This is a genomic window from Bacillus sp. MM09(2025) (assembly GCF_050496725.1).
Taxonomy (GTDB): Bacteria; Bacillota; Bacilli; order Bacillales; family Bacillaceae; genus Bacillus; species Bacillus pumilus.
Window position 1 is genome coordinate 115,344 of record NZ_JBNWEN010000004.1, and the last position, 230,686, is coordinate 346,029.

Below are 230,686 nucleotides of genomic sequence, written 5' to 3' on the forward strand. Positions count from 1 at the left end.
CTGCTCCTCTGGCCGCTCGAGCATATCATCTATATTGATTTCGTCGCCGTCCTCTTCATCTTCATCTAAAATCTGTTCAGGCGATTCGATCATTTTTCTACTAAATTCGAGCAGCTTGTAAAAATGCTCTGCGCTTTCTGCTGGAAGATGGTTTTCCTCAAGTACCGCCTCAATTGTCTGCTTCACTTCTTCATATTCTTTCAGCTGAATCAAGATTGTCATATACACTTGAAGCACGGTGAAGTAATGACCATATCCCTCATGTAGCATCTTTTCACACACACGCTTTGCATCCTGCAGCTCGCCCAGCTCCAGAAAACAAATCGCCATACCGAGATGAATATCGGATTCTTCATCGTCATCATAAGATTTTGCTTCTGAAAACAAGTGAAGCGCCTCTTGATACTGTTTATCTTTTAATGCTGCCATTCCTTTTTCAATCAGTCTTTCTTTCAGACCAGGAAACAAAATGACATTATCTTTCTTCTTGTCATGTTTCATGCTTACGTTCCTTTCGGGCGCATATTTTTTATCAGTTTACCAACGAAGGTTAGTAAACACAAGTAACGAGAGGTTTTCATGCAAAAAAGAAGCCGTCACACCTCGGGCGGACGGCTTCTTGTTGTTTACGCACGCAGCCAGCTGCTGCGCTTATCTTCAAATGCTTGAATGTCATCTTCTAGTAGTAAAGTTAATGAGATCTCATCATAGCCATTCAGGAGCATTTCTCTCCAGTGAGGATCCACATCAAAAGGAGTGATATTCCCTTCGTGATCTTCTATTTGCTGTTTTTCAAGATCAACCGTCATCTCATACCCTTTGTTCTCATATGACGCAGCGAATGTTTTCCACACATCATAATCAAGACGAATCGGAAGCATCCCATTTTTAAAGCAGTTTTGGTGAAAAATATCTGCGAATGATGGTGCGATGACAATTTTGAAACCATAATCATCAAGTGCCCAAGGGGCATGTTCCCTTGATGATCCGCAGCCAAAGTTTTCTCCTGCGATCAAAATGGATGCTCCTTCATAAATCGGCTGATTCAGTTCGAAATCAGGATTAGGGCTGCCATCGGCTAAGTACCGCCAGTCGAAAAAAGCAAACCGGCCATATCCTGTTCGTTCAATTCTTTTCAAAAATTGCTTCGGAATAATTTGATCTGTATCTACGTTGATACGGTTAAGCACAGCGGCTTTTCCTTTGTGTGTGACTAAAGGCTCCATCTATGACAACTCCTTACACGACTGTTTTCTCTTGATTAAACTTCCTGACATCGACAAACCGGCCATGTATTGCAGCCATTGCAGCCATTGCTGGGCTGACAAGATGCGTTCTCGCACCTTTTCCTTGACGCCCCTCAAAGTTACGGTTTGATGTAGATGCGCAGCGTTCTCCTTCTGGTACCACATCGTTATTCATGCTGAGACACATACTGCAGCCAGATTCTCTCCATTCAAATCCTGCTTCAAGGAAGATTTCATGAAGACCTTCTTCTTCTGCCTGCAATTTGACGCTTTGAGAGCCAGGCACGACAATCGCTCTGACATGATCAGCTACCTTTTGTCCTTCTATCATAGAAGCTGCTTGGCGTAAATCAGTCATTCTTGAGTTCGTACATGAGCCAATAAACACATGCTCAATCGTAATATCTTCAATACGCTGATGAGGATGAACACCCATGTATTCGTACGCACGAACCGCTTCCTTTTGGTCATCCTCTTGCGCAAAATCTTCAGGTCCTGGGATGGATGCATCTACAGGCAGCACCATTCCTGGGTTAATTCCCCATGTGACCATTGGTGAAATCTCATTCCCATCTAAAACAATCGTTTTATCATAGGTTGCACCCGGATCTGTTTTAAGTTCTTCCCATTCTTTAATCGCTGCTTCGAAGTCTTCTCCCTGCGGTGCATATTTGCGTCCGCGGCAATATTCAAAGGTGACTTCATCAGGTGCAATCAATCCTGCTCTTGCGCCTGCTTCAATCGACATATTACAAACGGTCATACGTTCATCCATCGTCATGTTTCTGAATACTTCCCCAGTGTATTCAATGACATAACCTGATCCAAACTTCACGCCATGCGCACCAATGACTGCTAAAATGACATCTTTGGCCGTTACCCCTTTTTGCAGCTTTCCGTCTACTCTAATTTCTAATGTTTTCGGACGCTGCTGCCAAAGTGTTTGTGTGGAAAGTACGTGTTCGACCTCACTTGTACCGATTCCAAAAGCAAGTGCGCCAAATGCGCCATGAGTGGATGTATGACTATCTCCGCAAACGATTGTTTTTCCCGGAAGTGTCAAACCAAGCTCTGGTCCAACGACATGGACAATTCCTTGGTCTACACTGTGTAGGTCAGCTAGGCGGACACCAAATTCAGCACAGTTACGCTCTAGAGCACTCACTTGTTTTTTAGCAATCTCATCTTTGATCACAAATCGATTCACAGTCGGGATGTTGTGATCCATCGTCGCAAACGTATTTTGAGGTCTTCTCACCTTGCGCCCTTTTTGTCTTAATCCTTCAAACGCTTGAGGCGATGTCACTTCATGCACCAAGTGCAGATCAATATATAAAAGGTCTGGTTTCCCCTCGCCGCTTTTGACAACGTGCTGATCCCATATTTTTTCGATGATTGTTCGAGGCATAACCCTTTTCCTCCCTCTACCTAATTCCACAAGATTCTATTTATATAATTGTTTTCACGTTCTGCTTAAGTGCGTCTACAACTGCGTGAGTGATGTCTTCAGTTGTTTGATACGTTCCCTCTTTTGCCGATAAATCCTTTGTTCTTTTGCCTGAGGCAAGAACAGTTTCTACAGCTTCTTCTATGGCAGCCGCTTCTTCTTCTAACGCAAAGGAAGTTCTAAGCAAGCTTGCTGCCGATAAAATAGTTGCCAGAGGGTTTGCGACGTTTTGCCCCGCAATATCGGGTGCTGATCCATGAATCGGTTCATATAAATGAAGGCCGGTGCTTGATAGACTAGCAGATGGCAGCATACCGAGTGATCCAGTAATCATTGAAGCCTCATCACTTAAAATGTCACCAAACATATTCTCTGTCACAATGACATCAAATTGTGCAGGCTTATAAATCAGCTGCATGGCGGCATTATCAACGAGCATATGCTCAAATTCAACGTCTGGATATTGAGAAGCCACTTCTTCTACCGCATCCCGCCATAGTTTACTAGAAGCCAGAACGTTCGCTTTATCCACAGACGTTACTTTTTTCCGTCTCGTTAACGCCATGTCGAATGCTTCTTTTACTACACGGACAATCTCTTCCTTTGTATAAAGAAGCGTATCAACCGCAGCTTCTTTTCCTTCTTCATCTGTATAGCGCTCACTTGGTTCACCAAAATAGAGACCGCCTGTTAATTCACGAACGATGACAAAATCGACTCCGTTAATGTGATCCTGTTTTAACGGTGACGCCCCGCTTAAGCTATCGAACACTTTGACAGGACGAATGTTAGCAAATAAGTCCAATTGTTTACGAATGGCGAGTAAGCCTTTTTCCGGACGAAGCTCTGGTGGGTTTTGATCCCATTTGGGTCCGCCGACTGCTCCTAATAAAATCGCATCAGCGCTCTTGCATACATCAACCGTTTCTTTTGGGAGCGGATTGTTTTTTTCATCTATTGCGATACCGCCAATGAGCGCCGTTTCGAATTCGAATTCGTGCCTAAATTGAGCCGCTGTCTCTTTGAGGACAGCGACAGCTGATGTCACAACTTCCGGTCCGATTTCATCGCCGGGCAAAAGTGCAATTTTCTTTTTCATGAGGACCTACCTCCTTTCCTATGAGATCGCGTGATGTTTCTCAATTTCAATGAGATTTGATTTAAAGATTAAATGCCTGTTTACTGCATTGACGTAGGCTTTCGCCGATGCTTCTAGCACATCTTGCGCTACACCGCGTCCTGCTGTTTCTTTTCCTTCTATTGAAACAGTGACATATACTTCGGCTAGTGCATCTCTGCCTTTTCCATTTGATTGAATACGGTAGTCTAGCAAATGAATTCTTTCCTCCATACAGCGCTCCAGCGTATTGTACACAGCTTCTACACTGCCTGCGCCTGTAGCTGCTTCTTGAATGACTTCTTGCGTTTCTTGGTTTTTCAGAGAAACTGTTGCTGTTGGCATTTGTTCTGTTCCATAATGCACTTGCAGACTTTCAAATTCGTAGCCAATTTTTCGGTCTGCTACTTTTTCTTCTAATATAATAGAAATCAAATCATCATCTGTGATTTCTTTTTTCTTCTCCGTCAAGTTCTTAAAGGTTTCGAAGAACTTATTGATTTCTTCTTCTGTTAGTTTAAATCCTAGTGTTTTCATGCGGTCTTTAAACGCATGTCTTCCGGAGTGTTTCCCGAGGACAAGTACATCTGTTGTCACGCCGACAAGCTCTGGAGAAATAATTTCATAGGTTGTTTTTTCTTTGAGGAAACCATCTTGGTGAATACCTGATTCATGTGCAAAAGCGTTGTTTCCAACGACTGCTTTATTACGCGGCACAATCATTCCTGAGTATTTGCTCACTACATCACTTGTACGCTTAATTTCATTCAATTGAATCGTTGATTCGACCTGATAGAAGTCTTTTCGAATGTGAAGAGCGACTGCAATTTCTTCTAAAGCGGCATTTCCAGCGCGCTCGCCAATTCCGTTGACAGCCGTTTCAATTTGATCTGCTCCATTTTCAATGGCTGCAAGTGAGTTTGCTACAGCCATCCCTAGATCATCGTGACAATGAGCGGACAAGTTGACACGGTCGATATTTGGAACGTGTTCCTTCATATATTTAAAGATATTACCGTATTCTTTTGGCGCTAGGTACCCAACTGTATCTGGCAAGTTAATGACACTTGCTCCAGCGTCAATGACCTTTTCTACAATTTCTGCCAAGAAAGCAAGATCTGTACGGCACGCATCTTCTGCTGACCATTGAACAACTGGAAAACGTTCTTTCGCATATTTCACCATGGAGACAGCTTGTTCTACGACTTCTTCACGTGTTTTCTTTAGTTTATGCTTCAGGTGAATGTCAGAAGTGGCAATAAAGACATGAAGCCTTGGCTCCACTCCATCTTTTAATGCTTCCCATGCAGCATCAATGTCACCTTTCACACATCGTGCAAGACCAGCAACAGAACAGTTTTTAATCGTTCTTGCTATTTCTTGTACGCCTAAGAAATCCCCTCGGGATGAAGCGGGAAAACCCGCTTCAATGATATTAACCCCAAGGCGCTCAAGCTGCTTTGCAATGATTAGCTTTTCTTGTGCATTTAAGTTCACTCCGGGTGATTGCTCTCCATCTCGAAGTGTTGTGTCAAAAAAATTAATTTTTCGCACCGACGCTCACCGCTTCCTTTTTCTTTCCTTGTTTGACGAAAGGCATCATTTCACGAAGCTTTCTTCCAACAACTTCAATTTGATGCTCATTTTCATTAGCATTGATCGCATTGAAACGTGGACGATTCACTTGGTTTTCAACAATCCATTCTTTTGCAAATGTTCCGTTTTGGATATCAGTCAAGACTGCTTTCATCGATTCTTTTACGTTTGCATCCACAACGCGTGGTCCTGATACGAAGTCTCCCCATTGTGCTGTATCAGAGATTGAATATCTCATGCCTTCTAATCCTTCTTCGTACATAAGGTCAACGATCAGTTTTAATTCATGCAGACACTCGAAGTATGCTAGCTCTGGCTGATAACCAGCTTCTGTTAATGTTTCAAATCCTGCTTTTACTAGTGAAGTAAGACCTCCGCAAAGGACTGCCTGCTCACCGAATAGATCCGTTTCCGTTTCTTCTTTAAATGTTGTCTCAAGAACGCCCGCTCTTGCTCCGCCGATTGCTTTTGCATAAGCAAGCGCTTTGTCTTTCGCTTGACCAGATACATCTTGATAGATAGCAAATAGTGCAGGTACACCAGCGCCTTGCTCATATGTTCTTCTCACAAGATGTCCTGGACCTTTTGGCGCTACAAGATACACATCTACGTCACTTGGAGGAACAATTTGATGGAAGTGAACGTTGAATCCGTGTGCGAAAACAAGTGAGTTGCCAGCTTCTAATTGATCTTTGATTTCTTCGTCATATACTTTCTTTTGCTGCTCATCTGGTAGTAATACCATCACGACATCTGCTTGTGCTGCCGCTTCTTTTACTGTGAATACTTGATGGCCGTCTTCTTGTGCTTTTGTATAAGATCCGCCTTTTCTCACGCCGACGATGACATCTACGCCGCTTTCTTTTAAGTTCAATGCATGTGCATGACCTTGTGATCCATATCCAATGACGGCAACCTTTTGACCGTTTAATACGTTTTCTTGAATATCACCGTTATAATATACTTTTACCATTTGACTCTCTCCTTTTGTTTAGACAATTGAAATTGTTTTATTTTGTTGCGGCTTTTGCTGATTATCTCTCGCAAAGGCCGTGGTGCCAGTTCTGGCGACTTCTTTAATGCCGTATGGCTTAAGTAATTCAATGAGTGCTTCAATTTTTGAAGACTCACCTGTCACCTGAATGACGACACTCTCTCTGCTCACATCTACAATAGAAGCTCTAAACGGTTCAATGACCCCTGTGATCTCCATTCTAGATGCTGGTGCAGAAACGACTTTTATCAAAGCCAGCTCTCGCTGGACGATTGATTGGTTTGTAATGTCTGTTACTTTGAGAACATCAATTTGTTTGTTCAGCTGTTTTGTCAGCTGTTCGATGTCTTTCTCTTGGTCTACATGGACGACGAACGTGATGCGTGATACATCTTGAATCTCAGAATGGCCGACCGTAATGCTTTCAATGTTGTAGTGTCGTTTAGTAAAAAGGCCAGTGATTCGGTTCAGTACGCCTGATCGATTTAATACAGTCAACACAATAATTCTTTTCAAGGTTTCACCCCCACCATCTCATGAAGTCCTTTCCCCGGTGCTACCATCGGGAATACTTTTTCATCTCTCGCTACATTGACATCGATGAAAACAGGCTCTCTAGAGGTTAGCGCTTCTTCAAGCTTTTCTTTCGCCTCTTCGTCTGATGAGATTCTGATTCCTTTAATGCCATAAGCTTCAGATAATTTAACGAAGTCCGGCTGCTCTGAAAATTTAGAATATGAGTAGCGTTCTTCGTAGAAAATTTCTTGCCATTGTCTTACCATTCCAAGGCTGTGATTATTTAGAACAATCACTTTCACTGGAAGGTTCAGCTCACGGATAACGGCAAGTTCTTGCAGGGTCATTTGGAAACCTCCGTCTCCTAAAATCGCCACAACCGTTGCCTCTTGATCAGCTAACTGAGCGCCAATGGCTGCCGGTAAACCGAAGCCCATCGTCCCAAGGCCGCCAGATGTGACCCATTTATCTGCATTTTCAAATGGATAGAACTGTGCTGCCCACATTTGATGCTGTCCAACATCTGTTGCCACAATGGCTTCACCTTTTGTGAATTGATGAATGTATTCAATCAGCTTTTGAGGTTTAAAGCCCTCTACTTCGTTTTCAACGTACCAGAGTGGATATTCTTCCTTCCACTGATCTAGTTGGTTTTTCCACTCGTCTGACTCTCCTTGCTTCCCGTCTTGCTTAATCAGCTCTTCAAGGACTAGCTTACTGTCTCCAACAACCGGGATATGCGTATGAATGTTTTTGCCAATTTCTGCTGGGTCGATATCAATATGTGCTACTTTTGCATGTTTCGCAAAGTGATTGAGATTGCCAGTTACCCTGTCATCGAATCTCGCACCGATTGAAATGAGCAAGTCACATTGATGTAGAGCCATGTTCGCCGCATATGTGCCATGCATACCAGCCATTCCTAGGAAAAGAGGATGCTTTGCTGGGAAGCCGCCAAGTCCTAGCAATGTATGAGCGACTGGGATTTGCTGCTGCTCTACATACTGCCTTAATTCTTCAGATGCTTTGCCATGAAGAACGCCAGCTCCTGCTAGAATGACTGGTTTCTTCGCTCTGCTGACAGCTTCTACTAATTTGCGAATCTGCAAATAGTTCGGCTCCACTTTTGGCTGATAACCAGGTAAATCAATTGGCTGATCGTATTCAAACGTTCCTTCAATGCCTGCCACATCTTTTGGAATATCAATCAAGACTGGACCAGGTCTTCCTGTCGTTGCAATGTGGAACGCTTCTTTAATGACGCCCGGTAATTCCTCTGGATTTCTCACCTGATAGCTGTGCTTTGTGATAGGCATTGTGATGCCGAGCACGTCTGCTTCCTGGAAAGCGTCTGATCCAATGACTGAGGTTGCCACCTGTCCTGTGAAGACAACAAGAGGAAGTGAATCAATCATTGCATCTGCAATTCCTGTGACTAGGTTTGTCGCTCCTGGTCCTGATGTTGCAATGACAACACCAGGTTTACCAGATACTCTAGCGTATCCTTCCGCTGCATGAATCGCTCCCTGTTCATGTCTTGGCAGGACATGGAATAACCCAGAATCATAAATTTTATCGTAGATCGGTAAAACCGCTCCGCCTGGATATCCGAAAATGACTTCTACTTTTTCTCTTTTAAGTGCTTCAATTAGCATGAGTGCACCGTTCATCGTTTGTGATGCTTTAGATGTTTCCGTCTCCACTTGTACATTTGTCCCCATTTGATTTCCTCCTCTTTGTCTTGCTTCAGTCAAGTCTTTTCACCCTTTTCTATTCAAGATTGAGATTTTAGACCATATAAAAAAGCCTTCTCACCCCACAATGACACTACTTTTCACTAGGTCAAAGGGGCGAAAAAGCTTTGTTTTTCGCGGTACCACCCTTGTTCACGGCAAATTCAGCTGCCGTCTCATGGACATCTTTCATCCATTTTGGTAACGAGTGAGCAATGTCACTCGGTCTGCCCTACTATCATTTCAAGCAGACACTCAGAGGTGAGTTCACTTTAGAAAGTAACACCGGTTTCCAGCTACCACCGGCTCTCTGTAGATACTGACTCTAAAGCTACTAGTCCTCTTCAACGTTTATCGATATCTATTTAGCTTGCGTGAATGTTTTCATCTGTAAAAACGACTTTTTCTCCTTCTTCAACCACTCGCTTGCGGAATTGTTCAAGAAGTTTGTTAGTGTGAATCCCAGGCTTCCCTTCACCTATTGTACGGCCGTCAACCTTTACAACGGCGATCACTTCAGCTGCAGTTCCTGTTAGAAAGACTTCTTCTGCTGTATACACATCGTGCCTTGTGAATGGTTCTTCTTTCACTTCATAGCCTAAGTCCTCTGCAATCTCCATGATAGCATTTCTTGTGATGCCTTCAAGAGCGCCGATATAACCTGGCGGTGTATAGAGCTTACCTTTTTTATAAATAAACACATTGTCTGCAGAACCTTCTGCCACGTACCCTTGATCGTTCAGCATTAGCGCTTCACTCACACCGGCCATATGGGCTTCGATTCGGACAAGGATGTTATTCAAATAATTTAATGATTTCACTTTTGGACTTAGTACATCGGGACGATTTCGTCTCGTCGGTACCGTCACAATATCAATACCTGTTTCATATAGGTGCTTTGGAAAGATGGCCAGCGGCTCTACAATGATCACTGTGTTGGCTCTCCCGCAGTTGTTTGGATCTAAACCAAGATCACCAGCTCCTCTTGAGACAACAAGGCGGATATAGGCATCCTTCAGTCCGTTCCTTTCAACTGTATGAATCATTTTTTCCGTGAGTTCCTCAAGTGAATATGGAATGTTCAGCATAATCGATCTGGCGGAATCATACAGGCGGTCTAAATGTTCTTTCATTCGAAAGATATTTCCGTTATACACGCGTATCCCTTCGAACACACCGTCACCGTATAAGAAGCCATGATCATAAACTGAAATTTTCGCATCCTCTTTTTTCACGAGTTCATCGTTTAAAAAGATCCACTGTTCCTTTTGGTCTTCCATTTTCAGTGAGCACCCTCTCTTTCAAACAAAAAGTAGTTGAATTTTCAGACACTTTATAATGAAGTGTCTCACGCTTGCTCTTTCGTGTTTGTTTAGCTTTTGTTGAACCCATCTTACGCCGCTTTACATACAGTGTCAACAGCATTTTTAAAATTATTAGACAATTTAGACTAATCAAAATTAAATGTATACGCTTACACCTTTGCTAGACAAGGAATGAAAAAACTTAAAATTTTTTGTATTTTTTCTTCAATTTATTTACTTTACCTGAACACTTTTCATTTGAGAAACCGTTTGTCATATTTTTTCACATTGTTTTGAATAAATACTGGTAGATTCCAACGCTTTTGATTTTCTTTCGGTATGCCTTTCTAAAGCGTTTTCCTATGAATTTATGATAGAATGAGAGCATCTTATAGAAGGAGGGCAATACATGGCTAACATCAGAGGTTATATCGGAACGTATACAAAGGGAGACAGTAAAGGCATTTATACTTTTACATTAAATACGGACAAGCAACAGATTGAGAAAGTAGAAGTAGCTGCTGAACTTGAAAATCCTACATATTTAACCGTCTCAGATTCTCAAAAATTTGTGTATGCTGTGGTAAAAGAAGGATCACAGGGCGGCGTGGCTGCTTATCAAATCGATGCAGAAACCGGCACACTTCGTTTCATCAACCAAGAACTTGCCGAAGGCGCTTCTCCTTGTCACGTCAGTGTGGACAGTCAAACAAAAACAGCTTTTACAGCAAACTATCATAAAGGAACAGCAGAGATGTATGAAATCGATGCTGAAAATGGCTCAGTGATCCGCACGCTGTCCCAGGCGCAGCATGAAGGTACTGGCCCTAACGAAGATCGTCAGGAAAAACCGCACACTCACTTTATGGGTCTGACACCAGATGAACAATTTGCAGTCGCTGTTGACCTTGGGACAGATGGCATTTATACGTATAAGAAAGAAAACGGCAAACTCGAGCTTGCTCATACATTTGAAACAAAACCAGGCACCGGTCCTCGTCATATCACATTCCATCCAACGAAACCTGTGGCATATGTGATGACAGAGCTAAGCTCAGAGGTGATTGTGCTTCGTTACTTTGAAGATGGTCATTTCGAAGAGATCCAAACGATTGCAACCATTCCAAGCGATTTTACAGAGAACAATCAAGGCAGTGCCATTCACGTCTCTTCAGACGGCCAATTTGTTTATGCAGGAAATCGCGGCCACGACAGCATTGCGATTTTTAAAGCAGACACTGGCGGCCAATTAAGCCTTGTCGAGATTGCTTCATCTGAAGGAAACTGGCCTAGAGACTTTGTGCTTGATCCAACTGAAGAATTCCTCGTTGGTTCAAACCAAGAATCTAGCAACCTAGTGTTATACAAACGCGACAAAGAAACAGGACGACTCACTGTGTTACAATCAGACATCTCAGTCCCTCATCCAGTTTGCGTGAAATTTTTAGGATAATGAAAAAAGCCTCCAACTGTGGAGGCTTTCATTATGCAGACGGCATCCCGCCATCTTCAAGTTTTTGATCAATCAGAGACGTATCGGTTTTTTCACCGAACCATTTTGACAGCCTGTCCTTCGCTTTTCCTTTCACATCATCATCAATGTAGACCGCTACTTGAATCAGAGCAAATGTGATCGCGCCTAAATCATCTGTATAGCCGACACCAATCAATGTATCGGGAATAAGGTCAATTGGAAGGATAAAGTATCCGAGCGCCCCAATAATAAGGGTTTTTGCTTTGACAGGTACTTCAGGTTTTTGCAATGTATAGTAAAGTAATAGCACAGCATACACAAGAGAAACACCAGCTTTTTGTGCCGTCTTTTTTAACTTTTCCCAAAAGGCATGATCATTAAAATGCTTTTTCGAACGCTTCAATAGTTCTTTTTTCTCAGAACGATTCATCATATCGCCTCCATCTACAGCATAGCCCTTTTCACTTTGTTATACAAGATATCTGCCAATTCGACAAACAAAAAGCAGCAGAAAGCTGCTGCATTCTACTGCTCTTTGTAAAACTTTTCGATTGCCTTATCGATGTACACCCATCCTTTATAAGACACATGAATCGTATCTTTAAAGAAATAAGGATCGTACTCATGCTTAGTCAAATTTGCAACTTCATACCCATTATCGCGAATTTGACGATTGATTTTCTCATAATACTCTGTGCGCCCCTCTTTTGGGAAACCAGTATAATCATACCATTTCCCGTTAACAGGAATCGTCACAAACAAAGGCTTCGCCCCTGCCTGTTTTAAAATATCCAGCATGATTTGAAAATCTTTGTACTCTGGTGATTCCGCATAAGAGTGATCTTCACGGGAATCCTTCATCTTTTTCATGATCGGTTTCAGCTTGCGGTCAAACAGTTTTTGATTAATATAAAACGGGTTGTCCCCTGCTCTTTTCGCACCAAAAACGCTCGCTTCTTTTTCAAGCTCAGTCCATGTTTTTCCTTTGACTGAAGGAGATGGTTGAAGCTTACGTTCATGCCCCGATCCAATGGTATAGTACATGTCTTTCTTTTGAAGCATGCCATAATACATTTTGGCAATAGGAGAAATCGCGCCATAAGCGAATTTGTTCCCAGAAAGCTCTGCTTTAAAAAGCTCTGTGATGACCATATCGTTCTTTACTGCTTTAAACGTCATGATTCTCTTGATCAGTTCTTTTTTCACAGCTGGATCAATTTCTTTATTATAAGCGAGATTCAGCGCTTGAAGCGCTGAATAGTTCGGTGCAAAGTGATTCTCGTCTGATCCCCACTTTACAAACCACTGCGGAGACACGATAAATACAAGCTTCTTCCCTTTTAATTCATCCATATGCGCTGCAAAGTTCATCGCATGAATTAATGATTGCGATCCACCTTTTCCAATAAGATAAGGTGTAAACCCTTGAGGATTCTCATGAAAGAAATTCGAAGGGTGATATGGATCAAAACGTGATAGTTCAGAAGATCCATAGATCGGCAAATAAGTTGGATCTTTTAGCATTTCATCTTGTAAATAAAGCCCTTGGAACATCCCCGTATCTAATTCTGTGGCTGACTTTTGTAATTTGTCTTTTGGGATCAGATGTGAGAGCCATGCATTTGGTACAAGAAGAACACCAATGAATAGAACAGCCGCTAAAATAAGCGGCCCAAAAAAACGCTTTTTCATTACTTCATCTCTGCCAGCTGCTCAGCAATGTGATTCGGTGTATCCCACACATCACGATCAAACTCTGTAATCGGAACAGTAATTCCAAGTTGACTTTCGATAGCCATAAGTAATTCTACTGTACCAAATGAATCTAAAAGACCTTCGTCAAAAATTGCAATCTCTGGATTTTCTTTTACAACGTCGTCCTGACAAACCTCTGCAATAATACCGTATACTTGATTTTTAAATTCCATAATTTTCTACTCCCTTAATCATTAATGATGAAATGGTTTTCCTGAAAAAATGTAAAATCCGAAACAAATCACATGGAATGTAATAATGATCGACACAACCATTGTGACCTTGTTATCCGGCCACCACTTGTGTTTTTTATTCCATTTCTCAAATAAATTGTAACCGGACATCACAACTGCGTGATATAGTCCGTAAATAATATATTGAAGTGCTAGACCATGCCAAGCACCCATCAATAGAAAGAGGACAAAGTACCCAATATTTGATACAGCCATACGGTTCTTGATCCACTTCTTTTTTGTCATAAAGAACACAAATCTCATAAACACGTAGTCTCTGAACCAGAAAGACAGGGACATGTGCCAGCGATTCCAGAAGTCTTTAATATTCCGGCTGATAAACGGTTTGTTAAAGTTTTCTGGTGATTTAATGCCCATGATATAACTCACACCAACAGCGAACGCTGTATAACCAGCAAAGTCAAAGAACAAATACATACTGTACGCATACATATACGTTAACTGTTGAACAAAGTGACTGCTGCTAATGTGATGAATATTCATCAGAATATACGTGTGAATTAAATAACCAATAATGAACTTATATAAGAAGCCGATAAAAATTTTATGAATACCCGCGTATAAAAGATCACTGTAGGCTTCCTTTTCAGGCGGCGTATCCATATCCTTTTCAAACCGGCGGTAACGATCAATCGGACCTGATGAAATCGTCGGGAAAAAGACAATGAAATAGACCAAACGATGAATCGGAATTTTCTTCTTAATCAAGCCGTCTCTTGTCTCGATAATTAACTGAACACCTTTAAATGTTAAGTACGAGATCCCTAAAAAGCTCAACCAGTTCATTGGCGGTGGTTGGTGCGGCTGATGAGTTAAAAAGAACGGTAAAACCTTTGATAGTACAAGCGGCAATATCGATGCAACCACTGCCATATAGAAGACAGACGCCCTGTTCGCTTTCAACCGGTACGAAAGGTACAACCTGATGATCAAGACTTGCCACACTGTAAATAAGAAGAGAAGCAGCGCGCCATGTGCATCCTTTGAGAAAATAAGCGCGAGCGCCACAACCGTTGCAAACATGTTGTAGCCCTGCATTCTTTTGCCGCGCAGACCAAGAATGATCGTCGGCAAAAGAAGAACACCAATTAGAATGAAGAAAAAGAATGAACTAAACGGAATCATAGAAGAACCTCTTTCGCGATTCTTTTACGGTCAACCTTCCCATTTGGCGTCATGTATAGCTGCTCAAGATAGACAAACTTTCTTGGAATCATGTACGCAGGCAGTGAATCCGCCATTTCTTTCTTAATTGCACTTGTCAGCTGATATTCTTTTTCAAAAGAATGCGCTGCTGGAACAATGGCTGCAATCAAGTACTCCACATGACCGTTTGGCTGGAATGGCACAATCACACAAGCATTGACATACGTTGTCTCGCTCACATGATATTCAATTTCTTCAAGCTCCATCCGGTATCCGTGCAGTTTAATTTGATAGTCCAGACGACCGTGGCACGTAATCAAACCATCCTGCGCCACACCTGCGTCACCTGTACGGTAAGCAGGGCGCCCTTCGTATTCAAAGAATACTTTCTCCGTTAAGGCTTGTTCACCTAAGTAGCCTCTCGTGACGCTTGGCCCCACGATGACAATTTCCCCTTTTTCACCATCAGGAAGGCTCTTGCCTTCTTCATCTAAAATGACGATATCTGTATCAGGCTTCGCATAGCCAACTGGTAAGGAATCGTGCTGATCAAGAATGGCCTGCGTGACTTCAATTGATGTAATCGCAACAGTTGCTTCAGTCGGACCATACGTATTAAAGACCTGCGCCTTTGGAAAACGCTCAAGGAGTGCACTTGCTACAGATACAGGAAGTGCCTCTCCGCAGAACAAGAAAACTTTCAACTCTGGTAAAAGCTCCCCTGTAAAGGAAGGATCCATTAAGCACATTTGCACAAAGGAAGGTGTTGATGTCCACACTTCAACGTCAGATTGACCAAGTGCTGCAAACATATCCTTCGGCTTATTCACAAGATCTTTCACTAAACAGTAAAGCGTGCCGCCTGATTGAAGCGCTGGATACAAATCCATCACTGATAAGTCAAAAGAAAACGGTGCTTGATTTAAGAACGTGCGCCCCTCACCAATTGGGAAATCTCTGCACATCCACTCTGTAAAGCTTTCTAAATTATTGGCTGTTACCTGAACGCCTTTCGGTTTTCCGGTACTGCCAGACGTATAAATGATGTAAAACACATCATCCTGTTGAACCCACTGCGATGATGGCGGTGCTTCTTTTTCAAGAGCTAAAAGCGATGCCGCACTTTTCACCTCAATGTGTTCTTCTACATCTAGTACATTCTGCTCATTTGCACAAATCAACAGACTGGCTTTTGAGCTTTCAATAATTGAGACGATACGCTCTGCAGGGATTGAAATATCGACCGGAATGTAAGGTCTACCTGATTTCACACTGCCTAAGAAAGAAATCAGCATCTCTGGCTCCATATGACCGTATACAATGACAGGTGCACTATCTGTTGCGACTGCATCGATCGCACCAGCCATTTGGTCTGATAGTTGCCAAAGCTCATCATATGTGATCGAAGCATGTTGAGAAACAAATGCTGGCTGTGTTGGTTTCGTTTGTTGGTATTCATGAATCGTGTGTAATAGTTTCATAGTTTAATCTCCAATTAAAAATCGTTGTAAATGAATGATCCCGTATTTGCTGTATGGAATCCGTAAATAAAGAACAATAATAGCAAAATAAGTAAGTAAAAGCTTGTATATCCTATCCATTTTACAGACTTATTTTCTGATAGCTTTTTGAATAGCATATTGATAACCTCTTTTCTTTTGACACTTATAGAGACGCATGGATCATCAAAAGAGTTTCATATCAAACCATAAAATTTTTAAGAAAATGCTAAAAAAATGTCGAACCTTAGAACGTCTCTTTTGCGCAAAGCTGTCTTATTGTAACAAAGATTTAATGTATTTGAAATGAAATTCGATCTTAAATTTGCCTTAAAATTGCTGAAAGCTGTCGAATAAACACAAAAGCCACCTAGTTTACCTAGATGGCTTTGATTTCAATTACTTCTTATATTTATTGACTTCGAACATGAGTATGTTTTTGAACACCACATAATCCTTCTTACTTTCAAAGGGACCTTTGTTGTTGTCATGCTCATCAATTTCATAAAACCCTGGTCCTTCTCCGGCATCACGCTTTTTGTACCAGGATGGAAAGGTCAAATTACTTCAGCAGTGTGTTGACCAATCCAGTATTTAGAGCTTTAACACTCACTACTTTTTTCCTATTCATTACATTTTTTTATATTGTTAAAATAAATATACTTATTTGAGAAGGGAGTGAACCTTTCTGGGCAAAATACTTGATGCAAAAGCACTAACAAGTGCCATGGATACAAGAGCAAAACACTACCTGGAACTCCGCGAACAAATGATCAATTTAAAAAAGACACTTCAAGGCATGGCAGATCTCGGTGATGATTTCACGGGAAAAGGTGCCGATAACATTAAAAGTTTCTACAAAGAGCTCGCCGGAAATGTGGACATGTTTATCAGCTTCATAGATAAACAAAAAGCGTTCCATGAAGGTGTTTCTGGGACACTTGATGATACAAACTTTGGCGGCGATACCTTTGTAGAAGAACACTTTTTAGACAACGCTGTACATATGGGAATCAAGAATGCCAAAAGCATTGTGAAGGATCAAAAAAAGGCACTTAAAACGATTTTTGAAGATATTGATGACCTCATATCTCTAGAAGTATTTGAGAGTAAAACCTTTGATGAAAAGATTGAAGATGCGGAAGATGAACGGAAAAAGACTGTTAAGGATTTAATTGAACTTGATCAAAATTTAAAAGATGAATATGCTTTGTCAGAAACGGAGCAGCAAGCTACAATGGCATTGTACGCTGAAATGATGAATGCGACAAATGACGGAAAAGCGATTTCGCCTATGAATTTTGACAAGAAAGAGTATCAAAATAGCGAAATCTACAAGGCAAAAAGCGATATTGAAAAGCAGACATCTGAATATCTCAAAATCAAAAAAGAACAAGAAGAAGCTAGAAAAGTCGCAAAGGAACAAGAAGCACTCGCCAACCGTCCTTGGTATGAAAAAGCACTCGATTATGGCGGGAATATCGTGAATGAACTGACTGGCGTGAATGATGCAAAACGCGCCGCAACGGGCGTTGACCCGATCACAGGCGAAGAACTTACCGCAGGACAGCGCGTCGCCGCAGGCGGCATGGCAGCAGCAGGTTACATCCCTATCGTCGGCTGGGCAGGACGCATATTCAAAGGCGGAAAGGCTGTCTATAAAACCACCCAAGCCACATCAGCCGCAGTTAGGGCAGTCGATATCTACAAGACATCACAAAAATCTTTTGACACCCTGAAAACATCTCAAAAAGGTTTATATGGACTCACTGCCACAAACGGCTTCAGCGAAGCAATTACAGGTAGAGACATGTTTGGGAATAAGGTCTCGAAAGAACAGCAGGAAGCGAGTATGAATGCGGCACTTGGCATGCTTTTGCCGTTTGGGGCGAAAGGGTTTCATGGGAAGAGAGGAATTAAAAATACCGGTAAATCTACAAAGAATACCACAACATTATGGGATATTAAAACTACAGCAGATAAAACAATAAAATACAAATTTAACGGTGATACAGTTACTGCTTACCGAGATCCAAAAACAGGTTTGTGGTGGGCTAAAGATACAACTGGTCATGGAAATTCCGCTTTTAAAGTATTCAAGGAAGCAAAAGGTGGAAAAGAACTTCATTGGGTTGCTGATAGTGATAAATATGGAAATTACATGATCAATAAACATAAAAGTTCAACCGGAACTGTCATCAAAATAAAATAACAAAAGGTGATTATACATGTCTTTAACAAAAACTGAAGCTGAAAAACTATTTAAGTTAGGATTTAAAAGGCCTGAGTATGCTGATGAAGTGTACCCACAAGATATTTACGAATACAAAGATGCCACTTGGGCGATTGGCGGAAGAATTGTTCCATCAACAACTCTATTATGTAAGGAAGAAGTATTTAAAGAAGGAATATGGATTCCGTCAATGACGGATTTATTTACTTGGTTAGAAGAGATGGATTGTGAATTTCACCTATCATATGATGGGTTAAGCTATAAGGTTGAGGTTTCTACTAGCGATGAGCAGAGATTCAAAGGAAAAGGCACCTCCGTTGAAATGAGTTTGTTTAAAGTTATTTACAAAATACTTCAAACATTTGGAGGTGCACCGGTACAAAAAAATTATGAAATTATTGAAGTAGATGTTATAGAGAAAGATGAACTTTAGGCTCTCATTAAGAAATATAAAAAACTTTTACAAAATCAGTGTGAGGAAATGTAGCCCCATATAGATAATATAGAAATAAAAGGATAAGATGAGCTTTCAGTAAATATTAGCTCATCTTTTTTCTATACAAATTTATTTTAAATATAAGATTTTACGAGTTGTGAACGTAAAAATAACGTTTACATTTAAAATTTGACTAAAAACAATACCCATATTGGTAAAATTGAAGGTGTAGAAGACCGTTATTATTTTGAAAGATGAAAGAAGAAACAATAAATAACTCAAACGAGGAGTATCCAAATGATTAGTGAAGAAAAATTTATGAACCCACAAGCGATGACTCAAATTTTCGGGGGGATCCCCCATTTTAAAAATGCAGAAATCATGAATGTTGATTTAAACAGAGATGGTCCTAACCTATTTATAAGACTAATGACAAAAGACTCCGTGAAGAATAAACCTAAACGTTGGGGGAATTTTGATGTTGTCTACGTTGAATTATCATTCATTGGTGTAACGGATTTAAAAATTAATCACTTAGGAAATAATAATATAATTGATCATTTTGAGATTAGCACAACAGAGAATGAAGGGTTATTAAAAATCAACTGTAAGAATCAAATGCAAATCGAAACCATATTTGATTGGGCGAGAGTTGAACAAATTTCTCCAGGGATTATTGGTTCTTAAAATCGTTTCGCAGATTATATAGATAACAACACAGTATTAGACCTATACGAAAGTGGCTTCTTTTCATTAATAGAAGCCACTTTCATAAAACATCTCATTTTACACTTCACTATATCTATGAATATACTGAATTTATGAACAATAAAAAGAACCCATTATTCCATGGGTTTCTCGTTCATTCCATAATAAAAAAATCTGTCACAAGGCAAGCTGGTTCTCCGTTTTCCCTCCAGCCCCAAAAGCTTGGGTACATCCCGTCACAGAAGCCTGTTGTAAACATGGCAATGTCCACCTTGTCATGAAAACGGGTGACGAGCCATTCCCGTGTGTGCTTGTAGTTTTGCTCAAGCGCTTCTGCAAACTCCACGTAAAGATAGAAATCATTGTCCTCTTTATATCGCTTATCCGCATACGCTTGAAGATATATAGCTCCTCCGCATCCATAACCATATCCTTTATATAAAGAAAGAGAGAAGTAATAGATCCTAAACAACATGACAAAGACTTCGGTATCTGTCCTTTGATATCACTTATAAGGTTACACATCTGCTATCGAAATCATTATCGAGCTTGAATAGGGTTTCACTACAACTCTTATTACTTTACCATGCGATAATGTGAGTCCTGTCAGAAATTTTTCCGAAAATGAGTGTGACTGACCGTGCTTAGCACCTTAAAATTTTAAACAGTAAAATCAATTAGAAGAAGCATCCAACTAATTTAGATGCCATTTCTCTACTTTATTTCACTTGTCTTGTAGCACTTCTTTTAACAATTCAATCGCATTTTCTTCACTTGGGTCGTTTGTTCCAAGCTCACCTCGAAATGCCTTTCCTAATATTGATTTTTCTAGTTCTTCATAGACCTCAAGAGTATCAGTTAAGCTTTTCTCGGCTACCTCAAATTTATTAAAAGCACTTTGTATTTTACGAACTATTTCATATTGTTCCTCTAATGATGGAACTGGCAACCATACGTTTTTGATATCGTTAAGTCTTAAGCCTGCTTTGGTAGCACCTCTTTGAAGTCTATCAAACTGTAGCCTTCCTCCGTTCCTAGATGATAAAAACCATGCAACATATTCAATACAATAGCCACTAGAAGGCCTTGCTAATGCAATGTGCTGATTAATATAAGCTTTCGGAAATTGTTTTGGAACTACAGCAATCCTACCAACATCTGCAGTTATAGATACTAAAATATCTCCTTCTTGTACAAGTGTTCTAGTACCTTCAGTACCTTCGGGTGGACTTACATTTTGCCGATTAGTCAAATCGATATCGATTGATTCATGGTTTAGATTACCTACTCTTAGAAACAAATCACCGTCATCACTATAATATTTAGCCCAACCTCTAGAACCACTGGTTATAAAAGAAAACAATTCATTAGATAATACCCATTTCCAAGTATCTGGTATACTTGCTTCAGGTACTAAGCTAGTAGCTTTTATACTCTTATTATTAGTTCCTACTGAGTTTAAAGGGTCAGACGATATTGGAATTTTTCTAATATTTTCCTCTCTCCATCTCCTCGTCAATTCCCCACGAAACGCTTTATCCAAAATAGCCGCTCGACGAAGTTCAAACGTTTCCTTCACTTCTTCAATCAACTGCTTTGCTTCTTCAATTTTACCTAAAAGTCGCTCAACTTTATTTGCAATCCTTTTTTGTTCGTTTAAAGGTGGAAAAGGAATTGCTAAATTTCCAAGGTTTTTACGAGTAATTCTTAAACGTGTTGTTCCCCTTGCTACTCCTTCAGCTTGTGTCCTAAAGAATATAGAATTAAACATGTAATTTAAATATTCCGTATCAAATATTTTTTCGTTAGGTCTTAAATAAGCAACATCGACCGCTGTGATTAGTTTTTGCTTTAAATCAGGAACGATACAACTTCTAGCTATAGGATGTGCCATTCTAGAAATTAAAATATCTCCAGGAAATATTTCTCTACAACGTAATTCTTCAAAAGTTTTCATAGAAATATATCTAGACGATTTATTTAAAAACTTTCCTTGCCCAATATCTGATAACTGAATTAATCTTACTTCTCCATTCGGGTCAATGTACTCACTAAGAATCCAATCCCCATCGCCAAAACTTTCTCTATCCTTTTTAGATGTGTCTAACTTAACCCACACCCAATTATTTGGAATTTCATAAGGTTGTTCTCCTTCTGATACTAACGCTTCTTCCAATAACTCATCAACAGTTTTTTTTCTCTTACTCACTTTTTCACCACCTCATCCTCTTCAACAGCACGCAACTCCTCAACCACTTCATTTAATAACCCCATAGCCTGCTGAAGTTTTGCAATTGCTTCTTCTGCTGATTCAATTGGATCTGGTAAGTTGTCATAGGATGATAATGATTCATCCGCAATCAAACCGATATCTAAACTATCCCCCTTTTTTGCAATGGCCTCTCTTGTGAATACTTTCCAACGTTCATCCTCTACGTTAGAGCGGTCTTCTGCTACATATGCTTTCATGAAGTTTGCAAAGTGTGCCATTGTTAACTGATTCCGTTTTCCGAATGACGTCATATTGGTGCGGAGATCATATACCCAAACATCCTTTGTATTATCTTGGTCTGTTGTGCCTCTTGTAAAGAATAAAACGTTTGTTTTCACACCTTGGGCATAGAAAATCCCCGTTGGTAAGCGTAAGATTGTATGCAGATTGCATTTATTCATTAAATCACGTCGAATCTGTGTACCAACCCCGCTTTCAAACAAAACATTATCAGGTAATACAACTGCTGCGCGTGCATGACCATCGTCTTTTAAAGCGTTATAAATTAACTGTAGAAAATTCAGCTGTTTATTGGAAGTTGCAAACGTCAGGTCATCACGGGAGACACTCTCTCCACCTTTTTTCGTCCCAAATGGTGGATTGGTTAAAATGACATCAAAGTTTTTCATCCACTTTCCATTACTAGATAACGAATCCCCTTGTTCCAGTCGCCCTTCGATATTATGAAGTAATGCATTCATTATAGCAAGACGATGAGTCCCTGTGACGAGTTCCATGCCAGTAAACGCTTCTTTCTTTTGGAAAACGCCCAGTTGTGGATCTAAATTATAATAGTTATCTGTCTTATTTTTTAAATACTGGTCTGCCGCAATCATAAAACCGAATGTACCAGCTGCAGGGTCATTACATCTTTCTCCAGGTTTAGGGTCAATCAGTTGTACCATTACATCAATTAATACACGCGGTGTAAAGTATTGACCAGCACCTGATTTTGTTTCGCTTGCGTTTTTTTCTAACAAGCCTTCATATAAATTACCTAAACCTTCTTCTTTTGCGTTGTACCAATCAAGGCCATCAATGGTCTTCAGAATTTTCTCTAGATTCTTTGGTTCTGTAATACTTGTAGCAGCATCCGTGTAAATCTGACGCAATTGAGCATTCTCGCTATTACCCAGCTTAATTAAAAGATGTTGATAAAATGTTTTGAGTTCTACCCCTTCTTTTTCTAGCAAATCATCCCATCTATATCCTTCGGGTATTACATTTTCTGTTTGCTGTTCTTTCATCATTTTTAAAAATAAAATATAAGTTAACTCCGTGACATATTGTTGATATGTAATACCGTCATCACGAAGCACATTGCATAAATTCCATAATTTTTGAACGATTTCTTGGTTATTCATCCTTTTTCCTCCTGAAAAGCTTCTAATCTATTAAATCAAATTTGATGATTTTTAGTTGAAAGCGAACCTTTTCATTATAACCCAAAAAAGTGCCTCAATGAAGAGGCACAGTCGTTAGCTGATATAAAGGTTCTCATTGATCGTATTCACAATTTGATCAATTTCATCACCGAACTCACGTTTCAGTAATTTGTAGCCACCAGACGTTCTAAAAGGTTCTTCCGAGAATGCCTCTTCTGCGGTAGGCGCAAGAACAGGCACTTGAAGTAATTGCTTTTCTATTCTCTCTAACCACTTCTTTTGCCTTGGCGTCCAATCATGCAGTGAATACACTTTGTGCATTGCCTGTTTAATACGTGCTTCATGGTCAATGAGTGCTTCACCTAATGCAGCTTGGCGAATAAAACTAATAATATCTGCTGCAATGTCCTCATTTTTTGTCTGTTTCCAAGCGGTTTGTAAATGAGATTGCTTAAAGCCTTTTGTTTCTAAAATCGTCATAAGTTCTCGCAAATCTTGTCTCGTTAGATCTTTTGGTCGTGTACAGATCAGATGCAAAGCGGGAATTTCATTGATATTTTCTTTGATAAATCGAACAAAACCATCCAGATAATCTTCTGGTCGCTTGTTCCCTTCACCATACCCACGAATGACGTCTGTTACTTCATCTTCCTTATCAGATATATAACGTTTTTCACTTGTTACTTGGTACGTTTCCATGTATTCAAATAGAATATTATGTTGTGTGGCTTCTTGCGGTGAGTATGTTTGAATTTCTTTCACCCATTCATCCACATGTTTTCCATTCGATAATTCTTCAAACTTCCCCATGCCTTCTTCGTCAAATCTTTGTTTGCGACGCTGGATTTTTGCTACTAATTGATCACGATAAAACGAAGCTTCCTCATCAGTCGTCGCATTAACAAGAGAATCATACAACTCACCAATACGAAAGTTTTGTTTCTTCACAACTGGTTTCATTTCTGTATAATGTTGCAACTTGTCATATATACCAACAGCATCGTAGATGTTAAAGTGTGTTTTCCCAATCTCTGGGCAAAGACGAGTCGCACGACCAAGCATTTGATCATAGAGAATACGAGACTGTATTCTTCTTAAAAACACCAAATTTGTGATCGGTGGCACGTCAATACCTGTTGTGAGTAAATCAACTGTAACAACGACATTAGGCAGTCGCTCATTTTTAAACCGTGTAATGGCATCTAATGGCTTGTAGATATATCCAGTAATTTTCATAATGGCATCATCTTCAATGTCATCACCACGTTCTTTAAATGCTTCTTTTAATAAGCGAACAACAAGATCTGCGTGTTGATCAGTAGCTGCAAAGATGAGCGTTTTTTCTTTACCTGCAGGGTCAATATAATCAACTAATTTATTTAAAACTGCACGGTTAAACGGTTCTGTAATGACTTTTTTATTAAACTGCTCCACTTCAAAGTGCACAGTATCTTCTAACTTTTCTAGTTGAATCTCCCCTTTATCAACATCATATACTTCTACTTCCTCATCTTTTTCAAAGGTGATGCCCACTTGTGAAAGTTCTGTTTTAAACAAATAAGGAGGCTCATGGTCCACTAGATATCCATCCAACACTGCTTCGCTATATGAATATTTGAAAATTGGCATACCGAAAATGTCTGTTGTATGTAGAGCAGGTGTTGCGGTAAGTCCTAAACATGCCGCATCAAAATAATCGATAACACGCCGATATTGACTAATATAATCATTCTGATCACGGAATTCTAATTCTTCCTCTGTCATTTCTCTATCGCTTGTGTAGCCTCGATGCGCCTCATCTACAATGATGAAATCATATTGCCCGACGCTTGGAAGCTTTTCGCTATCGTTATAAAAAAGTCTGCGAACCATTCCCTGCACAGTTGCAATCTGCACCTTCGTTTCAACTTCCGGTGTGAGATCGCCTAATGACTTCACATCATATATATCAGCAAACGAGTAACCTTCAATTTTCGTATCTTTCAGTGAATCCTCTGTTTGTTTACCGAGTGAATTACGATCGACAAGAAAAAGAATGCGGCGACACTTTTTAGACTTAATTAAGCGATACATAAGCGCAATAGCGGTACGAGTTTTCCCAGTTCCTGTAGCCATTGCAATAAGCATTCTTCTGTTTCCTTCTTTTAACGACTTTTCTGCAGCCAGAACCGCATTCTGCTGATAGTGACGCAATCCAAACTTAGTGATATCCTCTTCTTCTAGACGCTTATCCGCATCCTTATCATCTTGGCTAAGAAGCAGCTTTAAATCTTCAGGTGAATGCCATCCTTCAAGCGGACGTGCATGTTCAAATGGTTTGCGTGAATCCCAGAACCAAATACCCGATTCCTCTTGGAGCTGTCTTAAATAAGGGCGTCCGTTCGTTGCGTATATAAATGGAACTTTATAATCACCAGTTGTTGGTGTAATCTGTTCATCTTCTACTTGCACAGCATTTTTCGCATAAACTTTTGTTTGACTATCTAATGCCCCAGGAATTGTTTTCTTTTCTGCTTTTGCTTCAATGAAACCAACAAGCTTGAGTCCAATAAATAATGCATAATCAACCCAGCCGCCATCGACCTTCCACTCAGCAATGGCCATATGTTTGTTTTTCTCTGGTAGCGTCCTGTTTTTTTTATAGTTTAGTAAATTCGTGTCTACTTCCCATCCAGCAGCACGTAACTTCTGATCAATGATGATACGTGTTTCATCTTCAGTCAGTTGCTGCCTACGCATAAAGTTTTTGGACGCTTTTCTACGTTTCATTTTCTCATCTGCTTGCTCTAATTCAGCTTGATGGCGAATTGCCTCTAGTTCCTCTTCAAGCTGCCTCACTTTCACTTCATACTCTTGTTGAAGCTGTCGTGTATCTATAGCTGTTTGTTTTTTTGGCTCTATGTACTCTGGAGCTTGAAAATTCCAATCACCGTATACCTCCATAAACCAAGTCGACAAACGAAAAGCCAAATGCAATAAAGATTTTGCTTCTTCTGTTTTTTGATAACCTGCTTCATGCATAGCCACATTCCCTTTGCGGCGAAGCGTTTCAACGATATCTATTAATTCTGGTTCAAGTATTCCTTCTCGGCGTAATATATTGATGCGCTCTACTTGTTTTGTCCCATATGCTTCCTTAATATTTTCAGCGGCTAGAATAAATTTTGTTAATGTTTCGGCAAATAACCGTAGTTTCATTACTGTTGTATGTGGGTCATGATATACATTTTTCTCAGCTGTTTCTCCTAAATTGGAAAGTACTGCCCACTTCCCTTGAAAAAATGAAAAATTGCTATTCATCATTATCACCGTTTCCTAAAAGGTTTTATATGTTTATTATACTATATTTATACAAAAATTAGGTAGACTTAATCCACAACTGACAAAGTTAAGTTAATTGACGTTTGTTTAACAAATTTCATATCATTCTTTTTGTGCTTTTAATCTTTTTATCGGCAAGAACAATATTGTTTCGAATAGCCAGCAACATTTGCCGAGAGAAAAAACGATCTCTTATAGTAAGTCTTCAAAACTTTATCCACTTTCACTAGATCTCTCTACTAATACTCTATAATCAGAGAACAATAAAAACCCATGTTTTCATGGGTTTCTCATCAGTCCACTAATAAAAAGTCTGTCACAAGGCAAGCAGGTTCTCCGTTTTGATCTAGCCCCCAAAAGCTTGGGTACATTCCGTCACCGTAGCCTGTGGTAAACATGGCAATGTCCACCTTGTCATAAAAACGGGTGACGAGCCAATCCCATGTGTGCTTGTAGTTTTGCTCAAGCGCTTCTGCAAATTCCTCGTAAAGATAAAAATCATTGTCCTCTTTATATCGCTTATCCTCATAAGCTTGAAGATAAAGTGCTGCCTCCGCATCCATGAAACAGCCCATACCCGTATTTACACCGTAGCCGAAAAACTCGTCTTTTTTCAAATTTTTGAGTTCCTGCCCTGCTCTTGTGGCGAGCGCCCATTCTATCTTGCTCGTTTGTAAACTTGATCATTGCATAGGCTACGCGTTCGTCTCCGCTTTCTAACCGCTTGACCATAAGTAGAATAGGATATTTTCCCGGATGAACCTTCATAGAAAAAGGGTGATCCCCTTCTGAAACAAAAGGATCACAGGCAACTATACGACCGCTTGTGATCTCGATATTGCCTAACTGTTTTGAAAATAATCGATAACCTTCTGAGCTTCTTGTTGTCTCTCCAGTTTCACATAGTAGGTTTGTTGGGTTGATGTTATACAAATGATCATTCCTTTCATTATTTTTCTGGAGCGTTTGGGATTATGTACTTTTCTCTGTTATGTCTTTTATTCCTGTTTTATTTTCCCCATTTAATCCGTCAAAAGAAAATCAGTAACGAAACAAGTTTCATCTCCATTCTCAGCCCCCAAAATAACTTGGATAATCTTAAAACACGCCGTCCCACATCCATTTCCAGTATCAACTCCGTAGCCAGAGAACTGATCCCCCTGTAAATCACTTTCTATCTGCCATTTATCGTGCAAGCTCCCACTTCACACTATTTTGGCTAATAAACTTTATGATGCAGATGCAATACGTTCATCTTCATTTTCAAAACGGATAATATTTAAAGTACTGAATACTTTCATAGTTTAACGGTTTTATTAAACGGTTCTCTTTCTGATAAAATAAACGGATCACAAGCAACTAGTTTTTCAATAGGTAGCTCTATTTCTTCTATATAATTACAAGACATTTGCCCTTCACCCTGAATGGCTTCGTTTTCACCTTCATTAAAAATCAAGTTACTCGATTTGATTTTGTACGCCCTAGAATTCCTCCCAACTTGCTAGATATTCTCCTTCTACTATACACCTTGAATTTTTTAGTAGAAAGCTGCCATTTATCCCCGTCTGTTTGTAAAGGGATGCATACATATACTTAATGAAGCGTAAACATAATTAATGAATTATTATAAATTTGCTAATTATTACTTTATTTGTTAGATTATATTTAAAGAAAAATATTGAGAAATGGTGGTGTTTATCTTGAGAAAAGACATCATAAAAGTTATTTCTACATTAGGTATAGGTTCTATCTTAGTTATATTAGTCCCCCTTCTCTTTATTTATTTTTTTTAGTATTTGCCTAATCAGTCAATGCATTCATTCGGTTTTTATTAAAAAAGAAGCCTTCTTTTCAGAGGCTTCTTACTTTTTAATAAAACAGTATCTTAGACTAGTTGAAAACAAGAAATAACTCCACCAATATTAGCTCCACCTATCACAAAAACTCCACCTACACAAGATGCACATAACGGTACGATTCCAGTTCCACAAGCACCTATACAAGTAGCTGCAACAATCCTTGCTACAGTCAAATCTATTAACAACACACTAGCAAGACAAAGCGAAACTTCTCCCAAACCTTCTGGTTGCACTATATTATCATCAACATCAATACTTTTTGCTTTGTCTATTGCTTCTTGTACTTCACTATTACTTAAATATTCAATATCTGTTATTTTTTCATTTGTTATGACTCCATCAGTATACGTGGAAATTGCGACAGTATTCTTATTACTTTTGGTTATTAATGTTTCAGTATAAGTCAAAATTTCTCCGCTCTGACTAATTAGAGTTAAATTGCTTAATGGATTATAGTCATCTGATTTAATAGGTATTGTTATAACCGAATATACTTCATTTTCGGCTAAAACTTCACCAACAGTGGCTTCATCATAATTTAAATCAGCACTTAAAGCATTAGAAACTACTTTTTTGTTTTCTATAGCCTCTATTGATTCATCTTTCATCTCTTTAATTTTTTCAGGATCTTTTACGATACTCATCTTTTGTGCAGTTTGATTTAGTGATTTCAGATCATCGGATTGTTCTGCATTCGCCTGTATATTTGAACTAGACCAACCGAATACTAAAAGTGTTAAAGCTGCAATTACTGTAATAAATTTTTTCAAAATTTTCATCTTAACCACCTTTATTATTTTAACAATTTTGGTTATTTAAACCATAAATAAACATAACATATAATCAGAAAATTCGCATTGTATTTAACGTATTTAAAGTTTAATTTACTCATTTTATACTATTTGATGAAATAAGTGCGTTTCATTTTTCTTAGTCTTGGCATTTTTTTAAAGATGGAGAGTTTAAATGTAGGTAAATAGACATTCTAAATCACATGATATTTGTTTGCTTTGTTTAAACAGCTTTTCATTTTCTGAAATCACGTCAACTTCTTTATCTAGGTTTCTGACTATCACCTTTTCATACGTCCACGCTCAAACAACTGTTCAGTACTGTAAATATAATTTTTCAGCAAATAAAAAACGGGCAAGCGCATCAACATCTAAATTTGTCATAATTCCAATGTTTTTTAGCTCGTCCGCTACCTTTTGAATTCTCTTTTTAAATCTTTTGGTAAATAAGAAGGAGCTTTCACTTTGTCATCTGGCGCCTTTATTTCCTGCTCTCTTCTTTCTTCAATCTCTTTCTTGGTAAGGTTTTTCTTCCCTTTCACTAGCAACAAGTCAACTGGTTGTCTCGGCCTTGCCATCCCCCTTGATCCTATTTCCAATCCATTTTTTAAGGGCTGCTTCTTCAGTGGATGAGTGAAATTGATTCAAAAAACTCGTGGTGTAATAGCATATGTTGGCGGATCAAAAGGCAATAAATCTGAGAGTATCGACGTTTGGCTTGATAAAGGTGTGAAATATTCTATCTATGTAAATCATGCTCCTTCCAATGGATCAATTACTGGAGTCATAAAAGATCACTAAAATACTTTGTTAAACAATGAAAAAAACAAAAAAGCCAGAAACATTGTTTTATCAATGTTTCTGACTTTTAACAGTTTTAAGTAAATACGTCCCAGGAGAGATTCGAACTCCCGACCGACGCCTTAGAAGGGCGTTGCTCTATCCAGCTGAGCTACTGGGACATGTTGTTATGTAGTGTTTTTTTGGTGAGTACCTCACCGACAAGATTTATTATATTACTATTGTTCTTTAAAGTCAACGGTTTTTCGAAAGTTTTTTCATAAGGGGCAAATGCTGCACCCTTATGAAATACCTTCCAATGTGACAGTGTTTTCGAGGTCTTGTATGGCTTGACCTTCGTCTGTGAAAAACTGTACGTTCGCTTCGCTTCCATCTAGTGTCAGTATAGCATAGCTGCGCTCTTTACGCACTCTTGGTAGATGCACGCTGCCTGGGTTAATGAGCAGTTTTCCTCTTAGCAGCTCACTGCCTGGGATGTGCGAGTGGCCAAAGCAGATAATGTCTGCGCCTAGCTCTTCTGCACGGTAGTAGACTTGAAGCAAGGATTGTTTGATGCCATGCAGATGTCCGTGAGTGAGAAATAGTTTTCCGCCTCCATCAAGTGGGAGCAGGAGCTCTTCTTCAAAATCGCCCATAAAGTCACAATTTCCTTTGACGACTTTGTATCCTTCGAGTGCTGGGTGGTTCGTGTCGAGTTCTGAATCTCCGCAGTGAATCATCATGTCAACTTCAGCCGCATGCCGTTTGGCAATGGTTTGAAGTTCATCTGTGAGTCCATGACTGTCACTAATGATGAGTATCTTCATGGCTTCATTCCCCCTTATTCATTTGCGTCTAGCAGTGATGAAAGCTTTTGAAGCGCGACCGCTCGATGACTGATCTTGTTTTTCTCCTCAGGTGATAATTCAGCCATCGTCTGGTCTTTGTCTTTGACGATGAAAATTGGGTCATATCCGAAGCCGTTTTCGCCGATTGGTTCCTCTGCGATAAAGCCTTCTACTGATCCTTCTACCGTTTTTGTTTCTTTACCTGGTATGCTGACAGCTAGGGCACATCTAAATCTAGCTGTGCGGTCTTCTTTTTCAATGCCTTGCAGTTCGCTCAGCACTTTTTCCACATTCTCAGCATCGTTTTTATGTTCACCAGCGTATCTCGCTGAATAGACGCCAGGTTTTCCGCCTAGATAATCAATCGACAAACCGGAATCGTCTGCAATGACCATTTCACCCGCTTTGGCTTGAATCGCCTCGGCTTTGATAATGGCATTTTCTTCGAAGGTATGTCCTGTTTCTTCAATTTCTTCAGTAAAGCCGATATCTGCTAGTGTTTTGACCGTGAATCCTTTTGGCTCAAGAATGGCTTTGAATTCTTTCGCTTTGCCCGCATTGTGCGTTGCAATGATGGCTGTTTTCATCCTGATCAAACCCTTCTTTTTATTCGATGACTTCTCCTGTCACTGCTTTTTGCTTTTCAATTAATTCTTTAATGCCCTTTTCGGCTAAATCAAGCAGTCCGTTTAGCTGTTCTCTTGAGAATGTCGCTTCTTCGCCTGTCCCTTGAAGTTCAACAAAGCGTCCAGCGCCTGTCATGATGACATTCATATCTACTTCAGCTGAAGAATCTTCTTCATAATTTAAATCTAACAGAAGACCCTGCTGAGAATCAATTCCGACGGATATCGCCGCTAAATAATCAGTGATCGGGTTTTGTTTGATGACGCCTTCTGCTCGAAGCTTTTGAATCGCAAGCGTCATGGCAACAAAAGCACCTGTAATGGATGCTGTGCGTGTGCCGCCGTCTGCTTGAATGACATCACAGTCAATCCAAATCGTGCGTTCGCCAAGCTTTTCTAAGTCAACGACTGCACGGAGTGCTCGTCCAATTAATCGCTGAATTTCCATTGTACGTCCTGTCACTTTTCCTTTAGATGATTCTCTAATGGTTCTTTGAGCAGTTGCTCTTGGAAGCATGCTATATTCTGCTGTAATCCAGCCTTTTCCTTCTCCTCTTAAAAAAGGAGGTACGCGGTCTTCGATGGATGCGTTACAAATCACCTTCGTATTGCCCGCTGAGATTAAGACAGAGCCTTCTGGATGCGTAATGTAGCCTGCCTCTATTTCAATTTTTCTTAATTCGTCATAGTGTCTTTCATCTAATCTCATGATTTACCTCCGTTACAATATACATTCCGCGCGTAAGCCAGCGGGGTTCTCCTACTAACTTTGACAACCTCGGCTCGTTCTAATCGCTTGGAATAAAAAAGAGGCAGCGAATATGCATGCCTCTTTTTCTCCATTATATCAATGTGTGCCGTTAAAAACTACCTGTATTCACTTGTTCTGGCCTTGAAACCGGCTTTGTCAGCTCTGTTCCTTTTTCGTTCACAAGCTCAGCCTTGCCGTTTACCTTAACGGATACGCTTTTGACGTCAGGCAGCTCTGTTAATGTGAGCACAATGCTATCAAGAACTTTTTGTGAAATCACCTTTTTCTTTTCATCTGCGCTGCCGAAAATGGATTCGTTGAAATCAAGTGTCACATGTCCGTCTTTTACTTTCGGGATATCATTCAGCTTTACATCTTGATCAAAGTCTGTGAGCAAATGGCTTTTTTTGCTTGGGCCAGAGACGAGCTCATGAATGGCTGCTGTAATTTGATCATCCTCATCTTTTGGCGCCCTTTTGGTCACTGGAACATAGTACGTCTGTTCATCAGATTCAGCTAAGTAATACACCGTCACTGGCTTTGTCGATGTCATATCAGCGGCAGCCTCGTGCTGGATATTAATACCGTCCTCTCTGCTTAAATCATCTGAGATGGGCGTACCGTTCACAGGCATTTCTTTTAGTTCATGTCCATTCATTTTCAATTTGACTTTGGCGACGGAATCAAACTGCGTTAACGTCCAAGTGACCGATTGCAGGATGCGCTGTTCATCTTCTTTTTTATAGTTTTTGAATTCATTTGAAAAATCCACTACGGCCGTTCCGTCTTTAATGTCGACTGAGACGCTCGTGTCGGCCGGCAAAACAGCCCGGAATCCATTTGGCATAAGGTTAGAAATCGGTCCTCCGTCCACGAGGTATTCAAGGGTTTGTTTGGCACTTCCTTCATTTTTCGGCAGCGGAATGGATTGAGAGACGACATACCCGTTTTTATCAATTAAATATAATTCTCTCATGACTGTATCTGCCTTCTTCTCTTCTTTTCCTTCTTTGGCTGTTTGTTTATCTTCTTTATTATCTTTCACATATGTGACGTTTTGTGGCGGGTCAATCTCTGTTTTCGCTTGGTCTGTTTGAAACAATCCGCATCCTGACAAAAGCATGGCTGACGCGATACACGTCACAGCTGCTGTAGATCCTTTTTTCAGCATACTTCACCCTCCTCTAGTAGTTTGTACTACTATGTATACGAGCTCCCTCTGCGGATTAGACCCTTTTCATAAAAAAATAACCCACCTCAAGAAGAAGCGGGTTATTGCTGATAGACGTGTTCGAGTGAAACGGTTTCGACCTTCCCTGGCAGGTAGCCAAACCAGTCACGAGCGATGTTTTCAAAATTTTGCTGCTGCCCTGTTGTATAAAATGTATGAACAGGCGTTTCTTGAGACGTGTTTAACAGCCCTTTATAGGAAAGAATTGTACTCGCTTCCCTAGCGGTCTCATCCCCTGATGAAATGATGCTCACATCACTGCCCATAAAGCGCTGAATCGACTCTTTTAAAATCGGATAGTGCGTGCAGCCAAGAATAAGTGTATCGATTCCTGTTTCTTTCATCGGTTCAAGAGAATCTTTCACCACTTCATCTGCTGTTTGATCTAAAAATGTACCGCTTTCCACAAATGGGACAAGCAGCGGACATGCCAGACTTTGAACCGCTAGTCCTGCTTTTAGGGATAGCAGAGCTTCTTTGTATGCCTCGCTTTTAATCGTATTGGCCGTACCAATGACACCAATCTGCTGATTGTTTGTCACCTTGATGGCTGTGCGGGCACCGGGCTGAATCACGCCAATGACCGGAATATCAAGCGTTGCTTTGATTTCATCTAGTGCGATCGCCGTCGCTGTGTTACATGCGATGACGAGCATTTTAATATGATGATGTCTTAATAAGTAGTGTGCCATTTCCCAAGTATATTGAAGAACCTCTTCTTCTTTCCGAGGGCCATACGGGCACCGTTTTGTATCGCCTACGTAAATGATTTTTTCTTTTGGCAGTTGTCTCATGATTTCCTTTGCAACGGTTAAACCGCCGACGCCGGAATCAATGACGCCGATTGGTTGATCCAACAAAATCGCCTCATTTTCTTTTCATTTGCTGCTGTAGTTTCGTTAAGGATTGATTGAAAACGATGGCTTCTTCTTCTGAGAAAGCCCCTAGAAGTTCACTGACGTATTCTTGGCGTTTAACAATCACTTCTTGAATGATCCGCTCGCCTTCAGGCAATAAATGAATGCGAACCACGCGGCGGTCAGAAGGATCTTTTACTCGTTCGACAAGTTCACTTTTTTCCATTCGATCAATTAAGTCGGTGGTTGTACTGCAAGCCAAATACATCTTTTGTGATAGCTCACCTATTGTCATATCTCCGAATTCATAAAGCCACTGAAGCCCTACAAATTGAGGAGGTGTAATCGTATATTGATTCAGGATTTCTCTGCCTTTTTGCTTAATAATTGCCGCAATATGGCGCAATGATTTCTCAATCTCTGCTACATGGTCGAACTCATTCGTTTCCATTTCATTGATACCTCACTATAGCATCTCACTTTGATTAAAACGTACATTCCTATTTTCCTCGTTTTTCAGAGAAAATGCAAGAAGAGACTCATGGAAACCATATAGAAATAACCGGTTCCTCCCTGGTGTGGAAGGAAAACCGGCTGACTTTAGAGCTCTAGCTCACCCATACGCAGAAGCTCGACTACGGCCTGTGAACGACCTTTGACTCCTAGCTTTTGCATGGCATTCGAAATATGATTTCGAACAGTCTTTTCGCTAATAAAAAGCTCGCTTGCAATTTCTTTTGTTGTTTTATCTTGGACGAGCAATTCGAATACTTCTCTTTCTCTTTTGGTTAATAGCGGCTTGGATTGAAACTCTTTCTCCTTCAAGTATTGTAACCCTCCTTGCTAAGGTGAGAGCTCTAGTCTCTATAGAATGGGATTCTGTATAGTCGAGATATCATATGCCGGCTGCCCGAGGTAGGTGACGTTAAAATCGAGAATTCCCGCATATGAGCGTCCATTTTGTGCGCTTTTATCCGCACAAAAAAAGGACGAGTCTCCTACCCTAGACATCGTCCTTTTCATACACGTATTTAAAAGATAGAAATGGCACCTGTTAACAAAGCGATCAATGTTGTAAAAAGGGCAGTTAACACGGTCCATAGCAGGGCGTATCTTTGCAAATCGCCAATATCTTTGTTCAACATACTGACAAGAAGGAGCGTTGAAGCCACAAGAGGGCTCAGCAAGTGGACAGGCTGTCCGATAATAGAGGCACGCGCAATTTCCACTGGATTAATTCCGTAAGCAGCACCCGCTTCAGCCAAGATCGGAAGCACCCCGAAATAATACGCATCATTTGAAAGAACAAATGTAAATGGCATACTCGTTAAAGCGACAATGAGTGGAAAGAATGAGCTGTAGGAATCCGGAATCATGTAAATAACCAAATTAGCAATGGACTCCACCATTTTTGTTCCCGAAAAAATCCCTGTGAAAATTCCAGCTGCAAACACAAGGGTAATGACCGTTAATGCATTTCCTGCGTGCGATAAAATTCTCTCGCGCTGATCTTCAACCTTTGGATAGTTGATCATGAGCGCGATGACAAATCCAATTAAGAAGAGAACTGGAATCGGTACGATATCTAAAACAAGTGTCGCCATCACCGCAATTGTCAAAAAGAAGTTTACCCAAATGAGGTTTGGTCTTTTCATGTCTTCGACGCCATCTTCAATTGACGCTGCCAATTCAGGGGAGATCGAAACCTCTTCTTTGTACTGAATCTCTGCGATCCCAATTCGTTTCCGCTCTTTTTTCCCGAGCACATAGGCAGTAAAAAGGATGAATAGACCGCCAGCTACCATCGTTGGAATTAATGGAATAAAAAATTCAGCTGCATCCAAGCCAAGTGCAGCAATTGCACGAGTAGCAGGACCACCCCATGGGGTCATACCGCTCATAATGCCTAATGATAATAATGAAATCGTCCCTAAAATCAGCGGGTTCATCCCAATTCTTAAGAAAAGTGGCAGCAAAGCTGATACGGTAATCATGTACGTTGTCGTCCCATCCCCATCTAATGCAACAAGCATGGACAAAATCGCTACCCCAAACGCAATTTTGACAGGATCCCCTTTCACAATACGTAAAATGAGTTTAATCAGTGGATCAAACAGACCTGCATCCAGCATGACACCAAAGAATAAAATGGCAAATAATAATAAAGCAGCAGACGGTGCAACCGTTTTGAGTCCATCAAGCATCATATCCCCTAATCCACTGTAAAACCCACCGATCAATGCAAAAATGATCGGCACAACGGTTAATGCCACCACCGGATGCATACGTTTTGTCATAATAAGAAATGTAAAAGTTACGACCATTAAGAGTCCTAAAATAGCTAGCACTTTATATCCCTCCATCCTCTTCTTTGCGCAGTCAGCAAGCGCCCCTTTGCACTTGCGACCTAAATGTTAGCGCTTTCTATTTCAAGGATATAATAGCTCTTTTTATAATGAAAATATTGATTTTTTCGTATATTCTATAAATTTCTTTTATAATCAACCTTGCTGGCTTCTTAAAAACTCTATGAATGCTTTCACAACAGATAAATGAAGGGAGTCTGGCTGGTACATAAGCCATGTATCTCTTAAAACAGGCTGGCCATCTTTATACGAAAGACCTTTTACAAATAGCTCATCACTTGGTCTGAGGCAAATTTCCGGGACAATGGCGTAGCCTAAACCGTGCTTGACCATCTCTTTTGATGTATCCTGGCGGTCTGTCTCCATCGTCACAAGCGGAGGCATGGTAAACGTTTCCTGCCACCATCTGTTAATCAATCGTTTTAATGAACTATCTGTATGATAGTCAATGAGCGGAAGCTTTGGGAGGTCCTTTAGCTGGATTTCTGATTTTGAAATGATACAAAGCCGCTCTTTATCAAGCAAAAACCGCTCTCCATTCCAATCGTAATCTCCTCTTAAAATCCCTAAATGGACACTTGATGTGCCTAATAAATCCATGACTTTCGTGCTCCAGCCTGTATTCACCATGAATTGAACATGTGGATACTGCTTAGAAAATTCTCTTAAAATTTCCGGCAGCTTATACTGAGCAAAGTTACTTGAGACCCCTAACCGGATTGTCCCTTTGACCTTTTTTTGCATGTTGAGCATGCCATCTTTTGTTTGCTGAAGCTGTTTGAGCATGTCATTTGCATATGCAGCCAAGTACTCGCCTTCTGACGTAAATTCAATCCCTCGTTTTCTTTTAAAGAAAAGCTTCATATCAAACTCCTCTTCAAGCTGCTTCAACCGATAGCTTAAGGCAGGCTGAGAGACAAATAATTTTTCCGCCGCTTTTGTGATGTTCTTTTCTTCATAGAGCACCTTTAAAAACCGCCAGTCTTTCTCATCCATTGTGTGCCCTCCTTTTTCACTAGTTATAAAAAAAATTTATTGATTCCTCTTAAAATAATGTATTTAACTTATTTCTTATTATACTTTACCATTTTGATTAGATAAACAGTTCATTAAAAATTGAGGGTGAGAGCAATGAGAAAAGTTCCAATCACAATTATGCGAGGCGGTACAAGCAAAGGGGTATTCATTCAAGCAAACGATGCACCCTATGAACACGATGAGCTCGAGGCATTTCTTTTAGACATTATGGGCAGTCCTGACCGGCTGCAGGTCGATGGGATCGGCGGCGGTAATTCTTTAACAAGTAAAGTAGCCATTATTGATAAAGCCACACGTCCAGATGTGGATGTGAACTATACGTTTGCACAAGTCAGCATCAATGAGAGATATGTCGACTTTAAAGGGAACTGCGGGAATATCTCATCAGCGGTTGGACCATATGCCATCATTAAAGGACTTGTTCAAGCGGTTGAGCCCATTACGACTGTACGTATCCTCAATACCAACACCAATAAAGTCATTGTAGCAGAGGTTGAGGTTGAAAACGGCGAAGTGAAATTTGAGGGAGATGTAGAAATTCCAGGAGTAAAAGGGACAGGATCTCCCATCTATCTATCATTTGAAAAACCTGAAGGCGCTGTAACAGGTAAAACCTTTCCGACAGGGAACCGCATGGATACGATTCAGACAAAATTCGGGGAGATTCCGATCTCGATCGTTGACATCGCAAATCCCATTGCCTTTGTCCGAGCGAAGGATCTTCATTTAAAAGGAACCGAATTGCCTGAGGAATTTTCAGACGCATTACTGGATGATTTAGAAGAGATTCGTTCCATCGCTGCTGAAATGTGTCACTTTGCGCCAAAAGACATGGCAACATTACAGTCACCAGCCGTTCCGAAGCTTGCGATTATTAGCGAACCTGCTGATTATGTCGATACAAATGGAGTGATGAGACGAGCAGCCGATATGGACATCATCGTACGCATGCTATCAATGCAAAGACCACACCAAGCGCTTGCCATTACCGGATCTGTCTGTGTGTCAGCCAGCTGTTTTATGGAACAAACACTTCCTGCACAGCTTTATGATGGACAACATGATACGCTTCGAATCGGGCATCCTGCCGGAATTATGCAAACGGACATTGACGTGTCTCAAAACAGAGTCAAAGTCATTCGAACCGCAAGAGAAATTCTAGACGGGGTTGCCTTTACGAAACAAGATTATATTGTGCAGCCTCATATAAAAAGAGAAGCCTGAAGCAGACGAGAACATCGTCTGCTTTGATATTGTTGACAAAGGGCTAAAATGATGTTTATTTTAGTCCTTTGTCTCCTTTTCAGCATGATAGAAAACCTTTGAAGTCTAGTACCGGAGCGAATGAAACATTCGTGAGCACCGGCACGCAGACCTGACAACGAATGCGAGGGTTTGTCTACACGCTGAGAGCAGACGAGAAGACGTCTGCTTTTTTTAATGTTGAAGCGGGGCATCAATATCTCCCGCAGAATGAGCTTTGATCTGTCCTTTATCATCTTTTAGCTGAAGATGACCAAAGCGGTTAACACCGCTGCAAATGCCTTCTTTCCATGTTTGTTTTTCACGATCTAACGAAATGCGAAGCGGCTTGTTGAGTCGATATAACCGTTTGTTATAGAGGGCAGTGAGTGCTTCAAACCCTTCATTTTTCCAGCGTGTATGATATTTTTCAAAAGCCGTGGCAAGGTCCTTCACAAGCTGATCGGCTTTTACCTCTGTCAGTTCAGATAGGCAAATGGTTTTGTACGGGACATGCTCCGGCTTTGTTTCTACATTGATACCGACACCAATATAAATGGCGCTGCGGTCTGCTTCTATTAATGTACCGGATACCTTTGCTTCATTAATGAGAATATCATTCGGCCATTTGATCGCCAGCTGATCGTCCGCTCTCATGAGTGGTTTCAGCACATCATAGATTGCTAGTGCTGTCAGCGGAGCGATCGTTGATTGAGTGGAGAGTTCTTCTGGCGGCATGACTGTCATGGTTACCGCCACATTCCCTACAGGCGTTTCCCATGGCCTGCCGAGTCTGCCTCTTCCTGCTGTCTGCTGGCGTGCATAGACAGCAAATGAGGGTTTTTCTCCTTGCTGCATGAGCCTTTTCGCTTCATTATTTGTACTATCAATGGTGTCATATTGAAAAATCTTCATGTGTTCTCCTCTTGTTTCTTCTTGATATGATGCTTTTATTATAACAAAATGAAGTGTGCACGTTGATAAAACAGCATGCTACTCATTTCGCTGCGCCTGAAATGTCTTTTTTTCTTCTTCAGTAAATGGGACAGATGTGCCTGTATCTTTACTAATTTGCACCATCGTGACTGACCCTGTAAAGCATGGTTCCTGCTGCTCATTTTCTCCTAAGTAATGAAGAATGAGTGAGCTTGAGCCTACCTTTTCCGGCTTGACATACACACGAAGCCTCTCTCCAATCTCTACCTGCTTGATGTAATCACATTGCAGATTAGCGACGACTGTCATGGTCTCTCTCACACGTTTCATCCGTTTATCAACAATACCTGTTTTTTGAAAAAAGGCAATGCGCGCCTCTTCAAAATACACAAAAGGGGTGACATTGTTCATATGGCCAAACATATCCGTTTCTGAAAAACGAACAGTGGTTTCGACATAAAATCGAAAGGATGCTCTCCACTCTTCAAACGGTTCTTCAATATATGACGGCAATCTCACTTGATCATCTCCTTATTTGGAAACAAAACGCCTCTCCCGTATTGGAAGAGGCGTTTGTTTATATGTTGCATCCAGCCTCTTAAACACTCATCATGATTGGCAAAGAGGACTGAATGTGATGTTATTCTGCGTGATCGCTTCCGAAGAAGTTACGGAATGCTTGTAAAGTTGTATCTCGGTTAAGTGCAGCAATTGACGTTGTCAGCGGGATTCCTTTCGGACAAGACTGCACACAGTTTTGGGAGTTCCCGCAGTTCGCAAGACCACCGTCCCCCATAATTTCTTCTAGACGGTCAGACTTATTCATCGCACCTGTCGGATGTGCGTTAAATAAACGAACTTGCGAAAGCGGTGCAGGGCCCATAAAGGAAGACTTATCATTCACGTTTGGACAAGCTTCAAGGCAGACACCACATGTCATACATTTCGAAAGCTCGTATGCCCATTGACGTTTTTTCTCAGGCATTCTTGGTCCAGGACCAAGGTCATACGTGCCATCGATCGGCACCCATGCTTTCACTTTTTTCAATGAATTGAACATCCGGCTTCTATCAACCTGCAAGTCTCTCACAACCGGGAATGTCTTCATCGGCTGAAGACGAATCGGCTGGTCTAACTGATCAATAAGGGCTGTACATGACTGGCGCGGTTTTCCATTAATGACCATAGAACAAGCTCCGCACACCTCTTCAAGACAGTTCATATCCCAGTTGATCGCCGTTGTTTTTTCCCCTTGTTTATTGACCGGGTTCCGTCTAATTTCCATGAGTGCGGAAATGACGTTCATATTTGGGCGGTAAGGAATCTCAAATTCTTCATCATAAGGCTTTCCATCTGCTGTATCTTGACGTGTGATTATGAATTGAATCGTGTTTTTTTCACTCATCTTATTTCTCCACCTTTTTCTTCGAGTAATCTCGTTTACGAGGTGCAATTAACGATACATCGACGTCCTCATAGTGGAATGCAGGCTTTTGATTTTTTCCTTTGAACGTAGCCATTGTTGTTTTTAGGAACTCTTCATCGTTTCTCTCTGGGAAGTCCGGTTTGTAGTGTGCGCCTCGGCTTTCATTCCTGTTGTAAGCCCCGATCGTAATGACTCTTGCCAGTTGAAGCATGTTGTCAAGCTGACGTGTGAAGGCAGCGCCTTGGTTGCTCCATGAAGCTGTATCGTTGATGTTGATCTTTTTGTAGCGCTCCATTAGTTCTTCGATCTTCTGATCTGTTTTTAAGAGTTTGTCATTGTAACGAACGACTGTGACGTTATCCGTCATCCATTCTCCAAGCTCTTTATGAAGCACGTACGCATTTTCTGTTCCGTCCATGCTCAGGATGTTGTCCCATTTTTCCTGCTCTTTCTTCACGGCGCTGTCAAATGTTGCAGAAGATAGGTCTTCCGCAGACTTTTCAAGACCGCTAATGTACTTCACAGCATTCGGTCCAGCGACCATTCCGCCGTAAATGGCAGAAAGCAGTGAGTTTGCTCCAAGTCTGTTTCCGCCGTGCATAGAGTAATCACATTCTCCGGCAGCAAATAGACCTTTGATATTCGTCATTTGATCATAATCAACCCATAATCCGCCCATTGAGTAATGAACAGCAGGGAAAATTTTCATTGGAAGCTTACGCGGGTCATCACCCATGAATTTTTCATAGATTTCAATGATACCGCCAAGTTTAATATCAAGTTCTTTTGGATCTTTATGAGAAAGATCGAGATATACCATGTTCTCTCCGTTGATGCCAAGCTTTTGCTCGACACATACGTCGAAAATTTCACGTGTAGCGATATCACGCGGTACAAGGTTTCCGTATGCTGGATATTTTTCTTCTAGGAAGTACCAAGGCTTCCCGTCTTTATATGTCCAAACACGTCCGCCTTCACCACGAGCCGATTCACTCATGAGACGAAGCTTGTCATCTCCAGGGATCGCTGTTGGGTGAATTTGAATGAATTCTCCATTTGCGTAATGAGCCCCTTGCTGATAGACGATGGATGCAGCAGATCCAGTGTTAATCATGGAGTTCGTTGATTTTCCGAACACGATTCCAGGACCGCCTGTTGCCATGATCACTGCATCTGAACGGAAGGATTCAATTTCCATTGTCGTCAAGTTCTGCGCGACAATGCCTCGGCATACTTCCTCGTCATCTAACACAGCGCCAAGGAATTCCCAGCCTTCATATTTCGTGACAAGTCCTGCTACTTCATAGCGGCGAACCTGCTCATCAAGTGCATATAATAGCTGCTGACCTGTTGTAGCTCCAGCAAATGCTGTACGGTGGTGCTGTGTTCCCCCGAAGCGGCGGAAGTCCAATAATCCCTCTGGTGTTCTGTTAAACATTACACCCATCCGATCAAGTAAATGGATAATGGACGGCGCTGCTTCACACATTGCCTTTACTGGCGGCTGGTTGGCTAAGAAGTCTCCGCCATACACCGTGTCATCAAAATGTTCATAAGGTGAATCCCCTTCACCTTTTGTATTCACCGCTCCGTTGATTCCGCCCTGTGCACATACAGAATGCGAACGTTTTACAGGTACGATTGAAAATAGTTTAACAGCTGTTCCCGCTTCTGCTGCTTTAATAGTTGCCATGAGACCAGCTAAGCCGCCTCCGACAACGATGATGCTAGAATTACTCATTGTAGCCCCTCTCCCTCTTCTACTAATCTATTTCCTCTTAAACAAAAGCGAAAATTGCTCTTAGCCCTACATATGAAAGCGCTATAAATATACCTAATGTCACATATGTGGAGATTCTTTGTGAGCGTGGTGAAACAGTAATTCCCCAGCTGACAGCAAATGACCACAAGCCATTAGCAAAGTGGAAAATAGTAGATAAAACGCCGACAATATAGAAACCTAGCATAAATGGAGAGCTTAAAATATTCGCCATCATGTCATAGTTCACTTCAGCTCCAAGCTGAGCTTGAATTCGTGTTTCCCATACATGCCAAGTCACAAAAATCAATGTGATGATACCTGAAATCCTTTGCAGTCTGAACAACCAGTTTCTTAAGTAACTGAAGCGAGACGTGTTGTTTTGTGCCGTAAAGGCTATGTACACCCCATAAACAGCATGATAGATCAGTGGTAAGAAAATCACGAACAGCTCAAGTGCATATCTGAATGGAAGCTGTTCCATAAAGTGTGCAGCTTTGTTAAACGCCTCTGGTCCATTCGTCGCAAAGTGGTTCACCACTAAGTGCTGAATTAAAAATAGACCGACCGGAATGACGCCAAGCAAAGAATGCAATCTCCGATAAAAAAATTCTTTGTTCCCCGACATTACTTTACCCCCTAGTAAAAAGTGCAATTGCTGAAAATTGTCTTACCCCCGCTTCTTTCAATTGTAAGCACTTTATTCAAATTTATTGACAATTTCATTTTACTCCTATGTCAAAAAAGCGTCAAGAAACCGCGTACATAAATTAAAATTTTCCGAAATTTAAAAGTTTTAAATCAAAATTCGTTTTACTACAATAAGAATTTCTTAGACTTCAGGGAAAACTCTGTCATCATATGCTCACATAAGCTATAATAAATTGTTGAAAGAGGGGAGCCGTACAATGAATAAATTCGAATCTAACTTAGAACAGCTAAAAGAAATTGAAGTCAATGGATTTGCCTACGAGCTGATACGCGAAGTTCTGCTGCCTGATATTCTTGGTCAGGATCATTCATCTATGATGTATTTTGCGGGTAAGCTGCTTGCTCGTAAATTTCCTCAAGAGTCATGGGAGAAGATCCCCGAATTTTTCCATGATGCCGGATGGGGAACTCTCACGATGGTCCATTCGAAAAAACAGGAAATTGAGTTTGAGCTCGAAGGTCCACTTGTATCAAATCGACTCACCTATCAAAAGGAGCCATGCTTTCAGATGGAAGCAGGTTTTATTGCTGAACAAATCCAGCTTCTCAACGAGTACGTGGCTGAATCTTATGAACAAGTGAAAAAGCGTGCTGATAAAGTCATTTTAACCGTTAAATGGGATTTAAGAGACCCAAGCTAACTCTCTTTATGAAAGGCGCAGACTTCAGGTCACGCCTTTTTTTGTTTGCCTTCTTCTATCATAGCATACTTAGTGAATGGGTTTGCGGAGGTTTCGAATATAAAAAAGAGGTGCACTCTTTCATGAGATACACCTCCCGCCTTTTTAAGAATGCGCAGCTACCTTTGATAAATCAAACGCATCATGCAATGCTTCAACTGCTTTGACCATATCGTCTCGGCCAACCACTGTCGAGACTTTAATTTCAGACGTACTGACCATTTTCACTTGGATGTCTTTTTCTGCTAACACAGCGAACATTTCAGCGGCTACGCCTGGATTTGAAACCATACCAGATCCAACAATGGATACTTTGGCTAATTTGCTTTCTGTCTCGATCTGTTCGTAGCCGAGTGCTCCTTTATATTCTTCTAACACTTCAACTGTTTTAGACAAATCATCCGTTTTCACAGAGAAAGAGATCGACGTCTGATTGGTGCTTGTGACAGACTGAATGATGATATCGACATTGATATTTTGCTTCGCAAGTGTCGTAAAGATGGTCGACAATGTGGTAAGACCGCTTGAAAGACCGCACACCGTCACGCGTGTAATCTGATCCTCAAATGCAATGCCTCTGACGACTAAATTTTGTTCCATGGATGATTCCTCCTCAATTAACGTACCCGATTCATTTTCAATACTAGAACGGACTTCTAGCGGGACTTGATAATTTTTCGCAAATTCAACAGCTCTCGGATGCAAGACACCAGCTCCTAAATTAGCCAGCTCTAGCATCTCATCATATGAAATACCTGCAAGTTTCCGCGCGGCCGGTACATAACGCGGATCTGTCGTAAACACACCTGGTACATCTGTGTAAATATCACATTTATCCGCTTTTAGTGCAGCAGCAAGTGCCACAGCTGTTGTATCTGATCCACCGCGTCCAAGCGTTGTGATATGCAAATCATCTGCAATTCCTTGGAAGCCAGCCACAACAACCACTTTCCCAGCACTTAATTCCTCTTTTATTCTTGATTCATCAATATCGACGATTCTTGCGTTACCATGTACTTGCTCTGTTTTCATACCAGCCTGCCAGCCTGTAAAGGAAATGGCATCATAGCCTTTTGCTTGCAGCGCCATCGTTAATAAGGAAATGGTCACTTGCTCTCCAGTTGCGAGCAGCATATCCATTTCTCTTTTGCTCGGATGATCTGTGAGTTCTTTCGCTAGGTCTACTAGAACATCCGTTGATTTACCCATTGCCGACACAACCACAACCACATCATGTCCGGCCTCGCGTTCAGCGATGACCCTTTCTGCAGCATTGCGAATTTTTTCTGTCGATCCAACAGACGTTCCGCCAAATTTTTGTACAATTAGTCCCATGTCAACCACCCTTTTTCAAAAGATCACGTGTGAGAGAAGAGGCAAGAAGCGGCTTTGGAGACTGCCTGCTCACTGCAAATAAAAAAAGCAATGAGAGAACAGATCTCCCATTGCTTTATAATCATCATCAAACGATGCAAACAATGAGATAGCCCTCCAAGAAATAAATTCTTGACAGCCCTACATTTCTTCAATGTACAGCCAGCGAATAAAATGAGTGGATTTTATTCACTTCGGCGACGCTCCCCTTTCAGCCCTCTTCCTAGATCCCATCGATCTCTGAAGGCTTACTCTTGAAGTTCGCACCTCTATCTTCAACAAACAACACGTTCATTTATTAAATTTAGTCACAATCTTAACAGACTTTTGGAAAAAGTACAATCTATTTTTTTAAAGCTTCCATTAAAAGCTCGGCCGTTTGTTTTGGGATGCCAGCCTCCTGAAAATCTTCGATCGTGGCTTCTTTCATCTTTTTCACAGAGCCAAAATGTTTAAGAAGCTGTTTTTTACGCTTTTCTCCGATACCTGGCACATCGTCTAAAATAGATTGAAATGCATTTTTTCCTCGCAGCTGCCGGTGAAAGCTAATCGCGAACCGGTGCACTTCATCTTGAATGCGCTGCAATAAATAGAAGGCCTGGCTATTCCGCTCAAGTGCAACAATTTCCAGTGTATCGCCCATCATTAGATTCGACGTCCTGTGCTTTTCATCTTTTACTAGACCTGCTACTGGAACAGACAGATTCAATTCATTTTCAAGCACATCTATCGCTGCATTGATCTGTCCCTTTCCTCCGTCAATTAAAATCAAATCTGGCAGCGGAAGCTCATCCTTTAACACGCGGGTATATCGCCTTCTAATGACTTCACGCATCGATGCATAATCATCTGGACCTGTGACGGTTTTAATTTTGTATTTTCGGTATTCCTTTTTATACGGCTTCCCGTCCTGAAAGACGACCATAGCAGAAACCGGGTCTGCACCTTGAATATTCGAGTTATCAAATGCCTCAATCCGGTAAGGCATATAAATATTCAGCGCATCTCCAAGCTGCTTCACTGCACCAATGGACCGCTCTTCATCGCGCTCAATGAGCGAAAATTTTTCTTTTAAGGCGATTTTAGCATTTTGATGGGCAAGTAAGAGCAAATCCTTTTTCTTTCCTTTTTTCGGCTGATGAACGTTCGTCTCAAGCAATTGTTCAATCATCTCTTGATCTACGCTATCTGGCACCAAAATTTCCTTCGGCAGAAAGTGATTGTTCTTTTCATAAAATTGCCCCATAAACGTGAGAAACTCTTCCTCAGGGTCTTGATACATAGGAAACAGGCTGACATCGCGTTCAATCAATTTTCCTTGCCTGATGAAGAAGACTTGGACACACATCCAGCCCTTGTCATAGGCATATGCAAAAACATCTCGATCTGATAAATCGCTCATCGTCATTTTCTGCTTTTCCATCGTAGAGTCGATATATGCGATTTGATCTCTCAATTCTTTTGCGCGTTCGAACTCTAATTGTTCGGCGGCTTCTTCCATCTTTTCGGTAAGTTCCTTTTTGATTTGCTGATGTCCTCCGTTTAGAAACCTTATGATTTCGTCCACGAGCTGCTTATTCGTTTCTTCAGAAATGTCATACACACATGGCGCGAGACATTGTCCAAGATGATAATATAAACAGACGCGATCAGGGAGGGTGGCACATTTTCTGAGAGGATATAAACGGTCGAGCAGCTTTTTCGTTTCACGTGCTGCCTGTACGTTCGGGTATGGTCCGAAATATTTCCCTTTGTCCTTTTTCACATGACGGGTGACGATCAATTTAGGATGTCGTTCATTCGTAATTTTAATAAAAGGATACGTTTTGTCATCCTTGAGCATGACATTGTATTTTGGGTCGTATTTTTTGATTAAATTTAGCTCTAAAATGAGTGCCTCGATATTAGAAGAGGTGACAATGTATTCAAAGTCCTCAATTTCACTGACAAGACGCTGCGTTTTGGCGTCATGAGATCCAGTGAAATAAGAGCGTACTCTATTTTTTAAGACCTTTGCCTTCCCCACATAAATGACTGTATTTTGTCGATCTTTCATTAAATAGCAGCCTGGTTGATCTGGCAAGACCGATAGCTTTTCTTTGATCAGTTTGTTCATATTTTCATCCGTCCTTGTTTTCCTCTTTCACTCCTTCTAGTGTATCACGAACATTTGTTTTATACCATATTGAAAGAAAAGCGGCTCTCGTCTTTACGAGAACCGCTTCAGTGAGTATGCCGCTCGGGCATAGACAGGTTTATAGATGTTTGTTAACAAGCTCAGCAAGTGCTTCTTTTGGTTTGAAACCAACAGAAGTTTCTACCACTTCACCGTCTTTTAAAACAAGAAGTGTTGGGATACTCATCACGCCGTATTTACCAGCAGTTTCTTGGTTATCATCTACATCAATTTTTACAATTTTCATTTTATCGCCCATTTCTTGATCAAGTTCTTCAAGAACTGGAGCAATCATTTTACAAGGTCCGCACCATGGTGCCCAAAAGTCCGCAAGAACAACACCTTCTGCAGTTTCTTGTGAAAATGTTGCGTCAGTAGCTTTTACGATTGCCATTATTCATTCCTCCAATGTAAATTATGCTTTTTAGTATAGCATCTACCAATGTGACTTGCGAATGAAATGCTTACGAATCATTTTTTATGAAATGAATTAAAAAACAAACCGTATAATCGCACCAATGACAACAATTGCACCGATAATCATGAGAATCGTTCTAAGCATATAAATAACTCCCTTTCCGCTTCGTTTACAATGTATGATGCCCCAACATCCTCCTCATCAAACATCTAAATATGCGATCAAGCCAGATCGATCGTGATCATCACCACAGACATTGGCGGCAGATCTATGGTCAACTCACCGGGTTTTACAGCAAATTGCTGAAACTCTGCTGGCTGGACAGCATGAGGATCGTCAAATGTGTTGTGCGCATTCATGCGGTCCGCTGTCAGCACACGGCCCGTAACCTTCGTTTTTGCATCCAAACCTTCAATGGCAAGGGATACTTCGTTTTGTTCATGCGGATTCAGGTGACAGAAGCTAATATGCATCTTATCGGACGAACGCGAAGCTGACACACTAACCTGAGGTATTTTTTCACCGCTTCGTTCATAAGGTGTTGACACGAATTCCACTTCAAGTGCTTCCTCCTCTTGATGCACTTGAAACATGTGAAACACATGGTAAGTAGGCGTCAGAAGCATCTTTTCGTCTTTCGTTAACACCATTGCTTGCAGCACATTGACCGTCTGGGCAATATTCGCCATATGAATCCGCTGGCAATGACGATGAAAGATATGAAAATGAAGGGCACAAACAAGTGCGTCTCTTAGTGTGTTTTGCTGATACAAAAATCCTGGATTCGTACCTGGTTCTGGGTCATACCATGTTCCCCATTCATCAATGATCATCCCGATTCGCTTGTCTGGATCATAACGATCCATAATCTCTCCATGATCCACGACAAGCCGTTCCATCTCATAGGCTTTTTTCAATGTGATAAACCATTCATCTTCATCAAATTCAGTCGCTGACCCTTTCTTCTCCCACGTACCAGGTACGGTGTAGTAATGCAAACTGAGTCCATCCATCCAAGGTGCGGCCCGCTCCATTAATACTTTTGTCCAATTCACATCATTTGAATTGGCGCCGCATGCAATTTTGTATATGGTCTGACCTGCAAACTCTCTTACATACGTTTGATAACGTTTATATAGATCTGCATAGTATTCAGGCGTCATATTCCCGCCGCATCCCCAGCTTTCGTTGCCTACACCAACATAGGTCAGGTCCCAAGGTTCTTGTTTTCCATTTTGAATGCGCCAATCAGACATAGGTGTTCCCTTTGGAAATGTGATGTACTCGACCCAGTCTGCTAATTCTTGAACAGTCCCACTTCCCACATTTCCGCAAATATAAGGCTCACATTCAAGCAGCTCACACAATTTCATAAACTCATGCGTACCAAATGCATTGGATTCAACGGTACCACCCCAATGAGTGTTCACCATCGGCTTTCGTTCGCTCATATCTCCAACACCATTTGCCCAATGATACTCGTCTGCGAAGCAGCCGCCCGGCCACCTAAGCACAGGAATATGTAGTGCTTGAAGGGCTTTTAGCACATCGGTACGAATTCCCTCAATATGATCAATCTCAGAATCTTTTCCGACCCAAATCCCGTCATAAATCCCTCTTCCTAAATGCTCTTGAAAATGTCCATAGATGTGTTTAGAAATACGTCCGATCACGTCATTGACTTTTACTTTCCCCTTCACTTGTCAACCGCTCCTTTGTGTATTGATTACATACAAAAAAACCCAGAATACCTAGGCATTCTGAGTGTATGAGCGTTACGAGTGGATATTCATCTTTTTTAACTCTTCATTCAAAAGCGGTACCACTTCGAACAAATCACCGACGATTCCGTAATCGGCAATTTTGAAGATCTCGGCTTCTGGGTCTTTGTTAATCGCCACAATGACTTTACTGTTAGACATTCCGGCTAAATGCTGAATCGCCCCTGATATCCCGCATGCAATATAGAGATCAGGTGTGACGACCTTGCCTGTTTGCCCAATTTGCAGGGCATAATCACAGTAGTCTGCGTCACAGGCGCCACGCGAGGCACCGACTGCTGCGCCCAGCGTCTCAGCGAGTTCATTCAGCGGTTCAAACCCTTCCTTACTCTTGACCCCGCGTCCCCCGGCAACAATGACCTTTGCTTCAGATAAATCTACACCTTCTGACGTTTTTTTAATGACTTCCTTCACGATCGTTCGCAGGTTCTGAATATCGACAGAAACCGGGGTAATGTCTCCGCTTCGTGAGGCATCCCGCTCAAGAGGTGCCACGTTGTTTGGGCGTATTGTTGCCAAAAGCAGACGATCTGTTGAAATCACTTTTTCGAAGGCTTTTCCAGAGTAAATCGGTCTTGTGAAAACAAGATGTTCTCCGGTAACGCTTACATCAATTGCATCTGAAATTAGACCAGTTTGCAAGCGTGCAGCTATTTTCGGCGACAAGTCTTTTCCGATAGACGTATGTCCAAAGAGGACCGCATCTGGGTCAACCTGATCTAATATGGCTTGAAGTGCCTGCGTAAAACCATCTGACGTATAATATGAAAGGTGCGGATGCTCCACAATCATGACATGATCCGCTCCATAGTAAAGCAGTTCATTCGCTTGGTCTTTGACGTCATCCCCTATTAACACGCCAATGACTTCACCGCCATCTGCCACTTGATGAGCGGCAGCAATGGCTTCAAATGTCACATTTCTTAATTTACCGTCACGACTTTCTCCAAGTACAACAACTTTTTTACTCATCTTTCAAGTTCCCCCTTGTTCTCGTGATATCGTAAAGTGGATGTTTAGATGACCTTTGCTTCATTTCTTAGTAAATCTGTCAGTTCTTTGACTTGATCCTGAAGCTCACCGCTCAGCACCTTGCCACCCTCTTTTTTCTCCGGTAAGAAACGTTCAATTGTTTTGATTTTATATGGGACATCATCTTCATCGAGATCTAAATCATCAAGTTCCAACTCTTCTAAAGGCTTTTTCTTTGCCTTCATAATGCCAGGTAATGATGGATAGCGAGGCTCATTGAGACCTTGCTGCGCAGTGACGACAAGCGGAAGCTCAGCAGAAATGACTTCCACATCACCTTCTGCATCTCGTTCAATCGAAGCAGAGCCGCCGTCAATTTGAATACTTGTGATGGTTGTGACATATGAAAACCCAAGTAATTCAGCAAGACGCGGGGCAACCTGTCCAGAGCCCCCGTCAATTGCCACATTCCCTGCTAAGATCAAGGAAGCCTCTTTGTCTTTTAAATAATGGTAAAGAATCGTAGAAGCTGAATATTGATCCCACTCTTCTAAGTCGTCTTCCACATTTAATAAAACGGCTTGATCGCAGCCCATAGCAAGCGCTGTTCTCAGCTGCTTTTCCGCATCCTCACTGCCAACTGTCACAACGGTCACTTCTCCCCCGTGCTCGTCGCGAAGCTGAATCGCTTCTTCTATGGCGTACTCGTCATAAGGATTAATAATGAACTCTGCCCCATCTTCTTGAATTGCACCAGACTGAATGGAAATCTTCTCTTCCGTGTCAAACGTACGCTTCATCAAAACAAATATATTCATTCATTTCTCCCCCTTGTGTCGTTTGAATCCCTTATTCCCCTTTAAAATTCGGTTTACGTTTTTCAATAAAGGCTTGGATGCCTTCTTTGGCGTCATTCGATTGGAAAATTTCACCGAACTTTTTGGCTTCTAGCTTCATACCGCCATCATATGAATACAATTTTGTCGCATTCAATAAATCCAGCACATACTCGAGTGATTTTGGACTTTTCGTTGCAAATTTTGATGCAAGTGTTTTGGCTGCTTCGAGCGCCTCTTCCTCTGTTTCTGCCAGCTTTGACACAAGTCCACAGGCGAATGCTTCTTCACCTGTAATCGGTTCAGCTGTACCCATCATTTCCAGCGCTTTAGCAGAACCAACATAGCGCGGCAGGCGCTGCGTACCGCCGAACCCTGGAATGATACCTAGGTTTAGTTCAGGCAGTCCAAGCTTCGCATCTTTTGTTGCGATTCGGATATCACAAGACATAGCAAGCTCAAGACCCCCGCCTAATGCAGCTCCGTGAATTGAAGCAATGACCGGTTTTGGACATTGTTCAATCCGCTCAAAGACCTGCTGCCCTCTGTCTGCAAGGCTTGAATAGTCAGACTCTTCCTGTAACGTCGTAAATTCCTTAATATCAGCACCTGCTGAGAAAAATCTTCCTTCTCCGTGGATCACAATGGCTCTTACTTCTTCATTTTGTTCGAGCTGTTCAAACATGTCATTAAGCTCGGTGAGCAGCTGAGAAGATAAGGCGTTTGCTGGTGGATGCTGAATCGTGATAAGTGCTGTCTGCCTTTCATGATGTAAGCTGAGTATCTTTTCCATGTCAATCATCCTTTTTCAAAATGTCTTTAAGATTGATGTATTCCGTTTAAGAGTAGATCACGTACGTTTTCTGCGAGTGCAGGAAGATCATATTTTTGATCATTCATGACCCATGTTGTAGCGGTTTCATCAATCGTCCCAAATACCATTTGTCTCGCTAAGCGGACATCTAGATTTTGTCTAAATTCTCCTGTTTTCTTTCCTTCTGCTAAAATGGATTCGAGCATATTTAAATACCCTTTCAGCACCTCATTGATTTTTTGCCGCAGCTCAAGGTTTGACTGCCTGAGTTCAAGCTGTGTCACAAGAGCCAAATGATGATTTTGCGCAAGCATACGAAAATGCTCCTCAATGAGTAGTAGAAGCTTTTCTTTCGCCGACGGTTTCTTTTGAATATCTGTTTCCATCCGTTCGATGAATTGTCCCATTTTTTCTTTGAACAATGAGATCAAAATATCCTCTTTATTTTTGAAATAAAGATAAATGGTTCCGTCTGCTACCCCTGCTTGTTTCGCAATCTTTGACACTTGTGATTGGTGATAGCCATTCTCTGCAATCACCACAACTGCTGCATCAATAATTTGCATGTACTTCGGTCTTTTCTGCTTCAATGTGCTTCGTCCCTTTCTGGATTGAATGAGTATTCATTCATAACTTTATGTTAAAAAGAAACGGGCGATTTGTCAAGTAATCTTCTTCTTTCTTTTCCACCTTTAGCATAACAGACCAGACGGTCAACATTCAAATCATCCGGCCGGTAGACCGGATGATGCAGCCGTTATGTTTTCAGTTGATCGGCAGGCGTTTCAGATGATGAAGCGTGCTTTCTTTTCTCTTCTTCAATTAATACTCTGCGCAAAATCTTCCCGACGGCTGTTTTAGGCAGTGACTCTTTAAATTCATACACGCGCGGTACTTTAAATGAGGCAATTCTCGTCCTGACAAAGCGATCAAGTTCGTCCTCTGTTAAGTAGGCATTCTTTTTCGGTACAATAAATGCTTTCACTGTTTCTCCTCTGTACGGATCTGGAATACCTGCGACGACGACTTCTTGTACAAGCTCATGCTCATAAAGAGCTTCTTCGACTTCTCTTGGGTAAATATTATAGCCGCTCGCAATGATGACATCTTTTTTCCGGTCGACGATATAGAAAAAACCGTCCTCATCCATATACCCTATATCTCCGGTGAAAAACCAGCCATCTCGTAATACAGCCTCTGTCTCCTCTGGCTGATTCCAGTATCCTTTCATGATCTGAGGGCCTTTAACAATAATTTCTCCATGCTCATATGGTTCTTTTAGGCCTCCGGTTTCCTCGCAATAAATACCGGCATCTGTATTAGGCCAAGGACAGCCAATGCTGCCTGTTTTGTTCGCTCCCCATAAAAAGTTAGAATGAGTCACAGGTGAGGTTTCTGAAAGTCCATACCCCTCCACTAAGCGTCCTCCGGTTAATTTTTCAAAGCTTTGTTTGACTTCAAGAGGAAGTGCCGCTGAGCCGCTTAGACATGCAGTGATGGACGACAGGTCATACTTTTCAATGTTCGGATGATGCAGCAAGGCGATATACATGGTTGGTGCGCCTGGAAATAGCGTAGGCTTCTGTTTTTCAATGGTTTTGAGGGTATCAGCGACATCAAAGCGTGGAAGAAGAATCATTTGATGTCCTTCTTTGACAGCAAGATTTAAGACGGTCGTCATTCCGTAGACATGAAAAAACGGAATGATGCCGAGGATGCGTTCTTTCCCCCTGTTTGTTTTATACATCCAGGAAGCGCACATTTCAGTATTCGCTAAAATATTTTCATGTGTAAGCATGACCCCTTTTGGTAAACCGGTCGTTCCGCCTGTATATTGCAAAACAGCGATATCCTCTTTCGGATCAAAGGCAAGTGCGGGTATCTGCTGTTCACCTTCCGATTCTTTCATAATCTGCACGAAGTGATGAATGGTGTCATTTTTCTCGACTTGGATGACCATTTTATTTTTTCTTCTTTGCACAATAGGAAACAGTATGTTTTTCGGGAATGGTAAATAATCTTGTAGTTTGGTAACGATTAAGTGCTCCACACTTGTCAGCGCTTTCATTTTATAAGCCTTTGGATACAACAGATCAAGCGTGATCAGCACTTTGGCGCCGCTGTCTTCCATTTGGTATGCCAGTTCTTTCTCCGTATAAAGCGGGTTTGTTTGAACAACGATGCCGCCTGCTATTAAAACAGCATAATAAGAAATGACCGATTGAGGACAGTTCGGCAGCATGATCGCTACTCTGTCGCCTTTTTTCACGCCAATTTTCATCAGATGACTGGCTAGTTTCAATACGTCTTCTTGCAGCTGTTCATAGGTGATGTTCTTTCCTAGAAAATGAATGGCTGTATGCTCAGGTGCAGCCTCTGCGGAGCTGAATAAGTAAGATTGTAATGTTTCATTTGGGATGGTGAGTTCGTGGGGAATTTGATTCGGGTAATGCAGAAGCCAACGTTTATCTGACTGCATAAAAACCCTCCTTCCTGAACTTTCGTACTATTATATTATAGCAAACTTTTCCTTAGGGCAGTTTGCTTTTTTCTAATAGAGCTTGGTTCAATTGCACATGTTTACTTTTTCGCCGGTGTTTCGATAGAAGCTCTTTTTCCTTCATGATGCCACTGTTCATATAAACCGCCGATGGCACGAAATGATTCGTTCACTCTATCCACGATCTGTTGATGGATACTCGGATCATTCGGTAAATGCGTCTGGATGTTGTCGACTTGATGCTTTTTCATCATGTTGATGTAAACCGTGAGAAAAATGGTATCTTCTAAAATCCAGTAAATGACTTCATCTGCCACTTTTGTTCTTTTATGCAGCATTTGAATTCCTCGTTCATATTGAATGAGGATATAACCACTCGAATCGATTTGAATATAGGGACTCAAATCATCAAAAAATCCTGACGTTTGAAATGGACGTGCCATATACGGTTCGTATATGTCTCTTGGAAGGGATGTCATTTGAAGACAAGTATCAATGCGCTTGATCAGTTCGTCTTGTTGCAGAATGTGCTTCATGTCATTCGCCGCCTTTGATGAGATAAAAGCTGCCAAGGGATTCCCTGACAGCTTTCTAACGTTGTTTTTTTCATTTCACAGGAACAGATAAACGGCACCAATGACTGCAAAAGTGCAGGCAACTACGATTAATACTTTTGCTAGCTTTTCCATGTCGTCTCCTTAAATGCCGGCTGCGACTACGTAAGACAGCCCAACTGAAATGATGAGTGAAATAAACCCGACCGCTCTATTATCATTTTCAATCTCTTTGTCTACTTTAAAACGCGGTGTTAAAAATTCAAAAATGAAATAGCTGACAAGCAGCATCACAAAGCCGTATACGCCCCATCCAACCATTTGAAGAAGGGAATTGTGCTGTGCGATTGAATGCTGAAACACATTCGCAATCCCAAAGATCTTCCCGCCTGTTGCCATGGCAACAGCTAAGTTCCCCCGCTGGATCTCTTCCCAGTTCTTATAAGAAGTGACGAGTTCAAAAATGGTTAGAAATAAGACGAGACATAGGACGGCCACACTATAATAGGCGGCAATTTCCACAAGTTCATTTTCCCAAAAGGCTTTCATGCGTTTTCTCCTTTTTACTTTAATTCGACGATGGTGACGCCTGATCCTCCCTCACCTTGTTCGCCAAAACGAGCATTTTTCACACTTCGGTGCTGTTTCAATAATTCCTGAACCCCTTTTCTAAGGGCGCCAGTTCCTTTACCGTGAATAATAGACACGCGAGGATAACCAGCTAATACAGCATCATCTAAATATTTTTCGACTCTGCTTAAGGCATTTTCATAACGCTCGCCTCTTAAATCGAGTTCAAGCGAGACATGATAATCTTTCCCTTTGACTGCCGTGATGGCTTTTTCTTGCTTAAATTCAGGTGCTGATTTGATAAATTCCATGTCTTTTTCTTTTACCTTCATTTTTAGAATGCCCATTTGGACACTCCATTCTTTGTCGCCTGTTTGTTCAAGCAGTGTTCCTTTTTGTCCGAAGGTAAGCACTTTGACTTCGTCGCCTGACTTCAGCTGTCTTACTGCTTTTTTCGCTGGCTCTGGCTTCTTCTTCCTGTCAAACTCAGGAACAGCTTCTTCAAGACGCTTTCGCGCATCGATGAGTTCATGCTCTTTGAATGAGCGGTGTTCACTTTTTATCGAACGGAGCTCTTGAATGATATCTTCTGCTTCTTTTGATGCTTGATCAATTTTCTCTTTCGCTTTCTGTTCAGCTTCTTCAAGCAGTTTGTCTTTTTGCTCATTCCATTCAAGAATTTGTCTTTGCAATTCTTTATGAAGCTTTTCTGCTTCTTTTCTATAGACTTCTGTCTCATGCAGTTCTTCTTCTGCTTGTTTCTTGCTATCTTCTAATGAAGCAATCATTTGGTCTACTTCATTATGCTCTGCATGCATATCCGCTTTTGCCCGGTCTATGAGGTGATCTGGCAAACCAAGACGCTTTGAAATTTCAAATGCGTTACTTCGACCAGGCACACCGATGAGCAGGCGGTACGTTGGTGATAAGGTTTCGATATCAAACTCCACGCTTGCATTCGTGACGCCTTCCCGGTTATACCCATATGCCTTCAGCTCGGGGTAATGAGTCGTTGCAATGACACGTGCATTTGTTTGATGCACTTCATCTAATATGCTCATCGCTAGTGCCGCACCTTCAGCTGGGTCTGTTCCTGCCCCTAATTCATCAAATAAAACGAGAGAGTTAGAAGTCAAATGCTTTAAGATATCGACAATATTGACCATATGAGATGAGAACGTACTCAAGCTTTGTTCGATGGATTGTTCGTCTCCAATATCAGCAAAAACTTGGTCGAACACAGCCACTTCAGAGCCTTCTTCAACTGGAATATGGAGGCCCGCCTGTGTCATCAGCGTCAATAGACCCAGCGTTTTTAAGGTAACGGTCTTTCCCCCTGTATTTGGTCCAGTGATCACGATTGTTGAAAAATCTTTACCGAGCTCAATATCATTTGCGACAACTTGATCCCGAGGCAATAGAGGATGTCTTGCTCGTTTTAAATAGATTTCTCCTTGATCATTCACAGCAGGTTTTGTGGCTTTTTCTGCCTTTGCATATTTAGCTTTAGCAAAAATAAAATCTAGCGTTTGCAGCTCCTTTACATTGTGAAGCAGTTCCCCAATGTGCTCTGACACACTCTCTGTCAGCATTTGCAGGATCTTTTCAACCTCTTGCTTCTCTTTTAAACGGGTTTGCTGCAAGGTGTTATTTACATCCACGACCACTTGCGGCTCAATAAAAAGGGTTGCCCCTGATGAAGACTGGTCATGAACAATGCCGCCGTAATTCGAGCGGTACTCTTGTTTCACAGGAATAACAAACCGGTCATTACGAATGGTGACAATTGTGTCTGACAGCATTTTCGAAGCCGATTGTGAACGAATCATCGCTTCTAATTTATCACGGACCTTTGATTCTAGTGAGCGTAATTGAATGCGCAATGAACGAAGTGCTGGGGTTGCATGATCAAGTACTTCTCCATTATCACCAATACAGCTTTCGATTTCTTTTCTGATTTCAGGCAGTAATATGAGCGTCTCAGCATATGTATGAAGACGCGGTATGTCTACTCCATCATCATACATGGACGTGAGAAAGTGCTTCATATTTTTCACCGCATATAATAGTCCTGCGATTTCCATCAGCTCAGAAGGGCTTAATGTACTTCCGATTTCTGCCCGTTTCACTGCGCGTCTAATATCTGTTAACCCGCCAAATGGCGCTGATCCCTTTAATCGGATCACATCTTGCGCTTCTGCTACCTCTTCCAGCAAATGCTGAATGGTTTCTATATCCGTCAGAGGTGTTAAATCCTGCGCTCTTTCTTTTCCTAATGTGGATGCGGTATAGGACATCACTTTTTCTTTTACTTTATGAAATTCTAATGATGCTAACACTTTTTGTTGCAGCATGGTCCAGCCTCCTAACGACTACCTGTCACGCGTTAAAAACTTTTTGATCTCGTTTAGAGTAAAAGTATTCACGACATTTGCTTTTGGTGTCCAGCCCTTTCTTGCAGCTGTTACACCGACTTCCATATGTTCCAGCATGGCGATGTTGTGCGCATCTGTATTGATCATGATGTTCACACCCGCTTCATTTGCTTTGATTAAATGCTCTGTTTTCAAATCAAGTCTTGACGGATTGCTGTTGAGTTCAAGTGCAGTGCCTGTTTTCTTCGAAAGTTCTATGAGCTGATCTATATTTAAGGCATAGCCATCCCGTCTGCCGATCAAACGGCCTGTTGGATGTGCAATTAAATCGACATGCTGATTACGCAAGGCATTTTCAAGGCGTTCCATAATGACTTCTTCCGGCTGAGAGAAGCTAGAATGAATAGACGCAATGACAAAATCCATGTCTTTTAAAAAGTCATCATCATAATCTAACGATCCATCCGGAAGGATATCCATTTCGACCCCTTTGAAAATGTGAAAATGCTCGAATTCCTGATTAAGCTTATCAATTTCTTTTGCTTGCAGACGCAAACGTTCTTTTGTTAAGCCGTTTGCTACTTTTAAATATTGCGAGTGGTCTGTAATCGCCATGTATTCATAGCCTTTTGCGATACATGCTTCCGCCATTTCACGAATAGAGAAGGCTCCGTCACTCCATGTCGAGTGCATATGAAGGTCGCCTTTGATATCTTTCAGTTCTACAAACTGCATACTTTCTTTATACGTATCAATCTCTGCTCCGGTTTCACGAATTTCTGGAGGAATGAGCGGAAGTTGAAAATGTGCATAAAAAGCGCTTTCGTCTTCAAACGTTTTTACATCTCCAGTTTCAATCGTTTCCACACCATATTCGCTAATGCGCTCTCCGCGTTCCTTTGCAAGCTGACGCATTCGAATATTGTGATCTTTTGAGCCAGTGAAATGGTGCAGCGTAGTTGCGAATTGGTCTTCTGTCACAAGTCGGAAGTCGATACTGATCTCAAAATCAAGGGCAAGCACAACAGATACCTTCGTATCACCGCTTGCGATCACATCTTTCACATCATCAAGTGCAACGAGCTGCTCTCTGACTTGCTCAGGATTGTCTGTTGCAATGATATAATCTAAATCTTTGACGGTTTCGCGAGCACGTCTTAAGCTGCCAGCTCTTGAAAAACGGATGATACCTTTCATCTCTTCAAGCGCGTGATCAATCCGCTCTGCCACATCTAATGCAAATCCAATTGGCAGTCGTTCCGGCTGCTTTCCTGCTTCCTCAAGAGCTGCGAGAATCTTTTCTTCTGTTTTTTTGCCGAAGCCAGCAAGCGCTTGTACCTTTTCCGTTTCGCATGCTTCTTTTAGAGACTGTGCATCATGGACGCCAAGCTCTTGGTAAAGCTTAGCGATCTTCTTCCCGCCGAGTCCTGGCAATTTCAAAAGCGGGACAAGTCCTTCAGGCACTTCTTTTTTTAATTGTTCGAGTGTTTCTGATTGTCCTTTTTCGATATACTCAGTGATCACAGCAAAGGTTCCTTTTCCAATGCCGGGTAATGCTAATAGATCATCTATTTGAGAAAGGCTGCGGTCATCTTGTTCCAGTGCCGCTGCTGCTTTACGAAAGGCAGAAATCTTAAAAGGATTATCTCCTTTTAGCTCCATATATACTGCAATTGTTTCAAGAAGTTTGATAATATCTTTTTTATTCATCTCTCATCCTCCAGCCGCTTTGGCATCTTCCTTTATAAATATACAAACTTTTCCTTCATCCTACAACTTTCTGTCATGGAATGAGAAAAAACTTCTCCAAGAAAGGAGAAGTTTTTAAACTCCATACGTCGTCCATAAGTCTTTGATAAGACCGGACAGATAAGGGGTGTTGCTTACGATCGCATCTGCTAATATGGATTTACTCAACATCGTTTGCAGTGCATCGACTGGAAGTAATGCAGCGACAAACAAGAGAATAAATACAAATAGATAGGTTTCAAGAAATCCTAAAACACCGCCAAGCAGTTTGTTGACCTGCTTAATCACAGGTATACTTGCAATGGTTGTGAGCAATCCGCCAATGATGGCGAGCAGGATTTTGGTCAAGATAAACAGAATGATAAACGCAATGGTATTATAATAAGCTGTTTCTAGATTCCCACTAAAGAAAGCGAGCTGCGCTTGACCGCCGCTAAAATTAGGTGCTGGAATCCACGTAAGCTGTGGTGCAAGTGACTGATAAAACATGGAAGCCACTAAGATAGAAACAACAAAGCTGATCAATTTAATAAATTGAAGAATAAACCCGCGTTTTAGACCGACAAGCGTTCCCATAAGAAGCAAAAACAAAATGATGATATCGATCACGGTAATTTCATTCCTTTTCTCTAAGCTGATTCTCTAGTTTTTCGTATTGCTCTTTTAATTTCAAGTAGTCGTGGACGACATTGACTGCTGTCAGTACAGCTAATTTGTTTATATCAAGGTATGGGTTTTTTTCATTTATTTCTCTCATTTTATCATCAACAATTGAAGCAACGTGTCGCATATGCATCTTCGTTTCTTGACCGATGATCGTAAAGGACTGTCCGTAAATCTCAACTGTTGTTTTTGTTGTTTTCGTTTTACCGCCGTCAGACAACGTTTCTCCTCCATTCCACGAGAATCCTAGTCTCTATCATAACATGTTTAGACATTGAATGGAAAGACGAGCCCTTCCCTGTTATGGTACACTTTAGAAATCAATGATATCAAGGTAAAAAGGAGTTATCCACTGTGCCACAATCCGTCTTAAAAGCAACATCAGAAGACCTTAAAAAGATGAAAAGCGCGTATGCGCACCACTTAACTGATACGTTACCACCAGGCGCCCTTTTTCAAGCAAAGGTTCCTGGCTGTACGATTACAGCCTATCGATCTGGAAAAGTGCTGTTTCAAGGTCAAAAGGCAGAAGCTGAAGCCAGTCAATTCAGCCATTTACAAACTGCTGATCCGAAAAGTCCAAAAGCACCTGCTGTCACAAAATATAGTCCGCCGTCAGGGATTGCTTCTATGTCCGTCATCGGTTCAGATGAAGTAGGAACAGGTGATTATTTTGGACCGATAACGGTCTGTGCCGCCTATGTTGATTCAAGCAAGCTTGCTCTCATGAAAGAGCTTGGCGTAAAAGACTCAAAAGGCCTAAAAGACCCGCAAATTATCAACATTGCCAAAGATCTCATCAAAACCATTCCGTTCAGCCTTCTTGTACTCCGAAATGAAAAGTACAATGCGATGCAGGAAAAGGGCATGAGCCAAGGAAAAATGAAGGCGCTCCTTCACAACCAAGTCATCACCTCTGTGCTGGAGAAATTAGATGGGAAACAGCCTGAAGCTATTTTAATTGACCAATTTGCAGAACCGGGTATTTATTTCAAGCATCTTGCTGGAAAAAAAATTATTCGGGAACGGACGTACTTTAGCACAAAAGCAGAAGGTATTCATTTGTCAGTTGCTGCGGCTTCCATTATTGCAAGGTACGCTTTTTTAATTGAAATGGATAAGTTATCTAAAGCAGCAGGGTTTGACATTCCAAAAGGAGCCGGCCCTCATGTAGACAAGGCGGCTGCAAAGCTCATCAAGCTGCACGGCGAAGAGGCTTTACGTCAATTTACAAAACTGCATTTTGCCAACACACAAAAAGCAAAAAAATGGTTATAAAAAAGAGCTAGGCCCATATGGCCTTAGCTCTTTTTTCTTTAACCGCGCAAGACGGCTTGATACGTATCTTCTAATGCTTTCAATACTTTCGTATGAACTGCGGTGACTTCTTCCTCTGTCAAAGTTTGTTCCGGATTTAAATATTGGAGAGAGAATGCAACAGATTTCTTGCCTTCTTCCATGTGTTCACCTTCATACACGTCAAAGACGGATAGATCAGTCAGTAAATCCCCGCCTGCCTCATAGATGACACGCTCCAGCTGTCCGCTTGAGATATGCTGATCTACAACAAGTGCAATATCTCTTGTCACAGCAGGGAATCTCGGAATCGCTGTATATTTCATATCCTTCGATTCCGACGTCATCACATCTGTTAAATCAAACTCGAAGACATATGTTTCTTTTAAATCTAATTCCTTTTCAACGACTGGATGAAGTGCAGCAACAAACCCAATGACTTTTCCATTTAAATGAACATCTGCTGTCCGACCTGGGTGAAGACCTTCACGCTCTGCTTGAACATATGTGATTTGGTCTGATACACCAAGCTTTTCAAATAGACCTTCTGCAATTCCTTTCGCTACATAAAAATCGACAGCTTTTTTCTCGCCCTGCCAAAGATTTTTATACCATAAACCTGTCAGCGCACCAGCGACATGTTCTTTTTCCACCGGTTTTGCCCCTTCAGCTTCTGCTAAGAACACAGAACCCGTTTCATAAAAACCAAAGGAATCAGCTTGTCTTGCCAAGTTATATGCAACTGAATCAAGTAAGTTTGGCAGAAGACTTTGTCTGAGCACACTTCGTTCCTCACTCATTGGCAGGGAAAGTCTTGTTTTATAAGCTGGATTCAATGCAAAGGCAGTAGACTTATGCTGATTTGTCAATGAATACGTGATCGCTTGAGAAAGACCTGCGCCTTCTAAGAAACGTCTCACCTTTCTGCGTTTCACTTGATATGGCGTGAGACCGCCAACTGTACCAGCTGTCGCAGGTAGTGTAGATGGAATATTATCGTAGCCGTATAATCTCGCAACTTCTTCAATGAGATCTTCTTCAATCGTGATATCCATTCTGCGAGAAGGAACCGTTACGACAAGAACGTCATTTGATTCGCCTACTGTAAAGCCCAGTTTGTTGAAAATTTGAATCATATCTTCTTTTGAAATGCTCATGCCAAGCACCTTGTTCACACGCTCAGTAGATACGTGGATGACATTCATATTTATTTCAAGGTGGTTTTCCTCCACAGTCCCGCTTAGCACTTCACCACCAGCATAGATGCTGATCAATTGCGCCGCTCTTTCGGCTGCAGATTTCGTACGCTGCGGATCAAGTCCTTTTTCAAATCGTGTGCTTGATTCACTGCGAAGCCCTAAGTCTCTAGATGCTTGACGGACTGTTTGACCGTTGAAATATGCCGCTTCTAAAAGAATTGTTGTCGTTTCATCACGCACCTCTGATTCAAGACCGCCCATGACGCCTGCGACAGCGTGCGCTTTCGTTCCGTTAGTGATCACAAGATGCTTTGATGAAAGTGTACGCTCTTGCTCATCAAGTGTTTGAATGCTTTCGCTATCAGTCGCTTTACGTACGACCACTTGCTTTGAACCAAAGCGGTCATAATCAAAGGCATGAAGCGGTTGACCGTATTCAAGCAGTACAAAGTTCGTAATATCGACGACGTTGTTAATTGGGCGAATGCCTGCATTCATCAATCTTGTTTGAATCCAAAGCGGTGCTGGTCCAATCTTTACATTTTTAATGACCTTCGCTGCATAAAGTGGATTCGCTTCTTGATCTTCAATTTTCACCGAAATATAGTCTGCTGCTTTTTCTGAAGACGTGTCATGTGCTGTATCAGGAAGTTTGGTGTCTTTCCCTAAGATGGCTGCAACCTCATAGGCGACACCTAGCATATTCAGAGCATCCGCACGGTTTGGTGTTAAGCCAAGCTCAAGTACTGCATCGTCTAATTGAAGTGCCTGAAGGGCATCATCCCCGGGTTTGACGTCATTTGGGAAAACAAAAATACCTTCTGCATATTCCTTTGGTACGAGTTTGCTTTCGACACCTAATTCTTGCAGAGAACAAATCATGCCATGAGACTCTTCGCCGCGCAGCTTTGCTTTTTTAATTTTAAAGTTCCCAGGAAGAACTGCGCCAACCGTTGCGACAGCCACATATTGACCTTTATCCACATTCGGAGCCCCGCAAATAATTTGAACCGGTTCGTCTTCTCCGATATCGACGAGACATTTATTTAACTTGTCGGCATTCGGGTGCTGTTCTCGCTCCACGACGTGTCCAACGACAACTCCTTTAATGCCTTCGCCTTTATATTCAACGGCTTCCACTTCAATTCCGCTTCTTGTGATTTTCTCTGCTAATTCATCCGGCTGAATGCCTTCTAAATCGACATAGTCTTCTAACCATTTATATGAAACAAACATGTTGATTTCCTCCTCTTAGTCCTGCTTGAATTGCTTTGTGAATCTAATATCATTTGTGTAGAAATGGCGAATATCATCAATGCCGTATTTGAGCATTGCAATCCGTTCAACACCCATTCCAAAAGCAAAGCCTTGGTAAGTTTCTGGATCAAATCCGCTCATTTTCAGAACATTTGGATGAACCATCCCAGCTCCTAAAATTTCAATCCAGCCTGTTCCTTTACATACAGAACAGCCTTTTCCTCCGCATTTAAAGCAGGACACATCCACTTCGACAGATGGTTCTGTGAATGGGAAAAAGCTTGGACGCAGTCTAATTTCACGATCTTCACCAAACATTTTTCTTGCGACTGTCTCAAGCGTACCTTTTAGATCACTCATGCTAATATTGTGATCGACAACAAGCCCTTCAATCTGCATGAATTGATGTGAATGAGTCGCGTCATCGCTGTCTCGTCTATATACTTTCCCAGGGCAGATGATCTTCACAGGACCTTGTCCTTTATATTTTTCAAGTGTACGTGCTTGAACTGGTGACGTTTGTGTTCTGAGCAGTGTATCCTCGGTAATATAGAAGCTGTCCTGCATATCACGTGCCGGATGCTCCTTTGGAAGATTCAGCGCCTCAAAGTTATAATAATCCGTTTCTACCTCAGGACCTTCCTCAACGGTATAGCCCATGCCGATAAATAAATCTTCAATATCTTCGACAACAATCGTTAATGGATGTCTTGCCCCTATTTTGATTGGGCTTGCTGGCAATGTAACATCGATCGTTTGAGACGCAAGTTTCTTCTTCACTTCTTCTTTTTCCAGCTGCTCATTTTTTTCAGCAATGGCACCAGCAATCTGCTCTCTCACTTCGTTTGCGAGTGCGCCCATTTTTGGTCTTTCTTCTGCGGAGAGCTTGCCCATTCCGCGGAGTACTTCTGTGATCGGTCCCTTTTTCCCTAAATATTGAACACGAATGTCATTGACTTCTTTGAGCGAGCTAGCTGCTTCAACCTTCGCTATCGCTTCTAATTCAAGCTGTTTTAACGTTTCTTGCATGAGTGTAATCCTCCTTTTGATATACAAAACCGCCTGGATAAACGGCTGTTTGATCGTTTGAAGACAATAAAAAAACCCGTCCCCTCTAGAAAAGAAGGGACGAGTTGTGGTCGCGGTACCACCCTTGTTAAGCACAAATACATGTGCGAATAAGCTTCATTGACATAACGGAATCAAACGAATCCGGTTCACCTTTACGCAAAGCTTGCAGTCCCGGTGACAACTCCAGAGGTGAATTCCTGTTTCAGCATTCCTTAAATGCACTTTCAGTCTACGATGCATTCTCCCTATAAGGCTGCTCCTTGAAACAATCTTCCTCTATCATGGTTTTTAAAATATTAGTTTCATTATAGTGAAAATGAGCGCATGTTGCAACACTATCCACGCAAATGATAAACAAGTACAGCCGCTGCAACAGCCACATTTAATGATTCTGCCTGGCCATACATTGGCACATATAAATTGTGGTCTGTCATTTGCAGAATCTCTGGGTTTATACCCGCTCCTTCATTGCCAACAATCAATGCAAACGGACCTTCTGCCGTTACGCTTCTATACGCATTCGCATTGTTTAGCGCACTTCCGTATACAGGAATGCCTTGCTCCTTACATGCTGGTATGATCTGCTGAAGGCTTTGCTTTAAAATTGGCAGGTGGAAATGCGACCCTTGTGCGGAACGGAGCGTTTTTCCGTTATATGCATCAACTGTTCCATCGCCTAAGATCACAGCATCAAGACCAGCGGCATCTGCTGTCCGAATGAGTGTGCCTAAATTCCCTGGGTCCTGCACTGCATCTAACAGAAGAAGTCGTTCATACTTCTTTTCTTCAAATACAGGAACTGTACAAACTGCCGCGATGTGCTGAGGCGTTTCCGTTTCGGTCATGGCAGAAAAGGCTTCCTCGCTCAGTTCATAAAGCTCAATGTCAGGATCGATATGAGAAGGAAGCTTATCAGGCGATGTGACCATTAATTCTTTCACAACCCCGCTCTTCAATGCTTCTTCTACTAAGTGGATTCCCTCCACGAGAAACAGCCCCGTTTTCATTCGTTCTTTTTTTGTATGGAGCTTTTTCCACTGTTTAATGTTTGTGTTTTTTGCTGATTCTATATATTTCAAGCGACTTTAACTCCTTTAAATATCATGAATTTATTATATCTCATGCACACTACATAATAAACCTGTCTTTGAGACAGAATAGGGCTATTACCATCAAAAAAGGAGTGTGGGCAATGGATTTTAATTTAAGAGGCGCAGTCATTCAAAACATCACTGGCCATAATCAAGAGCAGCTTGAGCATACGATTTTAGATGCCATTCAAAGCGGTGAGGAAAAAATGCTGCCAGGTCTTGGCGTGTTGTTCGAAGTGCTATGGCAAGAAGCATCAGAAAACGAGAAAAACGAGATTCTTGAAACATTAGAGCAAGGCTTAAAGCCTCATCAGCAGCAATAAAAGAAGCCGGTTTGCTATCATAAGCAAACCGGCTTTTTCATTTAGCCAGTGATCGGTGTTTCCATCCGAAGCGCTGGATCACGCCAAATGTCGACCCACTTTTTAATTGCAAACACAATAATCACAAATCCTAAGATCAGCATAATGATCGACAGCACCGCATTCAGCACGCTGTAACCTGATGCCTCGGGATTAAGGTATACATTTGCTACCATCCAATAGCCCGCATAATTCACTGTCACATATAAGTAAGCAAGTGGAATTAAACAAGTCAGCATATATCGCCTTTTATCTGCAATTTTTAATACAACGGTTGCTCCGATAATGAGACCGACCGATGCCATTAATTGGTTTGATACCCCAAACAGCGCCCAAATCGACCCGATGTCTCCAGAGTAAAGCAAGTACCCCCACATAAAACAAGCAAGCGCACTTGCGAACACCGACCCAGGGACCCAGTCATTTCGTTTAAGCGGTTTATAAGCTTCACCAAAGAAGTCTTGAATTAAATAGCGTGCCACACGTGTCCCTGCATCAATAGCGGTTAAAATAAAGACGGCTTCAAACATAATGACGAATTGGAAGAAATAAGACGCCAAATGACCAAAGAACGGAATTCCCGTAAAGATATACGCCATTCCTACAGCTAATGTCACAGCTCCACCTGTTCTTCCTTCTAAATCAAGACCAATTTCCTTACTCAGCTGCGGAAGGTTCTCGACACTCATCCCAAGTGTTCTGAACACTTCTGGCGTACTGTTGATCGCAAAATAATCGCCTGGATGAAGAGCCGTAGCGGCAATTAACGCCATAATTCCAACTAGACATTCTACTAGCATTGCGCCAAACGCGACAGGCTTCATATCACTCCAGCGGTCAAGCATCTTAGGCGTTGTCCCAGATCCAACAAATGCGTGGAAACCAGATATGGCACCGCAAGCAATGGTAATTGAAATAAAAGGCCAGACAGGACCAGCTAAAACAGGACCTCCTCCATTCACAAACTCCGTAAAGGCTGGGAATTGAATCGTTGGATTGACGACAAAGATTCCAGCAATCAAGGCGATAAAAACACCTATTTTCATAAAGCTGCTTAAATAGTCCCTCGGTGCGAGCAGCAGCCATACCGGCAATGCCGCAGCAAAAAAAGCATAGATCGGCAGAGCAAGGGCAAGCGTTTTTGTATCAAGTGTTAAAAGCTCGCCAAGTGCCGTGCCTTGAATATTCGGCCCAAGGAATACACCAACCATCAGCAAAATAAATCCCGCAGTTGTGGCTAGTTTTAAATTGCCTGTCTTTTTATAATAAAGACCAACTCCCATCGCAATTGGAATCGTGATTCCGACTGCAAATGTCCCCCAAGGGTTACGTTCTAATGCATGAAGCACCACCATAGACAAACCTGCCATTGTGATCGTAATGATAAACAGCATCGCAAGCCCTGTACAAAATCCTGCGACAGGTCCTAGCTCTTCCTTCGCTACCTCTGATAACGATTTCCCCTTTTTTCGCATCGACGCAAATAAGACGACAAGATCATGTACAGCTCCGCCAATCACTGCGCCAATTAACAGCCAAAGGAGACCCGGTAAATACCCGAATTGTGCAGCTAAAATCGGCCCCACTAACGGACCGGCAGCTGCAATCGCAGCAAAGTGATGCCCAAATGTGACCCATTTATTAGTTGGTACATAATCTTTCCCGTCCTCTAATGTGTGAGCCGGTGTAGGATGATCGTCTGTCACCTTTAAGACCTTGACCATCATAAATGTGCCATAAAGACGATAGGCAATCGCTAAAATACACATAGATGCTATGACAATTGTAACCGCATTCATTTAACCATCCCCTTTGCACAAACAATTTGTTACAAATATAACATAAATTGATTGATTTTTCTTTCTTTTAAAACCAAGTTGACAAATGTGAATAATCTGTTTATTCTTGAGGTAGCTTCACCTACTTCCATAAACTCTCTTTTGACAGGGCATTCTTTAGGCTCTGTCCTTTTTATTGCTTTCATCTTACAAAAATAAAAGCCAGATCACATGTGCCTTATTCACTAGAATATTTTTTCTTCTTCTGTCAAAAACAGTTCTTTTGACGTAATGATAAAACAGCGTTCATTTCCTGGGAAATTCAAAAGAAATAAAAAAAGCCCTCCCCCTATACTGAGGAAAGGCATTCTTACTTAAGAACCGTACGTGATTTGTTCAACCGTTTTTTGATCAAGTCTTTTAATCACTTCTGTTAAAAGCTTCACTGCATTTTCATAATCATCTCGGTGAATCATCGCTGCATGGGTATGAATATATCTGCTTGGTATCCCGATCGATAGTGATGGCACACCATGACCAGTTAAATGGATTCCGCCAGCATCTGTCCCGCCGCCAGGCATGGAATCATATTGGTAAGGGATGTTCAATTCATCCGCTGTTTGGACAACAAAATCCCGAAGCCCTTTATGAGATACCATCGAAGCATCAAATACAACAATCGTTGGCCCTTTGCCAAGTTTGCTTGTTGCTTCTTTTTCAGTGATGCCCGGCGTGTCTCCTGCTACACCAACATCAATGGCAAACCCTATATCAGGCTGGATTGTAGCCGCTGCTGTTTTGGCCCCGCGCAGGCCAACTTCCTCTTGTACAGTTGCAACACTGTAAGCAATATTCTCATGCTGAGTATTGTGTAAGTTCTTCATGACATCAATCGCTACTGCACAGCCGATACGGTTGTCCCATGCTTTTGCAAGGAGCATTTTTTCATCATTCATCACTGTAAACTCAAAATAAGGGACGATTTGATCTCCAGGCAGAACGCCCCATTCCATTGCCTGTTCTTTGCTTGATGCACCGATATCAATAAACATATCTGTAATCTCAATCGATTTTTTTCGAGCTTCAGGTGACAAGACGTGGGGCGGCTTTGAGCCAATCACACCTGTAATGTCTCCCTTTTTCGTTACAATGGTCACACGCTGCGCGAGCATGACCTGTGACCACCATCCGCCGACAGTTTGGAAGCGAATGTAGCCTTTGTCATCAATTTTTGTCACCATGAATCCTACTTCATCTAAGTGACCAGCGAGCATAATTTTAGGTCCGTTTGCGTTTCCTTCCTTTTTAGCGATTAAGCTGCCAAGGCGGTCACTAGAGACTTCATCTGCATATGATTCTATGTATGTCTGCATGACTTTTTTGACATCACGTTCATTTCCTGGAATCCCTTTTGCATCCGTTAGGTCTTTCAGCATAGTTAATGTTTGATCTAGCTTTGTCATTCCATATATCCTCCTTTATCTTCATGGTGCATTCTTATTATACAAAACCTCTTTCGTTCAATACGATCTTTTTATGAATATTTTTTCGTTTTCCGAAATATTTTTTTAAAAAAAGTTGAAACCTTTTGCCCTTTTCATTCGTAGTACATCAGATAACAGTATTGGAGGTGCATCCTGTCATGTTTGTAATCCTCATTAGACTAGCTCTTGTTGCACTGCTTGTCTACATCTTCTACATGGCGGTAAAATTCTTCTCAAACCCGAGAAGAAAGCTGAAACAAGCACAATTAAAAGAAGGCTTTTATTTTATGGACGAACAGCAAAATGCACGTAAAAATTTTAATTTCGTCTATAAAGGTGTCTTGTTTGAAGGGGAAAAGCATGTTCCTTCTAAGGATCATCCTCTGTTTGTCCACTCCATTTACGTTTGGACGGAGTCACCTGAGAAGCTAAGTGAATTTACATTAGAAGACTTTGAAAAATTGGAGGAAAACATCATCGAACGTTATCCTCAAACAAAAATTGATTGGGATCAGCCCATTAAAAAAATCAAACAAAAAAAAGGAGCAGACACGCCGTCTTGATGGCGTCTGCTCCTTTTTCAGATGAACTTGATATATCCTAATATGATCAACTGCACCATGATTAACACTGGCATGCCAATTTGAAAGGCAGGATGTTTTGTTTTATGACGAAAATACTGCATCCCTAGATACGATCCAGCAGCCCCAAAAAGCACGGCAGCACTCCATAAGTGCGCCTCTGAAATTCTCCATTTATGCGCTTTTGCCCGGCGCTTGTCCTCTCCCATGAGAAAGAAACCATAGCCATTTACCAAAATCAGCAGCACAATCAACGCGATATTCATTCATTTCACCTCACATGATGAGCAAAAAAGATCATCCCTCAACGGAATGATCTTTCATATGACTTACTTGTCTAGTTGTGCTTTTGCAGCATCAGCAAGCTGATTGAATGCACTTAGGTCATTCACAGCAAGGTCAGCAAGCATTTTGCGGTTTACTTCGATACCAGAAAGCTTTAGGCCATGCATTAAACGGCTGTAAGAAAGACCGTTCATACGAGCTGCAGCATTGATACGAGTGATCCATAGTTTACGGAAGTCACGTTTTTTCTGACGACGGTCACGGAAAGCGTAGTTTCCAGATTTCATCACCTGTTGGTTTGCTACTTTATATAATCTATGTTTTGAACCGAAATAACCTTTTGCTAATTTAAGAACCTTTTTACGACGCTGACGCGACACAGTTCCGCCTTTTACTCTTGGCATTGTAATTCCCTCCTATGATTCCTATTCCAGATTACTTGATGTTTGCAAGTTGTTGTTTAATACGTTTGAAATCTCCAGCACTTACGATTGCGCTCTTACGCAATTTACGTTTTTGCTTTGTAGATTTGTTAGCGAACAAGTGACTTGTGTACGCATGAGAACGTTTAAGTTTACCAGAACCTGTTTTTTTGAAACGTTTAGCAGATCCGCGGTGAGTTTTCATTTTTGGCATTGGATGTTTCCTCCCTCTGTTACTTTACTTTTCGACTTTTGGTGCAAGCATGAGGAACATGCTACGTCCGTCCATCTTAGGTTTTGTTTCTACTGTTGCTACTTCAGCGCAAGCTTCAGAGAAACGGTCTAACACGCGCTGTCCAATTTCTTTATGCGTAATCGCACGGCCTTTAAAGCGGATAGAAGCTTTCACTTTATCGCCCTTTTCAAGGAATTTGATTGCATTGCGGAGCTTCGTGTTAAAATCATGTTCATCGATTGTCGGGCTCAACCGAACTTCTTTTAAGCTAATGATTTTTTGATTCTTACGTGCCTCTTTATCCTTCTTCTGCTGTTCGAATCGGAACTTACCGTAGTCCATGATTCGGCAAACAGGTGGTTTTGCATTTGCAGCAACTAACACAAGGTCAAGATTGGCTTTCGTAGCAATTTCCAGAGCTTCCTGGCGGGTTTTAATCCCCAGCTGATCGCCATTTTGTCCGATCAAACGAACTTCACGCGCACGAATACCTTCATTAACTAATTGATCTTTGCTAATAGTGAGCCACCTCCATGAGATTTTGAATTGAGTTCACAATTCATTTTGACCATTTCGTTGTATGTTTTACAGGCAAACAAAAAGTGTGGGCATATAAAACACCCACACTGCGAACATTTGCATGAAAAAATAAATGTACGGTCAACCTGTCAACTACAAACACGTGTCAATCAGGTGAGAAGCGGGTGCTTCTGCTTGTGATATCTATTCAATTCGTTAATTATTCTACACAATTTTCATTCGTCCGTCAAGTAACCGAACTCTTGAAACAACTTTTTCATCTTAGCATGATTAAACGAATAGGGCAAGGCTTTTTCAAAACAATGACGCCATCAAAGAATGAATTGCATAAAGATTGGGATGACAATGACGGTCACAACTCCTACGACCACAACGGCGATACTTGCCATGGCCGCCTCCACTTCACCCATCTCAATCCCAACAGAGACGCCAAGTGCATGTCCTGATGTACCGAGTGCAAGCCCTTTTGCCACTGGGTTTTTAATTCGAAACCATTTTAAGAAGAAAGCACCTAGTGCATACACGATGACTGCATTAAATATGACCGCAAAGGCTGTGATATCTGCAATTCCGCCAATATCCTTTGCAATCGGAAGAGCAATCGCAGTCGTCGCTGCCTGCGGGAGCATACTTTGCATTACCGCTGCATCAAGATGAATTCCTTTTGCTACGACATACACAATTGTAATGGAACAAAGTGATCCTACAAAAATAGCGGATAAAATCTGCCACCAATATTTTTTTAGCAATGCACGCTGCTTATAAAGCGGGATAGCGAAAGCAATGGTCGCGGGCTCTAAGAAAAACTTAATAATCTTGCCGCCCTCATTGTAATCTGCATAGGAAAAACCGCCAATTTTTAAAAATAAAATACCTAACACCATGGCCACAAAAAGTGGTGTAAATAAGAAGAAGCCTTTTGATTTTTTAAATAAGAATGTACCGATTCCAAAGGCGACTAATGAGACGACTATACCAAAATAAGGACTCATCGTACTTGTACCCATCCTGCATCTCTCCTTTAATGCGTACTTGAAGCTGGTTTATTAGAATGAGAAGGAGTCGATTTGCTCTCCTTTGTCTCTTTATGTTTCTGTGGTTTTTCTGATAATTGCAAGAGAAGCTGCGAGAATAGCCCTGTCGCTGCAAGTAACATAATCGTTGCAATGATGATGACACCAACGACTTGCACACCTACTTCTTGCATGACACCTAGTGATTGAATAACCGAGATACCAGAGGGAACAAATAGAAAGCTAATGAGCCCTGTCAATGATGTACCTAATTGCTCCACTTGCTCCAGTTTGACGATTTTCGTTGTCAGCAAAACAAATAATAGAACTAGACCAATCACAGATGCAGGCATCGGAATTGGTAAATACATTGAAATGAGATTAGAAACGAACATTACGGTTGCAAAGATAAATGCTTGAGATAGAAATCCATATACTTTAGTGGCACTCATGCCCCTTCACCTCTTTCTTCGACTGCCCTCAGTATAAGGCATGAAATAAATGAATGAAGCGTTTACAATCAAACTCGCCAGATTCAATGAATGAAATGCAGAAAACGAGTATTGAAATACAAATAAAAAAAGCCGTCCTATTCTAGCAGGAGCGACTTCTTTAGTTCCTTGGCGTAAGTACGGCTGACTGGAATAATCGACCCGTCTGTCATATGCAGATTATACGTCGAATTAAACCACGGCTGTACTTCTTTCATATGAGAGGTGTTCACGATATAGCTTCGATGAACCCTCATAAAGTAAGCCTCAGGGAGTTTCTTTTCAATGACCACAAGCGGTTCTGTGACCTCGTACATGTGATCCTTTGTTTTCACAACCTTTTTCCCCTCACTAAGCCCTACATACATGATCTCTTCTACTTGCAGAATGACAATTGAATCATCGACTGAGATGGCTAATTTTTGCTGATGGGGAATTTTCTCATCTGACAGCTGATGGTCTTTCGTCTCAACAGACTTCCACTTTTTAAACTTTTGGATCGTCTGCAATAGCCGTTCTTCATCAAATGGTTTTGTTAAATAATCAAGCGCACTGACCTCAAACGCCTTTAGCGCATATTGATCAAAGGCTGTGGCAAAAACAATCGCTGGCGGATCTGACATCCGGTTGAGTCTTTTGGCAATATCAAATCCATTTTCACCTGATAAATCAATGTCTAAAAAGAGCAAGTCCGGCTTATGATCCACCATCCGGTCAAAAGCAGATTCTATATTTTCTGCTTCCTCTATTTGAACATCCTCTTTCGTTCTGCGTAATAAGTATTTTAATTCGTCTCTTGCTAACACTTCATCATCTACGATTAATACGTTTATCAACGAAAATCATCCTTTTTTACATAGTCCATTGGAATGCGGAATGAGATGTCAGTGCCTTGGCCGCTATGAATAGATAGAGCGGCTTGTCTGCCAAAAATCCCTCTTAACCGCTGATCTAAATTGAAAAGAGCGGTACCTGTTCCTTCTTTGGATTCAACAGGTGCTTTTAATAGCTGAGCCATCTTGTCATTCTCGATTCCTTGTCCATTATCCGTCACTTTCATATTGACATGCCCATCTTTCATCACAGCGGATACGATGACTTCACAGCTCGTTTGATGTTTAGGAAAAGCGTGTCTCACTGCATTTTCAACAAGTACCTGAAGCACAAATGGCGGAATCATCACCTGCTCAAGCTCCTTTTCAATTTGAAAAGTCACGTGGTATTTATTTGGAAACCTTGCTTGTTCAAGTGACAAATATGCTTCTACATGCTGCATTTCTTTATGAAGTGGAATAAGCAGCTGGCGGGCGCCTTGCAAATTGGATCGAAAATAAATACTCAGCTGCAGCAGCAGTTTCCTAGCCATCTCTACGTTCGTTCTGCACAAGACAGAGATGGTATTAATGGCGTTAAATAAAAAGTGCGGATTCACTTGCGCTTGAAGCGCTTTGATCTCTGCATCTTTTAGCAGGCGGCTTTGGGTTTCTGCCTCTCCAAGCTCAAGCTGTGTGGAAAACAGCATCGCCAAGCCTTCTGCAAGCTCCTCCTCTACCCTGCTTAATCCGACCGGAGAATTAAAATACATTTTTAACGTTCCGATCGTTTGACCATTAGAGGTGAGGGGCAGCACAATCGCCGCTTGGAGCGGACAATGGGTGACTGAACAATTGATTTCGTCTTTCGAATGCGCCTTCATAATTTTGCCGCTCATCAATACTTGTTTCGACAGTCCTGTAATCAGGCTTTTCGATGGAATATGATGATCCGTCCCATCTCCAACATGCGCTAAAATCTTTTCTGTATCGGTTAAGGAGACCGCATCTGTTTCTGTTAATCGATGAATGATCTCCGCCACACTTTTACATGACTGTTCATTTAACCCTTGGCGGAAGAAAGGCAGCGTTTGATCGGCGATTGAAAATACACGGTGTGTCTGCATCGCCTTTGCCTGCTCTTCTTGCCGAATGACTGACTGTAAAATCGATAAAAAGATAAAGCTGCCAATTCCATTCACAAAAATCATCGGCAAAGCAATGATACTTACAAGCCCCCAAGCATCAGCAAATGGCTTTGCAAATAGAAGGATAATGATCATCTGCAAGGATTCCATTGCCACACCAAAAAGTGCGGCTTGGCGAGGTGTCACCATTCGATTCTTCCGCTTAAACCTGCTGCCGACATAGCCTGCAATCATACCGGCTAAAATCGAAGAAATCGCACAGCTGAGTGCCGTGCTTCCTCCTAATGAATAGCGATGAATCCCAGCTAAAAGCCCTGCGCCAATGCCAACAAATGGCCCTCCTATTAATCCGCCCATTTCGATCCCCATAATTCTCGTATTGGCAATCGAACTTGATGAGCCGAGATGATAAGAAAACTCATGATTCATGACCATCTGCTGTTGGATTTCAATTCCTGTGTAATTGCTGATAATACTAAAAGAAGCAAAAATAAAGACAAGGACTGCCTTTTTTCGAAACCCTTCATTATGAAGTAATAGATTGCGAAAACCCTTCACATGGGCAAGCACAAACCCTAAAATAACGATGATCCCAACACGCTCGATCATCATAATAATTAAATGAAGCAAACCTGCCACCTCAATTGATGTATGTATTATTTACTGTCTTTCTATTCTATCATGTGCGGTCAATGTTCAAATATCTCTCAAATCTTTTCTTTATTGCTCTCATCTTCTATTGTAAAATGAACTTGAGCCGTCACTTGCAATTGAAGGTAACACATACATAACAAGGGAGAAGATCATGAAAGCCGTATTTTTCGATTTAGATGATACTTTGCTTTGGGATGAAAAAAGCATTCACACCACTTTTCAGGAAACATGCCGCGAAGCGGAAAAGAAATATGGACTGAATCCAGAAACATTTGAACAGATTGTTCGTGAAGAAGCAAGAAAGCTGTATTCGTCCTATGAAACATATGATTATACTGTCATGATCGGAATTAATCCTTTCGAAGGACTGTGGTCCAATTTTAGTGAACCGATTAGCGAAGGCTTTCAAAAATTGAATGCCCTTGCTCCAGAGTACCGCAAGAACGCTTGGACCAATGGCTTAAAAGAAGCAGGAATTGACGATGAGGCATTTGGACAATATTTGGCTGATTTCTTTGCAGCCGAGCGGAGAAAACGCCCCTTTGTCTATGAAGAAACGTACCCTGTTTTAGACCGCCTGAAAGGCAGCTATGAATTGCTCCTTTTAACAAACGGAGATCCTAGTCTTCAAAAAGAAAAACTGGCCGGTGTTCCTGAGCTTGCACCTTATTTTAATGAAATTGTGATTTCAGGAGATTACGGGAAAGGCAAACCTGACCCTGGCATCTTTGAGCACTGCCTTCAGCTGTTAAATCTAACAAAAGACGATGTGATCATGGTTGGAGACAATCCAAAAACAGATATTCTTGGGGCATCTCGCGCTGGTATTCAAACCGTTTGGATCAATCGACATGGTAAAAAGAATGAAACAGATGTAACGCCAGATTATGAAATCAAAGACTTACATGAATTGTTTGATATATTAAAATAGAACAAATGAAAAAACACCCTTCTCCTGACGAGATTGGGTGTTTTTTGTGTGCTCAAACTACACAATTCCTGCTAGACTTTGCGCTTGCTTGTCTAAGCTGCGGGCTGCTTCTCCTATATTGATAAATTCCTCGTTTGCCTGCTTCACAAGATCACGATTTGTAAACACCGTTGTTTTGGCCCGGCTCGTTCCGTTGCTGACCTTCTCTACTTCCGCATGAATCGCCTTTACATATTGATCTACTTTGACGATCGCTTCTTTTGAATTAGTTGCAAGCTTTCGAATTTCTGCCGCCACTACACTAAAGCCATTTCCATAGGAACCTGCGTGGGCTGCTTCGATCGCCGCATTTAATGCAAGGAGCTGGGTTTGTGAAGAAATGCTGTTAATCGTTGTAGCGATGGAGCTGATGGACTCTACCTGCTCTGTTAATCCTTTTAGTAAGCTCATATTTTGATCTGTTTCGTTTGCTATATGATCAAAGGAGACATTGACTCTTTGACTATGCTGGATGCCCACTTCTGCTCGCTCCATTAATTTTGCAGACATCTCCTTTAAATCGTCTACGACCTGTTTCATCGTGTTTTCTCTCTCTGTTATGTCTGTTGCGACTTTCACAACACCCACTATGTTTCTCTCTTCATTACGGACAGGTGTATAGGTTGCTTCAAGCCATAAGCTGTCACCATTCTTCGTCATCCGCTGCACCTTTTCCTGAAAGACTTGCCCCTCTTTCAAACGCTTCCAAAACATTTGATAGCTTGCGTGCTCTGCAATATGACGAGGACAAAACTGTCTATGTTTTAAACCAATCATCTCTTGCTTTGAATATCCCATGGCTTTTGCAAAAATATCATTGACCCATAGGACTTCTCCTGTCACATCAAATTCAATCATCGCCAGTGAGTGTTCCAATGCACGAAGTACTGCTGATCGCTCCAATACTTGTGATGATAAAGTGTTTGTTGTTTGCATCATCGCTTTCATTCCCCCAATCTAACTCGAACCAATAGTACATACTTACCCATACTTTCGTACTATCTAAACGTATCATTCAAGGGACTGGATCACCAGTGGAGGATTTTTCCCAAGAAAAAGCCAGTGATCTAAAGAGAAAGATCACTGACTGCTTCGTTTGAAAAAGATTATTTTTTCGCTTCTGCCACTGCATGTTTCACAAAGGCTTCAAGATCCATCGTTTCTGAATCTTGCTCTCCGTATTTTCTAACATTGACAGCGCCATTTTCTGCTTCTTGATCTCCGACGACGAGCATGTACGGGATCTTTTGCATTTGCGATTCTCTAATTTTGTATCCGATTTTTTCATCACGGCTGTCAAGCTCTACACGAAGACCTTCAAGCTGCAAACGTTGTTGTACTTTTTTCGCATAGTCTAAATGGACAGACGGTGAAACCGGGATGACTTGGAATTGTACAGGTGCCAGCCAAGTTGGAAGGGCTCCTTTGTATTCTTCAATTAAGAAGGCTACAAAACGCTCCATTGTAGAAACAACACCTCTATGAATCACGACTGGACGATGGTGCTTGCCATCTTCTCCGATATATGTGAGATCAAAGCGCTCTGGAAGTAAGAAATCAAGCTGTACAGTAGACAATGTCTCTTCTTTTCCAAGAGCTGTCTTCACTTGAACGTCAAGCTTCGGACCATAAAATGCCGCTTCGCCTTCTGCCTCATAATAGTCATGACCAAGCTCGTCCATTGCATCCTTTAGCATCGATTGCGCTTTATTCCACATGGCATCATCGTCGAAATACTTCTCAGTATCTTCTGGATCACGGTAAGATAAGCGGAATGTGTAGTCATTCAAGCCAAAGTCTTGATACACTTCTTCAATTAGGCGAACTGTACGAATGAATTCGTCCTTGATTTGATCTGGACGAACAAAAATATGTGCATCGTTTAATGTCATACCTCGAACACGCTGAAGGCCGGATAAAGCACCTGACATTTCATAACGATGCATTGTACCAAGCTCTGCAATACGAATTGGCAATTCGCGATAGCTATGCGGCTCGTTTTTGTAAATCATCATATGGTGCGGACAGTTCATCGGACGAAGAACAAGATCTTCGTTGTCCATTTCCATCACAGGGAACATGTCTTCTTGATAATGCGCCCAGTGCCCTGATGTTTTATACAATTCAACATTTGCAAGAACTGGTGTATACACATGCTCATAACCAAGGCGTACTTCTTTATCAACAATGTAACGCTCAATAACGCGGCGGATCGTTGCGCCTTTTGGCAGCCAAAGCGGTAGACCTTGACCTACCTTTTGAGAGTTCGCAAACAGTTTCAGCTCTTTTCCTAGTTTACGATGATCACGTTCTTTCGCTTCTTCAAGCAGACGTAAATGCTCATTTAGATCATCTTTGCTGAAGAAAGCTGTACCGTAAATACGCTGAAGCATTTGATTGTTGCTGTCACCTCTCCAGTATGCACCTGCAAGGCTTAACAGCTTAAACTCTTTGATTTTCCCTGTTGATGGCAAGTGAATGCCGCGGCAGAGGTCAAAGAATTCACCCTGCTCATAAATCGTAACAGCTTCACCTTCTGGAATCGCCTCTAACAGCTCAAGCTTTAATTGATCACCAATCGCTTCAAAGCGTTTTTTCGCTTCTTCTCTTGATACTTCAATTCGCTCGATTGGCAGATTGCTGTTAATGATTTTTTTCATTTCTTTTTCAATCTTTGGTAAATCTTCCGGTGTGATGGCAACATCGATGTCCACATCGTAGTAGAAGCCATTTTCAATCACAGGACCTACGCCAAACTGAACGTGATGCTCTTTTCCATACAGACGTTTGATTGCCTGTGCTAGCAAATGAGCTGTGCTGTGGCGCATAATGTCGAGCGCTTCATCACTTTTATCTGTAATGATCTCAATTGTTCCACTTTCTAATAGCGGCGTACGCAGATCTATTTCTTTGCCGTTCAATTTACCGGCAAGCGCTTTTTTCTTTAGGCCTGGGCTAATTGATGCCGCGATGTCTTCTGTTGTAGCTGTTTTGTCAAACTCCTTGACTGCTCCATCTGGAAATGTAAGTTGAATTTGTTCTGACATCTCTGGTCACTCCTTTTTTTGGCAATATAAAAACCCCGCCCCCTGGAAAGGGACGAGGTTGAATAAAACGGAATCGTGGTTCCACCCTTTTTCCCGTATTTGCAGCTTACTTTTTCATAAGCAAACACGGCTTGTGGTTCGATAACGGGAATTCCCGTCAGCCATTACTAAAACGTTCACAGCTGATGTTCAAAGGTGGTAAAGCAAATGGTCCTCTGCTAGGAAGCTTTCAGCCGCGGCTTCCCTCTCTTTAAGCGGGTGTTCATTTGTTCATGTCCTTATCAATACGGTCTCTGTATGAAGTTACACCGTATTATAAAACGTTTTTTCGTGAAAATCAAGAAAGCTTTTCACTTTTCTGTTCCAAATGGTCATGGATAAATTGAACATTGTGTTCTTGAAATGAATGAGCCGGGAATACCTCGACCCTTTCTTGAAAAATATTTTGAATGGTCTGTACCATCGAGTGACCTGTATCATTTGTAAACAGATCAATCTTTTGGGGCGCTATGGATACGAGTGGTGCAATCAGCTGCGAATCAATATACATTGGATGCTCTCTTACAAACTGTCTGTCTATGTATTGTTTTTGATCACGCTCAGAAGCGTACCGAAATTCCCAAATCATCAGGCGATCCTGATGCACAACATGTACTTTTTCGAGCTTTGGTTCTTTTGCCATCACATAGTCTCGAAGCGATTGAATGAAGTTTTGATATTCTTGTTCCATTTTGTATTCTTCAATGGAGACTTCAACATAGTTCTTCAGCCTCCTGTCATACTCTGACAGTCTGAATGTCATAAATGAACCAATTGAAAAAATACCTTGCTGTAAAGAAATCGTCTCAAGCTCCTTTGTTAACAGGGCTTCTCTTGACGGTTCTTGATGAATGCCGGGAATATCATCTAAATCCCCATTCATGATGCTGTGGGCGATGGAAAGAATTTGGTGCTGCTCTTCAGGATCTTTAAATAAATACGTGTTTTCAAGAATGCTGCGCATGCGCTCATTTTCTTTGCATTCCAAAAAAAAGTGAACCAGTAATGGCCGCACAATAGGCTCAAGTCCTTCTTTTGATTCCTTCGCCTCTATGAGAAGCCGGTCTTTCCCTTGTTGAATTGACATGTGATGCCGACTGTCCAAGTGTTCAGCAAGATGTAAAAAAGCGGCGGTATCATATTCATCTTCAAAGATTATTTCAAGCATGTTTGTCCCCCCTAACGACATCTGTTACATATATATGGGGAGAACATAAAAAATAGACGCCTAAAATAAATCAGGCATCTTTCTTTTTAAAATAAGTGGAACTGAGATAAAGATCAGATAAATCAAACAAACGATTGCTAAGGCGGCATAATTGCCGCTGACAAAGCTTGATCCAAGGACATTTAATGCCACTGTACCCGGTATTAACCCTAAAAAGGTAGCTGCCGTAAATGCACGATAATTCGCACGTGAAGCTGCTGCCGCATAGCTGACAAAGTCAAAATGGATTGGGGCAATACGCAATAACAAAATGTAAAGAAAGCCATGCTCCTGAATGCGGGATGTCACCGCTCTCAGCTTCCGGCTGCTTGATTCTGTTTCCTTCTTTTTGGAACGAAAGGTTGTGGCAAGCAGGAAGGAGCCTGTTGCCCCGGCGGTAGCACCGACGAGAGCATAAATCGTCCCAAGAACACTTCCGAAGGCCAAACCCGCTGCCAGCGAAAAGACCGTAAGTGGGACGAGAACAAACGGGCGAAAAAGAGATAAGAAAAGAAAAACAAAGGGGGCCAGCAATCCAAATTGAAGCACCCAATTCTTCACATCTTTCGGTGCCAGCTGAAGATGCTGTTTGTTCAGCCACCAAAGTAAAACAGCGAGACCTGCAATCACGAGAAAAAGCAGCCATTTTCTTTTGTTCATTTCATTTGCTCCTCCTTCACGTGATAGACGCTTTTATAAATGACGGCGGTTTTCTCCTTCGAGCAAGACTGCCTCTGCTAAATAGAGAATCCGTTCCATTAAACGAGCGGCTTTGACCTCTTCTTTTTCCCCGCGCTGTGAGTACGTAAAGTGATGCTTCAGTTCACTTGGTGAGAAATTAGAAGAGAAGAAAGTCGGCAGCTGCTCTGCCATACGGTATTGTAAAATCGTTCCGAGCAGTTCATCACGAACCCAGCTTGTCATCGACTCTGCCCCAATATCATCAAGCATTAGAATAGGGGTGGATTTGACCATGTTCAATTTTGATTCTAATGTATGATCGGCTAACGAATTTTTTAACTCTCTCACAAATTCAGGCACGTACACAAGGAGAGATGGATATTCCTTCTCCGCTAACTGCTGCGCAATGGCTGCCAGAATATACGTTTTTCCTACTCCAAACTTCCCGTGTAAATATAAGCCCTTCCCTTTGCCCGTCTCATCATAGCTTTGCAGAAATTGTCCTACTTTTTGAATGACTTCCTGTCTTCCCACAACGTTCAGATCAGCAAACGTTGCTTGAAGAACATTTTGCGGAATGTACATGCTTTTCATGAGCTCTTGCTGTTTTTTCTGTCTATCGAGCCGCAGCTTGACTGGACAAGGGGAATATTCAATATCAATACTCTGACCTTTGATCACAAGCTTCGGGTGATAACCGTCTAAAATCGCATTGACGTTCTCTTCATCTAAGCAATATGAACAGCCCTTCGACTGCTGCACATATTCAAAAAGCCGGTTCAAGCTGCGATTGATCATGTCTTCGTGTATGTCTTCTTGGTGCTCCTGTAAAAAGGCTTTTACGTTTTCATCAGATAACACACTCTCTTTAATCTGATTGTATCTCACACGAAAATCTACGCGCCCTTTTAGCTGTTCAAATGAACGACCGATCGGTTTCATCCTCATCTCACCTCATCTTAATGTGCATTGTACTTTTTCATATTTTTAAACTGATCTAACAGTTTTTCTTTTTCTCGTTCGAGGTCTTCTGTCGATAGGCTGTCTGTTTGTTCTTTTGCCGGCTGTTCTTTCGTTTCAGTTTCTTTCATCCAGTCAGGAAGCTTCTCTTCACGGACGACTTTCCCTGATCCGTACGTGCTGCGCTGCTTTTTCTGCTGCGCCCACTCTGTCATTTGCCTGTTCTCTTCTTTGGCAATTTTCATGGCAGCCGCTACGGTTTTAATTTTCTTTCTCACCCAATGAGCGGCAATTTTTTGCATATATGTTTTCGACAGCTTCATATCTGTTTTTAGTAATGTATAGTAGATCAAAACGTTCATGACACCTGGCTCCAGCTGCTGCTCAAGCATAATATCTTCGACAATTCTTAAGTCGGCATATGTTGGCTCAATGCCGTCAGCCATATCTTTTAGCAGCTCCCTAGGCGAAATATGATCAAGCTTTTCAATCAATTTTGCATCTGGCGTATCTAATACCGGCGCTTTTGAAGCATCTTGACGCAAGTGTCTCGGCTGTTTTTGATCAATGAGTTTTGGCTGCTCGCCTCTGTATTCAATTTGGTACCAGTCTCTTGCTGCTTTTCTCAGTTCTTCTGTTGAGATCATTTGATCAGAACCGCAGGCGCCTGCTACAATATTTTGCATTTGAAGCGGGGTGATGCCGTATACAACCGCTAACTTCTTAATGGTTTCTTTCACCTGCTTAGTCAAAGCCTTTCTTGGAATCATCATATCAGACATGCCTGCTAACAATAGATCGAAATCAAAGGAATCGTCTGAGAGCGGAGCAGGCTGACTCGATCCAACGGTCACATATTCATAGCCTTGATCAAGTGATGACGCCTGATTGATTTCTTCTGTCATCCTGCGTTCACCTGGCTGCAATACGTGAAAGACTTCTTCAAACGACCGCGAGATGTTCCTTGCCTCTGCCGGAACACCAGGATATGAGAAATAATCACGAAGCTGCATATATTTCGCTTTCTCTACACGATGGTACAGCAGGACATTCAGCATACCATCTTGGAAAAACTCATCTGGTCTTAGCGGCGGTACAAGCTCATATGTAAACAGTCTGCCTTCTTCCGTTTCCTGTTCATATGTGCGCAGTAAACCAATCGCTTCAAGCTTTAAACGTTCCTCAAAAATATCATTCAAATTCGTTTGCAGCATGACCATGAGCTGCCGATGAGGTGCGGGTTTCCCCCACATACGATTTTGTTCCAGCTCTCCCCACAGCGTCATATATAAGCTGAAAGCGGACATGCCTATAAGCGGCTGATATAAAAGAGTGATGAGCTGTCTATCGATGTCACCGAGCAATGAAGCGCTTTTGACGACATACGGATCGACGGCTAGCACTTCCTTCCAATGCTCTGTCATATGCTGATCCTCCCCATGAATTGCAATTGTTTCTATTGTACACCCTTTTTACGTTTTACGCTTTACGCAGGAAAAAGAGCGTGAAGAATCTTCAGCTCTTTTTTAGCGTTCTTTCTTTAATAAATCTTTTAATTCATCAATAAAGACATTGATATCTTTAAACTGCCGGTAAACGGAGGCAAACCTGACGTAAGACACTTCATCAATTTTTGCCAGCTCGTCCATCACCATTTCACCTACAAGCTCACTTTTCACTTCTGACATACCTTGATTACGCAGTTCTTTTTCGATATTAAAGCAGACATCCTCAAGCTGCTTTAAAGCAACTGGACGCTTTTCACACGCTTTAATGAGTCCTCTCAGCATTTTTTCACGGCTGAACTCTTCACGAATTCCTTCTTTTTTCACCACAATCAGTGGTAATTCTTCTAATTTCTCAAACGTCGTAAAGCGATATTGGCAGCTTTCGCACTCTCTTCTACGACGGATGGATTTCCCTTCATCTACTGGTCTTGAATCAAGCACCCTTGTACCAAGGTGCTGACATGTGGGACATTTCATTTCATCAGCTCCGATCTATTCTTGGAAGTTGTTTGTCTAGTTCATCATAAAGGGAAAAAACCGTTTTCTCACTATAGCCAAAATCTGTTGGCAGTGCTGTTTCTGTTGTTACATTAAAATCGACAGCTGTTTCAAAAGGACGAATTGAAATGACAGTCGCTACGAGAAAGGCTTTTTTCGGCATTGTGATGTTGGCGCTGATTTCACCTCGTTCTGCTGAAACAGATGTCACTTGATAGGAAGCGTGCCCGGAAAGCATGGCTTCCAGCGCTTGAAAAACTTGCGCATTCGTCGATTTGTAGTAATGGCTTTTCAGTTCTGGTAGTGGATGCTCGTCAGATGTTTCTGTATGGTTTGACATGAATCGTTTGAACTTTTGTCCTAAAGTCATATACGTATCCCCTTTGCCATAATACCTCTTCTTTATTTTATAAAAAAAACCTTTGTTTTCCTAGAACAAAAGTATAGGCAAGTTGGGGAATGTTGGATTTTCTCTATCAAACAAATATAAAAAGGAGCATAACACAAAGGCATTTCAATGCTTTTGGCCAGCTCCCATTGCGATCTTTTTTTATGTTTACAGTGCTTTGGCTTGTGCCTGTTTCACTTGTACAGGTCCCATGCCTCGAGGAATTTCAATGTTTTCTCTTGTTTCAGCGCCTAATTCATCTCCGATATGATCTGCTGCGATATTCGGATCTAGGTCGCCGCAAGTATAAACATCTATGCTCGCATAACCATGTTCAGGAAAGCTGTGAATTGTCAGATGAGATTCAGAAATAATGACAACTCCACTTACTCCTTGAGGTGCAAATTTGTGAAAAGCAACCTCTCTTACTTCAGCTCCTGATTTCAAAGCTGCATTTACAAACGTTTTTTCAATAAAATCCATGTCGTTCAGTTTATCACAGTCGCATCCCCATAACTCGGAGATAACGTGACGTCCGATTGTTTCCATCATGGACCCCCCTTAAACAAGAATGAAAGAGTGAAGTTCTAAGCAGCCGGACCGGACATATACCACGGGGGAAAGTTAGTCCAAAGAGGTCCTAACCCTTTAAGTATACCCGAATGAGTCTGCGAACAAGAAGTTCACGAAAAATAGTATACTTTGTTTAGACCCATTTTGCAAGCTGTGTTTTCAATGGGATTTTCTCTCATTTCTTGAAAAGGGACGTTCGTCTTCTTCATTTCAAACAGCAGAAAGCTCTTTCATCTGCGACCCAACAAACTTCACAAGATCCACCACTCTGCATGAATAACCCCATTCATTGTCATACCATGCAAGAACTTTTACTTTTCTATCCCCCATCACCATCGTTGTCAGTCCATCTACGACAGCTGAATAAGGGTTCGTATTAAAGTCTGTAGAAACAAGCGGCTCATCCGTGTAATCTAAAATACCGGATAGAGAAGTTTTTGATGCATTTGAGAAGGCTGCATTGACTTCTTCTGCTGTGACATCTTTTTTCAAGTCAACGACAAGATCAACCATCGATACGTTGGAGACTGGCACGCGCAGTGCAAGTCCATGCAATTTCCCTTTCATGTGCGGCAACACTAAAGAAAGCGCTTTAGCGGCACCCGTCGTAGTTGGAATAATGGACTGGGCACATGCTCTTGCCCGGCGCAAATCCTTATGCGGGTTATCGATATTTTTTTGATCATTTGTATACGCATGAACCGTTGTCATTAAACCGTTGTCGATGCCGAATTCATCATCTAACAATTTGACAACTGGTGCTAAACAGTTTGTTGTACAAGATGCGTTTGAAATAACGACGTGCTTTTCAGGATCAAGATCATCCTCATTGACACCCATTACAATTGTAACGTCTTCATTTTTACCTGGAGCTGTAAGTACGACCTTTTTCGCTCCGGCATCTATATGGCCCATCGCTTGATCTTTTGAATTGAATTTTCCTGTTGCTTCTATGACGATATCAATCCCAAGCTCTCCCCACGGAAGCTGCTTTGGGTCTCTGTTATTGAGCAAAAGCACTCTTTTCCCATTTACAATCAGGGCGTCATCTTCTGCTGTCACATCGCATTCGTAACGTCCATGATTTGTGTCATATTTAATTAAATGTGCTAGCGTTTCGGCAGGATAGCTTGCGTTCACCGCTACAATTTGAATTTGATCATCAAGCATTGCTTTTCTGAAGACCATGCGTCCAATTCTGCCAAATCCATTGATCGCTGCTTTTACCTTCATGAACAGGTCACTCCTCTATTATGTGTTATACTCAATAAATTTATTTATGAAATTAGTATATCACATTAGAATGTAATTGCCAGTATATAAACGTATATTTTCTAAAAAGGGCTGTTCTTTTCAAAGGAAATCAGAATAAAGCATAAAAAAAGAAGAGTACGTGTATGTACTCTTACTTATCTGTATGTTCCCATTCATTTAATATGTTCTGTAATTGCTTTCTGATAAAAGCGAGATCTTGTGTATTTTCAATCACCCGGTCTGCTTTCTTACATTTTTCCTCAAGAGGGTGCTGAGAGTGAATCCGATTCAGTGCTTCTTCCGCACTAAGGTCGTTTCGATTCATGAGTCGTGATAGCTGTAATTCTGGTGTTGTATATACCACAATAATTCGATCGACAAGACTTTCCAGCTGACTCTCAAATAAAAGCGGGATATCCAGGACAACAAATGTTTCTTGGCTGTCGATTCCTTCATCACGCTGCCTGAGCATTTCCTTTCGCACTTCTGGATGAACGATTGCATTTAGTTGCTTTCTTTTCTCTTCATTAGAGAAGATAATGGCTCCCAGCTGCTGCCGGTCCAGCTCTCCATTTGGGAGGAGGACACCCTCACCAAAGGTTTGAACGATATGATGAAGGGCGGGTGTTCCTTTGGAGACCGCTTCTTTTGCAATCACATCTGCATCCACAACCCATATGCCCTGCTCTTTTATCATCTGCGAGACTGTGCTTTTTCCGCTAGCAATCCCGCCTGTTAATCCAATGACAAGCGTCAATTGATTTCCTCCTTTTACAGCTTCCAAACCCCAATTAATATGAGCAGAAGCCCTGGTAAACATGCAAGTTTATCGATCCAGCGCCAATTTGCCAAGTAATGACCGGCTCGGAGCCCGATACATACAAAAAGTGAGCTCATCACTGCGACCGTGATACTCATGACAATTGGAGAAAAGCCTAGAATCGCTGCGCCAATCCCTGCGCCAAATGCATCAATGGATAAAGCAATTCCAAGAAGTACCGCTTCTATTCCATTAATCGTCCCAGATCGGTCAATATCTGCACTTGTCGGCTTTCTTAAAATGTGAATGACAAGCCCAAGCGATTGGACTTCCACATTAAGCAATGTCTTTTCATGAAGAAGCAAATCGCGCTCTTTCGCTGGTTTGTAAAATTGATACAGGACCCAAAGGCCAATGGCAATTAAAATGCCTCCCCCCAGTTTATCGGTCACTGAGACAGGGAGAAATGTCGTCAGCAGGCTGCCAATCAGCATTGAAATGAGCAGCACAATCCCTGAGCAGCATGCAATAATGACGATGGCTTTAAATGGGATTCTCATTTTGCGAAGACCATACGTAAAACCTACAGAAAAGCTGTCGATGCTGACTGCAATAGCTAAAAACAGGAGCGAAATCGAAATCATACCTGAACTCTTCCTTTCTGTTCATGCAACGATGATCAAGAGTCTCTAGGCGTTCTTAGACTCTTCTTCACTATATGAAGAGCAGGTGGGCTGTGTGTCAGTCTACACCTTGCTGAAAAATGAATGTTTTTTATCGTATGCATCGCAAAAAGGAAGCATGCCCATGGTTAAGCTTTATTGGGGACGTTTTTGGCAGGTCACACAAAAGTGCGTGCCGCGCCCTCCGACTACTGTTTTCTCAATGATGCTTCCGCATGTTTGGCAAGGCTCTCCCCGCCGGTCATATACAAGAAGCTGCAGCTGAAATGTGCCAATATCTCCTTGTGAGTTGATATAAGAACGAATCGTACTTCCGCCCGCATCTACCGCCACTTGAAGCGTATCGATGATCTGTTTGTGAAGCACTTTGCAGGATTCCAGGCTGAGCTGATTCGCTTTCGTTTCTGGATGAATCCCTGATTTAAACAGGACCTCATCTACGTAAATGTTACCAAGTCCTACGACAATCTTTTGATCAAGCAGCGCTGTTTTGACCACGCGGGTTGTTTTTTTCAATTGCTCCCATAAATACTCAGGAGTGAACTGTTTATCAAATGGTTCATATCCCAGCTGTGATAGCGGGAGTTCCTTTTCCTCTTCACCCGGCTGAAATAAGTGCATCGTGCCAAATTTACGCACATCATGGTACCGAAGCTCCGTCCCATCTGTAAACGTAAAGACGACGTGTACGTGTTTATCATAAGGCTCATGCGCTTCATGTACACGGTATTTCCCTTCCATCCTTAAATGGGAGACCATCACATAATGGTCTAAATGAAAGAGGAGGAACTTCCCTCTTCTTTCAATGGTTTGTATGGTTTCTCCTACCATTCTTCTTGCGAACTCTTCCGGCTCCCCAGGACGTTTGATGATGTTTGGCCATTTGATATCGACCGTTTCAATCGTCTTTCCTTCGACTAACCGCTTGAGAGTGCGCCGGACGGTTTCAACTTCTGGTAATTCCGGCATGCTCCTCGCTCCTTTTTCTCTCTATGATTTATTTCGCATCGTACCAAGATGGACCTGAAGCAAAATCAACTTTTAGTGGCACATCAAGCTGAAGTGCATTTTCCATGACTTCAGGAACAATCTTTTCAAGGATCGCAATTTCTTCTTTTGGCGCTTCGAAGATCAATTCATCGTGCACCTGTAATAAAAGATTTGTTTGCAGGTTTTCTTCTTTGAGCCTTCGCGCCATATCAATCATCGCCTTTTTAATAATATCGGCGGCGCTGCCTTGGATCGGTGTGTTCATGGCTGTTCGTTCTGCAAAGCTTTTAATATTAAAATTACGGCTTGTGATGTCCGGGATATATCGTCTGCGTTTAAGAAGCGTCGTGACGTAGCCTTTTTGTTTCGCTTCCTGGACGATTTCTTCCATATAGGTTTTCACGCCTTTAAAGCTTGTTAAATAGCGCTCGATAAATGCAGCTGCTTCTTTTCTTGTGATCCCAAGGTTTTGAGAAAGTCCATAGTCACTGATTCCATATACAATACCGAAGTTTACTGCCTTGGCTTGTCTTCTCATAGCGGAAGTCACTTCTTCTTCTGAGACATGGAACACATCCATCGCTGTTTTCGTGTGAATATCCATGTCCCTCGTAAATGCTTCGATCAAATTCTCATCTTGTGAAATATGAGCGAGTACACGCAGCTCGATTTGTGAATAGTCAGCTGCAAACATGAGCCAGCCTTCTTTTGAAGGAACGAATGCTTGACGAATCTTCCGTCCTTCTTCTAAACGAATCGGGATGTTTTGAAGATTTGGATCTGTTGAGCTTAATCTTCCTGTTTGCGTGAGTGCTTGATTAAATCTTGTATGCACTTTATAGGTATCCTTACGCGTAACTTTCATTAACCCTTCTACATAGGTCGATTGCAGCTTTCCAATTTGTCTGTAGTGTAGAATGGACCGAATGATTTCATGCTTATCTTCAAGCTTTTCAAGCACATCTGCAGACGTCGAGTAGCCTGTTTTTGTCTTTTTAATAACTGGGAGACCTAATTTTTCAAAAAGGATGACACCAAGCTGTTTAGGAGAATTGATGTTAAACGTTTCTCCTGCTAAGCGGTGAATGGTTTCTTCATATTCTTTGAGCTTTTTCGTTAATTCTTCACCCATTTTCTCTAGGCGTTTTATATCTACCTTTACTCCAAGAGATTCCATTTCACCTAAGATGAGTGCTAGCGGCAGCTCTAAATCTTCATATAGTTCATGCTGATCATTTTTTTCTAATGCTTCTAGTGTTAAATCATGCAAGGCTGAGATCGCCGCTGCCTTTCGTCCAAGATGTTCTTTCAGTTCATCTTCAGGTGGAATCGCCTGTTTTGCTCCTTTTCCGTATACTTTTTCATCAGAAAGAGCGATATTCAGACCATACTCCTTCGCTACACTTGCGACGTCTTCGTATGATTTCTGCGGGTTGACGACGTAGGAAGCGAGCAGAACATCATTGTCGACACCTTTTAGGTCTACATCATGCCATCTGAGAGCGACAACTGCTCTTTTTGAATCAAAGACCCATTTTTTCTTCGTTTCATCCTGTACCCATTCTTTAAATGCATCTGATTGAAGCGCATCTTCTTTCGTCATAAAAAACGCACCATTTTCATTATGGATCGCAAAACCGATCAAATCCGCTTCGTGATAATTATCTCCAAGCTGTTCTACCACAAGGGCTGCATGATCTGTCAGCATGTCGCCTCCTGCAGCTGTCATTTTCTTCACTTCTAAAGCATCTACTTCAACCTGTTCATCTGTTTCTGGTGCTTCTCCTAGACGCTCTAGCAGCGTTTGAAAGCCTAGTTCTTTATAAAGAGAAATCACTTGATCCATGTGTGGACCTTCGTAGGCGAGATCTTTGCTCGACACATCGATAGGTGCTTCTACGAGAATGGTTGCCAGCTCTTTACTCATGACTGCTTGCTCTTTATATTCTTCAAGCTTTTCTTTGAGCTTTTTCCCGCTCACTTCATCAATATGTTCAAGCAGGTTCTCGACTGTTTCAAACTGCTTTAACAATTTAATGGCTGTTTTTTCGCCTACACCTGGGACGCCTGGGATATTATCTGATGAATCTCCCATCAGCCCTTTCATATCAATGATTTGATCTGGTCGCAGACCATATTTTTCTTCAATATGAGCAGGTGTATAGTATTCTACTTCTGTGATGCCTTTTTTCGTAATAGCCACTGTCGTATGATCAGTTGAGAGCTGTGTTAAGTCTTTATCTCCTGAGAAGATTTTGACTTCAAAGCCGTCTTTTTCTGCCTCGACAGCCAATGTACCGATAATATCATCTGCCTCATATTGAGGAAGCTCGTACCTTTTCACCTGATAGGCATCTAATAGTTCACGGATGAACGGCATTTGTTCTGATAGCTCTGGCGGGGTTTTTTGTCTTCCGCCTTTATATTCTTTAAATGTCTCATGGCGGAATGTTGTTTTTCCCGCATCAAATGCGACGAGCATATGAGTTGGCTTCTCGTCCTCCAGCATTTTCATTAAGATCATCGCAAACCCATAAATAGCATTTGTATGTACGCCTTTATCATTTGATAATAGCGGCAAAGCAAAAAAGGCTCGATATGCGAGACTGTTTCCATCCACTAACACTAATTTCTTTTTGTCTGTCATGTTTTAATCCTCCATCGGCTAAGCCATCTCAGCCGTCTCTTTCACACATTGTATCTTCATTTTATCAAAGTTTATTTTGAAAAGAAAATAGTCGAGCCTGCATAAAAAAGGGACGAAAACAACAAGTGTTTTCGTCCTTCCAAAATTGGCTCCTTGGATGAAGGGGTTCCTATTCATCCTATCAATGAATGTTTAACAAAACATGAATTCATTGTAAAGATCATGTAAATTTTAACGTGACTTTCCTTTTTTCTCTATGTCTATTTCAGGCTCACTGTAAAAGTCGTTCCTTTACCTTGTTTGCTGCGGACAGAAATTGTTCCTTCATGCGCCTCCACAAGGTGTTTGACAATGGCAAGGCCAAGACCTGTACCGCCTGAATTCCTGCTTCTATCTTTATCAATTCGATAAAATCTCTCAAATATTCTTGGAATCTCACTTTTCTTCATGCCGATTCCTGTATCTGCTACATCAAATTCATAGGCACCTTTTCGCGGTCTTGCTGTGATGGTGACACTACCTCCCTCTGGTGTATAGGTAAGGGCATTATTAACGAGATTGAGAAAGATTTGCTTTAACCTTAGCGGATCTGCCATGACATAGACCGGTTCTTTTGGGACACGTACATGTAGTTGAATGCCTTTTTCTGTAGCCTTTTGACTTAACAGCACTTGAATCTCTTGGATGATTTCTGTCGCATTGGCTTCTTGAATATTCAGCTTGAATTGCTGCTGCTCAATTTTAGAAAGATCAAGTAAGTCTTGAATCAATGTTTCTAGACGGACACTCTCCTTTAAAATGATAGAAAGGAATTCTGTCAGTGCTTCTTTGTCATCAATTGCGCCATCAAGAAGGGTTTCAGAAAATCCTTTAATCGACGTAATCGGTGTTTTTAACTCATGAGACACATTGGCGACAAAGTCTTTTCGCATCTGCTCCAGCTGCTTCGTTTCTGTCACGTCATGAAACACGAGGACAATTCCTTTCCATTCATCGTCTGTACTTAAAATGGGTACACCATCCACTTGGAAGTAGCGGCGTTCAATGTCAACGGCTAGACGTAAAAACTTCCGCACCTTCGTTTCTGTCATGAAAATTTCGTCAATTAATTCGATAATTTCTTCATGGGTAAACGCTTCGTGATACAGCTTGTGCATGTAAATGTGCTTTTGTACCTTAAACTGCTTGCGGAAGGTTCGATTGACGAGGTGGATATACCCCATCTTATCAATCAATATAATCCCCGCTCCAATATTTTCAATGACCGTTTGCAGCCGGTCTCTCTGCATTTCACCGGCACTTGTCATTTCTTGAAGACTTCCCGCCAAACGCTTCATGGAAGTATTCAGTTCACTTGTTTCAATCATCAGCTCTTCGTAATTATTCGTATCATAGTTCCCGCGTTCTAGCTGTTTGGCTACCTTTGTCGCATAATCAATTGGTTTCACATATTTCATTGACATGCGGTACCCGAAGAAAACAATGATGATGATCGCCGAGCCAAGACAAAAGGCTAAGGCAAGCCAAAGCTGGCCGTCAATTTCATTTAAAGGCTCGTATGACGCATGGAGAAATAAATAACCCGCCGGTTCGTTTTGTTGTTTTAAGATCGGGACAGCATAATGGAACAGCGCATCTTTCTCATCGTCAATAACGATCCCTTTTGTTTGGAGACGTTCATTGTTCAGTGTGTTTTGAATGATGGCCTTTTGTTCTGCTTGACCCGTTGTATGTATGATATTCCCCTTTAAATCCACAATCGACGCATTCATATCAAAATGCTGCTTTGCCTGGTTGAGGACCTCTTTGTTTTGCTTCGCCTTTAGATCATCACCATTCATAGAAGACAGGAGAAAGCTCGATTCCTTTTCCATTCGTTCCGTTAATTTTGTTTCATAGAAAACATGGAACATGTGATCCAAAAAAAGACCAAGTGCCACAAACACAATAAAAAGGAGAAAAATGAGTCCCGAAAACAGACGGGTTCTAATTTTACTCATTTGGCTTTGGCTCCTCCAATTTATAGCCTAAGCCGCGAATCGTTTTAATGTATGTTGGTTTTTTCGTGTTCTTTTCAATTTTGTCCCGCAAGTGGCTAATATGAACATCCACAATACGAGTGTCACCTGCAAAGTCATAATTCCAAACGGCACTTAGCAATAAATCACGCGTGAGGACACGTCCTTTATGCTTCGCCAAATAAAGCAGCAGTTCAAATTCTTTTGGCGTCAGCTCTAGACGTTCTTCCTGGAAATAGACCTCGTAGTGTTCTGGTAAAATACGCAGTTCACCAATTTTGATTTGATCTGCAATCATCTCTTCCTTCTCCTCTTGTGTGGGGGCAGGCTGAGATTGCTGTGCTCTTCTCAAGATGGCTTTTACCCGAGCACCTACTTCTCTAGGACTGAATGGCTTTGTCATGTAATCATCGGCCCCAAGCTCAAGACCTAGCACCTTATCAAATTCATCGTCCTTTGCTGTCAGCATTAAAATAGGGAACATCATTTTTTGAATTCTCAGTTGTTTGCACACTTCAATGCCGTCCATCTTCGGAAGCATTAAATCTAATACAATGAGATCAGGTTGTTCACTTGCTGCTTTTTCAAGCGCTTCTTCCCCGTCTCTTGCTGTGACGACATCATAGCCCGCTCTTTCAAGGTTATAGCTTAGAAGTGTTACAATCGATTCTTCATCATCCACAACTAATATTTTTTTATTCATGTTGTGCCTCCAATTAGTGATTTCCCCTGCATCCTTTTTTGTATCTTATGTGAAAAGCGAGAAGTCATGCTTTCTCTTTCATTTTAACGAAAGCTTAACAAGAGAACAATTTAAAATTTCGACAAGATTTGTTTTGTAAACAAAAAGAAGACTCCTCATCAGAGAAGCCTTCTTTTTTATTCATACTAAGACAATACTTTCATGACATTCTTAACAGATTCAACAGAACGGTCAAGCTGACTTCTTTCTTCTTCTGTCAGCTCAAGCTCGATGATCTGCTCAAGGCCATTTCCACCTACGATTGTTGGTACACCTAGGTAAATGCCTTCGTAGCCATATTCACCTTCAAGGTAAGCAATCGTTGGCATGACGCGCCGCTGATCTTTAAGGATCGCCTCAACCATTTCGACTAGTGAAGCAGCAGGAGCATAATATGCACTACCGTTACCTAATAGGTTAACGATTTCGCCGCCGCCTTTTCTTGTTCTTTCAACAATTGCATCAATTCGCTCTTTAGGAATCAATGTTTCAAGCGGGATACCGCCTGCATAAGAGTAACGAACAAGAGGAACCATGTCATCGCCATGTCCGCCAAGCACAAAGCCCGTCACGTCTTTAACAGATAGGTTTAATTCTTGAGCTACGAACGTACGGAAACGTGCTGTATCAAGAATGCCCGATTGTCCAATGACTTTTTCTTTTGGTAATCCTGATTCTTTATAAACTGCATACGTCATTGCATCAACAGGGTTTGTTAATACAACAATGATGGCTTCTGGAGAATATTTAACGATTTCGCGTGTCACGCTGCGCATGATTTTTTCATTTGTTGACACGAGATCGTCACGGCTCATTCCCGGCTTTCTTGCAATTCCCGCCGTAATGACCACGACATCAGAACCGGCTGTATCTTCGTAGTTAGAAGTTCCTGTAATGTTTGCATCGAAGCCTTGAACAGGACTTGCTTCCAGCATATCAAGTGCTTTCCCTTTTGTTGGGTTCTCAAGCTGCGGGATATCGACTAATACGACGTCCGCTAATTCTTTTTGAGCCGTTAGAAATGCTGTAGTTGCTCCAGTAAAGCCCGCTCCGATAACAGATACTTTTTTACGCTTGTTTGCCATTTCCTTTTTCCCCTTTAACTTTAAAGTTTAAGAATCAAGACAAGTTTTTGATGAGCTCATCAGCAAACTCAGAACATTTCACTTCTGTTGCGCCATCCATTAATCTAGCAAAATCGTAAGTAACGACTTTTGATGCAATTGTATTTTCAACAGATTGAATCACTAGATCAGCTGCTTCCTGCCAGCCAAGGTGCTCAAGTAAAAGCACGCCTGATAGAAGAACAGAAGATGGGTTCACTTTATCAAGACCAGCATATTTAGGTGCTGTTCCGTGAGTCGCTTCAAAAATAGCGTGTCCTGTTTCGTAGTTGATGTTCGCACCTGGTGCGATACCAATTCCACCAACTTGTGCTGCAAGAGCATCAGAGATGTAATCTCCGTTTAAGTTCATTGTTGCCACAACATCGAACTCAGCTGGACGAGTTAGGATTTGTTGAAGGAAAATATCTGCAATGCTGTCTTTGACAATAATTTTGCCAGCAGCTTCTGCTTCACTTTGCGCTTTGTTTGCCGCATCTTTTCCATCTTGTTCTACAATACGATCATATTGTGCCCATGTAAAGACCTTGTCGCCAAACTCTTTTTCAGCCACTTCGTAGCCCCAGTTTTTGAAGGCACCTTCTGTAAATTTCATGATGTTTCCTTTGTGAACAAGCGTCACAGACTTACGGCCTTGGTCAATTGCATATTGGATAGCCGCTCTGACAAGGCGAGAAGTTCCTTCTTCAGAAACTGGCTTGATTCCGATACCTGATGTTTCTGGGAAACGGATTTTGTTAACACCTAATTCGTTTTTCAAGAAGTCAATTAACTTCTTCACTTCGTCTGATCCTTTTGCATACTCGATGCCAGCATAGATATCTTCTGTATTCTCACGGAAGATGACCATATCTGTGTCTTCTGGACGTTTCACAGGAGACGGTACGCCTTTGAACCAGCGAACTGGACGTAAGCATGTGAATAGATCAAGCTCTTGTCTAAGTGCCACGTTTAATGAACGGATTCCTCCGCCGATTGGTGTTGTCAGTGGTCCTTTGATCGCGATTAAGTATTCACGAATGTCTTCAAGTGTTTGCTCAGGAAGCCATTCTCCAGTTTTATTGTAAGCTTTCTCACCGGCATATACTTCTTTCCAAGTGATTTGCTTTTCTCCTTTATATGCTTTTTCTACAGCTGCTTCAAGTACTCTTGATGCTGCTTTCCAAATGTCAGGACCGATTCCGTCCCCTTCGATAAACGGGATGATTGGATTATTTGGTACATTCAATACGCCGCCAGTAACTGTAATTTTTTCGCCTTGTGACAATGATATTACCTCCCAGGTTATGTAGTGAATATTTGAAACTTCTTGGCTTGATGTCTGCAAGCGAAGAAGTTTTTCACGTGATTCGTTTTTTTGTTGATATAGAGGCTGATTGGCCTTCCCGAGATCAGCCCCTGCTTATTCTATAAACATTAGTCTCTTTCACTGATCGGAACAAACGTTTGAAGATCAGGTCCAATATAGTCAGCTCTTGGACGGATGAGACGGTTGTTGTCATACTGCTCTAGAATGTGAGCAATCCATCCAGAGAATCGGCTGATCACGAAAATTGGTGTAAACAAGTCATGATCAATCCCAAGACTGTGATATACAGATGCAGAATAAAAATCAACATTTGGTGGAAGATTTTTCTCTGATGTCACGATTTCCTCTGCACGAACAGACATTTCATACCATTTCGGCTCGCCAGTCAGGTTTGTTAAACGCTGGCTCATTTCTTTTAGATGCTTTGCACGCGGGTCACCTTGACGGTATACGCGGTGGCCAAAGCCCATAATTTTTTCTTTCTTCTCTAGCTTACCATGAATATAGGAATCTACGTTTTCAACTTCGCCAATTTCTGAAAGCATCTTCATCACGCCTTCGTTGGCTCCGCCATGAAGTGGTCCTTTCAGCGCACCGATAGCCGCTGTTACACCAGAGTAGATATCTGATAGTGTAGCAACACATACACGTGCTGTAAATGTCGATGCGTTTAATTCATGATCCGCATGCAGAATGAGTGCCTTATCAATTGCCTCAATTTCTACTGGTGATGGCTCTTCGCCATTTAGCATATACAAGAAGTTTGCAGCATAGCTGTATTCTTCTTTTGGCTGTACAGGCTCAAGTCCCTTACGAATACGTGAAAATGCAGCGACTAGTCCAGAAATTTTCGCCTGTAAGCGAATGGCTTTTCTGTAATTCGCTTCTTTGTCCATAATCTCTGATTCGTTATCAAGTAATCCTAGTAAGGATACCGCTGTACGAATCGCAGACATTGGATGAACCCCATCCAGCGAATACGATTTAAAGTGCTCAATGATTTCTTGCGGAATGTGAGCATTTTCGTTGAGCTGCTGTTTTAACTCACTCAGCTCTTGCTCATTCGGCAGCTTTAAGTGCCATAACAGGTAGACAATTTCTTCGAATGTAGCTTTTTCAGTTAAATCATCGATATTGTACCCTACATAAGTAAGAGTATCATCAATAATTGAGCTTACGGATGAAGTTGTTGCCACAATACCTTCAAGACCTCTTGTTGCTGTCATGTTCAATCTCCCCTTTTTAAAAAGATTCCCCTTCGTTGCAGAATTCTCGCTTTTTGAAAGCGCTATCCAATCCGAATAAGACGGCAGGTTCAGAAAAGAAAATGCTTACATTTACCTATACGGTTAGAGCGCTTTTAGCCTCATATCTCTTGTGTGATCAATGAGTTCAAAATTAAGCCTATTCCCATTATAAACAATAATCAGACATTTGTTAAATGTTTAACTATAATTTTTTTTGATATTTTTTTTTCCAGTCTTCCATATAAGGCATGGAATAAAGGGATTTTGCTTCTTTTATTATATTTAATTATGTTTTTTTGCAAAAGCTCACACAAGAAAAAATAAAAAAGAAAGTGGCATGAACCACTCTCTTTTCAACCGCTGAAAAATTTCACAGCCTGCATCGCTAAATAAGCAATTCCTGCTCCGATCAGCGGACCGACAGCTACACCTTTAAATAAGCTGACTGCCAAAATCGTCCCGAACACAAGCGCTGCCGTGATATGCGGATCATTTTCGAGTAGCACAATACCGTTTTTTGCAATTAATGCTACTAATATACCCGCTCCAAGTGCAATCCAAGCGTAAGAAGATTTCACGGCTTCTCCAAGCTGCTTAAATCCAATATCACCTGTTGCAATAGGGACAAGCACAGCAATTGTAATAACGGTGACCCCCCAATTGATGCCTTTTGATTGGAGAACTGGGAAAATTTTTTGATCCAAACCAATCAGCTTAATCCCAATGAGCACAGAAACCGCTAAAATTAATGAATTGTTTTTTGCAATAAGTGCAATAACGAGTAAAAGAACCAAAAATAAATTTGCTTGAGTAAACATACGCCGCCCCGTCCTTTCTTTTTATTGCGACCTTTTCATATTACTAATCTTTTTGAATAAAATGAAGTATCGGACATGCTTGTTTTTTGGAGGGGATTGTGTGAATCACACCTATATGGCCATTTTTCTACGAAGTTTGATGATGATCAGCATTGCTGTATTTGCGGTTGTCTTTTTATATCACTCTTTTCCTTTTCTATATCCTTTTTGGATTGCACTTATTGTATCCTGCCTCATCCACCCTGCCGTATGCAAAATAGAAGAGATCACCGGAATGCCAAGAGGATTTGTTGTAATCATTGTATTACTGCTCTTTTTATTAGTAGCCGCCGGTTTCATCACACTCTTAGTAGCAGAAATCATTTCAGGAAGTGCTTATTTGGCAAAGGTTCTGCCTGGTCACCTTGATCAAATGATTGGGATTGTTGAACGGTTTTTTACAGATAAAATCCTGCCTTTGTACCATGATGTAACCGCCCAATTTAATACGCTTCAAGCAGGGCAAAAGGAATCGATTTTGGGACAAATCCAAGCACTGGGCGATGAAGCTGCGGCCAAAATAGGGACTTTTCTTTCAAAAACACTCGAGCTCATCCCAGCTTTTTTAGGTCTTTTGCCTGATGCAGCCGCAACTCTTTTGTTTTCTGCACTAGCAACTTTTTTTATTACGAAAGATTGGTTTACATTAAAAAAATATGGTTCTCGTATCTTTCCCGCAAAATGGATGCAACATACACGAGCCATTTTATCTGAAATCAAAAAAGCCATTACCGGTTTTATGAAGGCGCAGCTTTTGCTTGTTGCAATGACCATCGGCCTTGTCATCATTGGTCTGATCATCTTAAAAGTCGAGCACGCCCTTGTCATTGCTTTATGTATTGGGTTTGTCGATTTACTTCCTTATATCGGGAGCGGCACTGTTTTTCTGCCATGGATCATTTACTCTGCCATGACAGGAAACCTTTCCCTCGCCATCGGGCTCGGCATTTTGTATATTGTCGTGCTCATTCAAAGACAAATTTCAGAGCCAAAAGTCTTGAGCAAATCCATTGGTCTTAATCCTTTAGCCACACTTGTGGCGCTATTTGTCGGGTTAAAATGGCTCGGTTTCCTCGGACTCGTCATTGGCCCTGCTTCCCTTGTCGTGTGGCAAGCATTTCGTAATGCAGGTGTTTTCAGGGATATCTATCAGTACATTCGGTACGGCATGCAAAAGTAAAAGAGACCTTCAGTTCAAGGTCTCTTTAGCGAATAATCGTATAGCGACTGCGATTAGACATGTTCCTGAGCCAGCGTTCAAAGAGCGGCTTGATTTGCTTTCTCGTCATCGGAATGAGCAGCAGCGCACCGATGATATCTGATAAGAAGCCGGGAATGAGCAGGAGCAGACCACCGATTAGAATGCAAAAACCATCGACAATCGTTACCCCTGGCATTTTGCCATATTGTAAATCTCTTTGCACTTTTTGAAATGCTTCGATTCCTTGTTTTCTTGCAAAATAAGCACCTAGTGCACTCGTGAGTACGATCATCAGCATCGTTGGCAAAATGCCAATGATTTTACTTGATATTAAAAATAAACTGATTTCCACTGCAGGGAACAGAATCAATAATAGTAGCAAATATTTTTTCAACCATATCACCTCATGGGGTATCTTTCACCCGAAAGCTGTTTTACTTTTTTAGTGTAACATAAAAAAAGAGAGGAGTCAGACAACTCCCCTCGTGTATATGATTTAAAGGACGCTTGCACGGCCTTTGTAGATCGCTCCGCGTGCCGGATCTACTGTAATCTCTTCGCCTTCTTTTAGCAATGTTGTTGCACCATCAAGACCTACAATCACTGGAATGCCAAGGCTGAGTCCAACGACTGCTGCATGGCTTGTTAAGCCGCCTTCTTCAGTGATCAGGGCTGATGCTTTCTCTAAAGCACCCATCATATCACGGTCTGTACAGTTTGCGACAAGAATCGCACCATCGTACATTTTTTCATCTGCTTCTTTTCCGCTTTGTGCAATAACAACCGGTCCAAATGCAGATTTACGGCCAATTCCTTGACCTTTCGCAATAATGTCACCGACAACATAGACTTTCATTAAGTTTGTTGTACCTGTTTCACCAACTGGCACACCAGCTGTAATGACGATTAAATCGCCGTGTCTCACGTAGCCTGTTTCAATCGATTTCTCGACTGCATTCTCAAGCATTTCATCAGTAGACGTCGTTTTTGATCCGCTCTTTGCAAATACACCGAATACAAGAGATAGCTTTCTTGCAACTGATTCGTTTGCTGTGACCGCTACGATTGGTGCTTTTGGTCTATATTTTGAAATCATTCTCGCTGTATGACCGCTTTCTGTAGGTGTCACAATCGCTGCAACATCAAGCTTCATCGCTGTATGCGCAACAGATTGACCGATGGCATCTGTAATGCTGACTTCTACTTCTTCACTTCTGCGAGAAAGAATGGCTTTATAGTTGAGTGCATCTTCTGAGCGTGATGCAATGTTATGCATCGTTTGTACAGCTTCCACTGGATACGTTCCTGCTGCTGTTTCACCAGAAAGCATAATCGCATCTGTGCCATCAAAAATGGCATTTGCCACGTCACTTGCTTCCGCACGAGTTGGACGAGGATTACGCTGCATGCTGTCAAGCATTTGGGTCGCTGTGATGACTGGTTTGCCTAAGCGATTGCATTTTTTGATCAACATTTTTTGTACAAGCGGTACTTCTTCTGCCGGGATCTCTACACCAAGATCTCCACGCGCAACCATCAAACCGTCTGATACCTCAAGGATTTCATCGATGTTATCAACACCCTCTTGGTTTTCAATCTTAGGGATGATTTGAATGTCAGCCGCGTTATTCTTTTCGAGAAGCTCACGAATTTCAAGAACATCAGAAGCTCGTCTCACAAAAGAAGCTGCGATGAAATCGACGCCTTGTTCAACTCCGAACAGAATATCATTGGCATCCTTTTCTGTAATACCTGGCAGGTTCACACTTACACCTGGTACGTTAACACCTTTTTTGTTTTTGAGCGTGCCTGTATTCATGACCTTTGTGACGATTTCTTTACGGTCCATGTTCAGTTCTTTGACTTCTAAACCAATAAGACCATCATCTAAAAGGATTGTTGAACCCACTTCTACATCATGAATCAAATCTTCATATGTCACACTAATTTTTTCCGTATTTCCAACAATGTCTTCCATACTTACGATAAGATCTGCACCAGCGACTAGCTCAATTGAGCCGTTTTCGACTGTACGTGTACGGATCTCTGGACCTTTTGTATCAAGAAGGATCGCAATGTCCTTGCCTAATGTTTTACCTGCTTTACGAATGTTTTCAATGCGTGCACCATGCTCTTCAAAATCTCCGTGAGAGAAGTTTAGTCTGGCTACATTCATTCCTGCTTCAATCAATTCAGTCAGCTTTTCAATGGTTTCACTTGCTGGACCGATTGTACAAACGATTTTTGTCTTTCTCATTACTGTTCCTCCTAAGGTCTTCTCGTTTTATATAGAGAGCTCTTGTGAAAGTCGGTACATGTTTTGATCGACTGTATGTTTTTTATCTAAGATATCTAAAATATCGTGGTGAACGAGGTCGTTGCTTTGAATACCCACACAGCGTCCGCCTTTTCCTTCAAGTAGAAGTTCTACTGCATATGCTCCTAAACGGCTTGCGAGTACTCGGTCAAACGCACTTGGAGAACCTCCGCGCTGAATATGTCCTAAGACAGATACACGGGTTTCAAGGCTTGTCTCCTCTTCAATCCGCTTACCAAATTCAACACCGCTGCCTACGCCTTCTGCGACGATGATGATACTGTGCTTCTTGCCGCGCTCGTGCCCTCTTCTTAATCTCGCGATAATTTCATCCATGTCATAGTCTGCTTCTGGAATCAAAATAGATTCGGCTCCGCCTGCAAGACCTGACCAAAGAGCAATATCACCAGCATGTCTTCCCATTACTTCCACTACGTATGTACGTTCATGAGATGTGGCTGTATCACGAATTTTATCAATGGCGTCAATGACTGTATTCAGTGCTGTATCAAAGCCAATAGTGAAATCAGTACCTGGAATATCGTTGTCGATTGTACCCGGGACACCTACACATGGAAAACCAAGCTCAGTTAATTTCTTTGCTCCCATGAATGAACCGTCTCCGCCGATCACAACAAGTCCTTCAATACCGAATTTTTTTAAGTTTTCAATGCCTTTTTCACGACCTTCAACTGTCTTGAATTCAGGACATCTTGCCGTGTAAAGTTTTGTTCCTCCACGATGAATAATATCGCCAACTGAACCTATTTCAAGTTTCTCAATTTTACCGTTAATTAGACCTGAATATCCATTATAAATACCGTAAACTTCAACATTATGGTAAATCGCTTTCCTTACAACTGCGCGCACAGCTGCATTCATTCCTGGGGAATCCCCACCGCTCGTTAAAACTCCTATACGCTTCATCTTTTTCACCTCAGAGACCATATATGAATTAAACATACCATTTCCACTGCTTGAAAACAATCATGAGCAAAACAGGATGTTTTCAATTTGTATTTCTAAAACCGTACTTATTATACAATTAAATAAACCGTTTTTAAACAAAAGTTAAGAAAGTATGAAAGCATTTCTTTCAAAACCTAGGAAGGTCACCCCCTCTAAAGCCTACCATATCAAGGTTTTCAGGCGTTTCAAATTTTATGAAAACAAATGAAAATTATTTTCAAATAGCGCTTACACGAGGAAGGTTTTGATGAAAAAAGATGAAAAAAATAAACGCCAGCCAAAAAGGCTGTACGTTTATTTAGTTTACCCCAATATATTGATTTTCAACCGATACTTTCCCGATTGCTTTGTATTTTTGATATCTTTGTTCGACTAGTTCTTCAGGTGTTAGTTTGAGCAAAGATGTAAGTGACTGTTTTAATATTTTTTCAATGTAGGCTGCTTGTTGTTTCACGTCTCGGTGTGCTCCACCTTGCACTTCTTTAATAACATCATCTATAATATCTAATTCTTTTAGGTCTGGAGCCGTAATTTTCATTGATTCTGCAGCTTTTTTCGCAAGTGATGAGTCCTTCCAGAGCAGTGCTGCTGCACCTTCAGGTGAAATCACTGAATACGTTGAATTCTCTAGCATGTATAGGTGGTTTCCTACGCCTAAGCCTAGTGCGCCGCCACTTCCGCCTTCTCCAATGACAATACAGACAACCGGTACACGAAGTCCTGCCATTTCGAATAGGTTTTTCGCAATTGCTTCACTTTGCCCGCGTTCTTCAGCTGCTTTACCAGGATAAGCTCCTTTTGTATCAATAAAGCAAATGATCGGACGATTAAATTTATCTGCTTGTTTCATCAAGCGCAGCGCTTTACGGTAGCCTTCTGGATGAGGCATTCCGAAATTACGGCGCAAGTTTTCTTTTGTATCTTTACCGCGCTGGTGGCCAATCACCGTGACAGGAAGCCCTTTAAACGTGGCAATTCCTCCAACGATCGCTTCATCATCGCCATAAAAACGGTCACCGTGACACTCGAAAAAGTTGTCAAACAGCTCTTGAATGTAATCGAGAGTTGTTGGACGCATCGCATGACGAGCAATCTGTACTCTGTCCCACGGCTTTAAATTTGTATAAATGTCTGCTTCAAGTTTGCTCAGACGTGTTTCAAGACGCTCAATTTCTGCACTTAAATCCATTTCTGAGTTTTGTGTGAACTTTTTCAGTTCATCAATTTTCGCTCGAAGTTCAATGACAGGTTTTTCAAATTCTAGTTCTCCAGCCACTCTCGTTCACCTCCTGTGCTGTGTAATGCTAAGATTCGGCCTAGTGTTTCTTTCATCTCTGCACGATGAATGACAGCATCCAGCTGTCCATGCTTTAACAAAAATTCAGCCGTTTGGAAGTCCTCTGGTAGGTCTTCACGAATTGTTTGTTCAATGATTCTACGACCTGCAAACCCAATTAAAGCACCAGGTTCTGCAAAGTTGTAATCACCAAGAGACGCGAAACTAGCTGATACACCGCCAGTTGTTGGGTTCGTCATCACAGAGATAATCAAACCTTGGTCCTCGCTGAACAGTTTTAATGCTGAGCTTGTTTTTGCCATCTGCATAAGACTGAGGATCCCCTCTTGCATTCTCGCTCCGCCTGATGCAGTAAAGATGATAAATGGCACCTTGTCCGCTTTTGCTTTCTCGATCGCAAGTGTGATCTTTTCACCAACAACCGAGCCCATGCTGCCCATACGGAATGTGGCATCCATGACAGCGATCACAGCACGCTTGCCTTCAATTTCACCTTGACCTGTGACAATGGCTTCATTCAAAGATGTTTTTTCTCTGTCTTTCTCAAGCTTTTCTTCGTAGCCTGGGAATCCGAGCGGGTTTTCTGAGATCAGGTGCCCGTTAAATTCTTCAAATGTGCCTTCGTCAACAAGGCTGTCAATACGCTGTTTTGCATTCATTTGCAAATGTCTGCCGCAATTCATGCAAACACGTAAATTTTTATCTAGTTCTTTGGTGAGCATTATTTTTTTACATTGCGGACATTTGGTCATGATGCCTTCAGGCACATCTTGACTTGCCTGTTCAGAGGGTACAGATGCATATTTTTTCTTTTTACTGAAAATATTTTTGATTGACAAATGACTACCTCCCTTTTTGAAGGGTTTTTTCTTTACACGCACATCCACTATTATAGGACATGTCATAACTGTACCGAAACTATTGTACTTTTTTTGTCAAACGCTGTCATCCTTCATTCAATTTTTTCAGTGGGGAATTGATGAGAAATGAGTATGTGTTTGGGGCGCTGAGCAGTTGATATAGGTGAATTGTGAACGTCTACAAAAAAATATCATTCCGGATGAAAAAATTTTCGCGTATGAGAGGAAATGGTGCACGACTTTCCTCCAATTTCAGAAAGAACGTGCACACTTTTCCAATTGATTATTCGCCGATAATCGTTAATTTTCTTGTTTTTTCAGCGACTTCTTCTGGGTCGACTTGGATTCTTGCAACACCAGTTTCCATTGCTGCTTTTGCTACCGCTTTTGCTACCGCTGGTGCTACACGTGCATCAAATGGTTCAGGGATGACGTATTCAGCTGACAATTTATCATCTGAAACAAGAGAAGCAATTGCTTCTACGGCTGCAATTTTCATTTCTTCGTTAATGTGGGTTGCTCGTACATCTAATGCTCCGCGGAAAATTCCTGGGAATGCCAGTACGTTGTTTACTTGGTTCGGGAAGTCAGAACGGCCAGTGCCTACAACACTTGCGCCTGCTGCATGTGCATCTTCTGGCATGATCTCTGGATTAGGATTCGCCATTGCGAAGATGACAGGATCTTTTGCCATTTTGCCAACCATTTCTTTTGTTAGAGCGCCTGCTGCTGAGACCCCGATGAAGACGTCAGCGCCTTCAATCACTTCTTCTAATGAACCTTCGTTACGGTCTTGGTTCGTGAATTTAGCCACTTCATTTTTCACTGCATTCATACCGTTCGGGCGGCCTTCATAAATTGCGCCTTTTGTATCACACATGATAATATCACGTACACCGAAATGATATAGAAGCTTGATAATCGCAATTCCCGCTGCTCCAGCGCCGTTTGCCACCACTTTGATAGAGGACATTGATTTTCCAGACAGTTTCAGCGCATTTACAAGTCCTGCTACTGTCACAATCGCTGTTCCGTGCTGATCATCATGGAACACTGGAATGTTTGTCTCTTTTTTCAAGCGCTCTTCGATAATAAAGCAGTTTGGAGCTGCAATATCTTCAAGGTTGACACCGCCAAACGTTGGCTCAAGAAGCTTTACTGTTTCAACGATTTTGTCTACATCGTTTGTCGCAAGCGCGATCGGGAAGGCATCAACGCCAGCGAAGCTTTTGAATAGTACAGCTTTTCCTTCCATTACTGGAAGAGATGCTTCTGCACCAATATTTCCAAGCCCTAAAACAGCGCTTCCGTCTGTGACAACAGCGACCATATTGCCTTTCATTGTATAATCATACACTTTGCTTGTGTCGTCATAAATATCTTTACATGGTTCTGCAACACCAGGTGAGTAAGCCAAGCTCAAGTCTTTCGCATTTTTCACTTGTACTTTTGATTTTGATTCAAGTTTGCCTTGATTCTCTTTGTGCATATGTAATGCTTCTTCTCTTAATGACATGTGAAACACTCCTTCAAGTGGAAAATGATTTAATGAATTGCTAAGTTGATAAGCACATACTGGCAGTTTTAAATACACAGAATCTTTAAAATGATAACACAATAGGTGAATTTGTAAAACATATTCAGGCGATTTGTCATCATTTAATCACAACGTTTTGTTCACCAAGCAGCTCTTTTAACTGGAAAATGACAGCATGATCTGCATGAACTTTGTATGCATCTGGAAGTCTCACTGTCTTTTTTTGCTTCTCATAATACAAATAGACATCTGCTTCTCCGCTGTGCATCGAGATCACCCGCTTTACTTGCTCTAGCAGCTCCTGCGTATGATTTTCTTCTTTCACCCGAATGTAGACAGACTCTTTTCTTTGTGTGCCCATCTCTTCAAGCAGAACGGCTTCTTGCACGATGATCTGGCTGCTGTCATTTCTGACATCTATTCTGCCTTCAACATAAAGCATGGCGCCCTCCTCAAGTAAGGGGGACAGCTTTCTAAATTGCTCTGGAAAGACGACGCCTTCCATTTCTCCCGTTTCATCCCCAAATGTGACAAATGCCATCGATTGTCCATTTTTTGTTCGAATCGATTTCACCTTTGTCAAAAGACCACCCATTGAGACCTTTCGCTTTATATAGGAAGAAAGTCTGATGATTTCCACTGCACCATTCTCTCTTAAGCGATCTCGGTACGCTTGTACAGGATGATTTGATAAATATAGTCCAAGTGCCTCTTTTTCAAATTGCAGAAGATCGACAAGCGGCAATTCTTCTATCTCTGCATATTTTGGCTTAATAGAGAAGGTTGTATCCCCCAGAAAGTCAAGCTGATCATCTGGATTTAAAAATGACACGTGGTCTAATGCAATATCTATTGATGCCAATAACGAAGCACGATTTGGATAAAGCTCATCCATCGCCCCTGAAAAAATGAGCGCTTCAATCGTTTTTCGGTTGACACTCTTTGCTGATACTCTTGCGCAAAAATCAAATAAATCTTCAAACGGCTTTTCCTGTCTTGCCCTGTATATATCCTTTACAGCTGACACTCCGACATTTTTGATCGCTCTTAAGCTGTAGCGGATCTCCCCTTTTTCAACCGTAAATGGAAATTCACTCTTATTAATAGAAGGCTTCAACACAGATATCCCTTTTTCCTTTGCCTCATAGAAATATTGAGCAACTTTGTCATCATTTCCAATCACACTCGTTAAAAGTCCGCACATAAAATATAACGGATAATGCGCTTTTAAGTAAGCAAGCTGAAAGCCAATCATGCTATATGCAACAGCATGGCTTCTATTAAAACCATAGTTTGCAAATTTGACGATTAAGTCATAAACGTCATTTGCAATGTTAACAGGATACTCCTTTTTTAGGCATCCTTCAACAAAATGGCTCCGCTCTTCATCAAGAACCTTTTTATCCTTCTTTGAAACTGCTCTTCTTAATAGATCTGCCTCGCCAAGCTGAAAGCCTGCCATCTTCGCTGCAATCAGCATGATCTGCTCCTGATAGACGATGACTCCATATGTGTCTTTTAAAATGTCATACAAATCAGGATGCGGGTAAGAGACCTTGACTCTGCCGTGCTTTCGGTCGATAAAGAGCGGGATATTCTCCATTGGACCTGGACGGTAGAGGGCATTGACTGCCACAATGTCTTCTAAACTAGAGGGCTTCAAGCGTCTCAGCACCTGACGCATTCCTTGTGATTCAAGCTGGAAAATCCCAGTTGTATCCCCCGCTGATAACAATTCAAATGTTTTCTGATCTTCATATGAAATGTCACTAAAGTTAATGTGGACGTTTTCCTGTCTTTCAATCTGGTTTTTAATGGATTCAATTAAGGTTAAGTTTCTAAGTCCTAAGAAATCCATCTTTAAAAGTCCGAGATCTTCTAAATAATTCATCGCATACTGCGTTAAATACACACCATCATGGCCGTCTTGAATCGGAACGACCTCTGTCAGAGGCTCCTCGCTCAGCACAACGCCAGCTGCATGTGTCGAGGTATGTCTTGGCAAGCCTTCCACCTTTAAAGCAGTTTGAAAGACTTGCCTGAGCTCTTCGGACTGCTGGAGCATTGTTTTTAATTCAGGAGATGCAGTGAGCGCTTCTTTCAGCGTCGTTCCTGGCTTTGACGGAATCAGCTTTGCAAGACGATCCGCTGCCTTTGAATCAATCCCCATCACACGTCCTACATCTCTTAAAGCTGCTTTTGCTGCAAGTGTTCCAAACGTGACAATTTGCGCCACATGCATGTCTCCGTATTTGTCTTTTACATAAGAAATGATTTCATCTCTTCTCGTATCAGGGAAATCTATATCAATATCAGGCATACTGATTCGCTCAGGATTTAAGAAACGTTCAAATAACAAACCGTGACGGAGCGGATCAACATCCGTAATAAACAGTACATAGGCAACAAGTGATCCTGCTGCCGATCCTCGGCCCGGTCCTGTGACAATGCCTTGGTCATGGGCATACTTCATAAAATCCCACACGATGAGAAAATAATCACTGAAATTCATTTTTTGGATAATGCTCAGTTCGTACTCAAGTCTTTTCACATACGCTTCATTTGAAGCAATCTTTCTTTGCTTCATCCCTTCCGCACACACTTTGCGTAAAAACTGATCTGCTGTTGATTGATCAGGGGTCGGATAGGATGGGAGTTTTGTCTGCCCAAGATTTAAATCGACTTCACAGCGGTCTGCGATCTCCACCGTTCTTGTGAGCAGCTCCGTATCCTGCGTATACCATTCCTTCATTTCTTCAAAGGTTCTGAAATGCTTTTCTGCTTGGTCTTCCTCAACCTCAGGCAGCTGCTGCCCTGCTTTAATCGCCTTTAAACACGTATAGGCCGTTTTGTCTTCCATGTTGATGTAGTGGACATCTCCTGTCGCAACAAGAGGAATGTCCGCACTTTTTGAGACATCCCTCAGTTTACCTGTAAGCGATTCGTCTTGCTGAAATGGCTGAAGTGCGATGTACACATGTCCCTCACCGAAAATATGTTTCAATTGTTTCGCCGCATCATTCGCTTCTTCTATCTGATCGTGCTGAAGCAGCGTTTCAATGTAGCCAGAAACACCTGGTGTGATGGCAATGAGCCCGCGGTGATAGCTTTTCAGCCATTTCTTTTTCAGTCCAGCTTTTGATTTTGATTTCAGCACACTGCTGATTTTGATCAAGTTTTGGTAGCCTTCATTGTTTTTGGCAAGGAGCACCAAGGGATAAGCCTCTGTCTCTTGTTCATCTATGAAGACAGAAGCTGTTAAACCGATGACCGGCTTGATGCCATGTTTTTTACATTCCTTATAAAATTCAACCGTTCCATACATCACATGGTCATCGGTAAGAGCGAGCGCCTTGCAGCCAAGTTCTTTTGCTTTCAGCACAAGCTCCTTTACTTTTGCTGCACTGCTTAATAAGCTGTATCCACTGTGGACCTGAAGATGAACATAAGACATGCTTAATCCACTCCTTTCGTCTAAAGTCATTCTTTCATTATAAAACGCGATGCGATGAGAAACAAATGTTCTTTCTTTTCTGTCCGTTCATACTTGTCCCGCACGCACCATATATTGAATAGAGTGAGGTGGACAAAATGGATGTGAAGGAAGCTTTTATTCCAAATTTTATCAGCTGTTATTTTATTGCGCTTGGAGTCATTTTGGGTGGTGCCATTATCGGCGGTGTTGGTGCTTATTTGTCTGGTCAGCCGCCTTTATCCATTATTACGAGTCTTGCCAATCGATTAAAGATTTGGGCGCTTGTCGCAGCCATCGGCGGAACGTTTGATGCTGTTTATAGCTTTGAACGAGGCATTTTTGAAGGGAACACGCGTGATATTTTCAAGCAGATTTTATTAATTGTCTCTGCCATGGGCGGTGCGCAAACGGGTTATCTTATTATCACGTGGCTCACACAGGAGCATGTGTCATCATGAGGGTGCCGGAGCTTTACAAACGTCCAGGCTGGCAACGTTTTTTTGCGGGGATGATGTTTGGTGCGATTGTGAGCTGGCTCATTTTCCTCTTTACATACGGAACCTTTCAGGAAAAGCAGGTGACACTTCTGAGAAGCCAGCAGCACCATATGGACAGTCTGAAAGAACAAATCACACTCTATCGGGAAGATTTGCATAAGTTAAATGAGGATAATAAGAAGCGACTGCTGATCCAAAGCGTAGATGTCCATCTCGTCAATCGTGAGCAGTATAAAATCCCAGAGCCAGACACGCTAAAATTTGAAGATCAGGTCAAGGAGGATATCTCAGAGGTTATTACAAAGGATATTGAAAGTGTCTATAAAACAAAGGAATTATTAAAACGCACGGTCGAAAACAAAGAATATACCATTCGGGAAAAGGCATACCGCGCCAAAGTGACAGAGCTGACAATTTATACGAAGCTTTCACTTGAAGTGCGCATTTCATTTGCTGAATAAATGATCATGTGGAATTTTTATGAATTTCTGCCCTCAATGATCGCTTTTCCCCCTTAATTTTTATACACTAAAAGTAGAACGAGATCTACAATAGAAAGAGGTGAGGACAATGGAGGTTTATAGCTATCGTCAAATGGCACGAGACAAAGCAAGCCGGATCAAGGACGGCATGTGCGCTTATGCTGAGACAGAAATGATGGCTCATTTAATTAAAAAAGAATTAAAGCATCAAAATCTCCAAGCCTATGAAGATTCAACTGACATCGGCTGCTGGTTTATCCCTGTATGCAAGTAACCCTTTTCTCCATAACAAAAAAAGAGAGAGGGGACTTGAAGCCCCCCTCTCTCATGATGATGATTTACATACTTCTTCTAAATCACGCAAAATCTCATCTGCCACGGCCCAATCATAAATAGACGCACCAGCTGCAAGCGGGTGGCCGCCGCCATGATATTTTTTCGCAATGGTATTAATGACGACGCCTTTCGAACGGAATCTAACACGAATCTGATCATTTTCTTCCACAAAAAAGACCCATGCCTTAATCCCTGCAATATTTCCAAGTGTTCCAACAAGCTGTGAGGCTTGCTGCGCTGTCGTTTGGAACGATTCCAAAATATCCTGCTTAATGAAAACAGAAGCGACTCCATTCTCTGACAAAGAAATATGTTGAAAAATATAGCCATTTAATTTCACGACATTCAGATCCGTCTCATACAATTGATTGAAAAGGTCTGAAGATGAAAATGGATATTCAATCAGTTCTCCTGCATATTTGAGCGTCTTTTTCGTCGTGTTTGGGAAAAGGAAGCGGCCTGTGTCTCCTACAATGCCGGCATAAATGAGTTCAGCCGCCTTTGTATTCAGCTGATATCCTTCTTCTTTCCCCTCTAAATACAATTCATAAATCATTTCGCTCACAGAGCTTGCCTCTGTATCCACCCAAAGTAAATCACCATAAGGATCTTCATTTGGATGATGGTCAATTTTCATCAGCTTATCGCCCATTGAATAGCGCTGATCGTCAATTCTTGCTTGATTGGCTGTATCGCAGACAATGACAAGGGCATCTTTGTACACGTCATCCGGCACTTCATCAAGTTCATATAAAAATGAAAGGGATGGCTCCGGGGTTCCTGTCGCATAAATATTTTTTTCTGGATAGGTGGCACGCAAGATTTCCGTAAGGCCGCACTGCGATCCATACGCATCAGGATCTGGTCTTACATGTCTATGAATGATGATGGTGTCATATAATGATATGGTTCTAATCAGTTCTTTTTTCATAAAAACTCCTTCTTATCCGATACTCTTTTTATTATTAAATCATAATCTATCCTGACGGAAAAGTGAGGAATAGACAATTTATTCTAGTAAGCAAGCCTATTTACGTTTAAAATAGGGTTGTAACCACTTACAATGGAGGCTTGGCACATGCTTGTTTTGATTGTGTTTATTATTTGTTCTGCCATGTTTTATTTATACTACAAAGCAAAGAATGTCCGTACGAACCGCCCAGTCGAAAAGAAATTCTGGTCGGCGAAATCCAGTATGGCACTTGGCTGCTTTGTCCTGCTCTTCGGTGTGAATCAATTATTTTTAAACCGCTCGTCACTCGCATTTGTCATTGGATTTATTTTTGTTGCTGTCGGTATCGGCAGTACGTGGGCTGGATATAAAGCCTACAAGCATTACCTTCCGCTCTTTTTAAAGGAAGGCGAAAAAGATCACGCATAATAGGAGAGAAGGGCTAAAATGATGTTTATTTTAGCCCTTTGTCTTTTTCAGCAGATTATCCTCTCTCCATGAGCTGCACCATCAGCATGGCTTTACCGACGATATTCGATTGATGATAAACTTCCACTTCCAGCTTTCCAAACTTGCGTCCTACTTCTAAAATATTTGGCTTGATCTGTATCGTGGATTCCATTTGAACCGGTTTTAAGAAGTAGACAGAGAGACTTTCGACAATTAGCTCCCCTTTTTTATGAGACTTTAAGAAGCGATTGGCGGATTCAATTAAAATTTGCGTGAACACGCCATATGAAATGTTTCCGAGCTGGTTTGTCATTTGTGGTGTGACCTCATATTGATACACTGCATCTGCCTTTGGTTTTTCTGTATCGGTCTCTTTAAACCCTCTTGAGACGACATCATCCAGTTTTTCTCCGACCTGCGGCTGCTTTTGAATCATTTGAAGCGCCTTCAGCACGTCCTGACGGCTGATCATTCCAATCAGTTTCGCATAATCATCTACAACTGGCAGCACCTCAATGCCTTCCCATACCATCATTTGAGCTGCAGAAGCGACAGAGGTTTTGCCAATGACTGTCAGTGGGTTTTTCGTCATCACCTTTTCTATCGGTGTGGAGCGGTCATGACCTGCGATATCCTTTGAGGTGAGAATGCCGTGAATCTTCATTTGGTCGTCAGCGACTGGAAAGCGGCCGTGGCCAGTTTCATAGTTTTTTTCATACCATTTTTCAAGCTTATCCTCTGGTGATAGATACACCGTTCGTTCTATCGGCGTTAAAATATCTTCCACAAGCACAATCTCTTTTTTTATGAGTTGGTCATAAATGGCCCGGTTAATGAGAGCTGCTACGGTAAATGTATCGTAGCTTGTCGATAAGATCGGCAGTTCAAGCTCATCTGCGAGCTGAATGATTTCATCATCTGTTGAGAATCCGCCTGTAACAAGTACAGCCGCCCCTGCCTCTAATGCTTGTCTGTGGGCATTGATCCGGTTTCCGACAATCAGCAGGTTTCCAGCTGCCGTATAGCGCATCATCGCATCAAGCTCCATTGCACCGATGACAAATTTGTTTAATGTTTTATGTAAGCCCGCTCGTCCCCCAAGCACCTGTCCGTCAATCACATTGACCACTTCTGCATATGTCAGTTTTTCAATATTTTCTTTTTTCTTCTGTTCAATTCGAATGGTGCCGACTCGTTCAATGGTACTCACGAACCCTTTATTTTCAGCATCCTTAATAGCCCGGTAAGCCGTGCCTTCACTTACTTTCATTTCTTTCGCAATACGCCGGACAGAAATTTTCTCTCCGACATCTAATGAATCAATATACGATAAAATTTGTTCATGCTTTGTCGCCAATCCCGTTCACCCTTTTTGTTTTCAGCGTTTTCATCTAACTTTCATTATAAGGGCAGGAGGCTTTTAATAGCAATTTGTCTTTTTTCAGCACGATACTTGTAAATAAAAAAAGCCGGCATTTGAGTGCCGGCTTTTTGCTATGTTGATTAAATCTCGATCGATTCTCCGCTGTTTAACACATGACCGACGCCGCCATGCAGACTGTCTGCAAATGCATGTGGGTCCTGCTCAATCGGCGGGAATGTGCTGTAGTGAACTGGCACGACTTGCTTCGCCCGAAGCCATTCGGCTGCGATTCTTGCATCGTCCGGTCCCATCGTGAAGTTATCACCGATCGGAAGGAATGCAAGCTCAATATGATTCAGCTCACCGATCAGCTTCATATCTGAAAAGAGTGCAGTGTCTCCGGCATGATAAATCGTTTTGCCCTCTGCAGTAAATAAAATACCTGATGGCATGCCTGTATACGTAATCGTTTTTGCATCTTCATCAATGATAGCAGAACCATGGAACGCTTGAGTGAGCTTCACTTTACCAAATTCAAACTCACGTCCGCCCCCAATCGAAAGCGGGTGCGTTTTCACACCTTGCCAGCTTAAATAAGTGGCAAGCTCGAATGGCGCAATAACGAGCGCATCATTGTTTTTAGCGATTTCAATGGTGTCACCGACGTGATCTCCATGCCCGTGGGTCAGCAAAATGGCATCCGCTTTGACATCTTGCGGTTTGATATCTGTGTGCTTATTTCCATTTAAAAATGGATCAATCCAAATATGGTATCCGTTTGTTTCAATGTGTACGACTGAATGTCCGTGATATGTAGCTTTCATGTGAGTATATCCACCTTTCGAATTTGATCTCATTTCATCTATTCCCTGTATAAAAAACTGAAAAACTTAATGCCTGTGAATGACGTTAAGACCACCTGTTGCTTCAATAACAGTTCCTGTAATCAGATCAGAGCGGTCATCGCATAAAAAGGAAATGATGCGCCCGATATCTTCTCCAGTACCAGATCTGCCAATCGGCGTTTCGTCATCTTTCATCTGGCGTGCTTCTTCTATTGTCGATTCTTTCATGTCTCCAACGATTTTGCCTGGACAAACCATATTGGCCGTGATGCCGTTTTCGGCTTCTTCTATCGCAATGGTTTTCGTCAGTGACGCGAGCCCCACTTTTGCTGCTCCGAAGGCTGATCTGTGCATCCATCCCGGCGCATGGTCTGCACCTTGGAAGCCATATGTGACAATTCGGCCGAAGCCTTGCTTTCTCATCATTGGGATGACCATACGGAACAAATGGAACACAGCAGATAGGTTGCCTTCCATCATTTGATACCATTCATCTTCGGAATAATCCGCTAGTTTTTTTCGTTCAAAAATATAAGGTCCGGCATTGTTAATCAAGGCATCGATCCGCCCAAATCGCTCGGCTGCCAGCTCGACCATGTTCTTTAAATCTTCTTTGTTTGTCACATCACCTTGGACAAATTGAAGCTTCTCTTCATATTCCTGCAATTCTTCTTTCATCTGCCGTACAGCTTCATCATCACTTCGATAATTGACTGTCACAGAATACCCCATATTCAGTAAAGACTCGGTGACTTTCCTGCCAAGTCCCTTAGAACCCGCTGTTATTAATGCGTGTCGCACACAATCTCCTCCTAAAGCAAAGGTTGCAAGTTCACATGTTTCTTATCTTTACTTTACTATAAACCTGCATCTGGCGCACTTATGAACCCTTTCTGTTATTTCTATTTAGAATGAAAAAATGATGGGTGATTCATCCACTTTTGGATATCCCACGAGCCATGAATATCAATAAGCAGCGAAACAAAACGATAGCATGCTCTCACCTCATGAAGCTGGTGAGGAAGCGGGCAAATCTCTTCATAGCCCAACTGAACATCGTGTGCAGCTTCTTTCGTCAAAAGGTATTCCAATGCAATAAAATCAAATGCAGCTGGTCCAAACACAACATACTCCGTATCCACTAGACTCGTCACTTGATCATCTTTTTCAATATATTGCGATGGATCTAAATCAATTAAAATAAGACTGGCTGAATCAGGAGGATTGAGGTGACCCAGCTTTTGCTGCACCATTTCTCCATAGCACTGAAATTCAGGCTGATCAGCATAATAGCGGCTTACAAGTTGGGAGACAGCCTTTTTTAAAAGAGCATGAAATCCTCTCAAATGTCTCGTTTCTGCACCGTATACTGCACCGAAAGAGTTTGTTCGATATGAATGAAGAAGCGCTAGTTTCCTCCCGTAATCTTTATAGAAATGTGATGAACGCCCCTCAAAAGATGTTAAAGGGATCCCTTCTATTTTTTCCATGACATTATCATGTTTCCCTGCCTTCTTCACTTTACGAACAACTTTCGGAATATGAAAGGAATTCGTCAGAGCCAGTTTTTCATTGATTTGATCGAGATGTTCTTGTCCTATATGAGCATTTACTCCATAGATTATGTCGATCCCATATTCAAACTCCCTTTCTACTTTTGTCATTTTAGGAGATTTCACCACATATTCCGTTTTGTCTTGTAAGGAGATCAGCCACACATCATTAGCCCGTCCGTCGTACTGTTCTCCTAACGTTTCAACTGATACGATGGGCTGGTCAAACAAAGCCTGAAGCGTTCTCTTCATGAACTGCTGTCACTCCCTCTTCAGCTTAACACTGGTATGATTTCAACTTCTCCAATGATGATCAATCTCCTTTTCCCAAGACAAAAAACCATCCGTATCAACGAATGGTTTTGGTCAGTTACTCTAGGCAGGCTTTTGCTTTTTCTAAAGCGAGCTGAATTTGTTTAAATCCAGTTCCACCTGCGCTTGTTCTTTTTTCAACAGCAACATAAGGATCAAGCACGGTGTAAATGTCTTCTTCAAAAAGAGCGCTCGCTTCTGTAAATGTCTCAAACGGAAGATCACTTAAGTAGATGCCTTTTTGAATGCATGTATACACGAGCTTGCCAACGATTTCGTGTGCTTCACGGAATGGCATGCCTTTTTTCGCAAGGTAGTCTGCCACTTCGGTCGCATTTGAGAAATCTTCTTTCGTTGCTTTTTTCATGACATCTTCGTTCACTGTCATTGTTTGAATCATGCCTGTGAAGATTTGCAGGCTGCCAGCAATGGTTTTCACTGTATCAAACATGCCTTCCTTATCTTCTTGCAAGTCTTTGTTATACGTAAGCGGCAAGCCTTTCATAATCGTGAGAAGCCCCATCAGGTTGCCATACACACGGCCTGTTTTCCCGCGGATTAATTCAGCCATATCCGGGTTTTTCTTCTGCGGCATCATGCTGCTGCCTGTTGCATAAGTGTCATCAAGCTCAATGAATTTGAATTCTTGAGAGCACCATAAAATGATTTCCTCACAAAGACGTGAGAGATGCATCATCACAAGGCTGCTATTAGACAAAAACTCTAAAATGAAATCCCGATCACTTACGCCATCAAGGCTGTTTTCGTAAATATGATCAAAGCCAAGCAGCTGTGCTGTATATTCACGATCAATTGGGAATGTCGTTCCTGCTAACGCTCCGCACCCGAGTGGAGACACGTTAATTCGCTTCAAAGAATCTTGAAAACGCGCTTTGTCACGCTCTAGCATCCAGAAATAGGCGAGCATATGATGCGCAAAGGAAATAGGCTGTGCACGCTGCAAGTGCGTATATCCTGGAAAAATCGTTTCAACGTGCTGTTCTGCTTTTTCCACAAGCACTGTTTGAAAGGAAGAGATCAGTTCAATGATATGCTCTACTTGGTTATTCAAATATAAATGCATATCGGTTGCAACCTGATCATTCCGGCTTCTCGCTGTGTGCAATTTGCCGCCAAGCGGACCAATCTCATCAATGAGCATTTTTTCAAGGTTTAAATGAATGTCCTCATAATCCACTGAGAATTCGAGTTCATCTGCCTCTGCCTTTTTCATGAGCGTATTCAGTCCATCTTTAATGGCAGCGGCCTCCTCATCATCTAGGATACCGCATGTATTCAGCATACTTGCATGAGCAAGGGAGCCGGTCAGATCTTCTTTGACTAATTGTTTGTCGAAATGAATGGACGCACCAAACTCATCGACCCATTTTTCAGGTGTTTTTTGAAATCGGCCTCCCCAAAGCTTTTTCATGCTTTAACCTGCTCCTTTTTATTCACGATGCTGTTTACTTTTGTTGGTAAGCCCCAAAGGTTAATAAATCCTACCGCTGCATCATGATCGAATTCATCTGCTTTTGTGTAAGTTGCTAAATTTTCATCATAAAGTGAATATGGTGATTTACGTCCTTCAACAATCGCATGACCTTTAAATAGTTTCACACGTACAACACCTGTTACGTTCTGTTGTGTTTCTTGTAAGAAAGCATCTAGTGCTCCTTTAAGTGGTGAGAACCATAATCCGTTGTATATTAATTCAGCCATTTTTTGTTCAACGATTGGCTTAAAGTGTGCAACTTCCTTCACTAGCGTTAAGTCTTCAAGCTCTTTGTGCGCTTTTAGAAGTGTGACAGCACCTGGGCATTCGTACACTTCACGAGATTTAATGCCAACAAGACGGTTTTCAACGTGGTCGATTCTGCCAACCCCATGCTGACCAGCGACTTCATTTAAATGAAGGATGAGATCAGATAAGGAATACTGAATACCATCAATAGCTGTTGGTTTTCCTTTTTCAAACGTGATTTCAATGATCTCAGGTGTGTCAGGAGTTTTTTCAAGTGGCGTCGTTAAATCATACGCTCCTTCTGGCGGTGCAGCCCAAGGATCTTCTAAAATGCCGCACTCGTTACTTCTGCCCCAAAGGTTTTGGTCGATTGAATATGGGCTGTCTAAGTTAATCGGAATTGGAATACCATGTTTTTGTGCATAATCGATTTCTTCATCACGAGACCATTTCCACTCACGCACTGGTGCAAGAACTTCTAGGTCTGGATTCAATGCTTTAATGGAGACTTCAAAACGGACTTGGTCGTTTCCTTTTCCAGTACATCCGTGCGCAACCGCTACTGCATTTTCTTTTTCTGCAACTTCCACCAATTTTTTCGCAATAAGCGGACGAGATAATGCAGATACTAGCGGATATTTTCCTTCATACATCGTGTGTGCTTGTAAGGCAGTTAGTGCAAATTCCTCTGCGAACTCTTCTTTTGCGTCAATCATGTAAGACTGAACCGCTCCCACTTGAAGTGCTTTTTGTTGAACGAATGCTAAGTCTTTTCCCTCACCTACGTCTAGGCAGCAAGCTACGACTTCGTATCCTTGCTCTTGTAACCATTTAACTGCAACAGAGGTATCAAGACCTCCGGAATATGCTAATACGACTTTTTTATTTTGTGACATGATTGAAAAGCTCCTCTCACTTGTTTTGATTCTGTGAATGTTTTTTGCATAAAAATAAGTTTTAATTTATAAACATGCATTTAGTATGTATACACTGTAACAAGGAAAAATTGTTTTTTCAACCCCTTTATGAAAAAAACTCCGCCAAATTTTCTTGGCAGAGTCATTTTGGGCTATTTTTGATCCTTTTCAAGCTCTCGCATAACATGAGGGAGCTCTGGAATGATGAGTTTTGTCAGGGCTAAACGAACAGCTCCAGTAGAACCTGGTGTGGCAAAGACAGCTTTTTGATTGACGACCCCAGCCGCGGCACGGGACAAGATAGCGGCTGAACCAATGTCTTCTGTATAGCTCAGCATGCGGAAGATTTCGCCAAAGCCAGGCAGTTCCTTCGAGAAAAGAGGGGTGATCGCTTCAATGGTGACATCCCTTGCGGCAATTCCTGTGCCCCCGTTTAACAAGACGGCATCTATTTTTGGTTCGCCTGTTCCCTCTAGCACAGCGTCTTGGATCGCTCCGATGTCATCTTTTACAATATCGTATGCAAGAATGAGATGTCCCTGTTTTTTAAGCAAATCAATCATTAGACGGCCGCTTTTATCTGTTTCTTTCGTTCTTGTGTCACTGACCGTAATGACTTTCACATAAAGCCTCGCTTTCGCCTCACGTTTATGTTCTGTCACGCTCATTTTTCGCACCGCTCCTTTCATATTGCCTCACATTATAGCATGCTGATTTCAATAGAAAAAAGCCCTTTTCCGCTGAGGAAAAGAGCTTCAAAAGGATGTTACGCTAAACGCATAACGTCTCTTGCAATCATAACTTCTTCGTTCGTTGGAATCACGATCACTTTTACAGGAGAGTGCGGGTAGCTGATGAATGCTTCTTCGCCTCTCATGTTGTTAAGAGAAGGATCCCAGTAAACGCCCATGAATTCAAGACCACGAAGGACACGTGCTCTAACTTCTGAACTGTTTTCACCGATTCCAGCTGTGAAGATGATCGCATCTACGCCATTCATTCTCGCTGCATAAGAACCGATGTATTTATGAATACGGCTTGCAAAAATATCAAGAGCTACTTCTGCACGGTCGTTTCCTTCTTCTGTTGCTTCTTCGATATCACGAAGATCACTTGATAGACCAGACACGCCTAAAAGACCACTCTTCTTATTCAAAGTAGAAAGTACTTCTTCAGCTGTATGTCCTGTTTTCTCCATAATAAATGGAATAAGAGCAGGGTCAATGTTACCTGAACGTGTACCCATCGCAACACCCGCAAGCGGCGTGAAGCCCATTGAAGTATCGATTGATCTTCCGCCTTCAACTGCTGCGATACTCGCACCATTTCCAAGGTGACAAGAAATCAAACGAAGTTCTTCAAGAGGACGGCCTAATAGCTCTGATGCACGCTCTGTTACGAACTTATGGCTTGTCCCGTGGAATCCGTATTTACGAATACCAAAGTTTTTGTAGTAGTCGTACGGAAGGCTGTATAGGTAAGACTGCTCTGGCATTGTTTGGTGGAAAGCTGTATCGAACACAGCAATCGCTGGTACGTCAGGCAGAATTTGTTTGAATGCTTTGATTCCTACAACGTTTGCAGGGTTGTGCAGTGGTGCTAGCTCTGAAAGCTGATCAATGTCATTAATGACTTCATCAGTTAAAAGAACAGAGTCGCTGAATTTCTCTCCGCCGTGAACAACACGGTGTCCTACGCCATCAATTTCATTAAAGTCTTTGATGATGTTAAATTCAATTAGTTTTTCAAGCAGCATTTTAACCGCTACTGCATGATCTGGAATATCTGTGACTTCTGTTTTCTTTTCTCCATCTACAGAAATCGTGAAGATACTGTTGTCCATTCCGATTCTTTCAACAAGACCTTTTGTTAAAACGGTTTCTTCTGGCATGTCGAACAATTGGAATTTAAGAGATGAGCTTCCTGCGTTGATTGCGATAATTTTAGACATTCTTGTCGCTCCTTTTACTCAGTTGTTATATAAGGTTTCACGTTTTTTCCGGTGCTATATTCAACCTGTATGACGGGTCTTTTATAGTTTAACGATAAGTCCGAAAAATATCTGACTTTTTCATTTAAACATTGAAAACTTTGCATTTCAAGTGCACCTTTGAACTGTTACCGCTTACATCGATAAGTCGTTATTTTCTGAATAATAAAAAAGCCAGACATCACTCTGGCTATTCTTTCGTTTCTTTTTCTTCTATAAACCATTGGTCTAATTTTCTCATTACACCCACCATTGATTCTTTTTGTGAGAAAGACGGCAGATTGGCAAACAGCATCCGTTTTGGTGCTTCGAGCCCTTCCTTTTTCTTTTGCATCACAAACAAGCTTTTGGCGTGCTTTTTGTCTTTGAACATGGAAACCGGCAGCTGAATTAATGCATTCATATATGCCTGATCTTTGATAAAGTCCTTTAATTGCACGCTTTCTTTTCCTTCAAACAAATCGTTTGGAATGATGAAGAACAAGAAGCCGCCTTCTTTTGTATAACGAAGGCTTTGTTCAATAAATAAATAATGCGCAAAGGCATGTGCTTCTTTTGCCTTTAATTCATAGTCTGCTGCACGTTCATCATTTGGATAATAACCAACTGGCAGACTGCATACAGTGACATCTACTGGAGAGATCAAAAGCGGCTCAAGGCTGTCTTGATGGAAAAGCTCGACTTCCTTCTCTTCCAAATTCGCCTGTGCCCATGCAATTTTAATGAGGACATCATCAATTTCAGACGCAAAGCCGCGCTTTGTTTCTGCAGTCAGATTATTTAAGACAGCAAGCAATAAGTTCCCTGTCCCTGCTGCTGGATCAAAGACAACTAACTCTTTTTGACCTTCTAAAAATTTATTCACCAAATAGCTGACAAACAGCCCGATCGTATCTGGGGTCATCTGACGATTTGGATGGGAAATATCCTTTTGTCCTTTCAATACGGCGAGCTGAAACGCTTTACGAATCTGCTCATGATCATAAGAAGCAAAATCTGCTTTCTCTATTACATCCTTTAGTAAACCGTCTCGATCATTTGCTTGGAAAAAGGCTTCTCCTGCTTCAGCCAATGCCTCAATATAGGAAATACTTTGTGCCTTTTTTAATCGAATAGAAGCTGTATCGAGCAGCTCAAAAATCGTGCTTACTTGATCTTTCTGCAATGCTTTTCTCTCCTCGCTTTGTTAAAAGCTATATGTTCTCATTGAAAAGAGCCCCAGTATGAAGCCGGAGCTCTTGTCGATGCTGCTTTTATAACAGTGATTTTGCAGCTTCAATGGCTTTTTCATAATTTGGGTGATTCGTTGCTTCGCTTACGTATTCAGTGTAAACCACTTTCCCATTAGGGTCTAATACGAAAACTGCACGTGCCAATAAACGCAATTCTTTCATATATACACCGAATGCTTCACCAAATGACATATCTTTGTGATCAGATAATGTTTCGACATTTTCAATTCCGTTTGCTCCGCACCAGCGTGCTTGTGCAAATGGAAGGTCTGCACTAATTGTATAAATATTGACCGGACCCAAACCGGCTGCCTCTTCATTGAAACGTCTTGTTTGTGCGTCACACACACCTGTATCAATAGAAGGAATCACTGAGATGATCGTCACTTTTCCTGTTAAATCTGAAAGTGAAACTTCCCCTAGTGAATTCGTTAATACCGTGAAATCTGGAGCCTGCTCGCCTACTTTTACTTCATTTCCTACAAGCGTGACAGAACTCCCTTTAAATGTGATCGATGCCAAAATAATTCCTCCCTTATCAAATGTATGGTTCTATCATAGTAGAGAAAGCAAAAAACTGCAAAGCCTAATCGTCGCTTTTGAAAAAAAAGTTAACTGCAGCGCAGCTAACTTTTTAAAGGTCTATGTCATCTAGTTTTCGTTCTTTATGACGGTTCTCCCGTTCATCCTTCTTAAACATGTGCTGAAGACGTTCAATTGCTTGAGGAGCAGAATCCAATATTTTATCAAGCAGATGTGTATGTTCATCCAAATGAAGCATTCGAACGCCATTTGTTCCGACAATTAAGAAGGCGATTGGTGTAATAGACACACCTCCGCCGCTTCCTCCGCCAAATGGGAGTCTCGGTTCTTTTCGTTCTTGATCATCAGAACGTTTTTCTTTCTTTTGGTTCCCGTTAAATTCACTACCGCCGGCTGCAAATCCAAAACCAACCTTTGACACAGTAAGAATGACACTGCCATCAGGGGTTTCGACTGGATCGCCGATGATCGTATTCACATCTATCATTTCTTTTAAGTTTTCCATCGCTGTCTTCATAAGACCTTGGATTGGATGATCTGCCATTTTCGGGTTCCTCCTTAAACAGATGATTCATTCTTCGTTGCTTGAAGAGAGGCACTTTTTCTCGCCTTTCTTCCTTTTAACCAATGGACAAGTAAACGAATGGCTGCAAGCATAGCATGTCCAATACGAAAATAAGCTATACATGTAAACTGGGTCTGTGACACATTATGCTGAAAGGCAGGAATAACTTCATATACCGGTTTATGCTTAAAGGTGAGATGCTCCTGCATAAAGGCAAGCAATGCTCCTTTGACTGACCACACCCCGCCGGCTGCTACACCTGTTAAAGCGGCGTCATGAAAACCGATCCATGTTGACCAGTGAAACGATACAACCCTCATGTGAATGAAGAATTTACGCATGATCCGGTTTAAATCGACGATCTCTTTTGTGATGCGCTCCATTTGATGAAGGATTTGCTTCATATCACGCTTTCCCACTTTTTTATGTATGGATTCTTTTTCGTGACTAGGGGTTTTGGCGCTCGCCATCTTCTTTTCACGTATATCAATCGTTTGATCTTCTGGATTGATCCTCACCATCGGAATGTCTTTTTTGAGTCTGATGATTCCATATAAAGTGATGATCTTCAGTGCAAGGTGGTCATTGTCATTTGCATGTGAATAATCCAGTGAAATGGTCACTTTCATGAAGATCAATAAGATCCCAAGGAACAAAAAAGCTGCGATCCAAACGTAAAGCACTGTGCTCACTTCCTCTATAACAAATGATGCTTCCTCTACGATTATGGCTCTCATTCTGGATTTTATACCCAATCATAAAAAAAGAGTTTGACCGGTACCCGGCCAAACTCCTCTGATTATACGTTTGCTTCTGTTTTTTCATATAGGTGTTCATGGACGACCACCGTATCGGCAAAGTAATCATGAACCCCTTGCTTTTTCGGTGTGAACCCAACAACAGCATAGAGTACAAAAAGCGTATTAATATAGCGTCCCACAATCTCTCTAAAGAAAATGACATCCCATGCCAGTTTCTTCTCAGGCTGAAGTGAGACCACTTTGATCCCAAACACCATTTTTCCAAGCGTTTGTTGAAAGATTTTCGTCATGATGGCGAAATAAAGCAGGAATACAATCGTCGTTGTGACAGAGAATGGAGAAAACCATCCTCCTCCTTTGGACCAGCCAAACAGACTAAAGATTGGAGAAACCGTCAAATGGTTGACACCCCAGACGACGAGCCAATCAAGAATAAACGCCCAAAACCTAATCCAAAATCCTGCAAACGCCTGTGCTTCAATCATTGCACGTTTCGCAAGAGCCGGATTCGATTCTTCTTGGCTTCGGCTTTCGGTTACTTCATCGAATGTAGAATCCATCTATGATCCCTCCTTTATTTTGAATAGAGATACATCGGTTTAGACCCATTTGAGCCAGCCAGTGTTTCTTTTAGATTGAGAAAATCAATTTCACTTTTAAAGAGTTTGCTTGCGCTCATATTGAAGAGAGAGTTCCAGCCGAAGCTTTGAGAATAGCTAATCACTGTCGCTCCTTTTAACCCTTTTTCATTTTTCTTCATTGCTTTGATTGCATCTTCATAATATCCAAGCTCATCAACCAATCCGTTCGATTTCGCCTGTGTTCCGTCATAGACCCGGCCGTCAGCAATTTTCTTCACGTCTTGTTTTGACATGCCGCGTCCTTCCGAGATCACTTTGACAAATCCTTCATACGAGTTATCGACCATGCTTTGCATGATGTCTCGCTCATCTTTTGTCATATCACGATTTGGTGACATGATGTCTTTGAATTTACCGCTCTTAATTGTTTCGTATTTAATACCTAAATTATCTGCCAGCTTTGAATAGTTCAAACTTTGCATGATCACACCTAAAGACCCTGTTAATGTTTCAGGTGAAGCAAAGATTTTTTTGGCTGGAGTTGATACATAGTAGCCGCCAGACGCTGCCATTGAGCCCATGGAGACGTAAATCGGCTTCTTCGCTTTTTTCACTTCTTCTAATTTTTTATGTATTTCTGCACTTTCATAGACACCGCCGCCAGGAGAGTTAACGCGCAGCAGTACACCTTTTACTGAAGCATCATCTTTCGCTTTTTCTAGTTCCTTGAGGAATGCACGATGATCATAACCTTCTCCGCCTAACAGACTTGATGCTCCGCCATTATCTTGGATGGTTCCATTAATCTCAAGAACCGCAATTTTTCCAGCACCGCTTCCATCCTCTAGTACCTTCTCTTCTATTTCATCTCCAAATTGATAGCTCATTTTATTGTCATTGAAGCTTTCATACAAAGCCGTCGTGACACTAATCACAATTGAAAATCCGAAAACTCCAAGTGCAATGATTAACGCTACCCATCTTTTCGCATTCATCTTTTTCTCCTCCTTTTTGTCTCTCTTCATTGATACGAATATTCACATGAAATGTTTCACAGGAATTGTGGTTTTTTTACATTTCATTTCATCATATGATAGCACCTCTCTTAATTCACGATCAACTTTACATCGTCTGCCAAGTAATACGCATGACGAAAAATTGGCTTTTTTCTCCTCTCTCTGCACCTAATAGGCTAGAGCTTCACCACAACGAAACACCTAAACCACTCTTTCATGAGAAAACAGCTATTCAATTATGCTCAAATTCTGCCCTTTTCAAATCCCTTACATTGACTCATTTCTCAAAACGAATGCCATTATCACGGAGGTTTTTCTAATATTTTTACTTTCATATGAAAAAAGTGTAAAATGTGAGCAAGGCTTCATATGTAAGCCCTTTATTACTTTAAATCTACTTTTGACAACGAAGGGGAGAACGTCAATGACAGACAATCGTCGCAATGTATTTTTCTTTTACAAAAAAGATCATGAATTGGATGGACACATTTCTTCTCTGGAGAAGCTCGCTACCGATCAAGGCTTTCAAGTCGTCAAGCGTGCAGAGGATGCCCATATTATTGCTTCAATTGGCGGAGATGGCACATTTCTTCAAGCAGTCCGCAAAACGAACTTCCGAGATGACTGCTTATATGTAGGGGTATCAAAAACAGAGAATTCGCATCTATACTGCGATTTTTCATTAGAACATTTTGATAAAATGATTGATGCCATGAACACTGAACAGATTGAAGTGAGAAAATATCCGATCATTGATGTAAGCGTTGACAGTACAAACCAGTTCCATTGCTTAAACGAACTGTCGATCCGCTCAAGCATTATTAAGACATTTGTGATCGATGTGTATATAGATGATTTCCACTTTGAAACATTTAGAGGAGACGGAATGATTATTTCTACTCCGACTGGCTCAACAGCCTACAACAAATCGGTAAACGGCGCAGTGGTTGACCCGATGCTCCCTTGTATGCAAGTCACAGAGCTCGCTTCGCTAAACAACAACTCGTACCGTACACTAGGTGCTCCTTTCATCTTAAGCAGTGACCGCAAGCTAACACTGAAGGTTGTGCAGGACGGAAACGACCATCCGATTATCGGGCTTGATAACGAAGCACTTGGCACAAAACACGTCAAACAAATTGACATCGGCCTTTCAGGAAAAGTCATTAAAACGGTGAAATTAAAAGACAACTCCTACTGGGAAAAAGTAAAACGCAGATTCCTTTAATCAAAAAGCTCCTTTATGGGGCTTTTGTTTTCTTTTCAGCGTGATAGAAAACCTTTGAAGTCTAGGAAGAGTGAGCACCGGAACGGAGCGAATTTGACATTCGTTAGTACCGGAGCGCAAATCTGACACCGAATGCGAGGGTTTGTCTACACGCTGAAAGCTCCTTTACGGGGCTTTTTTTCATGTCTTTTCATTCACGGTCATGATTATGGTATGATGTCACAAGTATGAATGTACGAAAAGGAGAACACGATGACATTACAACAATTTGATCAATATCCATTAAGCGATGATTTAAAACAAGCGCTAAAAGCACTTCACTTCCATACACCTACACCTGTTCAGCACGAGACATTATCCGTTGCTTTTTCAAAGCAGGATCTGATCGTCAAATCTCAAACAGGCAGCGGCAAGACGGCAGCCTATGGTTTGCCGATTTGTGAAATGGTCGATTGGGCTGAAAATAAACCTCAAGCCCTCATCCTCGTTCCAACGCGAGAACTCGCCATGCAGGTCAAACAGGATCTCACAAGCCTTGGACGATTGAAACGAATTAAAGCCGCAGCCATTTATGGAAAAGCCCCTTTTCAAGCTCAAAAAGTAGAGCTTGCACAAAAAAACCACATTGTGTGCGGAACACCGGGACGAGTCTTGGATCACCTTGAGAAAGGTACTCTTTCCTTAGAAAACCTTAAATTTTTTGTATTAGATGAAGCGGATGAAATGCTGAACATGGGGTTTATTGATCAAGTCTCTTCTATTATTCAGTATCTGCCGCCAAAGCGCATGTCAATGCTGTTTTCAGCGACCATGTCTGATGAGATGAAGAAATTAAGTGAACAGTTTTTACATTCACCAAAAGTAATTGAAATTGCACGGGAAGAAACGTCTGTACCACAAATCACTCACACCGTGATTGAAACGGAGGAAGAAGCGAAATTCTCTCTTCTTCAGCGTACGATCGTGATTGAAAATCCAGATAGCTGCATTATTTTCTGTAATACACAGGACCGAGTGAACGAACTCACAATGAAGCTGGATGAATGGGATGTGCCTTGTGACAAAATTCATGGAGGCATGAGACAAGAAGACCGCTTCGCTGTCATGGATGAATTCAAAAACGGTGAGTTCCGTTATTTGATCGCAACCGATATAGCAGCCCGGGGTATTGATGTCAGTGATATGACACATGTGATTCATTATGACCTTCCCTATGAAAAAGAGCGCTATATTCACCGAACAGGAAGAACGGGCAGAGCGGGAAAAAGCGGAAAAACCATTGCGTTTATGACGAGAAATGCAAAGCCTCTGATTGATGAATTAAAAGAGGAAGCAGGTATTGATTTCAAGACGCAGCCATACCCAACAAAGGAAGACGCAGAGCAGCATGTAGAAAGCTTTGAAGAAAAGATTGAAACGCCGATTCAAAAGGAAAATAAACAGGCAGGCGTTGAAAAGGATATTATGAAGCTTTATTTTAACGGCGGGAAGAAAAAGAAGCTGCGGGCTGTTGATTTCGTTGGGACCATTGCCAAAATAGAAGACGTTGCCTTTGATGACATTGGGATTATTACCATTCAAGATACGAAAACATACGTCGATATTTTAAACGGCAAAGGCCCTCTTGTGCTGAACGCCATGCGCCACACAACCATTAAAGGCAAGCAGTTAAAAGTTCATGAAGCACGTCAATAAAAAGTGAAGGCTAAGCGCCTTTACTTTTTTATTTAAAATAAAATAAGCTTACAACCCTTGAACCATCAGCCTTTCCTGCGTCCAACATGACAAATGTCATATTGAATACATGATGGGTGCTACTATGAGCATGACACCTTTCCATCTATACTTTGAAGTAGAAAGAAACGGAAAGGACTTGAACGTTCATGACGACTTCAACAAACACACAGCAGCAAGCCACTTTAAGAAAACAAGTTGGCCAATTCTCTGGTGCTAATTCGAAAAAAAGTATCACTCAACTCTTTAATACATTCATTCCATTTTTAGGGCTTTGGTTTCTTGCCTATTATAGCCTGAACATCTCCTACCTTTTAACCCTCTTCTTTGCGGTTATTGCAGCTGGTTTTTTAGTACGTGTCTTTATTATTTTTCACGACTGCTGCCATCAATCCTTTTTCAAACAGAAGCCACTGAATCACCTGTTCGGTTTTGTAACGGGCGTACTCACCCTTTTCCCTTATCTTCAATGGCAAAGAGATCATTCAATTCACCATGCCACAAGCAGTAATCTAGACAAACGAGGTACTGGCGACATTTGGCTCCTGACAGTCAAAGAATATCAAGAAGCATCAGCTTGGACGAAATTCCGCTACAGATTTTATCGTAATCCTTTTGTGATGTTTATTTTAGGACCGATCTTTGTTTTTCTCTTAAAAAACCGTTTCAACGTCAAAAATGCTCGTAAAAAAGAGCGCTGGAACACGTATTTCACAAACGTGAGCATCATTGCGCTAGCAGCTGCAACGTGTCTACTTTTTGGCTGGCAGGAGTTCCTGCTTGTCCAAGGTCCAATCTTCCTGATCTCAGGATCAATCGGTGTATGGCTGTTTTATGTGCAGCATACATTTGAGGATTCTTACTTTGAAGAAGATGAACATTGGAATTATGTGCAGGCAGCTGTAGAAGGCAGTTCTTTTTACAAATTGCCAAAGCTTCTTCAGTGGTTAACAGGCAATATCGGCTATCACCATGTCCACCATTTAAGTCCGAGGGTACCAAATTATCACTTGGAGCATGCACATGATCATAGTGAGCCGCTTCAAAATGTTCCAACCATCACTTTAAAAACAAGTATCGAATCAATGAAATTTAGACTTTGGGATGAAGAAACGAAAGCATTCGTTACCTTTAAAGAAGCACGGCAATCTAAGAAGATGCCCGCACCTGTCATTAAAGGAGACATTCTGAAGAAAAATGCATAATTGGTGCAAGCTCTTTCTTACACTAGAAGGAGCTTGTTGCCATTTACAGGATGCAACCATATGTTGAATTTGATAAAGTAAGGAAAAGAACGAAAACGGAAAAGGTGGCACACGGATGAAAAAACAGTTTAAAATTCAAAAATTGCATGGGATTTCTCCCTATATATGGGCCATTTTTTTCATCCTTCCCTTCTATTTTATCTTAAAAACGCCTACGACTTTAGGTATTGTCATTGGCATTATTTTGAATGTGGTTTTTTTCGGAGTGTATCGTTTTGCCTTTGTCGCAAAAGGATGGGCTTTATATGTACTCGGTCTTTTATTGATTGCGATTTCTACAGGCTATGTGATGCTCTACAGCTATATTTATTTCGCTTTTTGCATCGCCTATTTCAATGGGCACATTAAAAGAAAAGTCCCTTTTTATATTTTATACTATATTCATCTAGGGAGCGCCGCCGTAGCAGTGAACTTTAGCTTGATTTTAAAAAAGGGATGGTTTCTCACACAAATTCCTTTTGTTGTGATCACACTCATTAGTGCCATTCTCCTCCCTCTCAGCATTCGAAGCCGAAAAGAACGTGAACGCCTTGAAGAGAAATTAGAAAATGCCAATGAACGGATCGCCGATCTTGTAAAGCTTGAAGAAAGGCAGCGTATCGCACGTGATCTGCATGACACCCTCGGACAAAAGCTTTCTCTGATTGGATTAAAAAGTGATCTTGCCCGTAAACTCGTCTATAAAGATCCTGAACAAGCTCGCGCGGAACTGAAAAGTGTCCAGCAGACAGCCAGAACGTCTCTTAATGAAGTCCGCAAGATTGTTTCTTCCATGAAAGGCATTCGAATCAAAGATGAACTGTCGAACATCGAGCAAATTCTCGAAGCGGCGGGGATTGAATTGATCTATGATGAAAAGGAAGCGCCCAAACACATCTCTCTTCTTAATGAAAACATTGTGAGCATGTGCATCAAAGAGGCCGTGACAAATGTCGTCAAACATAGTGATGCGACCGTTTGCAAAATCACCATTCATCAAAAATCAAAGGAAGCTATCATCACAGTCGAGGATGACGGGACATTTAAAGGCGATGATCCACTCTCTCCAATGAAGGGGCATGGCCTTTTAGGAATTAGAGAAAGATTGGAATTTGCAAATGGGCGCCTGCGTATTGAGACAAAGGACGGAACAAAGCTGATCATGAGCATTCCAAATGATTCAGCAGCAAACGACAAGGAGGGGATGAAATGATCAACATTTTTATCGCAGAAGATCAGCAAATGCTGCTCGGTGCGCTCGGTTCACTTCTTGATTTAGAAGACGATATGAAGGTTGTTGGAAAAGGTACGAACGGCCAGGACGCCATCGATTTTGCCAAAAAACACCCTGTTGATATTTGCTTAATGGATATTGAAATGCCAGGAAAAACGGGACTTGATGCAGCGGAAGAGCTCAAAGGAACAGATGTAAAAATCATCATTTTAACGACCTTTGCCCGCTCTGGTTATTTCCAAAGGGCGCTCAAAGCTGGCGTCAGCGGCTATATGCTGAAAGATAGTCCAAGTGAAGATCTGGCAAGTGCCATTCGCAGTGTGATGAAAGGGAAAAAGGTGTACGCCCCTGAATTAATGGAAGACTTATATAGTGACGAAAACCCTTTAACAGATCGAGAGAAATCCGTCCTTGAACTCGTCGCCGACGGCAAAAACACAAAAGAAATTGCTAAGGAGCTCAGCATTAAAAGCGGCACTGTCCGAAACTACATTTCCATTATTTTAGATAAGCTAGAAGTGAAAAACCGCATTGAAGCCATTACACGCTCAAAAGAAAAAGGCTGGTTTAAATAAGAAAAAAGATCAGGACACATGCTGCCTTGATCTTTTTTTCTACCAAAAATCTCTCCTCCTATTTTTTATCACCAACGATCAAAATGTAATTGACAACAGACCGCACTTCTATGATATGATATCCAAGTGATAATAATTATCATTATCACCCATACAATCAAATACCCGGCTTATGTGCCGATTTCAAAGGAGTCTACATTCATGAAGAAAATATTGTTCCCTCTGATGCTCATCTTTGTACTTGCATTGAGCGCATGTGGCAATAGCAGCAGCTCTTCCTCAAATAAAGGAAATCAATCAACATCATCAGACAAAATTACATACGAATCTGAAAATGGCCCTGTGAAGCTGCCAGCGCACCCAAAACGTGTCGTTGTACTTGGTTCCTACACAGGTAATGTGATGTCACTTGGTGTGAACCTGGTCGGCGTCGACTCTTGGTCAAAAAAGAACCCTCGCTTCCAAAAAGAATTAAAAAATGTGGAAGAAGTGTCAGATGCCAATGTCGAAAAAATCATGAAGCTAAAGCCTGATGTCATCATTGGCTTAAGCAACACAAAAAATGTAGAAAAACTTAAAAAAATCGCACCAACCGTCTTGTTTACGTATAACAAAGTCGATTACCTTCAGCAGCATATTGAAATTGGAAAAGTATTAAACAAAGAAAAAGAAGCCAAAGCATGGGTAAAAGATTTTAAAGAACGCGCAGCTGAAGCAGGAAAAGAAATTAAAGCAAAAATCGGTAAGGATGCGACCGTTTCTGTATTTGAAAGCGGCACAAAAGATCTTTACGTGTTTGGAGATGCATGGGGCCGCGGCACAGAAATTCTCTACCAAGCAATGAAACTAAAAATGCCTGAAAAAGTAAAAGAAAAAGCATTAAAAGCTGGCTACTATGCCGTTTCACAAGAGGTCATTCCTGAATTTGCTGGAGACTATATGATCATTAGTAAAAACAGCGAAATGGACAATTCCTATCAAAACAGTGAAATTTACAAGTCCATCCCAGCTGTGAAAAAACATCGTGTGTATGAGGCAAATGCAGAAGAATTCTATTTTAATGACCCCCTCACACTCGAATATCAACTATCATTCTTTAAAAAGCACTTCTTAGGTAAATAAACTGAAGCAAGGGAGCCCTTCCCTTGCTTTTTTCTTGTCTGCTTCTAGCGGCAGCGTCTTTTTTCCGCTACAATTACATACAAGCGAATACAAAAAGTGTGGTGCTGGTTTTGTTTAAAATTTTACTGATTGAGGACGATACAACCCTCTTCCAAGAAATCAAAGAACGTCTAGTGAACTGGTCCTATGACGTGTATGGGATTCACGATTTTCAACAGGTGATGCAGGAATTCACTTCTGTTCAGCCTGATCTCGTCATTATCGATATACAGCTTCCAAAATACGATGGTTTTCACTGGTGCCGGATGATTCGGCATCATTCAAATGTACCGATCATCTTCCTCTCCTCTCGTGACCATCCTGCTGATATGGTCATGTCCATGCAGCTCGGTGCCGATGATTTTGTACAAAAGCCCTTTCACTTTGACGTGCTCATTGCCAAAGTCAGTGCCGTTCTTCGCAGAGTGCATGATTATAATGCAGAACCTGCCAGCTTAAAGGTATGGTGCGGCGCTACGATTGATCTAGAAAAAAACACTGTGACAAATGATCACGGTGAAGTGGAATTAACGAAAAATGAACTGTTTATTCTCAAGGAATTGATTCAGCATAAAAATCATATTGTCAGCCGGGAATCACTCATTCAAGCATTGTGGGAGGATGAACGGTTTGTCAGTGACAATACACTCACTGTGAACGTCAATCGCCTTAGAAAAAAACTAGATGAGATCTCCCTTGGAACCTACATTGAGACAAAAGTTGGCCAAGGTTATCTTGCAAAGGAAAAGGATGATCAATGATGCTGCAAGCATTTTTAAAAGAACGAAGAAGCTGGATTCTGTTCTTTCTTAGTTTGCAGCTCCTCATTCTGTTTGTTGCTTTTTTGGATACGACCATTCCAATGGCGTCTCTTTTTTATATTGTATTATTATCTACGTTTTTCATGATCGTCTTTCTCTTTTTCCGATACCGTAAAGAAACGGCGTATTATGAGCGTCTGAAAGAATGGGATGATCATATTGATCATCAAATGCGTCTCACTCCATCTTCCCCATTTGAGCAGCTTGTACATGATGCGACGTCTGAGCAAATTGCCCGCTACCGGAAAATGGCGGCAGAACAGCAAATCGCCCTTGAAGAAGAGAAGGATGAATTGCTCTCATGGATACACGAAGTGAAAACACCTCTCACAGCGATGCACTTAATGATTGACCGCTTAACAGAGCAGCCGCTCAAATCGAATATGACGTACGAATGGCTCAGAATTCATTTATTACTCGATGCCCAGCTGCACCGAAGCAGAATATGTCATATCGAAAATGATTTATTTATTGAACAGCTGGACCTGCAAAGCATCCTATCAAAGGAAATCAAAGCGCTCCAATCATGGTGCATGCAAAAAGGGATCGGGTTTGAACTCACGCTTGAAGAACGTCACGTATTAAGTGATGCAAAATGGTTATCCTTTATGATCAGACAGGTGCTCACAAATGCAGTCAAATACAGTCATTCGTCTGATATTGCCATTGAAAGCAAGCAAATCAATGACCAAGTGATGCTGACGATCACAGATCAAGGCAGAGGAATAGATCCAAGAGACCTGTCTCGTATTTTTGAAAAAGGCTTTACCTCAACGAGACATCATAATGACACCGCCTCAACAGGAATGGGGCTTTATTTAACGAAAAAAGGAGCAGACGCTCTTCATATCAAAATCGAGGTCAACTCCACGATAGATCAAGGCACAACCTTCACCTTCATCTTTCCGAAAAAGAATGATTTTGTGCATATTGCGAGCATGTGACAACAATGTCACATGCTCGTCTGTTTTGTTCGCCAAATCGAAGGAAGTGCGGCGGGCTTCTTTTTATACTAGAGGTATCAATTAAATAGAAAAGGGGATCGACAAATGAACATTTTAGAAGCTCGCAAAATATATAAAAGCTACGGAAATAAATTCAACAAACAAGAGGTGCTGAGTGGCATTGATTTGACCATTGAAGCTGGAGAATTCGTCAGCATCATGGGGCCATCAGGCTCGGGGAAAACAACCCTTCTGAACGTATTGTCCTCTATTGATCATGTGTCCAGCGGATCCATTCGTATCGCAGATGCTGAGATGACACAAATGAAGGATCAGCAGCTTGCAGAATTTAGAAAAAAGCAGCTTGGCTTTGTTTTTCAGGATTATAACTTACTTGATACACTCACGGTCAAAGAGAACATCCTCTTGCCATTATCCATCTCCAAAACGCCGAAAAAAGAAGCTTTTGAACGTTTTCAAAAGCTTGCTGAGGACATGGGCATCTATGAACTAAGAGACAAATATCCAAATGAACTCTCTGGTGGACAAAAGCAGCGGACATCAGCGGTTCGTGCCTTCATTCATGAGCCTAGTCTTATTTTCGCAGATGAACCTACCGGAGCGCTTGATTCAAAATCTGCATCTGATTTACTCAATAAGCTGCAAGATTTCAATCGAAAACGAAAAGCGACCATTGTCATGGTGACACATGATCCTGTGGCAGCGAGCTATTCAAGACGCGTCATTTTTATCAAGGACGGACAGATTTATACTCAGTTGAATAAAGGTGCTTTAGAGAGAAAGATGTTTTTCGAGGATATTATGAAAACGCAAGGTGTTTTAGGCGGTGTGAAGCATGAACATTAATCAGCTCATCCTCCGTAACTTGAAGAAAAATTTAAAAAATTACTATTTATATGTGTTTGCTCTCGTGTTTAGTGTGGCGCTCTACTTTTCTTTTGTCACCTTGCAGTATTCACCAGCACTTGATGATGTAAAAGGGTCCATTAAGGGCGGTGCATCGATCAAAGCCGCTTCGGTACTGCTCATCGCCATTGTTGGGATCTTCCTGTTATATGCGAACAGCATTTTTATTAAACGCAGAGGGAGAGAAATAGGCCTCCTTCAGCTCATTGGCATGACGAAACAAAAAATTGCCAAACTGCTTAATGCAGAAAATTTTATTCTATACGTATTCTCCATGGCTGTTGGCATCATAGCTGGATTTATCGGTTCAAAACTCATGCTGATGGTGCTATTTAAAGTAACCGGCGTCAGCGCCATCGCCAACCTGCACTTTTCAGGCATGGCCCTTTTGCAGACACTTATCGTCTTTTTCATCATCTATGGATTAATCATGTTAAGAAATAGATGGTTTATTAACAGACAGACCATTTTATCTTTGTTTAGAACTACGTCTTCTACAGAGCAGCGTGTGAAAAAAATCTCTGTGTTTGAAATTATCATTGGGGTTCTCGGTATTGTCTTGATCAGCTCAGGCTATTATATTTCTTCTCAGCTTTTTACCGGCTCATATACGTCCATGCTTGAGTTATTATTAGCCATGATCTATATTCTAGCCTCTGTCATTATTGGTACCTTTCTTTTCTATAAAGGCTCTGTTTCATTCATTGCCAATATCGTACGTAAAAGAAAAAATGGCTATCTCGCCATTCATGAAGTTCTGTCTCTTTCATCTATTATGTTCCGGTTAAAATCAAATGCACTGCTTTTAACAATTATTACAACGGTATCTGCACTTGCCATCGGGTTGTTATCTTTAAGCTACATTTCCTATTACTCAGCAGAAAAAACCGCTGAACAACAGATTCCATCCCATTTCGTCATGGGCACAGAGAAAGAAGCCGATACCTTCACTCGTGCACTTTCTGACAAACATATTGCGTATGAAACAAAGCAGTTCAAGGTCATTCAAGCGAAGTTTGACGCAAAGAAAATCATGGATTCAGAGATAAAAAATATGAATAATGATCCAGGCGTCTTAACACTGCCTGTGATCAGTGAGAAAAACGCACCAAATATTCATGTGGAAGGCAACGAAATCATCTTAAGCGGCTACAGTGATTTATTGAAGAAATTCATGCCGATTCAAAGCTCAGGTGATGTGAAACTACTTATCAAGAAACCCCTTGATTTAAAAGTGATTGATATGAAGAAAGATTACCTCATCTCTTACAAATTCACTTTTGGTGGTCTGCCTGTTGCCGTCGTCAGTCAAAGTGTCTTTGAGCAGCTTGACCAGCAGAAAGATCCTAAGCTGCAACTTGAGAATAACCAATATAATGCGGTCAATATAAAAGATGATCAAAATCTTGAACAGGCCAATGATATGTTTACATCTTTAAAACTAAGTGACAACAGCATGTCTCAATTAGCTTCAGCTCAGCAGCAAAAGCAAACAATAGGACTGATGATGTTTGTGGTTGGATTTCTAGGTCTAAGCTTCCTTGTCACATCAGGCTGTATTTTATACTTCAAACAGATGAATGAAAGTGAAGAAGAACAAAGCTCTTACACGATCTTACGTAAGCTTGGCTTTACAGAGAAAGACCTATTAAAAGGCATCCGGCTCAAACAGCTGTTTAACTTTGGGATTCCGCTCATCATTGGATTGCTGCACAGCTACTTTGCTGTACAGTCAGGCTGGTTTTTATTCGGCGGTGAATTGTGGACTCCAATGCTCATCGTCATGTCGATTTATACGGTTTTATATTCTATCTTTGGATTCCTGTCTGTCCAATATTATAAAAAGGTCATTAAAGAATCCTTGTAATCTCATCCCCATAGGCAGCTGCCTATGGGGATTGTTTGTTTATGATGGAGTTGATTCAAACTTGTGCGATAGAATATGATCTCTTGCCGCATAAGCTTTCCGTTTGACCTCTTCTAGGTTCACACCGACAAGTTTTCCGTTTCGTTTCACTGCTTTTCCAGCCACATAAACAGAATCAACATTTGAAGGGTGTGCCGTTTGTACAACCGCTCCAGCCGGATCTGTCATCGGCAGAAGATTCATGCTTGTCCGGTCGATTAGGATGAAATCAGCTTCTTTTCCAGGTGTGAGCGAGCCAATTTTATGATCAAGCTGTAATGCACGAGCCCCATTGATCGTCGCAGCCTCAAGCATTTGTTGAGCAGAAATTCCAAGTTCAGGCCCCGGCATGATTCCCTCCATCAGCAATGCTTGATTTTGGAGCGCGCGCTCTGCCTGAAGTCCGAATTTCATTTGAGCAAACAAATCTCCGCCTGTCGCTGTAACCACGTCTACACCGAGCGTTGGAAGAACACCTTGTTCAATCGCAAGTCCTGTCACAGGATAACCGTGACCCATCATCATTTCAATTTCAGGTGTAATGGATATGGAGCTTCCGCTGTCTGCCAGCATCTTCATTTGATCTGCATCGATTGCATTGATATGCACCATGTTGAGGTCAGGTCCAAGTAACCCTGCTTTGTGAAGCCGCTCAATCGAACGATCCTCCGCTCCCCAGTTCCCAAAGCCAATATGCATACTGCATAGAGCATCTAGAGACCGGGCTGTCTCAATTTCAAATACTGAAGTTTCCCATGAAGAAAACTCTGGTCCACGAATCGCAAGCCCCATTGTCAAAAGCTGATCTGACGATTGAAAATGCGTTTTTTTCACGCGTGCTGCGTCCTCCATATTGGTGAGTGTGCTCTCCCTATCCCAATACTCAGCATCTCCAGAGGAACCGAAAGCAAAAACAGCTCGAATGCCCGCATCCTTTAATCCTCCGATGAGCTCTTCTGTATGATCCATTGAATTGATCATCGTCCAGTCTAAACATGTGGTCACTCCTGCATCTAATGCCTCTAATGCCCCTAAATAATTCGCGATTCGATCATCGGATGGGCGTCTCATCGCACCATAGTTTCCGTAATAGATTTTGCTCAAATATGTCTGCAAAGACCAATCTGTGCCTATGCCTCTAATGACTGACTGCCACACATGACGATGTGTATCCACAAGCCCTGGCATGATCACCATATCGGACGCATCGACAATGTCAGCATCATTTGCTTCAATGAAAGGTCCAACCTCTAAAATGTGTGTCCCTTCAATTAATAAATCTCCTTTTTCTAAAAAACCTAAAGTTGGATCAAGTGTTAAAAGCGCCGCATCTTTAAACAATGTTTTCTTCATCCATATCCCCCTTTTCAAATGACGAGGAAGAGTTCTCCCACCCTCACTGTCATTTTAAAACATAAAAGGATCCAATTAGAAGAAAAGTGACTTCACTAACTGTTTTATGAGCTGATTTTTCTGAAATAGTTATAGATTCGTTTTAATTTGACGTCATGTTTTCCTTTTGGGCTTTCCATCATGCCGAACTCAAAGAACTTCACAGGTTTGATTCCGACATATTGTAAGAGGGCTCGTTTCATTAACACCTTGTGTGCATTTTGCAAAAAGAAGAGAGGGTAGTTGGTTGGCCCTTGCATCGTCGATACACAAACAGCACTTTTTCCTTTTAACAGTCCTTCTGGAAGCAGCCCGCCTGTTTGACGATAAGCAAAATTCGCAGCAAACATGCGGTCAATAAAGCCAAGCAGCATGGCTGGCGGTCTTCCCCACCAAATAGGATATACGAACACGATTTTGTCCGCCCATTTGATCTTCTCCTGATACACCCGAATGTCAGGGTCCTTATGCATGTCACGCCTTTTTTTCTCTTTATTAAAAATCAGCACAGGATCAAATTCTTCTTTGTATAAATCGATGATTTTCACTTCATGAACTAGTGGATTTTCTTCACTGCCTTTCATGATTTCTTTTAAGAAAGCACCATTTAAACTATTGTGATGGGGGTGAGTATAAATAATGAGTACATTCATGTATGAGCTCCTTTTGTTATCATTTGATAACTAAATGATATACCCCTGATAAATAGTTGTCAAATGATAATTGTTTTTTGATAATAATTTTGGTATGTTACGTAGGAGGTGATAAACATGAAACATCCCCATTTCTTCAAGGAATTCGTAGCATTTGCTTCTACTTTTTCAGAACTAAAACATGACCTAATGTACAAAGTCAAACCAGCTAACTTAACGACCTTACAATACTTGATACTAGAGCAGCTAGCTGTCAGCGAGCCGCTTACGCCAAGTGAAATTGCCGACTGTCAGCACATGTCTCTTCCGAATGTCAGCAGAGAACTGAAAAAACTACACGAGAAACAATTCATTGATAAAGAAGAAGACCGTGATGACAAACGAAAACATGTCATTAAGCTATCTGACAAAGGCCGTACTTGTATGAATGAAGCCTTCCAACATATCGAAGAGGTACTATTAGACAGCCTATCTTCCTCCGATATAGAACAAATGGATGATATCGTACAAGCTCTCCGCCTTTTAAATCAAACGATTTTCAAAAAAGAACCTAAAAAAGCATGAGCATATCGCTCATGCAAAGAAAATACAAAAAAGCGCGGGCCTCTCATCTGCCCAAACGCTCCTCTCTTTTTTCTCTATGTATCTTTATACAATCAATTGATACGCAATGTATAACGCGACAAGCCAGATCATGACCGCTGGACCGCTGAAGCTTTATTGATACGGTTCATCCAGTTGCCGTTTGTATCTAACTTCCCTAGCATCTTCCCTAAAAGAGCGAGCCCAATAAACCATAACCAGGACACGATGATACAAGCGAGTGTAAATGCCCATTTTTCTGTCCCGTTATATTGAAGCGAATTTGTGCCAATCACGCCAATGGTATCGAGAATGGCGTGGGGATTTAAAAGTGAAACTGAACAGGCAAAGAGAATTTGTTTTCTCGCAGGCATGAATTCCTGCTTCTCTTTAGCATCTGTTGATGAGCTTGTGTTCCACACGGACCATCCCATATAAACTAAAAAACAAAATCCAATGAGATAAAGACACATTTGCAGCATAGGAATGGTGAACACCACAACAGAAACCCCAATGACAGCTAACGCAATTAAAAGTGTGTCACAAAGAGCAGCAGTGATCACGACAGGTAAAGCCTGATATAATCGCGCCTGAAGGGCTCCTTGCTGAAACACAAATACATTTTGTGCGCCCAATGGTAAAATGAGGCCAAAGGCAAGCACAATTCCATGAATGATGGCAATGAACATCTTCTAACATTCTCCTTTTCCAGCAATTCCTACACATTTTAACATAAAACATCATGATCGCTTCCAGCAGATTTGTTTTTCCATAAAAAAAGCGCTGGATGCTTTCATCCAAACGCTTTTCGTTTATTCATCATGATCCTTTTCGTGCAAGCTCTCTTTCTCTCAGCTCGACACGACGGATTTTCGCTGACGGTGTTTTTGGCAGTTCGTCAATGAATTCAATTTCTCTTGGGTATTTGTAAGGTGCTGTTGTGTTTTTCACATGTGTTTGCAGCTCTTTGATCAGCTCATCACTTTGTGCTGATTCATCACGCAGGACAACATATGCCTTCACGATGGATCCTCTGATTTCATCTGGACTCGCCACAACCGCACATTCTTTAACTGCTGGGTGTTTAATCAGTGCATCTTCTACTTCAAACGGCCCAATGGTATAGCCTGAGCTGACGATGATATCATCTCTGCGGCTTTCAAACCAAAAGTACCCATCTTCATCCTTTTTCGCACGGTCACCGGTAATAAAGTAATTCCCGCGGCGCTGCGTCTTTGTACGCTCTTCATCTTTGTAGTATTCCTTAAATAAAGCCGGCGTTTCAAGATGGACCGCAATGTCACCAACTTCTCCAGGAGCGCATACGGTGCCGTCCTCATCAATGATCTCGACTTCGTTGCCAGGTGTGGGTTTTCCCATACTGCCAGGCTTGATGTCCATTCCTTTTAGCACCCCTACGAGCAGTGTGCTTTCTGTTTGGCCATAGCCGTCTCGTACTTCTATATCGAAATGCTTTTTGAATGTATCAATGACTTCACGGTTGAGCGGCTCTCCCGCAGACACGGCACTATGTAGCTTTGGAAGCTCGTACTGACTTAAGTCATCTACTTTCGCCATAAATCGGTATTCTGTCGGCGTACAGCATAGGACATTGATTTCATTTTTTTGAAGCAGCTCTAAGTACGTATTTGGATTGAACTTCCCTCCGTATACAAAGCCTTCTGCCCCGCTTCCTAACACAGATAAGAGAGGGCTCCATACCCATTTTTGCCAGCCTGGTCCTGCTGTCGCCCATACTTTATCCCCTTCATTAATGGAGAGCCATGCTTTGGCAGCAGTGCGTAAATGTGCATATGCCCAGCCATGTGTATGAACAACCCCTTTTGGGTTGCCTGTTGTACCAGATGTATAGGATAAGAACGCCATATCTGTACGTGTTGTCGGAGCCATTTGCAGCTCGCTTGATTGCTCTTCCTTTTGCGCAAGAATGTTTGTCCACCCATGATCGTTTTCACCGATTGAGAATGTTTTAAAATCGTTTGGCTGGTTGGTTCCGTCGAACGATTGAATGAATGAAGAGTAAACGATCGCTCCCTTTGCTTCTGCATGTTCAATTCGGTAATCTAAGTCTTTTGCACGCAACATTTCTGAACAAGGAATGACGACCATTCCTGTTTTCAAGATCGCTAAATAAATGCTGTATGCGTCTAGCATGCGCGGCACCATCACAATGATTTTATCGCCTTTTTTAAAGCCTGCATTTAATAATACATGACCAATTTTATTTGCTTCTTCCACTAAAGATGCATACGTCACATGTGCTTCGTAGCCATTTCCATCCTGCCAGTGCAGGGCCTTTTTCTCCTTGTCATGACTGAACGCTTCAATCTCACTGACTAAGTTATATTGTTCTGGTGCAATTAAGTCTTCTCTTTTCATGGTACAGCTCCTTTTAGCCTCTTTCTATGAAACGAAACATGTTTCAATTTACCTATTCTAACACTCATAACTGAAAAATGCTTGAATTAGGACCTACTCCTAGTATTATGCCATAATTTTTTCATTCCGTCTTCTTTTTTGTAAATATTCAAACTATTTTTATGTACAAATAGAAAAGAGCGGGAATGATCCCGCTCCTAAGCCATAGCTTTTTAATTGTGTGTCTTAGAAAGATCCGCCACCCATATGTTGTTGAGCGTAAGATACAAGACGTTTAGTGATTTCTCCACCAACTGATCCGTTAGCGCGAGCTGTTGTTTCTGGTCCAAGGTTTACGCCAAATTCTGAAGCGATTTCATACTTCATTTGGTCGATCGCTTGTGCAGCGCCTGGAACGACTAATTGATTAGAACTGCTTTGTCTGTTTTGTTGAGCCATGTGTTCTCACCTCCTTGTGAATATAGAATGTGTAGAAACACATGACTTCATGCGATTGTTTTTATGGTAATTATTATGAAATTTTTATTTTAGAATAAATCAGCGAATTCGTCTGCCGCTTTCTTCTCTTTTGTGACGATGATCGTTTCGATTTGCTCCACTGCCTCATCGAGCATTGGCTCGAAATCAGCAAAGCTTTCGTATCGTTCTACTTTCTCAAGCTTTGGTTTTGTTTTAGGAGATGGCGGCGTAAAAATTGTGCAGCAGTCCTCGAAAGGCTGAATGCTTGTCTCGTATGTGCCAATTCGTCTCGCTTCATCAATAATGTCATTCTTATCAACCGCAATGAGCGGGCGAATGATTGGTGTATTGGTTACATGGTTAATGGCATACATGCTTTCAAGTGTTTGACTTGCGACTTGTCCAAGGCTTTCACCCGTAATAATCGCAAGAGCATCACGCTTCTCTCTTATTTTATCTGCAATTTTCAGCATCATTCTTCTTGTTGATGTCATCGTATAGTTTTCGGGTACTTGTTTATGAATCAGCTCTTGAATTTTTGTAAAAGGGACGATGTGAAGTTTTATTTCGCCTCCATATGCAGCTAAGCATTCTGTCAGATCAATGACCTTTTGCTTGGCACGTTCACTTGTATACGGGGGACTAAAGAAATGGACAGCCTCAATTTGAATACCGCGTTTCATCGCTTTATAGCCGGCAACTGGGCTGTCAAAGCCGCCTGAAAGCATGAGCATCGCTCTTCCACTTGAACCAACCGGCAGTCCGCCTGCACCTTTGACATCTTTGAATGTAATATATGTCGCATGTTCTCTTATTTCAATACGCAAATGCACATCCGGCTGTTTGACATTGACCGTTAAGTTTTCTGTATTCCTCAGCACATGTCCGCCAATTTCGCGGTTCATTTCATTTGAATCAAGTTCAAATTGTTTATAAGAGCGTTTCGTTGAGACCTTAAATGTATTTCCTTGTTCATATACTTCCTGTACCGCTGTGAGTGCCGCTTCTTTGATGGCATCGAGATTTGTCTCACATTTCACCGCAAGACTAAAGCTTTGAATGCCAAATACACCTTTAAGCTGTTCTGAAATCGGTTCAGGGTCTTCTCCGTTCAGCATAATCGTAATGCGGTCTCTATCAGATGCATACTTTAATGCTGCAAATTCTTTCAATACAAACCGGATATGCTGCCTTAGTTTTTCAATAAATTTCTTTCTGTTTTTTCCTTTTGTTGAAATTTCACCAAAACGGACTAAAATATGATCATATTTCATGTTGTTATCTCATTCCTTTTAATTTTTTCACACTTTGTGCGATCGATGTGATGATTTGTGGCGCTAGTTCTGATCCTTGTCCATACGTCAAGCTGATTCTCATACTGCTTTTTGCCACTTCTTCCGGTTTCCCCATCGCTAGGAGAACTTGGCTTGGCTCCTTTTTCTTAGCTGAGCAGGCAGAGGTTGTCGAAACATATATCCCTTCTTTTTCAAGCATATGGAGAAGGACCTCGATCTGAATACCTGGCACTGAAAAATTCACAATATGCGGCGCACTTTGCGTCAGCGGTGTGTTGATGACAATACCTTCTATTTCTCCAAGCTGCTTTAGCAGCTGCGTTTTTAAGTGTAGCATTTCATCATGATGTTTTTTCAGCAGCTCGAATGATTGTTTCATGGCTTTTGCTAGGCTGACAGCACCAGCAGGGTTTTCAGTACCTGAACGCAGGCCTAATTCCTGCTCTCCTCCTGTGATAAAAGGGGCAAGCACTACACCTTTTTTTAAAAAGAGCGCTCCAGTGCCTTTTAAGCCATGAATTTTATGACCAGATATCGTCAAAAGATCCACATCCAGTTGTTTATCAAGTGCTACTCTGCACATCCCCTGCACCCCATCGACATGAAAAAGGGCATTTTCAGCATGCTCACGAATCATGCCAGCAGCTTCTACAATCGGCTGGATGGCACCCGTTTCGTTATTAACGTGCATCATACTGACAAGAACTGTATCAGGGCGAAGCACTTCTTTTAAATGATTCATATCTGCATGACCATGCTCATTTACTTGAATATAGGAGATATCAAAACCAAATAAAGCCTTCAGCTGTTCAAACGATTCGATGACAGAGGGATGTTCAATGGCTGTTGTCACAATATGTTTCCCCCGGTTCATTTTGGCGAGAGCTGCTCCTTTAATGGCAATGTTGTTCGCTTCTGTTGCACCAGAAGTAAAGATAATCTCATATTGTTTCAAGCCTGTATAGTGAAGCATTTGTTTTCTCGTTTCATTTAGCAGCCGGCTTGCATCAATTCCTAGCTGATGAAGCGATGACGGATTACCAAAAAAACGTTCACTCACTTGCTGATATACTTGTAAAACCTCTGGGTAAGGCTTGGTTGTTGCACTATTATCAAGATAGATCATATTGTAACTCCTTACAAAAAACTTAAAAAATAAATGCATTTATATGTTACCATAATGAAGTCAGACATAGAATTTTCTGAAAATGGCAGTTGACAACTTTTCATTTTCACTATATCATCCATAGTGCCATTGGCACATAAACATTTTAATTGTCAGAATATTTTAATTTGGCACATTACACTGATTAAGGAGGAACTATTTTGAAAAATAGTTTAAGTATAAAGGAGACGCTAGCCATTGGCCTAATGCTTTTTGCATTATTCTTTGGCGCAGGAAATATGATTTTCCCACCTGTTCTTGGACAATATGCAGGTGAGAATGTATGGCTTGCCATCGGTGGATTTTTACTCACAGGAGTAGGTCTTCCGCTTCTTGGAGTGATTGCAGTCGCCCTTACAGGTACCGGTGCAAAAGGCCTTGCAGATAAAGCACACCCAAAATTCGGGACCATCTTTACCGTTATTTTGTATTTATCTATCGGGCCATTTTTCGCTATTCCACGAACTGGTACGGTTTCGTATGAGATAGGATTAGCTCCATTTCTTTCAGGTGCCCAATCCACTTCATGGGTACCACTATTCATCTTTACTGTAGTGTTTTTCACTATTTCATACTTGCTTGCTTTAAATCCTTCAAAGCTGGTTGATCGAATTGGTAAAATTTTGACACCGATCTTATTAACTGTTATTGCTATTATTGTCATTAAAGCCATTGCTACGCCAATGGGAATGATCGGTGCTCCTGATGCAACCTATAAAGCAAACCCGCTCTTTACTGGATTTTTAGAAGGCTATAAAACAATGGATGCTCTTGCTTCTATCGTATTTGGAATCGTCGTGGTGACAGCTGTTAAGGACAGAGGCATCACAGAGCGTAAATCTCTTGCAGCAGCTTGTATTAAAGCAGGACTCGTGGCAGCTGTTGGGCTGGCACTCGTATACATTTCACTTGCTTATGTGGGTGCTTCAAGTCCCGATGCGACGGGAATGGTTGGAGCAAATGATGGCGGCAAACTGCTTTCACTTTCTGCAAACTTTTTATTCGGTTCTGCTGGTAACATTGTTCTTGGCGCAGCCATTTTATTCGCTTGTTTAACGACTAGTGTTGGACTTATTTCATCTTGTGGAGAATATTTTTCAAAGCTCTTCCCTAGCCTGTCTTATCGCACAGTCGTTCTGATCGTATCTTTATTTAGTACACTAGTTGCAAACCTTGGACTGGCACAAATTATCTCTCTATCTGTTCCAGTTCTTGTAACGATCTATCCACTAGCCATTGTCATTATTTTATTGTCATTCCTTGATCGCTGGATTAACGGAAGAAGACTCATTTATATCGTATCTCTTATCTTTACTGGTTTCTTCGCCATCATTGATGGATTATTAGCTGCCGAAGTTAATCTAGGCGGCTTGCCTGGCATCTTGAAATCAATTGTTCCGTTTTACGATTTAGGCATTGGCTGGATCATACCCGCTGTTATCGGTGCTGTGGTTGGTTTACTTATTTCCATGTTTACCAGCCCGCCAAAGCAGCTTGTCTCATAATCATCGCAAGCTAAAACATCCCCTTCCAAAGAAGAAGGGGATGTTTTTTTATTGTTCTTCATATACTAAAATAGAAAAATTCATGACTTTTGTACGTAAACACATGTTGACATCAGGCGTACATCCTTTATAATTAGTGATTGTTAATGATGAACGGTTACCTAGCAACTAATTAACAGAATATTTCAACATAATAATGGAGGCTTTAAATGCAATGAAGGCAACTTTGTCGACGAAAGATACGGTTATCATAGGTTTTATGCTGTTTGCTCTATTCTTCGGCGCCGGTAATATGATTTATCCACCAGAGCTTGGGCAATATGCTGGGCAAAATGTGTGGAAAGCAATGGGCGGATTTTTATTAACAGGTGTCGGTTTACCTCTTCTAGGGATTATTGCAATCGCTCTGACAGGTCGAGATGCGAAAGGATTAGCTGATAAAGCTCACCCAGCTTTCGGAACAGCGTTTACCGTCATTTTATATTTATCTATTGGGCCACTTTTCGCTATTCCTCGGACAGGAACGGTTTCATATGAAATTGGTGCATTACCCTTTTTAGCAGGTGTACCAGCTTGGCTCTCACTTCTTTTATTCACACTTGTCTTTTTTGGTATTACGTATTATCTTGCTCTAAATCCAACGAAGATTGTGGATCGTGTAGGAAAAGTGTTAACACCGATTAAATTTACGATTATTTTTATCATTATTGTCAAAGCCATTTTAACGCCGATGGGCGTCATTGGCACACCTGATGTATCCTATAGCAGCGGGTCATTTTTCAAAGGATTTTTAGAGGGCTATAAAACCATGGATGCACTTGCTTCTATTGTGTTTGGGGTTGTTGTCATCAACGCCATTAAAGGACGCGGTGTGACAAGTAAAAAGGCACTGACATCTGCTTGTATCAAAGCGGGTCTGATTGCAGCTTGTGGATTAACATTTGTTTATCTATCTCTTGCTTATTTAGGCGCTTCAAGTACACACGCCATTGGTTTTATTGGAGATGGCAGTAAAATCTTGGCTCAGTCTTCTCAATTTTTATTTGGCAGTTTAGGAAATATTGTGTTGGGTGCTGCGATTACAGTGGCTTGTTTAACGACAAGTATCGGTCTCGTTACATCATGCGGAGAGTATTTCTCGAATTTATTACCTAAACTTTCTTATAAAATGGTCGTTACACTCGTGACATTATTCAGTTTTATTATTTCAAATTTTGGACTTGCTCATATTATTGCTTTCTCTGTACCAGTTTTAACTGCCATTTACCCGCTAGCGATTGTCATTATTGTTTTGTCGCTGGCAGATAAATGGATGGGTCAAAGAAGACCTGTATATGTCCTTACTTTGATTTTAACAGGCTGCGTCAGTTTGTTTGACGGCTTAGTAGCAGCGAAACTCCCGATTGGACCAGTGGAGGATCTCTTTCAAACGATATTACCTTTATATGACCTTGGTATTGGATGGGTTGTTCCTGCTATATTCGGAGTGGTCATTGGGTTCATTCTTTCTCTTTTCACTTCTTCTGCTTCCCAAAAGCGGGAGAAACAAGCATCTTAACAGAAAAAAGCTGAAGTCCTGTAAATGGACTTCAGCTTTTTTATTGATGCTGATACTCTTTTTCTTGCTGAGCTAACAGCTTTTGTACAGCGCCTGGCGATGCTTTTTCAACAGCCGCTGCTGCTATATCAAATGATCCGCTGTAATCATAGGCGTAAAATCTTCGTTCTGCCTCTTTTAATTGTTCTGAAAGAATATGGTTTTGACTTCTAAAACGATTACCGTATTGAATGATTCGTTCAATTTGATCCACTTTACTGAGCATTTCTTCTGTCTCATCCACAACATTTTTAACTGTGTCAGAGGCATCTTTTAATTGCTGATTTACTGCCGGCATGTTGAGTGGCAGGTTTTCTAGCTGCTCGTGCACTTGATGAATCATCTCCTGTGCTTTTTCAGCGCTCTCTTTCATCTCAGCAGGTACACCTGGAATATTACTTTTATGCAGCTGGCGTACTGTATCTGTCAGCATCGTTTTAAGCTCAGCCAGTGTTTCTCTCGCTTGTAATTCTTCTTTTCTTAATGATTGAAGATGACCTTTAAATGTGTCATGCAATGCTTTTGCATCTTCGATGAAGGTCTCCAACTGATTGATTTCATCCATTAATAATGAATATGCCACGTGATCACGATCAAGCTTCTCACGGATTTGTTTCATCAGCTTTTCAATTTCTTCTATACGTTTTTCGAATGCTTTCTGTTGATCGAGTTCTCCTGCTGTCAGCTTGTAGCTTTCTTTCACAAGGGCCGTTTCTGCCTTTGTTTGTGTGTGATCTTGCTCGAGCTTTTCGAATGCTTCTGTGAGCTCAGGCATTCTGCTTTTGATTTCCTGACCTGCCTCTACTTCTGCCTCCAGCTGATCATAAAGCGTCTCAATCGCATCATCGATCATTTGCAAAATGCTTGATGCCTCTTCTAAATTGAGTTCATCAATGAGCAATTTTTCCGCTCTCGCAAGCTGTTTGTTTAAAGTCTCCAGCTCTTTCATGATCTGGATGTGCTCCAGCTTGTAACCTTTTTCCGACATTTCCTGATATCCGTCTTTCAGCTTCGTCAGCTGACCTGGTACGGTTTGTTTGCAGTCTGCAATAAGCTTTGGTACATCATTGATATATAGTTGAAGCTGGTCGAGTCTGCGGTCTTGCTCAAGCAAAATTTTTCTTGCTTTCATGTAGTTTCCGTTTTCTGTTTCTTCCTCGTACTGCTTGATCCCTTCCCAGGCCTCATCTAAGTCCTGCTCCATTTTGTCATAAAGGGTGCCATATAAATGGCTGTACGCAAGCAGATTTTTTCGAACCGTTTGATATTGCTCCTTGACCTTTTCAATTTCCTTGCGATTTTGCTCCTCGCTTGTGACAAGGTCTGCAATTTCTTTTAAAATGTCTTCAATGTTCGAATCAGCAGCACTCAGCAAGTCCTCAATATGTGCAAGAACCTGCTTGGCTTTGGAGAATCGATATTTATCAGAATACTCTTCTGCGTCATATAATAGCTCCTCTACCTTTGGAAGATGGGCTGTCACGATATCGTCCCACTCTGCACGCCATCTTTCAAAAAATTGCTCTGTTTCTCCGGTCATTTTTAAGTGTTTGATTTTTGAAATTTCTTCTACAATTGATCTGTTTAAAATTTCAATTTTCCATGCTTCCAATCGGTCAATCTCTTTATATATATTTTTTCTGAGAAAATAACCGACTGAAAACAAAGCAAGCAAAATGACAATTAAACCGATGATAAACTCCATAATGAGCCCCCTTGTTGTGATCTAAGTGATGTCAGGGTAAAAGTGTCCCGAGTAGACCTGAGAACCCTTTCGTGTCCGCTTTGCATTTGTCTTTTTATAAACAGGATCGTATGTTTTCCAATACCATCCATTCACGGTTTTATGTATGTTTTTCAAGAAAGTATTTGAGCGCTTTCTATCATTTGATCACACGTATCCATGTGACCTGCTTTTATGTATGCGGAAGCTGTCGTTTTCATTGTTATTATGATACCATGTAACCAGCATTTTTGGTCATGATTTTTCATTATTTTCGCTGATAAACATGACGTTTTTCAAAATATCGACAAGAGGTGACGACATGCTGAAGCAAGATGCACATCTACATACACCGTTTTGCCCGCACGGCTCGCTTGATTCATTTCATTCTTATATTGAAAAAGCCATCAAAAAGGGATTTGATTCCATAACCTTTACCGAGCATGCCCCTCTGCCTCCATCGTTCCATGATCCAACACCAGAGCAGGATAGTGCCATGAAGCCCCAAGAACTTGAATCGTATATAACGAAATTGGATCAGTTGAAACAGGAATACACAGGCCAATTAATAGTAAAAACTGGGCTTGAGGTTGACTATATCAAAGAGTATGAAGAGGAAACAAGTGCCTTTTTAGACTGCTATGGTCCAGAACTAGACGATAGCATTTTATCTGTTCACTTTCTTCCTGCTGGCGATGATTATATTTGCCTTGATTTTGACGAGAATGCCTTCCAGCAGCTAATAAGCCTCTATGGCACCATCGAACAGGTCTATCAAAGCTACTATGACCAAATTCATTCTTCTATTCTATCATCTTTAGGTCGTTATAAGCCAAATAGAATCGGTCATATCACCCTTGTGCAGAAATTCAAACAGCTTTTCCCATTTGAGATGACACCTGCACTTTGTCAAAAGGTCACCCTTTGTCTTGAAGAAACGGCAAAAAAAGGCATGTCCTTAGATTTTAATACATCAGGTCTTCGTAAAACATATGCCAGAAGTATCTATTTAGATCAATGGATGATTGATCTTGCAAAACAGAAAAAAATCCCGCTCATATTTGGGTCTGATGCCCATCAAGCGGAAGATCTCGGATATGCTTATGATCAATTCGAAGACATCATGAGTTTTAAATGAGAATCTAATGCCGGCTTTTTTGGTTCTAGTAAATGATGAAGAGAGCGGCTCAGTTCCTTAAAATACGTTTGATAGAAATAAGGCTCATTTGGATTTAAATAAAGCACCTCCGTTAAATATTGCGGCTGTAAATAGGGCATCATGAGTAGTGATTTCAGCTGAATCATAAAAGATGAGATGGAGAGCTGCTCACAAATCACATGGGTGCTTTTTCCTTTTTCAATGATGAGCTGAAACAAATATTTTTCTTTCGTTAAATAGGTCGACATAATTTCTCTAATGAGCGTCGAATCAATCGTTACCTCTCGATATACGAAACGGGTTAATTGACGGTGCTCGTGCTGATAAGATAAAATATCAAAAACCACATGTAGTAAGCATTCTTTTGCATGACGAGTTTCCATGTGATGGATATGTGATTCAATCATGTGAATATAGCCTTCATAAAAATCGGATACGAGCTGCTCAAGCAGCCCTCCTTTTCCTTGAAAGTAATAAGAAATGTGGGCAACGTTGACGTTTGCTTCCTTCGCAATCTCACGGACAGAGGTTCCAGAAAATCCTTTTTGGTTAAAAAGTCTGATGGCAGCTTCAATAATACGGTCTTTTGTTTGCATGGTTGTTGATGTTTTCATCCGCTCACCCCTCTTCATGTGTACATACTTCAAGATGAAGGTGGAAGTTCCTTTTACAATTGCTCGACAAATCCCACATGCGAGACGCAAGTTATGTATTTTTGAGATAGAAAGTAGGAGATTTTCATGTTTCATGTCGAAAAACAGTCTGGCGATCCATCAAAAGACTATCAATTGCTCGTTAAACAGGTCGAAGCCATTACAGATGGTGAGCCTGATCTAATTGCCAACCTAGCAAATGCGGCGGCGCTATTGTATCACTCACTCCCAGAGGTTAATTGGGCAGGGTTTTATTTAGCTAAAGGCGGCGAGCTTGTGCTCGGACCGTTTAACGGACTGCCTGCATGTGTGCGTATCCCATCTGGGAAAGGCGTTTGCGGTACTGCGTTTGCAACAGGTGAAGTCCAGCGTATCGCTGATGTTCACGCATTCCCTGGACATATCGCATGTGATGCAGCATCACAATCTGAAATTGTCGTTCCGCTCAAGGTAAATGGAGAGATCATTGGGGTTCTCGACATTGACAGCCCTGTGAAAGACCGTTTCAGTGAAGTAGATGAAACCTACTTAATTCAATTTACCGAGGTACTCCAAAAGGCGTTATCCACCTCTACAAATGCGTAATCTTACAAAAAGCAGACATATTGTCTGCTTTTTTATTTTTCTTCGCAGACGCAAGGCACCGCCATTGCCTCTAAATAGGTTGACTTCTCCTATCCAGCGTCCTATAATAGAGTTTGTGTGAAATATGGCAGCCTTTTTGTTCGGCTTTTTTGTATCATTTTGTTCCTTCTATATGAAGGTGCATCTTGTAACTCCCTGCTGCTGGAGCGAGGATGCATGAAAACATAATGACGGAAAAGACAAAGAACAGACGGTTTTTATTTTTCACAAATAAAAACAAATAAGGAGGAGTCACATTATGGCTCGCTATACAGGTCCAAGTTGGAAGATTTCCCGCCGTTTAGGCATTTCATTAAGCGGAACAGGTAAGGAACTTGAAAAACGCCCTTACGCTCCAGGCCCACATGGTCCAGGACAACGCAAAAAACTATCTGAATACGGTTTACAATTACAAGAGAAGCAAAAGCTTCGTCACATGTACGGTGTCAACGAACGTCAATTCCGTACACTATTTGACAAAGCTGCTAAAATTCCTGGTAAACAAGGTGAAAACTTCATGATTCTTCTTGAAACTCGCCTTGACAACCTAGTATACCGTCTTGGCCTTGCTCGTACTCGCCGCCAAGCTCGTCAGTTAGTCAACCATGGTCACATCCTTGTTGATGGAAGCCGTGTAGACATCCCATCTTTCTCTGTGAAACCAGGTCAAACGATTGCTCTTCGTGAGAAATCTCAAAACCTTGCAGTTGTGAAAGAATCAGTTGAAGTGAACAGCTTCGTTCCTGAATACCTTACTTTCGATGCTGAAAAGCTTGAAGGAACTTTCACTCGTCTTCCAGAGCGTTCTGAATTAGCGCCTGAAATCAGCGAACAACTAATCGTTGAGTTCTACTCTCGTTAATTTCATGACTCTCCAAAGAGAGATCAAAAAAACCCTAGATCCCTTGATTATTCAAGGATTTCTAGGGTTTTTTGTTTGCGATTCTTTTTTCAATCCCCCCCTCCAAATCACCGTATACAAATATAGGGAAATATTGATAGAATGGTGATGGATGACATATCCAATCGGATGGTCTTCTATAGTACTTAAATGGAGGAGTTCCATGTATAGTATCACAATCATTATATTCTTACTCTTCACCCTAGCTGCTATCGCCTATTCAATTTTAAGAAAAAAACAAATCATCGATGAACCACCAAATAGGTTTGCTGCAAGTCTGTTTATCCTACTGCTCTTTTTTTCTCTCTGTTTTGTGATCGTCGTTTCAGCTGGTGTGCTATACATCGCCACTTTAGGCGTAAATTTTCTTTTTGGAGAGCAAATTACGTATGATTCATTTTTTTCTTTGATTTCTTTCTCATTATTCGTGAGTGTCATCGTCGTTTTTTGGTCACCTATTCTTCTATTCGTAGGCAAAGGGCTGGCTTATTTACTTAAGCTCCCTACATGGCTAACTTATGCTTTAGAATGGATCAGTTCTTGGATTGTTTTACATCTCTCTATCAAGTATGTCCTTCACTTCAACCTAGTGAATGTATCGATAGGGGAGTACGGTATATTGATTTTATCATTCTTTGTCAGCTTAATATTTATTGAGATTGATCTCATGTACTCACGTAAAAAACAACGAAAACAATCACTGGACACATCTGACTTGGCATAAAAAAAGCTCCTAGAATTTTTCTAGGAGCTTTCTAACGTTCAATTATGATTTTGCCAAATTTGTGATAAGCTGCTCTGTTGTCAGCACAGTCGCAAATTCATCATGGAGTGTGGCAAGTGAGAGCCGATGGATTGTTTCTGGGTCAAAATATGTACCGGTTTGATCTGTTAGCCCAAAGGCAGCTGTTGCGTCCGAAATCAGAAACGTGTCAAAGCCCAGGTTTCCGCTCATTCTTGTGGTTGTGGATACACAATGCGGTGTTGTGAGCCCTGCGATCACGACCGTGTCAATATGGTTTGATCTTAGTTGTTCTTCCAAGTTCGTACCAATGAAGCTACTGTTCACTTTCTTTTGGATCACCGTTTCTTCCTCTAACGGTCTGGCAATATCTTTGAACAGATGTCCTTCATTTGCCGGATGAAACACAGAGTCTGGATGGTCGGCTGTATGCTGAATATGAATGACTTTCCAGCCTTTCTCTCTCCAAACCCTCAATAACTGGCTGATATTTTCCTCTGCCTCTAGATTATTGCGTTCGCCCCACTTTTCATGCTCGAACGCCTTCTGTACATCAATAATGATCAAAGCCTTTTGACTCGTTTGCACAAACGCTCACCTCCAAAGATTCTTATTCACTACATGTAGTGTAAGGGATGGTGATTCTTTTGTACATGCTTTAATTAAATTGAAAAAGAAACTAGAAGCATATGCAGACTTACTAGCTTCTTTTTATTTTCACTTTACTTAACATCTTTAAATTTGGTTTGAAGTAAAAAAACAAAGAACACACTTGCAATTATATAATAAATTCCAATGATTGACGTACTGTTAGAAATAACATCAAAAAATTTCGCTGATTTAATCATAAACATCCATATGATATAGATGATTAAAAATGATAATGGGAAATAAAAAAAATATCCTAAGAAATATAACTTTAGTTTTTGTATCATCTTTTCCTCCTTTTATACCAAGCCGATGAATTACCCACTTACTATGCCCACGGCCCTCTTCCCTCCATGCATTTAGCTGAATACCAAGTAAGAAAAGCTACTAAACCGATAACATTTCCACCAATTCCAATCTTCAGCAAAAGCTTAGCAGCTTCTTTATAAGCCTTCTTTTCTAGATAGCTCCAGAGACCACCAGTTAAAGCCACTTCTATCATTGCCACACCAAAATGATCCTTTAATGAATCAATCATACAATCTCCCCAGGTTCCTTTAGCAGCCTGAGTCGTTAAATCTGAAGATTTTTCTATCTTAATTCCGTTTTTATTTATTTCATTTTCTAAAATTTTAAATTCTTTTTTATCTCCAAATCTATTTCTTAATTTCTCAAAATCAAAACCAATCAATTGATTATTTTGATCATATATACTAGCTCTCTCCATCAAAAACTCTAAATCTTTAGCTAGTAAATTCACATTTGTTTCATTTGCATTTGTTTTGGCAGTTGCGATTGGTGAAGCAACAACGGAAAAACCCAAAAATAATGCTAACATAATAAAAATTGTTTTTTTAAAGAATACTCTGTTTCTCATAATATCCCCTTAAATTATAGTATTTGAACTTTCACATGTAATATTAAGATTGAACTTTTTCAATCAAAAATGGAGCACATAAATTCATATAGCTCCCCCAACATCTACATACTATAACATCCTTTTCCAATCAATTATTGAGATAAAAGTTGTATTCTTCATTGTGTTAACATTATATTTATATTCTCAAACTAAAAATTAAAGCAAACAGCCATTATAAAGGTTCTAGCACTTCTTGTATTTTAAATAATCTAATTATTAATTACTATTTAAAACACCTACTATTCTAATGATAATGATGTTTTGAAATAGGTCCTTCATCTCTCTCTAGATTAATTAAATTTAAATAATAATCTTTTTTACACAGTTAACAAAAAAAGACAGCACAAGTCGCTGTCTTTTTCATTTTTTAATTCGTATTCTGTCCTCCGCCATTCAATCCTTCTTTCACATACCCTTTCACTTGGCTTGAGGTTAATAGACCGATATGTCCAACGCCGTGGATCAGGACATTTCTTGCCCCAATTAAACGCGAAAGGCTGTTGACAACAATCAAATCGGCTGAGCTATAGACAGATGTATAGAGAATTTTTTGATTTGGATCGGTGCCTGGTAATGCTCTGAGTGAAACGAGTCCATTCGCTCCACCAAGTGTGACGACGTTTTCAATTTTATCGCCGCCGTCTAGATTCTTAATATAGTATAACGTGTTCGCCCCGCCCATACTATGCGCCACAATATCTACTTTTTTGGCACCCGTTTTGTCTAGCACATCTTTGACGAATCTGGATAAACGCGGACCATTGTTGCGGTTATTCCCTGTTTTGTCTATGAAATCGATAGCAAATAATTGGTTTCGATCCCAGCCTTGTGTAACCAAATAACTTTTAATCGAAGCGAAGTTATAAGACGCTCCTCCCATACCATGCACCATCACAACCGGATTGTGCTCAGCCGCTTTGATTTCTTTCGGCTGGATGAAGGCCATTGAACCTAGCACTAAGGCAAGGGCAACAAGAATTTGCAAACTCTTTTTCTTAAAACGAATCACTTTCATTCCCCCTTAATCATCTTATTCGACTCTATTTTATACAAGAAAAATATGTCAGAAAAGTGAACAAGGCACTGTTTGTTGCTTTATTTTATAGAAAATAATTACTGAAAAAGCACCTTTGACTTTCTAAGTGCCAATGCCAAAAGACTAGACAAAGTGTCTATGAGCAGTCTAATAGACTCTTAACTGAGCACCCGTCTCACATTTTAAATAAAAAAAGCAGCCGGTTATCGCAGCCGGCTGCACATCGTTCTTATTTGTAATTCACAAGGAAGTATTTCTTTTTCCCTCTTCTTAAGACAGTAAATTGGTTTTCAATTCTATCTTCCGCTGAAAGGACGTAGTCTTTATCGGTTTGTTTCTCTCCGTTGATGGAAACTGCACCATTTGTGATGTCTTCACGTGCTTGACGTTTTGATGGTGACAGCTTTGATTCCACAAGGACATCGACAAGTGTCAACTCTTCTGTGCTGCTTTTCTCCATTGATGGAACATCTTTAAAGCCTACTTTGACTTCTTCGGCTGAAAGAGATTTAATCTCGCCTTTGAATAGCGCATTTGAGATATTAACTGCCTGTTCTAGTGATTCACGGCCATGTACGAGTGTTGTGACTTCTTCTGCTAGACGGCGCTGTGCTTCACGTTTTTCAGGTGCTGTTTGCACTTTTTCTTCGTAAGATGCGATCTCTTCTTTCGATAAGAACGTAAAGTATTTTAAGTATTTCACAACGTCACGGTCATCTGTGTTGATCCAGAATTGGTAGAACTCATATGGAGATGTTTTTTCTTTATCTAACCAGATGGCGCCGCCTTCTGTTTTACCAAACTTCGTGCCGTCTGCTTTCGTGACAAGCGGCATCGTTAAACCAAATGCTTTTGCCCCTTCTGCTTCAGACTTACGGATCAGCTCAAGTCCAGATGTAATATTTCCCCACTGGTCGCTTCCGCCAATTTGCAGTTTACAGTTTTTATTTCTGTAAAGGTTTAAAAAGTCTAAAGATTGCAGGATGACGTAGCTGAACTCTGTGTACGAAATTCCTGTCTCAATCCGTGAGCTGACGATATCTTTTGCCAGCATGAAGTTCACACCGAAGTTCTTCCCAATATCACGAAGGAATGTGATCACATTCATTTGGCTGATCCAGTCGTAGTTATTCACGATAACGGCTGGGTTCTCGCCTGCTTCAAAATCAAGAAATTGAGAAAGCTGACCTTTGATTTTATCTGACCACTGTTCGACGATTTCTGCTGGGTTTAGTGAACGTTCTGCTTTTTTGAAGCTAGGATCACCGATTAGTCCAGTTGCACCGCCAACAAGAGCAATCGGGTGATGACCTGCTTCCTGGAATCTGCGTAATGTTAAAATTGGCAATAGGTGACCAATGTGTAAGCTGTCCGCTGTTGGGTCAAAACCAGAGTAAAGCTTGATTTTTTCTTCTGCTAATAACTTTGTTAAACCTTCTTCATCTGTTTGCTGCTGAATTAATCCTCTAAACGATAACTCTTCCATCAATTGACTCATATCTCATTCTCCTTTTTTACAATTCAACATAAAAAACGCCCCTTCGAATGAACGAAGGGACGATATATATCGCGGTACCACCCTGCTTAAAAGACAATACATCACGTCTTTTCACTTACACTGATAACGGACAGATCCGTTCTTTTACTAATCAGGACAGCATGCATGCTCCTTTTCGTAAAAGCGGTTCGTGAGGGTAATTCGAATATCTCTTTGCACTGACTCGCACCAGCCGTCAGCTCTCTTGGACAGGGAAAGATGATTCTACTGAATCTCAGTCAAAACCTTTACATATTCAACTAATGTCATTTTAAACATATTTTTGATATCAAGTCAACTGATGAAAAAATTAATCTTCCATTGTCGATAGGTCGCCAGCTGGTAAATTCAGTTCCCACGCCTTTAGTACACGTCTCATAATTTTTCCGCTTCGCGTTTTAGGGAGTTTGTCTTTAAACTCGATTTCTCTCGGTGCCGCATGTGCAGCGAGTCCTTTTTTCACAAACGTACGAATCTCTTCTTTCAGCTCATCTGTCGGCTCATATCCGCTTCTAAGCGCAATGAATGCCTTAATAATTTCACCGCGGACCGGATCTGGTTTTCCAATGACACCAGCCTCTGCAATGGCCGGATGTTCAACCAGTTTGCTTTCCACCTCAAAAGGACCAACCCGCTCTCCTGATGTCATGATCACATCATCGACACGTCCCTGGAACCAAAAGTATCCGTCTTCGTCCATATAAGCTGAATCTCCTGAAACATACCAATCTCCCGGCATAAAGTAAGATTCATATTTTTCAGGATTGTTCCAGATCGTATGCATCATAGACGGCCAGCCTTTTTTGATGGCGAGGTTGCCCATCCGATATGGCGGAAGTTCATTTCCGGCATTATCCACAATCGCAGCTTCTACACCTGGAATCGGTTTCCCCATTGAACCTGGTTTAATGTCCATGCATGGATAATTACAAATCAGCTGTGCACCGGTTTCCGTCATCCACCAAGTGTCATGAATTCGTTTGCCAAATACAGCGTCTCCCCAGCGAATGACTTCTGGATTAAGGGGCTCACCTACACTTAACACATGACGAAGCGAGCTGAGATCATATTTTTGAATGAGGTCATCTCCTGCCCCCATTAGCATTCTAAAGGCGGTCGGTGCACTGTACCAAACGGTCACACCTAGTGATTCAATCGTTTCATACCACGTATCAGGGTTAAATCTGCCGCCTAAAATGACATTTGTTGCCCCGTTTAACCACGGTGAAAAAATGCCGTACACTGTGCCTGTTACCCAGCCTGGGTCAGCTGTACACCAGTAGACATCGTCTTCTTTCAGATCAAGCACCCATTTACCGGTCTGATCCTGCTGCACCATTGCACCATGGACATGTAGCACACCTTTTGGCGTACCTGTCGACCCTGACGTGTAATGAAGCAGAAAGCCGTCTTTTTCATCCATCCATTCGATTTCAAGATCCTTCGCCGCCTGGTCAAAGGCTTCTTCATAATGGATGGTCCGAACGCCATCGATATCTTCCTTTTCACCGCCGACAATAATGACGGATTCAAGTTTCGGAAGCTCTGCAAACGGAATTCGTTCAAGCAGATCTGGCGTTGTCACAATGACCTTCGCCTCGCTATTTTCTAAACGGTCTTTGACCGCACCTTCCATAAATGCCTCAAATAACGGGCCAACGATCGCACCAATTTTAACTGCGCCAAGCAGAAGAAAATAGAGCTCAGGGGATCTAGGCATAAAGATAAATACGCGATCTCCTTTTTGCACATGCGCCTTTTCTCTGAATAGATTGCCCGCTTTATTTGTGTTGATTTTCATATCTCTGAACGTATACTTTTCATCCCGCTGTGAATCTTTGTAATGAAGCGCCACCTTGTTCTTGCGAAACGAGTCCGCATGTCTGTCAATCGCTTCATAGGCTGCATTTATGTTTCCTGTTTCATACCATGAGAAGTTTTTTCTTGCTTCTTCCCATGAAAATTCTTTGTATGCCTGCTCATAATCATTTAAATGATAGTCCCCTTTTACTGATGGTAGCGTTTCCACTTTCATCAAACAGTCCCCCTTTGCATACGTTTACAATGACCATTATAGTATAGATGACTTTTTTTCTCAATTTTTAAAAAACTTATAGTGAAACCGTTTTAATTCTTGCAGGTTTTAAGATAAAATAGAGACGACTCACTAGAATTTGAGGCGGTGGATACGTGGAGCATCCTAAAACTTATTATTCAAAAATCATTGAGCGAGAAACAGGTTCCATCCTTATTGAAGGTCCGGTACCTGCATCAGAGCTTGCGAACTATACATTTCATGAAGGCCTAACGGCATTTCGCACGCCAGAGGAACAGAAACAAGCACTTGTTGAAATAGCAGATCTTCCAGAAGGACGTATTATCATTGCAAGAGTGGATGAGCTTGTTGTCGGCTATGTCACGTATTTATATCCTGATCCGCTTGAGCGCTGGTCAGAGGGCAACATGGACAATTTAATCGAGCTTGGCGCGATTGAGGTCGCTCCTCCATTTAGAGGCTGCTCACTTGGCAAACATTTACTTGATGTGAGCATGCTGGATGAGCAAATGGAGAATTATATCGTCATTACAACTGAATATTACTGGCATTGGGATTTAAAGGGGACAAAGAAAAACGTGTGGGAGTACCGCAAGATGATGGAGAAAATGATGAACGCAGGCGGTCTTGTTTGGTTTGCAACAGACGAGCCAGAGATCAGCTCACATCCAGCCAATTGTTTAATGGCCAGAATCGGGAAAAATGTGAGTCCTGATTCGATTGAGCGTTTCGATCGTCTCCGCTTCCATCAACGCTTTATGTATTAACGTTCAATTCGTTTTTTTGGCAAAGGGGATTGGTAAACAATGATGATTGAACAAATTATGGAGCGTGATGTGATCACGCTGCGAAAAACCGATACGATTGAAGAGGCCGTAAAAAAAATGAGTGCACATCACATCCGGCATATTCCGATCGTATCTGATCAAGGTTCTGTCATTGGGATGGTGACAGATCGAGATATTAAAAATGCCAGTCCAAGTATATTTGAAACAGAAAAAAGACAGCTCTTTATTCAGCGTCCTGTTGAGGAGATCATGGTATTAGAGACGATTACTGCTCATCCGCTTGATTTCGTTGAAGAGATTTCAAGTGTCTTTTTTGAACACGGAATTGGCTGCCTTCCAGTGGTGAGACGCGGTAAGCTTGTAGGTATTATCACAAAGACTGATTTGCTTCGTACGTTTGTCAGACTGACAGGTGCAGATCAGCCTGGGTCACACTTAGAGGTTGAAGTGGACCAAATGACAGAAGGTCTTGCAGACATCACGGCCATTTTAAAGGAACAGCATATTCAAATGCTGAGTGTGCTTGTGTATCCGCATGCAAATGAATCATCTAAAGTGCTCGTCTTCCGCCTTCAAACCATGCATGCAGACCATGTGACGAAGCTGATTCGCGCAAAAGGATATAAGGTGCTGTGGCCAATGGAGCAGACGATCAAATGAAGGAAGCGACCTTTGTTTTTTCACCCTCTTTTCAAACGTACCAGTTTCACCAAGACCATCCCTTCAATCAGCTTCGTGTCTACTTAACATATGACCTGCTTCAAAAAATGAAGGTGTTAACAGATGATGAGATCGTCGCACCGCGTATGGCGACCCTTGATGAATTAAAGCTCGTCCATACAGCCGATTATATTCAAGCTGTGCAGCGGGCTAGTGAAGGAATGCTCTCTACAGCAGAGGGTGAGCGCTACGGTCTTGGCACGGAGGATACACCGATGTTTGCAGGTATGCATGAGGCAGCTTCTCTCCTTGTTGGCGGGACACTCACAGCCGTTGACCAAGTGATGATGGGACACACGCAGCATGCACTGAATCTTGGCGGTGGACTTCATCACGGGTTTAAAGGACGTGCATCCGGCTTCTGTATTTATAATGACAGCTCAGTGGCGATTCAATATATTCAAAAGACATACGGTGCAAGAATTTTGTATATTGATACGGATGCCCATCACGGAGATGGTGTACAATTCAGCTTTTATGACGACCCTGAGGTTTGTACGGTCTCGATTCATGAAACGGGACGCTATTTGTTCCCTGGAACTGGACAAGTACAGGAAAGAGGTCACGATAAAGGCTATGGCTACGCCTACAATATTCCGCTTGATGCATTTACAGAAGACGAATCGTTCCTTGAAGCATACCGAACAGCAGTGACTGAAATTGCTGCTTTTTTTAAACCAGATGTCATTTTGACGCAAAACGGTGCAGATGCACATTACTATGATCCGTTAACCCATTTATCTGCCACCATGAAAATATATGAGGAAATTCCTAAACTTGCCCATGAGTTAGCGCATCAATATTGTGATGGCAAATGGATCGCTGTCGGCGGAGGAGGATATGATATTTGGCGGGTCGTGCCAAGGGCATGGAGCCGAATTTGGCTTGAAATGAAAGGCATTACACCACCTGATGAACTGCCTCAGGACTGGGTTCAGGCTTGGCATAAACAATCGCCCGTCACTCTGCCATCCACATGGGGAGATCCTGACGATTTATATCCACCGATCCCAAGAAAAGCAGAAATCACAGAAAAAAATGCTCAAACTGTAGAAAAAGCACTGATGCCCGTTAGAAGAGAAAAGAAAAATGCATAAGAAAAGCAGGCATTCACTGATGTGTAAGCCTGCTTTTTCGTTTTATTTTGTTGATTGTCTTTCTTCAATTCGGTGTGGAAGTTCCACAATTTGGTCATCCACTTGCTCTTTGTTCATCAGCTTCGTCAGCAGTCTCATTGCGACAGCGCCAATATCATACGTCGGCTGAACAACAGTTGTCAGCTGAGGACGCACCATGAGAGAAAGTCTCGTGTTATCAAAGCCAATCACTTCTAAATCCTCAGGAATCGATACGCCTCTATCTTGTGCTCCATGAATGACACCTAACGCCATTTCATCTGTAGCCGCAATAACAGCTGTCGGCTTATCAGACTGCTCAAGTAGATGAGCAAGTGATTCAATTCCAGAATCATAAGAGTAATCGCCTTCAGCGACGAGCGCATCGTCAAATGCGATGCCTGCTTCTTCAAGCGCACGTTTATAACCTGCAAGCTTTCTCATAGAGTTAATCGGTTCTGACATTGGGCCAGATACGAAGGCAATTCGCTTATGTCCTTTTTCAACTAAAAGTTGTACTGAATCATAAATCGCTTGCTCATAGTTGATGTTGACAGATGGTGTTTGAGCCTGCTCTTCAACAGATGCTGCAAGAACAATTGGCACAGGAGAGCGCTTAAATTCTTCAACAAGCACATCTGTGATGTTTCCGCCCATAAAGACAATCCCATCTACTTGTTTACCTAGCATAGTATTTAATAGATGAAGCTCTTTATCGGTATTTTGATCTGAGTTGCTCAAAATGATGTTGTACTTATACATTGTGGCGATATCTTCAATTCCGCGAGCAAGCTCCGAATAGAAGATACTAGAAATATCAGGGATGATGACCCCAACCGTTGTTGTTTTTTTACTTGCAAGGCCTCGTGCCACAGCATTCGGACGGTAGCCAAGACGATCAATCGCTTCAAGTACCTTTTTTCTTGTTGTTGGTTTTACATTCGGATTCCCATTCACTACTCGTGATACCGTTGCCATACTTACATTTGCTTCTCTTGCTACATCATATATTGTAACATTATTCACATAAATCACTCCTTCAAATACACTTCATATCTATAGCATTCACCAATTGGATAGAGACATGTCAGATACGAGGAAAATAATATCCTATTTGTCATTAAAACGATGAAAAGAGACACATAATTTTTCAATCTACATCAAAATGACATTCTTTTATGAAATTATACACGTTTTTTCATCATATGAAAACGTTCCCTTTCTTTTTATAACTAAATTAAACAAACTTTAATGAGCTTGTTACCTGTAAATTGAATCATATTTCATGAAAAACCGTCGAGAACGTTAGCTATGACAATGATCTTAGCAGATTGTATTGAATTTTAAAAATGAAAACATTGTGAACAAGCACGTTTGAGGCTTGTAATGTGCTCTTTTCCTTTCATTCCCAATCTTTATCCTATTTACTCCATAGAAAAACCGCCGGGCAGTCATCCGGCGGCTTTTCTATCTATGATTATGCGTGAATGTTCACAAGTGGTCTTAACGCATCTAACCATTTTTCGAATTGTGGAATGTCCATTTGCTGTGCTGAGTCAGATAGAGCAACAGATGGATCTGGATGCACTTCTGCCATGACACCGTCTGCTCCAATCGCAAGAGCTGCTTTCGCTGTTGGAAGGAGAAGATCTCTACGTCCAGTTGAGTGCGTCACATCAACGAAGACTGGTAAATGTGTCTCTTGTTTCAAGATTGGCACAGCAGAAATATCTAGTGTATTTCTTGTCGCTGTTTCGTATGTGCGGATACCGCGCTCGCAAAGGATGATTTGATCATTTCCTTGGGCGATGATGTATTCAGCTGCATTGATGAATTCTGAAATCGTCGCTGCAAGACCGCGTTTTAAAAGAACAGGTTTTTTCACAGATCCAGCTTCTTTTAAAAGTTCGAAGTTTTGCATGTTTCGTGCACCGATTTGGATAACATCGATATGCTCAATCGCTTCTTCAATGTGAGCAGGATTGACGATTTCACTAATGACAGCAAGACCGTATTCATCCGCTACACGCTTTAGAATTTTTAGACCATCTACACCAAGTCCTTGGAAGTCGTATGGACTTGTGCGAGGTTTAAATGCTCCTCCGCGAAGAAGTTTTAGTCCTTGCTGTTTCGCTGCTGCCGCCACTTCTGCGACTTGCTCGTAGCTTTCAACAGCACATGGTCCAACAATGAAGCGCTGTTTCCCATCTCCGATCGCTTCTCCATTGATATTGACAATTGTATTTTCTGGTTTTTTCTTACGAGAAACAAGAAGTGCTTTGCTATGATCATCTTCTTGAAGTTCTAGACCTGCTTTGAAAATCTCTTTGAAAATATGCTGAATCGTTGAGTTTTCGAATGGTCCATCATTTTCTTCAAGAATTTGGTTTAGCATTGTGCGCTCTCTGACAGGATCATAACGGTTGACACCTTGCGCTTCTTTCGCTTTTCCAATTTCTTTTACAATATTTCCTCTTTCATTGATCAGTTTTAAAATTTGGAGATTTAGTTCATCTGCTTGCTGTCTCAATTGTTCTAGTTCATTGTTGCTCATTTTTGTCATCCTTTCCTCTGCCCGCTCTCGCTTTTTATTATTTCATTCTCTCATGATAGGGTTTATTATAAACAAAGATTTCGGAATTGTCACGAAAATTTTCTTTATTACCCAAACGCTTTTAAGTGATAAAGTATTATGTGTAAGATTATAGCATAGTTTTGATTGAAGTAAACCTTTTTTTATAAAAAAAACGTCAGCAATTGCTGACGTTTCTTTTACACATTATGTTCAAGCGCTTCTTTTGTAATGCTTGAGTGAGATGCATGCCATTTTACTTTTCCACCACTAAAGACGAGTGCCTGGGGACTTTCGTGCTTTACCCCCGACTTTTCTGTCACATAGGATGAAAGCTCCCTTGTGTTTTGAATTTGCAAGAAATAAGTTGGCACGTCTTCATGTGCAGACGCAAATGCTTCAAACTCTTGAAAAGCCGCTTGACTGATCGGACATGTCAAACTGTGCTTAAAAAAGACAAAGGTCCCATCTTGATTCGTTAGTTGATCAAACTGTGCTTCTGTTTCAATGAGTTGTTTTGACATGATGTTCTCCTTCTTCACTCTGTGCAGTAAGAGTTAGCCTTTAGTCGATTGTTCTACTTTTTCTTTGACATCTTTTATGCCATCTTCAATTTCTGATTTCGCTTCTTGTGCTCGTACTTTTACTTCATCTGCTACATCTGATGCTTCACTTGCTAGGTCAGCTGCCGCATCTTCTGCTTCACTTTTCACATGATTAGCTTTTCCAGCTGCACGCTCTTTTATGTCTTTCACTTTGTCTAAAATTTGGTTTGACTGTTCTGCCACCAGTTGGGACAATTCAGACGTTTTATCTTTCGCAATCGTCACATATTCAGTGCCTCTTTCTTTTGCATCTGTTGTGAGTCGATCTGTTTTTTCTTTTAAAACATTCGCTTGGGTGTTCAAATCATCGCGAAGCTCTTTCCCTGACTTCGGTGCTAAAAATAAGGCTGTTGTTGCACCCACAATGCCACCAATAAGTGTTCCGATCAAAAAGTCTTTGCTATTGATTCCGTCTTTGCTCATGATTATTCCTCCTATGCGAAAATGGTTTATTTTTGGTGTTTTCGTTGTTTCCACTTTTTATAAATTTCAAGTGCTGCGTTACTCCAGCTTACCACATCCGTGACTTTTTCTTGATTTCGTTCAACGGATGAAGAAACCGCACCAGCTGCCTGCTTTATGCTTGAATTAAATTGGTTGATCGAGCCGCCAATTCCCTGCACCGCATCCACAACTGTGTTGAGTTTTGCCGATTTGTCTTGGATATCTTCAGCAAGCTGATTCGTCTTATGTAGCAACTGTGCTGTCTCTGTGGTGATCCCTTGCATCTGACCTTCAAGACCTTCTAAAGTTGATGCGACATTCTTTAATGTCAGCTGTAAGGATTTTAATGTTTTGGACAAGTAGATGACAAGAATGAGGAAAGCAATTGCGATCAGTGCAACGCTTAGATATAGAATAATAATCATCTGATACCTCCTTTGCTGCGGGCATATTCAATTCAATACCCTCTCGTTGTATCATTCAAACATCGCCTAGAATGACCGTTTGAATAATAATTCTACACTTATTCGCTAATTCCTGTCCACAGCGAACGAAAAAATGCGGCTGATGTTGACACAATTAGCCCCTTTGTCACATTTTATTCAAAATAAAAAAAGTGCCGATCAAAACGGCACTGTTCGTTTAAGTATTTATACAGCGACTTTTTCATAAGCACGCAAATATTTTTGAATGTCTCCTGCTCCCATAAAGATCAGAATCGCATCTTCGTGCGCTTTCAGCACAGATGTGTCTTCTTCTGCAATCAATTGGGCCTGCGGGATTTTTTCTCGTAAATCTTCAATGCTCAGCTTCCCAATGTTTTCACGGGCTGAACCGAAAATATCGCATAGATATACATAGTCCGCTTTCTTTAGACTGTCAGCAAATTCACTTAAGAATTGCTGTGTACGAGTGAACGTATGAGGCTGGAAGACAGCCACAATCTCACGGTCTGGATACTTTTGGCGTGCTGCTTCAATTGTGACTTCAATCTCCGTTGGGTGATGGGCATAGTCGTCAATTAAAACCTGCTCACCGACTACTTTTTCATTAAAGCGGCGTTTGACTCCGCCAAATGTCGTTAGTGCCCCTTTGATGAGCTCTACATCAATGGCTTCATAGTGACATAATGCAATGACAGCTAATGAATTAAGGACATTATGATTTCCATAGGCAGGAATGTAGAAGGTATCATAAAACGTATTGCGCACGAACACATCAAATGTAGTGCCTTCCGTGTTTTTTACAACATTGCGTGCTTGGAAATCATTTTCTTCATTGAAACCGTAGTACACAACAGGTACCTTCGCTTGAATCTTAGGCAGATGCTCATCATCACCGCAAGCGATAATGGCTTTTTTCACTTGAAGCGCCATGTTTTGAAACGCATCAAACACGTCGTCAATGTCCGAGAAATAATCAGGATGGTCAAAATCAATATTGGTCATGATCGCATAGTCTGGATGATAGCTGAGGAAGTGTCTGCGGTATTCGCATGCTTCAAATACAAAATACTCGCTGTTTTCTTTCCCCATACCAGATCCATCACCGATTAAGTATGAAGTTGGTTTCGCTGATTGCATCACATGGGCAAGCAGTCCTGTTGTTGACGTTTTACCATGAGCACCAGTAATCGCAACGTTTGTGAATGAATCCATGTATTCTCCAAGGAATTTATGGTAACGAATGACAGGAATCCCTTCAGAAAGGGCACGTTCAATCTCAGGGTGTGTATCAGGAAATGCATTACCTGCAATGACGGTCATCCCTGGCTGAATATTATCTGGGTCAAAAGGAAGAATTTTAATATTTCGTTCTTCTAATGCTTTTTGTGTAAAGATATGTTTTTCGATATCCGATCCTTGGACAGTATACCCAGTATCATGAAGAATTTGGGCCAGTGGACTCATACCTGTCCCTTTTATTCCAACAAAATGATAAACAGTCATAATTGTACCTCCAACAAACGTCTATCTGACTTACAGTATATGACGCTCATTTCAATTTGCAACTTGTGATTTTCGCCTCTAGCGGGTCACAGATCGCAGCTCCAAATAAAGATTTTTTCCGATCTTCCTATTCTAATCAATATTAACTATGATTAGTATCCGACAACTTTCCTATTTCTAACACCTGCTTTCGCTCATTTTACATAAAAAAGCGTTCTGACAGGCATGCGAAAAGCGTCCAATTCCAAAATTGCACCTATGTGCTATCATACCATGTTTATGAAAAAAATGAAGTGATTTTGTTTAGATCAGCTGTTCTAAGTCACTCAGTGTCATGAGGACTTCCCTTGGCTTACTGCCTTTTGCACCAGAGATCATGCCCTCGCGTTCCATCATGTCGATCAATCTGGCTGCACGATTGTAGCCAATTCTAAATCTTCTCTGCAAACTCGATGTACTAGCGCTATTTTGCTCAATGGCAAAACGGCAGGCATCCATAAATAATTCGTCTTCATCTGTAATCGCAGAGCCTTGGAGCATTAATTCCTCCTGTTCGAAAAGGAATACTGGCTTACGCTGTTTTCTAACATGTGCCACTACTTGATCGATCTCGCGGTCTGATACAAAGTTTCCTTGCAGCCTCGTCGGCTTGCCGGAGCCATTTTCTAAGAAGAGCATGTCTCCTTTTCCGAGAAGCTTTTCTGCACCTGCCATGTCGATGATCGTTCTAGAATCTACCTGACTTGAGACAGAGAAAGCAATTCTTGTTGGAATATTGGCTTTAATCAGACCTGTGATGACATCAACAGAAGGTCTTTGTGTGGCAATCAATAAGTGAATACCGCACGCCCTTGCTTTTTGCGCAATTCGGCAAATGCTTTCTTCGACTTCGTTTGGTGCGACCATCATTAAATCAGCGAGCTCATCGATCACCACGACAAGATAAGGTAGTTTTTCACCCATTTGTTTTTCTTTGACAAGCTCATTGAATCGTTTGATTTCTCTCACACCAGAGTGCGCAAACAGTTCGTAGCGTCTTTCCATTTCATCCACTACCCATTTCAGAGCAGCTGTCGCTGTCTTGGCATCGGTGATAACAGGACTCACAAGATGCGGAATATGATTATAAGGCGCTAATTCGACCATTTTAGGGTCAATTAACAGCATTTTCACTTCATCTGGTGACGCTTTAAACATTAAGCTCACTAAAATGGTATTGATGCAGACACTTTTTCCTGAACCGGTTGCTCCAGCAATTAAGCCATGCGGCATTTTTTGCAGATCAACGACAACAGGCTGTCCTGAGATATCTAATCCGAGTGCTGCTGTTAAAGGAGATGGATTGTCTCTAAACGCACTGCTTCTGATCATCTCTCGTAAGAAAACCATTTTACTGTGAAGGTTCGGCACTTCGATCCCAATCGTGTTCTTTCCTGGAATTGGTGCTTCAATTCGAATATCCTTTGCGGACAAACTGAGTTTAATATCATCTGACAGGTTCGTGATTTTGTTCACTTTGACACCTGGTTCTGGATGTACTTCAAACCTCGTCACAGAAGGGCCTTGCGTGACATGAACGACACTTGCTCTGACATTGAAATTTTTCAGCGTGGCATTGAGCAGCTCTGCCCGCTCTTTCACCCATGTCCCGTCCTCTTCTTTTTGAGCTGGAGGTACGTCTAATAGGGCGAGGCTTGGAAACACATAACCTTGGGCATCTGCTGCTTTCTTTTGTCCTTGCACACGCTGATCACTTTTTAACATCATGACGTTAAAAGGAACCGTTGAGGTTTGTCCGCTTGCACGTTGTGTCTGAGGAGATGTCTGTTTCGGTTTTTCTTCCATCACTTCATGCAATTGTTCTTGCTTTTCTTGCTGCTCTATGACAGGTTCTACTCGTTCAGTAGCGGTCTGTTCGTCTGCTGCTTGTTCTATTGGCATCACTTGATCTTCTACTATTTCCGCTTCTTCTAACATTTGATCTTCTTGCAGATCATGCTCGGCAATTGGCTCAGTTTCTTCCAATGATTCCGCTGGCACTTCTTCTTGATGGTCTTCTTCGATGGAATCAGTTTTTATTTCCTCGACCGGTTCTGCTGAGATGTCGTCTAGTACCTCTACTTCTTCTGCCGGCATGTCTACTTCCATTTCAATTGCGGGATGCGTGTCTTCCGCTGTTTCGAATGTCAACGGTTCTATTTCCTTTGTATGATCGACAAACTGTTCTACTGGCTCAGCTTTTATTTCTTCGTCTTCACTGGAAACATCCTGTACCAGCTCAGACTCTACCGGCGGTTCGTGATACACTTCGGCTTGCTGATTATGTAAGTCAGCTTCAATATGGTCTTGAGACTCAGAAAAGACTGGCTCTTTTTCCTCTGTTTGAATGAAAGGCTCGTCATTTAAACGCTCCATCGTCGATTGAACGTGATCCTGATAAGCGAGTTCCTCTTGCAAAGTAAGCGGAGTCACGTCTGTTTGCATGTCCACTCTTTCTTCTGCTGGGGCTGGAACTGTTTCTTCCATACGATTTTCTTTCCGTATTGACGGAATGTTCATTTGCTGTCTGACATTTCGTTCACGCTCTGCCTCTTCTGATAACAGGGTGACTCGCTGCGCTGTTTCTGCTGCTTTCATTTGAACAGAAGATGATTCTTCTTTCGTCTCTGTTCGTTTTGGACGCATATCCTGATGATAGCCATAGATTGGTGACGGAATTTGCTCTGGTTTGAATGGCTTTTTATGAATGTCAGGCTGCACCGTTTGTTTTGACTCATAGGTCTTCTGCTTGGCCTTTGGGTGGCCTTGCTTCGGGCGTCTTCTTTCCTGCTTTACTCCGTCTCGCTGAGGTTCATCTGGAACGAGCGGAAAGCGGAAGTTGCCTGCTGGATATTCATAATAGACTTTTGTATCTTCAATTTTTTTATATTCTTTATGCTGTTCAAAAACTGGCTGCTTTGGTGCAACTGGACCTTCCTCAGGTCTCACAGCTTTTTCTTCTTTCTTTTCTTCTCCTAAAAATACACTAAAAAATTTATCTAACCAACTCATCATTTATCACTCACTTTAACTCCCCTTACGTTTTCTTGGGCGATTTTTAGTATACCATTGCTTTTTCATGCAGAAAAGCGAGAAAAGTGCCGCTCCTTGCTATTTGTACTGTCTGTAGATGAAAAAAAGTCACTAAGTACGTACTTAGTGACTTTTGGTATAACACATTCTTCGCTCTGATGTGCCCGTTTATGGGAGGTTATGCTTGAAAGGGTTCGCCAGCTTGATGGCTTCCCTCTAGAACAAGAATCCCTTTTTCAGCAGGCGCGTCTGGAAGATCTAGTTCTTTTGCTGAACAAATCATACCGCTTGATGGAACACCTCTTAGCTCAGCATCTTTGATGATTAAACCGCTTGGCATCACTGCCCCAACCTTCGCAACCACGACATATTGCCCTTGATCAACGTTTGGTGCACCGCACACGATTTGTAATGTTTCATCGCCAACATCCACTTGGCAAATGTTTAATTTATCTGCATTCGGATGCTTTTCTTTTTCCTTTACATAACCGACAACAAATTTTGGTGATAGATCGACAGTCAACGTTTCACTGACACCGTTGCGGTTTAAAATTTCGTTGATATCTTGAACAAGTGTTTCAGAAAGCGGTACAGATCCGTTTTCTTCAATTTTCATGTAAGTAGATGCATTGAAGATATTAAAGCCTGTTGTTTCTTTTGTTTCTTGATTGAAGATTCTTACGACATCTCCAAACGTCTCATGACCTACTTCTTCTCTCGTCACATCTTTCAAGGAAATAAGGAGTGTGTCGCCTACACCTTCTGCATTATAAAAAACGTTCATTCTTCAAAATTCCCTTCTACTGCTGTTTTGGTCTGCTTTTAGCAAGAATAAAGATCGGTTCAAGCTTGCCCTCATCATATAAAAATGACAATGCGGTAATCGGAACCGTGCCGCTGGCGAAGAAGCTCATCGACATCTGTCCTAAAATATCATAGCCTGATTCATTGCGAACATCTGCAATGATGAATACATCTTGATGGGGGACAGAAATGGCCATCTGTCCTTCTATTTTTTGCGCATACTCTTGTAAAATCGATTCATTTAAAAGTCTGCTGGCATCATATCCGTCATTTGCACGGAAGAAATAAAACCGGTTGCCTGCCACTTCATCCATTTTCACCACAGTTTCAAGTGAGCGGACATTGAAGCTTGCAGTTTCCCTAATTCGTTCTTTTGTCCAGTTTTCCTTTTGAAGCATCTTTTCATCAATTAATCTGTAGGTGCTTCCAAGGTCAAGTGCATAGTAGATTCTCGTTTCAGCTGTATGCTCATCAAAAACGAGCGGAATGCCATCACTTGATGTCTCCGGAAAGGATGTGGATCGAATGACCGGAAAAATTTGCTTTTCTTTTCCTGAGATGTGCTGCGCTTCGCCTTTCATGGCACTTAGCGCCTCTTTCACATAATAAACGATCTCATCCAATGTTTCATCAGGCTTTACTTCCCACTTTGCAATGATTGGCGGGAGCTCTAGTGTGATTCCTTTACCTGTTTGTTTATCTTCAATACGAAGCGTATCTTTTTCTCGGTCAAACTGGTGTAACCAGCTGTCATTTGTCAGACGACTTTTGAGTTCGTTCGCAAGCTGTCTTGATGTCATTTTTGCCATGATTTAGACTCTCCTTTCATTATTTAGAAAGAGAATCTGTTAAAAATGCTTCAATCTCTTCCTTCGTTTTACGATCCTTGCTGACAAAGCGGTTAATCTCTTGTCCATTTTTAAATACTAAAAAGCTTGGAATGCCGTAAATTTCCCACTCTGCGCAAGTGTCAATAAATTGATCTCTATCCACATAGAAGTACTCAAATTCTGGGTAGTTTGCTTCAAGCTCTGGCAAGAATGGTTCGATAAAGGTGCAGTCTGGGCACCAGTCCGCTGAAAATAGCAATACTGTTAAGTCTTCTTGAATCACTTTTTGTAATTCTTCATTTGATTCAATTTTTTTCATGTTTCATTCCTCCAGTTTGTATGGTTAAATCTCCGAATTGTATATAGCCTTTCTTTCTCATCCATTCTGATACTACCAAACTAATCACTGCTGGGCCAACGATATGCAAAAGAGCGATCGCCAGAAAAACGGATGGATGAAATCCCATAACGGTCAGTGTCATGAGCTGTCCAACGAGGCCGCTCGTTCCCATTCCTGCCCCTGCCGCATTATTGACCATCCCAAAGCCAATGATACCAATTGGCGCGAGAATGAGGCCCGCTATCGTTGGTGGAATAAGGATAAGGGGATTTTTCACAATGTTCGGCAGCTGTAATTTTGATGTGCCAATACCGACAGCGGCAAGACCGCCAAAACGATTTTCTCTAAAGCCCGCAGCGGCAAAGCCGACCATTTGAGCGCAGCAGCCGATTGTTGCAGCACCAGCAGCTAGACCGCTTAAGTCAAGCATGAGTGCAAGCGCAGCACTTGAAATCGGTGAGCTGAGGGCAAGTCCAACAATGGTTGCGACTAGCATGCCCATGATCAGCGGACTTTGGTCAGTCCCCCACATGATGAGCCTGCCAAGCCCTGTCATCATGGCTTCAATCCCAGGACCGATCAAAGCGGCGGTGGAAAAACCAGTGATGATGGTGACAAGCGGTGTCAAAATGATATCAATTTTTGTCTCACCACTGACCAGCTTACCGATTTCCACACCAATTAATGCTGCGGCAAAGCTTCCAGCAGGTCCACCAAGCTCTGCTCCTGCAGCACCTGAGACAACACTTGCAAAAATGATCAAAGGAGATGCCTGTAACCGGTACGCAACGGCTACACCGATCGCTGGTCCCATGAGCCCCATGGCGAGTGTTCCCATTTTGATGATGAGCGGAAGTGATAACAGACCGCCTGCTGTTTTTAAAATCAGACCTACTACTAGTGTAGCAAATAGACCTAAAGCCATATAAGAGAGTGCATCAATGAAGTACACTTTTGGCGAAAGGGAGATTCCCTTTCTTTTCAAATAAGTCATCAACGTCGTCTTCCTGCTTTCTCATAGGAAAGACGAAGAGGCCTGTCCTTCCCATTATATGTAGTATTCTTACGATGAAAAATAGTCTCTACCATGAATATCATAATCATATTTTTTTTGCTTTATCAAGCACTTCTTGTGTAACATGAAAAGAAACAGGGCAAACCTTTACTAAGTTTGTACAAAAGGAGGAGATTGTTATGCAACTAACCGTCTATTTAGCAGGAGAAATTCATAGCCAGTGGCGCGATGAAATCAAGGAGAAAAGCCAATCATTGAAACTGCCAGTAACATTTGTTGGTCCAATGGAGAATCATGACCGCTCCGATCACATTGGTGAGGACATTTTAGGTGAGCAGCCAAATGCCATTTTCAAAGATGATGCTGCTTCTGATTTGAATAATTTCCGTACTGAGATCCTATTAAACAAAGCAGACATCGTCATTGCCCGCTTTGGTGAGAAATATAAACAGTGGAACACGGCAATGGATGCATCTGCTGCCATCGCTAAAGGGAAACCTCTCATTTTGGTCCGTCCAAAAGAACTGCACCATCCGTTAAAGGAACTATCAAATAAAGCGAATATCACTGTGGAAACCGTAAACCAAGCGATCAAAGCGTTATCTTACGTGTTTGAACAGCAATAAAAAAAGGCTGCTCTCTTGAAAGAGGCAGCCTTTTGTTTACATTTAAACTTGTTGATATATAGAATCCACTGTACGTTGATCACAGTTTTTCACAAGACGGACAATTAATTCTTTTGCCGCTGCATAATCATCCACATGCAATACTGAATGACTTGTGTGAATGTAGCGAGCACACACTCCAATGACAGCAGAAGGCACGCCTTGGTTTGAAATATGCACACGTCCAGCGTCCGTACCACCTGGTGATACGAAGTATTGGTATGGTATATTGGTTGACTCAGCCGTATCAAGCACAAAGTCTCTCATCCCTCGGTGCGTAATCATGGTTCGATCAAAAATACGCAGAAGTGCACCTTTGCCAAGCTGGCCGAATTGTGTTTTGTCACCTGTCACATCGTTTGCAGGGCTTGCATCTAAAGCAAAGAACAGATCTGGCTGAATCATATTCGCAGCTACTTCTGCCCCTCTAAGCCCTACTTCTTCCTGAACCGTTGCACCTGAATACAAATGACAGGAAAGTGGTTCGTCTTTTATTTCTTTTAATAATTCAATCGCAAGTCCGCAGCCATAGCGGTTATCCCAAGCCTTTGCTAAAATCTTTTTAGGATTCGCCATAGGGGTAAAGACTGTTGCAGGCACGATTTGCTGTCCTGGGCGAATGCCAAGTTCTTTTGCCTCTTCTTCACTGTCTGCCCCAATATCAATGAGCATGTCTGATGGTTTCACAGGTTTGCTTTTTTGTTCTGGAGTCAGAAGATGAGGCGGTGTACTAGAGACGACACCAGGAATTGGCCCGTGATCGGTATGAACGTCGACACGCTGTGCCAGCATGACTTGACTCCACCAGCCGCCGAGTGTTTGGAAGCGTATCATCCCATTCTTCGTAATGGATGAAACCATGAATCCCACTTCATCCATATGACCAGCCACCATGATTTTAGGTGCGTTCTCTGGTCCCTTGCGTACCCCAAACACACCGCCAAGACGATCCTGAATGAGTTCGTCAGAATATTTCTCAAGTTCCTTTTTCATAAAAGCACGCACATGGTGCTCATTACCTGGGGTGCCTTGTAATTCTGTTAAATTTCGGAAAAGCGACAACGTTTCTTCATTCATTCTACGATTTACCTCGTTTCTATGTAATGACCATATATATTCCTATAAAAATAACACTCACTTTATACTATAAGAATTCTTTCGGTTTTCCAAGTATCTCTCCAGAAATTTTGAATATGCTTTCAACTATTCGGATTCCTTAACATCAATGGACAAGTTTTGTATAATGGAAAAAACAGCAATACGGAGGTGCAGCACGTTGAAGTTAAAATATGTTCTGATTGGTGCGAGTATTGGCGTAGCCGCTGCAATTGTTGCAAAGAAAGTATTTTTCCCTACGTATATCTCGTCTGAAAAAGCATTAAAAATTGTGAAATCCGCTTTTAAACAGCGCGGCCCGATTGATGGCTCTTGGATTTATACTGTACCAGAACCGTATACCGTAAATGGTGAAACGATTGATGTGTACAAATCTGGCATTACTCGCTCAGCCTTTGGGGAGCTTGAACAGTACGAAGTCATGATTGATGCCAAAACAGGCATGATTGTGGATGTCATTGATTCTGTGGCTTGATAAAGAAAGCTTCGCAAAGGTGTGTCCTTGCGAAGCTTCTTTTTTATATGGCTTTGATTTTTTTGTACACAGGATGCCACATAGCGTCCTGTACAGCCTGAATAAGGTCCTCAGGCGTTTCCTCTGCAATTCCTTCATCAATCGCTGCTTGCGCCACACGGACAGCCACTGTCGCTGAAACGGTTCGAAGCTGATCGACTCTCGGCAGCATCGCTGCACCCGGCTTTCCGACATTGACCATGCTGGCAATCGCTTCAGCACTCGCAACAAACATGCTGTCTGTCATGAGGCGTGCTTTAGACACAATCGTTCCAAGACCAAGCCCTGGGAACACTAGAGCATTATTCGCTTGCCCAATTTCATATGTGACGCCGCCATATTCGACAGGATCAAATGGGCTTCCTGTTGTCACGAGGGCGCGTCCTTCTGTCCACTCAATGAGATCTTCAGGCTTTGCTTCTGAAAGAGGTGTTGGGTTCGACATCGGTAAAATCGCCGGGCGCTCTACGTGCGACGCCATTTCTTTTACAATTTCCTCTGTAAATGCTCCCCCTACTGTCGAGGTGCCAATTAAGATCGTTGGTTTTGCCTGTTTGACGACCTCTAATAAATCAATGGAATGCTTAGGGCCATTACGGGCATAATCCTTTACTTCGTCAGAACGTCTTGCATATGGCTTTTGAAATGGCTGAATATCAGGCGAATCATCTGTAAGCAATCCTGTTTTATCAATACACCAGAAATGATCATATGATTCCTCTTCTTTGACTCCGTCTCTGACGATCGCATCACGGATCTGCTCCGCTATGCCAATCCCTGCAGTACCCGCTCCGAAAATGACGATTCGGTGGTCTTTCAGCGGAACCTTTGAAGCTTTTGCACATGCCAGAACCGCAGCAAGTGAAACAGCTCCAGTCCCTTGAATGTCATCATTAAATGTACAAATTCGTTCCTTATATTTTTCCAATATAGCTCGTGCATTTTTTGTCCCAAAGTCTTCCCAGTGCAGGAGTGCATTTGGAAAGGTTGCGCGGGCAAGCTCTACATATTGATCGATGAACTGATCATAACGCTCTCCTCGAACGCGAGAATGCTGATTTCCAACATAAAGCGGATCATTCAAGAGACTTTCTTGGTTCGTCCCCGCATCAAGCACAACGGCCAGTACACGGCTAGGATCAATGCCTGCTGCAGCTGTATAAACAGCAAGTTTCCCGACTGAAATGGCAATACCGCCAACACCCCAGTCTCCAATACCTAAAATGCCTTCTGCATCTGTCGCAACGATTAAGTCAATGGATTCATCCACACCGTAAGAGGCAAATATCTCTTCCATACCTTCCAAGTCATCAATTGATAAATAAAGCCCTCTTGGCTTTCGATACTCGTGGCTATAACGCTGAATGGCTGTTCCAACCGTCGGTGTATAGACAATCGGCAGCATCTCTGCCAAGTGCTCATTTAGTAATTTGTAAAAAAGCACTTCGTTTCTGTCGTGAAGTGATGTTAAATACACATTTTTCCCAAGCTCATCCGGCTGTGCCTTGAACTGCTCATACGCACGCTTTGCCTGATCCTCTAATGTTAAAACTTTAGGCGGTAAAAAACCCTTTAAACCAAGCTCTTCCCGCTCTTCTTTCGTAAATGCAACCCCTTTGTTTAAATAAGGGACGGACATGACTTCCATCCCTCTTAATGGTGTTTCAATGACATCACCATGTACACGATAAGATTGGTTCACCTGCACTCTTCCTTTCACAAGTTCATTTTGTCGTTATTTTGTGTGAAAGGCGAAAAAACATGCAGATGATCTTTTATCTTCCTGTTTCTCTTTTGACTTCATGTGTGATTTGCCCATCTTCATCCCACTTAACAGCGCGGTAAATCGCATCATGATAAAACAAGTACCACGCATTTTTTTCTTCTGCAAATGCCTGCCATTTTTGCTTAGCTGGAATTGAAGTCATTGGGTAATCATCATAAGCCAAGACCCATAATGGATTTTTATGAGCGTGCGTTGGCATAATGTCAGCTAAATGAATCGCTGTTTCGCCCTGACTTGTGAGCGTTAAGATGCTATGGCCATTGCTATGACCGCCTGTATGATGCAGCTCAATGCCTTCTATTACTTCGATGCTTTCTTCAAATGGCACCACTTGATCTGCGATTGGCTCCCAGTTTTCTTTCCAATATGTATTTCTTGAACGGATGTTAGGCGCCCTCATTTCATCCCATTCAATTTTGGATGTGATGATTTTTGCTTGCGGAAAAACAGACACGAGTTTTTCTCCTTCACGTTTTGTTAATCCGCTTGCATGATCGAAGTGAAGATGCGTCATTAAAACGTAATCAATATCTGCTGTTTGCAGACCGAGTGCCGCGAGTGACTCTTCCAATTTCGTCTCTTCTGTTACGCCGTAATTGCGTTTTTGTTTATCCGTCAGCTTACCTGATCCGATGCCGGAATCCACTAAAAAATGGAGACCATTCCACCTTATGAGGATCGGGTCACACCGCAGTTCAATTTGATTGCGATCGTTCACCGGGTATTTTTTTGACCATAACGGCTTTGGCACCACACCAAACATTGCACCGCCGTCCATGTGTGTATCTCCCCCGTTTAACCAAAATAGTTCCATGTCACCTATTTTCATTGTCTCCATTGCTGTCATCCCTCCTTTTTCTATCGTAGCAAATACAGCTGAAAATCGCATGCATCAATCTTTTCATGAAAAAAGCTGACTGCAATTTTTTTGCAGCCAGCTTGATGTCACTTGTTATTCTGGAAATTTTACTTCTGATCGATAGATAGGTTGCCCCATAGACGAGAATTTCTCTTCGTATTCCGTCATCACATTTCCTTCTAGTCCGTCCTTATGTAAATCTAAGCTTACATACGTTAAAAGAAGTCCATATGCAGAAAAGCTCTTTAAGGAATATTCAAATAACCCGCGGTTATCTGTTTTGAAATGCAGCTCACCGCCTGAACGGAGAATATGTTCATATCGCTCTAAAAAGGCTTTAAACGTCAATCTGCGCTTTTCATGCCTTGCTTTTGGCCACGGGTCAGAGAAATTCAAATACACCCGGTCAATCTCATTTTCCGCAAACACATCTGTCAGCGTTTCCGCATTAATGTTCAAAAGCTTTACATTTTCAACATCTGTCTCTTTGATTTTATCTACTGCTGTCACAATGACACTTTTAAATAATTCAATGCCAATATAGTTGATATCAGGATGAAGCTTGCCCATTCCAGCGATAAAACTCCCTTTTCCTGTGCCAACTTCGATATGGATTGGATGATCATTTCCAAACAGCTCATGCCATTTCCCTTTATATTGCTCGGGGTTAGCTAAGGCAATATGAGCATTTTCAGCTAAGTAATCATCAGCCCATGGTTTATGTCGCATTCTCAATTTGATACACCTCTATTTTCTTTACATTTTATCAAGATACCATGAAACATAAAGACCCGCAAGACGGCATCTTTATGCGCATACGAAAAAGACCAGCCCTTCGCTTGAGCTGGTCTGCCGCATGTATAAATTGGGCGCTGAATGCACAGTTTAACCACATAAATGACACGCAGAAAAGGAGCATACGTATGAGATTAAACCGTCAACATCAGCTTCAATTAATCAAAGATATTTTAACCGATCACCAGCTGGATTGCTGCGGGACTGTTGCAGAATATGAACAGGTGGGACGCGTGATTCAATTAATGCTGGCAAAAGAAGACCTTGATGCCGATATTCGTCAATTATTAACAGATATTTATGATTACAGCCAAAAGGGCACCTCTGTCAGTTCAATTGATGCACATATTGAGGCGCATCAATCGCATTTGTCAGAGTGGGTCGAGAATATTCCTCTCTCTTAATGAATGTTTAACCGCTGTAAAAGTGCGCTCAGCTCCGCTTGCACTTCTTGCTGTGCTTTTTCATTCCCTTTTCTTTTATGCCACACGACAAACGATACAGTTTCAGCGAGGACGTACCAAGCCATACGTTTTCGCAAATTGTCCGTCAGCGGGGCACCGTACATTGAGAGCCAGCTTTCCCAGTTCTCTTCCTCAACATAATGGTATAAAAGTGGTCCAAGATCAATGGCTGGGTCAGCAATCATCGCCCCATCCCAATCGATCAAGTAAAGCTGGTTTTCATCTGTCAGCAGCCAATTATTATGATTGAGGTCACAATGACACACGACCTTGTCTTCAAATTGAACTGCCTCCACATGCTTCTCTAAGTACTGGATGGCACGTGTGATGTCCGGAGAATCAATTTGCTCTTTTAATATGGACTGTTTTAAATGCTTCAGAATGGATGCTGGGTCTAGAGAGTGCTTCTCTAATCGTTTCAGCATATCAAGCAATTCTTTCGATGTATGAATTTTTCTTAGCTGCTCTGCGACAGGACGGTCATTCATGTCCTTTGGCTTCAGCTCTCTGCCGCTCAGCCAGTGCTGCGCAGTGATGACATCCCCATTTTCCATCCGTTTTGTCCAGACAAGCTTCGGCACAATGCCTTCAGCTGACAAAACCGCAAGAAACGGTGACGTATTGCGTTTTAAAAATAGCTTTTGGTCATTGTGTGTTGCGAAGTACGCATCTCCCGTAGCGCCTCCAGCAGGAGAGATGTGCCATTCGCTACCTAATATTTGTCCCAACCAGTTCATATCAATTTTCAACCCATCATTTCTTAAAATATTTTAAATCGTGCTTTTTTAGTCGACAAAATTCAGCCGATTGAAGGTCAATAGGCTGTTTCTTTTTTTATTTATATGATCATAAAAACAAAAAGGACAGCTATTGAGAATGAGATGCTAAACAATAGCCGTCCTATAGATTTTATCGTTACCTTCTTATACTCGTCAAGCAAAACTAGAAAATCAGGACAAGAACCTTATGACTAGGACATTCATGAGACATGGTTTAAGCACGTAATTTTAAAGAGCGATCACTCGCCTTCACAAAAACAGGCGTTGCACCGATCACTTCTCCATCTGCATGAAATAAGATTTTTCCGTCTGCCTCCAAGTACGCTTCCTCGTGCTGAAACAGGGTAACTCCCTTCATTCCAAGGTGCTTACGAAACACCATCGCACTTAGAAACAAGAGCACTTTGAATGGATTCAAATCTGTGACAACAAGCGTTTGAAAGCCTGGCTGTCTCGCGCTCACTTCTGGTGCTGCTTCCAGCCCGCCTCCGTAATAGGGGTGATTACAAACAATCACAAACCATACTTGGCGAAAGACCTTTTTCTCATTTTCAATAAACAGTGCAAGGTCGAACGGCTTAAAGGACCATAAAGAATGGAGAAATGACAGCGGGTAGATGATAAACCCCAGCCCCAGTCGCTTCAGCCACTTTCCCCCTCTAAAATGCACTGTTTTCCTTAGCACATGCGCATCAAACCCAGCACCGATATGATTGAGAAAGAGAACGGATTGTGCGCTTTCTGCGTGATCTTGAAAGGAGCCGAGAGAAAATGTTTTGGTGAGCATTCTCTTTTGCTTTCTCACTTCTTTAAGGACATCTTGACGATGGATGCCAAGCCCCTTCGCCGCATCATTCCAATGACCGGCGGGAACAAAGCTTAGCTGCACATGTTCCATTTTCTTTAAGCCATTCAGGACTTCATGAATGGTTCCGTCACCGCCAATGACAATCAGGCGCTTCAGCCTGTCATCTTGCATGGCGCTAATTTGTCTTGCCAATACTTCTGCATGACCTTCATGCTGGGTGAGAAACGATCGATATGAGATCTCCACCTTTTGTAGTTCTTTCTCTATGCTCCTCCATGTACGAAGTCCTTTTCCATGTCCTGCTGCTGGATTAACGATAAAGTACCATTCATTCATATATTAGCTCCACTCAGGTCTCGTTTTTCGTGACCATCCATTATGCCTTTAATCGAGCCATTCCTGCCTTCTTTTGCTGTCTGATTCACCATAAGCAAGCAATGCCTTTGTCGCCTTAAATTGCTGATGCTTTGTCGGCGCGGTATTTTTCCGCTGCTTTTCAAACCAATCTTCCGCCTTCTTCTTATCGACAACCTCCATCCCGTATGGAACTTCCGGTAAGTCAATATAAGAGGTACGGCTGATCAGGATTTTTTTTACAGGAAGATCGACTCCGCTTTGCTGTAAAATCTTTGTCACGACGGTGCCAGAGCGTAGAAGGCCTGCACAAGGATTCAAAACGGACTGAACCGCTTTCCCATTCGCCCGCTTTTCCCAAAAACGTTCCTTCGTTCCGATATATACGCTGTCAGGCTCTGCCTCTAAGAAGGATAAACAAATCACTTCCAGCGGCGTAATGAGGACTGTACATAATTCCATCTCTGCTTTTTGAATGAGCAGCACCGGCTTGTACATCACAAAATATGAATCCGGAAGCTGTCTAGCAAGCATGCGTAGCTTTTCATCATACCGAATATGATGAGAAACAGTCGAAATGTGGGAAATCGTCGAGCTCGCCCATTTTAATTGAACATCATATAGATGATCTTTAAAAAAAAGAATGAGCTTCGTTTCATCTGTAGGAACGTTTGTAAAGACACCTTGCTCTATATCTGTTGGCTCGTTAAAAAGACTCAGGTCCCGTTCCTTCTTCATATCGGCTGCTTTCGGCTTTCTCTTTAAGGAGAATTTCTTTCTCTTTTCCTCCTCTTGTTCAGGCACTTGTTCAGAGATTTGGTCAAATGAATGCTGCGTCTTCTCTTTAGAAGCTTTTTTTAACTCGTCCCACCTTTGCTTTTTCAAGCGAATGAATTGATTGATGTAGTGATGCGGGTCTTGTTCATATCGTGATATATAATCTTGAATTTTGATAATTTGCGCCATCTGCTGCTCACTCCAACTTTTAGAATCATTTATGTAGTGCAAATTGTTTGATTGCGTGATAACGCGGGGTTTCATTCGGACGTATTTCATATAAAGTCATATAAGAAACCTCTATCACGTATGGCTCTTTGCGTAAAGGCGCTTGTTCTGCAAAAGAGTGATCCGCGTTCCATTTGCGTGCAATCGTCATATGCGGATGAAACGGTCTCTTTTCAACAGGATGTCCTGCTGACAATACGGCTTTTTTCACCTTTTCTCTTAATTGCATGAGCGGTTCACTTTCATCAGGTTTTGCAAAAAAGACTCTCGGGCGCTCCTTTGTGCCAAACTGTCCGACCTCATTCAGCTCGATTGAAAATGCAGCAGTTTCCTTTGAGAGGATCTCAAGCAGCTCGATGATCTTCTTTAAGCGGTCATCTGGAATGGCCCCTAAAAAGATCAAGGTCACATGATAATCATGAGGTGCTGTCCATTTTTGAAAAGACAGTCCGCTTCTTTGATCAATGTCTTTTTTGATTTGATGCGCAAGCTGTTCAGGGATATGAATCCCAATAAAATAATGACGGTTTTCTGACACAATATCACCTGTCCTTTTTTAACAAACTTTACGAATCCCCATTGATGATAGTATAACTAAAGAAATGCGGAATGAGAAGAAAGGGTGTCACATGATGAGGGTTGCACAAAATATAGCTGAGCTAATTGGCGATACACCACTTGTTCAATTACAGAGGCTTCAGCCAGACAATGCAGCAGCTGTTTATTTAAAGCTGGAATCGTTCAATCCTAGCGGCAGTGTGAAGGACCGCGCTGCTTACAATATGATCGTCGAGGCTGAAAGACAAGGGAAGCTGACAAAAGGAGCGACCATTATTGAACCGACGAGTGGGAATACAGGGATTGGTTTAGCCATGAACGCAGCAGCTAGAGGGTATCAAGCCATCCTTGTGATGCCTGATACGATGACAAAGGAACGAATCAATATTTTGAAGGCTTACGGGGCGGAGGTCATTTTAACCCCAGGAGAAGAAAAAATGCCAGGCTGTATTCGCAAAGCAGAGGAACTGGCAGCTCAAATTCCTCATAGCTTTATCCCGATGCAATTTGATAATAGAGCGAATCCAGATGCTCATAGAGGTACAACGGCTGTTGAAATCATAGAAGCTGTCAAGCAACTTGGAAAGCCCCTTGGAGCCTTTGTCGCAACAGCAGGAACTGGCGGAACCATTACAGGCACTGGTGAGGAATTAAAGAAAGCATTCCCTCATTTGACCATACGTGTGGCAGAGCCGAAGGGGTCTCCAGTCTTATCTGGCGGGAAACCTGGCAAACATAAACTCGTTGGCACGAGCCCGGGATTTATTCCCCATATTTTAAACGAGCATGTCTATGATGAGATCGTGCAAGTAAGCGATGGAGATGCGTACACAATCACACGTCAGCTTGCCCGGCTTGAAGGAATTTTAGTTGGTCCATCATCTGGTGCAGCCTGCTATGCTGCAATTGAAACAGCCAAGCAATTGCCGTCAAATCAAATTGTGATCTGTATGACAGCAGATACAGGCGAACGATACTTATCAAGTGATGTTTTTCAAGATTAAAAAAGGAACAGGGCAATGATCCCTGTTCCTTTTTCTTCGTTTTGCGGTTAGGACGATTTAGCAGTGTTTATCACAGTCTGCTCCCCTGTGATGAGTAAAGCCTGTTCATCAGTAAGCGGGCATAAATCGAGCGTCTGCTCATACTTCTTTAGGATTTGCTGCGCAGCATCCCCTAAATAGGTATTGTGCACATGCGGTACTGGATAGCGGCTTACCTCATTGAAGCCTTGATAGGATGAAAGCTCTGGTGCCTTCTGCCGCTCATCCATCAAGGTGATATATTCAATGCTTGGCGCCATGATGATACTCCCTGCGGATTCGCCGATGTACAGCTTACCTTTTTTGATTTCTTCTTTCAGCACGTCATCGAGACCGTGCTTTCTCAATTCCTGCAGCAAATAAAAAGTGTTGCCTCCTGATACGTACACCACATCATTTTGTTTCATCATCTTTGTGATTTCTTCGGTAGACTGCTCAGCTATCTGAACGATTTCTAGCTGCATACCGAGTTGATGAAAGGCTTCTTTCGCTGCATCCACATAGTGTGTGACTTCTTCCACGGCACTGGCTGTTGGGAAAAATGTCACACGTTTCCCTTTTAACGATTCACCCGTAAAGTCAGACAAGAGAGAATAGCTGTCTTTGAATGAAGAGCATAAGAACATTTTTTTCACTGTGAATCCCTCTTCTCTTTTCTTATTTTGCCAATTCATACATGGCTTGTGCATATAGTGCGGTTGCTCTTAGTAGATCGTCGATTTCGATATATTCATCCTTCTGATGTGCACAATCTGGTCTGCCAGGGAAGAGAGGACCAAAGGCAACACCCGCTTCTAAAGATCTCGCATACGTTCCTCCACCAATCGCAATCAGATGAGCAGGATTTCCAGTTTGCTCCTCATATACCCGCTGCAATGTTTTCACAAGCGGATGATCTTTTGAGACGTGATGCGGAGGGCTGTCGTCAAATTTCAGAAGGGTAGCCCCTTTGATGCCTTCGATCCCTTTTTTAACGTCCTTGCCGTCTGCTGTCACTGGATAGCGGACATTTAATCCTAGCTTCGCTTCTTTGCCTTGTGTATAGCGGATTGTGCCAACATTTAAAGTTAAATCTCCGCTAATGTCATCTTTGCAAGCAATTCCCAGCTTTTTCCCTCTTGTATCCTGATCAAATAAAGCATTGATTTGAGAGGTAAACGCAAGCCCGCCTTCATCTAATTCTTGTCCACTTAGGAAATTGGCCATATGAATGCCCGCATTGATGCCATGCGCCGGCTCCATGGCATGAACTGATTCACCTTTTAATGTGAAATGCAGTCCATCCGCTGCATTCTTAACCTCACCTAATAATTGATTGTCAGCAAGATATGCTTCAAAAGCTGTTTTTAATGATTCAGCATCGTGTTCTTGTGCCGCTGTCACAGTGGCAGTTGCCTCATCCGGCACCATATTCAGTCGCATACCCGATGTAAATTGCTTGAGCGTATAACGCTGATGTTGTTCTGTATGTTGATATGTAAATGACACAATGGCATCAATAATCCCTTTTTCAGCATGAATAATCGGAAAATCAGCATCTGGCGCAAATCCAATTTGCGGCATCGCCTCATGCTTGAAATAATGGTCCACACATCGCCAATCACTTTCTTCATCTGTTCCAATGATCATTCGAATCTTTTTTGACAGCTTCATCCCTGTATCTTTTAACATCTTCAGTGCATAGAAAGCCGCCATGGTTGGCCCTTTATCATCAATGGCGCCTCGTGCAAATATTTTATTTTCTCTTATGTCTGCTGAAAATGGCGGGGTTGTCCAGCCGTCACCAGCAGGCACAACGTCCACATGGCATAGCACACCTACAATGTCTTCGCCTTCTCCATATTCAATATGACCTGCATAGCCATCCACATTCTTGACTGTGAAGCCTTCGTCTTCCCCTTTTTTCAGCATATACTGAAGGGCCTGATCGACTTTTTCACCAAATGGCTTTCCTTCTTTTCCACCTTCTTCATCAAGGACACTTTCAATTTGTAAAAAAGATTGTGTGTCCTCAATCAAATCGTCTTTTTTTCGTATGACTTCAGCTTCCCAATTCATTTTTTCCATTCCTCCTTGAAAAAAGGTTGCATTCCACCCATAAAACGAATATTATATTAATTGTTTTGTAATAATGTTCGTAAATGGAGGATTTTATGTTTCAGTTAAAAGAAAACCAAACCAACATAAAGAGAGAATTAATCGCTGGTATGACGACATTCTTTACCATGGTCTATATTGTTGCCGTTAACCCAGGAATTCTTTCAAAAGCAGGCATTCCTTTTGACCAAGTCTTCACTGCAACAATTATCGCTGCTGTCGTCGGTACACTCTGGATGGCATTATTTGCAAACTATCCGATTGCGATTGCGCCAGGTATGGGGCTGAATGTCTATTTCACCTTTACAGTTGTCGGTGGTGGCGGCATCAGCTATCAAACAGCATTCAGTGCGGTATTTGTTGCTGGTATACTCTTTATTATTTTATCGTTAACATCCCTTAGAAAACAACTGATTCAAGCCATTCCAGATAATTTAAAATACGGCATTACAGCCGGAATCGGGCTTTTTATTGCCTTTATCGGCCTCCGTCAGTCTGGAATTATCGCAGCTGACCCGGAAAATCTAGTGAAGCTTGGCAACTTAAGCTCGCCTGTTGTCATTTTAACGCTTGTCGGCTTAATGATCTCTGTTATTTTAATGGTACTTCAAATCAATGGCGCTCTGTTTATCGGCATGTTAGCGACGACATTGATTGCCCTTGTAACAGGACAGCTTCATTTCCCTAAAATGCTGATGGACATCCCTGCACTGCCAGAAGGTATGCTGATTACAAATCCATTCGCTGCCTTTGGTGATGTATTCTCTCATCATTTATATGCGGTCGTCTTTTCCTTCTTACTAGTAACGATTTTTGATACAACGGGCACAATGATCGGAGTGGCTGAACAAGCAGGACTCATGAAAAAAGGCCAGCTGCCAAAGGTACGAAGAGCCCTGCTCGCTGACTCTGCTGCAACGACGATTGGTTCTATGTTTGGAACAAGCCCAACGACAGCTTATATCGAATCATCATCTGGGGTTGCTGCTGGCGGAAGAACCGGGCTAACGTCTTTAACGGTCGCTGCACTGTTTATTGTGGCATTGTTTTTCGGCCCGCTCGTTCAGGCTATTTCTTCTTTACCATCCATCACATCACCTGTTCTCATCATTGTCGGGTGCTTGATGATGAACTCCGTGTCACGCATTCGCTGGAATGAGCTAGACGAAGCATTTCCTGCTTTTCTTGTGATTCTTTCCATGCCGCTGACATCGAGTATTTCAACCGGAATTTCACTTGGATTTATTTCATATCCACTTGTGAAACTGGCAAAAGGGAAATGGAGAGAAGTACATGTTCTTGTCCTTATCTTTGCCATTTTATTTTTCATTCAGCTCTTTTTCTTAGAAGGATAACAGAAACAAAAAAGGCACATTCTAACAAGGGATGTGTCTTTTTGAAATCAGTGAATTTTTATTTTGTAAATTTTCTGTGTTTCATTTTTGGACGTTTGAATGTAACAGCATTCTCTAAACCCCTTACTCCCATAGGGTTGTAACCGAATTCAAAACATGGTATATACCATATTTCGATTCATGAAGACAAGTTAAAAAAAACGTAAAGTTGACTTTTTGGTGGAACTAGATGCATAATAACGTGTATAATAGAATAAAACATTAAGAAACACGAACATTTACCATTGTTGCATGTCCTTATTTCGCAGTTTTAGTGTAGTAAGTTGTGGTTAGTCAAGTCCATCCGATCTTATTGATAGGGAGTGGTTTTTTGAAACCTTCAACAAACCGTATGATGACTCGAATAAAATCAGTCTATATGTTCATTCAAGAGAAAGGTCTTGTGACGACACAAGAGCTGGTTGATGAATTCGGGATCACACCTAGAACCATTCAAAGAGACTTAAACGTGCTTGCCTATAACGATCTTGTTCATAGTCCAAGCAGGGGCAAATGGGAAACAACAAGAAAAAAAGTAAAAATATCATCTTAAGCGTATAATGAACTGTCCATATAACAAAAAGAACCGGCCTATCGCCGGTTCTTTTCTTTTGTTCTACATCTATGGTCGATTGATTAAGCTGTCTAATTCTTCATCCGTCAATTCACGGTACTCCCCAGGCGCTAGATCTTCATCTAATGAGACAGCCCCCATCGAGCGTCTTTTTAAAAAGATGACTTCATTTCCCACTGCTTGCGCCATCAGCTTCACTTGATGGTACTTTCCTTCAGTAATTGTTAAACGGATGCGTGTATCTTCACTTTCATTCGCATCTACTTCAACCTTCGCCGGCTTCGTGCGGTAATCATCTAAAATCACAACACCCTCTTCAAGACGCTTGATGTCTTGATCTCCTAATGGATATTTCAAATGAACCTCGTACGTTTTTGGCACATGCTTTTTTGGAGAAAGTAATTGATGTGCAAGCTGTCCATCATTTGTGAGGAGGAGAAGACCGACTGTATCCTTATCCAGTCTGCCCACAGGAAATGGCTCCCTTGCGATATCCTCCGGCTCAAGTAAATCGACGACCGTTTCATCCCGCAGATCTTCTGTTGCTGAGATGACCCCATCTGGTTTGTTCATCATTAAGTAAATGAATTCTTTATACTCTACACGCTCTCCGTGTACGAGCACTTCATCATTCGATGGATCAACATGATCTTTCACCTGCTTCGCCAGTTCTCCATTCACGGTGACTGCCCGTGCCTTGACCAGCTTCTTTACATCTTTTCTTGAACCAAAGCCGCTGCTAGCAAGCAATTTATCAAGCCTCATGAAACTCCACCTCTTCTTAACTCTTTTTTCTTAAAAATTTCGGCATACGGCTGCCGAGTACACGCTCAAGTAATCCTACCTTATAAGATAGGAACAGATACACACCGCCACCAGTGATCATTGAAATCAAAATGACGATACCCGCATTAACAATTCCACCTTCATACGAAATCACTTGGCTCACAAGCTGACATGTCACATACGCCACTACAGCCATAATCGCAGTTAAAATACCAATGAGAATAAATCGTTTGAAAATCCTGCGGAACGAATAGCCTGCATGGCGCTTAATCATGATAAACATATACAAGATGGACGTACTATAGCCTAACGCAGTCGCAAGCACAGAACCATTTCCTTGCAGCCAGCTGATTAGCGGAATGTTCAGAACCGTTTTAATAATGATCCCTAACAACAGACTGACAATGGCAAATTTTTGTTTGTTAATTCCCTGCAAAATCGCTGCATTAATGGTGAATAAAGAAAACAATAACGCAACAGGTGCATACCAGAACAAAATTGACATCCCAATCTCAGGATGAACAGACGGATAGAAAAACCAATAAACCGGTCCAGCCAATGCCGAAATACCAAATGAAGCAGGAAGCACGAAAAATAAGATGACCTGCATTGTCTGATCAATTTGTCTATTGAGCAGCTTGTAGTTACGAGCTGTAAATGATTCCGTAATCGTTGGAATCAAGGTTAAGCCAAACGCTGTTGCAAGCGACACAGGAATCATCACGAGCTTCGGTAAATATAACGTCACAATAGACAATACCGCTGTACTAATATCCTGATGTCCTGATGCAATCATGGCTCTGTTAATCGTGTTTGTATCTATATAAGAATAAATTGGAATCGCCAGTCCAACAAACACATACGGTGCCGCATAGCTAAACAGCTCTGTAAACATTTGCTTATAAGATAAGTCGGAGGAAGCACCTGTATTCGGCTGCATCGATAAGAGCCGATCCTTGCGCTTCAGCCAATATAAATAAAGCGTGAATAACCCGCCAAATGCGCCGATAAGTGCTGCAAATGTTGCATAACCGATAGCAATGACAAGACCGCCGTCAAGCACTTTTAAAATAATAAACGTTGCTGTTAATAGGAAGATGATTCTAACAAGCTGCTCAATGACTTGAGAAACAGCTGTCGGTCCCATCATAGAGTGCCCTTGGAAGTACCCTCGCACAAGACTCATAATAGGTACAACCAAAAGACCTAAACTGACCATCCGAATCACATATACTACTTGATCGACAGTCAAACCGCCTGTTTCATTCGATCCGCCAAGCTGAATCTTGGCAAAAATCGGTGCGGTTAAATATAAAATAGAAAAGGCGATAATCCCGGTGACAAGCATGACCGACATACCCGCCCTGAACATTTTTCTTGTTGTCTCGTAATCGCCAATTGCATTATATTTAGAAACAAATTTTGATACCGCTGTTGGGAAACCAAGCGTAGCAATACTTAAAAAGATCGTATACTGATTGTATCCATATTGAAATAGCGCTCCACCAGTAGCTCCAACCATTGCGCTAAATGGAATTAAATAGATCATACCAAGAATACGAGAGAGATAAGTCCCTATTGTTAAAACCAACGTACCACGAAGCAGTTTATTAGACATGCGCTTAACCACCATTTTTCTAATGAATATTCAACTCAACTATTTTACCACATCATTTCGACGCACAGGTAACAAATCCAATACAGAAGGTACAAAACCAATCAATTCATATTTCAGCCTTCCCCAATTTTCGTTATAATAGATGAATGACTGAAAGCAGAAAGAGGAATGTAACATGAAACATTATGATGTCATTGTCATTGGCGGTGGACCTTCTGGACTGATGGCCGCGATTGCATCAGCAGAGCACGGTGCAACTGTTCTGTTAATTGACAAAGGAACCAAACTTGGCAGAAAGCTCGCCATTTCCGGCGGTGGACGCTGTAACGTCACCAATCGCCTTCCAGTAGAAGAAATCATCAAGCATATTCCCGGAAACGGCCGTTTTTTATATAGTGCATTTTCTGAGTTCAATAACGAGGATATTATTTCGTTTTTTGAAAACCTCGGCATTGAACTTAAAGAAGAAGACCATGGACGTATGTTCCCTGTCTCAAACAAAGCACAATCTGTTGTGGATGCCCTTTTAGACAGGCTCCGCAACCTCAATGTGATCATTCGAACGAATGAGAAGATTAAAACAGTTCTGTATCAAGACGGACAAGCAGCCGGAATTGTTACAAATAATGATGAAAAAATTTCTAGTAATGCCGTTGTGATTGCTGTTGGCGGAAAAAGTGTGCCGCATACTGGCTCTACTGGTGACGGCTATGCTTGGGCAGAAGCCGCTGGTCATACGATTACAGAGCTCTTCCCAACAGAAGTACCGGTCACATCAGATGAGCGTTTTATTAAAGAAAAAGTGCTCCAAGGGCTTTCTTTAAGAAGTGTGGCTGTCAGTGTTTTAAATAAAAAAGGGAAACCCGTCGTCACACATGTCATGGATATGATCTTTACACACTTTGGCTTATCCGGCCCAGCTGTTCTTAGATGCAGCGGATTTGTGGTGAAAGAATTAAAAAAACAGCCGACTGTCCGTCTGCAAATTGACTTATATCCAAAACTTAATGATGAGGAGCTTTTTCAAAAGCTACATCGAGACTTAAAAGAAGAACCGAAAAAGGCCATTAAAAATGTTCTGAAGTCTTGGATGCAAGAACGCTATTTATTGTTTTTGTTAGAAAGAAATGGTATTGATCCGCAAGACACATTTTCTGGTCTTGCTAAGGACAAACTGCGCGCATTCGTCCATGATTGCAAACATTTTATCGTTCATGCGAACGGGACCCTCTCTTTGGACAAAGCGTTTGTTACAGGAGGCGGCGTTTCTGTGAAAGAAATTGAACCAAAAAAAATGGCGTCTAAAAAAATGCCCGGTCTTTATTTCTGCGGAGAAATTCTAGACATTCATGGTTATACAGGCGGATACAATATCACCTCAGCACTTGTAACTGGCAGGCTTGCCGGTATGAATGCTGCACTTGAAGCAAAGGAGAGATTTTCATGATAAGACGTGCACTTCCGATTATCCTAGCAGTTGTGATTAGTTTGACAGCCGCTGTCTTCTTAAAATTGTCTATTACCCCGTTAAAAGTCGCAGTTGTGTTAGCCTTTACTATTTTCGCTGTTTGCTTAAAAGAATATGTCTACCGACTTCGCAAACGAATTGAAGAAAAATCATCTTCACATATCGATAGTTGATTAATGGAAGCAAAACATGTTACGGTAAAGTAGAGGTCGAGTGAGAAACTCGACTCTTTTTGTTTGAAAATAGTTGAGATAGGGGATATTAAACAAAATCCTCTGCTTAAACGTGTAGAACAACAGGAGAGTGAGATGGTGTGAAAAACGTATCAAGTGTATTTTGGATTGTGATTGCGATCACATTTGTTGCCGTTATGTGGGGAGCTTTTTCTCCAGAAACATTACAAAATGTCACAGATCAGATTCAAACTTACATTACAAACGACTTTGGCTGGTATTATTTGATAGTGATTTCACTACTTGTCGGCTTTTGTCTATTCTTTATTTTTAGTCCAATCGGAAAAATTACGTTAGGAAAACCAGGTGAAGAGCCTGAATTTGGCCTTTTTTCTTGGTTTGCAATGCTATTTAGTGCCGGTATGGGAATTGGTCTTGTCTTTTATGGGGCCGCTGAACCAATCAGTCACTATGCAATTCAATCACCAACAGGTGAGACTGAAACTGCATTAGCCTTCCGCGATTCCCTTCGTTATACATTTTTCCACTGGGGACTTCATGCATGGGCCATTTATGCGATTGTCGCATTATGCATCGCATACTTTAAATTTAGAAAAGATGCGCCTGGATTAATTAGTTCCACCTTATACCCAGTATTCGGAAACAGAATTCATGGATGGATTGGAAAAACAATCGATTGTATCGCAGTATTTGCCACAGTAGTTGGCGTAGCCACAAGTTTAGGGCTAGGTGCCGCACAAATTAATGGTGGATTAACCTATTTATTCGGCATTCCAAATAACTTTTTGACTCAGCTCATTATTATTGCGATCGTGACTGTTCTGTTCTTGATCTCTACTTGGAGTGGAATTGGTAAAGGTATTAAATATTTAAGTAATTCGAATATGATATTTGCTGCTATACTCATGATCTTTTTACTCTTTGCTGGACCAACTGTTTTTATTTTAAATTCATTTACAGATTCGATCGGACAATACTTATCGAATATTGTACAAATGAGCTTTAGATTATCACCAAATGATCCAGAAAAGAGAGAATGGATTAATGGTTGGACGATCTTTTATTGGGCATGGTGGATCTCTTGGTCTCCATTCGTCGGCATTTTTATTGCGAGAGTTTCGCGCGGAAGAACCATTCGAGAATTTTTAATTGGTGTCTTAGTGGCTCCTTCAATTCTCGTGTTCCTATGGTTCTCTATCTTCGGAGTATCAGCTATGGATTTACAACAAAAAAATATTATAGATGTAGCTGGTATGCCGACTGAAACGATGCTGTTTGGTGTTTTAAATCAATACCCGCTTGCCATGATTACGTCCATTTTGGCACTTATTTTAATTGCTGTATTCTTTATCACATCAGCAGATTCAGCCACATTTGTTCTGGGAATGCAGACAACCTATGGCTCATTAAATCCTGCGAATAGTGTAAAGATCAGCTGGGGCATTATCCAATCAGCTGTTGCTGCAGTGCTATTATTTTCAGGCGGACTTCAAGCCTTGCAAAATACAGCAAAACTCGCCGCCTTGCCGTTCTCCATTGTCATTATATTGATGGTTGTGTCACTGTACAAATCATTAAATGCTGAACGAAGAGCCATCAAACAAGCTAACAAAGTCAATAAACCAAGAAGTCCAAGAGTAAAAAAAGCATAAACGTGTATGAAAAAAGCCGTTCCTCATGTGAACGGCTTTTTTCTATACAAACAATTTAAGATTGTCATGCTCTTCCACAGTCCTTTAAAATAATAGGATAAAATGATTCACAACATGGAGGTTTATATGACGCTGCCTACATTCAAGTACAACCCAGATCCAGTTTCGTTAAACGTAATCAAAAAAGAGCCTACGACATGTCCTGTTTGTAAAAAAGAAAGAGAATATGTGTATCATGGTCCATTTTATTCTGTTGAAGATGTGAAAGGAATTTGCCCTTGGTGCATTAAAGATGGTTCAGCCGCTAAGAAATACGATGGCATGTTTCAAGACGATGCAAGCTGTGACGACGTTGAGCAAGAGGAATATATAGATGAACTGATCTATAGAACACCAGGTTATCGCGGCTGGCAGCAGGAATATTGGTTAAGCCATTGCGGAGATTGTTGCGCGATCGTCCAGTATGTCGGATGGAAAGAGATAGAACATTTAGAGGAAGAACTCACAGAAGATATTGAAGACATTTGCAGCGGCGGAGGATTAACAAAAGAGAATTTAAAACAATGGCTCGTCAACGGCGGAGATCTGCAAGGCTACCTCTTTCAATGTGTTCACTGCAACAAGCATCGTTTATATATTGACGCTAGTTAAACAAAGTAAAAGGACCCTTCAAACAGGTCCTTTTTTGTGGCCATCTATTTTTTATATAAAATGAGGGCAGAAAAACAGTAGAGCTGTTCTCCTCCTTGCTCACAGATCACCGCTACATTGTACTTGATGTCAATGATTTGGTCGTCATCCATTCCTTTTAAAAAAAGATTGATTTCACTCTGCAAATCTTTTTCGTGCTCTTCATCAAATACAGCTACCTTTAGCACATATGCCACTCTCCCTTCTCTCGCTACTCTATTTTTATGCACATTAGGGCGGGCATATGAACAAAAAAAGCCTTTCATCTGTGAGATGAAAGGACTTCTATTTACAGCTTCGGTTTTGTTTCTCCTGACCAAGCAAGCATTCCGCCAACGACATTGGTCGCTTGATAGCCTTGGTCTTCTAGGAAATAGCAGACATTTTCACTACGTTTACCAGAGCGGCAAATAATATAATACTCCTGCGTTTGATCGAATGCATCCAGTTTCTCCGGGATATCTCCCATTCGAATATGGACCGCTTCTGGAATCATTCCTTCTGCTACTTCCTCGTCCTCACGCACATCAACAAGCTGAATCGCTTCTTCTTGTTCTAGCTTTTGTTTTAATTCTTCTATTGAGATTTCTTTTACTGACACGGCGCTCATCTCTCCTTTTAATCACGGTGACACCATTATAGCAAATGAACCGCATCACTGTGTATTCACCCGCTTCGATTGAAGGAAAGACGGCAGGCTTTTCTTCACTTCGGCAGTCTGCTGCTCACTTTCAAACTCTACTTTTTTGAATACTTGATAGGCCAGCCACATATGGCCATAGGCGAGTATACTCACACTAAAGAACGGCACAATTCCCGGCAAATAAGCAAAGAGAACAAACAGCAGAGCCGAGAAAACGAGCATACAGAGTGTATATTGCAAATATGAGATACCGAGCAAAAGAGAGAATTTCAGATAGAGACGTTTTTTCCAATCATAATGAGCCAGCAGCGGAAAAATATAAAACAAGCTCACAACAAAGAGAAAACCAAAGATATAAATGGCAAAACGAAGCACATGCAAAAACCAGCTCGTTGGATAAATAAACGCAAGGTCTACATATATAATCGTCCCTATGATCAGTAGCGCCACTCCAATCAAGTTAGAGCGTACAAACTCCTCACGGTACACCTTCCAAAAAGTCCGGAAAACGCTCATTTGCTCATGCCCTTGTATCCACTTTCTCATCACCGAAAATAACGCAGTGGTCGCAGGCATCAATCCAAAGATCCCAAGCCCCAGCATGGTGAACAGCAGCCATAGCAAATTCGTATAGGCGAGTCTCATCACCCACTCACACATTCGCAGCATTCTGCTCATTGAACCATCATGATCCATCTCTTTCCCCTCCTCTCTTTCTTATGACACCGTCTCTTTATGAAGCAACTCTTCTATGTCAATTGGACGCTTCTCTGCAACAGACCGCCACATGCCTTCCCCAAGTGCAATTGAATAAGCACCAGCCTCTGCTCCTGCCGAAATATCATAGTGAATTAAAGGATCTTTCCCGATAAATAAATCGGCCAAAAGCAGAGGATCTCCGCCGCCATGTCCTCCTGGCTGCTTCACGACTTCAATTGTCTCTTTTGCCCCAAACATCGGATAATAAGAAATCGTCTGTTCTGGGAATTGAAAAGGAATTCTGGATGGCACATGAAACTCATTTGTTTCAATACGCCCCTTCGTCCCATTAATAGCAAGCCGGTATCCTTCGTAGGGTGCTGAGAATTGAATCGAGTAACTGAAGAGGGCCCCTTGGTCATATGCCACTGATGCCACATATGTATCCTCAATGTTAATTTCCTCATCAAAAATACAGGCGTCTGGGCGGTAATTAGCGTATTGCTGCGTTTGACTCTGACCCGATTCGATATGATCGTCCTCGACCTTTGAGCTTACTACTCTCGGATTCCACCTTGCTTCATAATGACATGTATCCTTCACATGACATGTTCCGCAATACCTGTTTTCTTCTCCCTGCAAAGGATTCCAAGGACTTTTATCTCCGTAATAATTCAGCGCCCCATAGGCAAATACTTGCTTCGGCTTTTGATTGATCCACCAATTGACCAAATCAAAATGATGCGTCGATTTATGAATGGATAGTCCGCCAGAGAATTGCCGCGTGCGGTTCCATCTTTTGAAATAACTAGCGCCATGATACGTATCAATGAGCCAGCTCAATTCAACAGATGTGACCCTTCCAATCTTTCCTTCTAAAATGAGTTCTTTGATCTTTCGATGAAATGGATTGTAGCGATAATTGAAAGTGACTGTGACCTTTCCATTACTTTCCTTTTCTTTTTCCATTACTTTTTTGGCGTCTTTTGCTGTTGTAACCATCGGCTTTTCAGTGATGACATCGAGGTCATGGTCAAGTGCTTGCAAAATATAGGTGACATGTGTGTCATCCCTGCCTGCCACAATGACGATATCTGGCTTTGCTTCCTTCACCATTTGATCAAATGCCTCTTCATGAAAAAACGAGACGCCCCGCAGTGATGGAAAACGCTCCTGACAAAGTGTATACCGATGATGATCTATATCTAAAAGCCCTGTAATCCTGTATTGCTCATTGAAATCCTCTGTGAGCGGTTTAATAAACATATTGAACGCACGCTGACTGAGTCCGCAAATTACGACCCGTTTCACAGTCCCCACCTCTATTTCTATCGATTTTCACGAAGCTGTTTCATGAGAGACAGCGCCTCTTTGGACTTGTCTGCATACACGGGAATAAAAGCGACCATATCTCGATGTAAACGAAAGGTATAGCCGTTTAGCTTTTTCGTGCCTTTATGAACTTGAACCGCATAATCGACCGTGTTCCCTGTCCTTTGATCCTCGGTCGTATATGGCCCTGCCGCTTGATCATCTATGCCCATCTCTTCAAGCAATTGAAAGCTTTCAGGATCATCATACGTTCGAAACATTTCTTCCGGGACAAGCATGATGTCCCCCTCTTTTGCGGTAATTTCAACAAGAAGTTTTTCAGGAATCGCCGGAAAGATGTGGACGCTATACGTTTCTTGTTCCGTTTGAAAAGCCTTCTCGACTAATTGATCCTTCATCCCCTTTGACATATCAGAAAAAATCAGAACATCGATACCGTTTGTTTTCCCATGACAGGCTGACAAACAAAAGGCAGCGATGAAGCTGATCAACCATGCCGCAGCCCTTTTTTGCCTCTTCATGCCTTTTGAAAAACAGGCAGCTTCTCTAGCTCAGTTAACGCCAAAATAAAAGCGCCTGCCCCGTGCAAGTCATTTGTGCTTCTTTCTCTACCGACGTAGTAATCATAAAATCCAGCGGATGTTCCGATACATATATCATTGATGGTAAAATCACCGTTTTCTGTCACAGCCGTCTTATGCTGAATTAAGCCTTGGTAAGCTTTCACCACATAATCTGTGTAGCGGGGGCTGACATACCCTTCGTTCATGGCTTTTGCCATGGCGTACATGAATAAACACGATCCAGAGCTTTCAAGCCAATTGTCGCTATGAGTCCCTTTATCAATGATTTGATGCCAGAGACCTGTGTCTTGATCCTGGTACCTAGCTACACTCTCCAGCATGTCTGTCAGCGTTTCCTTCCACACCTTTCGCCCCTCATGCTGCTTTGGCAGATCCTCGATCATGTCTGCTAATGCAAGGACATACCAGCCGAATGATCTTGCCCAAAACTCGGGAGAACAGCCTGTCTTTTGATCAGCCCATGGCATCACTTTTCGTTCGTCCCACGCGTGATAATACAAGCCTGTTTTTTCATCTTTTGTATGCTTTCTCATGAGATGCTCTTGCTGGATCACCATATCCACCAGTTCCTCTTCACCTTTCAGCTTTGCATACTTTAAAGCAAAAGGTCCTCCCATGTAGAGACCATCCAGCCACATTTGATAAGCATAATTGTCTTTATGCCAAAATCCGCCCTCAGATGTGCGATTCAATGTGCGATAAAGCCCGCGGAGCTTCTCTGCTGCCAGCACATACCGCTTCTCTCCTGTTCGTTCATAAAGAGGGAATAAAATGAGTCCTGCTTGGATCGCATCAAGCTCATCTCTTCGAAATAACAGGTTTCCATACTCATCAATGAGCGAATCTGCGTAGCTTTTCACATAATTGAAATACGTCTCGTTCCCTGTTGACTCATATAGCTTCATCACACCGCAAAGAAAAACGCCTTGATGATAATGCCATCTTCCAGCTGGAGGCAGCTCAATCGGTGTATGCGCTTTCATAATTGTTTGTGCTAATTTCTCTGCATGCTCAAGTGGTGATCCCTTTTTAGTCGATAATGTCATTTTTCTTCATCTCCTTTTTAGTAAATACCTTCTTCCCCAAATTTCTTCGCTAAACGGTTCGCCAGCATGACCAAAATGAGTCCAACCGCTGCTTTAAATAAACCAACAGCTGTACTATAGCTGAATTGCCCTTGCTTAAGACCAGCTGTATAAACATACGTATCAAAGATTTCTGCTACTTCCCGGTTCGTTGCATTGAGTAATAAATAGACATGCTCAAAGCCAAGCTCTAATGTGTCACCTATTTTCAAAATAAGCAGAACGACAATCACACTTTTAATGGCAGGAAGCGTGATGTGCCACATTTGTCTCAGTCTACCGGCTCCATCCATTTTCGCTGCTTCATATAGCTGCGGATCTACCGCTGTAATCGCCGCTAGGTAAATGATCGTCGACCACCCTGCTTCCCGCCAGATCACTTGTAAAATGTACATTGGCCTGAACCATTCCTGACTAAGAAGGAAGTTAATCTTTTCCCCTCCAAAGAAAGCAATTAATTCATTGATTAACCCGCCATCTACTGTTAACAAAACAAAGGATAAGGACACGACAATCACCCATGACATGAAGTGAGGAATGTATATCATCGTCTGCACAAATTTCTTAAACAATGCCAATCTGACCTCGTTTAAAAGCAGGGCCAATAAGATCGGAATTGGAAAGAAAATCACAACATTCATGGCAAATAAAATCAGTGTATTTTTTAATAAGATGAAAAATGTTGGTTCTGTAAACAATCGAATAAAGTGTTTGAAGCCAACCCACTCACTGCCGAGAATACCGAGAAACGGCTGGTAATCTTGAAAGGCAATGATCAGCCCCCACATCGGCACATATTTAAAGACAAGAAAATAAATGAGCCCTGGCAAAATCATGAGATACAAAAACTTTTGACTAAGCATTTGGTTAAGTAAGCGCTTTCTTCTTTCTTTTTTCAAAGCTGCCGCAGGCACACCCTTGGCAGTGACATCCTCTGTTTTCATAGATAAAGCCTCCCCTCATGCTGATGCATGTGTTAACTGTATCTTAAGGATGAAAAATCCGTCTACAATCATATCATCAGATCATATTTACTTAGGGGAAGCTACTCAAAACGTTACATAAAACATGAGAAAATGATCCTAATCTCAGAAAATGATTATTGACAAACCTACCAAATTTTTGGATTAATAAATAAAGAGGAAAAGATTGTTCCGTTTGAAATGGGGGGTTTTATGAAAAGAAGGCAATATAAATTTTATTACAAGCTCGTCACGTTTTTTTTCATGCTTAGTACGATTCCTGTCATCATTGTCGGTATTTTTTCTTATCAGCATTCACAAAAAACAGCACTCGAAAATATCTCAAATGAAAAGCTGGACAGCGTTAAACAAACGCAATCCAATATTGAGCATATTTTAAAGACTGTTGATCATTCTCTCACTCACTATGTCAGTTCGCCGCCTCTCCTTCAAACACTGGCAGAACCTTTAAATCCAGACCAATTCCAGCTTTATAATCAAGTACAGCAGGAGCTGAACTACCTGCAAACCTTTGACACCGATCTGTCCAATATTACACTCGTCAGTAAAATGGAAGACTGGTACATGAACAATTCGGGGCTTTATCATGTCTCAAGCGGAGACCAAGAGAAAGCGCTCACCTTTTACCTCAATATTCCGAGTCATTCCAGCTGGGCACTTGAAGAGAATAATCCACTTGTTGCGACAAAAGAAGGAAAGGCCTCCTTTTGCAAATACAATGTGAACTTAATCAAACAACTCCCTATGAACAGTGTCCAGAAAAAAGGGATCGCTGTCGCCAGCATTCCGAGCTGTACGATTGCTGACAATATGCCGGACTTCTCTCAATCTGACAGTATGTTTGTCATTGATACTAACGGAAAAGTGCTGTTACATAACCGCAAAGAACAAATTGGTGAATCCTTGAAAAATCAAGAGTTCGTCAAGCATGTCCTATCACGTGAAGAACGATCAGGTCAATTTAACATGAAGATCGAGGAACTAAACTATCAAATTACGTTTCAAAAATCAGACTATAACGAATGGACGTACCTATCCTTTGTTTCTATTCCAGAACTTAAGGCACAAACGAAATCAATTGGGTGGATCACCTTTATTATCTGCTTTATTTTGTTAGCGCTTTCATTGATGTTTTCATGGTTTGGGTCCAGACACTTTTATAAACCAATCCGCTTGTTATACGAGTCCTTTGCACGCAATGAATCCTTTTTGCAAAAGCAGCCTTTTCAAAATGAATTTGAGTTGATTGAGTCGAGTATTAAACAAATGAAGGATCAAAACAATGATTTAGAGGAACGTATTGAGCAGCAAGTCACGCACCTCCAGCAATACTTTATGGTGCGGCTATTGCTCGGAAAGCTGACAGAAGAAGAGATTAACAACCGGTTCCAAAGTTTAGGATTCCCTCAAGGCTGGTCTCACTTATCCATGCTTGTGACCCAAATTGATACGCTAAAAGGAACACCTTATGAAAAAAAGGATGCTGACTTACTTTTATTTGCGATCAATGGACTCATTGAGCAGATTATTCCGCAAGAGGAGCGTCTGCAGCCAACAGTTGTCAATCAGCATCAAACGACGATTATCCTCAATCACTCAAAGTCAGATGAAGAGTTTACTGAATATTTAAACCAATTAGCAGAAACGATTCAGCTGCGTATCGAGGAAGAGCTTGGTTTATCGATCAGCATCGGGATCAGCCGCCAGTTTCAGGAGCTTACGATGGCAAAACAGGCTTACATTGAAGGAAAAGAGGCCTTAAAATACAGGCTCAAAGCAGAGAAAAAGTCCATTATCTTATATGAACATATCCAGCAAGGAAAAACGTTTAAAACCCATTTTCCAAAGCAGCTGCAGCATGATTTATTTGATGCAATGAAAGCAGGTGATCAAGGGAAGGCAGATCACTATTTACATGTGCTCCTGCAATCCATTTTCTCTAAAAATGCAGGACCGCACGAGTACCATATCGCCCTCGCCCGTTTTTTAAACAATTTGATTGAGCTGATGCATTTGCTTGGCATTGAATTATTTGAGGTCGAAGACAATAAAATGCTGTATGATACGATTTTTGAATTTAAAACATTTGAAGATACCGAAGCATGGCTAAAACATGAGATCATTCGGCCGATTATTGACCAGCTAGGTGCACGCGAGGAATCACAATACAAAAACATCTCAGAAAAGATCATTCATATCATTCATCAAGAATTCGACTCAGATCTCACATTGGATGAAATCGCTACACGCCTGCATTACAACCCAAATTATTTAAGCAGTATCTTTAGAAAGGAAATGGATATTTCCTTCAGTGAATATCTCTCATCCTACAGACACCATGTCGCCAAAAACTGGCTCGTGGAGACCGATATGTCCGTCAAAGAAATTTCGGAAAAGCTGAAATATAAAAACCCGCAAAACTTCATTCGTTCCTTCAAAAAACTAGAAGGCACGACCCCCGGCAAATACCGCGACCAGAAAAAAGGCATATAAGACAAAAAGTCCCGCTCTCATAGGAAGCGGGACTTTTTTATTTAAATTGTTCATTTAAAATGCTGTCTTCCAGCACTGAAAGCGGCTCTCCGTACACGCGTTCAATATGATCTGCTCCCCAATCACATAGCGCATTCAGAATTCTTTCGAGCGACTGACCGTATTCACTTAATTCATATTCCACTTTAGGCGGTACTTGCTCATACACGATTCGGTTAATCACCCCATCACTTTCAAGCTCTCTCAGCTGTTGTGTAAGCATTTTTTGTGTGATGTTTGGCATGAGCCGCTTCAATTCACTTGTACGTTTTTTCCCATGTGTTAAATGACATAAAATCACGCACTTCCACTTCCCGCCAATGACCTCAAGAGTCGCTTCCACGGAGATATTATATTTTTTCTTTTCCATTAAATCCTCACTCCTCTTTATACGAATGGGCACTTTTTAGTACCTATATTACAAAAAAGTACGTACTTTTTTTTTCGTCATCTATGTTAGATAATAACTCTTGCCGATCGGCTTCGTCTATCAAAATGTCATCACAGAAGGATGTGAACTGATTCATGAAGAAAAAACAAAACCACTTTGCCCTTCTCGCACTAGCTATTAGTGCTTTTGCTATAGGAACCACTGAGTTTATTAGTGTCGGTCTTTTGCCGATGATTTCAGAGGACTTTGGAGTGAGCGTCAGTCAGGCTGGCTGGACCGTCTCTTTATATGCACTTGGGGTGACATTCGGCGCGCCTATTTTGACTTCTTTGACTTCAACGATGAAAAGGAAAACATTGCTTTTGCTCATTATGCTCGTCTTTTTGATTGGAAATACACTTGCCACGATGGCTCCGACCTTTTCAGTCCTATTAATCGGACGGGTCATTTCAGCCCTATCCCATGGAATCTTTATGTCCATCGGTTCTACAATTGCTGCAAGCCTTGTAGTGAAAGAAAAACGGGCAAGCGCGATTGCCTTTATGTTCACTGGTTTAACAGTAGCGACTGTGACAGGTGTGCCATTTGGGACATTTCTTGGTCATGAGCTCGGCTGGCGGACATCATTTGGTGTGATTGTGATCATTGGTCTAATCGCACTAATATCTAACTATTTTCTTGTTCCATCTCAATTAAAGCGAGGCGTGAAAACATCATTTAAGGATCAAGCTGTTTTATTAAAAACAAAAAGAATCTTGCTTCTATTTGTCATTACAGCAACAGGATACGGAGGAACCTTTGTCGTCTTTACGTATTTATCTCCTCTTTTACAGCATGTGACAGGCCTTGCGCCAGGGGCGGTGGCATTGATCCTGCTTTTATACGGAATCACGATCGCAGCTGGAAATGTCATTGGCGGAAAGGCTGCTAATGAGCAGCCAATGAAAGCACTCATTTACATGTTTATCATCCAAAGCATCATTTTGTTTATCCTTAGCTTGACTGCTGGATTCACAGTGCTAGGCATTGCAACTGTCATGCTGATGGGACTTTTTGCTTTCATGAATGTCCCTGGATTGCAAGTAGCTGTCGTTGACTTTGCAGAAAGATACACACCAGGAGCAGTCGACGTCGCTTCCGCTATGAATATTGCTGCCTTTAATGCTGGTATCGCCATCGGCTCATTTTTAGGCGGCATCGTGACAGATACCCTTGGGCTTGTGCATACAGGCTGGGTCGGCGGTATCATGGTCCTTATCGCAGCCATTCTCACAATGATTAGTTTTCGAATCGAACAACAAGAACAAAATCAAACCATCTAAGGAGTGTTCATTATGAATCATTTACAAAGTACAAAAACATTAAACAATGGAGTCCACATGCCCGGATTTGGTCTTGGGGTATTCAAGGTTGAAGACGGCGCAGAATTAATAGACGCCGTCAAAACAGCCATTCAAATAGGCTATCGCAGTATTGATACAGCGGCTATTTATGGCAATGAGGAAGGGGTTGGGCGCGGCATACAACTTGGTCTTGCAGAAACAGGACTGCGCCGCGAAGACCTCTTTGTGACATCAAAAGTGTGGAATGCCGATTTAGGATATGAATCCACTCTAAAAGCATATGAGGAAAGTTTGAAAAAACTTCAGCTTGACTACCTTGATCTATATTTAATCCATTGGCCGGTTGAGGGCAAATATAAAGACGCTTGGCGTGCGCTGGAAACCTTGTATCGAGAAGGAAAGGTTAGAGCCATTGGTGTGAGCAACTTCCAGCCGCATCATCTAGACGAACTATTAAAAGATGCAGACATCATACCAGCTATCAATCAAGTGGAGTTTCACCCAAAGCTTACGCAGGAAACTCTCTATACGTATTTGAACTCTCGCGGCATTCAAGTGGAAGCTTGGTCACCGCTCATGCAGGGTGAACTGCTGCATCATCCGGTGATCAAAGAACTCTCGGACACATACGGCAAAACACCTGCTCAAATTATTTTGCGCTGGGATGTGCAAAAAGGCGTTATCACCATTCCAAAATCAACGAAAGCGCATCGTTTAAAAGAAAATGCAGACATATTTGATTTTGCCTTATCTGATGTGGATATGAAACGCCTGTCTGATTTAAATGAAAACAAACGTATCGGACCAGACCCAGACAACTTTGACTTTTAATGAAAACACCCCCGCTTTTTAACTGTGCGGGGGTGTTTATGTTGATTATTTTGATTTTTTAAAGGAAGCTTCATATTCTTCAATGATTTTATTGCCACCATTTGATTTCCACTTCTCTACATCTTTCTTAAATTGATCTTCACTGATGTCTCCAAGAATGAACTTATAGGTCGCATCATCGATGATTTTTTTCAATTCATTTCCTCGTTCTGAGGCTGTTTCTGAATACAGGCTTTCAGCAGGGTTGGCGACGATGATCTTTTGATTGTCTTCTTCCAGCTCTTCATATTTTGTACGAACCGCATCCCCTTTATTTTTCAAGTACCGTTTATCAATGCCTACTAGACTGACGAGCGGCTGTACATCTGTCTGCCAGCTTTTCACTTGGCTTTCTTCCCTCACAAATGTATTTCCTTCCTCTTTCTTATAATGCTCGCCATCTATACCGTACGTCATGAGACCATAGACATCTTCTTCCGCAATGCGATCAAAGAAGGCCAAAATTCGCTTTAATTCTGCCTCTGATTTCACGCTTGTTTTAGGGAATGCGAAGATGCCATTATGACCACCTGATGCCCACACCCGTTCTTTGCCATCTGGGCCTTTGATTCGGTTTAAGATATCGACTTTCATGTTTTTATCTGTCGCATCATCTCTCAAGTTCACAGCATCAACCATATTTCCAACATAGATTCCTGCTTTTCCTTGTGAGAATAATTCCTGCTGCTGTGTTTTGCTTGTTACAGGGAAGTCTTTGTTGATATAGCCATTATCACGCAGTTTCTTCATATATTTCATCGTATTCATATACTCATCTGTCATAAAGTCTGGCGTGAATTTGCCGTTTTCTTCTTTCCAGTCTGTTGGCATTCCCTCATATGAACCAAGTGTTTTAAATGCTCCATAAATCAAATCGTTCCGATCCGTAAAGCCAATTGTATCCGCTTTTCCGTTTTGATTCGGATCTTTTTCAGTAAAGGCTTTCGCTACCTCATAAAGATCATCCAACGTTTTTGGTGTATCCAAATTTAAATTTTCAAGCCAATCCTTTCGAATGACAATTCCTTGTCTTGAAAGTGGTCTCTCTCTATAAATACCATAAAGCTTACCGTCTATAGAGGCGTTTTTATTGATCAGTTCGTTCATCTTACTTAAATTTGGATAATCCTTTAAATACGGACCGACTTCCCAGAACATACCTGATCTGAATGCATTAATAGCAGACGAATTCTTAATGTCTTGAATCGTCACAATCTGCGGCAGATTCCCTGCAGCAAGGGCAGAATTTAACCGGTCTTCCTTCACAGCATCAGGCACCCACGTAATATCAAGTTCTGTATTTGTAAGCTTCTCAATCTCTTTTAAAACCGAATCTTTCGGCGGCTGCTGATGATACAAAATGGCCATCCATGTCAGTTTCACTTTTTTGTCTAAATCAACTTTTTCATCCGATGAACTTCCTTTGCTTGAACATGCGGATAAAATACCGCTTGCTGCAAATAACAGAACAAACGCAATCAGCCATAATTTCTTTCTCCCCATAAGATCCCTCCGTTGTTCCTTCTTTTTAACCTTTTACAGAACCTAGTAATGCCCCTTTGTTGAAATGCTTTTGAATAAATGGATAGACAAGCAGAACGGGTATGGTGGCTACCACAATGACAGCCATTTTAATCGTTTGGTCTGGCGGTGGTGTGGATGATCCCATATCCGACATATCCCCTTGCATTCCGCTCGAAACAATGACAATCTGCCTTAGAAGCACCTGAATCGGCCATTTCACTGAATCATTTAAATACAGGATGGCGGTCATGTACGTATTCCAATACGTCACGGCATAAAAAAGTGAAATGGTCGCAATGGCAGGCAAAGAAAGTGGCAGCACAATTTTAAAGAAAATCCCTAAATCGTTACAGCCATCCATCTTCGCTGATTCCTCAAGGCTTGCCGGAATGTTTTGAAAGAAGTTTTTCAAAATGATCAAATTGAACGCATTGATCGCAACCGGTAGAATTAGTGACCAATAGGTATCAAGCAGACCAAGAGTTTTCACCACAATAAACGTCGGAATCATCCCACCGCTAAACAGCATCGTGAAGACAACGAGAAACATCAATGTTCTCCGGCCTTTTAGCTCCTGACGAGACAGCCCATATGCCATGAGTGAGGACAAAAACATGCTGACAGCTGTTCCAACGAGTGTCACAAGAATGGACACAATAAGGCTGCGGTACACAATATCCGTTGAGAAAATATACCGATAGGCCTCTAAAGAAAACGTGGTCGGAAACAAGATAAATTTCTTCGTGATGACCTCTTCTACTGTAGCAAAAGAGGCAGCAATGACATGGATGAACGGAAGCACACATATTAATGCGAACATGAGTAGAAAAGAGTAATTAAATAAGTTGAACAATCGGTCTTTAATAGAACGATCTATGTTCATCACACCCTTTCTTTGAAAGCGTTATCATTTTATCCGAAAATGAGCTGCAGCCTGTGACGATATCGTGATTAAAATGTAACAAACGAGGGAAGAAAGCGTCTATAATCATCTTGACAGACCAACTGGATCGATCCTGTCAGTCGTGCTTTTATGCTCATGAAACAAAAGAATAAGATCATCAGCTAATGACATGATTATGCCCTATGCCTGATCATTTTCTTCAAGGATTTCCGTCGTATTCACATCGGGTATGTAGCCTAACTCCTGCTTTGTGTTTTCCATAGACCAAGGCTTTTCTTCGTTTTCTGATACGGCATAATATGTGCCAAAGGGAACGGCCGTTTCAATCGCTGCCTTTATCATCCCTGCTAGATCTTCATGTGAAAGAAGTGTTCGTTTTGTTCGATCTTTCTCGTGTAATGCCTCCATCTCATCCGTCACAACCGTTCCAATCCGTAAATTGATAACAGACATTCCCGTTTGATCATGGAACAAACGACCTAGCTGTTCAGAAGCAAATTTTAAAATGCCATAGACATTTTGAGTCGCAGGTACATCGTCTGTTGTAATATGTCTTCCTAGTAAGGAGCGTCCATCTTTTTCATAACGATCGGTCACATGATTGCTGCTTGCAAAAATGACTCTTCGAATGCCGAGTGTTGCAGCTGATCGAAACATAGAATAAGAGCTCCTCCAAAAAATATCACTCATTTTTTCAAACTCCTCACGATTCATCACATCATACGTCATCTCCATGTTTAAAAGGTGTATGATAACATCTGTATCTCGCGGAATCGCCTTATATAATTCCTGTTCATTCGTTGCATCTGCCAAAATGACTCCTTTTTCACAGCCCGTTTGATCAATGATGATGATCTCGTACTCAGAAGAGAGCTCTTTTGTTAAAATACGGCCGATCACACCGCACCCGCCAATGATCGTGATCTTTTTCATCGGTCTCCTCCTTTCTAATGACGTAGTATGTCCAAGCCTTTATAGATTACAGCCATTTTTTTAAGAATCGAGTGGCCTCGTGACGCATAGCGGCTGTTTCAAAATGACCTGCATGAAGACCAACAAGCTGATAACGTTCTTTTAATGAAGCCGCTTGATATGCTTGACTCAATCCCTTTTGAATACGTGCTACGCCTTCAGCAGGGGTGAGTGGATCAAGTTTTCCAACTAAGCTTAAATGCGGCCTTGGAAAAATCATTTCCTGAATATCAGCTGCCGTAAAGTGCTTTGCTAAGCTTGGTACATAGTAATAAAAGCCATGCCTGTCTAAATTGTTCGTTTCAATTAATGTGTGGTGATCGACCTGTGCACAAAGATCAATACACACACTGACCCTCTCATCAAGCGCAGCCGTCCACCAGGAAAGAAGCCCGCCCATTGACATTCCAAAAACAGCTAACCGGTCCGGCAGCACATCAGGTCGAGACAGTACATAATCAATGGCACACATGCTTTCATACAGCATCATGCCCCACATCACTTTCCCTGTTAAAAGCATTTCCTTAAAAATTTCACTTTCGGTTCTTCCTCTTCTCTCACCAAATCCTGCATGATCAATAGCTAGGACACTATAGCCTTTTGAGGTGAACTCTTTCGCATATGAAGGCTCTTGCAAATAATGAGCACCCTTGATGAGCTCTTCCTTTCCATCGACGTAGTTCCCGCCATGAGAGTGCTGAAACAGCACAACGGGTCTTTTTTTCACTATATCCTTCGGTTTCACAAAATAAGCGGGCACTTCCTCCACACCATGGATTGAAAGAATGAGTGTTTCGACTACATACGATTCACGATCCTCAATCTTTAACGTATATGCCTCCACGCGATGGCGTTCTGGCATTTCTCCTAATAGACTGAGCAGTTGTTCTCGTTTGCTTCCCTTTTCCATTGACATCACTCCTCCTTTTGTTGATCACCTGTTAACATACGAGATCGATGGTCCAATCACCTTGTTTTCGACAAAATTATGTCCCGGGAAATAAAGAACACCCACCGGTTCATACCGATGGGTGTCATCATTAATTTGCAACAATATTGACAAGCTTCCCAGGAACCGCAATCACTTTGCGAATGGTTTTCCCTTCAAGCTGTTCTTTTACACGTGCATCATTTTTCGCAAGCTCTTCTAACTGTTCTTTTGTCGCATCAGCAGGGACAGTTAATTTTGCTTTCACTTTTCCATTCAACTGTATGACAATTTCTACTTCATCGTCGACAAGCTTTGACTCGTCATATTGCGGCCATGCTTCATAAGAAATAGACCCTTCATGACCAAGCTTATTCCAAAGCTCTTCCGCTACATGCGGAGCAATTGGAGAAAGAAGTTTCACAAAGCCTTCTGCATATTCTTTCGGCAGTGTATCAGCCTTGTAGGCATCATTGATAAACACCATTAATTGTGAAATCCCTGTATTGAAGCGCAGACCTTCATAATGGTCTGTTACCTTCATCACGGTTTCATGATAGCTGCGTTCTAATGCGCCTCCAGTTTGCTCTGTTATTTTATCACTGATTGTGCCATCTTCGTTTGTGAATAGACGCCATACACGATCAAGGAAGCGGCGAGCACCATCAAGTCCTGTTTCAGACCAAGCGATTGATGCATCTAAAGGTCCCATGAACATTTCATAAAGGCGCAATGTATCCGCACCATGAGATTCTACGATATCATCTGGATTGACAACATTTCCTTTTGATTTACTCATTTTTTCATTATTTTCCCCAAGAATCATTCCTTGGTTGAACAATTTCATAAAAGGTTCTTTTGTCGGAACAACGCCGATATCATACAAGAACTTATGCCAGAAGCGCGCATATAGAAGATGAAGTACAGCATGTTCTGCTCCGCCAATATATACATCAACAGGGAGCCATTTCTTCAGCTTTTCAGGAGATGCAAGCTCTTCTGAGTTATGCGGGTCAATATAACGTAAGAAATACCAGCAGCTGCCTGCCCATTGCGGCATTGTATTGGTTTCACGGCGTCCTTTTTTACCTGTAACAGGATCGACAACCTCAACCCAATCTTTGATATTGGCTAAAGGTGATTCACCTGTACCACTTGGCTTAATCTCAGTCGTCTTAGGCAAAATCAATGGAAGCTCTTCCTCAGAAACAGCTGAAGACGTTCCGTCCTCCCAATGAATAATTGGAATTGGCTCACCCCAATAACGCTGGCGGCTAAATAGCCAGTCTCTTAAACGATAAGTGACTTTCTTTTCGCCTTTTTGATGTTCTTCCAGCCATGCAATGGCTTTTTCAATCGCTTCTTCTTTTCCTAATCCATCGAGGAAATCAGAGTTAATGTGTTTTCCATCACCTGTGTAAGCTTCTTTTTCAATGTCTCCGCCTTCGACAACTTCCTTGATTGGAAGATCAAATGTTTTGGCGAATTCATAGTCACGCTCATCATGGGCAGGTACCGCCATAATCGCGCCTGTTCCATAAGTAGCCAGCACGTAATCTGCAATCCAGATCGGCATCTTTTCACCATTTAATGGATTGATGGCATAAGCGCCTGTGAAAATACCCGTCTTCGTTTTTGCAAGATCCGTCCGCTCTAAGTCGCTCTTAGATTGAATGTCTTTCATATATGCTTCGACTGCTTCTTTTTGAGCAGCTGTTGTAATTTTTTCAACAAGTGCATGTTCTGGTGCAAGTACCGCATAGGTCGCACCAAACAATGTATCAGGACGCGTTGTGAATACAGTAAACTGTTCATCATGTCCTTCTACTTCGAAATGAACATGTGCACCTTCTGAACGTCCGATCCAGTTACGCTGCATGTCCTTAATGCTTTCAGGCCAATCAATATCTTCTAAATCTTCTAACAGCCTGTCCGCATATGCCGTAATCTTTAGCATCCATTGCTTCATTGGACGTCTTTCAACTGGATGCCCTCCGCGTTCACTTTTTCCATCAATGACTTCTTCATTTGCAAGGACTGTGCCAAGCGCCGGACACCAGTTCACTGGTACTTCATCGATATACGCCAATCCCTTTTCGTACAACTTCAAGAAAATCCATTGTGTCCATTTATAATAATTCGGATCAGTCGTGTTGATTTCTCGATCCCAATCATACGAGAACCCTAGTGATTGAATTTGGCGGCGGAAGTTATTGATGTTCTCTTCTGTAAAGACCGCGGGATCATTCCCTGTATCTAGTGCATACTGTTCTGCTGGAAGACCAAATGCGTCCCATCCCATTGGATGAAGAACATCATATCCCTGCATACGTTTCATGCGTGATAAAATATCCGTTGCTGTGTAGCCCTCAGGGTGCCCGACATGAAGTCCTGCTCCTGATGGGTATGGAAACATATCAAGTGCATAGAACTTTGGTTTATCTTCCGAGTCAGATGTGGCGAATGTTTTATGTGTCAGCCAATAATCCTGCCACTTCTTTTCAATTTCCCGATGCTGAAAACTCAATGTGAAAACCTCCTTTAATATGTACGGCTGTATCTGCTCAGATGACCACTGCAAGAATTCAGATTTTTCTAAAATCAACAAAAAACCCTCATCCCTGGAAAGGGACGAGAGATTTTTTGGTTCCCGCGGTACCACCCTTGTTAGCGTAACTTTCTGTTTGTACGCTCACTTAATATCTTTAACGCAGACATGCGACAGAAGCTTTAACGCAACTGCAACTCTGAGGCGAGTTCAGAAGCAGATTTGATTGACTTTCACCAGCCGTCAATTCTCTAAAGACAAATACTGCTTTCCTACTACTCCTCTTCACTGTTCTTATCGTAACCGTCATCTAAGTAGTATTTTATAGAATTATGATCATAAGTGCAAGCAGGTTTGTATACAATGGGAATGTACCCTAGATCAGGGTAAAGTAGAGGAAATTATTCGTGTGGAGATCGGTTATGACGGTTGGAGTCTGCATTCTGTGAATGCTGTTCTCTTACAAAATCAAAGCTTCGCAGAACTGCTTCTCCTCCGTAACCTGAAATAATTGATAAGATGACCAAGTGCAGACTAGAATCGGGATTTGAGGATAAGACAAGCAGTGTAGCGGCAATCATCCCAACGAGCCAATCTTCAATAAACCCTAAATAAATAAACTTTTTTGTCATTCTGGGCTTCTCTAGCCTGCCTTTTTTCTTTACGTGACCGAGAATGCCCATGACCCCTCCAATGGCGCAAGCAATAATGACTTGTTGCAGCATTTTCATCACCTTCCTAAAGCCCTTAGAATAGTAAAGCGACTTCAGGCTGTCCAGCCCCCTGTAATGCCATTCTGCTGTTCCGTCATAATCCATGTAAAAGGTCTATTCTCTCTAACGAAGAAAAAAAGCTTGTTTCTTCCATTATATGTGAATGACCCAAAACAATCTTGATGCATTGGAATCATTTTTGCCTAATCCATATTAACTATTTTTGTCATTTTATGAATTATGAGCAATTGATTCCTTCTTTTTCTAAAGAAAAGTCTCCTTACTTACTATATTCTAATGGAGGACAAACTATGATGACAAATTTAACAAAGCCATTGCAATCGTTGAAACAGAACATATGTTATGTTACGTTAGTAAGGAGTATCTTTGGTTGAAAAGACAACCATTTGATATGTCTCATAGCAGCAACAAAGGAGGGTAATATGGTCAGCTCGAACATCTTCGGCTTACAAAAACAGCTTGAACTTATAAAAAAAGCGCTAGATCATGCGCGGATCGGTGTTATCATTACAGACCCTTCTTTAGAAGATAACCCTATCGTTTATGTGAATCATGGTTTTACACACATGACTGGATACAAACCAGATGAAATTCTCGGGCGTAATTGTCGATTCCTTCAAGGGAAAGACACAGATCAAGAACAGATCGATTTAATACGTCATGGAATACAGAATAAAACACCTATTACCACACAGCTAAAAAATTATAAAAAAGACGGTACTTTTTTTTGGAATGAACTCAATATAGATCCACTATACATTGAACAAGATGATAAAACTTTTTTCATTGGCTTTCAAAAAGATATTACGAAACAGAAAGAATATGAACAGCTCCTAGAAGATTCCTTACAGGAAGTCACCTCTCTTTCGACGCCAATCGTCCCAATCAAAAATGGTGTATCTGCTCTGCCTCTCATTGGAAAACTATCTGAAGAACGCTTTGATGCCATTGTTGCGAAGTTAACTTGTATATTAGATGATTCAAAGGATGATTATTTAATTGTTGATCTTTCTGGTTTAATCGATGTTGATGATTCCGTTGCAGCACGTATTTTCAAGCTGCACCATCTTCTCAATTTAACTGGAACCGAACTGATCATCACAGGGATCAAACCGCAGCTTGCCATGAAAATGAAAGACTTGGATACAGATTTCCAGGATACAATCACTTATTTGACGGTTAAGGAAGCTATCAAAGGATTACCATTAGCTGAAAACCCTGTGTAAAACAGGGCTTTTTTAGTTAAAACACCCCCTAAAAATGGAAATATGAGGTATAATTGGTGTAATGAAAGATATAGGGGGGGCTTCTAGATGATGATGTTACTCATCATAGGTCTTTTATGTGTTTGTTTTGCCATCGGATATGCCGTCAATTTCTTATTACTCAAACACCAAAACGCGCAGATCTTTTCAAAGAAACTATTTTATCCTTTCTTAATCTTAGGTCTCATCTTTTCCATTATGTCATTACCGTTTGCTGCCACAGATGCACCGAAAGCACAAGCAGATCCATCTTCAGAACAGCTGTTAAAGGATCAAAAGCAGCTCACATCTGACATAACGCGCTTAAAAGCTGATAAAGAGGAACTTACCGCTTCTTTAGAGGACGTAACAAAGGATAAAGAAGAGCTAGCGAAAAAGCTAGAAACCATCACCTCAGAAAAAGAAACAGTCAAAAAGCAAGAAAAGACTCTTCAAGCGCTTGAAGAGAAAATAGACAAGCTTGCCTCAAGCAACGAAACGCTCAAAAAAGAGAACAAGAAAAGTAGCAGCGATACAGAGTCTTCTACCGTTCAGCGCTCCGCTCCTAAAGATGAAGGAAAAAGTACAGGCGGTCATGAATCACAGAAGGAAACAAAAAAAGAATCCGCAGCCTGTAACATCAAAGGTAGTGTCAACGGTATTTATCACACACCGAGCAGCAGATACTACTCTAGAACCAAAAATGTAACCAAAATGTTTTGCTCCGTAGAAGAAGCAGAGCGTGCAGGGTACCGGGCACCTAAGCAATAGCCATGTGTCACGAAAAAAAGAACCTCCTGTCAGCCCCATAGGGTGTCTTAGGAGGTTCTTTTATTAGATTTCTCTTCTTAATGCTGATAATACATTCGTTTTTGTTGCTTTACGTGCTGGGTTGAGCCCTGAAAGGATCGCTACCCCTGCACTAATCACTGTTGCCGTAATCACAAGGCTGAGTGGAATGTAGGAGAAGGTGATCGAGAATTGATCACTTGCCCCTCCCTCTGACATGGACGTCAAAATAGCTGGAATGATTAAATTGACAGCGAAACTAATGATATATGAGATGATAATACCGATGATCGACCCAATCACCCCAATATAAGCACTTTCCATGAGGAACATTCGCTTAATAATGGATGGATTCGCGCCAATGGCTTTCATAATCCCAATTTCTTGTGTCCTCTCTGTTACAGCCATTGTCATCGTATTGAAAATCCCGATCGCAGAAATAATGACCGCAATACATCCAACAAAAATAAGTCCAATTTTGAAGACTGTAAAGAACATATCCATTCCTTCGAGCTGATTCGTCACAGAGATGACTTGGTATCCCTCATCTGTCAGCTTATTCGTAAGCGCACCAACATTGTCGAATTTATCTGCATAGACAGAGGTCATTTTCTCGACATTTCCTGCTTCAGGAGATAGATCGAGTATTTGACCAAATTCTTTTTCATACGCATTCGGAATGAGAATTTTATGATCCTCTTGCCACTCCAGATTTGGCTTTTTCATGACACCTACTACACGGAAATCAAATGTTTTTTCTTTGACAACTTCATTTTCTTCATTTAATTTTGGCACTTTGATTTGGATCACTTTATTTAAAATATCCTTCGTGTAGCCTTTAGGCTCTTTTGGCATTTCTTCACCATTTGATGTCTGATTTAATTCTTTTTCATAGGCTTCGCGTTCTTTTTTTGTCCACAGTTGTTCAGCCATATGATACCCGACCACAATTTCGTTCGCTGATGTTGGGACTTTACCTCGGTCTAGCTCAAGCCCTGCTTCTTTTTCTTCTTTCATATCGGTCAAAGCAACCTGCGTTTCACCTGAGCGGTCATCGAGCTCGATCTTTACCGATGGAGTGAGCGCCGTTCTTGAAACGACAGATTTCACATGATCATATTTCTTTAAATCATCTGTATTGACGTCACCTTTTTCCTTGCCTAACACTTTCACTTCTGTGATGATTTGCTGTTTCATGATTTCATCTTGCGCTGATTTTTGCAGACCAAAACCGACAGATGCTAAAACGATTAAGAAAGAGCATGCCATTGTCGTCGCAAGAATGGTCATAAACACACGCAATCTATTTTTCTTCATATTTCTTCTAATGAATTTGACCTGATCTCTAAATTTCAATGGATTGTTCCCCTTTCTTTAATACACCATCATGGAGCTGGAACGTAGTATCTGCGATGGAGGCAACTTCATCGTCATGTGTAATGATGACAAATGTGATTCCTTTTTCACGATTGAGCTGCTGGATAAAGGCTAAGATTTCTCCTTCGGTTTCTGAATCTAAACTGCCTGTTGGTTCATCCGCTAAAATAATAGATGGATTTAAAATCAAGGCTCTTGCAATACTCACACGCTGCTGCTGCCCGCCCGACAACTCATTCGGATAATGCCCTGCATGATGTTCTAGACCTACTCGTTTCAGCATTTCTTTTACTTTCGCCTTTCGTTCAGACGGCTTTACACCTTTTAAAGTGAGCGGAAGTTCAACATTTTCATACGTCGTTAAGCTCCCGATCAATTGAAAGCTTTGAAAGATAAAACCAAAGTGATCTAAGCGAAAATCAGCCCATTCTTTTTCATTAAATCCAGTCACATCGGTACCATCAATGACAATTTGTCCGCTCGTTGGCGTAATATATCCTGAAATTAAGTTCAATAGGGTAGATTTCCCCGAGCCACTTCGCCCCACTATACAAGCAATGTCGCCTCTTTTGATAGACAGGTCTATCCCTTTCAGCACAGGAATCTCATTCTCTCTGCCCTTTTTACCAATTTTAAACACATGATCTAACGCTTGAATCTGAATCATCTCTACTCCCCTGCTCTCTGTTTATCTTTTTCGATATATTAAGAAATAACTTGTTAATGCACCTACAACGCCGCCTATTAACATGCCAGTGATATAACCAAACATGGAATTATCAGAAGAAAATCCAACCCATCCAAATCCTAGAACACCAAAGACAATGACCATAATCTGAATTGGTCTATCCATTTTTGAGTAAAGGAAGAACCGGCCATTTCGTTCAATAGGATGCTTGATAAAGCTAAGCAAACCAATGAGATAAAATACAATCATCATCACAATGGGTACGATGAATTCTTCACCAGGGAACCAAAGTGGATAATCATGTTGAAAACGTTCAGTGGTGATATAAGTAATCGGAGAAATAGGCGAGATCAAATAATTGAAGATTCGATCCACCCATATTCCACTTGTTTTCATGATAAAATCGAGATGAACGATCGGTAGTCCAATCACTAAAAAGGGTAAAATAGCTGTGCTAAAGGCAACGATTGCCTGGGAAATAGCACTTCCTGTTAAAGTTCCAGCTGCAAAGAATAAGCTATACATCATACAAGAGGACAGAAGCGAAAAGAAATAACTGCTGTTAAAACCAGGTACCTCTAATGGATTAAGTCCTAATATAAGTAAATAAGTGAGAACATAGGAGACGGAATGAATAATCGCAATGATTCCAGCGCCTAAGAAAAACTTAGTGTGATAGATCGTACTTCTTCTAAATGGCAAGGATAAGGTAAAATCCATCTGTCCTTTATTTCTCTCAAATCCAAGCTGAACGACAGCAAAGAAAATTCCCATTAACCATGAAAGGGAGAGAAAAGCATCCGTCTTAAAGATATAAGAAAAACGTGGTGAATCCGTAATACAATCTGTATCGTTTATGCACGTTTGAAAAGACGAATATTCCATTAAGAATGCAAAGGGCGTCGCAAGCGCGGCAACCAGCATCACTAAAATAAATGTCAGCTCTGATTGCTTCCACTCTTTATATAATAATTGCCGCTTTACCATCTCCGTTTCCCTCCAAACTTTGCAATGAATACTTCTTCTAAATTCACAGGCAGTTCATGCCATACTTTTGGCTGCAGCGACTTCAAGTACTCTTTAGCCTCTACATCGGTTTTAAGAACAAGCGCTGTATAAAAAATGCCCGCTTGATCTAATATAGCAACACCATTTTTTCGTATACTCAAGTTCATATCTTCTTCAAAGGCCATCTGGATTTTGACATAATCATTCTTTAATTCATCTAGATCCATGACACTTGTGAGTTGATTTCCTTCTAAAAACCCGATTCGGTTACACATCCGCTCAATATCCTCTAATCGGTGCGATGTGATGAGAATCGACGTTTCACGTTCCGCTACCTCGTCGATCATGAGCTGAAGAACATCATTTCTTGTGACGGCATCAATACCATCTGTCGGTTCATCTAACAGAATCACGGCTGGCTTGATCGCAAAGCTTAAAATTAATGACAGCTGTTTTTTTAACCCTGTCGATAGTTCGCGGTATTTTACTTTTTCCGGAATTTCATAGCGATTCACAAGCTCATTGGCATATGTCACGTCAAACTTCGGATAAATATGCTTTAACAGCTGGACAAGCTGCCCGTAATTGTATCTGTCAAAGTAAGGATTGACGACTGGCATATACACAATATTTTGCTTTACTAACGGGTGATCTTTCACAAGCACGTCTTTAAAATAAATCTCTCCTTCATCCGGAAGAAGAATTTGCTGAATCAAGCGGAGAAGAGTTGTTTTACCAGAGCCATTCCTACCAAGCAAACCAAAGATCTCACCTTCGCCTAATTTGAAGGAAACGTTACTGAGTACTTCACGTCCATTTAATGTCTTCGATACATTTCTAACCTCAATCAACTTTTTTTCCTCCCTCAAGACTTGAGCCGATCTCTTCTATCCATTCCTTCAGTTGTTGAATATCAATACCGGCATAATGAGCTTCTATAATGAGTTGTCTTAATTGCTCCTTCATCTCCAATACCTTCCCTTCATTCAGCTTTAACTGAGCCTCTTCTGTTACATACGTACCGCGGCCTCTTAGTGTTTCAATAATCCCTTCCCGCTCAAGCTCCTTATATGCTTTACTGACGGTGTTTGGATTGGCGATGATAATAGTGGCGAGCTCTCTGACAGAGGGCAGTTTGTCACCAGGTTTCATTACACCTTTTAGACATAAAATTTTGAGTTGCTCAATGATTTGCTCATATATTGGCGCAGCGCTTCGTGGATCTATTTGAATCATGATGGCTCCCTCTTTCCTCATTCATGCTTTTGCAGTCCTATTGCTTGTTCATGCCCTTGCATTAAAGGGATTGAATTAAGTATCAAATCTTTTTGAACTTCAAAACCAATGAAAACGAGAACGAAAAAAAATGTACATGCTAACAAAACAGCCAGCACCATCCACTTTAAATTGATTGGTTTTTTTTCTTTTTTCATGGTTGAACACCTTTCTTCACTTTGTAAGTGTCTTTAGTGTATTAGTTGATGTAGTACACTTAATACAATATAGACACTCAAATAAAAAGTCAATAGCCTTTCAAAAAATAAAAAACAGACCCTTAAAAAAGGATCTGTTCATCATTCGTTGTCGTAAGAAATACCTAAAATCATTTGATTTTGTAAGCTTTGAATTTGAACACGTGCTCTGTCTAACCGCTCTCTTTGCTGGTCATTGGCGACATCCTTTAATTTTTCTAATTCGTTCACCGCATCTTCCAGCATAAGCTGCGCCTTAGAAAATTCATCCTCATTATAATGCTCTTGACGTAAGTTCAAATCAAATTGCTCATTTGCAAACTCAAGGGTTTCAGTACTTTTTTGGATAAATTCATCGATTGACTGCCTTGTTGCCATCCTGCATTCCCTCCATTTCATCATCGCTCCCGCCTATTTTGCCCACGTAAAGCTTTTTCACTAAAGAAAATGTTGGACAGATTCAATTGTCCTCCTTCATGATTTTTGTTAAACTTTAAGGATGCCTATTATTACGCAAGGAGGTTACTGACTTGGATCAGCATAACCCTTTTTTATATTCAAACAGCGAAAAACGCTATCACACATGGAACTATCATTTGCGAGAACACTTTGGTCATAAAGTATTTAAAGTGGCCTTAGATGGCGGCTTTGACTGCCCAAACCGTGATGGTACTGTAGCCCATGGAGGCTGTACATTTTGCAGTGCCGCAGGATCTGGTGACTTTGCAGGAAACCGGGCGGATGATCTCGTCACTCAATTTAACGAAATCAAAGACCGGATGCATACAAAATGGAAAGACGGAAAATATATGGCGTATTTTCAGGCGTATACAAACACACACGCCCCGCTTCCTGTTTTAAAGGAAAAATTTGAAACCGTGATGAATTTGGATGGTGTGGTTGGTTTATCTATTGCGACAAGACCTGACTGCCTGCCAGATGACGTGGTGGAGTATTTAGCTGAATTAAATGAGCGCACTTATCTTTGGGTAGAGCTTGGTCTTCAAACGGTTCATGAACGGACAGCGATGCTTATTAACCGTGCCCATGATTATGAATGCTACGTAGAAGGTGTAGAAAAACTGCGAAAACACGGCATTCGTGTCTGCTCGCATATCATCAACGGCTTGCCTCTTGAAAACCGTGACATGATGATGGAGACAGCAAAAGCTGTTGCTGATTTAGATGTGCAAGGAATTAAAATTCATTTACTTCACCTTTTAAAAGGAACCCCAATGGTCAAGCAATACGAAAAAGGCAAATTGGAGTTTCTCAGCCAGGAGGAATATGTCCAGCTTGTTTGTGATCAGCTGGAGATCCTGCCGCCAGAAATGATTATTCATCGTATTACAGGGGATGGCCCGATTGAATTAATGGTTGGTCCAATGTGGAGTGTAAACAAGTGGGAAGTATTAAATGCCATTAATGCTGAGCTTGAAAGACGTAACAGCTACCAAGGCAAGCGTTTCGTCAGATTGGAAGAAGCAGCAAAATGATCTTGAAACGCATGCTCCCTTTTAGTAAAGAGCTATTAGAACGGGCTTGTCAAAAAGGCGATGTCGTCATTGATGCAACGATGGGAAATGGCCACGATACACTCTATTTAGCTGATCTTGTCGGTCATGATGGACAAGTTTTCGCATTCGACGTACAAGAAGAAGCCATACTGCACACACGCAAAAGGCTTGGCGAGGGATATCCTTATGTTCACCTGATTCACGATGGTCATGAAAAACTGGCTCAACACCTGCCAAGAGATGTTTATGGATATATCTCAGGTGCGGTGTTTAACCTTGGGTACTTGCCCGGAGGCGATAAAGCCGTCACCACTCAGGCCCATACAACCATTGAAGCCATTGAGCAGCTCCTCAACTGGCTTAAACCCGGGGGTCTGATCGTCCTTGTGATTTATCATGGACACCCCGAAGGGAAAAGAGAAAAAGAAGTACTTCTCGACTATTGCAGATCACTTCCTCATGAAGAGGTGCAAGTTTTATCATATCAATACATGAATATTCAAAACGACCCGCCTTTTGTGGTCGCCATTGAAAAAAAGCTCAAATCCTAATGGATTTGAGCTTTTTTATGAGGATTTCATCCAAGGCATTTTCTGATAGGTCCGGTAAGCTCTTCCGTTGATATAGAAAAAGAACGATGTTTTCCCGCTTGATCTGATCAGCCGTTTTGCCAGTTTATTCATCTCTTTTTGGGCTGTTACTTTTTCATCGGACAAATAGACTGCCAATAATCCTCTGTTAATCAATTTGTGAAAGTTTTCGTGCGGAATGCCTTTCAGCTGCTCATCCGCTTTTTCAATAAAATGCTGAAGTCTATCCATCATCTCATGATGAGAAGCATAGTAGGAGCAAAAGTTCAGATCTCCCCCAAGCCTATCTTCTTCTTGGTCAATTAAATAATCAAGTAAAATGTGCAGACCTTGAATATAAGGGAAATAGCTTTCGTAAATTTGCTTCGCCTGCTTTTCTGTAAAGTTCGGCTGCAGCGCGTACGCCACAAGACAGAAAATCCCTAACGTTGATCCTGCACAAGCTGAAAATTCATACCATTCCATCTTAGGTAAATCCTTTTCATATTGGCGGAACCACGATTCTAGCCGCGGCACACGCTCATGAGGAACGACGTGTTTATGTACTTGCAAATCACTGTAGTAATCGCACAGCGTGTGTAAATATGGCTGAATGATCGGATAATGCTTAAGGCGCGACAGCACGTCTTGGCATGTGCGGACAAGCGCGTGTAAATACCCATGATCCTCTTGATCATCACGGAATTGGTAGTAAGGTTTGAGCTCAGCATGAATATCAAGCGCATCTCTCATTGCTTGATGCAGCATATGAAAATCTTTTGGATCAAGCGACGTACTGCGGTCACATAGGTTATCTAAGTAATCACTGATGGTTTGATACGCCACAATGAATTCAATACACGTTTCTTTCGCCTCACCTGCTAGAAGAGATAAAATGCCTCCGCCTTCGCAGTGAAAGGTTTTACTTGATATGCTCGCTAATGCCTGCGTACGCAGTTCTTCATTTTCAATCATTTCTGCATGAGCCCGCCACTTTTTCAGCTCCTGATGCACAAGCGGAAAAATATCTTTATACACCTTGGTCATCAGTGCAAAAGGACGCTCTGGTACTGACAAATCAATCCACCCCTAACTTAAAGCTCACCATCAAATATATTGATCTGTAAAGGCTCTTGCTGCCTTAAACACATCTTCTCTTTCCGGTTCATTAAAAATTTCGTGATACAGGTCTTCCCATTCACGATATGACTTATTGGTTGATTCAATGCCATTGAACCATTTGATCACCCTCGTTTTATCGACAATCTTATCATCGCCCGCCTGCATTAAAAGGAGCGGAATCGATTTAAAGACATTCGTTGGCTGCATGGCCGCATCAATATTTTTGATCAGCTCTCGGTACCAGCGAACCGACACCTTTGTTACGTAAAGGGAATCATTTGAGTCTGCCTCAATCACAGCCTGATTTCGTGTGGCAAGTTCAATCGACAGTCCTGACTCGACTTTAAAGGACGGTGCCAGCACATTTAGACCTTTTGATGCAAAATCCATTAGCTTCTTTGGTTTAAATTGCAGACCTAAACAAGGTGATGATAAAATAAGGCCATCAATCTTCGTATGGGTATACTGCTTGACCCACTCAATTGAAACGAGTCCGCCCATACTGTGACCAAGTAAAAAAGTAGGAAGCCTGAATGATTTCGCATGTTCGATCCATTCATCTACTGTATCAATGTATTCTTGAAACGAACGAATGTGGCCGCGCGCACGTGTCGATGTCCCTTGCCCAGGCAGGTCACCCATGACGACGTGATAGCCGGCATTTCGCCACATTTCGATCAGCCATTTATAGCGGCCGTGATATTCGCTCGCACCATGTACAATCACAATTGTACCAACTGGTCTTTCAGCATGCCAAGTCCACAAAGTAAACACCTCACAAATGTTGTATTAAGAAGGGAAGTCGAAAAAGTGATTTATCCATATCATCAGTTTACACCTGAGATTCACGAATCGGTCTTTGTCGCAGAAAACGCCACCATTACTGGAGATGTCACGATTGGAGAATATTCAAGCGTTTGGTTCCAAACGGTCATTAGAGGCGATGTCGCTCCTGTGAGAATTGGAAAAAACGTCAATATTCAAGATTTATCCTGTCTGCATCAAAGTCCTGGAAAAACACTTCTTATAGAAGATGGTGCTACCATTGGACACCAAGTCACATTACATAGCTCAATCATTCGAAAAAATGCCCTCATAGGTATGGGGTCTATCATTCTCGATGGTGCAGAAATTGGCGAAGGTGCCTTTATCGGTGCAGGTAGTCTTGTCCCTCAAGGAAAGGTTATTCCAAAAGGGTCACTCGCTTTCGGCCGTCCAGCCAAGGTCGTCCGTCAATTAACAGATGAAGATATCCAAGACATGGACAGAATCCGTAGAGAATATGTAGAAAAAGGACAATACTATCGTTCCCTTATATCCCGTTAACATCATACGCGTATCTTCACTTTATCATGTTTTTTTCAGGATATTAAGCAATAACTATGAACCGCTTGTTATTTTACCCTTTTCCACTGCTTTCTATCATGACAAAAAAGGTTTTCAGCTCTGTGCTGAAAACCTTTTTTATTAACTAAAGATGACTTCTTTCGGTTGGTGATTCAACTGCTCTGGATCAATGCTGCGCTCTACATAAATGCTGTGCCAAATCATAAAGATAAGGACGGTCCAAATTTTACGGCTATGATCTGCTTTACCAGCACAATGCTCATTTAATAAATCAAGCACATACTCTTTGTTAATGTATTCATCTGTTTGACTGTTTTTGATGATGTCTTTCGCCCAAGCATTCATCTCATTTTTCAGCCAATGACGAATTGGCACAGGGAAACCAAGCTTTTTACGGTTTAACACGTGGTCAGGCACAATGCCTTCTGCTGCTTTACGCAATAAATATTTCGTTGTGCCATCTTTTGTTTTCAGCTCTTCTGGAATTTTAGAAGCCGCTTCAAAAACGACCTTATCAAGGAATGGAACACGAAGCTCAAGAGAATTCGCCATCGTCATCTTGTCTGCTTTCAATAAGATGTCTCCGCGCATCCACGTATGGATATCAACATATTGCATTTTGTTAATATCACTGTAGCCTGCGCTTTCCTCAAAGTATGTCTTCGTTACGTCACGATACGTGATGCTTGGATCATAATGCTTTAAGAGGTTTTTCTTCACTGGCTCTTCAAAGATTTTCGCATTACCGATATAACGTTCCTCTAATGGCGTACAGCCGCGAACGATAAAGCTCTTCCCTTTCATTCCTTCTGGCATTAAACGAGCCAGACGAAGAAGAAGCTTTTTCAGCATAGATGGAACAGATTCAAATGGTTTAAGAGAAAGAGGCTCACGGTAAATATTATATCCACCGAACAGCTCGTCCGCTCCTTCACCTGAAAGAACTACCGTCACTTGTTTCTTCGCTTCTTTTGCCACGAAATACAATGGAATCGCCGCCGGATCAGCTAATGGATCGTCTAAATGCCAGACAATCTTCGGAAGCTCATTCATATATTCCTCTGGAGTAATAACGGCGCTGAAGTTTTGTAAGCCTAGCTTATCAGCTGTTTCCTTCGCAACATCAACTTCACTAAAGCCATCCTGCTGGAATCCAACAGAGAATGTCTTTAGCTCAGGGTGCAATTCCTTTGCGACAGACACGATGAAGGAAGAATCAATACCACCTGACAGGAATGAACCAACAGGTACATCACTTCTCATGTGAACTTTCACAGAATCATAGATGGCATCACGTACTTCTTCAATTAACTTCTGTTCTTGTGTTTGCTCAGGTTTGAATTGAACTTTCCAGTATGTCTTAAATTCGATCTCCTGTCCTGGGCGTAAAATAAACTGATGACCAGGCTCAACTTTATGCACCTTTTGATCAAGCGTATTTGGCTCAGGAACGAATTGGAACGACATGTACTGCTGCAATGAAGTCTCATCAAATAAAATGTTCTCGTTCACAGCCATCAAGCTTTTACGCTCAGACGCAAAGTACACTTGCTCTTCCATTTGTGTAAAATAAAGCGGTTTAATGCCAAAAGGATCTCTTGCGCCATATAATTGCTGCGCTTCTTTATCCCAAATTAAAAAGGCAAACATCCCGCGAAGCTTAGAAGCCGCCTCTTCTTTATAATGACGGTATGTGGCAAGCAGTACTTCCGTATCAGAATCTGTGCTGAACGTATAGCCTTTTTTCACAAGCTCTTCCTTCAGCTCCACATAGTTATAAATTTCTCCGTTAAAAATAATCCAATACTTTTCATCTTCATAAGAAAGCGGCTGCTTTCCATGCTCAACATCTATAATACTTAAACGTCTAAATCCAAATCCTACATGCTCATCATGAAAGTAACCCTCATCATCCGGACCACGGTGAACGATGAGACGATTCATTTGTTTAATTAACTCTTCCTGCTCAGTAGTTTCGGACAATGGACGGTGATTAAACACACCAACAAACCCACACATATTATTGCCTCCACGTTATGTTATTTCTTAAAAGTAGACCTATAATTAGACAGTTATTTGTCCGATTTTGTTTCACATTTTTTCGCTTTTTGTAGAATTTTTTTTAATCAAAAGGAAAACCGCTTAAAATAAGCGGTTTTATATGTTGTTATTGTCCTAATGCTTCTTTACGAAGTGTATCGGCCTTATCCGTTTTTTCCCACGGAAGATCTAAATCATGACGGCCGAAATGTCCGTATGCAGCTGTTTGTTTGTAGATCGGACGACGCAGGTCAAGCATTTTAATAATGCCAGCTGGACGAAGATCAAAGTTCGCACGAACCACTTCAATTAATTTTTCTTCAGAAGCTTTTCCTGTTCCGAAAGTATCAATTGAAATCGAGACAGGCTGTGCAACACCAATTGCATAAGCAAGTTGTACTTCACAAGAATCAGCAAGGCCTGCAGCTACGATGTTTTTCGCTACGTAACGAGCAGCGTATGCCGCTGAACGGTCAACCTTTGTAGCGTCCTTCCCTGAGAAAGCACCGCCGCCATGACGAGCGTATCCGCCATACGTATCAACGATGATTTTACGTCCAGTTAAACCAGCATCCCCTTGAGGTCCACCGATCACGAAACGACCAGTTGGGTTAATAAAGTATTTTGTCTGTTCATCAATTAGTTCACTTGGAACGACAGGGTTGATGACATGCTCTTTTAAGTCGCTTTGAATTTGTTCAAGCGTCACTTCTGGTGCATGCTGTGTAGAAATAACCACTGTATCAATACGAACAGGTTTATTTTGATCATCATATTCTACTGTTACTTGGGTTTTTCCATCTGGACGTAGATAAGCAAGTGTTTGATCCTTGCGAACTTCAGTTAAACGAAGAGATAATTTATGCGCTAGTGAAATCGGCAGCGGCATAAGTTCTTCGGTTTCGTTGTTGGCAAAACCAAACATCAATCCTTGGTCACCTGCACCGATTGCATCAAGTTCTTCTTCAGTCATTGTGCCTTCACGTGCTTCAAGCGCTTTGTCTACACCTTG

At 41.5% G+C, this 230,686-nt stretch carries 218 protein-coding genes, 1 tRNA gene, 4 pseudogenes, 1 riboswitch and 4 other annotated features (2 of these 228 only partly in view); of the genes and pseudogenes, 53 read left to right on the forward strand and 170 right to left on the reverse strand.

Annotated elements, in window-relative coordinates; genetic code table 11:
* The 9 genes from ddcA to ilvE form a co-directional block, all read right to left on the reverse strand.
* Positions 1 to 501: the start of a DNA damage checkpoint antagonist DdcA gene (gene ddcA / locus ACQYAC_RS06870; RefSeq protein WP_429942990.1), read on the reverse strand. Its footprint begins 507 nt before the window's first position; 501 of the gene's 1,008 nt are visible here — the first part of the coding sequence; the start codon lies at positions 499 to 501; its stop codon lies beyond the left edge, outside the window.
* Positions 502 to 626: 125 nt separating this feature from the next.
* On the reverse strand, positions 627 to 1,226 hold the full coding sequence (gene leuD, locus ACQYAC_RS06875) for a 3-isopropylmalate dehydratase small subunit (RefSeq protein WP_060596899.1): 600 nt from the start codon (positions 1,224 to 1,226) through the stop codon (positions 627 to 629).
* A 13-nt stretch (positions 1,227 to 1,239) separates the two neighbouring features.
* The gene (leuC, locus tag ACQYAC_RS06880; RefSeq protein WP_180310415.1) at positions 1,240 to 2,655 is read right to left on the reverse strand and encodes a 3-isopropylmalate dehydratase large subunit; all 1,416 of its coding nucleotides are present in this window, start codon (positions 2,653 to 2,655) and stop codon (positions 1,240 to 1,242) included.
* A 40-nt stretch (positions 2,656 to 2,695) separates the two neighbouring features.
* On the reverse strand, positions 2,696 to 3,793 hold the full coding sequence (gene leuB / locus ACQYAC_RS06885; protein ID WP_429942991.1) for a 3-isopropylmalate dehydrogenase: 1,098 nt from the start codon (positions 3,791 to 3,793) through the stop codon (positions 2,696 to 2,698).
* Between the two features lie 18 nt (positions 3,794 to 3,811).
* Positions 3,812 to 5,365: a 2-isopropylmalate synthase gene (locus ACQYAC_RS06890; RefSeq protein ID WP_058014518.1), complete on the reverse strand. Its 1,554-nt coding sequence runs from the start codon at positions 5,363 to 5,365 to the stop codon at positions 3,812 to 3,814.
* Positions 5,352 to 6,380: a ketol-acid reductoisomerase gene (gene ilvC, locus ACQYAC_RS06895; RefSeq protein WP_058014517.1), complete on the reverse strand. Its 1,029-nt coding sequence runs from the start codon at positions 6,378 to 6,380 to the stop codon at positions 5,352 to 5,354. The genes ACQYAC_RS06890 and ilvC overlap by 14 nt, the downstream gene beginning before the upstream one ends.
* Before the next feature lie 18 nt (positions 6,381 to 6,398).
* Positions 6,399 to 6,917, reverse strand: a complete 519-nt coding sequence (gene ilvN / locus ACQYAC_RS06900; RefSeq protein WP_003216637.1) for an acetolactate synthase small subunit — start codon at positions 6,915 to 6,917, stop codon at positions 6,399 to 6,401.
* Positions 6,914 to 8,638, reverse strand: coding sequence for an acetolactate synthase large subunit (gene ilvB, locus ACQYAC_RS06905; protein WP_429942992.1), 1,725 nt, complete (start codon positions 8,636 to 8,638; stop codon positions 6,914 to 6,916). The genes ilvN and ilvB overlap by 4 nt, the downstream gene beginning before the upstream one ends.
* Before the next feature lie 122 nt (positions 8,639 to 8,760).
* Positions 8,761 to 9,007, reverse strand: a binding site (T-box leader).
* Positions 9,008 to 9,015: 8 nt separating this feature from the next.
* Positions 9,016 to 9,930 (reverse strand): branched-chain-amino-acid transaminase, encoded by a 915-nt coding sequence (gene ilvE, locus ACQYAC_RS06910; RefSeq protein WP_058014516.1) that lies wholly within the window; start codon positions 9,928 to 9,930, stop codon positions 9,016 to 9,018.
* Positions 9,931 to 10,363: 433 nt separating this feature from the next.
* Between ilvE and ACQYAC_RS06915 the strand changes: the two genes are divergently transcribed.
* The gene (locus ACQYAC_RS06915; RefSeq protein ID WP_061408851.1) at positions 10,364 to 11,407 is read left to right on the forward strand and encodes a lactonase family protein; all 1,044 of its coding nucleotides are present in this window, start codon (positions 10,364 to 10,366) and stop codon (positions 11,405 to 11,407) included.
* Positions 11,408 to 11,438: 31 nt separating this feature from the next.
* On the opposite strand, the gene ACQYAC_RS06920 is transcribed toward ACQYAC_RS06915, so the two are convergent.
* The 7 genes and pseudogenes from ACQYAC_RS06920 to ACQYAC_RS06950 form a co-directional block, all read right to left on the reverse strand.
* Positions 11,439 to 11,858, reverse strand: coding sequence for a YkvA family protein (locus ACQYAC_RS06920; protein ID WP_058014514.1), 420 nt, complete (start codon positions 11,856 to 11,858; stop codon positions 11,439 to 11,441).
* 95 nt (positions 11,859 to 11,953) lie between these two features.
* Positions 11,954 to 13,120: a D-alanyl-lipoteichoic acid biosynthesis protein DltD gene (dltD, locus tag ACQYAC_RS06925; RefSeq protein WP_429942993.1), complete on the reverse strand. Its 1,167-nt coding sequence runs from the start codon at positions 13,118 to 13,120 to the stop codon at positions 11,954 to 11,956.
* Positions 13,120 to 13,356 carry a D-alanine--poly(phosphoribitol) ligase subunit 2 gene (dltC, locus tag ACQYAC_RS06930; protein WP_003216498.1) on the reverse strand — a complete coding sequence of 79 codons (237 nt, stop codon included), beginning with the start codon at positions 13,354 to 13,356 and terminating at the stop codon, positions 13,120 to 13,122. The genes dltD and dltC overlap by 1 nt, the downstream gene beginning before the upstream one ends.
* Before the next feature lie 21 nt (positions 13,357 to 13,377).
* The gene (gene dltB, locus ACQYAC_RS06935) at positions 13,378 to 14,562 is read right to left on the reverse strand and encodes a D-alanyl-lipoteichoic acid biosynthesis protein DltB (protein WP_058014512.1); all 1,185 of its coding nucleotides are present in this window, start codon (positions 14,560 to 14,562) and stop codon (positions 13,378 to 13,380) included.
* Positions 14,559 to 16,064, reverse strand: coding sequence for a D-alanine--poly(phosphoribitol) ligase subunit DltA (gene dltA / locus ACQYAC_RS06940; protein ID WP_061408857.1), 1,506 nt, complete (start codon positions 16,062 to 16,064; stop codon positions 14,559 to 14,561). The genes dltB and dltA overlap by 4 nt, the downstream gene beginning before the upstream one ends.
* A 14-nt stretch (positions 16,065 to 16,078) precedes the next feature.
* Entirely contained in the window at positions 16,079 to 16,228 is a 150-nt protein-coding gene (locus ACQYAC_RS06945) for a teichoic acid D-Ala incorporation-associated protein DltX (RefSeq protein ID WP_024427820.1), read from the reverse strand.
* A gap of 253 nt (positions 16,229 to 16,481) precedes the next feature.
* Positions 16,482 to 16,637 (reverse strand): annotated as a pseudogene (locus ACQYAC_RS06950) (Kelch repeat-containing protein); the annotation flags it as partial.
* Positions 16,638 to 16,809: 172 nt separating this feature from the next.
* On the opposite strand from ACQYAC_RS06950, the gene ACQYAC_RS06955 reads away from it, so the two are divergent.
* From ACQYAC_RS06955 to ACQYAC_RS06965, 3 genes are all read left to right on the forward strand, one after another.
* A complete protein-coding gene (locus tag ACQYAC_RS06955; protein WP_429942994.1) occupies positions 16,810 to 18,294 on the forward strand; it encodes a ribonuclease YeeF family protein in 1,485 nt (494 codons plus the stop codon).
* Between the two features lie 16 nt (positions 18,295 to 18,310).
* Positions 18,311 to 18,748 (forward strand): hypothetical protein, encoded by a 438-nt coding sequence (locus tag ACQYAC_RS06960; RefSeq protein WP_270112083.1) that lies wholly within the window; start codon positions 18,311 to 18,313, stop codon positions 18,746 to 18,748.
* Between the two features lie 300 nt (positions 18,749 to 19,048).
* Positions 19,049 to 19,438, forward strand: a complete 390-nt coding sequence (locus ACQYAC_RS06965; protein WP_429942995.1) for an immunity 50 family protein — start codon at positions 19,049 to 19,051, stop codon at positions 19,436 to 19,438.
* A 175-nt stretch (positions 19,439 to 19,613) separates the two neighbouring features.
* On the opposite strand, the gene ACQYAC_RS06970 is transcribed toward ACQYAC_RS06965, so the two are convergent.
* The 17 genes and pseudogenes from ACQYAC_RS06970 to ACQYAC_RS07050 form a co-directional block, all read right to left on the reverse strand.
* Entirely contained in the window at positions 19,614 to 19,934 is a 321-nt protein-coding gene (locus ACQYAC_RS06970; RefSeq protein WP_429942996.1) for a DUF4241 domain-containing protein, read from the reverse strand.
* A gap of 249 nt (positions 19,935 to 20,183) precedes the next feature.
* Positions 20,184 to 21,668, reverse strand: a complete 1,485-nt coding sequence (locus ACQYAC_RS06975) for a restriction endonuclease subunit S (protein ID WP_429942997.1) — start codon at positions 21,666 to 21,668, stop codon at positions 20,184 to 20,186.
* Positions 21,665 to 23,095, reverse strand: a complete 1,431-nt coding sequence (locus ACQYAC_RS06980; protein WP_429942998.1) for an N-6 DNA methylase — start codon at positions 23,093 to 23,095, stop codon at positions 21,665 to 21,667. Before ACQYAC_RS06980 ends, ACQYAC_RS06975 begins: the two co-directional genes overlap by 4 nt.
* Positions 23,096 to 23,209: 114 nt before the next feature.
* Entirely contained in the window at positions 23,210 to 26,416 is a 3,207-nt protein-coding gene (gene hsdR, locus ACQYAC_RS06985) for a type I restriction-modification system endonuclease (RefSeq protein ID WP_429943939.1), read from the reverse strand.
* Positions 26,417 to 26,730: 314 nt separating this feature from the next.
* A pseudogene (locus ACQYAC_RS06990) lies at positions 26,731 to 27,370 on the reverse strand (DUF4241 domain-containing protein).
* A 952-nt stretch (positions 27,371 to 28,322) separates the two neighbouring features.
* Entirely contained in the window at positions 28,323 to 29,075 is a 753-nt protein-coding gene (locus ACQYAC_RS06995; protein WP_144493629.1) for a hypothetical protein, read from the reverse strand.
* Between the two features lie 333 nt (positions 29,076 to 29,408).
* Positions 29,409 to 29,665: pseudogene (locus ACQYAC_RS07000) on the reverse strand (phage terminase small subunit P27 family); the annotation flags it as partial.
* 310 nt (positions 29,666 to 29,975) lie between these two features.
* Positions 29,976 to 30,049 (reverse strand) — tRNA-Arg (locus ACQYAC_RS07005).
* 120 nt (positions 30,050 to 30,169) lie between these two features.
* The gene (locus tag ACQYAC_RS07010) at positions 30,170 to 30,694 is read right to left on the reverse strand and encodes a YfcE family phosphodiesterase (RefSeq protein ID WP_180310409.1); all 525 of its coding nucleotides are present in this window, start codon (positions 30,692 to 30,694) and stop codon (positions 30,170 to 30,172) included.
* A 14-nt stretch (positions 30,695 to 30,708) separates the two neighbouring features.
* Positions 30,709 to 31,311 carry an XTP/dITP diphosphatase gene (locus tag ACQYAC_RS07015; protein ID WP_106065711.1) on the reverse strand — a complete coding sequence of 201 codons (603 nt, stop codon included), beginning with the start codon at positions 31,309 to 31,311 and terminating at the stop codon, positions 30,709 to 30,711.
* A gap of 10 nt (positions 31,312 to 31,321) precedes the next feature.
* Positions 31,322 to 32,050, reverse strand: coding sequence for a ribonuclease PH (gene rph / locus ACQYAC_RS07020; protein ID WP_058014504.1), 729 nt, complete (start codon positions 32,048 to 32,050; stop codon positions 31,322 to 31,324).
* A gap of 151 nt (positions 32,051 to 32,201) precedes the next feature.
* A complete protein-coding gene (locus ACQYAC_RS07025) occupies positions 32,202 to 33,263 on the reverse strand; it encodes a GerMN domain-containing protein (RefSeq protein WP_429942999.1) in 1,062 nt (353 codons plus the stop codon).
* Positions 33,264 to 33,364: 101 nt separating this feature from the next.
* Positions 33,365 to 34,183: a glutamate racemase gene (racE, locus tag ACQYAC_RS07030; RefSeq protein ID WP_429943000.1), complete on the reverse strand. Its 819-nt coding sequence runs from the start codon at positions 34,181 to 34,183 to the stop codon at positions 33,365 to 33,367.
* Positions 34,184 to 34,190: 7 nt separating this feature from the next.
* A complete protein-coding gene (locus tag ACQYAC_RS07035) occupies positions 34,191 to 34,631 on the reverse strand; it encodes a MarR family winged helix-turn-helix transcriptional regulator (RefSeq protein ID WP_003216546.1) in 441 nt (146 codons plus the stop codon).
* Positions 34,632 to 34,780: 149 nt separating this feature from the next.
* The gene (gene gerE, locus ACQYAC_RS07040) at positions 34,781 to 35,005 is read right to left on the reverse strand and encodes a spore germination transcription factor GerE (protein WP_003184172.1); all 225 of its coding nucleotides are present in this window, start codon (positions 35,003 to 35,005) and stop codon (positions 34,781 to 34,783) included.
* A gap of 206 nt (positions 35,006 to 35,211) precedes the next feature.
* Positions 35,212 to 36,528 (reverse strand): CitMHS family transporter, encoded by a 1,317-nt coding sequence (locus tag ACQYAC_RS07045; protein ID WP_429943001.1) that lies wholly within the window; start codon positions 36,526 to 36,528, stop codon positions 35,212 to 35,214.
* Positions 36,529 to 36,681: 153 nt separating this feature from the next.
* Entirely contained in the window at positions 36,682 to 37,542 is an 861-nt protein-coding gene (locus ACQYAC_RS07050) for a LysR family transcriptional regulator (RefSeq protein ID WP_061409004.1), read from the reverse strand.
* Between the two features lie 135 nt (positions 37,543 to 37,677).
* On the opposite strand from ACQYAC_RS07050, the gene ACQYAC_RS07055 reads away from it, so the two are divergent.
* Positions 37,678 to 38,808: a 2-methylaconitate cis-trans isomerase PrpF family protein gene (locus tag ACQYAC_RS07055; RefSeq protein WP_429943002.1), complete on the forward strand. Its 1,131-nt coding sequence runs from the start codon at positions 37,678 to 37,680 to the stop codon at positions 38,806 to 38,808.
* Between the two features lie 213 nt (positions 38,809 to 39,021).
* Here the strand turns inward: ACQYAC_RS07055 and ACQYAC_RS07060 are convergent, their stop codons facing one another.
* The 5 genes from ACQYAC_RS07060 to ACQYAC_RS07080 all read right to left on the reverse strand — a co-directional run bounded on the left by ACQYAC_RS07060 (position 39,022) and on the right by ACQYAC_RS07080 (position 43,575).
* Entirely contained in the window at positions 39,022 to 39,741 is a 720-nt protein-coding gene (locus ACQYAC_RS07060; RefSeq protein ID WP_429943003.1) for a biotin--[acetyl-CoA-carboxylase] ligase, read from the reverse strand.
* A 78-nt stretch (positions 39,742 to 39,819) separates the two neighbouring features.
* Positions 39,820 to 40,281, reverse strand: coding sequence for an acyl-CoA thioesterase (locus ACQYAC_RS07065; protein ID WP_058015130.1), 462 nt, complete (start codon positions 40,279 to 40,281; stop codon positions 39,820 to 39,822).
* Positions 40,282 to 40,402: 121 nt separating this feature from the next.
* A complete protein-coding gene (sdhB, locus tag ACQYAC_RS07070) occupies positions 40,403 to 41,167 on the reverse strand; it encodes a succinate dehydrogenase iron-sulfur subunit (protein ID WP_088001954.1) in 765 nt (254 codons plus the stop codon).
* A gap of 1 nt (position 41,168) precedes the next feature.
* Positions 41,169 to 42,929 carry a succinate dehydrogenase flavoprotein subunit gene (gene sdhA, locus ACQYAC_RS07075; protein WP_058015128.1) on the reverse strand — a complete coding sequence of 587 codons (1,761 nt, stop codon included), beginning with the start codon at positions 42,927 to 42,929 and terminating at the stop codon, positions 41,169 to 41,171.
* Between the two features lie 37 nt (positions 42,930 to 42,966).
* Positions 42,967 to 43,575, reverse strand: a complete 609-nt coding sequence (locus ACQYAC_RS07080) for a succinate dehydrogenase cytochrome b558 subunit (protein ID WP_058015127.1) — start codon at positions 43,573 to 43,575, stop codon at positions 42,967 to 42,969.
* 280 nt (positions 43,576 to 43,855) lie between these two features.
* On the opposite strand from ACQYAC_RS07080, the gene ACQYAC_RS07085 reads away from it, so the two are divergent.
* Positions 43,856 to 44,299, forward strand: coding sequence for a YslB family protein (locus ACQYAC_RS07085; protein ID WP_058015126.1), 444 nt, complete (start codon positions 43,856 to 43,858; stop codon positions 44,297 to 44,299).
* 144 nt (positions 44,300 to 44,443) lie between these two features.
* On the opposite strand, the gene ACQYAC_RS07090 is transcribed toward ACQYAC_RS07085, so the two are convergent.
* From ACQYAC_RS07090 to zapA, 15 genes are all read right to left on the reverse strand, one after another.
* Entirely contained in the window at positions 44,444 to 45,673 is a 1,230-nt protein-coding gene (locus tag ACQYAC_RS07090) for an aspartate kinase (protein WP_061409010.1), read from the reverse strand.
* A 141-nt stretch (positions 45,674 to 45,814) separates the two neighbouring features.
* Positions 45,815 to 45,992, reverse strand: a riboswitch (Lysine riboswitch).
* A 63-nt stretch (positions 45,993 to 46,055) separates the two neighbouring features.
* The gene (gene uvrC / locus ACQYAC_RS07095) at positions 46,056 to 47,828 is read right to left on the reverse strand and encodes an excinuclease ABC subunit UvrC (protein ID WP_427366341.1); all 1,773 of its coding nucleotides are present in this window, start codon (positions 47,826 to 47,828) and stop codon (positions 46,056 to 46,058) included.
* A 139-nt stretch (positions 47,829 to 47,967) separates the two neighbouring features.
* Positions 47,968 to 48,282: a thioredoxin gene (gene trxA, locus ACQYAC_RS07100; RefSeq protein WP_007501629.1), complete on the reverse strand. Its 315-nt coding sequence runs from the start codon at positions 48,280 to 48,282 to the stop codon at positions 47,968 to 47,970.
* A gap of 245 nt (positions 48,283 to 48,527) precedes the next feature.
* Entirely contained in the window at positions 48,528 to 50,006 is a 1,479-nt protein-coding gene (locus ACQYAC_RS07105; RefSeq protein WP_429943004.1) for an alpha-N-arabinofuranosidase, read from the reverse strand.
* Between the two features lie 75 nt (positions 50,007 to 50,081).
* Positions 50,082 to 51,059: an electron transfer flavoprotein subunit alpha/FixB family protein gene (locus ACQYAC_RS07110; protein WP_058015122.1), complete on the reverse strand. Its 978-nt coding sequence runs from the start codon at positions 51,057 to 51,059 to the stop codon at positions 50,082 to 50,084.
* A gap of 44 nt (positions 51,060 to 51,103) precedes the next feature.
* On the reverse strand, positions 51,104 to 51,877 hold the full coding sequence (locus ACQYAC_RS07115; RefSeq protein ID WP_012010823.1) for an electron transfer flavoprotein subunit beta/FixA family protein: 774 nt from the start codon (positions 51,875 to 51,877) through the stop codon (positions 51,104 to 51,106).
* 31 nt (positions 51,878 to 51,908) lie between these two features.
* Complete coding sequence (locus ACQYAC_RS07120) at positions 51,909 to 52,688, reverse strand: enoyl-CoA hydratase (RefSeq protein WP_058015121.1); 780 nt, start codon at positions 52,686 to 52,688, stop codon at positions 51,909 to 51,911.
* A gap of 26 nt (positions 52,689 to 52,714) precedes the next feature.
* The gene (locus ACQYAC_RS07125) at positions 52,715 to 53,299 is read right to left on the reverse strand and encodes a TetR/AcrR family transcriptional regulator (RefSeq protein ID WP_003216590.1); all 585 of its coding nucleotides are present in this window, start codon (positions 53,297 to 53,299) and stop codon (positions 52,715 to 52,717) included.
* 167 nt (positions 53,300 to 53,466) lie between these two features.
* Positions 53,467 to 55,188: an AMP-binding protein gene (locus ACQYAC_RS07130; RefSeq protein ID WP_429943005.1), complete on the reverse strand. Its 1,722-nt coding sequence runs from the start codon at positions 55,186 to 55,188 to the stop codon at positions 53,467 to 53,469.
* Positions 55,189 to 55,289: 101 nt separating this feature from the next.
* Positions 55,290 to 55,745, reverse strand: a complete 456-nt coding sequence (locus tag ACQYAC_RS07135) for an immunity 63 family protein (RefSeq protein ID WP_429943006.1) — start codon at positions 55,743 to 55,745, stop codon at positions 55,290 to 55,292.
* Between the two features lie 162 nt (positions 55,746 to 55,907).
* A complete protein-coding gene (locus ACQYAC_RS07140) occupies positions 55,908 to 56,312 on the reverse strand; it encodes a DUF350 domain-containing protein (RefSeq protein WP_007501637.1) in 405 nt (134 codons plus the stop codon).
* A 14-nt stretch (positions 56,313 to 56,326) separates the two neighbouring features.
* Entirely contained in the window at positions 56,327 to 58,684 is a 2,358-nt protein-coding gene (locus ACQYAC_RS07145) for an endonuclease MutS2 (RefSeq protein ID WP_058015141.1), read from the reverse strand.
* A 21-nt stretch (positions 58,685 to 58,705) separates the two neighbouring features.
* Positions 58,706 to 60,418, reverse strand: coding sequence for a DNA polymerase/3'-5' exonuclease PolX (gene polX / locus ACQYAC_RS07150; protein ID WP_429943007.1), 1,713 nt, complete (start codon positions 60,416 to 60,418; stop codon positions 58,706 to 58,708).
* Positions 60,419 to 60,532: 114 nt separating this feature from the next.
* The gene (locus tag ACQYAC_RS07155; protein WP_180310399.1) at positions 60,533 to 61,066 is read right to left on the reverse strand and encodes a CvpA family protein; all 534 of its coding nucleotides are present in this window, start codon (positions 61,064 to 61,066) and stop codon (positions 60,533 to 60,535) included.
* 7 nt (positions 61,067 to 61,073) lie between these two features.
* Positions 61,074 to 61,340, reverse strand: coding sequence for a cell division protein ZapA (zapA, locus tag ACQYAC_RS07160; protein ID WP_058015117.1), 267 nt, complete (start codon positions 61,338 to 61,340; stop codon positions 61,074 to 61,076).
* A 134-nt stretch (positions 61,341 to 61,474) separates the two neighbouring features.
* On the opposite strand from zapA, the gene rnhC reads away from it, so the two are divergent.
* The gene (rnhC, locus tag ACQYAC_RS07165) at positions 61,475 to 62,398 is read left to right on the forward strand and encodes a ribonuclease HIII (protein WP_081042328.1); all 924 of its coding nucleotides are present in this window, start codon (positions 61,475 to 61,477) and stop codon (positions 62,396 to 62,398) included.
* 38 nt (positions 62,399 to 62,436) lie between these two features.
* On the opposite strand, the gene pheT is transcribed toward rnhC, so the two are convergent.
* From pheT to ACQYAC_RS07180, 3 genes are all read right to left on the reverse strand, one after another.
* Entirely contained in the window at positions 62,437 to 64,851 is a 2,415-nt protein-coding gene (gene pheT, locus ACQYAC_RS07170) for a phenylalanine--tRNA ligase subunit beta (protein WP_429943008.1), read from the reverse strand.
* A 15-nt stretch (positions 64,852 to 64,866) separates the two neighbouring features.
* The gene (pheS, locus tag ACQYAC_RS07175) at positions 64,867 to 65,901 is read right to left on the reverse strand and encodes a phenylalanine--tRNA ligase subunit alpha (RefSeq protein ID WP_044139943.1); all 1,035 of its coding nucleotides are present in this window, start codon (positions 65,899 to 65,901) and stop codon (positions 64,867 to 64,869) included.
* A gap of 377 nt (positions 65,902 to 66,278) precedes the next feature.
* Positions 66,279 to 67,022: a TrmH family RNA methyltransferase gene (locus tag ACQYAC_RS07180; RefSeq protein WP_429943009.1), complete on the reverse strand. Its 744-nt coding sequence runs from the start codon at positions 67,020 to 67,022 to the stop codon at positions 66,279 to 66,281.
* 113 nt (positions 67,023 to 67,135) lie between these two features.
* Between ACQYAC_RS07180 and sspI the strand changes: the two genes are divergently transcribed.
* Positions 67,136 to 67,357 (forward strand): small acid-soluble spore protein SspI, encoded by a 222-nt coding sequence (sspI, locus tag ACQYAC_RS07185; protein WP_003216243.1) that lies wholly within the window; start codon positions 67,136 to 67,138, stop codon positions 67,355 to 67,357.
* A 41-nt stretch (positions 67,358 to 67,398) separates the two neighbouring features.
* On the opposite strand, the gene cstA is transcribed toward sspI, so the two are convergent.
* Together cstA and ACQYAC_RS07195 are read right to left on the reverse strand one after the other, a co-directional pair.
* Positions 67,399 to 69,195, reverse strand: a complete 1,797-nt coding sequence (cstA, locus tag ACQYAC_RS07190; RefSeq protein ID WP_061409031.1) for a carbon starvation protein CstA — start codon at positions 69,193 to 69,195, stop codon at positions 67,399 to 67,401.
* Between the two features lie 353 nt (positions 69,196 to 69,548).
* Positions 69,549 to 70,637, reverse strand: a complete 1,089-nt coding sequence (locus ACQYAC_RS07195; protein WP_050943605.1) for a M42 family metallopeptidase — start codon at positions 70,635 to 70,637, stop codon at positions 69,549 to 69,551.
* Between the two features lie 179 nt (positions 70,638 to 70,816).
* On the opposite strand from ACQYAC_RS07195, the gene ACQYAC_RS07200 reads away from it, so the two are divergent.
* The gene (locus ACQYAC_RS07200; protein ID WP_003216690.1) at positions 70,817 to 71,221 is read left to right on the forward strand and encodes a hypothetical protein; all 405 of its coding nucleotides are present in this window, start codon (positions 70,817 to 70,819) and stop codon (positions 71,219 to 71,221) included.
* 17 nt (positions 71,222 to 71,238) lie between these two features.
* On the opposite strand, the gene ACQYAC_RS07205 is transcribed toward ACQYAC_RS07200, so the two are convergent.
* From ACQYAC_RS07205 to ACQYAC_RS07240, 8 genes are all read right to left on the reverse strand, one after another.
* Positions 71,239 to 71,505 (reverse strand): DUF1294 domain-containing protein, encoded by a 267-nt coding sequence (locus tag ACQYAC_RS07205; protein WP_003216616.1) that lies wholly within the window; start codon positions 71,503 to 71,505, stop codon positions 71,239 to 71,241.
* A gap of 63 nt (positions 71,506 to 71,568) precedes the next feature.
* Positions 71,569 to 71,928 (reverse strand): 50S ribosomal protein L20, encoded by a 360-nt coding sequence (gene rplT / locus ACQYAC_RS07210; RefSeq protein ID WP_003216409.1) that lies wholly within the window; start codon positions 71,926 to 71,928, stop codon positions 71,569 to 71,571.
* A 31-nt stretch (positions 71,929 to 71,959) separates the two neighbouring features.
* Positions 71,960 to 72,160: a 50S ribosomal protein L35 gene (gene rpmI, locus ACQYAC_RS07215; protein ID WP_003216324.1), complete on the reverse strand. Its 201-nt coding sequence runs from the start codon at positions 72,158 to 72,160 to the stop codon at positions 71,960 to 71,962.
* Between the two features lie 24 nt (positions 72,161 to 72,184).
* The gene (infC, locus tag ACQYAC_RS07220) at positions 72,185 to 72,700 is read right to left on the reverse strand and encodes a translation initiation factor IF-3 (protein ID WP_034620611.1); all 516 of its coding nucleotides are present in this window, start codon (positions 72,698 to 72,700) and stop codon (positions 72,185 to 72,187) included.
* A gap of 71 nt (positions 72,701 to 72,771) precedes the next feature.
* Positions 72,772 to 72,903: a sequence feature (ribosomal protein L20 leader region), on the reverse strand.
* A gap of 129 nt (positions 72,904 to 73,032) precedes the next feature.
* Complete coding sequence (lrgB, locus tag ACQYAC_RS07225) at positions 73,033 to 73,728, reverse strand: antiholin-like protein LrgB (protein ID WP_429943010.1); 696 nt, start codon at positions 73,726 to 73,728, stop codon at positions 73,033 to 73,035.
* Between the two features lie 14 nt (positions 73,729 to 73,742).
* Positions 73,743 to 74,186 carry an antiholin-like murein hydrolase modulator LrgA gene (lrgA, locus tag ACQYAC_RS07230; RefSeq protein WP_429943011.1) on the reverse strand — a complete coding sequence of 148 codons (444 nt, stop codon included), beginning with the start codon at positions 74,184 to 74,186 and terminating at the stop codon, positions 73,743 to 73,745.
* Between the two features lie 137 nt (positions 74,187 to 74,323).
* A complete protein-coding gene (locus ACQYAC_RS07235) occupies positions 74,324 to 75,061 on the reverse strand; it encodes a LytR/AlgR family response regulator transcription factor (RefSeq protein WP_429943012.1) in 738 nt (245 codons plus the stop codon).
* Entirely contained in the window at positions 75,058 to 76,815 is a 1,758-nt protein-coding gene (locus ACQYAC_RS07240; RefSeq protein ID WP_429943013.1) for a LytS/YhcK type 5TM receptor domain-containing protein, read from the reverse strand. The genes ACQYAC_RS07235 and ACQYAC_RS07240 overlap by 4 nt, the downstream gene beginning before the upstream one ends.
* A gap of 175 nt (positions 76,816 to 76,990) precedes the next feature.
* Here ACQYAC_RS07240 and ACQYAC_RS07245 point away from each other — a divergent pair, with 175 nt between their 5' ends.
* The gene (locus ACQYAC_RS07245; RefSeq protein ID WP_061409040.1) at positions 76,991 to 77,770 is read left to right on the forward strand and encodes an HAD family hydrolase; all 780 of its coding nucleotides are present in this window, start codon (positions 76,991 to 76,993) and stop codon (positions 77,768 to 77,770) included.
* Positions 77,771 to 77,827: 57 nt separating this feature from the next.
* On the opposite strand, the gene ACQYAC_RS07250 is transcribed toward ACQYAC_RS07245, so the two are convergent.
* From ACQYAC_RS07250 to ACQYAC_RS07345, 20 genes are all read right to left on the reverse strand, one after another.
* Positions 77,828 to 78,748, reverse strand: coding sequence for a methyl-accepting chemotaxis protein (locus ACQYAC_RS07250; protein ID WP_429943014.1), 921 nt, complete (start codon positions 78,746 to 78,748; stop codon positions 77,828 to 77,830).
* A 167-nt stretch (positions 78,749 to 78,915) separates the two neighbouring features.
* The gene (thrS, locus tag ACQYAC_RS07255) at positions 78,916 to 80,856 is read right to left on the reverse strand and encodes a threonine--tRNA ligase (protein ID WP_429943015.1); all 1,941 of its coding nucleotides are present in this window, start codon (positions 80,854 to 80,856) and stop codon (positions 78,916 to 78,918) included.
* A 337-nt stretch (positions 80,857 to 81,193) separates the two neighbouring features.
* The gene (gene ytxC, locus ACQYAC_RS07260; RefSeq protein ID WP_429943016.1) at positions 81,194 to 82,063 is read right to left on the reverse strand and encodes a putative sporulation protein YtxC; all 870 of its coding nucleotides are present in this window, start codon (positions 82,061 to 82,063) and stop codon (positions 81,194 to 81,196) included.
* 60 nt (positions 82,064 to 82,123) lie between these two features.
* Positions 82,124 to 82,762, reverse strand: a complete 639-nt coding sequence (locus tag ACQYAC_RS07265; RefSeq protein ID WP_058015103.1) for a TVP38/TMEM64 family protein — start codon at positions 82,760 to 82,762, stop codon at positions 82,124 to 82,126.
* Positions 82,763 to 82,795: 33 nt separating this feature from the next.
* The gene (dnaI, locus tag ACQYAC_RS07270) at positions 82,796 to 83,725 is read right to left on the reverse strand and encodes a primosomal protein DnaI (RefSeq protein ID WP_061409050.1); all 930 of its coding nucleotides are present in this window, start codon (positions 83,723 to 83,725) and stop codon (positions 82,796 to 82,798) included.
* Positions 83,726 to 83,742: 17 nt separating this feature from the next.
* Positions 83,743 to 85,167, reverse strand: coding sequence for a replication initiation and membrane attachment family protein (locus tag ACQYAC_RS07275; protein WP_058015101.1), 1,425 nt, complete (start codon positions 85,165 to 85,167; stop codon positions 83,743 to 83,745).
* A gap of 102 nt (positions 85,168 to 85,269) precedes the next feature.
* The gene (gene nrdR / locus ACQYAC_RS07280) at positions 85,270 to 85,728 is read right to left on the reverse strand and encodes a transcriptional regulator NrdR (protein ID WP_003216720.1); all 459 of its coding nucleotides are present in this window, start codon (positions 85,726 to 85,728) and stop codon (positions 85,270 to 85,272) included.
* Positions 85,729 to 85,732: 4 nt separating this feature from the next.
* Positions 85,733 to 86,119, reverse strand: a complete 387-nt coding sequence (locus tag ACQYAC_RS07285) for a hypothetical protein (protein ID WP_058015100.1) — start codon at positions 86,117 to 86,119, stop codon at positions 85,733 to 85,735.
* Between the two features lie 186 nt (positions 86,120 to 86,305).
* Entirely contained in the window at positions 86,306 to 86,686 is a 381-nt protein-coding gene (gene speD / locus ACQYAC_RS07290) for an adenosylmethionine decarboxylase (RefSeq protein ID WP_003216492.1), read from the reverse strand.
* A 234-nt stretch (positions 86,687 to 86,920) separates the two neighbouring features.
* Positions 86,921 to 87,943: a glyceraldehyde-3-phosphate dehydrogenase gene (locus ACQYAC_RS07295; RefSeq protein ID WP_061409055.1), complete on the reverse strand. Its 1,023-nt coding sequence runs from the start codon at positions 87,941 to 87,943 to the stop codon at positions 86,921 to 86,923.
* Between the two features lie 172 nt (positions 87,944 to 88,115).
* Entirely contained in the window at positions 88,116 to 88,721 is a 606-nt protein-coding gene (coaE, locus tag ACQYAC_RS07300; RefSeq protein WP_429943017.1) for a dephospho-CoA kinase, read from the reverse strand.
* Between the two features lie 14 nt (positions 88,722 to 88,735).
* Positions 88,736 to 89,368 carry a sporulation membrane protein YtaF gene (ytaF, locus tag ACQYAC_RS07305; RefSeq protein WP_003216274.1) on the reverse strand — a complete coding sequence of 211 codons (633 nt, stop codon included), beginning with the start codon at positions 89,366 to 89,368 and terminating at the stop codon, positions 88,736 to 88,738.
* Positions 89,369 to 89,542: 174 nt separating this feature from the next.
* Positions 89,543 to 90,376, reverse strand: a complete 834-nt coding sequence (mutM, locus tag ACQYAC_RS07310; RefSeq protein WP_058015095.1) for a DNA-formamidopyrimidine glycosylase — start codon at positions 90,374 to 90,376, stop codon at positions 89,543 to 89,545.
* A 28-nt stretch (positions 90,377 to 90,404) separates the two neighbouring features.
* Positions 90,405 to 93,044 carry a DNA polymerase I gene (polA, locus tag ACQYAC_RS07315; protein WP_429943018.1) on the reverse strand — a complete coding sequence of 880 codons (2,640 nt, stop codon included), beginning with the start codon at positions 93,042 to 93,044 and terminating at the stop codon, positions 90,405 to 90,407.
* 260 nt (positions 93,045 to 93,304) lie between these two features.
* The gene (gene pnpS, locus ACQYAC_RS07320) at positions 93,305 to 95,044 is read right to left on the reverse strand and encodes a two-component system histidine kinase PnpS (protein ID WP_429943019.1); all 1,740 of its coding nucleotides are present in this window, start codon (positions 95,042 to 95,044) and stop codon (positions 93,305 to 93,307) included.
* On the reverse strand, positions 95,037 to 95,765 hold the full coding sequence (locus ACQYAC_RS07325; protein WP_058015093.1) for a response regulator transcription factor: 729 nt from the start codon (positions 95,763 to 95,765) through the stop codon (positions 95,037 to 95,039). Before ACQYAC_RS07325 ends, pnpS begins: the two co-directional genes overlap by 8 nt.
* Before the next feature lie 185 nt (positions 95,766 to 95,950).
* Complete coding sequence (gene mdh / locus ACQYAC_RS07330) at positions 95,951 to 96,889, reverse strand: malate dehydrogenase (protein WP_007501693.1); 939 nt, start codon at positions 96,887 to 96,889, stop codon at positions 95,951 to 95,953.
* A gap of 34 nt (positions 96,890 to 96,923) precedes the next feature.
* The gene (gene icd, locus ACQYAC_RS07335; RefSeq protein ID WP_012010859.1) at positions 96,924 to 98,195 is read right to left on the reverse strand and encodes an NADP-dependent isocitrate dehydrogenase; all 1,272 of its coding nucleotides are present in this window, start codon (positions 98,193 to 98,195) and stop codon (positions 96,924 to 96,926) included.
* 149 nt (positions 98,196 to 98,344) lie between these two features.
* Positions 98,345 to 99,463, reverse strand: coding sequence for a citrate synthase (citZ, locus tag ACQYAC_RS07340; protein ID WP_058015092.1), 1,119 nt, complete (start codon positions 99,461 to 99,463; stop codon positions 98,345 to 98,347).
* Positions 99,464 to 99,837: 374 nt separating this feature from the next.
* A complete protein-coding gene (locus ACQYAC_RS07345) occupies positions 99,838 to 100,302 on the reverse strand; it encodes a DUF441 domain-containing protein (protein ID WP_034320955.1) in 465 nt (154 codons plus the stop codon).
* Positions 100,303 to 100,402: 100 nt separating this feature from the next.
* Between ACQYAC_RS07345 and ytvI the strand changes: the two genes are divergently transcribed.
* Positions 100,403 to 101,521 (forward strand): sporulation integral membrane protein YtvI, encoded by a 1,119-nt coding sequence (gene ytvI, locus ACQYAC_RS07350; protein WP_058015091.1) that lies wholly within the window; start codon positions 100,403 to 100,405, stop codon positions 101,519 to 101,521.
* Between the two features lie 25 nt (positions 101,522 to 101,546).
* Here the strand turns inward: ytvI and ACQYAC_RS07355 are convergent, their stop codons facing one another.
* The 7 genes from ACQYAC_RS07355 to dnaE form a co-directional block, all read right to left on the reverse strand.
* The gene (locus ACQYAC_RS07355) at positions 101,547 to 101,936 is read right to left on the reverse strand and encodes an FxsA family protein (protein WP_061409064.1); all 390 of its coding nucleotides are present in this window, start codon (positions 101,934 to 101,936) and stop codon (positions 101,547 to 101,549) included.
* A 102-nt stretch (positions 101,937 to 102,038) separates the two neighbouring features.
* On the reverse strand, positions 102,039 to 103,799 hold the full coding sequence (gene pyk, locus ACQYAC_RS07360; RefSeq protein WP_058015089.1) for a pyruvate kinase: 1,761 nt from the start codon (positions 103,797 to 103,799) through the stop codon (positions 102,039 to 102,041).
* Between the two features lie 27 nt (positions 103,800 to 103,826).
* Complete coding sequence (gene pfkA, locus ACQYAC_RS07365; protein WP_058015138.1) at positions 103,827 to 104,786, reverse strand: 6-phosphofructokinase; 960 nt, start codon at positions 104,784 to 104,786, stop codon at positions 103,827 to 103,829.
* Positions 104,787 to 105,126: 340 nt separating this feature from the next.
* The gene (gene accA / locus ACQYAC_RS07370) at positions 105,127 to 106,104 is read right to left on the reverse strand and encodes an acetyl-CoA carboxylase carboxyl transferase subunit alpha (protein ID WP_058015088.1); all 978 of its coding nucleotides are present in this window, start codon (positions 106,102 to 106,104) and stop codon (positions 105,127 to 105,129) included.
* Positions 106,089 to 106,964: an acetyl-CoA carboxylase, carboxyltransferase subunit beta gene (gene accD / locus ACQYAC_RS07375; protein ID WP_012010866.1), complete on the reverse strand. Its 876-nt coding sequence runs from the start codon at positions 106,962 to 106,964 to the stop codon at positions 106,089 to 106,091. The genes accA and accD overlap by 16 nt, the downstream gene beginning before the upstream one ends.
* 304 nt (positions 106,965 to 107,268) lie before the next feature.
* Entirely contained in the window at positions 107,269 to 108,501 is a 1,233-nt protein-coding gene (locus ACQYAC_RS07380; protein ID WP_429943020.1) for an NAD(P)-dependent malic enzyme, read from the reverse strand.
* A gap of 139 nt (positions 108,502 to 108,640) precedes the next feature.
* Positions 108,641 to 111,976: a DNA polymerase III subunit alpha gene (dnaE, locus tag ACQYAC_RS07385; RefSeq protein WP_429943021.1), complete on the reverse strand. Its 3,336-nt coding sequence runs from the start codon at positions 111,974 to 111,976 to the stop codon at positions 108,641 to 108,643.
* Between the two features lie 137 nt (positions 111,977 to 112,113).
* Here dnaE and ACQYAC_RS07390 point away from each other — a divergent pair, with 137 nt between their 5' ends.
* The 3 genes from ACQYAC_RS07390 (at position 112,114) to ACQYAC_RS07400 (ending at position 113,250) form a co-directional block, all read left to right on the forward strand.
* On the forward strand, positions 112,114 to 112,455 hold the full coding sequence (locus ACQYAC_RS07390; protein ID WP_034661856.1) for a YtrH family sporulation protein: 342 nt from the start codon (positions 112,114 to 112,116) through the stop codon (positions 112,453 to 112,455).
* Complete coding sequence (gene ytrI, locus ACQYAC_RS07395; RefSeq protein WP_003216226.1) at positions 112,452 to 112,955, forward strand: sporulation membrane protein YtrI; 504 nt, start codon at positions 112,452 to 112,454, stop codon at positions 112,953 to 112,955. The genes ACQYAC_RS07390 and ytrI overlap by 4 nt, the downstream gene beginning before the upstream one ends.
* A gap of 109 nt (positions 112,956 to 113,064) precedes the next feature.
* The gene (locus ACQYAC_RS07400) at positions 113,065 to 113,250 is read left to right on the forward strand and encodes a hypothetical protein (RefSeq protein ID WP_003216400.1); all 186 of its coding nucleotides are present in this window, start codon (positions 113,065 to 113,067) and stop codon (positions 113,248 to 113,250) included.
* A gap of 51 nt (positions 113,251 to 113,301) precedes the next feature.
* Here the strand turns inward: ACQYAC_RS07400 and ACQYAC_RS07405 are convergent, their stop codons facing one another.
* Positions 113,302 to 114,243 carry a DHH family phosphoesterase gene (locus ACQYAC_RS07405; RefSeq protein WP_003216520.1) on the reverse strand — a complete coding sequence of 314 codons (942 nt, stop codon included), beginning with the start codon at positions 114,241 to 114,243 and terminating at the stop codon, positions 113,302 to 113,304.
* Between the two features lie 147 nt (positions 114,244 to 114,390).
* Here ACQYAC_RS07405 and ACQYAC_RS07410 point away from each other — a divergent pair, with 147 nt between their 5' ends.
* Complete coding sequence (locus ACQYAC_RS07410; protein WP_003216665.1) at positions 114,391 to 114,693, forward strand: YtpI family protein; 303 nt, start codon at positions 114,391 to 114,393, stop codon at positions 114,691 to 114,693.
* Between the two features lie 55 nt (positions 114,694 to 114,748).
* Here the strand turns inward: ACQYAC_RS07410 and ACQYAC_RS07415 are convergent, their stop codons facing one another.
* The 14 genes from ACQYAC_RS07415 to sppA all read right to left on the reverse strand — a co-directional run bounded on the left by ACQYAC_RS07415 (position 114,749) and on the right by sppA (position 128,115).
* Positions 114,749 to 116,071 carry a CBS domain-containing protein gene (locus ACQYAC_RS07415; RefSeq protein WP_058015084.1) on the reverse strand — a complete coding sequence of 441 codons (1,323 nt, stop codon included), beginning with the start codon at positions 116,069 to 116,071 and terminating at the stop codon, positions 114,749 to 114,751.
* Between the two features lie 146 nt (positions 116,072 to 116,217).
* Positions 116,218 to 116,901 (reverse strand): metal-dependent hydrolase, encoded by a 684-nt coding sequence (locus tag ACQYAC_RS07420; RefSeq protein WP_144462564.1) that lies wholly within the window; start codon positions 116,899 to 116,901, stop codon positions 116,218 to 116,220.
* 66 nt (positions 116,902 to 116,967) lie between these two features.
* Positions 116,968 to 117,723 carry an SDR family oxidoreductase gene (locus ACQYAC_RS07425; RefSeq protein ID WP_058015082.1) on the reverse strand — a complete coding sequence of 252 codons (756 nt, stop codon included), beginning with the start codon at positions 117,721 to 117,723 and terminating at the stop codon, positions 116,968 to 116,970.
* A gap of 101 nt (positions 117,724 to 117,824) precedes the next feature.
* Positions 117,825 to 118,727, reverse strand: a complete 903-nt coding sequence (locus tag ACQYAC_RS07430) for a phosphotransferase (protein WP_429943022.1) — start codon at positions 118,725 to 118,727, stop codon at positions 117,825 to 117,827.
* A 118-nt stretch (positions 118,728 to 118,845) separates the two neighbouring features.
* Entirely contained in the window at positions 118,846 to 120,219 is a 1,374-nt protein-coding gene (gene argH, locus ACQYAC_RS07435) for an argininosuccinate lyase (RefSeq protein WP_429943023.1), read from the reverse strand.
* Positions 120,216 to 121,427: an argininosuccinate synthase gene (locus ACQYAC_RS07440; protein ID WP_003216486.1), complete on the reverse strand. Its 1,212-nt coding sequence runs from the start codon at positions 121,425 to 121,427 to the stop codon at positions 120,216 to 120,218. Before ACQYAC_RS07440 ends, argH begins: the two co-directional genes overlap by 4 nt.
* A 173-nt stretch (positions 121,428 to 121,600) precedes the next feature.
* Positions 121,601 to 122,116: a MogA/MoaB family molybdenum cofactor biosynthesis protein gene (locus tag ACQYAC_RS07445; protein ID WP_429943024.1), complete on the reverse strand. Its 516-nt coding sequence runs from the start codon at positions 122,114 to 122,116 to the stop codon at positions 121,601 to 121,603.
* Positions 122,117 to 122,214: 98 nt separating this feature from the next.
* Complete coding sequence (locus ACQYAC_RS07450) at positions 122,215 to 123,399, reverse strand: acetate kinase (RefSeq protein WP_003216471.1); 1,185 nt, start codon at positions 123,397 to 123,399, stop codon at positions 122,215 to 122,217.
* A 229-nt stretch (positions 123,400 to 123,628) separates the two neighbouring features.
* Positions 123,629 to 124,603: a class I SAM-dependent methyltransferase gene (locus ACQYAC_RS07455; RefSeq protein ID WP_429943025.1), complete on the reverse strand. Its 975-nt coding sequence runs from the start codon at positions 124,601 to 124,603 to the stop codon at positions 123,629 to 123,631.
* Positions 124,604 to 124,691: 88 nt separating this feature from the next.
* Positions 124,692 to 125,192, reverse strand: a complete 501-nt coding sequence (gene tpx, locus ACQYAC_RS07460; protein ID WP_058015077.1) for a thiol peroxidase — start codon at positions 125,190 to 125,192, stop codon at positions 124,692 to 124,694.
* Between the two features lie 112 nt (positions 125,193 to 125,304).
* Positions 125,305 to 125,757 (reverse strand): GerW family sporulation protein, encoded by a 453-nt coding sequence (gene ytfJ, locus ACQYAC_RS07465; protein ID WP_003216488.1) that lies wholly within the window; start codon positions 125,755 to 125,757, stop codon positions 125,305 to 125,307.
* 14 nt (positions 125,758 to 125,771) lie between these two features.
* Positions 125,772 to 126,479, reverse strand: a complete 708-nt coding sequence (locus tag ACQYAC_RS07470) for a DUF2953 domain-containing protein (protein WP_058015137.1) — start codon at positions 126,477 to 126,479, stop codon at positions 125,772 to 125,774.
* A gap of 98 nt (positions 126,480 to 126,577) precedes the next feature.
* On the reverse strand, positions 126,578 to 127,099 hold the full coding sequence (locus ACQYAC_RS07475; RefSeq protein ID WP_061409079.1) for an RDD family protein: 522 nt from the start codon (positions 127,097 to 127,099) through the stop codon (positions 126,578 to 126,580).
* A gap of 14 nt (positions 127,100 to 127,113) precedes the next feature.
* Entirely contained in the window at positions 127,114 to 128,115 is a 1,002-nt protein-coding gene (gene sppA / locus ACQYAC_RS07480; protein ID WP_012010881.1) for a signal peptide peptidase SppA, read from the reverse strand.
* A gap of 445 nt (positions 128,116 to 128,560) precedes the next feature.
* On the opposite strand from sppA, the gene ACQYAC_RS07485 reads away from it, so the two are divergent.
* The 10 genes from ACQYAC_RS07485 (at position 128,561) to ACQYAC_RS07530 (ending at position 139,871) form a co-directional block, all read left to right on the forward strand.
* Complete coding sequence (locus ACQYAC_RS07485; protein WP_003216672.1) at positions 128,561 to 129,364, forward strand: NAD kinase; 804 nt, start codon at positions 128,561 to 128,563, stop codon at positions 129,362 to 129,364.
* A 252-nt stretch (positions 129,365 to 129,616) separates the two neighbouring features.
* Positions 129,617 to 131,059: a DEAD/DEAH box helicase gene (locus ACQYAC_RS07490; protein WP_429943026.1), complete on the forward strand. Its 1,443-nt coding sequence runs from the start codon at positions 129,617 to 129,619 to the stop codon at positions 131,057 to 131,059.
* A gap of 188 nt (positions 131,060 to 131,247) precedes the next feature.
* Positions 131,248 to 132,303, forward strand: coding sequence for a fatty acid desaturase (locus ACQYAC_RS07495; protein WP_058015074.1), 1,056 nt, complete (start codon positions 131,248 to 131,250; stop codon positions 132,301 to 132,303).
* A 115-nt stretch (positions 132,304 to 132,418) separates the two neighbouring features.
* A complete protein-coding gene (locus tag ACQYAC_RS07500) occupies positions 132,419 to 133,555 on the forward strand; it encodes a sensor histidine kinase (RefSeq protein ID WP_429943027.1) in 1,137 nt (378 codons plus the stop codon).
* Positions 133,552 to 134,151: a response regulator transcription factor gene (locus tag ACQYAC_RS07505; RefSeq protein ID WP_268466365.1), complete on the forward strand. Its 600-nt coding sequence runs from the start codon at positions 133,552 to 133,554 to the stop codon at positions 134,149 to 134,151. Before ACQYAC_RS07500 ends, ACQYAC_RS07505 begins: the two co-directional genes overlap by 4 nt.
* A 201-nt stretch (positions 134,152 to 134,352) precedes the next feature.
* Complete coding sequence (locus tag ACQYAC_RS07510; RefSeq protein WP_058015071.1) at positions 134,353 to 135,273, forward strand: iron-hydroxamate ABC transporter substrate-binding protein; 921 nt, start codon at positions 134,353 to 134,355, stop codon at positions 135,271 to 135,273.
* Positions 135,274 to 135,383: 110 nt separating this feature from the next.
* Positions 135,384 to 136,073, forward strand: a complete 690-nt coding sequence (locus tag ACQYAC_RS07515) for a response regulator transcription factor (protein WP_148660152.1) — start codon at positions 135,384 to 135,386, stop codon at positions 136,071 to 136,073.
* The gene (locus tag ACQYAC_RS07520; RefSeq protein WP_429943028.1) at positions 136,073 to 137,077 is read left to right on the forward strand and encodes a sensor histidine kinase; all 1,005 of its coding nucleotides are present in this window, start codon (positions 136,073 to 136,075) and stop codon (positions 137,075 to 137,077) included. The genes ACQYAC_RS07515 and ACQYAC_RS07520 overlap by 1 nt, the downstream gene beginning before the upstream one ends.
* Positions 137,078 to 137,182: 105 nt before the next feature.
* Positions 137,183 to 137,944 carry an ABC transporter ATP-binding protein gene (locus ACQYAC_RS07525; protein ID WP_429943029.1) on the forward strand — a complete coding sequence of 254 codons (762 nt, stop codon included), beginning with the start codon at positions 137,183 to 137,185 and terminating at the stop codon, positions 137,942 to 137,944.
* A complete protein-coding gene (locus ACQYAC_RS07530) occupies positions 137,934 to 139,871 on the forward strand; it encodes an FtsX-like permease family protein (protein ID WP_429943030.1) in 1,938 nt (645 codons plus the stop codon). Before ACQYAC_RS07525 ends, ACQYAC_RS07530 begins: the two co-directional genes overlap by 11 nt.
* A gap of 39 nt (positions 139,872 to 139,910) precedes the next feature.
* On the opposite strand, the gene ACQYAC_RS07535 is transcribed toward ACQYAC_RS07530, so the two are convergent.
* A complete protein-coding gene (locus tag ACQYAC_RS07535) occupies positions 139,911 to 141,263 on the reverse strand; it encodes an amidohydrolase family protein (protein ID WP_144462554.1) in 1,353 nt (450 codons plus the stop codon).
* Positions 141,264 to 141,367: 104 nt separating this feature from the next.
* Positions 141,368 to 141,955, reverse strand: coding sequence for an NAD(P)H-dependent oxidoreductase (locus ACQYAC_RS07540; protein WP_058015064.1), 588 nt, complete (start codon positions 141,953 to 141,955; stop codon positions 141,368 to 141,370).
* 117 nt (positions 141,956 to 142,072) lie between these two features.
* Between ACQYAC_RS07540 and ACQYAC_RS07545 the strand changes: the two genes are divergently transcribed.
* Positions 142,073 to 142,519, forward strand: coding sequence for a MarR family winged helix-turn-helix transcriptional regulator (locus ACQYAC_RS07545; protein WP_429943031.1), 447 nt, complete (start codon positions 142,073 to 142,075; stop codon positions 142,517 to 142,519).
* An 84-nt stretch (positions 142,520 to 142,603) separates the two neighbouring features.
* On the opposite strand, the pseudogene ACQYAC_RS07550 reads toward ACQYAC_RS07545, so the two are convergent.
* From ACQYAC_RS07550 to ACQYAC_RS07570, 5 genes and pseudogenes are all read right to left on the reverse strand, one after another.
* Positions 142,604 to 143,226 (reverse strand): annotated as a pseudogene (locus ACQYAC_RS07550) (LysE/ArgO family amino acid transporter).
* Between the two features lie 130 nt (positions 143,227 to 143,356).
* A complete protein-coding gene (gene mbcS, locus ACQYAC_RS07555; protein WP_323641263.1) occupies positions 143,357 to 144,937 on the reverse strand; it encodes an acyl-CoA synthetase MbcS in 1,581 nt (526 codons plus the stop codon).
* A gap of 225 nt (positions 144,938 to 145,162) precedes the next feature.
* Positions 145,163 to 145,375: an alpha/beta-type small acid-soluble spore protein gene (locus tag ACQYAC_RS07560; protein ID WP_003216385.1), complete on the reverse strand. Its 213-nt coding sequence runs from the start codon at positions 145,373 to 145,375 to the stop codon at positions 145,163 to 145,165.
* An 89-nt stretch (positions 145,376 to 145,464) separates the two neighbouring features.
* Positions 145,465 to 146,670, reverse strand: coding sequence for a tRNA uracil 4-sulfurtransferase ThiI (gene thiI, locus ACQYAC_RS07565; RefSeq protein ID WP_429943032.1), 1,206 nt, complete (start codon positions 146,668 to 146,670; stop codon positions 145,465 to 145,467).
* A 4-nt stretch (positions 146,671 to 146,674) separates the two neighbouring features.
* Positions 146,675 to 147,817: a cysteine desulfurase family protein gene (locus ACQYAC_RS07570; RefSeq protein WP_429943033.1), complete on the reverse strand. Its 1,143-nt coding sequence runs from the start codon at positions 147,815 to 147,817 to the stop codon at positions 146,675 to 146,677.
* A 200-nt stretch (positions 147,818 to 148,017) separates the two neighbouring features.
* Here ACQYAC_RS07570 and brnQ (ACQYAC_RS07575) point away from each other — a divergent pair, with 200 nt between their 5' ends.
* Both brnQ (ACQYAC_RS07575) and brnQ (ACQYAC_RS07580) read left to right on the forward strand, forming a co-directional pair.
* Positions 148,018 to 149,361 (forward strand): branched-chain amino acid transport system II carrier protein, encoded by a 1,344-nt coding sequence (gene brnQ / locus ACQYAC_RS07575; protein ID WP_061409113.1) that lies wholly within the window; start codon positions 148,018 to 148,020, stop codon positions 149,359 to 149,361.
* A 214-nt stretch (positions 149,362 to 149,575) separates the two neighbouring features.
* Positions 149,576 to 150,919 (forward strand): branched-chain amino acid transport system II carrier protein, encoded by a 1,344-nt coding sequence (gene brnQ / locus ACQYAC_RS07580; protein WP_429943034.1) that lies wholly within the window; start codon positions 149,576 to 149,578, stop codon positions 150,917 to 150,919.
* A gap of 40 nt (positions 150,920 to 150,959) precedes the next feature.
* Here brnQ (ACQYAC_RS07580) and ezrA read toward each other — a convergent pair whose 3' ends face one another.
* The gene (gene ezrA, locus ACQYAC_RS07585; protein WP_429943035.1) at positions 150,960 to 152,663 is read right to left on the reverse strand and encodes a septation ring formation regulator EzrA; all 1,704 of its coding nucleotides are present in this window, start codon (positions 152,661 to 152,663) and stop codon (positions 150,960 to 150,962) included.
* A 340-nt stretch (positions 152,664 to 153,003) separates the two neighbouring features.
* Here ezrA and hisJ point away from each other — a divergent pair, with 340 nt between their 5' ends.
* Positions 153,004 to 153,819, forward strand: a complete 816-nt coding sequence (hisJ, locus tag ACQYAC_RS07590; protein ID WP_429943036.1) for a histidinol-phosphatase HisJ — start codon at positions 153,004 to 153,006, stop codon at positions 153,817 to 153,819.
* Here the strand turns inward: hisJ and refZ are convergent.
* On the reverse strand, positions 153,789 to 154,454 hold the full coding sequence (gene refZ, locus ACQYAC_RS07595) for a forespore capture DNA-binding protein RefZ (RefSeq protein ID WP_058015056.1): 666 nt from the start codon (positions 154,452 to 154,454) through the stop codon (positions 153,789 to 153,791). The genes hisJ and refZ overlap by 31 nt on opposite strands.
* Before the next feature lie 126 nt (positions 154,455 to 154,580).
* Here refZ and ACQYAC_RS07600 point away from each other — a divergent pair, with 126 nt between their 5' ends.
* The 3 genes from ACQYAC_RS07600 to ACQYAC_RS07610 all read left to right on the forward strand — a co-directional run bounded on the left by ACQYAC_RS07600 (position 154,581) and on the right by ACQYAC_RS07610 (position 156,742).
* Complete coding sequence (locus ACQYAC_RS07600; protein ID WP_180310356.1) at positions 154,581 to 155,078, forward strand: GAF domain-containing protein; 498 nt, start codon at positions 154,581 to 154,583, stop codon at positions 155,076 to 155,078.
* A gap of 298 nt (positions 155,079 to 155,376) precedes the next feature.
* Positions 155,377 to 155,979 carry a 30S ribosomal protein S4 gene (rpsD, locus tag ACQYAC_RS07605; protein WP_058015054.1) on the forward strand — a complete coding sequence of 201 codons (603 nt, stop codon included), beginning with the start codon at positions 155,377 to 155,379 and terminating at the stop codon, positions 155,977 to 155,979.
* Positions 155,980 to 156,181: 202 nt separating this feature from the next.
* Positions 156,182 to 156,742 (forward strand): hypothetical protein, encoded by a 561-nt coding sequence (locus ACQYAC_RS07610; protein WP_429943037.1) that lies wholly within the window; start codon positions 156,182 to 156,184, stop codon positions 156,740 to 156,742.
* 42 nt (positions 156,743 to 156,784) lie between these two features.
* Here ACQYAC_RS07610 and ACQYAC_RS07615 read toward each other — a convergent pair whose 3' ends face one another.
* The 5 genes from ACQYAC_RS07615 to acsA all read right to left on the reverse strand — a co-directional run bounded on the left by ACQYAC_RS07615 (position 156,785) and on the right by acsA (position 162,935).
* Complete coding sequence (locus tag ACQYAC_RS07615) at positions 156,785 to 157,348, reverse strand: cysteine hydrolase family protein (protein WP_429943038.1); 564 nt, start codon at positions 157,346 to 157,348, stop codon at positions 156,785 to 156,787.
* 388 nt (positions 157,349 to 157,736) lie between these two features.
* The gene (locus tag ACQYAC_RS07620; RefSeq protein WP_180310353.1) at positions 157,737 to 158,285 is read right to left on the reverse strand and encodes a hypothetical protein; all 549 of its coding nucleotides are present in this window, start codon (positions 158,283 to 158,285) and stop codon (positions 157,737 to 157,739) included.
* Positions 158,286 to 158,694: 409 nt separating this feature from the next.
* Entirely contained in the window at positions 158,695 to 159,273 is a 579-nt protein-coding gene (locus tag ACQYAC_RS07625; protein ID WP_370339288.1) for an esterase/lipase family protein, read from the reverse strand.
* A 319-nt stretch (positions 159,274 to 159,592) separates the two neighbouring features.
* The gene (tyrS, locus tag ACQYAC_RS07630; RefSeq protein ID WP_429943039.1) at positions 159,593 to 160,861 is read right to left on the reverse strand and encodes a tyrosine--tRNA ligase; all 1,269 of its coding nucleotides are present in this window, start codon (positions 160,859 to 160,861) and stop codon (positions 159,593 to 159,595) included.
* 52 nt (positions 160,862 to 160,913) lie between these two features.
* Positions 160,914 to 161,152, reverse strand: a binding site (T-box leader).
* 58 nt (positions 161,153 to 161,210) lie between these two features.
* Positions 161,211 to 162,935: an acetate--CoA ligase gene (gene acsA, locus ACQYAC_RS07635; RefSeq protein ID WP_058015048.1), complete on the reverse strand. Its 1,725-nt coding sequence runs from the start codon at positions 162,933 to 162,935 to the stop codon at positions 161,211 to 161,213.
* A gap of 155 nt (positions 162,936 to 163,090) precedes the next feature.
* Between acsA and ACQYAC_RS07640 the strand changes: the two genes are divergently transcribed.
* Genes ACQYAC_RS07640 through ACQYAC_RS07650 form a run of 3 tightly spaced genes read left to right on the forward strand, consistent with a single transcriptional unit; the run spans position 163,091 to position 165,561 of the window.
* Positions 163,091 to 163,723 carry a GNAT family N-acetyltransferase gene (locus ACQYAC_RS07640; RefSeq protein WP_429943040.1) on the forward strand — a complete coding sequence of 211 codons (633 nt, stop codon included), beginning with the start codon at positions 163,091 to 163,093 and terminating at the stop codon, positions 163,721 to 163,723.
* Positions 163,724 to 163,762: 39 nt separating this feature from the next.
* Positions 163,763 to 164,404, forward strand: coding sequence for a CBS and ACT domain-containing protein (locus tag ACQYAC_RS07645; RefSeq protein ID WP_061409135.1), 642 nt, complete (start codon positions 163,763 to 163,765; stop codon positions 164,402 to 164,404).
* Entirely contained in the window at positions 164,401 to 165,561 is a 1,161-nt protein-coding gene (locus ACQYAC_RS07650; protein ID WP_429943940.1) for an acetoin utilization protein AcuC, read from the forward strand. The genes ACQYAC_RS07645 and ACQYAC_RS07650 overlap by 4 nt, the downstream gene beginning before the upstream one ends.
* A gap of 42 nt (positions 165,562 to 165,603) precedes the next feature.
* Here ACQYAC_RS07650 and ccpA read toward each other — a convergent pair whose 3' ends face one another.
* The 11 genes from ccpA to ACQYAC_RS07705 all read right to left on the reverse strand — a co-directional run bounded on the left by ccpA (position 165,604) and on the right by ACQYAC_RS07705 (position 177,189).
* Positions 165,604 to 166,605 carry a catabolite control protein A gene (gene ccpA / locus ACQYAC_RS07655; RefSeq protein ID WP_034665514.1) on the reverse strand — a complete coding sequence of 334 codons (1,002 nt, stop codon included), beginning with the start codon at positions 166,603 to 166,605 and terminating at the stop codon, positions 165,604 to 165,606.
* A gap of 451 nt (positions 166,606 to 167,056) precedes the next feature.
* Positions 167,057 to 168,133, reverse strand: a complete 1,077-nt coding sequence (locus ACQYAC_RS07660) for a bifunctional 3-deoxy-7-phosphoheptulonate synthase/chorismate mutase (RefSeq protein WP_058015046.1) — start codon at positions 168,131 to 168,133, stop codon at positions 167,057 to 167,059.
* A 218-nt stretch (positions 168,134 to 168,351) separates the two neighbouring features.
* The gene (gene ytxJ, locus ACQYAC_RS07665) at positions 168,352 to 168,675 is read right to left on the reverse strand and encodes a bacillithiol system redox-active protein YtxJ (protein ID WP_429943041.1); all 324 of its coding nucleotides are present in this window, start codon (positions 168,673 to 168,675) and stop codon (positions 168,352 to 168,354) included.
* Between the two features lie 33 nt (positions 168,676 to 168,708).
* Positions 168,709 to 169,179 carry a YtxH domain-containing protein gene (locus tag ACQYAC_RS07670; RefSeq protein WP_429943042.1) on the reverse strand — a complete coding sequence of 157 codons (471 nt, stop codon included), beginning with the start codon at positions 169,177 to 169,179 and terminating at the stop codon, positions 168,709 to 168,711.
* Positions 169,180 to 169,205: 26 nt separating this feature from the next.
* Positions 169,206 to 169,625: a DUF948 domain-containing protein gene (locus ACQYAC_RS07675; protein WP_058015044.1), complete on the reverse strand. Its 420-nt coding sequence runs from the start codon at positions 169,623 to 169,625 to the stop codon at positions 169,206 to 169,208.
* 225 nt (positions 169,626 to 169,850) lie between these two features.
* Positions 169,851 to 171,149 carry a UDP-N-acetylmuramate--L-alanine ligase gene (gene murC, locus ACQYAC_RS07680; protein WP_058015043.1) on the reverse strand — a complete coding sequence of 433 codons (1,299 nt, stop codon included), beginning with the start codon at positions 171,147 to 171,149 and terminating at the stop codon, positions 169,851 to 169,853.
* Positions 171,150 to 171,452: 303 nt separating this feature from the next.
* On the reverse strand, positions 171,453 to 174,203 hold the full coding sequence (locus tag ACQYAC_RS07685) for a DNA translocase FtsK (RefSeq protein ID WP_429943043.1): 2,751 nt from the start codon (positions 174,201 to 174,203) through the stop codon (positions 171,453 to 171,455).
* Between the two features lie 196 nt (positions 174,204 to 174,399).
* Positions 174,400 to 175,005 (reverse strand): YtpR family tRNA-binding protein, encoded by a 606-nt coding sequence (ytpR, locus tag ACQYAC_RS07690; RefSeq protein ID WP_044142204.1) that lies wholly within the window; start codon positions 175,003 to 175,005, stop codon positions 174,400 to 174,402.
* 16 nt (positions 175,006 to 175,021) lie between these two features.
* Complete coding sequence (locus ACQYAC_RS07695) at positions 175,022 to 175,834, reverse strand: DUF1444 domain-containing protein (protein ID WP_429943044.1); 813 nt, start codon at positions 175,832 to 175,834, stop codon at positions 175,022 to 175,024.
* A gap of 19 nt (positions 175,835 to 175,853) precedes the next feature.
* Positions 175,854 to 176,174, reverse strand: a complete 321-nt coding sequence (locus ACQYAC_RS07700) for a thioredoxin family protein (RefSeq protein WP_003217665.1) — start codon at positions 176,172 to 176,174, stop codon at positions 175,854 to 175,856.
* On the reverse strand, positions 176,161 to 177,189 hold the full coding sequence (locus ACQYAC_RS07705) for a PTS transporter subunit IIC (protein WP_058015041.1): 1,029 nt from the start codon (positions 177,187 to 177,189) through the stop codon (positions 176,161 to 176,163). Before ACQYAC_RS07705 ends, ACQYAC_RS07700 begins: the two co-directional genes overlap by 14 nt.
* Before the next feature lie 200 nt (positions 177,190 to 177,389).
* On the opposite strand from ACQYAC_RS07705, the gene ACQYAC_RS07710 reads away from it, so the two are divergent.
* Positions 177,390 to 177,836 (forward strand): YtoQ family protein, encoded by a 447-nt coding sequence (locus ACQYAC_RS07710; RefSeq protein ID WP_429943045.1) that lies wholly within the window; start codon positions 177,390 to 177,392, stop codon positions 177,834 to 177,836.
* Positions 177,837 to 177,878: 42 nt separating this feature from the next.
* Here ACQYAC_RS07710 and ACQYAC_RS07715 read toward each other — a convergent pair whose 3' ends face one another.
* On the reverse strand, positions 177,879 to 178,952 hold the full coding sequence (locus tag ACQYAC_RS07715; protein ID WP_429943046.1) for a M42 family metallopeptidase: 1,074 nt from the start codon (positions 178,950 to 178,952) through the stop codon (positions 177,879 to 177,881).
* Between the two features lie 199 nt (positions 178,953 to 179,151).
* Here ACQYAC_RS07715 and ACQYAC_RS07720 point away from each other — a divergent pair, with 199 nt between their 5' ends.
* Complete coding sequence (locus ACQYAC_RS07720) at positions 179,152 to 179,466, forward strand: PepSY domain-containing protein (RefSeq protein WP_429943047.1); 315 nt, start codon at positions 179,152 to 179,154, stop codon at positions 179,464 to 179,466.
* Between the two features lie 43 nt (positions 179,467 to 179,509).
* Here ACQYAC_RS07720 and ACQYAC_RS07725 read toward each other — a convergent pair whose 3' ends face one another.
* The 3 genes from ACQYAC_RS07725 to trmB form a co-directional block, all read right to left on the reverse strand.
* Positions 179,510 to 181,207 carry an NAD-dependent malic enzyme gene (locus ACQYAC_RS07725; RefSeq protein WP_429943048.1) on the reverse strand — a complete coding sequence of 566 codons (1,698 nt, stop codon included), beginning with the start codon at positions 181,205 to 181,207 and terminating at the stop codon, positions 179,510 to 179,512.
* 73 nt (positions 181,208 to 181,280) lie between these two features.
* Positions 181,281 to 182,129, reverse strand: coding sequence for a YtnP family quorum-quenching lactonase (locus ACQYAC_RS07730; protein WP_061409161.1), 849 nt, complete (start codon positions 182,127 to 182,129; stop codon positions 181,281 to 181,283).
* Positions 182,130 to 182,243: 114 nt separating this feature from the next.
* On the reverse strand, positions 182,244 to 182,885 hold the full coding sequence (gene trmB / locus ACQYAC_RS07735) for a tRNA (guanosine(46)-N7)-methyltransferase TrmB (protein WP_429943049.1): 642 nt from the start codon (positions 182,883 to 182,885) through the stop codon (positions 182,244 to 182,246).
* A 188-nt stretch (positions 182,886 to 183,073) separates the two neighbouring features.
* Here trmB and ACQYAC_RS07740 point away from each other — a divergent pair, with 188 nt between their 5' ends.
* A complete protein-coding gene (locus ACQYAC_RS07740) occupies positions 183,074 to 183,349 on the forward strand; it encodes a YtzH-like family protein (RefSeq protein WP_429943050.1) in 276 nt (91 codons plus the stop codon).
* Here ACQYAC_RS07740 and ACQYAC_RS07745 read toward each other — a convergent pair.
* The 4 genes from ACQYAC_RS07745 to thpR form a co-directional block, all read right to left on the reverse strand.
* Complete coding sequence (locus ACQYAC_RS07745; RefSeq protein WP_180310346.1) at positions 183,346 to 184,146, reverse strand: phosphotransferase family protein; 801 nt, start codon at positions 184,144 to 184,146, stop codon at positions 183,346 to 183,348. The two genes, ACQYAC_RS07740 and ACQYAC_RS07745, sit on opposite strands and share 4 nt — an antisense overlap.
* Positions 184,147 to 184,402: 256 nt before the next feature.
* Positions 184,403 to 185,332, reverse strand: a complete 930-nt coding sequence (locus ACQYAC_RS07750; RefSeq protein WP_429943051.1) for a YegS/Rv2252/BmrU family lipid kinase — start codon at positions 185,330 to 185,332, stop codon at positions 184,403 to 184,405.
* A 48-nt stretch (positions 185,333 to 185,380) separates the two neighbouring features.
* Entirely contained in the window at positions 185,381 to 186,316 is a 936-nt protein-coding gene (locus ACQYAC_RS07755) for a hypothetical protein (RefSeq protein ID WP_429943052.1), read from the reverse strand.
* A gap of 25 nt (positions 186,317 to 186,341) precedes the next feature.
* The gene (gene thpR, locus ACQYAC_RS07760; RefSeq protein ID WP_429943053.1) at positions 186,342 to 186,893 is read right to left on the reverse strand and encodes an RNA 2',3'-cyclic phosphodiesterase; all 552 of its coding nucleotides are present in this window, start codon (positions 186,891 to 186,893) and stop codon (positions 186,342 to 186,344) included.
* 94 nt (positions 186,894 to 186,987) lie between these two features.
* Between thpR and cysK the strand changes: the two genes are divergently transcribed.
* Positions 186,988 to 187,917, forward strand: coding sequence for a cysteine synthase A (gene cysK / locus ACQYAC_RS07765; protein WP_429943054.1), 930 nt, complete (start codon positions 186,988 to 186,990; stop codon positions 187,915 to 187,917).
* Between the two features lie 47 nt (positions 187,918 to 187,964).
* On the opposite strand, the gene ACQYAC_RS07770 is transcribed toward cysK, so the two are convergent.
* Entirely contained in the window at positions 187,965 to 188,591 is a 627-nt protein-coding gene (locus tag ACQYAC_RS07770) for a Type 1 glutamine amidotransferase-like domain-containing protein (protein ID WP_429943055.1), read from the reverse strand.
* A gap of 22 nt (positions 188,592 to 188,613) precedes the next feature.
* Complete coding sequence (pepV, locus tag ACQYAC_RS07775; RefSeq protein WP_429943056.1) at positions 188,614 to 190,014, reverse strand: dipeptidase PepV; 1,401 nt, start codon at positions 190,012 to 190,014, stop codon at positions 188,614 to 188,616.
* A 95-nt stretch (positions 190,015 to 190,109) separates the two neighbouring features.
* On the opposite strand from pepV, the gene ACQYAC_RS07780 reads away from it, so the two are divergent.
* On the forward strand, positions 190,110 to 191,408 hold the full coding sequence (locus tag ACQYAC_RS07780) for an NCS2 family permease (protein WP_058015028.1): 1,299 nt from the start codon (positions 190,110 to 190,112) through the stop codon (positions 191,406 to 191,408).
* Between the two features lie 370 nt (positions 191,409 to 191,778).
* Complete coding sequence (locus ACQYAC_RS07785; RefSeq protein WP_008356419.1) at positions 191,779 to 192,000, forward strand: DeoR family transcriptional regulator; 222 nt, start codon at positions 191,779 to 191,781, stop codon at positions 191,998 to 192,000.
* 69 nt (positions 192,001 to 192,069) lie between these two features.
* Here ACQYAC_RS07785 and ACQYAC_RS07790 read toward each other — a convergent pair whose 3' ends face one another.
* Together ACQYAC_RS07790 and ACQYAC_RS07795 are read right to left on the reverse strand one after the other, a co-directional pair.
* Positions 192,070 to 192,786 (reverse strand): pseudouridine synthase, encoded by a 717-nt coding sequence (locus ACQYAC_RS07790; RefSeq protein ID WP_003217686.1) that lies wholly within the window; start codon positions 192,784 to 192,786, stop codon positions 192,070 to 192,072.
* 16 nt (positions 192,787 to 192,802) lie between these two features.
* Positions 192,803 to 194,425: a putative polysaccharide biosynthesis protein gene (locus ACQYAC_RS07795; protein WP_429943057.1), complete on the reverse strand. Its 1,623-nt coding sequence runs from the start codon at positions 194,423 to 194,425 to the stop codon at positions 192,803 to 192,805.
* Between the two features lie 175 nt (positions 194,426 to 194,600).
* Here ACQYAC_RS07795 and ACQYAC_RS07800 point away from each other — a divergent pair, with 175 nt between their 5' ends.
* From ACQYAC_RS07800 to ACQYAC_RS07815, 4 genes are all read left to right on the forward strand, one after another.
* Positions 194,601 to 195,872 (forward strand): NAD(P)/FAD-dependent oxidoreductase, encoded by a 1,272-nt coding sequence (locus ACQYAC_RS07800; RefSeq protein ID WP_429943058.1) that lies wholly within the window; start codon positions 194,601 to 194,603, stop codon positions 195,870 to 195,872.
* Entirely contained in the window at positions 195,869 to 196,066 is a 198-nt protein-coding gene (locus ACQYAC_RS07805; protein ID WP_119125254.1) for a hypothetical protein, read from the forward strand. Before ACQYAC_RS07800 ends, ACQYAC_RS07805 begins: the two co-directional genes overlap by 4 nt.
* A gap of 140 nt (positions 196,067 to 196,206) precedes the next feature.
* On the forward strand, positions 196,207 to 197,739 hold the full coding sequence (opuD, locus tag ACQYAC_RS07810) for a glycine betaine transporter OpuD (protein ID WP_429943059.1): 1,533 nt from the start codon (positions 196,207 to 196,209) through the stop codon (positions 197,737 to 197,739).
* A gap of 126 nt (positions 197,740 to 197,865) precedes the next feature.
* Positions 197,866 to 198,390, forward strand: a complete 525-nt coding sequence (locus ACQYAC_RS07815) for a CbrC family protein (RefSeq protein ID WP_429943060.1) — start codon at positions 197,866 to 197,868, stop codon at positions 198,388 to 198,390.
* A 44-nt stretch (positions 198,391 to 198,434) separates the two neighbouring features.
* Here the strand turns inward: ACQYAC_RS07815 and ACQYAC_RS07820 are convergent, their stop codons facing one another.
* The 7 genes from ACQYAC_RS07820 to ACQYAC_RS07850 form a co-directional block, all read right to left on the reverse strand.
* A complete protein-coding gene (locus ACQYAC_RS07820; RefSeq protein WP_003217582.1) occupies positions 198,435 to 198,617 on the reverse strand; it encodes a sporulation protein Cse60 in 183 nt (60 codons plus the stop codon).
* A 101-nt stretch (positions 198,618 to 198,718) separates the two neighbouring features.
* Positions 198,719 to 199,030, reverse strand: a complete 312-nt coding sequence (locus tag ACQYAC_RS07825) for a rhodanese-like domain-containing protein (RefSeq protein WP_253622323.1) — start codon at positions 199,028 to 199,030, stop codon at positions 198,719 to 198,721.
* A gap of 54 nt (positions 199,031 to 199,084) precedes the next feature.
* Positions 199,085 to 199,768 (reverse strand): YesL family protein, encoded by a 684-nt coding sequence (locus ACQYAC_RS07830; protein ID WP_429943061.1) that lies wholly within the window; start codon positions 199,766 to 199,768, stop codon positions 199,085 to 199,087.
* Positions 199,769 to 199,789: 21 nt separating this feature from the next.
* On the reverse strand, positions 199,790 to 201,082 hold the full coding sequence (locus tag ACQYAC_RS07835; protein WP_429943062.1) for a Gfo/Idh/MocA family protein: 1,293 nt from the start codon (positions 201,080 to 201,082) through the stop codon (positions 199,790 to 199,792).
* Positions 201,083 to 201,099: 17 nt separating this feature from the next.
* Positions 201,100 to 201,624, reverse strand: coding sequence for a lipoprotein YteS (locus ACQYAC_RS07840; RefSeq protein ID WP_169056715.1), 525 nt, complete (start codon positions 201,622 to 201,624; stop codon positions 201,100 to 201,102).
* Complete coding sequence (locus tag ACQYAC_RS07845) at positions 201,621 to 202,733, reverse strand: glycoside hydrolase family 88/105 protein (RefSeq protein WP_429943063.1); 1,113 nt, start codon at positions 202,731 to 202,733, stop codon at positions 201,621 to 201,623. Before ACQYAC_RS07845 ends, ACQYAC_RS07840 begins: the two co-directional genes overlap by 4 nt.
* Before the next feature lie 17 nt (positions 202,734 to 202,750).
* Positions 202,751 to 203,716: an ABC transporter permease gene (locus ACQYAC_RS07850; protein WP_058015018.1), complete on the reverse strand. Its 966-nt coding sequence runs from the start codon at positions 203,714 to 203,716 to the stop codon at positions 202,751 to 202,753.
* Between the two features lie 231 nt (positions 203,717 to 203,947).
* Between ACQYAC_RS07850 and ACQYAC_RS07855 the strand changes: the two genes are divergently transcribed.
* Positions 203,948 to 206,248 carry a helix-turn-helix domain-containing protein gene (locus ACQYAC_RS07855; protein ID WP_429943064.1) on the forward strand — a complete coding sequence of 767 codons (2,301 nt, stop codon included), beginning with the start codon at positions 203,948 to 203,950 and terminating at the stop codon, positions 206,246 to 206,248.
* A 37-nt stretch (positions 206,249 to 206,285) separates the two neighbouring features.
* Here ACQYAC_RS07855 and ACQYAC_RS07860 read toward each other — a convergent pair whose 3' ends face one another.
* Positions 206,286 to 206,657 (reverse strand): winged helix-turn-helix transcriptional regulator, encoded by a 372-nt coding sequence (locus tag ACQYAC_RS07860; RefSeq protein ID WP_429943065.1) that lies wholly within the window; start codon positions 206,655 to 206,657, stop codon positions 206,286 to 206,288.
* A gap of 155 nt (positions 206,658 to 206,812) precedes the next feature.
* On the opposite strand from ACQYAC_RS07860, the gene ACQYAC_RS07865 reads away from it, so the two are divergent.
* Positions 206,813 to 208,000: an MFS transporter gene (locus ACQYAC_RS07865; protein ID WP_429943066.1), complete on the forward strand. Its 1,188-nt coding sequence runs from the start codon at positions 206,813 to 206,815 to the stop codon at positions 207,998 to 208,000.
* Between the two features lie 9 nt (positions 208,001 to 208,009).
* Complete coding sequence (locus tag ACQYAC_RS07870) at positions 208,010 to 208,852, forward strand: aldo/keto reductase (RefSeq protein WP_429943941.1); 843 nt, start codon at positions 208,010 to 208,012, stop codon at positions 208,850 to 208,852.
* A gap of 45 nt (positions 208,853 to 208,897) precedes the next feature.
* On the opposite strand, the gene ACQYAC_RS07875 is transcribed toward ACQYAC_RS07870, so the two are convergent.
* The 6 genes from ACQYAC_RS07875 to ACQYAC_RS07900 form a co-directional block, all read right to left on the reverse strand.
* Positions 208,898 to 210,394 carry an extracellular solute-binding protein gene (locus tag ACQYAC_RS07875; protein ID WP_106035207.1) on the reverse strand — a complete coding sequence of 499 codons (1,497 nt, stop codon included), beginning with the start codon at positions 210,392 to 210,394 and terminating at the stop codon, positions 208,898 to 208,900.
* A 25-nt stretch (positions 210,395 to 210,419) separates the two neighbouring features.
* A complete protein-coding gene (locus ACQYAC_RS07880) occupies positions 210,420 to 211,280 on the reverse strand; it encodes a carbohydrate ABC transporter permease (RefSeq protein ID WP_095117953.1) in 861 nt (286 codons plus the stop codon).
* 219 nt (positions 211,281 to 211,499) lie between these two features.
* Complete coding sequence (locus ACQYAC_RS07885; protein ID WP_429943067.1) at positions 211,500 to 212,252, reverse strand: NAD-dependent epimerase/dehydratase family protein; 753 nt, start codon at positions 212,250 to 212,252, stop codon at positions 211,500 to 211,502.
* A gap of 46 nt (positions 212,253 to 212,298) precedes the next feature.
* The gene (locus ACQYAC_RS07890; protein ID WP_429943068.1) at positions 212,299 to 213,201 is read right to left on the reverse strand and encodes a dienelactone hydrolase family protein; all 903 of its coding nucleotides are present in this window, start codon (positions 213,199 to 213,201) and stop codon (positions 212,299 to 212,301) included.
* 130 nt (positions 213,202 to 213,331) lie between these two features.
* Positions 213,332 to 215,746 (reverse strand): leucine--tRNA ligase, encoded by a 2,415-nt coding sequence (gene leuS / locus ACQYAC_RS07895; RefSeq protein ID WP_429943069.1) that lies wholly within the window; start codon positions 215,744 to 215,746, stop codon positions 213,332 to 213,334.
* Positions 215,747 to 215,843: 97 nt separating this feature from the next.
* Positions 215,844 to 216,065: a binding site (T-box leader), on the reverse strand.
* Between the two features lie 103 nt (positions 216,066 to 216,168).
* Positions 216,169 to 216,498: a DUF4257 domain-containing protein gene (locus tag ACQYAC_RS07900; protein ID WP_223250657.1), complete on the reverse strand. Its 330-nt coding sequence runs from the start codon at positions 216,496 to 216,498 to the stop codon at positions 216,169 to 216,171.
* A gap of 425 nt (positions 216,499 to 216,923) precedes the next feature.
* Here ACQYAC_RS07900 and ACQYAC_RS07905 point away from each other — a divergent pair, with 425 nt between their 5' ends.
* Together ACQYAC_RS07905 and ACQYAC_RS07910 are read left to right on the forward strand one after the other, a co-directional pair.
* On the forward strand, positions 216,924 to 217,727 hold the full coding sequence (locus ACQYAC_RS07905) for a PAS domain-containing protein (RefSeq protein ID WP_058015010.1): 804 nt from the start codon (positions 216,924 to 216,926) through the stop codon (positions 217,725 to 217,727).
* A gap of 87 nt (positions 217,728 to 217,814) precedes the next feature.
* Entirely contained in the window at positions 217,815 to 218,516 is a 702-nt protein-coding gene (locus ACQYAC_RS07910; RefSeq protein WP_429943070.1) for a hypothetical protein, read from the forward strand.
* Between the two features lie 63 nt (positions 218,517 to 218,579).
* On the opposite strand, the gene ACQYAC_RS07915 is transcribed toward ACQYAC_RS07910, so the two are convergent.
* The 7 genes from ACQYAC_RS07915 to ACQYAC_RS07945 all read right to left on the reverse strand — a co-directional run bounded on the left by ACQYAC_RS07915 (position 218,580) and on the right by ACQYAC_RS07945 (position 223,457).
* A complete protein-coding gene (locus ACQYAC_RS07915; protein WP_339163559.1) occupies positions 218,580 to 219,890 on the reverse strand; it encodes an ABC transporter permease in 1,311 nt (436 codons plus the stop codon).
* Positions 219,880 to 220,578 carry an ABC transporter ATP-binding protein gene (locus ACQYAC_RS07920; protein WP_095409340.1) on the reverse strand — a complete coding sequence of 233 codons (699 nt, stop codon included), beginning with the start codon at positions 220,576 to 220,578 and terminating at the stop codon, positions 219,880 to 219,882. The genes ACQYAC_RS07915 and ACQYAC_RS07920 overlap by 11 nt, the downstream gene beginning before the upstream one ends.
* A gap of 21 nt (positions 220,579 to 220,599) precedes the next feature.
* Complete coding sequence (locus ACQYAC_RS07925) at positions 220,600 to 221,586, reverse strand: ABC transporter permease subunit (protein WP_429943071.1); 987 nt, start codon at positions 221,584 to 221,586, stop codon at positions 220,600 to 220,602.
* Positions 221,580 to 222,458 (reverse strand): ATP-binding cassette domain-containing protein, encoded by an 879-nt coding sequence (locus ACQYAC_RS07930; RefSeq protein WP_041815864.1) that lies wholly within the window; start codon positions 222,456 to 222,458, stop codon positions 221,580 to 221,582. The genes ACQYAC_RS07925 and ACQYAC_RS07930 overlap by 7 nt, the downstream gene beginning before the upstream one ends.
* On the reverse strand, positions 222,451 to 222,843 hold the full coding sequence (locus ACQYAC_RS07935) for a GntR family transcriptional regulator (protein ID WP_044142160.1): 393 nt from the start codon (positions 222,841 to 222,843) through the stop codon (positions 222,451 to 222,453). Before ACQYAC_RS07935 ends, ACQYAC_RS07930 begins: the two co-directional genes overlap by 8 nt.
* A 17-nt stretch (positions 222,844 to 222,860) precedes the next feature.
* Positions 222,861 to 223,040, reverse strand: coding sequence for a hypothetical protein (locus ACQYAC_RS07940; RefSeq protein ID WP_012010969.1), 180 nt, complete (start codon positions 223,038 to 223,040; stop codon positions 222,861 to 222,863).
* Between the two features lie 141 nt (positions 223,041 to 223,181).
* Positions 223,182 to 223,457 (reverse strand): YtzC family protein, encoded by a 276-nt coding sequence (locus ACQYAC_RS07945; protein WP_034665376.1) that lies wholly within the window; start codon positions 223,455 to 223,457, stop codon positions 223,182 to 223,184.
* A gap of 152 nt (positions 223,458 to 223,609) precedes the next feature.
* Between ACQYAC_RS07945 and ACQYAC_RS07950 the strand changes: the two genes are divergently transcribed.
* Together ACQYAC_RS07950 and ACQYAC_RS07955 are read left to right on the forward strand one after the other, a co-directional pair.
* Positions 223,610 to 224,575 (forward strand): TIGR01212 family radical SAM protein, encoded by a 966-nt coding sequence (locus ACQYAC_RS07950; protein WP_012010971.1) that lies wholly within the window; start codon positions 223,610 to 223,612, stop codon positions 224,573 to 224,575.
* The gene (locus tag ACQYAC_RS07955) at positions 224,572 to 225,147 is read left to right on the forward strand and encodes a class I SAM-dependent methyltransferase (RefSeq protein ID WP_426971474.1); all 576 of its coding nucleotides are present in this window, start codon (positions 224,572 to 224,574) and stop codon (positions 225,145 to 225,147) included. Before ACQYAC_RS07950 ends, ACQYAC_RS07955 begins: the two co-directional genes overlap by 4 nt.
* 15 nt (positions 225,148 to 225,162) lie before the next feature.
* Here ACQYAC_RS07955 and ACQYAC_RS07960 read toward each other — a convergent pair whose 3' ends face one another.
* Both ACQYAC_RS07960 and ACQYAC_RS07965 read right to left on the reverse strand, forming a co-directional pair.
* On the reverse strand, positions 225,163 to 226,242 hold the full coding sequence (locus ACQYAC_RS07960; RefSeq protein WP_180310321.1) for a tetraprenyl-beta-curcumene synthase family protein: 1,080 nt from the start codon (positions 226,240 to 226,242) through the stop codon (positions 225,163 to 225,165).
* A gap of 30 nt (positions 226,243 to 226,272) precedes the next feature.
* Complete coding sequence (locus ACQYAC_RS07965) at positions 226,273 to 227,052, reverse strand: alpha/beta hydrolase (RefSeq protein ID WP_058015001.1); 780 nt, start codon at positions 227,050 to 227,052, stop codon at positions 226,273 to 226,275.
* A 45-nt stretch (positions 227,053 to 227,097) separates the two neighbouring features.
* Here ACQYAC_RS07965 and ACQYAC_RS07970 point away from each other — a divergent pair, with 45 nt between their 5' ends.
* Positions 227,098 to 227,613, forward strand: a complete 516-nt coding sequence (locus tag ACQYAC_RS07970; RefSeq protein ID WP_058015000.1) for a gamma carbonic anhydrase — start codon at positions 227,098 to 227,100, stop codon at positions 227,611 to 227,613.
* 141 nt (positions 227,614 to 227,754) lie between these two features.
* On the opposite strand, the gene asnB is transcribed toward ACQYAC_RS07970, so the two are convergent.
* Positions 227,755 to 229,653, reverse strand: a complete 1,899-nt coding sequence (gene asnB / locus ACQYAC_RS07975; protein WP_429943072.1) for an asparagine synthase (glutamine-hydrolyzing) — start codon at positions 229,651 to 229,653, stop codon at positions 227,755 to 227,757.
* Between the two features lie 148 nt (positions 229,654 to 229,801).
* A protein-coding gene (gene metK, locus ACQYAC_RS07980; protein ID WP_058014998.1) for a methionine adenosyltransferase crosses the window boundary here: on the reverse strand, positions 229,802 to 230,686 show its 3' portion. 318 nt of this gene lie beyond the right edge of the window; the window shows 885 of its 1,203 coding nt (coding positions 319-1,203); its start codon lies beyond the right edge, outside the window; its stop codon occupies positions 229,802 to 229,804.

What these genes read in the sequence shown, in the direction of transcription:
- leuD (WP_060596899.1), bottom strand. Translation starts at nt 1,226, where the DNA reads ATGGAGCCTTTAGTCACACACAAAGGAAAAGCCGCTGTGCTTAACCGT.
- leuC (WP_180310415.1), bottom strand. Translation starts at nt 2,655, where the DNA reads ATGCCTCGAACAATCATCGAAAAAATATGGGATCAGCACGTTGTCAAA.
- leuB (WP_429942991.1), bottom strand. Translation starts at nt 3,793, where the DNA reads ATGAAAAAGAAAATTGCACTTTTGCCCGGCGATGAAATCGGACCGGAA.
- ilvC (WP_058014517.1), bottom strand. Translation starts at nt 6,380, where the DNA reads ATGGTAAAAGTATATTATAACGGTGATATTCAAGAAAACGTATTAAAC.
- ilvB (WP_429942992.1), bottom strand. Translation starts at nt 8,638, where the DNA reads ATGGGGACAAATGTACAAGTGGAGACGGAAACATCTAAAGCATCACAA.
- ilvE (WP_058014516.1), bottom strand. Translation starts at nt 9,930, where the DNA reads ATGGAAGACCAAAAGGAACAGTGGATCTTTTTAAACGATGAACTCGTG.
- ACQYAC_RS06915 (WP_061408851.1), top strand. Translation starts at nt 10,364, where the DNA reads ATGGCTAACATCAGAGGTTATATCGGAACGTATACAAAGGGAGACAGT.
- ACQYAC_RS06920 (WP_058014514.1), bottom strand. Translation starts at nt 11,858, where the DNA reads ATGAATCGTTCTGAGAAAAAAGAACTATTGAAGCGTTCGAAAAAGCAT.
- dltD (WP_429942993.1), bottom strand. Translation starts at nt 13,120, where the DNA reads ATGAAAAAGCGTTTTTTTGGGCCGCTTATTTTAGCGGCTGTTCTATTC.
- dltC (WP_003216498.1), bottom strand. Translation starts at nt 13,356, where the DNA reads ATGGAATTTAAAAATCAAGTATACGGTATTATTGCAGAGGTTTGTCAG.
- dltB (WP_058014512.1), bottom strand. Translation starts at nt 14,562, where the DNA reads ATGATTCCGTTTAGTTCATTCTTTTTCTTCATTCTAATTGGTGTTCTT.
- dltA (WP_061408857.1), bottom strand. Translation starts at nt 16,064, where the DNA reads ATGAAACTATTACACACGATTCATGAATACCAACAAACGAAACCAACA.
- ACQYAC_RS06955 (WP_429942994.1), top strand. Translation starts at nt 16,810, where the DNA reads ATGGATACAAGAGCAAAACACTACCTGGAACTCCGCGAACAAATGATC.
- ACQYAC_RS06960 (WP_270112083.1), top strand. Translation starts at nt 18,311, where the DNA reads ATGTCTTTAACAAAAACTGAAGCTGAAAAACTATTTAAGTTAGGATTT.
- ACQYAC_RS06965 (WP_429942995.1), top strand. Translation starts at nt 19,049, where the DNA reads ATGATTAGTGAAGAAAAATTTATGAACCCACAAGCGATGACTCAAATT.
- ACQYAC_RS06970 (WP_429942996.1), bottom strand. Translation starts at nt 19,934, where the DNA reads ATGTTGTTTAGGATCTATTACTTCTCTCTTTCTTTATATAAAGGATAT.
- ACQYAC_RS06980 (WP_429942998.1), bottom strand. Translation starts at nt 23,095, where the DNA reads ATGAATAACCAAGAAATCGTTCAAAAATTATGGAATTTATGCAATGTG.
- hsdR (WP_429943939.1), bottom strand. Translation starts at nt 26,416, where the DNA reads ATGAATAGCAATTTTTCATTTTTTCAAGGGAAGTGGGCAGTACTTTCC.
- ACQYAC_RS06995 (WP_144493629.1), bottom strand. Translation starts at nt 29,075, where the DNA reads ATGAAAATTTTGAAAAAATTTATTACAGTAATTGCAGCTTTAACACTT.
- ACQYAC_RS07010 (WP_180310409.1), bottom strand. Translation starts at nt 30,694, where the DNA reads ATGAAGATACTCATCATTAGTGACAGTCATGGACTCACAGATGAACTT.
- rph (WP_058014504.1), bottom strand. Translation starts at nt 32,050, where the DNA reads ATGAGATTAGATGAAAGACACTATGACGAATTAAGAAAAATTGAAATA.
- ACQYAC_RS07025 (WP_429942999.1), bottom strand. Translation starts at nt 33,263, where the DNA reads ATGCTGAAAAAAGGATCTACAGCAGCTGTGACGTGTATCGCGTCAGCC.
- ACQYAC_RS07035 (WP_003216546.1), bottom strand. Translation starts at nt 34,631, where the DNA reads ATGGAAACGAATGAGTTCGACCATGTAGCAGAGATTGAGAAATCATTG.
- ACQYAC_RS07050 (WP_061409004.1), bottom strand. Translation starts at nt 37,542, where the DNA reads ATGGATGAGAAAGACTGGCGGTTTTTAAAGGTGCTCTATGAAGAAAAG.
- ACQYAC_RS07055 (WP_429943002.1), top strand. Translation starts at nt 37,678, where the DNA reads ATGAGAAAAGTTCCAATCACAATTATGCGAGGCGGTACAAGCAAAGGG.
- ACQYAC_RS07060 (WP_429943003.1), bottom strand. Translation starts at nt 39,741, where the DNA reads ATGAAGATTTTTCAATATGACACCATTGATAGTACAAATAATGAAGCG.
- sdhB (WP_088001954.1), bottom strand. Translation starts at nt 41,167, where the DNA reads ATGAGTGAAAAAAACACGATTCAATTCATAATCACACGTCAAGATACA.
- sdhA (WP_058015128.1), bottom strand. Translation starts at nt 42,929, where the DNA reads ATGAGTAATTCTAGCATCATCGTTGTCGGAGGCGGCTTAGCTGGTCTC.
- ACQYAC_RS07080 (WP_058015127.1), bottom strand. Translation starts at nt 43,575, where the DNA reads ATGTCGGGGAACAAAGAATTTTTTTATCGGAGATTGCATTCTTTGCTT.
- ACQYAC_RS07085 (WP_058015126.1), top strand. Translation starts at nt 43,856, where the DNA reads ATGAATAAATTCGAATCTAACTTAGAACAGCTAAAAGAAATTGAAGTC.
- ACQYAC_RS07090 (WP_061409010.1), bottom strand. Translation starts at nt 45,673, where the DNA reads ATGGGACTAATTGTACAAAAATTTGGCGGAACGTCTGTTGGATCGACA.
- uvrC (WP_427366341.1), bottom strand. Translation starts at nt 47,828, where the DNA reads ATGAACAAACTGATCAAAGAAAAGCTATCGGTCTTGCCAGATCAACCA.
- trxA (WP_007501629.1), bottom strand. Translation starts at nt 48,282, where the DNA reads ATGGCAATCGTAAAAGCTACTGACGCAACATTTTCACAAGAAACTGCA.
- ACQYAC_RS07110 (WP_058015122.1), bottom strand. Translation starts at nt 51,059, where the DNA reads ATGAGTAAAAAAGTTGTTGTACTTGGAGAAAGTCGTGACGGTAAATTA.
- ACQYAC_RS07115 (WP_012010823.1), bottom strand. Translation starts at nt 51,877, where the DNA reads ATGAATATATTTGTTTTGATGAAGCGTACGTTTGACACGGAAGAGAAG.
- ACQYAC_RS07120 (WP_058015121.1), bottom strand. Translation starts at nt 52,688, where the DNA reads ATGGAAAAGATACTCAGCTTACATCATGAAAGGCAGACAGCACTTATC.
- ACQYAC_RS07130 (WP_429943005.1), bottom strand. Translation starts at nt 55,188, where the DNA reads ATGCAGTCAGATAAACGTTGGCTTCTGCATTACCCGAATCAAATTCCC.
- ACQYAC_RS07135 (WP_429943006.1), bottom strand. Translation starts at nt 55,745, where the DNA reads ATGAAGCACATTCTGCAACAAGACGAACTGATCAAGCGCATTGATACT.
- ACQYAC_RS07140 (WP_007501637.1), bottom strand. Translation starts at nt 56,312, where the DNA reads ATGAAAGCCTTTTGGGAAAATGAACTTGTGGAAATTGCCGCCTATTAT.
- polX (WP_429943007.1), bottom strand. Translation starts at nt 60,418, where the DNA reads ATGAATAAAAAAGATATTATCAAACTTCTTGAAACAATTGCAGTATAT.
- pheT (WP_429943008.1), bottom strand. Translation starts at nt 64,851, where the DNA reads ATGTTTGTTTCATATAAATGGTTAGAAGACTATGTCGATTTAGAAGGC.
- pheS (WP_044139943.1), bottom strand. Translation starts at nt 65,901, where the DNA reads ATGCAAGAAACGTTAAAACAGCTTGAATTAGAAGCGATAGCGAAGGTT.
- sspI (WP_003216243.1), top strand. Translation starts at nt 67,136, where the DNA reads ATGGATTTTAATTTAAGAGGCGCAGTCATTCAAAACATCACTGGCCAT.
- cstA (WP_061409031.1), bottom strand. Translation starts at nt 69,195, where the DNA reads ATGAATGCGGTTACAATTGTCATAGCATCTATGTGTATTTTAGCGATT.
- ACQYAC_RS07195 (WP_050943605.1), bottom strand. Translation starts at nt 70,637, where the DNA reads ATGACAAAGCTAGATCAAACATTAACTATGCTGAAAGACCTAACGGAT.
- ACQYAC_RS07200 (WP_003216690.1), top strand. Translation starts at nt 70,817, where the DNA reads ATGTTTGTAATCCTCATTAGACTAGCTCTTGTTGCACTGCTTGTCTAC.
- ACQYAC_RS07205 (WP_003216616.1), bottom strand. Translation starts at nt 71,505, where the DNA reads ATGAATATCGCGTTGATTGTGCTGCTGATTTTGGTAAATGGCTATGGT.
- rplT (WP_003216409.1), bottom strand. Translation starts at nt 71,928, where the DNA reads ATGCCAAGAGTAAAAGGCGGAACTGTGTCGCGTCAGCGTCGTAAAAAG.
- rpmI (WP_003216324.1), bottom strand. Translation starts at nt 72,160, where the DNA reads ATGCCAAAAATGAAAACTCACCGCGGATCTGCTAAACGTTTCAAAAAA.
- lrgB (WP_429943010.1), bottom strand. Translation starts at nt 73,728, where the DNA reads ATGGGTACAAGTACGATGAGTCCTTATTTTGGTATAGTCGTCTCATTA.
- lrgA (WP_429943011.1), bottom strand. Translation starts at nt 74,186, where the DNA reads ATGAGTGCCACTAAAGTATATGGATTTCTATCTCAAGCATTTATCTTT.
- ACQYAC_RS07245 (WP_061409040.1), top strand. Translation starts at nt 76,991, where the DNA reads ATGAAAGCCGTATTTTTCGATTTAGATGATACTTTGCTTTGGGATGAA.
- ACQYAC_RS07250 (WP_429943014.1), bottom strand. Translation starts at nt 78,748, where the DNA reads ATGATGCAAACAACAAACACTTTATCATCACAAGTATTGGAGCGATCA.
- thrS (WP_429943015.1), bottom strand. Translation starts at nt 80,856, where the DNA reads ATGTCAGAACAAATTCAACTTACATTTCCAGATGGAGCAGTCAAGGAG.
- ytxC (WP_429943016.1), bottom strand. Translation starts at nt 82,063, where the DNA reads ATGCTTGAAATAATCTTTGAAGATGAATATGATACCGCCGCTTTTTTA.
- ACQYAC_RS07265 (WP_058015103.1), bottom strand. Translation starts at nt 82,762, where the DNA reads ATGAACAAAAGAAAATGGCTGCTTTTTCTCGTGATTGCAGGTCTCGCT.
- dnaI (WP_061409050.1), bottom strand. Translation starts at nt 83,725, where the DNA reads ATGAAACCGATCGGTCGTTCATTTGAACAGCTAAAAGGGCGCGTAGAT.
- ACQYAC_RS07275 (WP_058015101.1), bottom strand. Translation starts at nt 85,167, where the DNA reads ATGACAGAGCATTGGAAGGAAGTGCTAGCCGTCGATCCGTATGTCGTC.
- nrdR (WP_003216720.1), bottom strand. Translation starts at nt 85,728, where the DNA reads ATGAAATGTCCCACATGTCAGCACCTTGGTACAAGGGTGCTTGATTCA.
- ACQYAC_RS07285 (WP_058015100.1), bottom strand. Translation starts at nt 86,119, where the DNA reads ATGACTTTAGGACAAAAGTTCAAACGATTCATGTCAAACCATACAGAA.
- speD (WP_003216492.1), bottom strand. Translation starts at nt 86,686, where the DNA reads ATGGAAACAATCGGACGTCACGTTATCTCCGAGTTATGGGGATGCGAC.
- ACQYAC_RS07295 (WP_061409055.1), bottom strand. Translation starts at nt 87,943, where the DNA reads ATGAAGGTAAAAGCAGCGATCAATGGATTTGGCAGAATTGGACGCATG.
- ytaF (WP_003216274.1), bottom strand. Translation starts at nt 89,368, where the DNA reads ATGATTTCGATTTCGCTCCTGTTTTTAGCTATTGCAGTCAGCATCGAC.
- mutM (WP_058015095.1), bottom strand. Translation starts at nt 90,376, where the DNA reads ATGCCGGAATTACCAGAAGTTGAAACCGTCCGGCGCACTCTCAAGCGG.
- polA (WP_429943018.1), bottom strand. Translation starts at nt 93,044, where the DNA reads ATGACAGACAAAAAGAAATTAGTGTTAGTGGATGGAAACAGTCTCGCA.
- pnpS (WP_429943019.1), bottom strand. Translation starts at nt 95,044, where the DNA reads ATGAGTAAAATTAGAACCCGTCTGTTTTCGGGACTCATTTTTCTCCTT.
- ACQYAC_RS07325 (WP_058015093.1), bottom strand. Translation starts at nt 95,765, where the DNA reads ATGAATAAAAAAATATTAGTTGTGGATGATGAAGAATCGATTGTAACA.
- mdh (WP_007501693.1), bottom strand. Translation starts at nt 96,889, where the DNA reads ATGGCAAACAAGCGTAAAAAAGTATCTGTTATCGGAGCGGGCTTTACT.
- citZ (WP_058015092.1), bottom strand. Translation starts at nt 99,463, where the DNA reads ATGACAGCAACAAGAGGTCTTGAAGGTATTGTGGCAACAACTTCATCC.
- ACQYAC_RS07345 (WP_034320955.1), bottom strand. Translation starts at nt 100,302, where the DNA reads ATGTTTACTCAAGCAAATTTATTTTTGGTTCTTTTACTCGTTATTGCA.
- pyk (WP_058015089.1), bottom strand. Translation starts at nt 103,799, where the DNA reads ATGAGAAAGACAAAAATCGTTTGTACAATCGGTCCAGCAAGTGAAACC.
- pfkA (WP_058015138.1), bottom strand. Translation starts at nt 104,786, where the DNA reads ATGAAGCGTATAGGAGTTTTAACGAGCGGTGGGGATTCCCCAGGAATG.
- ACQYAC_RS07380 (WP_429943020.1), bottom strand. Translation starts at nt 108,501, where the DNA reads ATGTCATTAAGAGAAGAAGCATTACATATGCACAAAGAGAATCAAGGC.
- dnaE (WP_429943021.1), bottom strand. Translation starts at nt 111,976, where the DNA reads ATGTCTTATGTTCATCTTCAGGTCCACAGTGGATACAGCTTATTAAGC.
- ACQYAC_RS07390 (WP_034661856.1), top strand. Translation starts at nt 112,114, where the DNA reads ATGGATGTGAAGGAAGCTTTTATTCCAAATTTTATCAGCTGTTATTTT.
- ytrI (WP_003216226.1), top strand. Translation starts at nt 112,452, where the DNA reads ATGAGGGTGCCGGAGCTTTACAAACGTCCAGGCTGGCAACGTTTTTTT.
- ACQYAC_RS07400 (WP_003216400.1), top strand. Translation starts at nt 113,065, where the DNA reads ATGGAGGTTTATAGCTATCGTCAAATGGCACGAGACAAAGCAAGCCGG.
- ACQYAC_RS07405 (WP_003216520.1), bottom strand. Translation starts at nt 114,243, where the DNA reads ATGAAAAAAGAACTGATTAGAACCATATCATTATATGACACCATCATC.
- ACQYAC_RS07410 (WP_003216665.1), top strand. Translation starts at nt 114,391, where the DNA reads ATGCTTGTTTTGATTGTGTTTATTATTTGTTCTGCCATGTTTTATTTA.
- ACQYAC_RS07420 (WP_144462564.1), bottom strand. Translation starts at nt 116,901, where the DNA reads ATGAAAGCTACATATCACGGACATTCAGTCGTACACATTGAAACAAAC.
- ACQYAC_RS07430 (WP_429943022.1), bottom strand. Translation starts at nt 118,727, where the DNA reads ATGAAGAGAACGCTTCAGGCTTTGTTTGACCAGCCCATCGTATCAGTT.
- argH (WP_429943023.1), bottom strand. Translation starts at nt 120,219, where the DNA reads ATGAAAAAGCTTTGGGGAGGCCGATTTCAAAAAACACCTGAAAAATGG.
- ACQYAC_RS07440 (WP_003216486.1), bottom strand. Translation starts at nt 121,427, where the DNA reads ATGTCACAAAATAAAAAAGTCGTATTAGCATATTCCGGAGGTCTTGAT.
- ACQYAC_RS07445 (WP_429943024.1), bottom strand. Translation starts at nt 122,116, where the DNA reads ATGAGCGTGACAGAACATAAACGTGAGGCGAAAGCGAGGCTTTATGTG.
- ACQYAC_RS07450 (WP_003216471.1), bottom strand. Translation starts at nt 123,399, where the DNA reads ATGTCTAAAATTATCGCAATCAACGCAGGAAGCTCATCTCTTAAATTC.
- ytfJ (WP_003216488.1), bottom strand. Translation starts at nt 125,757, where the DNA reads ATGGCAGATCATCCAATCCAAGGTCTTATGAAGACAGCGATGGAAAAC.
- ACQYAC_RS07475 (WP_061409079.1), bottom strand. Translation starts at nt 127,099, where the DNA reads ATGGATTCTACATTCGATGAAGTAACCGAAAGCCGAAGCCAAGAAGAA.
- sppA (WP_012010881.1), bottom strand. Translation starts at nt 128,115, where the DNA reads ATGAATGCGAAAAGATGGGTAGCGTTAATCATTGCACTTGGAGTTTTC.
- ACQYAC_RS07485 (WP_003216672.1), top strand. Translation starts at nt 128,561, where the DNA reads ATGACAGACAATCGTCGCAATGTATTTTTCTTTTACAAAAAAGATCAT.
- ACQYAC_RS07490 (WP_429943026.1), top strand. Translation starts at nt 129,617, where the DNA reads ATGACATTACAACAATTTGATCAATATCCATTAAGCGATGATTTAAAA.
- ACQYAC_RS07495 (WP_058015074.1), top strand. Translation starts at nt 131,248, where the DNA reads ATGACGACTTCAACAAACACACAGCAGCAAGCCACTTTAAGAAAACAA.
- ACQYAC_RS07500 (WP_429943027.1), top strand. Translation starts at nt 132,419, where the DNA reads ATGAAAAAACAGTTTAAAATTCAAAAATTGCATGGGATTTCTCCCTAT.
- ACQYAC_RS07505 (WP_268466365.1), top strand. Translation starts at nt 133,552, where the DNA reads ATGATCAACATTTTTATCGCAGAAGATCAGCAAATGCTGCTCGGTGCG.
- ACQYAC_RS07510 (WP_058015071.1), top strand. Translation starts at nt 134,353, where the DNA reads ATGAAGAAAATATTGTTCCCTCTGATGCTCATCTTTGTACTTGCATTG.
- ACQYAC_RS07520 (WP_429943028.1), top strand. Translation starts at nt 136,073, where the DNA reads ATGCTGCAAGCATTTTTAAAAGAACGAAGAAGCTGGATTCTGTTCTTT.
- ACQYAC_RS07525 (WP_429943029.1), top strand. Translation starts at nt 137,183, where the DNA reads ATGAACATTTTAGAAGCTCGCAAAATATATAAAAGCTACGGAAATAAA.
- ACQYAC_RS07530 (WP_429943030.1), top strand. Translation starts at nt 137,934, where the DNA reads ATGAACATTAATCAGCTCATCCTCCGTAACTTGAAGAAAAATTTAAAA.
- ACQYAC_RS07535 (WP_144462554.1), bottom strand. Translation starts at nt 141,263, where the DNA reads ATGAAGAAAACATTGTTTAAAGATGCGGCGCTTTTAACACTTGATCCA.
- ACQYAC_RS07540 (WP_058015064.1), bottom strand. Translation starts at nt 141,955, where the DNA reads ATGAATGTACTCATTATTTATACTCACCCCCATCACAATAGTTTAAAT.
- ACQYAC_RS07545 (WP_429943031.1), top strand. Translation starts at nt 142,073, where the DNA reads ATGAAACATCCCCATTTCTTCAAGGAATTCGTAGCATTTGCTTCTACT.
- mbcS (WP_323641263.1), bottom strand. Translation starts at nt 144,937, where the DNA reads ATGAAAAGAGAAGACTTAATTGCACCAGAACAATATAACTTAGTCAGT.
- ACQYAC_RS07560 (WP_003216385.1), bottom strand. Translation starts at nt 145,375, where the DNA reads ATGGCTCAACAAAACAGACAAAGCAGTTCTAATCAATTAGTCGTTCCA.
- thiI (WP_429943032.1), bottom strand. Translation starts at nt 146,670, where the DNA reads ATGAAATATGATCATATTTTAGTCCGTTTTGGTGAAATTTCAACAAAA.
- ACQYAC_RS07570 (WP_429943033.1), bottom strand. Translation starts at nt 147,817, where the DNA reads ATGATCTATCTTGATAATAGTGCAACAACCAAGCCTTACCCAGAGGTT.
- brnQ (WP_429943034.1), top strand. Translation starts at nt 149,576, where the DNA reads ATGAAGGCAACTTTGTCGACGAAAGATACGGTTATCATAGGTTTTATG.
- ezrA (WP_429943035.1), bottom strand. Translation starts at nt 152,663, where the DNA reads ATGGAGTTTATCATCGGTTTAATTGTCATTTTGCTTGCTTTGTTTTCA.
- hisJ (WP_429943036.1), top strand. Translation starts at nt 153,004, where the DNA reads ATGCTGAAGCAAGATGCACATCTACATACACCGTTTTGCCCGCACGGC.
- refZ (WP_058015056.1), bottom strand. Translation starts at nt 154,454, where the DNA reads ATGAAAACATCAACAACCATGCAAACAAAAGACCGTATTATTGAAGCT.
- ACQYAC_RS07600 (WP_180310356.1), top strand. Translation starts at nt 154,581, where the DNA reads ATGTTTCATGTCGAAAAACAGTCTGGCGATCCATCAAAAGACTATCAA.
- rpsD (WP_058015054.1), top strand. Translation starts at nt 155,377, where the DNA reads ATGGCTCGCTATACAGGTCCAAGTTGGAAGATTTCCCGCCGTTTAGGC.
- ACQYAC_RS07610 (WP_429943037.1), top strand. Translation starts at nt 156,182, where the DNA reads ATGTATAGTATCACAATCATTATATTCTTACTCTTCACCCTAGCTGCT.
- ACQYAC_RS07620 (WP_180310353.1), bottom strand. Translation starts at nt 158,285, where the DNA reads ATGAGAAACAGAGTATTCTTTAAAAAAACAATTTTTATTATGTTAGCA.
- ACQYAC_RS07625 (WP_370339288.1), bottom strand. Translation starts at nt 159,273, where the DNA reads ATGGCCTTCATCCAGCCGAAAGAAATCAAAGCGGCTGAGCACAATCCG.
- tyrS (WP_429943039.1), bottom strand. Translation starts at nt 160,861, where the DNA reads ATGAGTCAATTGATGGAAGAGTTATCGTTTAGAGGATTAATTCAGCAG.
- acsA (WP_058015048.1), bottom strand. Translation starts at nt 162,935, where the DNA reads ATGAAAGTGGAAACGCTACCATCAGTAAAAGGGGACTATCATTTAAAT.
- ACQYAC_RS07645 (WP_061409135.1), top strand. Translation starts at nt 163,763, where the DNA reads ATGATGATTGAACAAATTATGGAGCGTGATGTGATCACGCTGCGAAAA.
- ACQYAC_RS07650 (WP_429943940.1), top strand. Translation starts at nt 164,401, where the DNA reads ATGAAGGAAGCGACCTTTGTTTTTTCACCCTCTTTTCAAACGTACCAG.
- ACQYAC_RS07660 (WP_058015046.1), bottom strand. Translation starts at nt 168,133, where the DNA reads ATGAGCAACAATGAACTAGAACAATTGAGACAGCAAGCAGATGAACTA.
- ytxJ (WP_429943041.1), bottom strand. Translation starts at nt 168,675, where the DNA reads ATGTCAAAACAACTCATTGAAACAGAAGCACAGTTTGATCAACTAACG.
- ACQYAC_RS07670 (WP_429943042.1), bottom strand. Translation starts at nt 169,179, where the DNA reads ATGAGCAAAGACGGAATCAATAGCAAAGACTTTTTGATCGGAACACTT.
- ACQYAC_RS07675 (WP_058015044.1), bottom strand. Translation starts at nt 169,625, where the DNA reads ATGATTATTATTCTATATCTAAGCGTTGCACTGATCGCAATTGCTTTC.
- murC (WP_058015043.1), bottom strand. Translation starts at nt 171,149, where the DNA reads ATGACTGTTTATCATTTTGTTGGAATAAAAGGGACAGGTATGAGTCCA.
- ACQYAC_RS07685 (WP_429943043.1), bottom strand. Translation starts at nt 174,203, where the DNA reads ATGATGAGTTGGTTAGATAAATTTTTTAGTGTATTTTTAGGAGAAGAA.
- ytpR (WP_044142204.1), bottom strand. Translation starts at nt 175,005, where the DNA reads ATGAACGTTTTTTATAATGCAGAAGGTGTAGGCGACACACTCCTTATT.
- ACQYAC_RS07695 (WP_429943044.1), bottom strand. Translation starts at nt 175,834, where the DNA reads ATGGCAAAAATGACATCAAGACAGCTTGCGAACGAACTCAAAAGTCGT.
- ACQYAC_RS07700 (WP_003217665.1), bottom strand. Translation starts at nt 176,174, where the DNA reads ATGAAAAAAATTGAATCAAATGAAGAATTACAAAAAGTGATTCAAGAA.
- ACQYAC_RS07705 (WP_058015041.1), bottom strand. Translation starts at nt 177,189, where the DNA reads ATGACTTATTTGAAAAGAAAGGGAATCTCCCTTTCGCCAAAAGTGTAC.
- ACQYAC_RS07710 (WP_429943045.1), top strand. Translation starts at nt 177,390, where the DNA reads ATGCAACTAACCGTCTATTTAGCAGGAGAAATTCATAGCCAGTGGCGC.
- ACQYAC_RS07715 (WP_429943046.1), bottom strand. Translation starts at nt 178,952, where the DNA reads ATGAATGAAGAAACGTTGTCGCTTTTCCGAAATTTAACAGAATTACAA.
- ACQYAC_RS07730 (WP_061409161.1), bottom strand. Translation starts at nt 182,129, where the DNA reads ATGGAGACAATGAAAATAGGTGACATGGAACTATTTTGGTTAAACGGG.
- ACQYAC_RS07740 (WP_429943050.1), top strand. Translation starts at nt 183,074, where the DNA reads ATGAGATTAAACCGTCAACATCAGCTTCAATTAATCAAAGATATTTTA.
- ACQYAC_RS07745 (WP_180310346.1), bottom strand. Translation starts at nt 184,146, where the DNA reads ATGAACTGGTTGGGACAAATATTAGGTAGCGAATGGCACATCTCTCCT.
- ACQYAC_RS07750 (WP_429943051.1), bottom strand. Translation starts at nt 185,332, where the DNA reads ATGAATGAATGGTACTTTATCGTTAATCCAGCAGCAGGACATGGAAAA.
- ACQYAC_RS07755 (WP_429943052.1), bottom strand. Translation starts at nt 186,316, where the DNA reads ATGGCGCAAATTATCAAAATTCAAGATTATATATCACGATATGAACAA.
- cysK (WP_429943054.1), top strand. Translation starts at nt 186,988, where the DNA reads ATGAGGGTTGCACAAAATATAGCTGAGCTAATTGGCGATACACCACTT.
- pepV (WP_429943056.1), bottom strand. Translation starts at nt 190,014, where the DNA reads ATGAATTGGGAAGCTGAAGTCATACGAAAAAAAGACGATTTGATTGAG.
- ACQYAC_RS07780 (WP_058015028.1), top strand. Translation starts at nt 190,110, where the DNA reads ATGTTTCAGTTAAAAGAAAACCAAACCAACATAAAGAGAGAATTAATC.
- ACQYAC_RS07790 (WP_003217686.1), bottom strand. Translation starts at nt 192,786, where the DNA reads ATGAGGCTTGATAAATTGCTTGCTAGCAGCGGCTTTGGTTCAAGAAAA.
- ACQYAC_RS07795 (WP_429943057.1), bottom strand. Translation starts at nt 194,425, where the DNA reads ATGTCTAATAAACTGCTTCGTGGTACGTTGGTTTTAACAATAGGGACT.
- ACQYAC_RS07800 (WP_429943058.1), top strand. Translation starts at nt 194,601, where the DNA reads ATGAAACATTATGATGTCATTGTCATTGGCGGTGGACCTTCTGGACTG.
- ACQYAC_RS07805 (WP_119125254.1), top strand. Translation starts at nt 195,869, where the DNA reads ATGATAAGACGTGCACTTCCGATTATCCTAGCAGTTGTGATTAGTTTG.
- ACQYAC_RS07815 (WP_429943060.1), top strand. Translation starts at nt 197,866, where the DNA reads ATGACGCTGCCTACATTCAAGTACAACCCAGATCCAGTTTCGTTAAAC.
- ACQYAC_RS07830 (WP_429943061.1), bottom strand. Translation starts at nt 199,768, where the DNA reads ATGGATCATGATGGTTCAATGAGCAGAATGCTGCGAATGTGTGAGTGG.
- ACQYAC_RS07840 (WP_169056715.1), bottom strand. Translation starts at nt 201,624, where the DNA reads ATGAAGAGGCAAAAAAGGGCTGCGGCATGGTTGATCAGCTTCATCGCT.
- ACQYAC_RS07845 (WP_429943063.1), bottom strand. Translation starts at nt 202,733, where the DNA reads ATGACATTATCGACTAAAAAGGGATCACCACTTGAGCATGCAGAGAAA.
- ACQYAC_RS07850 (WP_058015018.1), bottom strand. Translation starts at nt 203,716, where the DNA reads ATGAAAACAGAGGATGTCACTGCCAAGGGTGTGCCTGCGGCAGCTTTG.
- ACQYAC_RS07855 (WP_429943064.1), top strand. Translation starts at nt 203,948, where the DNA reads ATGAAAAGAAGGCAATATAAATTTTATTACAAGCTCGTCACGTTTTTT.
- ACQYAC_RS07860 (WP_429943065.1), bottom strand. Translation starts at nt 206,657, where the DNA reads ATGGAAAAGAAAAAATATAATATCTCCGTGGAAGCGACTCTTGAGGTC.
- ACQYAC_RS07865 (WP_429943066.1), top strand. Translation starts at nt 206,813, where the DNA reads ATGAAGAAAAAACAAAACCACTTTGCCCTTCTCGCACTAGCTATTAGT.
- ACQYAC_RS07875 (WP_106035207.1), bottom strand. Translation starts at nt 210,394, where the DNA reads ATGGGGAGAAAGAAATTATGGCTGATTGCGTTTGTTCTGTTATTTGCA.
- ACQYAC_RS07885 (WP_429943067.1), bottom strand. Translation starts at nt 212,252, where the DNA reads ATGAAAAAGATCACGATCATTGGCGGGTGCGGTGTGATCGGCCGTATT.
- ACQYAC_RS07890 (WP_429943068.1), bottom strand. Translation starts at nt 213,201, where the DNA reads ATGGAAAAGGGAAGCAAACGAGAACAACTGCTCAGTCTATTAGGAGAA.
- ACQYAC_RS07900 (WP_223250657.1), bottom strand. Translation starts at nt 216,498, where the DNA reads ATGAAAATGCTGCAACAAGTCATTATTGCTTGCGCCATTGGAGGGGTC.
- ACQYAC_RS07905 (WP_058015010.1), top strand. Translation starts at nt 216,924, where the DNA reads ATGGTCAGCTCGAACATCTTCGGCTTACAAAAACAGCTTGAACTTATA.
- ACQYAC_RS07910 (WP_429943070.1), top strand. Translation starts at nt 217,815, where the DNA reads ATGATGATGTTACTCATCATAGGTCTTTTATGTGTTTGTTTTGCCATC.
- ACQYAC_RS07920 (WP_095409340.1), bottom strand. Translation starts at nt 220,578, where the DNA reads ATGATTCAGATTCAAGCGTTAGATCATGTGTTTAAAATTGGTAAAAAG.
- ACQYAC_RS07925 (WP_429943071.1), bottom strand. Translation starts at nt 221,586, where the DNA reads ATGGTAAAGCGGCAATTATTATATAAAGAGTGGAAGCAATCAGAGCTG.
- ACQYAC_RS07935 (WP_044142160.1), bottom strand. Translation starts at nt 222,843, where the DNA reads ATGATTCAAATAGATCCACGAAGCGCTGCGCCAATATATGAGCAAATC.
- ACQYAC_RS07940 (WP_012010969.1), bottom strand. Translation starts at nt 223,040, where the DNA reads ATGAAAAAAGAAAAAAAACCAATCAATTTAAAGTGGATGGTGCTGGCT.
- ACQYAC_RS07945 (WP_034665376.1), bottom strand. Translation starts at nt 223,457, where the DNA reads ATGGCAACAAGGCAGTCAATCGATGAATTTATCCAAAAAAGTACTGAA.
- ACQYAC_RS07955 (WP_426971474.1), top strand. Translation starts at nt 224,572, where the DNA reads ATGATCTTGAAACGCATGCTCCCTTTTAGTAAAGAGCTATTAGAACGG.
- asnB (WP_429943072.1), bottom strand. Translation starts at nt 229,653, where the DNA reads ATGTGTGGGTTTGTTGGTGTGTTTAATCACCGTCCATTGTCCGAAACT.